Source organism: Allokutzneria oryzae, from assembly GCF_042429765.1.
GTDB lineage: Bacteria > Actinomycetota > Actinomycetes > Mycobacteriales > Pseudonocardiaceae > Allokutzneria > Allokutzneria oryzae.
This window is the reverse complement of record NZ_JBHLZU010000020.1, coordinates 115,344-342,380: the sequence shown is the minus strand read 5'-3', so window position 1 is coordinate 342,380 and position 227,037 is coordinate 115,344. Positions and strand designations below refer to the sequence as shown.

The 227,037-nt window shown below is 70.4% G+C and carries 217 protein-coding genes, 2 tRNA genes, 1 pseudogene and 1 riboswitch (1 of these 221 cut by a window edge); of the genes and pseudogenes, 94 read left to right on the top strand and 126 right to left on the bottom strand.

All coding sequences use genetic code 11. The features are described from left to right. A protein-coding gene (locus ACFFQA_RS26045) for a hypothetical protein (RefSeq protein ID WP_377857472.1) crosses the window boundary here: on the bottom strand, positions 1–413 show its 5' portion. Its footprint begins 154 nt before the window's first position; the window shows 413 of its 567 coding nt (coding positions 1–413); the start codon lies at positions 411–413; its stop codon lies off the left edge, out of view. A gap of 227 nt (positions 414–640) precedes the next feature. Here ACFFQA_RS26045 and ACFFQA_RS26040 point away from each other — a divergent pair, with 227 nt between their 5' ends. Further along, positions 641–1,165, top strand: a complete 525-nt coding sequence (locus tag ACFFQA_RS26040; protein WP_377857470.1) for a hypothetical protein — start codon at positions 641–643, stop codon at positions 1,163–1,165. On the opposite strand, the gene ACFFQA_RS26035 is transcribed toward ACFFQA_RS26040, so the two are convergent. From ACFFQA_RS26035 to ACFFQA_RS26025, 3 genes are read right to left on the bottom strand one after another with little or no spacing between them, the layout of a single operon-like run. Beyond that, a complete protein-coding gene (locus tag ACFFQA_RS26035) occupies positions 1,120–1,665 on the bottom strand; it encodes a MarR family winged helix-turn-helix transcriptional regulator (RefSeq protein WP_377857467.1) in 546 nt (181 codons plus the stop codon). The genes ACFFQA_RS26040 and ACFFQA_RS26035 overlap by 46 nt on opposite strands. Before the next feature lie 9 nt (positions 1,666–1,674). Continuing rightward, a complete protein-coding gene (locus ACFFQA_RS26030) occupies positions 1,675–4,962 on the bottom strand; it encodes an ATP-dependent helicase (RefSeq protein WP_377857464.1) in 3,288 nt (1,095 codons plus the stop codon). Then, positions 4,959–8,150 (bottom strand): ATP-dependent helicase, encoded by a 3,192-nt coding sequence (locus ACFFQA_RS26025; RefSeq protein ID WP_377857461.1) that lies wholly within the window; start codon positions 8,148–8,150, stop codon positions 4,959–4,961. Before ACFFQA_RS26025 ends, ACFFQA_RS26030 begins: the two co-directional genes overlap by 4 nt. Positions 8,151–8,353: 203 nt before the next feature. Between ACFFQA_RS26025 and ACFFQA_RS26020 the strand changes: the two genes are divergently transcribed. The 3 genes from ACFFQA_RS26020 to ACFFQA_RS26010 all read left to right on the top strand — a co-directional run bounded on the left by ACFFQA_RS26020 (position 8,354) and on the right by ACFFQA_RS26010 (position 10,940). Beyond that, positions 8,354–9,301: a chitinase gene (locus ACFFQA_RS26020; RefSeq protein WP_377857458.1), complete on the top strand. Its 948-nt coding sequence runs from the start codon at positions 8,354–8,356 to the stop codon at positions 9,299–9,301. Between the two features lie 314 nt (positions 9,302–9,615). Further along, positions 9,616–10,572, top strand: coding sequence for a chitinase (locus ACFFQA_RS26015; RefSeq protein ID WP_377857712.1), 957 nt, complete (start codon positions 9,616–9,618; stop codon positions 10,570–10,572). 32 nt (positions 10,573–10,604) lie between these two features. Beyond that, positions 10,605–10,940 carry an MGMT family protein gene (locus ACFFQA_RS26010; RefSeq protein WP_377857455.1) on the top strand — a complete coding sequence of 112 codons (336 nt, stop codon included), beginning with the start codon at positions 10,605–10,607 and terminating at the stop codon, positions 10,938–10,940. On the opposite strand, the gene ACFFQA_RS26005 is transcribed toward ACFFQA_RS26010, so the two are convergent. The 7 genes from ACFFQA_RS26005 to ACFFQA_RS25975 form a co-directional block, all read right to left on the bottom strand. Next, positions 10,937–11,245: a tetratricopeptide repeat protein gene (locus ACFFQA_RS26005; protein ID WP_377857452.1), complete on the bottom strand. Its 309-nt coding sequence runs from the start codon at positions 11,243–11,245 to the stop codon at positions 10,937–10,939. The two genes, ACFFQA_RS26010 and ACFFQA_RS26005, sit on opposite strands and share 4 nt — an antisense overlap. Further along, the gene (locus ACFFQA_RS26000) at positions 11,242–12,246 is read right to left on the bottom strand and encodes a pirin family protein (RefSeq protein ID WP_377857450.1); all 1,005 of its coding nucleotides are present in this window, start codon (positions 12,244–12,246) and stop codon (positions 11,242–11,244) included. The genes ACFFQA_RS26005 and ACFFQA_RS26000 overlap by 4 nt, the downstream gene beginning before the upstream one ends. A 72-nt stretch (positions 12,247–12,318) precedes the next feature. Continuing rightward, entirely contained in the window at positions 12,319–12,657 is a 339-nt protein-coding gene (gene nirD, locus ACFFQA_RS25995; protein ID WP_377857447.1) for a nitrite reductase small subunit NirD, read from the bottom strand. 87 nt (positions 12,658–12,744) lie between these two features. Next, on the bottom strand, positions 12,745–13,539 hold the full coding sequence (locus ACFFQA_RS25990; RefSeq protein WP_377857445.1) for a TIGR02569 family protein: 795 nt from the start codon (positions 13,537–13,539) through the stop codon (positions 12,745–12,747). A 103-nt stretch (positions 13,540–13,642) separates the two neighbouring features. Next, positions 13,643–14,821, bottom strand: coding sequence for an adenylyltransferase/sulfurtransferase MoeZ (moeZ, locus tag ACFFQA_RS25985; RefSeq protein ID WP_377857442.1), 1,179 nt, complete (start codon positions 14,819–14,821; stop codon positions 13,643–13,645). 119 nt (positions 14,822–14,940) lie between these two features. Continuing rightward, positions 14,941–16,017, bottom strand: a complete 1,077-nt coding sequence (locus tag ACFFQA_RS25980) for a DUF3152 domain-containing protein (protein WP_377857439.1) — start codon at positions 16,015–16,017, stop codon at positions 14,941–14,943. Positions 16,018–16,069: 52 nt separating this feature from the next. Continuing rightward, positions 16,070–17,062, bottom strand: a complete 993-nt coding sequence (locus ACFFQA_RS25975) for an alpha/beta fold hydrolase (RefSeq protein ID WP_377857436.1) — start codon at positions 17,060–17,062, stop codon at positions 16,070–16,072. 147 nt (positions 17,063–17,209) lie between these two features. Between ACFFQA_RS25975 and ACFFQA_RS25970 the strand changes: the two genes are divergently transcribed. Beyond that, positions 17,210–17,854 carry a TetR/AcrR family transcriptional regulator gene (locus ACFFQA_RS25970; RefSeq protein ID WP_377857433.1) on the top strand — a complete coding sequence of 215 codons (645 nt, stop codon included), beginning with the start codon at positions 17,210–17,212 and terminating at the stop codon, positions 17,852–17,854. A gap of 285 nt (positions 17,855–18,139) precedes the next feature. Here ACFFQA_RS25970 and ACFFQA_RS25965 read toward each other — a convergent pair whose 3' ends face one another. Genes ACFFQA_RS25965 through ACFFQA_RS25955 form a run of 3 tightly spaced genes read right to left on the bottom strand, consistent with a single transcriptional unit; the run spans position 18,140 to position 20,786 of the window. Beyond that, complete coding sequence (locus ACFFQA_RS25965) at positions 18,140–19,027, bottom strand: alpha/beta fold hydrolase (protein WP_377857431.1); 888 nt, start codon at positions 19,025–19,027, stop codon at positions 18,140–18,142. An 11-nt stretch (positions 19,028–19,038) separates the two neighbouring features. Beyond that, on the bottom strand, positions 19,039–19,941 hold the full coding sequence (locus ACFFQA_RS25960) for an AurF N-oxygenase family protein (protein ID WP_377857428.1): 903 nt from the start codon (positions 19,939–19,941) through the stop codon (positions 19,039–19,041). Next, positions 19,938–20,786, bottom strand: coding sequence for an SDR family NAD(P)-dependent oxidoreductase (locus ACFFQA_RS25955; RefSeq protein ID WP_377857425.1), 849 nt, complete (start codon positions 20,784–20,786; stop codon positions 19,938–19,940). The genes ACFFQA_RS25960 and ACFFQA_RS25955 overlap by 4 nt, the downstream gene beginning before the upstream one ends. A gap of 63 nt (positions 20,787–20,849) precedes the next feature. Here ACFFQA_RS25955 and ACFFQA_RS25950 point away from each other — a divergent pair, with 63 nt between their 5' ends. Beyond that, positions 20,850–21,596: a TetR/AcrR family transcriptional regulator gene (locus tag ACFFQA_RS25950; RefSeq protein ID WP_377857422.1), complete on the top strand. Its 747-nt coding sequence runs from the start codon at positions 20,850–20,852 to the stop codon at positions 21,594–21,596. Then, complete coding sequence (locus tag ACFFQA_RS25945; protein ID WP_377857420.1) at positions 21,586–21,933, top strand: DUF4873 domain-containing protein; 348 nt, start codon at positions 21,586–21,588, stop codon at positions 21,931–21,933. The genes ACFFQA_RS25950 and ACFFQA_RS25945 overlap by 11 nt, the downstream gene beginning before the upstream one ends. 28 nt (positions 21,934–21,961) lie before the next feature. On the opposite strand, the gene ACFFQA_RS25940 is transcribed toward ACFFQA_RS25945, so the two are convergent. The 3 genes from ACFFQA_RS25940 to ACFFQA_RS25930 all read right to left on the bottom strand — a co-directional run bounded on the left by ACFFQA_RS25940 (position 21,962) and on the right by ACFFQA_RS25930 (position 24,167). Next, positions 21,962–23,044, bottom strand: coding sequence for a hypothetical protein (locus ACFFQA_RS25940; protein WP_377857418.1), 1,083 nt, complete (start codon positions 23,042–23,044; stop codon positions 21,962–21,964). Positions 23,045–23,149: 105 nt separating this feature from the next. After that, the gene (locus ACFFQA_RS25935) at positions 23,150–23,377 is read right to left on the bottom strand and encodes a DUF3107 domain-containing protein (RefSeq protein ID WP_377857415.1); all 228 of its coding nucleotides are present in this window, start codon (positions 23,375–23,377) and stop codon (positions 23,150–23,152) included. 115 nt (positions 23,378–23,492) lie between these two features. Then, positions 23,493–24,167 (bottom strand): ferritin-like fold-containing protein, encoded by a 675-nt coding sequence (locus ACFFQA_RS25930; RefSeq protein ID WP_377857412.1) that lies wholly within the window; start codon positions 24,165–24,167, stop codon positions 23,493–23,495. A gap of 317 nt (positions 24,168–24,484) precedes the next feature. On the opposite strand from ACFFQA_RS25930, the gene ACFFQA_RS25925 reads away from it, so the two are divergent. Genes ACFFQA_RS25925 through ACFFQA_RS25915 form a run of 3 tightly spaced genes read left to right on the top strand, consistent with a single transcriptional unit; the run spans position 24,485 to position 28,708 of the window. After that, positions 24,485–26,251 carry a DEAD/DEAH box helicase gene (locus ACFFQA_RS25925; protein ID WP_377857409.1) on the top strand — a complete coding sequence of 589 codons (1,767 nt, stop codon included), beginning with the start codon at positions 24,485–24,487 and terminating at the stop codon, positions 26,249–26,251. Positions 26,252–26,256: 5 nt separating this feature from the next. Further along, positions 26,257–27,777, top strand: coding sequence for an Rv3212 family protein (locus tag ACFFQA_RS25920; RefSeq protein WP_377857407.1), 1,521 nt, complete (start codon positions 26,257–26,259; stop codon positions 27,775–27,777). 31 nt (positions 27,778–27,808) lie between these two features. Then, positions 27,809–28,708, top strand: coding sequence for an alpha/beta fold hydrolase (locus tag ACFFQA_RS25915; protein ID WP_377857404.1), 900 nt, complete (start codon positions 27,809–27,811; stop codon positions 28,706–28,708). On the opposite strand, the gene ACFFQA_RS25910 is transcribed toward ACFFQA_RS25915, so the two are convergent. The 5 genes from ACFFQA_RS25910 to ACFFQA_RS25890 all read right to left on the bottom strand — a co-directional run bounded on the left by ACFFQA_RS25910 (position 28,705) and on the right by ACFFQA_RS25890 (position 31,669). Further along, entirely contained in the window at positions 28,705–29,007 is a 303-nt protein-coding gene (locus tag ACFFQA_RS25910; protein ID WP_377857401.1) for a hypothetical protein, read from the bottom strand. The two genes, ACFFQA_RS25915 and ACFFQA_RS25910, sit on opposite strands and share 4 nt — an antisense overlap. Further along, positions 29,004–29,843, bottom strand: a complete 840-nt coding sequence (locus ACFFQA_RS25905; protein ID WP_377857399.1) for a RecB family exonuclease — start codon at positions 29,841–29,843, stop codon at positions 29,004–29,006. Before ACFFQA_RS25905 ends, ACFFQA_RS25910 begins: the two co-directional genes overlap by 4 nt. A gap of 34 nt (positions 29,844–29,877) precedes the next feature. After that, positions 29,878–30,756 carry a PHP domain-containing protein gene (locus ACFFQA_RS25900; protein WP_377857398.1) on the bottom strand — a complete coding sequence of 293 codons (879 nt, stop codon included), beginning with the start codon at positions 30,754–30,756 and terminating at the stop codon, positions 29,878–29,880. Between the two features lie 162 nt (positions 30,757–30,918). Continuing rightward, entirely contained in the window at positions 30,919–31,482 is a 564-nt protein-coding gene (locus tag ACFFQA_RS25895) for a PH domain-containing protein (RefSeq protein WP_377857395.1), read from the bottom strand. A 25-nt stretch (positions 31,483–31,507) separates the two neighbouring features. Next, a complete protein-coding gene (locus ACFFQA_RS25890) occupies positions 31,508–31,669 on the bottom strand; it encodes a hypothetical protein (protein WP_086826783.1) in 162 nt (53 codons plus the stop codon). Between the two features lie 140 nt (positions 31,670–31,809). On the opposite strand from ACFFQA_RS25890, the gene ACFFQA_RS25885 reads away from it, so the two are divergent. Next, the gene (locus tag ACFFQA_RS25885; RefSeq protein ID WP_377857709.1) at positions 31,810–32,256 is read left to right on the top strand and encodes an NUDIX hydrolase; all 447 of its coding nucleotides are present in this window, start codon (positions 31,810–31,812) and stop codon (positions 32,254–32,256) included. A 19-nt stretch (positions 32,257–32,275) separates the two neighbouring features. On the opposite strand, the gene ACFFQA_RS25880 is transcribed toward ACFFQA_RS25885, so the two are convergent. Beyond that, complete coding sequence (locus tag ACFFQA_RS25880) at positions 32,276–33,373, bottom strand: DUF2332 domain-containing protein (protein WP_377857391.1); 1,098 nt, start codon at positions 33,371–33,373, stop codon at positions 32,276–32,278. A gap of 9 nt (positions 33,374–33,382) precedes the next feature. Continuing rightward, a complete protein-coding gene (locus tag ACFFQA_RS25875) occupies positions 33,383–33,916 on the bottom strand; it encodes a MaoC family dehydratase (RefSeq protein ID WP_377857389.1) in 534 nt (177 codons plus the stop codon). A gap of 286 nt (positions 33,917–34,202) precedes the next feature. Between ACFFQA_RS25875 and corA the strand changes: the two genes are divergently transcribed. Continuing rightward, positions 34,203–35,282: a magnesium/cobalt transporter CorA gene (corA, locus tag ACFFQA_RS25870; protein ID WP_377857386.1), complete on the top strand. Its 1,080-nt coding sequence runs from the start codon at positions 34,203–34,205 to the stop codon at positions 35,280–35,282. Between the two features lie 41 nt (positions 35,283–35,323). Next, a complete protein-coding gene (locus tag ACFFQA_RS25865; protein WP_377857383.1) occupies positions 35,324–35,719 on the top strand; it encodes a hypothetical protein in 396 nt (131 codons plus the stop codon). Here ACFFQA_RS25865 and ACFFQA_RS25860 read toward each other — a convergent pair. Continuing rightward, on the bottom strand, positions 35,697–36,194 hold the full coding sequence (locus ACFFQA_RS25860) for an HXXEE domain-containing protein (protein WP_377857380.1): 498 nt from the start codon (positions 36,192–36,194) through the stop codon (positions 35,697–35,699). The two genes, ACFFQA_RS25865 and ACFFQA_RS25860, sit on opposite strands and share 23 nt — an antisense overlap. A gap of 34 nt (positions 36,195–36,228) precedes the next feature. On the opposite strand from ACFFQA_RS25860, the gene ACFFQA_RS25855 reads away from it, so the two are divergent. Then, positions 36,229–36,810 (top strand): TetR/AcrR family transcriptional regulator, encoded by a 582-nt coding sequence (locus ACFFQA_RS25855; RefSeq protein ID WP_377857377.1) that lies wholly within the window; start codon positions 36,229–36,231, stop codon positions 36,808–36,810. A 79-nt stretch (positions 36,811–36,889) separates the two neighbouring features. Here ACFFQA_RS25855 and ACFFQA_RS25850 read toward each other — a convergent pair whose 3' ends face one another. From ACFFQA_RS25850 to ACFFQA_RS25825, 6 genes are all read right to left on the bottom strand, one after another. Then, positions 36,890–37,024, bottom strand: a complete 135-nt coding sequence (locus ACFFQA_RS25850; RefSeq protein WP_377857374.1) for a hypothetical protein — start codon at positions 37,022–37,024, stop codon at positions 36,890–36,892. Positions 37,025–37,215: 191 nt separating this feature from the next. Beyond that, a complete protein-coding gene (locus ACFFQA_RS25845; RefSeq protein ID WP_377857371.1) occupies positions 37,216–37,920 on the bottom strand; it encodes an MgtC/SapB family protein in 705 nt (234 codons plus the stop codon). 3 nt (positions 37,921–37,923) lie between these two features. Beyond that, on the bottom strand, positions 37,924–39,171 hold the full coding sequence (locus ACFFQA_RS25840) for an ABC transporter ATP-binding protein (RefSeq protein ID WP_377857368.1): 1,248 nt from the start codon (positions 39,169–39,171) through the stop codon (positions 37,924–37,926). A gap of 10 nt (positions 39,172–39,181) precedes the next feature. Then, positions 39,182–40,879 (bottom strand): ABC transporter permease, encoded by a 1,698-nt coding sequence (locus ACFFQA_RS25835; RefSeq protein ID WP_377857365.1) that lies wholly within the window; start codon positions 40,877–40,879, stop codon positions 39,182–39,184. Positions 40,880–41,126: 247 nt separating this feature from the next. Further along, the gene (locus ACFFQA_RS25830; RefSeq protein WP_377857707.1) at positions 41,127–42,212 is read right to left on the bottom strand and encodes a DUF2332 domain-containing protein; all 1,086 of its coding nucleotides are present in this window, start codon (positions 42,210–42,212) and stop codon (positions 41,127–41,129) included. 119 nt (positions 42,213–42,331) lie between these two features. Further along, complete coding sequence (locus ACFFQA_RS25825; protein WP_377857362.1) at positions 42,332–43,249, bottom strand: superoxide dismutase; 918 nt, start codon at positions 43,247–43,249, stop codon at positions 42,332–42,334. 78 nt (positions 43,250–43,327) lie between these two features. On the opposite strand from ACFFQA_RS25825, the gene ACFFQA_RS25820 reads away from it, so the two are divergent. The 4 genes from ACFFQA_RS25820 (at position 43,328) to ACFFQA_RS25805 (ending at position 47,233) form a co-directional block, all read left to right on the top strand. Continuing rightward, a complete protein-coding gene (locus ACFFQA_RS25820; RefSeq protein WP_377857359.1) occupies positions 43,328–44,008 on the top strand; it encodes a metallophosphoesterase family protein in 681 nt (226 codons plus the stop codon). Further along, positions 43,998–44,846 carry a chromosome partitioning protein ParB gene (locus ACFFQA_RS25815; RefSeq protein WP_377857356.1) on the top strand — a complete coding sequence of 283 codons (849 nt, stop codon included), beginning with the start codon at positions 43,998–44,000 and terminating at the stop codon, positions 44,844–44,846. The genes ACFFQA_RS25820 and ACFFQA_RS25815 overlap by 11 nt, the downstream gene beginning before the upstream one ends. A gap of 10 nt (positions 44,847–44,856) precedes the next feature. Further along, a complete protein-coding gene (locus ACFFQA_RS25810) occupies positions 44,857–45,336 on the top strand; it encodes a DUF3558 family protein (protein ID WP_377857354.1) in 480 nt (159 codons plus the stop codon). A 496-nt stretch (positions 45,337–45,832) separates the two neighbouring features. Next, complete coding sequence (locus ACFFQA_RS25805) at positions 45,833–47,233, top strand: alpha/beta hydrolase (RefSeq protein ID WP_377857351.1); 1,401 nt, start codon at positions 45,833–45,835, stop codon at positions 47,231–47,233. Between the two features lie 63 nt (positions 47,234–47,296). Here the strand turns inward: ACFFQA_RS25805 and ACFFQA_RS25800 are convergent, their stop codons facing one another. From ACFFQA_RS25800 to ACFFQA_RS25770, 7 genes are all read right to left on the bottom strand, one after another. Further along, a complete protein-coding gene (locus tag ACFFQA_RS25800; protein ID WP_377857348.1) occupies positions 47,297–48,481 on the bottom strand; it encodes an ABC transporter ATP-binding protein in 1,185 nt (394 codons plus the stop codon). Between the two features lie 7 nt (positions 48,482–48,488). Beyond that, complete coding sequence (locus ACFFQA_RS25795; protein ID WP_377857345.1) at positions 48,489–49,334, bottom strand: carbohydrate ABC transporter permease; 846 nt, start codon at positions 49,332–49,334, stop codon at positions 48,489–48,491. Then, positions 49,334–50,293 carry a carbohydrate ABC transporter permease gene (locus ACFFQA_RS25790; RefSeq protein WP_377857342.1) on the bottom strand — a complete coding sequence of 320 codons (960 nt, stop codon included), beginning with the start codon at positions 50,291–50,293 and terminating at the stop codon, positions 49,334–49,336. The genes ACFFQA_RS25795 and ACFFQA_RS25790 overlap by 1 nt, the downstream gene beginning before the upstream one ends. After that, on the bottom strand, positions 50,290–51,528 hold the full coding sequence (locus ACFFQA_RS25785; RefSeq protein ID WP_377857339.1) for an ABC transporter substrate-binding protein: 1,239 nt from the start codon (positions 51,526–51,528) through the stop codon (positions 50,290–50,292). The genes ACFFQA_RS25790 and ACFFQA_RS25785 overlap by 4 nt, the downstream gene beginning before the upstream one ends. 433 nt (positions 51,529–51,961) lie before the next feature. Beyond that, entirely contained in the window at positions 51,962–52,510 is a 549-nt protein-coding gene (locus ACFFQA_RS25780; RefSeq protein WP_377857337.1) for a YflT domain-containing protein, read from the bottom strand. Positions 52,511–52,771: 261 nt separating this feature from the next. Then, on the bottom strand, positions 52,772–53,968 hold the full coding sequence (locus ACFFQA_RS25775) for an acyl-CoA dehydrogenase family protein (protein ID WP_377857334.1): 1,197 nt from the start codon (positions 53,966–53,968) through the stop codon (positions 52,772–52,774). Between the two features lie 102 nt (positions 53,969–54,070). Next, complete coding sequence (locus ACFFQA_RS25770; RefSeq protein ID WP_377857331.1) at positions 54,071–54,478, bottom strand: rhodanese-like domain-containing protein; 408 nt, start codon at positions 54,476–54,478, stop codon at positions 54,071–54,073. A 93-nt stretch (positions 54,479–54,571) separates the two neighbouring features. Here ACFFQA_RS25770 and ACFFQA_RS25765 point away from each other — a divergent pair, with 93 nt between their 5' ends. Both ACFFQA_RS25765 and ACFFQA_RS25760 read left to right on the top strand, forming a co-directional pair. After that, complete coding sequence (locus tag ACFFQA_RS25765; protein WP_377857328.1) at positions 54,572–55,036, top strand: Lrp/AsnC family transcriptional regulator; 465 nt, start codon at positions 54,572–54,574, stop codon at positions 55,034–55,036. A 23-nt stretch (positions 55,037–55,059) separates the two neighbouring features. Further along, positions 55,060–55,455 carry a hypothetical protein gene (locus tag ACFFQA_RS25760; RefSeq protein WP_377857325.1) on the top strand — a complete coding sequence of 132 codons (396 nt, stop codon included), beginning with the start codon at positions 55,060–55,062 and terminating at the stop codon, positions 55,453–55,455. 52 nt (positions 55,456–55,507) lie between these two features. On the opposite strand, the gene ACFFQA_RS25755 is transcribed toward ACFFQA_RS25760, so the two are convergent. The 3 genes from ACFFQA_RS25755 to ACFFQA_RS25745 form a co-directional block, all read right to left on the bottom strand. Beyond that, on the bottom strand, positions 55,508–56,140 hold the full coding sequence (locus tag ACFFQA_RS25755; protein ID WP_377857323.1) for a DUF4360 domain-containing protein: 633 nt from the start codon (positions 56,138–56,140) through the stop codon (positions 55,508–55,510). A gap of 340 nt (positions 56,141–56,480) precedes the next feature. Further along, positions 56,481–56,798 (bottom strand): hypothetical protein, encoded by a 318-nt coding sequence (locus ACFFQA_RS25750; protein WP_377857320.1) that lies wholly within the window; start codon positions 56,796–56,798, stop codon positions 56,481–56,483. Positions 56,799–56,860: 62 nt separating this feature from the next. Then, positions 56,861–57,820, bottom strand: coding sequence for an HpcH/HpaI aldolase/citrate lyase family protein (locus ACFFQA_RS25745; RefSeq protein WP_377857317.1), 960 nt, complete (start codon positions 57,818–57,820; stop codon positions 56,861–56,863). 104 nt (positions 57,821–57,924) lie between these two features. On the opposite strand from ACFFQA_RS25745, the gene ACFFQA_RS25740 reads away from it, so the two are divergent. After that, positions 57,925–58,281 carry a hypothetical protein gene (locus ACFFQA_RS25740; RefSeq protein WP_377857314.1) on the top strand — a complete coding sequence of 119 codons (357 nt, stop codon included), beginning with the start codon at positions 57,925–57,927 and terminating at the stop codon, positions 58,279–58,281. Between the two features lie 68 nt (positions 58,282–58,349). Here the strand turns inward: ACFFQA_RS25740 and ACFFQA_RS25735 are convergent, their stop codons facing one another. Then, entirely contained in the window at positions 58,350–59,231 is an 882-nt protein-coding gene (locus ACFFQA_RS25735; RefSeq protein WP_377857311.1) for a PhzF family protein, read from the bottom strand. A gap of 24 nt (positions 59,232–59,255) precedes the next feature. Between ACFFQA_RS25735 and ACFFQA_RS25730 the strand changes: the two genes are divergently transcribed. Then, entirely contained in the window at positions 59,256–60,542 is a 1,287-nt protein-coding gene (locus ACFFQA_RS25730) for a magnesium transporter MgtE N-terminal domain-containing protein (RefSeq protein ID WP_377857308.1), read from the top strand. An 8-nt stretch (positions 60,543–60,550) separates the two neighbouring features. Beyond that, positions 60,551–61,093 (top strand): DUF1003 domain-containing protein, encoded by a 543-nt coding sequence (locus ACFFQA_RS25725; protein WP_377857305.1) that lies wholly within the window; start codon positions 60,551–60,553, stop codon positions 61,091–61,093. On the opposite strand, the gene ACFFQA_RS25720 is transcribed toward ACFFQA_RS25725, so the two are convergent. Beyond that, the gene (locus ACFFQA_RS25720; protein WP_377857302.1) at positions 61,090–61,581 is read right to left on the bottom strand and encodes a MarR family winged helix-turn-helix transcriptional regulator; all 492 of its coding nucleotides are present in this window, start codon (positions 61,579–61,581) and stop codon (positions 61,090–61,092) included. The genes ACFFQA_RS25725 and ACFFQA_RS25720 overlap by 4 nt on opposite strands. A 163-nt stretch (positions 61,582–61,744) precedes the next feature. On the opposite strand from ACFFQA_RS25720, the gene ACFFQA_RS25715 reads away from it, so the two are divergent. After that, entirely contained in the window at positions 61,745–62,878 is a 1,134-nt protein-coding gene (locus ACFFQA_RS25715; RefSeq protein ID WP_377857300.1) for an Mrp/NBP35 family ATP-binding protein, read from the top strand. Positions 62,879–62,897: 19 nt separating this feature from the next. Here the strand turns inward: ACFFQA_RS25715 and tatB are convergent, their stop codons facing one another. The 4 genes from tatB to sigE form a co-directional block, all read right to left on the bottom strand. Then, complete coding sequence (tatB, locus tag ACFFQA_RS25710) at positions 62,898–63,329, bottom strand: Sec-independent protein translocase protein TatB (RefSeq protein WP_377857297.1); 432 nt, start codon at positions 63,327–63,329, stop codon at positions 62,898–62,900. An 83-nt stretch (positions 63,330–63,412) separates the two neighbouring features. Continuing rightward, positions 63,413–64,912, bottom strand: coding sequence for a S1C family serine protease (locus ACFFQA_RS25705; protein ID WP_377857294.1), 1,500 nt, complete (start codon positions 64,910–64,912; stop codon positions 63,413–63,415). A 116-nt stretch (positions 64,913–65,028) separates the two neighbouring features. Then, complete coding sequence (locus ACFFQA_RS25700) at positions 65,029–65,676, bottom strand: hypothetical protein (RefSeq protein ID WP_377857291.1); 648 nt, start codon at positions 65,674–65,676, stop codon at positions 65,029–65,031. 16 nt (positions 65,677–65,692) lie between these two features. Further along, entirely contained in the window at positions 65,693–66,289 is a 597-nt protein-coding gene (sigE, locus tag ACFFQA_RS25695; protein WP_377857288.1) for an RNA polymerase sigma factor SigE, read from the bottom strand. A gap of 253 nt (positions 66,290–66,542) precedes the next feature. Here sigE and ACFFQA_RS25690 point away from each other — a divergent pair, with 253 nt between their 5' ends. Then, positions 66,543–67,193 carry an O-methyltransferase gene (locus tag ACFFQA_RS25690; RefSeq protein ID WP_377857285.1) on the top strand — a complete coding sequence of 217 codons (651 nt, stop codon included), beginning with the start codon at positions 66,543–66,545 and terminating at the stop codon, positions 67,191–67,193. A gap of 50 nt (positions 67,194–67,243) precedes the next feature. Here ACFFQA_RS25690 and glgC read toward each other — a convergent pair whose 3' ends face one another. Then, entirely contained in the window at positions 67,244–68,461 is a 1,218-nt protein-coding gene (gene glgC / locus ACFFQA_RS25685) for a glucose-1-phosphate adenylyltransferase (RefSeq protein ID WP_377857282.1), read from the bottom strand. 126 nt (positions 68,462–68,587) lie between these two features. Between glgC and glgA the strand changes: the two genes are divergently transcribed. Together glgA and ACFFQA_RS25675 are read left to right on the top strand one after the other, a co-directional pair. Continuing rightward, positions 68,588–69,751 carry a glycogen synthase gene (glgA, locus tag ACFFQA_RS25680; RefSeq protein ID WP_377857279.1) on the top strand — a complete coding sequence of 388 codons (1,164 nt, stop codon included), beginning with the start codon at positions 68,588–68,590 and terminating at the stop codon, positions 69,749–69,751. 128 nt (positions 69,752–69,879) lie between these two features. Beyond that, positions 69,880–71,331, top strand: a complete 1,452-nt coding sequence (locus ACFFQA_RS25675) for a hypothetical protein (RefSeq protein ID WP_377857276.1) — start codon at positions 69,880–69,882, stop codon at positions 71,329–71,331. Here the strand turns inward: ACFFQA_RS25675 and ACFFQA_RS25670 are convergent. Continuing rightward, positions 71,258–72,475, bottom strand: coding sequence for an MFS transporter (locus ACFFQA_RS25670; protein ID WP_377857273.1), 1,218 nt, complete (start codon positions 72,473–72,475; stop codon positions 71,258–71,260). The genes ACFFQA_RS25675 and ACFFQA_RS25670 overlap by 74 nt on opposite strands. 66 nt (positions 72,476–72,541) lie before the next feature. On the opposite strand from ACFFQA_RS25670, the gene ACFFQA_RS25665 reads away from it, so the two are divergent. Then, a complete protein-coding gene (locus ACFFQA_RS25665; protein WP_377857270.1) occupies positions 72,542–73,453 on the top strand; it encodes a LysR family transcriptional regulator in 912 nt (303 codons plus the stop codon). Between the two features lie 10 nt (positions 73,454–73,463). Here ACFFQA_RS25665 and ACFFQA_RS25660 read toward each other — a convergent pair whose 3' ends face one another. Together ACFFQA_RS25660 and ACFFQA_RS25655 are read right to left on the bottom strand one after the other, a co-directional pair. Beyond that, positions 73,464–74,951 (bottom strand): leucyl aminopeptidase, encoded by a 1,488-nt coding sequence (locus ACFFQA_RS25660; protein ID WP_377857704.1) that lies wholly within the window; start codon positions 74,949–74,951, stop codon positions 73,464–73,466. Positions 74,952–75,090: 139 nt separating this feature from the next. Beyond that, positions 75,091–75,258, bottom strand: a complete 168-nt coding sequence (locus tag ACFFQA_RS25655) for a DUF3117 domain-containing protein (protein ID WP_075944083.1) — start codon at positions 75,256–75,258, stop codon at positions 75,091–75,093. Positions 75,259–75,454: 196 nt separating this feature from the next. Between ACFFQA_RS25655 and ACFFQA_RS25650 the strand changes: the two genes are divergently transcribed. Continuing rightward, positions 75,455–76,252: a PaaX family transcriptional regulator gene (locus ACFFQA_RS25650; protein WP_377857267.1), complete on the top strand. Its 798-nt coding sequence runs from the start codon at positions 75,455–75,457 to the stop codon at positions 76,250–76,252. Further along, positions 76,252–77,094 carry an enoyl-CoA hydratase-related protein gene (locus ACFFQA_RS25645; protein ID WP_377857264.1) on the top strand — a complete coding sequence of 281 codons (843 nt, stop codon included), beginning with the start codon at positions 76,252–76,254 and terminating at the stop codon, positions 77,092–77,094. The genes ACFFQA_RS25650 and ACFFQA_RS25645 overlap by 1 nt, the downstream gene beginning before the upstream one ends. Positions 77,095–77,139: 45 nt before the next feature. Here ACFFQA_RS25645 and ACFFQA_RS25640 read toward each other — a convergent pair whose 3' ends face one another. Genes ACFFQA_RS25640 through folP form a run of 7 tightly spaced genes read right to left on the bottom strand, consistent with a single transcriptional unit; the run spans position 77,140 to position 81,332 of the window. Further along, a complete protein-coding gene (locus ACFFQA_RS25640) occupies positions 77,140–77,691 on the bottom strand; it encodes a DNA-3-methyladenine glycosylase I (protein WP_377857261.1) in 552 nt (183 codons plus the stop codon). Next, positions 77,688–78,131 carry an SRPBCC family protein gene (locus ACFFQA_RS25635; RefSeq protein ID WP_377857258.1) on the bottom strand — a complete coding sequence of 148 codons (444 nt, stop codon included), beginning with the start codon at positions 78,129–78,131 and terminating at the stop codon, positions 77,688–77,690. Before ACFFQA_RS25635 ends, ACFFQA_RS25640 begins: the two co-directional genes overlap by 4 nt. Continuing rightward, positions 78,128–78,457 (bottom strand): DivIVA domain-containing protein, encoded by a 330-nt coding sequence (locus tag ACFFQA_RS25630; protein WP_377857255.1) that lies wholly within the window; start codon positions 78,455–78,457, stop codon positions 78,128–78,130. The genes ACFFQA_RS25635 and ACFFQA_RS25630 overlap by 4 nt, the downstream gene beginning before the upstream one ends. Positions 78,458–78,496: 39 nt before the next feature. After that, a complete protein-coding gene (locus tag ACFFQA_RS25625) occupies positions 78,497–79,171 on the bottom strand; it encodes a permease prefix domain 1-containing protein (RefSeq protein ID WP_377857253.1) in 675 nt (224 codons plus the stop codon). Next, positions 79,153–79,491 (bottom strand): PadR family transcriptional regulator, encoded by a 339-nt coding sequence (locus ACFFQA_RS25620; protein ID WP_377857250.1) that lies wholly within the window; start codon positions 79,489–79,491, stop codon positions 79,153–79,155. The genes ACFFQA_RS25625 and ACFFQA_RS25620 overlap by 19 nt, the downstream gene beginning before the upstream one ends. Beyond that, the gene (locus ACFFQA_RS25615) at positions 79,488–80,450 is read right to left on the bottom strand and encodes a glucosyl-3-phosphoglycerate synthase (RefSeq protein ID WP_377857247.1); all 963 of its coding nucleotides are present in this window, start codon (positions 80,448–80,450) and stop codon (positions 79,488–79,490) included. Before ACFFQA_RS25615 ends, ACFFQA_RS25620 begins: the two co-directional genes overlap by 4 nt. Before the next feature lie 12 nt (positions 80,451–80,462). Further along, on the bottom strand, positions 80,463–81,332 hold the full coding sequence (gene folP / locus ACFFQA_RS25610) for a dihydropteroate synthase (RefSeq protein ID WP_377857244.1): 870 nt from the start codon (positions 81,330–81,332) through the stop codon (positions 80,463–80,465). A gap of 152 nt (positions 81,333–81,484) precedes the next feature. On the opposite strand from folP, the gene ACFFQA_RS25605 reads away from it, so the two are divergent. Together ACFFQA_RS25605 and ACFFQA_RS25600 are read left to right on the top strand one after the other, a co-directional pair. After that, positions 81,485–83,062 carry a CocE/NonD family hydrolase gene (locus ACFFQA_RS25605; protein WP_377857241.1) on the top strand — a complete coding sequence of 526 codons (1,578 nt, stop codon included), beginning with the start codon at positions 81,485–81,487 and terminating at the stop codon, positions 83,060–83,062. 45 nt (positions 83,063–83,107) lie between these two features. Next, on the top strand, positions 83,108–83,677 hold the full coding sequence (locus ACFFQA_RS25600; protein ID WP_377857238.1) for a GNAT family N-acetyltransferase: 570 nt from the start codon (positions 83,108–83,110) through the stop codon (positions 83,675–83,677). Positions 83,678–83,838: 161 nt separating this feature from the next. Here ACFFQA_RS25600 and ACFFQA_RS25595 read toward each other — a convergent pair whose 3' ends face one another. Beyond that, complete coding sequence (locus tag ACFFQA_RS25595) at positions 83,839–84,618, bottom strand: LOG family protein (protein WP_377857235.1); 780 nt, start codon at positions 84,616–84,618, stop codon at positions 83,839–83,841. Positions 84,619–85,018: 400 nt separating this feature from the next. Then, a complete protein-coding gene (dapE, locus tag ACFFQA_RS25590; protein WP_377857232.1) occupies positions 85,019–86,098 on the bottom strand; it encodes a succinyl-diaminopimelate desuccinylase in 1,080 nt (359 codons plus the stop codon). A 73-nt stretch (positions 86,099–86,171) separates the two neighbouring features. Between dapE and dapD the strand changes: the two genes are divergently transcribed. Continuing rightward, positions 86,172–87,155 (top strand): 2,3,4,5-tetrahydropyridine-2,6-dicarboxylate N-succinyltransferase, encoded by a 984-nt coding sequence (gene dapD / locus ACFFQA_RS25585; protein WP_377857229.1) that lies wholly within the window; start codon positions 86,172–86,174, stop codon positions 87,153–87,155. Positions 87,156–87,164: 9 nt separating this feature from the next. Further along, complete coding sequence (locus ACFFQA_RS25580; RefSeq protein ID WP_377857226.1) at positions 87,165–88,094, top strand: CHAD domain-containing protein; 930 nt, start codon at positions 87,165–87,167, stop codon at positions 88,092–88,094. An 18-nt stretch (positions 88,095–88,112) separates the two neighbouring features. Here ACFFQA_RS25580 and dapC read toward each other — a convergent pair whose 3' ends face one another. After that, complete coding sequence (gene dapC, locus ACFFQA_RS25575) at positions 88,113–89,225, bottom strand: succinyldiaminopimelate transaminase (protein ID WP_377857223.1); 1,113 nt, start codon at positions 89,223–89,225, stop codon at positions 88,113–88,115. Beyond that, on the bottom strand, positions 89,222–89,548 hold the full coding sequence (fdxA, locus tag ACFFQA_RS25570) for a ferredoxin (RefSeq protein WP_377857701.1): 327 nt from the start codon (positions 89,546–89,548) through the stop codon (positions 89,222–89,224). Before fdxA ends, dapC begins: the two co-directional genes overlap by 4 nt. A gap of 163 nt (positions 89,549–89,711) precedes the next feature. On the opposite strand from fdxA, the gene ACFFQA_RS25565 reads away from it, so the two are divergent. Continuing rightward, entirely contained in the window at positions 89,712–90,440 is a 729-nt protein-coding gene (locus ACFFQA_RS25565) for a GNAT family N-acetyltransferase (RefSeq protein ID WP_377857220.1), read from the top strand. Positions 90,441–90,650: 210 nt separating this feature from the next. Here the strand turns inward: ACFFQA_RS25565 and ACFFQA_RS25560 are convergent, their stop codons facing one another. The 11 genes from ACFFQA_RS25560 to ACFFQA_RS25510 all read right to left on the bottom strand — a co-directional run bounded on the left by ACFFQA_RS25560 (position 90,651) and on the right by ACFFQA_RS25510 (position 103,851). Further along, complete coding sequence (locus ACFFQA_RS25560; RefSeq protein WP_377857217.1) at positions 90,651–91,049, bottom strand: hypothetical protein; 399 nt, start codon at positions 91,047–91,049, stop codon at positions 90,651–90,653. Continuing rightward, positions 91,049–91,918 carry an N-acetyl-1-D-myo-inositol-2-amino-2-deoxy-alpha-D-glucopyranoside deacetylase gene (mshB, locus tag ACFFQA_RS25555; protein ID WP_377857215.1) on the bottom strand — a complete coding sequence of 290 codons (870 nt, stop codon included), beginning with the start codon at positions 91,916–91,918 and terminating at the stop codon, positions 91,049–91,051. The genes ACFFQA_RS25560 and mshB overlap by 1 nt, the downstream gene beginning before the upstream one ends. 256 nt (positions 91,919–92,174) lie before the next feature. Beyond that, positions 92,175–93,212, bottom strand: a complete 1,038-nt coding sequence (locus ACFFQA_RS25550) for an ABC transporter ATP-binding protein (protein WP_377857212.1) — start codon at positions 93,210–93,212, stop codon at positions 92,175–92,177. Next, positions 93,209–94,339 (bottom strand): ABC transporter ATP-binding protein, encoded by a 1,131-nt coding sequence (locus ACFFQA_RS25545; RefSeq protein ID WP_377857210.1) that lies wholly within the window; start codon positions 94,337–94,339, stop codon positions 93,209–93,211. The genes ACFFQA_RS25550 and ACFFQA_RS25545 overlap by 4 nt, the downstream gene beginning before the upstream one ends. After that, positions 94,339–95,262, bottom strand: coding sequence for an ABC transporter permease (locus tag ACFFQA_RS25540; protein ID WP_377857207.1), 924 nt, complete (start codon positions 95,260–95,262; stop codon positions 94,339–94,341). The genes ACFFQA_RS25545 and ACFFQA_RS25540 overlap by 1 nt, the downstream gene beginning before the upstream one ends. Then, positions 95,255–96,253, bottom strand: coding sequence for an ABC transporter permease (locus ACFFQA_RS25535; RefSeq protein ID WP_377857204.1), 999 nt, complete (start codon positions 96,251–96,253; stop codon positions 95,255–95,257). The genes ACFFQA_RS25540 and ACFFQA_RS25535 overlap by 8 nt, the downstream gene beginning before the upstream one ends. 210 nt (positions 96,254–96,463) lie before the next feature. Next, positions 96,464–98,239, bottom strand: a complete 1,776-nt coding sequence (locus tag ACFFQA_RS25530; protein ID WP_377857201.1) for an ABC transporter family substrate-binding protein — start codon at positions 98,237–98,239, stop codon at positions 96,464–96,466. Positions 98,240–98,624: 385 nt separating this feature from the next. Further along, complete coding sequence (locus ACFFQA_RS25525; protein WP_377857198.1) at positions 98,625–98,879, bottom strand: hypothetical protein; 255 nt, start codon at positions 98,877–98,879, stop codon at positions 98,625–98,627. Between the two features lie 351 nt (positions 98,880–99,230). After that, complete coding sequence (locus ACFFQA_RS25520) at positions 99,231–101,027, bottom strand: ABC transporter family substrate-binding protein (RefSeq protein ID WP_377857195.1); 1,797 nt, start codon at positions 101,025–101,027, stop codon at positions 99,231–99,233. Positions 101,028–101,265: 238 nt separating this feature from the next. After that, positions 101,266–103,176, bottom strand: coding sequence for a translational GTPase TypA (gene typA / locus ACFFQA_RS25515; protein ID WP_377857192.1), 1,911 nt, complete (start codon positions 103,174–103,176; stop codon positions 101,266–101,268). 369 nt (positions 103,177–103,545) lie between these two features. Then, positions 103,546–103,851 carry a YciI family protein gene (locus tag ACFFQA_RS25510; RefSeq protein ID WP_377857190.1) on the bottom strand — a complete coding sequence of 102 codons (306 nt, stop codon included), beginning with the start codon at positions 103,849–103,851 and terminating at the stop codon, positions 103,546–103,548. Positions 103,852–104,054: 203 nt separating this feature from the next. On the opposite strand from ACFFQA_RS25510, the gene trpS reads away from it, so the two are divergent. Further along, positions 104,055–105,071 (top strand): tryptophan--tRNA ligase, encoded by a 1,017-nt coding sequence (trpS, locus tag ACFFQA_RS25505; RefSeq protein WP_377857187.1) that lies wholly within the window; start codon positions 104,055–104,057, stop codon positions 105,069–105,071. A gap of 9 nt (positions 105,072–105,080) precedes the next feature. Here the strand turns inward: trpS and ACFFQA_RS25500 are convergent, their stop codons facing one another. The 3 genes from ACFFQA_RS25500 to ACFFQA_RS25490 form a co-directional block, all read right to left on the bottom strand. Further along, positions 105,081–105,782, bottom strand: a complete 702-nt coding sequence (locus tag ACFFQA_RS25500) for a (deoxy)nucleoside triphosphate pyrophosphohydrolase (protein ID WP_377857184.1) — start codon at positions 105,780–105,782, stop codon at positions 105,081–105,083. Positions 105,783–105,954: 172 nt separating this feature from the next. Further along, a complete protein-coding gene (locus ACFFQA_RS25495; RefSeq protein WP_377857181.1) occupies positions 105,955–107,301 on the bottom strand; it encodes a sensor histidine kinase in 1,347 nt (448 codons plus the stop codon). Beyond that, positions 107,298–108,020 carry a response regulator transcription factor gene (locus ACFFQA_RS25490; protein ID WP_377857699.1) on the bottom strand — a complete coding sequence of 241 codons (723 nt, stop codon included), beginning with the start codon at positions 108,018–108,020 and terminating at the stop codon, positions 107,298–107,300. The genes ACFFQA_RS25495 and ACFFQA_RS25490 overlap by 4 nt, the downstream gene beginning before the upstream one ends. A 143-nt stretch (positions 108,021–108,163) precedes the next feature. Here ACFFQA_RS25490 and ACFFQA_RS25485 point away from each other — a divergent pair, with 143 nt between their 5' ends. The 3 genes from ACFFQA_RS25485 to ACFFQA_RS25475 are packed head-to-tail and all read left to right on the top strand — an operon-like array spanning position 108,164 to position 111,113. Beyond that, entirely contained in the window at positions 108,164–109,279 is a 1,116-nt protein-coding gene (locus ACFFQA_RS25485) for a LolA family protein (protein ID WP_377857178.1), read from the top strand. A gap of 2 nt (positions 109,280–109,281) precedes the next feature. Continuing rightward, complete coding sequence (locus tag ACFFQA_RS25480) at positions 109,282–110,262, top strand: ABC transporter ATP-binding protein (RefSeq protein WP_377857696.1); 981 nt, start codon at positions 109,282–109,284, stop codon at positions 110,260–110,262. Further along, positions 110,259–111,113 (top strand): ABC transporter permease subunit, encoded by an 855-nt coding sequence (locus tag ACFFQA_RS25475; protein ID WP_377857175.1) that lies wholly within the window; start codon positions 110,259–110,261, stop codon positions 111,111–111,113. The genes ACFFQA_RS25480 and ACFFQA_RS25475 overlap by 4 nt, the downstream gene beginning before the upstream one ends. Positions 111,114–111,196: 83 nt before the next feature. Here ACFFQA_RS25475 and ACFFQA_RS25470 read toward each other — a convergent pair whose 3' ends face one another. From ACFFQA_RS25470 to ACFFQA_RS25460, 3 genes are read right to left on the bottom strand one after another with little or no spacing between them, the layout of a single operon-like run. Then, positions 111,197–112,204: an ABC transporter ATP-binding protein gene (locus tag ACFFQA_RS25470; protein ID WP_377857172.1), complete on the bottom strand. Its 1,008-nt coding sequence runs from the start codon at positions 112,202–112,204 to the stop codon at positions 111,197–111,199. Beyond that, positions 112,204–113,796: an ABC transporter permease gene (locus ACFFQA_RS25465; RefSeq protein WP_377857169.1), complete on the bottom strand. Its 1,593-nt coding sequence runs from the start codon at positions 113,794–113,796 to the stop codon at positions 112,204–112,206. Before ACFFQA_RS25465 ends, ACFFQA_RS25470 begins: the two co-directional genes overlap by 1 nt. A gap of 1 nt (position 113,797) precedes the next feature. Continuing rightward, positions 113,798–114,838 carry a thiamine ABC transporter substrate-binding protein gene (locus ACFFQA_RS25460; RefSeq protein ID WP_377857165.1) on the bottom strand — a complete coding sequence of 347 codons (1,041 nt, stop codon included), beginning with the start codon at positions 114,836–114,838 and terminating at the stop codon, positions 113,798–113,800. Between the two features lie 37 nt (positions 114,839–114,875). Next, positions 114,876–114,986: riboswitch (TPP riboswitch) on the bottom strand. A 48-nt stretch (positions 114,987–115,034) separates the two neighbouring features. On the opposite strand from ACFFQA_RS25460, the gene ACFFQA_RS25455 reads away from it, so the two are divergent. Then, entirely contained in the window at positions 115,035–115,328 is a 294-nt protein-coding gene (locus ACFFQA_RS25455) for a 4a-hydroxytetrahydrobiopterin dehydratase (RefSeq protein ID WP_377857162.1), read from the top strand. Here ACFFQA_RS25455 and ACFFQA_RS25450 read toward each other — a convergent pair. The 3 genes from ACFFQA_RS25450 to ychF form a co-directional block, all read right to left on the bottom strand. After that, entirely contained in the window at positions 115,325–117,958 is a 2,634-nt protein-coding gene (locus tag ACFFQA_RS25450) for an NPCBM/NEW2 domain-containing protein (RefSeq protein WP_377857159.1), read from the bottom strand. The two genes, ACFFQA_RS25455 and ACFFQA_RS25450, sit on opposite strands and share 4 nt — an antisense overlap. Positions 117,959–118,113: 155 nt before the next feature. Then, the gene (locus tag ACFFQA_RS25445; RefSeq protein ID WP_377857156.1) at positions 118,114–119,289 is read right to left on the bottom strand and encodes an alkaline phosphatase PhoX; all 1,176 of its coding nucleotides are present in this window, start codon (positions 119,287–119,289) and stop codon (positions 118,114–118,116) included. Positions 119,290–119,405: 116 nt separating this feature from the next. Then, a complete protein-coding gene (gene ychF / locus ACFFQA_RS25440) occupies positions 119,406–120,485 on the bottom strand; it encodes a redox-regulated ATPase YchF (protein ID WP_377857151.1) in 1,080 nt (359 codons plus the stop codon). A gap of 251 nt (positions 120,486–120,736) precedes the next feature. Between ychF and ACFFQA_RS25435 the strand changes: the two genes are divergently transcribed. Both ACFFQA_RS25435 and ACFFQA_RS25430 read left to right on the top strand, forming a co-directional pair. Next, positions 120,737–122,233: an AlkA N-terminal domain-containing protein gene (locus ACFFQA_RS25435; protein WP_377857148.1), complete on the top strand. Its 1,497-nt coding sequence runs from the start codon at positions 120,737–120,739 to the stop codon at positions 122,231–122,233. Then, positions 122,230–122,733 (top strand): methylated-DNA--[protein]-cysteine S-methyltransferase, encoded by a 504-nt coding sequence (locus tag ACFFQA_RS25430; RefSeq protein ID WP_377857145.1) that lies wholly within the window; start codon positions 122,230–122,232, stop codon positions 122,731–122,733. The genes ACFFQA_RS25435 and ACFFQA_RS25430 overlap by 4 nt, the downstream gene beginning before the upstream one ends. Before the next feature lie 6 nt (positions 122,734–122,739). On the opposite strand, the gene ACFFQA_RS25425 is transcribed toward ACFFQA_RS25430, so the two are convergent. Both ACFFQA_RS25425 and ACFFQA_RS25420 read right to left on the bottom strand, forming a co-directional pair. Continuing rightward, positions 122,740–125,697 (bottom strand): AAA family ATPase, encoded by a 2,958-nt coding sequence (locus tag ACFFQA_RS25425; RefSeq protein ID WP_377857142.1) that lies wholly within the window; start codon positions 125,695–125,697, stop codon positions 122,740–122,742. After that, on the bottom strand, positions 125,694–126,845 hold the full coding sequence (locus ACFFQA_RS25420) for an exonuclease SbcCD subunit D (protein ID WP_377857139.1): 1,152 nt from the start codon (positions 126,843–126,845) through the stop codon (positions 125,694–125,696). The genes ACFFQA_RS25425 and ACFFQA_RS25420 overlap by 4 nt, the downstream gene beginning before the upstream one ends. A 209-nt stretch (positions 126,846–127,054) precedes the next feature. Here ACFFQA_RS25420 and ACFFQA_RS25415 point away from each other — a divergent pair, with 209 nt between their 5' ends. After that, positions 127,055–127,978 carry a DNA recombination protein RmuC gene (locus ACFFQA_RS25415; protein ID WP_377857693.1) on the top strand — a complete coding sequence of 308 codons (924 nt, stop codon included), beginning with the start codon at positions 127,055–127,057 and terminating at the stop codon, positions 127,976–127,978. 178 nt (positions 127,979–128,156) lie between these two features. Next, positions 128,157–128,972, top strand: coding sequence for a DUF6542 domain-containing protein (locus ACFFQA_RS25410; RefSeq protein ID WP_377857136.1), 816 nt, complete (start codon positions 128,157–128,159; stop codon positions 128,970–128,972). Between the two features lie 82 nt (positions 128,973–129,054). Here ACFFQA_RS25410 and ACFFQA_RS25405 read toward each other — a convergent pair whose 3' ends face one another. Further along, complete coding sequence (locus ACFFQA_RS25405) at positions 129,055–130,023, bottom strand: 4-hydroxy-3-methylbut-2-enyl diphosphate reductase (protein ID WP_377857133.1); 969 nt, start codon at positions 130,021–130,023, stop codon at positions 129,055–129,057. Positions 130,024–130,188: 165 nt separating this feature from the next. On the opposite strand from ACFFQA_RS25405, the gene ACFFQA_RS25400 reads away from it, so the two are divergent. The 10 genes from ACFFQA_RS25400 to ACFFQA_RS25355 all read left to right on the top strand — a co-directional run bounded on the left by ACFFQA_RS25400 (position 130,189) and on the right by ACFFQA_RS25355 (position 138,582). Further along, entirely contained in the window at positions 130,189–130,677 is a 489-nt protein-coding gene (locus tag ACFFQA_RS25400; protein ID WP_377857130.1) for a lipid droplet-associated protein, read from the top strand. Further along, entirely contained in the window at positions 130,674–131,903 is a 1,230-nt protein-coding gene (gene xseA, locus ACFFQA_RS25395; protein WP_377857127.1) for an exodeoxyribonuclease VII large subunit, read from the top strand. Before ACFFQA_RS25400 ends, xseA begins: the two co-directional genes overlap by 4 nt. A 49-nt stretch (positions 131,904–131,952) precedes the next feature. Continuing rightward, positions 131,953–132,351, top strand: coding sequence for a hypothetical protein (locus ACFFQA_RS25390; RefSeq protein ID WP_377857124.1), 399 nt, complete (start codon positions 131,953–131,955; stop codon positions 132,349–132,351). Beyond that, on the top strand, positions 132,348–132,623 hold the full coding sequence (locus ACFFQA_RS25385) for an exodeoxyribonuclease VII small subunit (protein WP_377857121.1): 276 nt from the start codon (positions 132,348–132,350) through the stop codon (positions 132,621–132,623). The genes ACFFQA_RS25390 and ACFFQA_RS25385 overlap by 4 nt, the downstream gene beginning before the upstream one ends. A gap of 260 nt (positions 132,624–132,883) precedes the next feature. After that, the gene (gene glpX / locus ACFFQA_RS25380) at positions 132,884–133,930 is read left to right on the top strand and encodes a class II fructose-bisphosphatase (RefSeq protein WP_377857119.1); all 1,047 of its coding nucleotides are present in this window, start codon (positions 132,884–132,886) and stop codon (positions 133,928–133,930) included. A gap of 145 nt (positions 133,931–134,075) precedes the next feature. Next, positions 134,076–134,840 carry a S1 family peptidase gene (locus tag ACFFQA_RS25375; RefSeq protein ID WP_377857116.1) on the top strand — a complete coding sequence of 255 codons (765 nt, stop codon included), beginning with the start codon at positions 134,076–134,078 and terminating at the stop codon, positions 134,838–134,840. Between the two features lie 166 nt (positions 134,841–135,006). Continuing rightward, positions 135,007–135,771 carry a S1 family peptidase gene (locus ACFFQA_RS25370; protein WP_377857114.1) on the top strand — a complete coding sequence of 255 codons (765 nt, stop codon included), beginning with the start codon at positions 135,007–135,009 and terminating at the stop codon, positions 135,769–135,771. Between the two features lie 228 nt (positions 135,772–135,999). Further along, positions 136,000–136,764, top strand: a complete 765-nt coding sequence (locus tag ACFFQA_RS25365) for a S1 family peptidase (RefSeq protein WP_377857111.1) — start codon at positions 136,000–136,002, stop codon at positions 136,762–136,764. Between the two features lie 219 nt (positions 136,765–136,983). After that, positions 136,984–137,775 (top strand): S1 family peptidase, encoded by a 792-nt coding sequence (locus tag ACFFQA_RS25360; protein WP_377857108.1) that lies wholly within the window; start codon positions 136,984–136,986, stop codon positions 137,773–137,775. Between the two features lie 189 nt (positions 137,776–137,964). Next, positions 137,965–138,582 carry a L,D-transpeptidase gene (locus ACFFQA_RS25355; RefSeq protein ID WP_377857105.1) on the top strand — a complete coding sequence of 206 codons (618 nt, stop codon included), beginning with the start codon at positions 137,965–137,967 and terminating at the stop codon, positions 138,580–138,582. 56 nt (positions 138,583–138,638) lie between these two features. Here ACFFQA_RS25355 and ACFFQA_RS25350 read toward each other — a convergent pair whose 3' ends face one another. Further along, positions 138,639–139,631, bottom strand: coding sequence for an NAD(P)/FAD-dependent oxidoreductase (locus ACFFQA_RS25350; protein ID WP_377857102.1), 993 nt, complete (start codon positions 139,629–139,631; stop codon positions 138,639–138,641). Positions 139,632–139,712: 81 nt separating this feature from the next. Here ACFFQA_RS25350 and ACFFQA_RS25345 point away from each other — a divergent pair, with 81 nt between their 5' ends. Beyond that, positions 139,713–141,110, top strand: a complete 1,398-nt coding sequence (locus ACFFQA_RS25345; RefSeq protein ID WP_377857100.1) for a class II fumarate hydratase — start codon at positions 139,713–139,715, stop codon at positions 141,108–141,110. Here the strand turns inward: ACFFQA_RS25345 and ACFFQA_RS25340 are convergent. Continuing rightward, positions 141,049–141,975: a DMT family transporter gene (locus tag ACFFQA_RS25340; protein WP_377857097.1), complete on the bottom strand. Its 927-nt coding sequence runs from the start codon at positions 141,973–141,975 to the stop codon at positions 141,049–141,051. The two genes, ACFFQA_RS25345 and ACFFQA_RS25340, sit on opposite strands and share 62 nt — an antisense overlap. 46 nt (positions 141,976–142,021) lie before the next feature. Here ACFFQA_RS25340 and pdxR point away from each other — a divergent pair, with 46 nt between their 5' ends. Further along, on the top strand, positions 142,022–143,407 hold the full coding sequence (gene pdxR / locus ACFFQA_RS25335; protein WP_377857094.1) for a MocR-like pyridoxine biosynthesis transcription factor PdxR: 1,386 nt from the start codon (positions 142,022–142,024) through the stop codon (positions 143,405–143,407). A gap of 500 nt (positions 143,408–143,907) precedes the next feature. Here pdxR and ACFFQA_RS25330 read toward each other — a convergent pair whose 3' ends face one another. Continuing rightward, entirely contained in the window at positions 143,908–144,165 is a 258-nt protein-coding gene (locus ACFFQA_RS25330) for a hypothetical protein (protein ID WP_377857091.1), read from the bottom strand. Between the two features lie 440 nt (positions 144,166–144,605). Here ACFFQA_RS25330 and ACFFQA_RS25325 point away from each other — a divergent pair, with 440 nt between their 5' ends. The 5 genes from ACFFQA_RS25325 (at position 144,606) to ACFFQA_RS25305 (ending at position 149,021) form a co-directional block, all read left to right on the top strand. Further along, a complete protein-coding gene (locus ACFFQA_RS25325) occupies positions 144,606–146,153 on the top strand; it encodes an ATP-dependent DNA ligase (RefSeq protein WP_377857088.1) in 1,548 nt (515 codons plus the stop codon). A gap of 67 nt (positions 146,154–146,220) precedes the next feature. Continuing rightward, the gene (locus ACFFQA_RS25320; RefSeq protein ID WP_377857085.1) at positions 146,221–146,985 is read left to right on the top strand and encodes a DUF4097 family beta strand repeat-containing protein; all 765 of its coding nucleotides are present in this window, start codon (positions 146,221–146,223) and stop codon (positions 146,983–146,985) included. A 2-nt stretch (positions 146,986–146,987) separates the two neighbouring features. Beyond that, the gene (locus ACFFQA_RS25315; protein ID WP_377857082.1) at positions 146,988–147,242 is read left to right on the top strand and encodes a hypothetical protein; all 255 of its coding nucleotides are present in this window, start codon (positions 146,988–146,990) and stop codon (positions 147,240–147,242) included. Further along, the gene (locus tag ACFFQA_RS25310; RefSeq protein WP_377857079.1) at positions 147,239–147,526 is read left to right on the top strand and encodes a DUF4288 domain-containing protein; all 288 of its coding nucleotides are present in this window, start codon (positions 147,239–147,241) and stop codon (positions 147,524–147,526) included. Before ACFFQA_RS25315 ends, ACFFQA_RS25310 begins: the two co-directional genes overlap by 4 nt. Positions 147,527–147,581: 55 nt before the next feature. Next, positions 147,582–149,021, top strand: coding sequence for a GuaB1 family IMP dehydrogenase-related protein (locus ACFFQA_RS25305; protein WP_377857076.1), 1,440 nt, complete (start codon positions 147,582–147,584; stop codon positions 149,019–149,021). Positions 149,022–149,082: 61 nt separating this feature from the next. On the opposite strand, the gene phoH2 is transcribed toward ACFFQA_RS25305, so the two are convergent. The 4 genes from phoH2 to ACFFQA_RS25285 all read right to left on the bottom strand — a co-directional run bounded on the left by phoH2 (position 149,083) and on the right by ACFFQA_RS25285 (position 153,791). After that, positions 149,083–150,360 carry an RNA 5'-3' helicase PhoH2 gene (gene phoH2, locus ACFFQA_RS25300; protein WP_377857690.1) on the bottom strand — a complete coding sequence of 426 codons (1,278 nt, stop codon included), beginning with the start codon at positions 150,358–150,360 and terminating at the stop codon, positions 149,083–149,085. A 465-nt stretch (positions 150,361–150,825) separates the two neighbouring features. Beyond that, on the bottom strand, positions 150,826–151,746 hold the full coding sequence (locus ACFFQA_RS25295; RefSeq protein WP_377857073.1) for a PfkB family carbohydrate kinase: 921 nt from the start codon (positions 151,744–151,746) through the stop codon (positions 150,826–150,828). Further along, positions 151,736–152,971 (bottom strand): DUF885 domain-containing protein, encoded by a 1,236-nt coding sequence (locus ACFFQA_RS25290; RefSeq protein WP_377857070.1) that lies wholly within the window; start codon positions 152,969–152,971, stop codon positions 151,736–151,738. Before ACFFQA_RS25290 ends, ACFFQA_RS25295 begins: the two co-directional genes overlap by 11 nt. Before the next feature lie 25 nt (positions 152,972–152,996). Next, positions 152,997–153,791: an isoprenyl transferase gene (locus tag ACFFQA_RS25285; protein WP_377857067.1), complete on the bottom strand. Its 795-nt coding sequence runs from the start codon at positions 153,789–153,791 to the stop codon at positions 152,997–152,999. Between the two features lie 55 nt (positions 153,792–153,846). Between ACFFQA_RS25285 and ACFFQA_RS25280 the strand changes: the two genes are divergently transcribed. Continuing rightward, positions 153,847–154,263, top strand: coding sequence for a CoA-binding protein (locus ACFFQA_RS25280; RefSeq protein ID WP_377857064.1), 417 nt, complete (start codon positions 153,847–153,849; stop codon positions 154,261–154,263). 207 nt (positions 154,264–154,470) lie between these two features. Further along, positions 154,471–155,097 carry a PAQR family membrane homeostasis protein TrhA gene (gene trhA / locus ACFFQA_RS25275; RefSeq protein ID WP_377857687.1) on the top strand — a complete coding sequence of 209 codons (627 nt, stop codon included), beginning with the start codon at positions 154,471–154,473 and terminating at the stop codon, positions 155,095–155,097. Here the strand turns inward: trhA and ACFFQA_RS25270 are convergent. From ACFFQA_RS25270 to ACFFQA_RS25255, 4 genes are all read right to left on the bottom strand, one after another. Further along, positions 155,064–155,876, bottom strand: coding sequence for an FHA domain-containing protein (locus ACFFQA_RS25270; RefSeq protein ID WP_377857062.1), 813 nt, complete (start codon positions 155,874–155,876; stop codon positions 155,064–155,066). The two genes, trhA and ACFFQA_RS25270, sit on opposite strands and share 34 nt — an antisense overlap. Before the next feature lie 69 nt (positions 155,877–155,945). After that, positions 155,946–157,733 (bottom strand): serine/threonine-protein kinase, encoded by a 1,788-nt coding sequence (locus ACFFQA_RS25265; protein WP_377857060.1) that lies wholly within the window; start codon positions 157,731–157,733, stop codon positions 155,946–155,948. Positions 157,734–157,935: 202 nt separating this feature from the next. Then, positions 157,936–158,535, bottom strand: coding sequence for an ATP-binding transcription factor AbmR (gene abmR / locus ACFFQA_RS25260; protein ID WP_377857058.1), 600 nt, complete (start codon positions 158,533–158,535; stop codon positions 157,936–157,938). A 111-nt stretch (positions 158,536–158,646) separates the two neighbouring features. After that, entirely contained in the window at positions 158,647–160,653 is a 2,007-nt protein-coding gene (locus ACFFQA_RS25255; protein ID WP_377857056.1) for a thioredoxin domain-containing protein, read from the bottom strand. A gap of 132 nt (positions 160,654–160,785) precedes the next feature. Between ACFFQA_RS25255 and ACFFQA_RS25250 the strand changes: the two are divergent. Next, positions 160,786–161,589: pseudogene (locus tag ACFFQA_RS25250) on the top strand (metallophosphoesterase); the annotation flags it as partial. A gap of 1 nt (position 161,590) precedes the next feature. On the opposite strand, the gene ACFFQA_RS25245 reads toward ACFFQA_RS25250, so the two are convergent. Both ACFFQA_RS25245 and mca read right to left on the bottom strand, forming a co-directional pair. Beyond that, on the bottom strand, positions 161,591–161,878 hold the full coding sequence (locus ACFFQA_RS25245; RefSeq protein ID WP_377857053.1) for a hypothetical protein: 288 nt from the start codon (positions 161,876–161,878) through the stop codon (positions 161,591–161,593). Next, a complete protein-coding gene (gene mca, locus ACFFQA_RS25240; RefSeq protein ID WP_377857050.1) occupies positions 161,875–162,756 on the bottom strand; it encodes a mycothiol conjugate amidase Mca in 882 nt (293 codons plus the stop codon). The genes ACFFQA_RS25245 and mca overlap by 4 nt, the downstream gene beginning before the upstream one ends. Before the next feature lie 155 nt (positions 162,757–162,911). On the opposite strand from mca, the gene ACFFQA_RS25235 reads away from it, so the two are divergent. Further along, positions 162,912–163,349: a DUF4307 domain-containing protein gene (locus ACFFQA_RS25235; protein ID WP_377857047.1), complete on the top strand. Its 438-nt coding sequence runs from the start codon at positions 162,912–162,914 to the stop codon at positions 163,347–163,349. A 178-nt stretch (positions 163,350–163,527) separates the two neighbouring features. Continuing rightward, complete coding sequence (greA, locus tag ACFFQA_RS25230; protein ID WP_377857044.1) at positions 163,528–164,025, top strand: transcription elongation factor GreA; 498 nt, start codon at positions 163,528–163,530, stop codon at positions 164,023–164,025. Positions 164,026–164,294: 269 nt separating this feature from the next. On the opposite strand, the gene ACFFQA_RS25225 is transcribed toward greA, so the two are convergent. Further along, a complete protein-coding gene (locus ACFFQA_RS25225) occupies positions 164,295–164,786 on the bottom strand; it encodes an Lrp/AsnC family transcriptional regulator (protein ID WP_377857041.1) in 492 nt (163 codons plus the stop codon). A gap of 155 nt (positions 164,787–164,941) precedes the next feature. Here ACFFQA_RS25225 and hppD point away from each other — a divergent pair, with 155 nt between their 5' ends. Continuing rightward, a complete protein-coding gene (gene hppD, locus ACFFQA_RS25220; protein ID WP_377857039.1) occupies positions 164,942–166,141 on the top strand; it encodes a 4-hydroxyphenylpyruvate dioxygenase in 1,200 nt (399 codons plus the stop codon). 513 nt (positions 166,142–166,654) lie between these two features. Here the strand turns inward: hppD and ilvA are convergent. Continuing rightward, the gene (gene ilvA, locus ACFFQA_RS25215; protein ID WP_377857036.1) at positions 166,655–167,866 is read right to left on the bottom strand and encodes a threonine ammonia-lyase; all 1,212 of its coding nucleotides are present in this window, start codon (positions 167,864–167,866) and stop codon (positions 166,655–166,657) included. Positions 167,867–168,015: 149 nt separating this feature from the next. Here ilvA and ACFFQA_RS25210 point away from each other — a divergent pair, with 149 nt between their 5' ends. Beyond that, positions 168,016–168,279, top strand: a complete 264-nt coding sequence (locus ACFFQA_RS25210; RefSeq protein ID WP_377857034.1) for a hypothetical protein — start codon at positions 168,016–168,018, stop codon at positions 168,277–168,279. 80 nt (positions 168,280–168,359) lie between these two features. Here ACFFQA_RS25210 and ACFFQA_RS25205 read toward each other — a convergent pair whose 3' ends face one another. The 3 genes from ACFFQA_RS25205 to ACFFQA_RS25195 all read right to left on the bottom strand — a co-directional run bounded on the left by ACFFQA_RS25205 (position 168,360) and on the right by ACFFQA_RS25195 (position 172,387). After that, entirely contained in the window at positions 168,360–169,499 is a 1,140-nt protein-coding gene (locus tag ACFFQA_RS25205; RefSeq protein WP_377857031.1) for a cystathionine gamma-synthase, read from the bottom strand. Positions 169,500–169,695: 196 nt separating this feature from the next. Further along, a complete protein-coding gene (locus ACFFQA_RS25200) occupies positions 169,696–170,910 on the bottom strand; it encodes a hypothetical protein (RefSeq protein WP_377857029.1) in 1,215 nt (404 codons plus the stop codon). A 106-nt stretch (positions 170,911–171,016) separates the two neighbouring features. Then, on the bottom strand, positions 171,017–172,387 hold the full coding sequence (locus ACFFQA_RS25195) for a cystathionine beta-synthase (RefSeq protein WP_377857026.1): 1,371 nt from the start codon (positions 172,385–172,387) through the stop codon (positions 171,017–171,019). A 251-nt stretch (positions 172,388–172,638) separates the two neighbouring features. Between ACFFQA_RS25195 and ACFFQA_RS25190 the strand changes: the two genes are divergently transcribed. Then, positions 172,639–173,562 (top strand): SGNH/GDSL hydrolase family protein, encoded by a 924-nt coding sequence (locus tag ACFFQA_RS25190; RefSeq protein ID WP_377857024.1) that lies wholly within the window; start codon positions 172,639–172,641, stop codon positions 173,560–173,562. Between the two features lie 48 nt (positions 173,563–173,610). Then, positions 173,611–174,831, top strand: a complete 1,221-nt coding sequence (locus ACFFQA_RS25185; protein WP_377857021.1) for an acetyl-CoA C-acetyltransferase — start codon at positions 173,611–173,613, stop codon at positions 174,829–174,831. Between the two features lie 69 nt (positions 174,832–174,900). Here ACFFQA_RS25185 and ACFFQA_RS25180 read toward each other — a convergent pair whose 3' ends face one another. Beyond that, a complete protein-coding gene (locus tag ACFFQA_RS25180; RefSeq protein ID WP_377857019.1) occupies positions 174,901–175,680 on the bottom strand; it encodes a Bax inhibitor-1/YccA family protein in 780 nt (259 codons plus the stop codon). Between the two features lie 389 nt (positions 175,681–176,069). Between ACFFQA_RS25180 and ACFFQA_RS25175 the strand changes: the two genes are divergently transcribed. Both ACFFQA_RS25175 and ACFFQA_RS25170 read left to right on the top strand, forming a co-directional pair. Continuing rightward, entirely contained in the window at positions 176,070–177,494 is a 1,425-nt protein-coding gene (locus tag ACFFQA_RS25175; RefSeq protein ID WP_377857016.1) for a hypothetical protein, read from the top strand. After that, positions 177,494–178,231 carry a class F sortase gene (locus tag ACFFQA_RS25170; protein ID WP_377857014.1) on the top strand — a complete coding sequence of 246 codons (738 nt, stop codon included), beginning with the start codon at positions 177,494–177,496 and terminating at the stop codon, positions 178,229–178,231. Before ACFFQA_RS25175 ends, ACFFQA_RS25170 begins: the two co-directional genes overlap by 1 nt. Before the next feature lie 81 nt (positions 178,232–178,312). Here ACFFQA_RS25170 and ACFFQA_RS25165 read toward each other — a convergent pair whose 3' ends face one another. After that, complete coding sequence (locus ACFFQA_RS25165; protein ID WP_377857012.1) at positions 178,313–179,314, bottom strand: PQQ-dependent sugar dehydrogenase; 1,002 nt, start codon at positions 179,312–179,314, stop codon at positions 178,313–178,315. A 177-nt stretch (positions 179,315–179,491) separates the two neighbouring features. Between ACFFQA_RS25165 and pqqA the strand changes: the two genes are divergently transcribed. From pqqA to pqqB, 5 genes are all read left to right on the top strand, one after another. Further along, entirely contained in the window at positions 179,492–179,629 is a 138-nt protein-coding gene (gene pqqA, locus ACFFQA_RS25160) for a pyrroloquinoline quinone precursor peptide PqqA (RefSeq protein ID WP_377857009.1), read from the top strand. Between the two features lie 97 nt (positions 179,630–179,726). Beyond that, positions 179,727–180,431, top strand: coding sequence for a pyrroloquinoline-quinone synthase PqqC (pqqC, locus tag ACFFQA_RS25155; RefSeq protein ID WP_377857006.1), 705 nt, complete (start codon positions 179,727–179,729; stop codon positions 180,429–180,431). After that, positions 180,418–180,690, top strand: a complete 273-nt coding sequence (pqqD, locus tag ACFFQA_RS25150; protein WP_377857004.1) for a pyrroloquinoline quinone biosynthesis peptide chaperone PqqD — start codon at positions 180,418–180,420, stop codon at positions 180,688–180,690. The genes pqqC and pqqD overlap by 14 nt, the downstream gene beginning before the upstream one ends. Continuing rightward, positions 180,683–181,771 carry a pyrroloquinoline quinone biosynthesis protein PqqE gene (pqqE, locus tag ACFFQA_RS25145; RefSeq protein WP_377857001.1) on the top strand — a complete coding sequence of 363 codons (1,089 nt, stop codon included), beginning with the start codon at positions 180,683–180,685 and terminating at the stop codon, positions 181,769–181,771. The genes pqqD and pqqE overlap by 8 nt, the downstream gene beginning before the upstream one ends. Further along, positions 181,768–182,688 carry a pyrroloquinoline quinone biosynthesis protein PqqB gene (gene pqqB, locus ACFFQA_RS25140; protein WP_377856998.1) on the top strand — a complete coding sequence of 307 codons (921 nt, stop codon included), beginning with the start codon at positions 181,768–181,770 and terminating at the stop codon, positions 182,686–182,688. The genes pqqE and pqqB overlap by 4 nt, the downstream gene beginning before the upstream one ends. Before the next feature lie 257 nt (positions 182,689–182,945). Here the strand turns inward: pqqB and ACFFQA_RS25135 are convergent. The 4 genes from ACFFQA_RS25135 to ACFFQA_RS25120 form a co-directional block, all read right to left on the bottom strand. Continuing rightward, positions 182,946–183,023, bottom strand: a tRNA-Leu gene (locus tag ACFFQA_RS25135). A gap of 127 nt (positions 183,024–183,150) precedes the next feature. Beyond that, the gene (locus ACFFQA_RS25130) at positions 183,151–184,311 is read right to left on the bottom strand and encodes an ATP-grasp domain-containing protein (protein ID WP_377856995.1); all 1,161 of its coding nucleotides are present in this window, start codon (positions 184,309–184,311) and stop codon (positions 183,151–183,153) included. Positions 184,312–184,619: 308 nt separating this feature from the next. Further along, positions 184,620–185,945, bottom strand: a complete 1,326-nt coding sequence (locus ACFFQA_RS25125) for an NAD(P)/FAD-dependent oxidoreductase (protein WP_377856992.1) — start codon at positions 185,943–185,945, stop codon at positions 184,620–184,622. Positions 185,946–186,139: 194 nt separating this feature from the next. Next, a complete protein-coding gene (locus ACFFQA_RS25120) occupies positions 186,140–186,862 on the bottom strand; it encodes a uracil-DNA glycosylase (protein ID WP_377856989.1) in 723 nt (240 codons plus the stop codon). Positions 186,863–186,949: 87 nt separating this feature from the next. On the opposite strand from ACFFQA_RS25120, the gene ACFFQA_RS25115 reads away from it, so the two are divergent. Beyond that, positions 186,950–188,449, top strand: a complete 1,500-nt coding sequence (locus ACFFQA_RS25115) for a S10 family peptidase (RefSeq protein WP_377856986.1) — start codon at positions 186,950–186,952, stop codon at positions 188,447–188,449. A 70-nt stretch (positions 188,450–188,519) separates the two neighbouring features. On the opposite strand, the gene ACFFQA_RS25110 is transcribed toward ACFFQA_RS25115, so the two are convergent. Together ACFFQA_RS25110 and ACFFQA_RS25105 are read right to left on the bottom strand one after the other, a co-directional pair. Further along, complete coding sequence (locus ACFFQA_RS25110; protein WP_377856984.1) at positions 188,520–189,479, bottom strand: Ppx/GppA phosphatase family protein; 960 nt, start codon at positions 189,477–189,479, stop codon at positions 188,520–188,522. A gap of 51 nt (positions 189,480–189,530) precedes the next feature. Beyond that, entirely contained in the window at positions 189,531–190,799 is a 1,269-nt protein-coding gene (locus ACFFQA_RS25105) for a lytic transglycosylase domain-containing protein (RefSeq protein WP_377856983.1), read from the bottom strand. Between the two features lie 235 nt (positions 190,800–191,034). Here ACFFQA_RS25105 and ACFFQA_RS25100 point away from each other — a divergent pair, with 235 nt between their 5' ends. Next, positions 191,035–192,648: an acyl-CoA dehydrogenase family protein gene (locus ACFFQA_RS25100; RefSeq protein ID WP_377856980.1), complete on the top strand. Its 1,614-nt coding sequence runs from the start codon at positions 191,035–191,037 to the stop codon at positions 192,646–192,648. Between the two features lie 326 nt (positions 192,649–192,974). Here the strand turns inward: ACFFQA_RS25100 and ACFFQA_RS25095 are convergent, their stop codons facing one another. From ACFFQA_RS25095 to ACFFQA_RS25080, 4 genes are all read right to left on the bottom strand, one after another. Beyond that, a complete protein-coding gene (locus ACFFQA_RS25095; RefSeq protein ID WP_377856977.1) occupies positions 192,975–193,493 on the bottom strand; it encodes a DUF501 domain-containing protein in 519 nt (172 codons plus the stop codon). 6 nt (positions 193,494–193,499) lie between these two features. After that, entirely contained in the window at positions 193,500–194,120 is a 621-nt protein-coding gene (locus tag ACFFQA_RS25090; RefSeq protein WP_377856975.1) for an FtsB family cell division protein, read from the bottom strand. Positions 194,121–194,126: 6 nt separating this feature from the next. Continuing rightward, complete coding sequence (gene eno, locus ACFFQA_RS25085; RefSeq protein WP_377856972.1) at positions 194,127–195,419, bottom strand: phosphopyruvate hydratase; 1,293 nt, start codon at positions 195,417–195,419, stop codon at positions 194,127–194,129. 104 nt (positions 195,420–195,523) lie between these two features. Then, positions 195,524–196,369 (bottom strand): LysR substrate-binding domain-containing protein, encoded by an 846-nt coding sequence (locus ACFFQA_RS25080; RefSeq protein WP_377856969.1) that lies wholly within the window; start codon positions 196,367–196,369, stop codon positions 195,524–195,526. Positions 196,370–196,466: 97 nt separating this feature from the next. Here ACFFQA_RS25080 and ACFFQA_RS25075 point away from each other — a divergent pair, with 97 nt between their 5' ends. Both ACFFQA_RS25075 and ACFFQA_RS25070 read left to right on the top strand, forming a co-directional pair. Continuing rightward, a complete protein-coding gene (locus ACFFQA_RS25075) occupies positions 196,467–197,387 on the top strand; it encodes a DMT family transporter (protein ID WP_377856966.1) in 921 nt (306 codons plus the stop codon). Between the two features lie 85 nt (positions 197,388–197,472). Continuing rightward, positions 197,473–197,850 (top strand): tetratricopeptide repeat protein, encoded by a 378-nt coding sequence (locus tag ACFFQA_RS25070; protein WP_377856963.1) that lies wholly within the window; start codon positions 197,473–197,475, stop codon positions 197,848–197,850. Positions 197,851–198,216: 366 nt separating this feature from the next. On the opposite strand, the gene ACFFQA_RS25065 is transcribed toward ACFFQA_RS25070, so the two are convergent. Then, a complete protein-coding gene (locus tag ACFFQA_RS25065; RefSeq protein ID WP_377856960.1) occupies positions 198,217–199,050 on the bottom strand; it encodes a lytic transglycosylase domain-containing protein in 834 nt (277 codons plus the stop codon). Positions 199,051–199,083: 33 nt separating this feature from the next. Beyond that, on the bottom strand, positions 199,084–199,893 hold the full coding sequence (locus tag ACFFQA_RS25060) for a lytic transglycosylase domain-containing protein (protein WP_377856958.1): 810 nt from the start codon (positions 199,891–199,893) through the stop codon (positions 199,084–199,086). 290 nt (positions 199,894–200,183) lie between these two features. Between ACFFQA_RS25060 and efeU the strand changes: the two genes are divergently transcribed. The 4 genes from efeU to pip are packed head-to-tail and all read left to right on the top strand — an operon-like array spanning position 200,184 to position 204,358. After that, a complete protein-coding gene (gene efeU / locus ACFFQA_RS25055) occupies positions 200,184–201,011 on the top strand; it encodes an iron uptake transporter permease EfeU (RefSeq protein WP_377856955.1) in 828 nt (275 codons plus the stop codon). Then, on the top strand, positions 201,008–202,120 hold the full coding sequence (gene efeO, locus ACFFQA_RS25050; protein WP_377856952.1) for an iron uptake system protein EfeO: 1,113 nt from the start codon (positions 201,008–201,010) through the stop codon (positions 202,118–202,120). Before efeU ends, efeO begins: the two co-directional genes overlap by 4 nt. After that, on the top strand, positions 202,117–203,355 hold the full coding sequence (gene efeB, locus ACFFQA_RS25045; protein ID WP_377856949.1) for an iron uptake transporter deferrochelatase/peroxidase subunit: 1,239 nt from the start codon (positions 202,117–202,119) through the stop codon (positions 203,353–203,355). Before efeO ends, efeB begins: the two co-directional genes overlap by 4 nt. A gap of 43 nt (positions 203,356–203,398) precedes the next feature. After that, on the top strand, positions 203,399–204,358 hold the full coding sequence (gene pip, locus ACFFQA_RS25040; RefSeq protein ID WP_377856946.1) for a prolyl aminopeptidase: 960 nt from the start codon (positions 203,399–203,401) through the stop codon (positions 204,356–204,358). 87 nt (positions 204,359–204,445) lie between these two features. Here pip and ACFFQA_RS25035 read toward each other — a convergent pair whose 3' ends face one another. Both ACFFQA_RS25035 and ACFFQA_RS25030 read right to left on the bottom strand, forming a co-directional pair. Then, the gene (locus ACFFQA_RS25035) at positions 204,446–205,033 is read right to left on the bottom strand and encodes a hypothetical protein (protein WP_377856944.1); all 588 of its coding nucleotides are present in this window, start codon (positions 205,031–205,033) and stop codon (positions 204,446–204,448) included. A gap of 55 nt (positions 205,034–205,088) precedes the next feature. Further along, complete coding sequence (locus ACFFQA_RS25030; protein WP_377857684.1) at positions 205,089–205,568, bottom strand: sigma-70 family RNA polymerase sigma factor; 480 nt, start codon at positions 205,566–205,568, stop codon at positions 205,089–205,091. 532 nt (positions 205,569–206,100) lie between these two features. Between ACFFQA_RS25030 and ACFFQA_RS25025 the strand changes: the two genes are divergently transcribed. From ACFFQA_RS25025 to ACFFQA_RS25005, 5 genes are read left to right on the top strand one after another with little or no spacing between them, the layout of a single operon-like run. Continuing rightward, a complete protein-coding gene (locus ACFFQA_RS25025) occupies positions 206,101–206,769 on the top strand; it encodes a DUF4142 domain-containing protein (protein ID WP_377856941.1) in 669 nt (222 codons plus the stop codon). A gap of 1 nt (position 206,770) precedes the next feature. Then, on the top strand, positions 206,771–207,763 hold the full coding sequence (locus ACFFQA_RS25020; RefSeq protein WP_377856939.1) for a DUF1996 domain-containing protein: 993 nt from the start codon (positions 206,771–206,773) through the stop codon (positions 207,761–207,763). A gap of 44 nt (positions 207,764–207,807) precedes the next feature. Next, positions 207,808–208,611 carry a 4Fe-4S domain-containing protein gene (locus ACFFQA_RS25015; RefSeq protein ID WP_377856927.1) on the top strand — a complete coding sequence of 268 codons (804 nt, stop codon included), beginning with the start codon at positions 207,808–207,810 and terminating at the stop codon, positions 208,609–208,611. Then, on the top strand, positions 208,608–209,834 hold the full coding sequence (locus ACFFQA_RS25010) for an NAD(P)/FAD-dependent oxidoreductase (protein WP_377856924.1): 1,227 nt from the start codon (positions 208,608–208,610) through the stop codon (positions 209,832–209,834). Before ACFFQA_RS25015 ends, ACFFQA_RS25010 begins: the two co-directional genes overlap by 4 nt. Then, on the top strand, positions 209,831–210,394 hold the full coding sequence (locus tag ACFFQA_RS25005; RefSeq protein WP_377856921.1) for a hypothetical protein: 564 nt from the start codon (positions 209,831–209,833) through the stop codon (positions 210,392–210,394). Before ACFFQA_RS25010 ends, ACFFQA_RS25005 begins: the two co-directional genes overlap by 4 nt. Positions 210,395–210,519: 125 nt before the next feature. Here ACFFQA_RS25005 and ACFFQA_RS25000 read toward each other — a convergent pair whose 3' ends face one another. The 5 genes from ACFFQA_RS25000 to ACFFQA_RS24980 all read right to left on the bottom strand — a co-directional run bounded on the left by ACFFQA_RS25000 (position 210,520) and on the right by ACFFQA_RS24980 (position 220,306). Beyond that, on the bottom strand, positions 210,520–213,720 hold the full coding sequence (locus tag ACFFQA_RS25000) for a S41 family peptidase (protein ID WP_377856918.1): 3,201 nt from the start codon (positions 213,718–213,720) through the stop codon (positions 210,520–210,522). Between the two features lie 64 nt (positions 213,721–213,784). Next, positions 213,785–214,765, bottom strand: a complete 981-nt coding sequence (locus ACFFQA_RS24995) for a nucleoside triphosphate pyrophosphohydrolase (RefSeq protein ID WP_377856915.1) — start codon at positions 214,763–214,765, stop codon at positions 213,785–213,787. Then, positions 214,762–215,760 carry a SurA N-terminal domain-containing protein gene (locus ACFFQA_RS24990; RefSeq protein WP_377856913.1) on the bottom strand — a complete coding sequence of 333 codons (999 nt, stop codon included), beginning with the start codon at positions 215,758–215,760 and terminating at the stop codon, positions 214,762–214,764. Before ACFFQA_RS24990 ends, ACFFQA_RS24995 begins: the two co-directional genes overlap by 4 nt. Positions 215,761–215,813: 53 nt before the next feature. Next, the gene (gene mfd, locus ACFFQA_RS24985) at positions 215,814–219,377 is read right to left on the bottom strand and encodes a transcription-repair coupling factor (protein WP_377856910.1); all 3,564 of its coding nucleotides are present in this window, start codon (positions 219,375–219,377) and stop codon (positions 215,814–215,816) included. Positions 219,378–219,454: 77 nt separating this feature from the next. Then, positions 219,455–220,306 carry an SDR family oxidoreductase gene (locus ACFFQA_RS24980; RefSeq protein WP_377856908.1) on the bottom strand — a complete coding sequence of 284 codons (852 nt, stop codon included), beginning with the start codon at positions 220,304–220,306 and terminating at the stop codon, positions 219,455–219,457. On the opposite strand from ACFFQA_RS24980, the gene ACFFQA_RS24975 reads away from it, so the two are divergent. Both ACFFQA_RS24975 and ACFFQA_RS24970 read left to right on the top strand, forming a co-directional pair. Further along, complete coding sequence (locus ACFFQA_RS24975) at positions 220,302–221,561, top strand: PQQ-dependent sugar dehydrogenase (protein ID WP_377857681.1); 1,260 nt, start codon at positions 220,302–220,304, stop codon at positions 221,559–221,561. The two genes, ACFFQA_RS24980 and ACFFQA_RS24975, sit on opposite strands and share 5 nt — an antisense overlap. Further along, entirely contained in the window at positions 221,558–223,588 is a 2,031-nt protein-coding gene (locus tag ACFFQA_RS24970; RefSeq protein WP_377856905.1) for a polysaccharide lyase 8 family protein, read from the top strand. The genes ACFFQA_RS24975 and ACFFQA_RS24970 overlap by 4 nt, the downstream gene beginning before the upstream one ends. A gap of 3 nt (positions 223,589–223,591) precedes the next feature. Here the strand turns inward: ACFFQA_RS24970 and ACFFQA_RS24965 are convergent, their stop codons facing one another. Together ACFFQA_RS24965 and ACFFQA_RS24960 are read right to left on the bottom strand one after the other, a co-directional pair. Next, entirely contained in the window at positions 223,592–224,191 is a 600-nt protein-coding gene (locus ACFFQA_RS24965) for a TetR/AcrR family transcriptional regulator (RefSeq protein ID WP_377857679.1), read from the bottom strand. Between the two features lie 149 nt (positions 224,192–224,340). Further along, complete coding sequence (locus tag ACFFQA_RS24960; protein WP_377856903.1) at positions 224,341–225,315, bottom strand: acyl-CoA desaturase; 975 nt, start codon at positions 225,313–225,315, stop codon at positions 224,341–224,343. A 230-nt stretch (positions 225,316–225,545) separates the two neighbouring features. On the opposite strand from ACFFQA_RS24960, the gene ACFFQA_RS24955 reads away from it, so the two are divergent. Next, the gene (locus ACFFQA_RS24955) at positions 225,546–226,778 is read left to right on the top strand and encodes an alpha/beta hydrolase family protein (protein ID WP_377856900.1); all 1,233 of its coding nucleotides are present in this window, start codon (positions 225,546–225,548) and stop codon (positions 226,776–226,778) included. Positions 226,779–226,895: 117 nt separating this feature from the next. Then, a tRNA-Gln gene (locus ACFFQA_RS24950) sits at positions 226,896–226,966 on the top strand. The last annotated feature ends 71 nt before the right edge of the window (positions 226,967–227,037 follow it).

Sequence of the window (227,037 nt, the reverse complement as noted above, 5' to 3'; positions counted from 1 at the left end):
TTGTAGCCGTTCCAGTGCGAGTAGCCCGCGTGCGAGCCGTGCGCGTCCTCGGTGCCACCGGTGACGTTGATCGGGCAGCCACTGGCCTTCTTCAGCGTGACGACCCCGTCGATGGTCCCGGAGTTGATCTGCTCGAAGGACGTGCAGTTCGGGTTGAGCCGGTCCGAGCAGTTGCCGCTGGACCAGATGGTCAGCCCGGCGTTGCGCAGCCGGGTCACGGCGGCGCCGTGGCTGAGCTTGACGCCGCTGCGGTCGGCGGCGGGCGGGGTGAGACCGGCGAGGCGCTGGGCCTCGGGAACGCTCGCCTCGGTGCCGGGCAGCCCGGACGCGAGCGCGGACGGGCCGCCGGCGAGCAGGGTTCCGGCGGCGATCGCGGCGACGCCGAACACGGTGATGACCGAACGTCGGTTCATCGACCACTCTCCTTCGCTTGAGACGCCCTGACCTGCGATGCAGGGGGTGCAGGGGGGCGCTGGTCACCCGATGGGGCGACACGCGGTGGAGAGTCGACAGGGTGACTAAAAATTTGGTGAATGCGCGCCAAAATCCGCAGGTGATCCCGGGCAAGGCGCTAAATGCCAATTGCATTTTCGGCGCCACGGCCTCCCCAAGGCGGCATCGCTGGGCCTACGATGCCCCGGTGCCGCCTCTTGAACACGCCGCGAACGCACTCGGCTGGCACGGCGTGGTCGTCCCAGACGTGTCCGTTCTGGGGCAACAGGTTTCCGCCGTCGTCCGGATCCGCAGCGATGTGCACGAGTGGCGCGCCCGCAACGGCTGGCCACCGGAGTCCGACCCGTCGTGGTTCCGCTCGTGGTTCGAGCCGAGCTTCCACGACCAGGTCCCGGTGCCCGCGGTGGAGCTGCTCGGGGTCCTGGTGTTCGAGTCATCGGTGGATCGGGCGCTGACCTCCTGCGGAACGCTGATGACGCTGGCCCCGTGCGCGGTGGTGCTGCCGACCCCGCAGCCGGAGGACCCGTGGCGCATGATCGAGCTCGACTACTACGGCATCGGCGTGGTCACCGCGGACGGCGAGGGCGCGAAGGCCCTGGTCCCGCCGGAGGACCGCTCCGGTGAGTTCGGCCCGTCCCTGTTCGGCCGCTGGCTGTTGGAAGTCCTCTACGAACGCACGCTGGAGTTGGCGCACCAGCCCTCTCCGCGCTGACGCCCCAGGTCCTCCAGCCGCGCGCCGAGCCTGCCGAGCAGCTCGCGCAGGGTGATCAGCTCCTCCTCCGCCAGGCACGAGCGCACCTCGGCGTCGGCCTCGGCGACCTCCGCGCGCAGCGTGCCGAGCAGCGCGCGCCCCTTGCGGGTCAGCGACAGCCGCACGCAACGCCGGTTGTTCTCCGGCACGATCCGCTCGACCAGCCCGGTCGCGACCAGCTTGTTGATCTGCCTGGTCAGCGTGGGGGCCTCGATCTCCAGCCGTGCGGCCAGCTCGGAGTTGCCGCGGGCACAGGCGGCCAGCTCCTGGAGCGCGAGGAACCCGGCGAAGGTCAGCCCGCGCGCGGCTAGCAACCGGTCGAGGTGACAGCGAGCGGCCCTGGCGACGACGGTCAGCTCCCGGCCGACGCAGGACCACGCGCCGCTCGCCGGGTCGAGCAGGACAGCGGGCTCGTCGGTGCTGGTCGCGTTCGCTGGGGCTGGTTCGGCGCTGGCGGGCACGTCGCCAGGTTAGCCGGGACGGGGGATGGAGCGGAGCAGCCCGCGCAGCCCTTCCGCGTCCAGCAGGTCGGCGGGCCGCAGCGTGTGATCGTGCCGGACGTAGTGGAACGCGGCGCGGACCTTCTCCAACGGCACCCCGTGCAGGCTGGCCCACGCGAGCCGGTAAGCCGCCAGCTGCACCGCGACGGCGGGCAGGTGTGCGTCGTCGGGCACCGCTCCGGTCTTCCAGTCCACCACCGTCCAGCCGCCGTCGGCCTCGGCGAAGACCGCGTCCATCCGGCCGCGCACGGCGATGCCGTCGACCTCGGTCTCGAAGGGCACCTCGACCTCCAGCGGCGTGCGGTCGGCCCAGGCGCTGGCCAGGAACGCGCGCTGGAGCGCGTCGAGGTCCGCATCGGGCACGGCCGTCTCGTCCGCGGCCCCTGGCAGCTCGTCGAGGTCGAGCAGCCGCGTCGCGCCGAAGCGCTGCTCCAGCCAGGCGTGGAAGGCGGTACCGCGGCGCGCGGTCGGGTTCGGCGGGAACGGCAACGGCCGCCGCAGCCGCCGCGCGAGCGCGCCGGGGTCGGCCGCGAGCTCGACGAGCTGGCTGACCGAAAGCTGCGAGGGCAGCAGCACCTGCTCCCGCCGGTTCGCGGCGGCCGCCCGCTCCGCGAGCAGGACATCGACGTCGCGGGCCCAGCCCTCCGGGTCGTTCTCGTCGGCGAACTCGTCGTCGTCCGGCGGCTCAGGGAGTGATTTGTCCACAGTGGACGGATCTGGCAGCTCGGTGAGCGCGGCGCGCACCATGTCCGCGCCCCGCTGGACGGCGGATCGCCTGCGGGACAAGGGATCGTGCGGCCACTGCGCGCTCTTGGCCCCCTGGGCGAGCGGGTTCTCCGCGTCGAGCACCGGCTCCGGAGCCCAGTGCGGCACCGAACCGATCTCCGGGGAGGCGAACACCGCATCGCGGATCTCGGTCAGGAACTCCGAGGGACCGCGCGGCTTCTCCCCCGTCTCGCCCCACCAGTGCCCGGAGACCAGCAACGCGTGCTCGGACCGGGTCAGCGCAACGTAGAGCAGCCGCCGCTCCTCGATCAGCCTGCGCTCCTCGAAGTCCTCCGCGTGCACCTTGAGCGCGGTCTCGATCTCCTTGCGGTTGCCGCAGCTCTCCAGCGAGAGCGTCGGAAGGTCCTGTGCGTCACCGCGCAGCTCCGCGGGCAGCTGCTGGGGTGTGCGCAACCAGCTCGACGACCTCTTCTTCCCGGGGAACACGTCACGGACCAGGTGCGGCACCGCGACGATCTCCCACTCCAGTCCCTTGGAGGCGTGCACGGTCAGGATCTGCACGCGGTCCTCGGCGACCTCCACCTCACCGGGCTCCAAGCCGTCCTCCGCGCGTTCCGCCGCGCTGAGGAAGTCCAAAAGGGACGGTAGCGTCGCTGACGGGCTGGCCGAGGCGAAGTCCGCGACCACGTCGGCGAAGGCGTCGAGCTGGGCGCGGCCGATCATGTTGGGACGGGCCAGGGTCTCGATGTCCAGCAACAGGTTCCGCTCGACGTCGGCGACCAGCTCCGGCAGCGGCTGGTCCATCCTGCGCCGCAGCGCCGCCAGCTCCCGCCCCAGCCTGCGCACGCGGCGGTAGCCCTCCGGCGAGTACGCATCGGCCTCGCCGGGATCGTCCACCGCGTCGACAAGACCGGCCAGCTCGGCGTGCTCACCGGGCAACGCGTCGGCGATCGCGTCGGTTCCGGTCCGCGTCGCGTCAGAGCCGCTGGCGAGCAGCTTCGCCCGGTCCCACAACGCGGCGATGTCGGAAACGCCCAGGCGCCACCGTGATCCGGTGAGCAACCGCATCGCGGCCGTGCCCGCGAGCGGGTCGACGAGCACCCTCAGCGCGCTGACCAGGTCGCGCACCTCGGGCTCGTCGAGCAGCCCGCCGAGGCCGACCACTTCGACGGGAAGGCCGCGATCGCGCAGTGCGGTCGCCATCTCCGCCATGTCCGACCGCCGACGCACCAGCACCGCCGCGGTCGGCGACTCCCCCGTTGTGTCCACTCTGGACTGCCAGTAGGCGGCGATCGTGTCGGCCACCCAGTCCAGTTCCTGGTGCACGTCAGGCAACAGCGCCAGCCTAACGTCGCCCGGTCCCGCGTTGTCCCTGGCGCGCAGCTCCTCCACGTCCAGCCCTGCGGAGCGCAACGGCTCGGAGACCGCGTTCGCCAGTGCGAGGACCTCCGGCGGGTTGCGGAAGCTGGTGAGCAGTCCGTATCGGCGAGCGGGTTCCAACCGGTCTTCGCCGTAACGCGGGAAGTCGGTGGCGAAGCGCGGGAGGTTGGCCGCACTCGCACCGCGCCATCCGTAGATCGCCTGCGCCGGATCACCCACTGCCGTAACGGGAACGGGCGTGCGATGGCCGCCACCGAACAACGCGCGCAGCAACACGCGCTGAGCGTGTCCGGTGTCCTGGTACTCGTCGAGCAGGACCGCGCCGTAGCGTTCGCGCTCACCGGTGACGACCTCCGGGTGGTCCTCGGCGAGGCGCGCGGCCATCGACATCTGGTCGGCGAAGTCCATCGACGCCTCGCGCCGCTTCCGCGCGGAGTACGCCTCGACCAACGGCAGCAGCGCGATCCGAAGCCGTTGTGCTGCAAGGACTTTCTGCAAGTCCTGACTCAGCTCGTCGCGTTGGCGCGGTCCCTTCGGAGCGCTCTCGACGTAGCGGCAGAACTCCTCGGCGTGCTCGCGCAGGCGCTCGGGGCTGACCAGGTGCTCCCCGAGCTCACCTGCGAGCGCGAGCAGGTACCCGGTGACCGTTGACGGAACCTTGTCGGTGTCGATGTCCTCGGTCCACGTCGAGACCACCCGATGCGCGAGCTGCCACGACGCCGTCTCGCGCAACAGTCGCGCGCCCGGCTCGACCGGCAGCCGGAGCCCGTGCTCGCCGACGAGCCGTCCCGCATACGCGTGGTAGGTCAGCACTGTCGGTTCGCCGGTCATCACGGCGTTCGTGCGGTCACCACTGGGATCGAGCTGGTCGAGCAGACCCGATCCCGCCAGCCGCCGCAGCCGGAGCCGCACCCGGTCGGCGAGCTGGCGCGCGGCCTTGCGGGTGAAGGTCAGGCCGAGGACGCGGTCCGGTGTGACAAGACCGTTGGCGACCAGCCAGACCACCCGGGCCGCCATCGTCTCGGTCTTGCCTGCTCCCGCGCCCGCGATCACCAGTGCGGGCTCGGTGGTCGCGGCGATGACCTCGGCCTGTTCCGGTGTCGGTGGGTGCAGGCCGAGGGCTTCCGCGATCCGGGCCGGACTGGCGGTCATTCCGTGACCTGTCGGCCGGACGGCTGGATCGGACAGCAAGTCCTTGCGGGGCAACGGGAACAGTCCGCGTTCTCGGTCGCGGCGTACTCGGGCCCGACACAGGAGGCCGCGGCGGCGTGCACCACGTCGGTCCACGCCTTGATGGCCTGCTCGTCCAGTGGCGGCTGAACCCGTTCCGCCGCCCCGGTCTTCTTGTCCTCCTTGGACACGAACAACAGCCGCGCTCCGCCCGGTTCGTTGCTGAGCCCCAGCTTGGAGAACGCGCCGAGCGCCACCGCGAGCTGGTAGACCGCGAGCTGCGGGTGTTCCTCGGCCTCGGCCCTGCTCACCGGGGTGCGACCGGTCTTGACGTCCACCACGACCGCGCGGCCGTCCTTGTCCACGTCGAGCCGGTCGACCCGGCCGCGCACCCTCAGCCAAGGTCCACCGGGCTTCGCCGGGAGGTTGACCGACAGCTCGTTCTCGACCGCGACCTGCGTCAGCTCCGCGCGGCTGGTGGACAGCCACGTCATGAAGGCGGACAGCATCGCCTCGACCCGCGTGCGTTCCTTGCGCGAGAACCACGGCGCGCCCGCGTCCACGGTCGCCCACGCCTGGTCGAGCGTCTTGCGCAGGGTGTCGTTGTCCGCGCCCTCCGCTGCGGCCTGCACCAACGCGTGCACCAGCGATCCGGTGATCGACGCCAGCTCGGCGGAGTCCTGCCCGCCGTGCCTTTCCACCATCCACCGCATCGGGCACCGGGTGAGCACATCCACTGTGGACGGGGAAACCGACACGGTGTCCTCTTCTGTCCACAGTGGAGCCTTGGTCGAGGTGTCCGGCAGCCCGTACCAGGTGTCCGGGTGCGCGCCGGGAACCCCGGCCTGCGCCAGCCGGGCGAGCTGCCTCGCGGCGCGGTCGCGCTTGTCCGGCTCGGCGTCGTCGTCGCACACCACGGAACGCAGCTCACCGACGAGCTCGGCGAGCACCAGCCCGCGCTCCGGCTTCGCGATCGGCCTCGGAGCCTCCTCGGTACCGAACTGGTCGAACCCGTCCAGCTCGTCGAGGAACCGCGACGGCTGCTCGTCCTCGCCGCGCACCGCGCTGACCAACAGCTTCTTCTTCGCCCGGCTCGCGGCGACCAGCAACAGCCTGCGCTCTTCGGCCAGCAGCGGAGCCGTCGCGGAGAGCTTGTCCGACGGCTCCAGACCCGCGAGCTGGTCGATGAGCTTCTCCACTCCCAGCAACGACCCGCGCAGCCGGAGGTCGGGCCAGGCGCCCTCCTGGACGCCGGGAACCGCGACGACCGTCCACTCGCGACCGACCGCCGCGTGCGCGGTGAGCACCGTGACCGACTCACCCCGCGGCGCGGTGGCCGCGAGCGTGTCACCCGCGATCTGTTGCGCCGTGAGGTAGTCGGCGAACCCGGCGACGTCCTGACCGGGCAGCCGGTCGGTGTAGCGCGCGGCGGCGTCGAACAGCGCCACGATCGCGTCCAGGTCCCGATCAGCTTGCGCCCCAACAGGTCCAGACCGTGTTGCTTGCCGGGTCCAACGCTCCTCCAGACCGCTCGCCTGCCACACCTGCCACAGCACCTGCTCCACGCTGGCGTGCTTGGCGATGGCGTCGCGGGCGATCTGCAACAACCCCGAGACCCTGCGGGCGGGCGCGGCGGCCAGGTCCTCGAGCCCGGCAAGCTGATCCGGCACCTGGAGGACGTCGACCAGCAGGTCACCGCTCGGGCGGTCGCTGCCCGCCGCCAGTTCGAGCCGCCGCAACCCGCGCCGAAGTCGCCGCAGTGCCAACGGATCCGCACCACCGAGCGGGCTCGACAACAACGCGGCGGCGACCTCCGGCTCCAGCTCGGCGGGGCGCGCGGCACACCTCAGCAGCGCGAGCAGCGGCCACACCGCGCTCTGCTGCGGCAACGGCAGCTCGTCCAGATCGACCGCCACCGGCACCCCCGCCGCGAGCAGGGCTCGCCGCAGCACGGGCATCACCCTGCCGGTCGACCGCGCCACGACGGCCATCTCCGACCACGGCACCTCGTCGATCAGGTGCGCCCGGCGAAGCTGGTCGGCGACCCACGCCGCCTCCTGGGCGCCTGAGGCGAACAACCGCACACCGACCTCACCGGGCGGCTGCTCACCGGGAGCGTTCAGAACCCTTGGCGGACCGGGCAACCGAGCCGACAACCGGCGCACGGCCTCGCGCACGGCCGGGCTCATCCGGTGGTCGGTGGACAGCGTGACCGTGCGCCCACCGGCGTCGCGCAGCAGCTGCGGATCGGCGCCCCGGAAGGAGAACACGGCCTGGTCGGGGTCACCGGCGAGCACGAACTCCCCCGCCGAGCCACCGATCACCCGCACCAGCTCGAACTGTTGCGGGTCAAGGTGTTGCGCGTCGTCGACGAGCAACAGCCGCACCCTGGCGCGCTCGCGCTCCAGCAGCTCGGGTTCGAGGTGGAACACACCGAGCGCCGCGCCGACGAGCTCAGCGGCGTCCAAGGCGGGCGCGGTGGCCTGGGGCGCCTCGGAGCCCACCGAGCCGCGCAACAGCTGCACCTGCTCGTACTGAGCGCCGAACGTGCCCGCGGCGACCCACTCCGGCCGCCCGCGCTCGCGCCCGAGCTCGACGAGGTCCTCCGGCCCCAGGCCCCGTTCGGCCGCGCGCAGCAGCAGATCCCGGAGCTCCGCGGCGAAGCCCGGCAGCGCGATGGCGGGCCGCAGCCGTTCCGGCCAGTAGTCCGCGCCGTCCTCGATGTCACCGGCGAGCAGCTCGCGCACCACGACGTCCTGCTCCGGCCCGGACAGCAGGCGCGGCGGCGGCTGGTCGTAGGTCGTGGCGTGCAACCGCAGCACGGCGAAGGCGTAGGAGTGCACGGTCCGCACGAGCGGCTCGCGAACCGTGCGCAGCGGGCTGTCCACCCGCGCCTCGCTGATCAACGACGTGATGTGCGCCCGCATCGTGGTGGCCGCCTTGCGGCTCGCGCACAGGACCAGCACGCTCTCCGGATCGAGGCCCCGGTTCAGGATGCGGTCGGCGGCCAGCTCGGCCAGCAGCGTGGTCTTCCCGGTCCCCGGCCCGCCGAGCACGCGCACCGGCCCGCCCGGGTTCTCCAGCGCGCGCCGGCCCGCGACGTCCCACTCGGGGCGACGCCGGACCGGGTCCGACCCCCGTACCAGGGTCGGCGCGTGGACTACAGGCACCGTTGGATGCAACCACGCTGCACCGACGACATCGCGCACGGGGGCCGTCGTGTCGCCCTTTTCGCGTCCGCGAACGCGGTGACCGACCTACTACCGGATGCTTGACACCGCAAGTGGTCTAGTCCACGGTGGAGAGCGCTTACCGCTCGCTCGGTTCGCCGCCTCGACGCGAGTCCCCCTGCACCGCGAGCACTGGAGGACCCATGAGGTTTCTGCGGCGGACCCTGCTCTGCGCGCTCAGCGCCACCGCCATGCTCGGCCTCGCGACCCCGGCCCAGGCCGCGGTCAACCCCGTCACCGCCTCGCCCTACCTGTACAGCTGGGGCCGGACGATCAACCCCGTCGACGTGATGCGCCAGACCGGCGTGAAGTCCTTCACCCTGGCCTTCATCCTCTCCGACGGCGGCTGCAACCCGAAGTGGGACGGCAACCAGGAGCTGTCGGCGAAGTCCGCGATGATCAACCAGATCCGCGGCGCCGGAGGCGAGATCGTGCCCTCCTTCGGCGGCTGGTCCGGCAACAAGCTCGGCGACCGCTGCTCCAGCGCGAGCGCGCTCGCCGGGGCCTACCAGAAGGTGATCGACGCGTTCCGGCTCACCGCGATCGACATCGACATCGAGAACACCGAGTTCCACAACCCGGCGTCGCAGGACAAGGTGCTCGGCGCGCTGAAGATCGTCAAGGACCGCAACCCCGGCGTGAGGACCGTGATCACCATGGGCACGGCCAAGAACGGCCCGGACGCCGACGGCCAGCGCCTCATCCGCCGCGCCCGCGAGCTCGGCGCGAACGTGGACGTGTGGACGCTGATGCCGTTCAACTTCGGCGGCGGCAACATGGTCACCGACACCATCAGCGCGGTCGACAACCTCCGCTCCCGACTGAGCAGCACCTTCGGCTACTCCGCCGCGGACGCCTACCGGCACAGCGGGATCTCCTCGATGAACGGCAAGACCGACCAGAACGAGACGGTCACCGCGGCCAACTTCACGGCCATGCGCGACTACGCCACCAAGAACCACCTGGGCCGCTTCACGTTCTGGGCCACCAACCGCGACTTCGGCAACTGCGGCGCGGCAGGCTCGAACTGCAGCGGCATCAACCAGGGCACCTACGAGTTCACCCGGATCACCGGCGGCTACACCGGTTGATGCTTGGCCCTGGGGCGTTCTAAGCCCAGAACGCCCCAGGGCCATTACCCACAACTCACCGAAACAAACCTCGCATTACCCGCACACCGCGAAGAAGACGAAGGTACCTAGCGGAGTTCCCGCAGGGCGTTTGATGAAATCCCTGTGCACCAGGCACTTTCACGCCAACCGACCGTGAAGGGATTCTCCGGCACGGGATTCCGCCAGGGCCGATCGGACCGTTGACACCGAAATTGGTCCAGTCCACTGTGTCCGTGGCCATCAGCACCCGACCCGGTTCCGCCGCCACCGGGCACGACGTCCTGGAGGACGCGATGAAGTTCCTGCGGCGGACCCTGCTCTGCGCGCTCAGCGCCACCGCCCTCGTCGGCATGACCGCCCCCGCCAACGCCGAGACCGCCGTCAACCCGGTCACCGCGTCGCCCTACCTCTACGGCTGGGGCGACGACATCGACCCGGCACAGGTCATGCGGACCACCGGGGTCCAGGCGTTCACGCTGGCGTTCATCCTCTCCGACGGCGGCTGCAACCCGAAGTGGGACGGGCAGCGCGAGCTCACCGGCCCGGACGCCGCGAAGATCGAGAAGATCCGCTCGGCAGGCGGCGACGTCGTGCCGTCCTTCGGCGGCTGGGCAGGCAACAAGCTCGGCGAGAAGTGCGCCAACGAGACCGATCTCGCCGGGGCCTACCAGAAGGTCATCGACGCCTACGAGCTCAAGGCGATCGACATCGACATCGAGGCCAGCGAGTTCGAGACGCCCGCCGTGCAGGACCGGGTGCTCGGCGCGCTGAAGATCGTCAAGTCGAAGAACCCCGGCATCAGCACCGTGATCACCATGGGCACCGCGAGGACCGGGCCGGAGACCCACGGGCAGCGGCTCATCGACCAGGCGAAGAAGATCGGCGCGGACATCGACGTGTGGACGCTGATGCCGTTCAACTTCGGCGGCTCCGACATGGCGGCGGACACCATCACCGCGGTGGACGGACTGCGGTCCAAGCTCAGCAGCACCTTCGGCTACTCCGATGCGGAGGCTTACAAGCGCAGCGGGATCTCGTCGATGAACGGGATCACCGACCAGAAGGAGACCGTGACCCCGGCGAACTTCACGGCGATGCGGGACTACGCCGTGAAGAACCACCTCGGGCGCTTCACGTTCTGGGCCGCGAACCGGGACCAGGGCAACTGCGGTCAGCCCGCACAGAACTGCAGCGGCATCAACCAGGGCAGCTACGAGTTCTCCAAGATCGTCGCCGGGTACACCGGCTGAGGTTGTCGGTGCCCTGCGCCACAATCAACGGCGTGGACGAACAGACACACGACCGCGTCCGGGACGTGATCCGCTCCATCCCCGCCGGCCAGGTCGCGACCTACGGTGACGTGGCGGCGGTGGCCAAAGCGCCGTCGCCGCGCATCGTGGGCCGCATCCTCGCCGAGGACGGTCACGACCTGCCGTGGCACCGGGTCCTCCGCGCGAACGGCACCCCCGCCCCGCACCTGGCCGACGAGCAGCTCCAGCTCCTCCGGGCGGAGGGCGTCGCCATCATGGACGGCAAGATCGACTTCGCCGCGCACCGCTGGGAGGAGTCGCCCTCCGCTCACGCCGAGGAGGACGACTCCCAGCCCGGTCTCTTCTAGGCAGCGCCGAGGGCCGCGGCGAGCTTGAGCTCGACGGCGGCTTCGGCGTCCCGGCCCTGGCGGGTCAGCGTGCGGCCCAGCAGCAGCCGCGCGTAGCCGTCCGACGGGTCCAGCCGGACCAGCTCCCGCGCGACGGTCTCGGCGCGACCGAGTGCCGCCGACTGGAAGTGGGCCAGCGCCAGCTCCTCCAGGACCGCGCGGTTCGTCGGCTCGACGGCCGCCGCCTCCGCCAGGAACCGGGCCGCGCCGCTCGGGTCGCCGGCAGCGCGGAACATCCGCCCGCGCTCGAACAGTTCCATGGTCATTCCGTACCTCCCGGCAGCTTCTCGTCGGTCTCCCCGCGGTGCGCCATGCGCTCCGCCGGGATCGTGCCCAGGCGACCGGCCTGGTAGTCCTCCATCGCCTGGATGATCTCCGCGCGGGTGTTCATCACGAACGGCCCGTAGCGCGCGACCGGCTCGTTGATCGGACGCCCGCCGAGCACGAGGACCTCCCAGCCAGTGGCCGAGGCCTGCGGCTGGCTGTCCGCCGCGCGCAGAGTCAGCGCCGAGCCCGCGCTGAACACACCCAGCTGCCCTTCGTCGAGCGGCCGGGCTTCGGCCCCGATGGTCCCGCGCCCGGAGAGCACGTAGACCATCGCGTTGAAGTCCCGCGGCCACGGCAGGTCCAGCTGCGCGCCAGGGCTGACCGTGGCGTGCAGGTAGGTGATCGGCGTCCACGTGACGCCGGGACCGGCGTGCCCGTCCAGCTCGCCTGCGATCACCCGGACAAGGGCTCCACCGTCCACACTGGACAGGAGAGTCACGTCGCGGCCACCGATGTCCTGGTAGCGCGGGGCGGTCATCTTCATCGCCTTCGGCAGGTTCACCCACAGCTGGACGCCGTGGAAGAGCCCACCCTTGGTCACGATCTCCTGCGGCGGCAGCTCGTTGTGCAGGATCCCGCTCGCCGCGGTCATCCACTGGGTACCGCCGTCGGTGATCACTCCGCCGCCGCCGATGGAGTCGGTGTGCTCCATGGCGCCGTCGATCATGTACGTGACCGTCTCGAAGCCGCGGTGCGGGTGCCACGGCGCACCCTTGGCCTCACCGGGCGCGTACTCCACCGCGCCCATGTGGTCGAGCAGCAGGAACGGGTCGGCGAGGCTGAGGTCGATGCCGGGGAACGGGCGCCGGACGGCGAAGCCCTCGCCCTCGAGGAAGCGCTGGGCCTGCACGACGCGCTTGACGCCGCGCCAGTCGGTCTCCGCCCGCGGCAGCTCGGGCAGGCGGGGCAGGGTCAGGGTGTTCGCGGTGACAGCGGGCATGGTGGGCCTCCTCGGTCTACGGCCATCCACACCCTACAAGCTCGTTGAACTCTCAACTATTCCCCGGGCGGCTCAGGCCGCCATGCCGAGCTCGACCGTGCCGTCGACCACGCGCACCGGGTACACCGGGATGCTCAGCTCCGGATCGTCCACGCACTCGCCGGTCTCCAGGTCGAACGCCTCCTTGCGCATCGGCGAGATCACCACGAGCCGCCCGCGCCGATCGCCGATGATGCCGCGCGAGAGCACCGCGGCACCGGTGGTCGGGTCCACGTTGCCGACCGCACGGACGTAGCCCTCGAAGGTGCGGAACACCGCCGCCTCCGCACCGTCGGGCAGCTCGGTCACCGAGCCGCGGTCGGGCCACAGCGCGTCGTAGCCGCAGATCTGGATCCACGAGAGCGGGGTCATGTGCTCACCTCCGGGACGCTGGTGCACGTATCGTGCTTCACCCGGATGTCGCAGCGTTCACCCCGATGTGACGGCGGTGTTAACCAGCTACAGGGTCTCCAGCACCAGCTGCGCCGCGCGGTCGAGGCCGGTCAGCGTCTGCGTGGTCGAGCGCGGGTGCAGCGCGTGCATGGCGAGCCGGTGGAGCAGCGCCCGCAGCAGCATCTGCGGCCACTCCGGCAGGTGCGCCCACCGTTTGGTCAGCCCGGCGTCGGCCCCGCCCCACGCGAGCGCGTCGACGGCGATCACCGCCGCGGCCCACTCCGGCGGACGCCAGTACGGGGCGAAGTCCATGATCCCGGGCGGCGCGTTGCCCGCGAAGAGCACGTTGCCGAACAGGTCGCCGTGCACGAGCTGGGAGCGCAGCCGCGTGGGCCTGCGCGAGTTGACCAGCACCGCGAACATCCGCCCGCCGAGGTCCGGGACCAGCCGCGAGTCGGCCTCGCCCCACGCCATCCGGTCAGCGAGCGCGCTGATGTCCTTGCGGGCGTCCAGGAAGTCGGGTCGGCGCAGCTCCACCGTTGCCGCGTGCAACCGCAGCGAGACCGAGATGACCTCGTCGTGCCGGGACTCCGGCTGACCGGCGATGTGCCGGGTCGCCGACCAGCCCGAGACCACCCACCTGCCGTCGGTGGAGCGCAGCGGCCGGGCGAGGCGCAGCTGGTCCACTTCGAGGGAGTCCAGGGTCTGGGCGGCCCACGCCGCCTCCGACGGGTCGAAGACCGGCTTGAGCACGACGTCGCCGCACAGCCAGGCGGGTCCACCGGCGTAGGGCTCGGGAAGGGCGGTGCGTGCACCGAACGCCGCGCGCACGTGCTGGGGTGGCGGCTCCGGTGGTCTCACGACACGGCACGCTACCCCGACCCACCGACAGAACGCGGGATCACCACGGTGTGGTGAAGGGCGCTTTTGGCTTAACCAGCGCCCTTCACCGCACTGCGAGTGATCAGTAGGTCGGCAGGCTGGGGTCGATGTCGCGCGCCCAGCCCAGCACCCCGCCGCCGACGTGCACGGCGTCGCCGAAGCCCGCGCGGTGCAGCGCGGCCAGCGCCTCGGCCGAACGCGCGCCGGACTTGCAGTGCAGCACGATCGGCTTGTCCTGCGGCAGCTCGCCGAACGCCTCGCCGGAGAGGATGCGGTCCTTGGGGATCAGCACCGAGCCGGGGATCTTGACGATCTCGTACTCGTGCGGCTCGCGGACGTCGACCAGCACGAAGTCCTCGTCGCGGTCGAACTTCTCCTTGAGCTCGCGCGGGGTGATGGTGCGCCCGGCCGCCGCGTTCTGGGCCGCGTCCGAGACGACGCCGCAGAACGCCTCGTAGTCGATCAGCTCGGTGACCGGCTCGGCGTTCGGGTCCTTGCGGATGCGGATCGTCCGGTAGGTCATCTCCAGCGCGTCGTAGACCATCAGCCTGCCGAGCAGCGTCTCGCCGATCCCGGTGATGAGCTTGACCGCCTCGGTGACCATGATCGAGCCGATGGAGGCGCACAGCACGCCGAGCACACCGCCCTCCGCGCAGGAGGGGACCATGCCGGGCGGCGGGGCCTCCGGGTAGAGGTCGCGGTACTGCACGCCCTCGACGCCGCCGGGCGGGGTGGCCCAGTACACGCTGGCCTGGCCCTCGAAGCGGAAGATCGAGCCCCACACGTACGGCTTGCCGAGCAGCACGCAGGCGTCGTTGACCAGGTAGCGGGTGGCGAAGTTGTCGGTGCCGTCCAGGATCAGGTCGTAGTCGCGGAAGACGTCGAGCACGTTGTCCGCTTCCAGGCGCACCTGGTGCAGGTTGACCTTGACGAACGGGTTGACCTCGGCGATGGAGTCGCGGGCCGACTCCGCCTTGGGCCGCCCCAGGTCGGACTGGCCGTGGATGACCTGCCGCTGCAGGTTGGACTCGTCGACCGTGTCGAACTCGACGATGCCGAGCGTGCCGACACCGGCGGCGGCCAGGTACAGCAACGCCGGGCTACCGAGCCCGCCCGCGCCGACCACCAGCACCTTGGCGTTCTTCAGCCGCTTCTGACCGTCCACCCCGACGTCGGGGATGATCAGGTGGCGGCTGTAGCGGGCGACCTCTTCCTTGGTCAGCTCCGCGGCTGGCTCCACCAGCGGTGGCAGCGTCGACATGGGTGTTCCTCCTCGCCACGTGGGCACTGAAAACGTCCCTGCGCGTGTCAACGCCCGTCTTACACGCGTTCTTCCACGTGGACCAGGCATCCCAGCAAATGGGAGCTGGGAAGTGGGAGCTACGGGAAGGGCCAGGGCCAGGGGTTCGTCTTGCACGTCTTCCCGTCCGCCTTGACCGCGTTCTTGTTGCCCGGGTCCGCCTGGTTGAGCTGGGCGACGTAGTCGTTGGAGACGCCGAAGGACTGCTGCATCATCACCGGGGCGAGATCGCCCTCCGCCGCGCAGCCCCTGTGCGGGTTGCGGAACACGTGCCCGACCTCGTGGTTGATGGCGTACGTGCGGTACAGGCCCAGTTCGGTGCCGTAGGCCGCCGCGCCCCTGACCCACCGCGCGAGGTTGATGTAGACGCGCTCCTTGTCGCGGTTCCAGCAGGACGCCTCGTACTGGATGGTGTAGTTGCACACGTCGGGCCTGCGAGCGGTCCCCGGCGTGGTCAGGCTGATGCGGAAGTCCGGCTTGGGGGTGGTGGTGTCCACCCGCTGGAGCCTGATCTTGCCCGGCTTCGTCCAGCTCTTCTCGCTGCCGAGGATGCCGTCAACGGTCCTGGCGAACGCGTCCTCGCCACCGATCTTGGCGAGGTCGATGCCGTTCTCCACCTCGATCGTGTAGCGGTACAGCTGACCGCCGGTGCCCACCACGGGGCCGGAACCCCGGACGACGGTGAACGTGTTCGGCCCGTTCTCGGTGTACGGGTCGCCCTTGGGCAGCACGGCCGACGGGATGTTCAGGTCGATCTTGCCGGGTGGCGCCTCCGCGACCACCGGCTCCAGCTGCTCCGGCGGTTCGCCGTCCTCCGAGGCCTGCGAACCGCCCGCCGCCTGATGGTTGTCCAGCGGCGCGGAGCCGAAGTCGACGAAGGCCAGCACGGTCAGCACCACCAGGATCGGCAGGGCGTAGACCCGCCAGCCGTAGGTGGCGATGGCACCGGCGACCCCGGTCTTCTTCTGCTTCTTCTCGCGCCGTTCCTCGCGCCGTTCCGCGTGCGGGTCCCAGGAGGCGGCCAGCGGCTCGAACTGGCTGCGGCGCTCCCTGCGGACCTGCTGCGACTGGCGCGGCCGACCGTCACGCGGGGACGACGACCGGGCGGAACCTTCGTTGTCGAGCGTTCCGCGCGATCCGTGCTCCGTTCGGGTCACCGATCCAGATTGCCACAGACGATGTTGGGTCCGCGTGCGCGACCCTCCGCGTTCACCATTCGTGGGCGTCGACCGCTTCGAGCATCCCGAGGAAGGCCCTGGCCACGGTTCTCGGCCGCTCCATCTGCGCGACGTGCCCGGTCCTCGGCAGGACGAGCAGCCGCCCGCGCGGCAGCAGGCGCGCGGTCCGGGGCGCCTTGCGCACGGTGACCAACCGGTCCTCGGTGCCCCAGACGACCAGGGCGGGCTTGTCCACCTTGGGCAGCACGGTGCGCCAGACCGACCGGTGCGGCGGCGCGAGCCAGGACCGGATCAGCCCGTAGGCGGTGCGGTCCAGCGCGTCGGAGGCCCAGTGCTGGCCAGCTCGTTCGTGGTACTCCTGCTCCGCGAGGGCCCATCGGTCCTCGGGGATGTCCTCGGTGCTGGCCATGACGAGCTTGGCGAGCCGCTCCGCGCGCATCCGCGCGGTCACCACGCCGGCCTGGCGACGCAGCCGCGGCCCGATCAGCGGCAGGTTCATCAGGAGGTAGCGCGGGTCGGAGACCCGGCGCGGGTCCGGCCGCAGGTCCGGCATGGCGGGCGAGACCAGGGTGAGCGTGCGTACCAGGTCCGGCCGCAGCGCCGCGATGCGCAGCGCGATCGCACCGCCGAGGGAGTTGCCGAACAGGTGCACGGGTCCGAGGTCGAGCCCGTCGAGGAACTTGATGATCATCGGAACCACGGAGGTGAGGTCGTAGTCGTGGTCCGGCCCCGGCTCGGTCAGCCCAAAACCGGGGAGATCGATGGCGATGCCGGGGAACCGGCTGCCCAGCAGCGCGGCCAGGTCCGTCCAGTTCGTCGCCGAACCGCCGAGCCCGTGGATGTAGAAGGCCGTGGTGCCGTCGCCGCCGCTCTCCGGCCCCGGCGTCCGCCTGACGTGCAGCCGGACCCCGCCGGAGGTCACGAACCCGCCAGGCCACCACGCCTGGGTCAGGTCGAGGGCGGGCAGCTCGGCCCGGGACAGGGGAATCCTGGTCAACGGCGCGCGCTCGGCTGTCCGGCTCATCGCTCCAGCATGCCCCGGCGAGCGCGTCCCGTCCTGTGGATCGGCTGGCGTGAAGGCGATGACATCCGACTACCAGCGAGTAAGGTCATGGCCACCGTGCGGGTCGGCGAAACCCGGCGGCACGGCAGAAGCACGGCTGGAGGCGGTATGACGGAGACGGCGCAGCAGGGCAACGAGCAGGTGGCGCGTGGCGTTCGGCTGCCACGAACGGCCCGCCGGGCGCAGTTGCTCACAGCGGCGCAGGACGTGTTCGTGGCCAACGGCTACCACGCCGCGGCCATGGACGAGATCGCCGAGCGCGCCGGAGTCAGCAAGCCCGTGCTCTACCAGCACTTCCCGGGCAAGCTGGAGCTCTACCTGGCGCTGCTGGAGACGCACACCGACGAGCTGGTCCGCCGGGTGCGCGAGGCCATCGAGTCCACAACGGACAACAAGCTCAGGGTGCACGCGGCGGTCGCCGCCTACTTCGACTTCGTCGACGGCGAGGGGCAGGCGTTCCGGCTGGTCTTCGAGTCCGACCTGCGGCGCGAGCCCGCCGTCCAGGACGCGGTGGACCGGGCGACGACCACCTGCGTCGACGCGATCGTCGGAGCGGTCACGGCCGACGTCGGCCTCGACGAGGACCGGGCGCGGCTGCTGGCGATGGGCCTGGTCGGCCTGAGCCAGGTGACCGCGCGGTTCTGGCTGGACGCCAACCGCGCGGTGCCGAAGCAGGAGGCGATCTCGCTGATCGCGACGCTGGCCTGGAAGGGCATCGGCGGCGGTTACCCGATGCAGCACGGAGCACAGTAGGAACGACAAGCACAAACGGCCGGTCAGCGCGCATTCTGACCGGCCGTCGTGCTGTCTCCCCCAGGTCGTGTCCTGCGAGTGGCAAAACCACCTCACCACCCCCTGGCGCCCTCACCCGCATCCCCCTCATTTCGCGTTTTGTAGCCTTAATGCGAAATGAGAGCGCTCTTTTGCGCAATAAGGTGACAAAACGCGAAACCCCGGCCACGCCAGCTGGCCCATGCGCGCACGCGGGTGCGAGGGCGGCGCCGCCTCGGGGCATCGGGACGCCTTGCAGGACAGGCGCTAGCCGACGGGCACGGCGGCGCGCGCCATCCGCGCGAGGTGCCGGGCCGCTTCCCTGCTGCGCTCCACCGGCACCATGTGCCCGGCCCCCGGATAGATCACCAGCTCCGCGCGCGGCAGCTGGTCGGCGATCACCCGCGAGTGCTTCGGCGGGGTGAGCCGGTCCCGTCCGCCCGCGAGCACCACCACCGGCACCGAGCTGAGCGCGGTGAGCGCCTTCGCGCGGTTGTGGACCAGCACGTCGCTGAGGAACCCGTGCAGGGTCAACGGATGGGAGGTCGCGATGATCTCCGCGGTCTCCCGCAGGTGCGCGCGGTCGTAGCCGACGCCGAACAGCAGCCACCGCAGGTACGGCCGCAGCAGGGTGGGCGGGCCGAGCTTGGTCATCCCCCGCCGCTCCAGCAGCCGCCCGTGCACCAGCTGCGCCTTCACCATGGCCCGCGCGACCGGGGCCGGCACCCCCGGCGCTTCCTTGCCCAGGTCACCGCTGGAGGTGTTCACGAACCCCACCCCCGCCACCCGCGCCGCGAACAGCTCGGGATGCCGCTCCGCCAGCGCCATGATCGTCATGCCGCCGATGGAGTGCCCCGCGAGCACCACGGGCCCGGTCGGCACGACCTCGGTCAGCACCTCCGCGAGGTCGTCGGCCAGGTGCGCGATCGTCGTGCTTCCGCGCTCCGGCCCGGCGGAGTCGCCGTGGCCGCGGTGGTCGTAGCGCAGCACCCGCACCGGCTCGCCGACCTCCTCGGGCAGCAGCGCCGCGACGCGCGCCCACGTGCGCCTGCTCAGCGTCCACGCGTGCAGCAGCAGGACCGTGACCGGCGCGTCCGGGTCCCCTGTCTCCTCGATGACCAGCCGCGTGCCGTCGCTGGTGGTGAAGGTCCGCATCCGCCCCTCCGCTACTTCCCGATGAAGAACGACTTGCGCCACAACCGCATCCCCGGCGCGCCCAGCAGCCCGACCTCGTCGACGAAGGGCACCAGGCGCTCCGCGGACCACTTCATCGTCTCCTGGTGGTGCGGGTTCGACAGCGCGGCCTTGCGGCCGGCCTTCGGATCGATCCCCACCGCGCGGTAGACCTCGGGATTGATCAGCGTGCGCGAGACGTAGTAGGCCATCGCGCCCGCCTGGTAGCGGTGCACCGCTCGCTCGGCCTTGGACAGGTTCTTCATCCCGCGCACGATCTCCTCGCGGGCGTAGCGGACGTGCCGCGCCTCCTCAAGCACGTGGATGCGGTTGATCATCCGCACCAGCGGCTGCACGTTCTCGTCGGCCATGGACTCGCGCTGGATGCGGTCCAGGATCTCCTCGGCGATGAGGATGCCCGCGAACATCGACGGGCCCCAGCCGATCGTCTTGAGGATCCTGCCGAGGAAGTGCGGGGTGCGCTGCGGCCCGTACGCCGGGCAGCCGAGCCGCTCGACCGCCCTGGCGAACATGATCGAGTGGCGGCACTCGTCGGCGATCTCGGTCAGCGCGTACTGCACGTGCCTGCTGGTCGGGTCCATGCTGTAGGTGTGCCTGATCAGCAGCTGCATCAGGATCATCTCGAACCAGATGCCGTTGCTGGCGACGCTGGCGACCTCGTGCTTGGACAGCTCGATCCGCTGCTCCTCGGAGAGCTGGTCCCACAGCTCCGTGCCGTAGAGCGAGACCCGCTCCGGCGGGGAGAAGTAGGCGCCTTCGACCAGCGGCGCCTCCCAGTCGATGTCGAGGTTGGGGTCGTAGGAGTTCTTCGCCGAGGAGTTCAGCAGCCGCTCGGCCGTCTTCTCCCGGTCCGCGACCTGTAGTGCACGGCTCATCGCTTGGTCACCTTCTCCCGATCGGTGGTCCGGATCATTCGTTGTGCCAGCGCCACGGCGTCGTACTCCCCGCGCCGCAGGTCCCGGCCGTGCCTCGCCAGCACGACGCGGTCGACCAGCGCGGGCAACGCCCTGGCGAGCTTGGTGGCGGCCCCGCCGAGGCGGGTGGTGCCGACGTCCCTCGGCGGCCTGCGGGACTCCAGCACCCGCACCGCCGTGGTGATCACATCCTCAAGCCGCTCCGCGGGCACCTTTCCCTCAAGGGCGGTCCCCGCGGCCTGGCTCTCGCGGTGGATCGGCGTGCGCACGTAGCCCGGGTAGACCGTGGTCACGGCCACTGCCGAGCCGTACTCGACGCGGACGGAGTCCGCGTAGGCGGCCAGTGCCCGCTTGGACACGCTGTACGCGCTGGCGAAGGGCGCCGTGACGTACGCAAGGCCCGACGCCGTGAACACCAGGCGCGGCCGGTACCCCTCGGACCGGCTCTCCAGCAGGGCGGGCAGGGCCGCCGCCGTGACCCGCCAGGCTCCGAGCAGGTTGACCTCGAACGTCCGACGCACCTTGTCGCCAGGCGCGTCACCGCTGTCGACCGGCAGACCGATGCCCGCGTAGTGCACCACCGCGTCCAGTCCACCGAGCCGTTCCACCGCGTGGGCAACGGCCACCTCGGTGGCGTCGTCGTCGGTGAGATCGCAGCTCAGCACGCCTTCGGCGGCGCTGACGTCCAGGCCGAGCACCTCGGCGCCGCGCACCCGCAGCGCGGCCAGCGTGGCACTGCCGAACGCCCCGGCCGCCCCGGTGACCAGCACCCGGCGCCCGGCGAGGGGAGAGGGAGCAACCGCCATGCCGCGAACTCCTTCGGATTCTGTAACCACAAGTAACAGCTACTAGTGGTAACGTCCCCTGTCATGGCCGGATCTGTCAAGGGCAAACGCGGAGGACCCGACGCCAGGCGGGAGCGCTGGAAGGAGCACCGCAGCGCGCGCAGGGCGGAGTTCGTCGAGGCCACCATCAGCGCACTGCGCGAACACGGGCCCGACGTGGGCATGGACGAGATCGCCGCGGCGGCCGGGGTCACCAAACCCGTGCTGTACCGGCACTTCTCCGACAAAGCCGACCTCTACGTCGCGGTCGGCCAGCGCGCGACGGAGATCCTGACCGAGCGCCTGGTCCCGGCGCTGGAGGAGCTCGGGTCGATCAACGACGTCATCCACCGGGCCCTCGACGCGTACCTGAGCACCATCGAGGAACAGCCGGAGCTGTACCGCTTCATGATCCGCGGCGGTTTCGCGGACCGGCCGCTGGACCAGGACCCGGCCACCGCGACCGAGGACATGATCGCGACCAAGCTGGCCCGGCTGCTCGGCGTGTACATGCGGCTGCTGCAGCTGGACTCCGGCGCGGCGGAACCGTACGCGTTCGCGCTGGTCGGGGCGGTGGAGAAGGCCGGGGAATGGTGGCTTGAGCGGCAGTCGATGAGCCGGGAGAACCTGCGGGACTACCTGGCGCAGATCGTCTGGCACGCCATCGACGGCGCGGCGCGGGCGGGCGGGATCGAGCTGGACCCCGACCTGCCGCTGGATGAGCTGATGCCGAAAGAGGCGACGCAGTTGACCGTGATCAGGGGCGAGGCTGGAGGTACCGGTGTCCAGTGAGGCGACGGCGGCGACGCACGAGGAACACGACCACGACGAGGACGGCTACGACGGCCCGGCGACCCTCGTCACCAAGGACGGCGAGACCGAGGTCGAGGTGCGCCTGTCCGGCCACTTCGAACCCATCGACGGCCGCTACCACTGGTACGGCAGGCTGGCGGCGAACGACAGGGTCAGCGAGGCCGCGGAGAAGCACCGCCGCGCGGTCGTGCTCCGGACCCCGCACGGCGAGGCCGAGGGCGCCCTGTCCGACCAGGACCCCTGGGGCCGCTTCCGCATCACCGGTCTGGGCCGCCCACCGTTCGAGGTCCTGGAAAACCTCCCGGACGAGGACTGACCGCCCCGGCGAACCGGGGCGGTCGGCGTCACTTCAGCTGTCCCGGCTTGAGCCGCTCAGCGGGCCAGGACGGCGCCTTCGGCTTGCCGAGCTGGCTCGTCTCCGGCACCGGGAGCTTGCCGTCCCACAGGTACTCCACCCGCCGGGCGGACCCCTCCGCTCCGGTCGGGTCATCCGCCGGGTCGTACGACAACTGCTCGGAGTACGTGGGCAGCAGGGTCTTCGGGTCCAGGTAGAACACCATCTCGGTCGTGCCGCCGGTGTTCCCCATGGGGAAGTAGGGGTGGTCGTCGAAGGACAGCTTCGTCTGCTGGAACGCCCAGATCAAGACCTGCGACCCAGCCGGTCCTTGTGAGGTTTCGATCACGTTGAACGCCACGGGGAAGCGGACGTACTGCTTGCCCTCCCGGGAGACCATCGTGGGCTTGCCCGGCTTGAGGAAGCCCTCCGACTCGTGCAGGTACGCCAGGAAGGCCTGCGCCTGCGTCTCGTTCATCCCGCCGGGGATCAGGCCGTTGCCGACCTTGCCGCCCATCTCCACCGCCTTGATGGGGTCGCACGGCCCGGCCTCGGCGATGGCGCCGTCGTAGCGGACCCGGCGCTTGGCACCGTCGACGCAGGCGTTCCAGTCATCGAAGAAGTTCATCTTGCGCTGCTTGTAGTCGAACCCGCCCTCGACGATCTTGCCTTCGTAGGGCTGCCCGGCCAGGTATGGCCCGATCCGGCTGAGCACGATCGAGTCGATCCGGGTGTGCAGCACGGGCTGGGTCAGCTGCGCCATGATCGTGTCGTCGAGGAGCTTCTTCGGGTCCGTCGTGGCGACGTCGGCCTCCGTCAGCTCCTTGCGCTTGCCGCCCTCGGCCTGCGAAGCGCCGGGCTTCTCCGATCCGCCTCCGCCGAACAGCGCCCAGCCACCAATGCCGAGACCGGCCACGAGCACGACCACCAACGACACGATCAGGGCCGTTCGCCCCCGTCGCGGTCGTGGCTGCGGCTGCTGCGGCGGGTACTGCTGCGCGTACGGGTGCGCGTACGGCTGGGGAGGTCGGGGCTGGTAGGGCCCCTGCGGGCCGGGCTGCCCCTGCCATCCAGGACCAGGAGGTGCGGTCATGGGGCGGATTGTCACATCGGCATCGCCCGAACAGCCCAGGATTCAGCTCAACGTGAAGGCCCGCCGTCCCGGGCGGGGCGGCGGGCCTTCAGCGGGAACGAGGACCTAGGAGACGGCGAAGCCGACGCGACGGGTGTCGGTCGCGCCGATCTCGACGTAGGACACCTTGCTCGCCGGGATGATGAAGCGCTTGCCCTTGTCATCGGTCAGGGAGAGCACCCCGCCGTCCTTGCGAAGCGAGTCGGCGACCAGCTCCTCGACCTCGTCCTGAGACAACGCGCTTGAGATAACCAGCTCACGCGGGCTGTACTCGACGCCGATCTTGACCTCCACGCCGACCTCCGGGTGCGAAAAAGTCCGATGGGAAACAGGCGCCAGGCTAGTCCAGCCGAGCGCGGGGGCCACGCGCCACCACCCGCTTGCGCCGAGGGCGAACGTGAAGCGCGTCTCAGCCGAGGCCGAGCGCGTTCATCCGCTGGCCGTGGTTGTTCTGCAGCCTGCGGATCAGCGCGCCGATGCCGGACAGGTCGCCGGTGCCGCGAATGATCAGCTCGGCCAGCCCGTCGCGCTCGGCGGTGACGTGCTGTGCCTGGGTCACGGCCTCGCCGAGCAGGCGGCGGCCCCACAGCGCGAGCCGGTCGCGGACCTTGCGGTCGGCCTCGCACGCCGCGAGGACCTCGCGCTCGGCGAAGGCGGAGTGCCCGGTGTCGGCGAGCACGTCGAGCACCAGCTGCCTGGTGGCCGGGTCCAGCCACTCGGCGATCTCGCGGTAGAAGTCCGCGGCCAGCCCGTCCCCGACGTAGGCCTTGACCAGCGACTCCAGCCAGGAGCGCGGGGCGGTGGACGCGTGGAAGGCGTCCAGCGGGGCCTGGAACGGCGCCATGACCTCCTCGATGCGCAGGCCGCGCGCCGCGAGGAAGAGCTCCAGCTGCCGGTAGTGCCCCATCTCGGCACCCGCCATCCCGGCCAGCGCGGCGCGCCCGGCCAGCGTCGGCGCGCTGCGCGCGTCCTCGGCCATCCGGTCGAAGGCCGACAGCTCGCCGTAGGCCAGCACGCCGATGAGGTCGACGACGCCGGGCTCAAGCGGCTCGGTGTCCGGTTTCTGCAGGTCCGCCTCGGTCATGCCGATGAGCGTATCGGGCAGTTCCGGTCACACCCGGATGGCTGAGCGGGGACGGCGGAGCGTGAGACACGTCCTAACGGAGTGCTCACAGCGCTGGTCGTTTGCGGTTTCCCAGGTAGACTCCCGACCCAGACGTACGACGACTGCTCGAGTGAAGCCGCTGGTGATGAGCCCATCGCCCGCTCTCCGGGCCGCGTCGGCGCTGCGATGGCGGAACGGACCGCCACCGCGACAGGGCGCGCGTATCGCCTCGTCAAAGCCCTCCCGCGCGGGAGGTCCGCCCCAGCGGACCCCACACCGCGGTTGAGCGCCGTTCCATGGCGTACGCGCAAGGTACGAGAGAGGCGATCACTCTGACCGTCAGCAGCAACACCGAAACCACCGAGGACTCCGTCGACGCCATCGTGGCCGAGGAGCTCCAGGAGGCCCACCCGCTCCGGGCAGCGGCCACCGTCACCGAGGACTCCCCCACCTTCACCGAGCTCGGCGTGCACGAGAAGATCGTCAAGGCGCTCGGCGAGGCGGGCATCGAGCGGACCTTCGCGATCCAGAAGCTGACGCTGCCGCTGGCCCTCGCCGGCGAGGACGTCATCGGACAGGCCCGCACCGGCACCGGCAAGACGCTGGGCTTCGGCGTGCCCGCGCTGCAGCGCCTGCAGCTGCCCGGCGACGGCACCCCGCAGGTGCTCGTGGTCGTGCCGACCCGTGAGCTGTGCCTCCAGGTCACCGCCGACCTCAAGGACGCGGGCAAGTACCTCGGCGCGCGCGTGCTGCCCGTCTACGGCGGCCGGCCGTACGAGCCGCAGATCGCCGCGCTGCGCAAGGGCGTCGACGTGGTGATCGGCACCCCCGGCCGGCTGCTGGACCTGGCCGAGCAGCGCCACCTGGTGCTGGGCAAGGTCCGCACGCTGGTGCTCGACGAGGCCGACGAGATGCTGGACCTGGGCTTCCTGCCCGACATCGAGCGCGTGCTGCGGATGGTGCCGGACAAGCGCCAGACCATGCTGTTCTCGGCAACCATGCCGGGCCCGATCATCACGCTGGCCAGGACCTTCCTCAGCCAGCCGACGCACATCCGGGCCGAGGAGGTGGACGCCAGCGCGGTGCACGAACGCACCGCCCAGTTCGTCTACCGCGCGCACTCGCTGGACAAGGTCGAGGTCGTCTCCCGGGTGCTGCAGGCCGAGGGCCGCTCCCTGACGATGATCTTCACCCGCACCAAGCGCACCGCGCAGAAGCTCGCCGACGACCTCGCCGAGCGCGGCTTCGCCGTCGCCCCGGTGCACGGCGACCTCGGCCAGGGCGCCCGCGAGCAGGCGCTGCGCGCGTTCCGCTCCGGCAAGGTCGACGTGCTGGTCTGCACCGACGTCGCCGCGCGCGGCATCGACGTCGAGGGCGTCACGCACGTGATCAACTACCAGTGCCCCGAGGACGAGAAGACCTACGTCCACCGGATCGGCCGCACCGGCCGCGCCGGGCGCACCGGTGTCGCGGTCACCCTGGTCGACTGGGACGAGGAGCCCCGCTGGAAGTCCATCAGCGACGCGCTCGAGCTGGGCAAGCCGGAGCCGGTCGAGACCTACTCCACCTCCGACCACCTCTTCGGCGACCTGGGCATCCCCACCGACGTGACCGGCCGGCTGCCGCTGGGCCAGCGCACCCGCGAGGGGCTCAAGGCCGAGGAGCTGGACGAGGAGCCGCGCCGGAGCCGGGGCGGCAAGCGGGAGCCCAAGCGCGAGCCGCGCACCCGGCGGCGCACCCGGGGCGGCCGTTCCGGCGACGCCGAGGCCACCGAGAACGGTGAGGCCAAGGCGTGCACCGCCGAGACCCCGGCTGCCACCGCGGACACCGGTGACGAGACCCGTCCCACCACCCCGCGCCGCCGCAGGCGCCGGACCAGGGCTGGAAGCACCACCGCCGAGGGAGCTCCGGCCGCCGACGGGGGCCAGGAGCCGGTCGCGGCGCGCGCCCAGGAAGATGGGGACAGCAGCGCGACCGAGCGCCCGGCCCGTCGTCGGCGCAGGCGTCGCGCGGGTGTGGAGACCGGCGGCGAGCAGGCCGTGGCGGCGAGCGGCGAGGAGTGATGTGAGTGACGGGCTCTGGGCAGCACGGCGATCCGGACCAGCCGACCAGCCGCGACCACGAGCCCGTCCCCTCGGGAACACCGGCGTCCGAGAGCGGGACGCCGGACCTCCCGGACGAGGTGGCGCGGGAGCCGGAGCCACGGCAGCCACAGCACCCCTCGGCTCCTCCCGCGGACGACGACCTGCTGGGCTTCGACCCTGATCCGGACCCGGCTCCGCGGCCGAAGCCGGTGCACCAGCACGGCATGGCCGTGGCCACCGAGCCCGTCGCCGAACAGCGTCCGAACGTCCCGGCGCGGTCCTTCCACCGCAAGTCCGACTACGTGGCGGTGGCGCTGATCGTGGTCGCGGTGGTCGTCGCGGCGCTGGTGGTCCACCAGACCAGTGACGCGGCCGCGACCGTCTCGCGCACCACCGCGGAGCCCATGGTGCAGCTGCCGCAGCCCACCGCGCTGCCCCCGTCCTTCGCCGAGGTGTGGCGGGCGCCGAGCCCTGCCACCTACGCCCCGGTGGTCGCCGGCCCCGCCGTCGTCACCGGCGAGGGCGGCGAGATGGCCGGCCGCGACCCGCTGACCGGCGAGAAGAAGTGGACCTACAGCCGCGACCTGCCGCTGTGCACGGTCGGCGTCGCCTGGGGCCAGCCGTTCGCCGTCTACACCAAGAAGGGCTGGACCGGCGGCAACGGGCCGCAGAGCGGCAACTGCAGCGAGATCACCGGGGTGGACGGCTCCACCGGCAAGCGGACGCTGTCCCGCAACGGCAACGCGGGCATGGGCACCCGGCTGGTCACCGACGGCACCCACCTGGTGATGACCGGGCGGCGGCTGCTGGAGGTGCTGCGCTACGACCTGGTGAAGGCGCTGGAGTACGGCAAGGTCGAGGCCGAGGTGCAGCCGAACAAGCAGCCGAGGACCGACTGCGAGTTCGGCTCGGTGGCCATCGGCGGCAACCGGCTCGGCGTGATCGAGCGCTGCCCCGACGACCTCGGCGACCGGCTGACGGTGCAGAAGCCCAACCCCAAGGACAACGACACCCCCGAGGTCGCGTTCAGCTCGGTGCTCAACGGCAGGGGCGCGCGACTGGTCGCGGTGACCGCGGAGCGCGCGCTTGTGGCGCTGCCGAACCCGGCGCGGCTGGTCACCCTCGACGTCAACGGCGGCCAGGTCGCCGAGCAGCCGCTGGACATCCCCGCCTCCGACCTCGCGGGCGACCCGCCCGGCCTGGTCACGCCGCTGGTCGAGGGCAGCTCGAACATGTACTGGTTCACCGGCTCGAAGCTGGTGGCGCTGTCCTCGGGCGAGCTCCGTCCACAGTGGACCGTGGACAACGCGGTCGGTTCGCCGACGCTGTTCTCCGGACGGCTGGTGGTCCCGGTCCCGGAGGGGCTGCTGGTGCTCGACGCCGTCACCGGCGCGCGGATCGGCTCCGTTCCGGTCCGAAGGGAGCAGCCGGGACCCGTCACCCTGGCGACGGCCGGTCCGGTGATCTTGGAACAGCGCGGGGGGACTCTCGTCGCGTTGCGGTGATTCCGGGCGTCATCTGGGAGAGAATCAACAGGTGACAGTGCCGTTCCCGTCTCCTCTGAGCCCGCATCGCGCCACCAGGGTCGAGCTGCCCAGCGGCTACGGCCCGGTCGTCGCGCTGCGGTCGAAACCGGGTCCCTCGGTGGATCTGGGCGCCGTCGTGCTGCTGGTCCACGGCTACCCGGGCTCCAAGGAGGACTTCGCGCCGCTGCTGGACCCGATCGCCGACGCCGGTTTCGAGGTGGTCGCGATCGACCTGCCCGGCCTCAACGAGTCCGGCGGCCCCGAGGACGAGGAGGCCTACCGGCCCGGTGCGCTCGGCGAGGTCGTCGCGGAGCTGATGTCGCACCTCGGCGCGGACGGCAGGCCGGTGCTGCTGCTCGGCCACTCCTTCGGTGGCCTGGTCGCGCGGGCCGCGGTGCTCGCGGGGGGCCGCACGGCCGGGCTGACGCTGCTGTGCTCGGGGCCGAGCGAGCTGCCCGACGGCGACCGCAGGCAGGCGATCATCGAGGGTGAGCCGATCCTGCGCACGAGGGGCATGGCAGCCGCGCAGGAGCTGCGCGAGGCGCGCGACGCGCGCAGGCCGGGCTGGGCGCACGTGCCGCAGCGGCTCAAGGAGTTCTACCGGCGGCGGTTCCTCGCCTCGAAGCCCGCGGGCCTGCTGGGCATGGCCGACGGCCTGCGCTACGAGCCGGACCTGGTGCCGAAGCTCGGCGTCGTGCTCCAGTCGACGGGCACGCCGAGCCTGGTGGTCTGCGGCGAGGGCGACGACGTGTGGCCGGTCAGCGCGCAGCGGGACATGGCCGAGCGGCTGGACGCGGACTTCGCGGTGCTCGCGGGCGCGGGCCACTCGCCCAACGTGGAGAACCCCCATGCGCTGCTGGCCACGCTGCTGCCGACCTGGCGGGCCTGGCTGAAGGAGAAGAAGAGCTAGGACCACCACCAGAACCACAGGGTGGCTCCGGCGATCACGTACACCCCGAACACCATGGCCAGCCCGACGCGGCCGGGCTCGTGGTCGGCCCGCTGCTGCAGCACGACCATCACGGCCGCGACGACCAGGTGGCCGATCACCTCGGCGATCCCCGGCCCCGGTATGCCGGTGGCGGTCGCGTAGACCTGCACGACGATCATGGCGAGCGCGAGCAGGGCCACCCCGGCGGCGAGCGAGCCCGCCAGCCCGCTGAGCAGCCTGCGGGGCAGCGAGTTGCGGCGGCCGATCGCGGGGCTCATGGCGCCAGGGTGGCCCACGGCTCGACCTCCGGTGCGGCCTGCTGACCCTCCTCGCAGTGCCTGCGGAAGTCGCACCACGAGCACTGCCTGCCGGGCACCGGAGGGAACAGCACGTCCTGGTCCCCGCCAGCGGCGAGGGTGTCGGTGGCCAGCGACAGCTCCTCCGCCGCCTCCTCGGCGCGGGTGAGGTGCCTGCCGAGCGACTCCTCGCTGTGCTCCCACACCGCGACCTCGCCGGTCGGCAGGTGGTGCAGCTCGACCCGGCGGCACGGCTTGCGCAACGTGCGGCGGGCGGCGATGGCGTAGAGCGCCAGCGCCTGCGAACCGCGGGCGTCGTCCACGCCGAGCGCGTGCCTGCCGGTCTTGTAGTCCACGATCACCAGCTCGCCGTCGCGCAGGTCGATGCGGTCGACCCGGCCCTCGGCGACGATCTTCTCGGTCGGCGCGGACACCCACCGCTCCAGGCCGATCGGCTCCAACCCCTGCGGCAGCCCGCGCACGTAGTCGGCGACCCACTGCCGGGCGCGGTCCCGGTAGACCTCGGCCTGCTCGGCGTCCCGGAACCCGTCGCTCTTCCAGCACCTGCGCACCAGGTCGGCGGCCTGCTCCTCGCTGCGCCGCTCCGGCGGCAGGTCGAAGTAGCCCTTCAACGCGTTGTGCACCACCGCGCCGAGCGTGCTGCTCGCCCACGGCCCGCCGCGCTTCGGCGCGGGCCGGTCGAGGTAGGTCATCCGGTAGCGACGCGGGCACCCGCTCCAGGTCGCCAGCTTCGCCGGGGTGACCTTCACCAGCTTGCGCGGCATCCCTTCGAGATCAAGACCCAGCTGCCCGTCCACCCGCCCAACGGTACGCACCCGGCACGGAGCGATGTCACCGGGACACCTGCTCCTCCCACGCCGGGCACCAGCCGGGCTTGGCGCGCGCGACGAGCGCCTCGAACTGGGCGGGGTCGGTGGTCTCCTGACCGAGCCGGATCGTCTTGTTGGTGCCGTGGTAGTCGCTGGACCCGGTCATCACCAGGTCGAGCTCGGCGGCCAGGTCCCTGAGCTCGGCGCGCGTCGGTTCGTCGTGGTCGGGGTGGTCGACCTCGACGCCGGAGAGCCCGAGCGCGGCGAGATCGGCGACCACCTCCGGCGTGACGACCGGCCCGCGCGCCCTGGCGAAGGGGTGCGCCAGCACGGTGATCCCACCGGCTTCGGCGATCATCGCGATGGCCCGCTCGACCGGGGTGTCGGTGCGCGGCAGGAGGTAGGAACCACCGGTGCCGAGGAACTTCGCGAACGCCTCGTTCACCGAGCTCACGACCCCTGCCCGCATCAGTGCCTGGGCCAGGTGCGGACGCCCGGCGGGCGCGTCCGGCGGCAGACCGGCCATCAGCTCGTCGGCGTCCACCGGGAACCCGTCGGCCGCCATCCGCGCCGCCATCCGGTGCAGCCGTGCCCGGCGTTCCAGCCGCAGCCGCGACTGCTCGGCGACCAGCGGCTCGGAGTCGGGGTCGAACAGGTAGGCCAGCAGGTGCACGGTGACAGTGCCGCCGAGACCGTCCGGCGAAGCGCACGACAGCTCGGCGCCGGGCAGCATGCGCATCCGCGTCGGCAGCGCGGCCAGCGCCTCGGACCAGCCCGCGGTGGTGTCGTGATCGGTCACCGCGATCACGTCGAGCCCGGCGGCGGCAGCGGCCGCGACCAGCCCGGCGGGCGAGTCGGTGCCGTCAGAGGCGGTGGAGTGGGTGTGGAGGTCGATGCGCACGCAAGGAGTCTCCTCCACCCTCGGCGAACCGCGCCAACGGCGCCGAAAAGCACAGAGCCTCCGTCCAGGCGCGGATTCCTCTGTGCGCCTGGCGGAGGGCTCCACGGCTGGCTACCAACCCCGTGTGGCCAGCCGTTGTCGGTGTGTCGAGGGGCTCCGGGACTAGCCGGTCGCCCGCTTGCTGAGTGCGGCCTTCTTCTTGGCCTGCATCATCGAGAACCGCTCGGCCTGGGCCTTCTTGTCACCGAAGACCAGCTCGGAGATCGCGTCGTAGACCTCTTCTGGCCGGGGCAGGTACTCGATCCTGTTCAGTGCCTGGATCTGACCGGCCGACTCGACCACGATCGTGCCGTAGCCCCACATGCGGCCGTTGAGGCTGCGTTCGTAGGTGAGGTCGGTGACCTTGCCGATCGGCATCATCGCCACCTTCGTGGTGAAGACGCCGTTGGTGAGCATGAAGCGCTTGTCCGTGACGACGATGCGCTCGACCCACCACTCGATGACGAAGTAGGCGAACCGAAGGAGAACGAACAGGGCGGCGTACCACAGGATGTTCTGCAGCAACCACTGACCTGGTGGGAGCAGGTACGAGATCATCACGGCGCCCGCGAGCAACGCGACTGTCTCGAAGATGTCCCACAGCAGGGTGGCCCAGTGCCGGCGCACCCTGATGATCCGCCGCTCGGTCTCGAGCAGGTACTCGTCTGGATCGCGAGGCGCGAACACCGTCTCTACCGCCCTGTCGCCGTCATCAGACGAACAACGACCTGACGAACGTGATGATCGCCTGAGCCGCGTCCCGCAGTCTGCCCAGAATCCCGTTCACAGCGCCCGCGGCCTGATCCGGTGCGGTGAACACAAGGAACAGGACCAGCGCAATGCCAGCAAAGGTGAGGATCTTCTTGATGTTCACGTTGTCCAACCCCGTCCGCTAACGGCCTTGTTGGCGCCTGCGGAACCGTTGTACCGCACTCCGCCGCGCTTCGGCAGATTTGTACCGCACTTGGCTGAGCGCCAGCGCCAACTGCCTCGCCAAGACTACTGTCCGTGTTCGTGCTTGGCGATCGCGAAACTTCGATCCGCTGCGTCGGGGGAATCACGTTCGACGCGTCGGGCCGACTCCTGATGATCCGCCGTTCGAACGACCCCGGTCGGGGGCTGTGGTCTTTACCCGGCGGCCGGGTCGAGCCGGGCGAGACCGACGCGGTCGCCGTGGCCAGGGAGCTCCACGAGGAGACGGGGCTGGTCGTGACGGTCGGCGACTTGATCGGTTCTGTCATCCGGAAGACGGAACGGGTGTCCTACGAGATCTACGACTACTCCTGCCGGGCGGTCGGCGGAAGACTGCGCCCGGGGGACGACGCGGCCGCGGCGGCGTGGATCAATGGTGTGATCTTTGCCGCACTCGATCAGGACGGGGCGCTCACCGAGGGCCTCGCCGAGGCGCTTCGCGAGTGGGACGCAGTGCCCCAAATCACCGAGAATCGCCCACAACGGTGATCAGGGCGAAGCGACCGGCCTAGAGCCACTCCAGCCATTGTCCGTGCATCCCGCTCCTGGCCAGCGGACGAGGCTCTGACCTGCCTTTTTCCCACTGCGTCACGCTGACGACCGCATGCGCGGGTCCGTCGGCGACGAGGTCAATCCGCTCAGGCAGCATCATCTTCAGGCATGCGCCAAAGGACTCCTGCGCCACCCACCACAGCGCGCGTTCGGCGGCCAGCTCCCGCAGCGCCTCGACGTACTCGACGCGCCGCTGCTCCGGCAGGTAGGCCAGCACGTTGCTGTTGAGGACCACCAGCGGCAGCTCCACGGGGATGCGCGCGGCGGCGGCGTGCAGGTCGTCGACGGCGTCGCCGGTGACCAGCGTCGGCGGGTCGGCCCTGACCTCGTCGGCGGCCAGCCGGAGGAAGCTGAGCCTGCGCGGCTGGTCCGGCCACACGCAGGCCTCCAGCCAGCTCAGCTGCTCCTCGTCGAGCACGTCGACCGGGGCGCGGTCCAACCCGACCTTCGCACCGAAGGCCGGCGCCTTGGACCGCACCCTGCCCTGCTCCCGCCGCACCGTGGTGTCCAGCACCAGGCGCGCCTTCTTGCGCCCGGTGGTCACGTCGGTGCCGTCGGGCATGCGGTACCGGTAGCCGTAGCGGTCCATGCCCAGGAGCAGGCCCGCGCTCGCGCCGACCTCCAGCAGCCCGAGGGGCGTCTTGCCGGCCTGCGCCGCGATGAGCGAGAGCACCGGGTGCAGCACCGCCGCGCGCCGCACCTCGTTGGTCTGGGTGGTCCGGGTGGCGATCAGCTCGCGCATCTTGTCCGACCGCCCGAGCACGAACTCGCGGAACAGCGGCCACGCCGCCTCGTCAACGCCGTCGCTGCCGCCGACCGAGGGGTAGTAGCGGGTCAGCGGGTGCCACGGTTCGGCGAACAGCGCGCGCTGCGCGGCGGCGAAGAACAGCGTCGGCACGGCGAAGTCGGCGGCCGCCGCGGTCAGCAGGCCCGCGACCTCGGCGTCCTCGGCCGCGCCGAGCGCGAACCGCTCGTAGAGCGGGGAGTTTCCGGCGGCCTCCCGCTCGGCGAACCGGTGGAACCGCTGTTGAACGGCGTCGAGCTGGGAGGTCATCTCGGGCTCCTACGAGAGCTTCGGCTCGGGGCGACCGGGCTGCTCGCCACCGCGCGCGAGCCCGTAGGACTTCTTCGGCACCATCACCTTGCGACGGAACACGCACACAACTGTGCCGTCCTGCTTGTAGCCGCGCGTCTCGACATAGACAACTCCACGGTCGTCTTTCGACTTCGACGGCGTCTTGTCGAGCACCTCGGTCTCGCCGTAGATGGTGTCACCGTGGAAGGTCGGCTTGACGTGCTTGAGCGACTCGACCTCGAGGTTGGCGATCGCCTTGCCGGAGACGTCGGGCACGGACATGCCCAGCAGCAGCGAGTAGATGTAGTTGCCGACAACGACGTTCTTGCCGAAGTCGGTGGTCTGTTCGGCGTAGTGCGCGTCCATGTGCAACGGGTGGTGGTTCATCGTGAGCAGGCAGAACAGGTGATCGTCGTACTCGGTCACCGTCTTGCCCGGCCAGTGCTTGTAGACCGCTCCGACCTCGAACTCCTCGAAGTAGCGCCCGAACTGCACAGCGTCCTCCCGGGTTAGCTGGATCATGGTGACCGCGGGGAACAGTCTTGCCCCCAAACGGGTACCCTCGACAACTGGTCTGTGAGCGACTCCACCGTTCATCGGACCCCCGGCATAAGGAGGTGGGACGCTGATGAGTGCAGACAGCACGCCTCCCAGTACCGGCTCGCGTCCCCGCCGCCGGACCGCCACCCTCGGATAGGTCCGTCCGCACCGGATAGGCCGGGACGCGCACCCCAGAGTCGGAGCGGCCTTCCAGGCGAGGCTCCGGCATCTCGTACGCACTCGCGACGCGAACTCTCGGGAGCCCGTCATGCCTGCTCTGCCCATGCTCGGCCTCAAGGGCCGCACAACTCGAAACGGTCGAGGGATGACTCCGATTCCGGTCCCGCTTTCGGCGTACGTCGTTGACTGCGGCATCTACGTGGACGGCAAGCGCCTGCCCGGTCGCTGGACGCACATCGCGGCGATCGAGGAGGTGCGCAAGCGGCAGAACGGCTTCGTCTGGATCGGCCTGCACGAGCCGGACGAGGAGCAGATCCAGAGCATCGCCGAGACCTTCGGCCTGCACGAGCTCGCCGTCGAGGACGCGGTGCACGCGCACCAGCGGCCCAAGCTCGAACGCTACGACGACATGCTGTTCATGGTGCTCAAGACCGTCCGCTACGTGGCGCACGAGTCCCCGGAGACGGCGAACGAGATCGTCGAGAGCGGCGAGATCATGGTCTTCGTCGGCCGCGACTACGTGATCACGGTGCGGCACGGCAAGCACGCCGGGCTGGCCACGCTGCGGCACCTGCTGGAGGAGGACCCGGAGAAGCTGGCGCTGGGGCCGGCCGCGGTGCTCTACCAGATCGCCGACCACGTCGTTGACCGCTACCTCGAAGTCACCAGCGCGGTCGAGGACGACATCGACCAGATGGAGGTCGCCGTCTTCGACCCGCGCAGCGACGTGGACCCGGAGCAGATCTACCTGATGAAACGCGAGGTCATGGAGCTGCGCAGGGCGGTCGGCCCGCTGGCCACCCCGCTGCGCAGGCTGGCGGAGGGCTACATCCCGCTGGTCCCGGAGCAGGTGCGCTCCTACTTCCGGGACGTCGACGACCACCTCACCACCGTGCACGACCGGGTTGTGGCCTTCGACGAGCTGCTGACCACGCTGATCGACGCGGTGCTCGCCAAGATCACGCTGCGGCAGAACAACGACATGCGCAAGATCTCGGCGTGGGTGGCGATCATCTCGATCCCGACCATGGCCGCCGGGATCTACGGCATGAACTTCGAGAACATGCCGGAACTGAAGTGGGCCTACGGCTATCCCATGGTCCTGACCGTCGTGCTGATCGCCTGCGTCGTCGTGTACCGGATCTTCCGGCGCAACCGCTGGCTGTAGAACGTCCCCCCGCCCCACCGTCCCCCGTTGGGAGGTCCCGCATGCTCCGGCTGCTGCGCAACCTGCGCGTCTGGATCCTTGTCATGGCTGTCGCCTGGATCACCACCATCCTCGTGATGATCACCGGCCGACCAGAGGACGGGGCCCCGTCGGCCGATGTCCTGGCCACGCAGATCGCGGACGCGCTGCGTGCCCAGGACGCCGACCGCCTGGCCCGCCTGGTCTCGCTGGAATCGGGTGGCGACGAGGTCGCGAAGGTGACCGTGGCCAACTTCGGCAGCGTGGACACCAACCTGATCAGCTCGCACCTGGAGCGCCGCAACGGCGTGCAGGTGGTCGTGGACTACGTCCGCCCGGACGGCGGGCAGGGCGCGCTGCGGCTGCCCGCGGTCCTCGCATCGGGCCGGTGGAAGGTCACCCCCGTCGCCACGCCCTGACAGCCTTGGTGATCACCGCGGCCGCACCGTGCACGCTGCCGAGCGCCACGGGGAACCACAGGAACGAGCTCGCCCGCGTGCGCAGCGGAATGCCGTTGTCCCGCAACAGTTTCAGCGCCCACAACGAGAAGGGCGCGACGATCAGCGGCGCGGTGATGACGCCAGGCGTGTAGCGGCGCAGCAGCGCGGACTGCGCGAGGTGGGTCAGCGAGTGCAATCCGAACCCGGTGAGCACGGTCTGGAACAGCGCTGACCGCCCGCCGGTCCGCGCGCCCGCCGCTGAAGCGGTCGCGATCACCGCGCCCATCAGGCCGATGGCGGTGGTGACGTGCGCCTGGTCGACCTCGGGCAACCAGCGCTTGTTGTCCCGCGAGAACTTCGCCATGGTCAGCAGCTCCTCGGCGTCGTGCAGCGTCCACGCCGCGAGCAGGCCCCAGGTGACGGACGTGGGCAAATTTTCGTTACGTGACGTCATGTAATTAAGATAGCTCTGGAGAAGGGAGCCGTCCATGGTGGAGAGCAAGCCGAGGGGCCGTCCGCGCAGCGCGCGGGCACAGGAGGCGATCATCTCCGCGACACTCGCGGTGCTGGTGGAGACGGGGTTCGCGGGCCTGACCATCGAGGCGGTCGCGTCCAGGGCGGGCGTCGGCCGACCGACGATCTACCGGCGGTGGGCGACCAAGGAGGACCTGGTGGTGGACGCGTTGGCGGCCACGGTCCCCGTGGCGTCCACAGTGGACACGGGTGACCTGGCGGCAGACATCGCGGAGACGGTGCGAGCGGCCATCAACGGCCTCGGCGGCTCCGAGGTGGGCGGGGTGGTCGTCGGCGTGCTCGCGGCAGCGGCGGCGAACCCCGTGCTGGCCTCAGCCCTGGCGGAGCGCTATCTCGCGCCGCGCTTGGGCGTGGTGTCGGAGCTGGTCGCGCGCGGGGTGGCGGCGGGAGTGCTGCGGTCGGACCTGAGCCCGGAGGTGATGCGCGACCTGCTGATCGGACCGCTGGTCTACCACTGGCTGGTGACGGGCTCCCCGATGTCCGAGCCGAACACCACCGCCCTCTTCACCGCCATACTCTCCACCCTCCGCACGTGACCCCGTCGGCCATTCGCGGGCTTATGGACGTCTTCGGAGCTCCGGAACGGTCCATAAGCCCGCGAATGGCGAGGAAGGGTCAGGCGGAGTGGGCGTGCTCTCGGGCCTGGGTGTCGGTGTGACCGGCGAAAAGGCCGATGACAGCGCTCACCACCGCACGGAACAGGAAGCTCGTCGTGCGCGGCGTGGTGGTCGTGGTCCCGATGGGGGTCATCGCTGTTGCCTTGTCTTCTCGTTGTCGGGTGCCGGTTCGATCTTCGGCATACCCGCTTCTCGCGTCGCCAAACATCTTCGTTAACGACTTCGATGTCGCTTCATCCGGTCAGGCGTGAATCCGATTGTGAACGTAACGAAGTCCCGTCCGCGAGCGAATTTCCCAGCCGCGTCCACTGTGGACAACGATCATCAGTCCTCTGTGGAGTGTGTGACGAGTCTCCAGCTCACCGAGGTGATCCCCGGTTCCAGGCTCAGCCTGCTCACCGCCCGCTCCAGCTCTCCGCCGTTCGCGCCGCGCCCGAGCACCCGAGCGGTCACCTCGACCCGGTCCGGCGCGACATCGGCGCTGGTCAGGGCGCGCAGCTCGAAGCCGCCGTCGGCCACCGACCGCACGACCAGGGCGCGGATGTGCGCCTCGTCGGCGTCGCGGCACACCGCGCGCAGGTCGTAGTCGGTCTCCGCCAACGCGGGATCGGCGGCGCGGCCGTCGACGATGCGGCCCAGCTGGCGCAGGCCCACGTTGGCGACAACGATCACCACCGCGCCCGCCACCGCGACGGCGTAGTGACCTCCGCCGCACATCAGGCCGATACCGGCCGTTCCCCAGATCGTCGCCGCGGTGTTGATACCCCGGAGGTTCCCGCCGTCACGAATGATCACTCCCGCGCCCAGGAAACCGACACCGGAGACGATGTACGAGGCGATCCGCGTCGTGCTGCCCGCATCCGGCGTGAGCACGCTGAACAGCTCGAACAGCGCCGCACCGACGCAGACCAGCGCGTTCGTGCGCAGGCCAGCCGTGCGCGCCCGCCACTGGCGCTCCAGTCCGACCAGCGCGCCGAGCGACGCCGCGCACACCAGGCGCAGCGCGATCTCCCACCACGTGATCGTCATGACTCACTCCTCAAGCACCAGTTCGCGGGCGACCGCGTCGAAGGAGAACAGTTCGCCGTAGCGGCCCCAGTCGACCGCCGTCGCGAGCTGCCGGAGCGCGTCGTGCTCCGGGAACCCGCCGCGGAGCAGGTCGAGGAAGAACTCGTCCCGCAACCGCCCGTTCCTACTGGTGCGCAAGGCATCCGCGATCACCCGCACCAGTGGCGCGTTCGCCGTGGCCAGGCGCGCGAAGACCGACTTGGCCGTGGGGATGTCCGCGTCGAACCAGTCCTCGCCCGCAGAAGTGATCAGCAGCTCCGCGCCTGCGACCTCCGCGAGACCGAGCAGCGCGGCCGCGTCGACCAGGGGCAGCAGGTCGTCCACCTCGAAGCTCAGTGCCGCTGCCAGCGAGTGCAGATCGGCACGACCCCCTTGTGCGCCAAGCAGTTCCACCAGACCTGCGAGTCCGCCGACCGTCGCAGGGGGCAGCGGCCGGCGCAATGGGGTGTCCTGCTCCGCCCCAGCGGCCTGGCCCATGAGCGCGGCGTAGATCTGGTCGACGATCGTGGTGAAGGCGGGGGCGCGGCGAACGCGCGGGCGCGTGAGCGGCACGCTCAGTTCGAGCGCGATCCGCCCTGGGTTGTCGGCGAGCACCACGATCCGGTCGGCCATCGCCACGGCCTCCTCGATGTTGTGCGTCACAAGGCAGATCGCCTTCGTCGGGAAGCGGGCGGAGGTCCACAGCGACATCAGCTCACCGCGCAGGTTCTCGGCTGTGAGCACGTCCAGCGCGGAGAACGGCTCGTCCATCAGCAGCGCGTCGGGCTCAAGCACGAGCGCCCGCGCGAAGCCGACTCGCTGGCGCATGCCACCGGACAGCTCTTTGGGGTAGGCGTTCTCGAATCCGTCGAGGCCGATCAGGTCGATCGCCTCCACGGCGCGACGGCGGCGCTCCTGCGACGGCAGCCCCCGTGCGCGCAGGCCGAGCTCGACGTTCTCCAGCACCGTCAGCCACGGGAGCAGCGCGAAGTTCTGGAACACCATGCCCACACCGGGATTCGCGCCGTGGATGGCGCGGCCTCGGTAGGTGACGCGACCGCTCGACGGCTCGACGAGACCGGCGAGGGTGCGCAGCAACGTGGACTTGCCCGAACCGGACTTTCCCAGCAGCGCGAGCACTTCGCCTGCGCGCAGCTCCAGTGAGACGTCGCGGAGCACGGTCTGGGAACCGTTGAAGGACTTGGTGATGTTCTCGGTGGTGATCAGGGCCATGACGGGCTCCTCACTGGATCGCGTAGTGCTCGGACAGGCGGTGCAGGCGTCGCCAGAACACGCGGTTGATACCGACGACGAAGGCGCTCATGACCACGACACCGACGAAAACCCTTGGCATGTCACCGAGTTCGGTGGCGTTGGTGATGTAGGCGCCCAGGCCGTTCGCCTCCAGCCGGGTCGGGCCGTAGGTGATCACCTCGGCGACGATCGAGGCGTTCCACGCGCCGCCCGCCGCGGTCAGCGCCCCGGTCACGTAGGCGGGGAAGATCGCGGGAAGGACCAGGAAACGCCAGCGCTGCCATCGGCTCAGCCGCAGGTTCGTCGCCGCCTCGCGCAGGTCGTTGGGGATCGCGCTGGCCCCCGCGATCGCGTTGAACAGCACGTACCACTGCGCGCCGAGGCTCATCAGCAGGGTGCCGCCCCAGCCGAGGCCGACGTGCCAGGCCGCGAAAACCGCCGCGGCGAAAGGGAAGAGGAAGTTCGCGGGGAAGCTCGCCAGCACTTGCACCACGGGCTGGGCAAGACGGCTCACCCGTGGGTTCATCCCGATCCACACCCCGATCGGCACCCACAGCAGCGACGCGGCGACCACCACGACGAGCACCCGGCAGAGCGTGATCAGCCCGAGCCCGGCGGCGTGCGCGACCTCGGCCCAGCCCGTTGTCGCGGAGACGTAGTCGGCGACCAGCCAGGAACCGACCACGACGAGCACGACCAGCAATGCCGACGCGTCCCGCGAACGGGGTGGACGGGCCGCGCCGGTCCTGCCGAAAACCCTTGCCGCGCGGTCGATCCCCTCCCCCACCGGGCGCAGACCACGGCCGAGGAGACCCGGCAGGCGGGAGCGCCGGAGCAGGTCGAGCAGCAGGCTGCGCGGGGCGGCGGCCGACTCGGACAGCTCGATCCGGAACCGCTGCGCCCACGCCGTCAGCGGCCGCCAGAACAGCACGTTCACCGCGACCACCATGATGATCATCGCGCCCACGGCGAGCAGCAGGAGGTCGGTCCTCTCCTCGGCGGACGCGGCGGCGACATAGCTGCCGATTCCCGGCAAAGCGAACTTCTGGTTCAGCACGCTGATCGCCTCGGACTGCACGAGAAAGAACCAGCCACCGCCGAAGCTCATCATCCCGTTCCACACCAGGGGGATCATCGATCCGGGCACGTCGAGTTTCCAGAATCGCTGCCAGCGGGTGAGGCGCAGCGCTCTTGCCGCTTCGTCCAGCTCCGCCGACTGCGTCACGAGCGACTGGTAGAAAGCGAATGTCAGGTTCCACGCCTGCGAGGTGAAGATCGCGAAGACCGACGCGGACTCCAGGCCGAGCGCCGAGCCGGGGAACAGCGCGATGAACGCGGTCACGGTGACCGAGAGGTAGGCGAGCACGGGCACCGACTGGAGGATGTCCAACGCGGGAATGATGATCTTCTCGGCGCGGGCGGACTTGGCCGCTAGCGCCCCGACCACCAGCGTGAACAGCAACGACAGGGCCAGCGCCGCGAACATCCGCAGCAGGGAGCGTCCCGCGTAGCCGGGCAGCGCGGCCGGGTCGGTGTCGATCGCCGAAGGCGCGTCGGCCGGGGAGAACGGCGCGAGCGCTCCCGAGCCGATCCTGATGACCAGCCAGAGCAGAACGCACACCCCGACGGCGACCGCGATATCGACGACAACGTGGCGTGGGCGCGCGGAAACAGCACGAGTGAACATGGGAATGCCCTCACATCACGAGCAGCACAAATCACACCGCGGGCACAACCGGCGGCGCGCAGGAAAAAGGCCCGGACGCGCGAAAGAAGGCGCGATCCGGCGAGGAAGAAAAGAAGGGGGCCCAGTCAGCCCTGGCGGCTACTGGGGGGATCGCTCGGACTCAGACTCACGGCGATCACCTCCCTGCGCGCAGCACGAAAACCAAGCGCGGAAAGGCTACCTCCGCCCTTCCCGGAAATGAAACCCCTCAGATCCAGTGACGCTCGTCCCAGGTGAACGGATCGCCGTGGCCGACGCCGGTGCCGAGGTGCAGCGAGATCCCGGCCGGCCACAACCGCAGCAGCAGGTCGAACCGGTACGGGTCCGCGGGGTCGTTGCCACGGCGCGGTTCGAAGACCAGCAGTGCCAACGGCGCGTCCTTGGTCGCCTTCGCCGCCGCGGCCGCGAGCACGGCGCGACCGCGTGCGCGCTCCCGAGGCGGGGCGTACTGCCACACCACCGAGTGCCACACGACGGTGACCATGTCGGTGGCGCTCTTGGCGAGCTGGTCGCGCAACCACTCCGACCCCTCGGCCCGGTGCACCGGGACCGGGTCGTCCTGGGCGAGGTCGATCGCGCCCTGCAACCGCCGGTAGCGACTGACCTGGTCGGGCCAGACGAACGAGGACAGGTGCCTGCGGCCGTCCTCGGTGGTCACGTCGACCGGGTTCATGTCGCACGCCGCCCGGTCGGCAACGATGAGCGGGATGGCGAGGTTGGCGCGGGGCCGCCCGGTCCACGCCAGGTCGAGCTGCACCGGGCTGGCGTTGTCACCGAAGCTGGTGCCGTCGTCGAGGCGGTAGCCGAAGAGGTGCGGGCGCAGGTTCAAGCCACCGCTCGCGCCGATCTCCAGCAGCCGGACGGGGAGGGGGCGGGCGCGACCGGAGTGCTTCGCGGCGCGCTCGGCGGCGACGAGCAGGCCGCCGTAGAGCGCGGCGCTGCGCGCGGGTTCATTGGTCTGCACGACGTTCGCGCGGATCATCGCGCGGAGCTTGTCGGCGTGCTCGGCGAGCACCGGCTCGGCGTCGGCCCAGAGGCGGTCGCGCTCCAGGTGCCCGCCGACGGTGGGGTAGTGCCTGGCGAGGCCGGGCGCCTTGCCTTCGAGGACGAGCCGGTGCACGGAACCGGCGAACCGAAGACCGGGGACGGTGCCACCGCGGTCCAGTTCACTTCCGGCCATCACCTTCGTCGTCACGCCGCCAGCAGCGAGGTCGTCTGCCGCAGCGCGAAGCAACGTGGCGTTGAGCGGGCTGTGTGACTGGCAACCGCGGGCCGCATCTCGAAACAGCTCCACGAGCACCTGTGGAACGGTAGTCCGGCGATGTGGCGAACGCACGCTCCCGATCCTCGATTCACTCGGCTGCGAACAAGCGTTACCAGCCGTTCACAGAGGTCGGCCGTGACAACGTTGGTTCACTGGAACCCAGGCACGGCAACGACGTTGTACGGCACGTTCGGGCCAGGCGTTGTGGTGAAACGGGCGTTCGGCAGGTACAGCCGGTCACCAAAGGCAGCCACGGTGGTCGGGGTGTCGAAGCGAGGATCGGTGGTCCGCCGGAACAGGACTCCCTTCGTGCCCGCGCGGTCGAGCCGGAGTGCGGTGAGCGTGTTGAGCCGGTTCTGCACCACATAGAGGATTTGTCCCTGCCGCAACAGGCCGTCGCCGTTGGTCAGGGTGGTCGCACCGATGTCGACGAGCGTGGCCGCCCCGGTGCGCGGATCGACGCGGTAGAGCTTGCCGGAGCCGCTGTTGACCACCAGCAGTGCCTTGCCGTCCGGCGTGGTCTCGATGCCGTTGGCGTTGAGCCCCGCCGCCTGCACCCACTCGCCGCCGAGCGCGACGGTCACCGCCTGAGCGGGCAGTGCGCCGCCACGACCGAGGGGAAGCTTGTACAACACGGCCTTCTGCGAGTCGGTGAAGAACGCGGCGTTCCCCGTGAGCACCACGTCGTTGACGAACGCGCCGCCGAGCGCGTAGTTCGCGAGGACCTTGCCGCTGCGGCTGTCGATCACCCGCGCGTCGCCGCCAGTGCCACCTGCGACGAAGAGCCTGCCGCGCTTGTCGATCTTCATACCGAGCGATGGCTTGCCCGGCCCGGCGCTGAGCGTGCGCCCCTCCCCCGTGCGGAGGTCGACGCGGTAAACCGATCCGTCTCGGCGCGAGCCGAGGTAAGCGGTGGTGGCACCGATCGCGATGCCCTCGGGCTGGAAGTTGTCGGGTAGCTGGAGCGTCGTGGGGAAGGGCGGCGATGTGGCCAGCGCGGGAGCACCGAGCACAGCGACCAGGCCCACCGTGGCCGCACCGATCACGAACGCGCGTCGACTCGTCATTTTCATCACGTTAAGAACGGCCGCGTCAGGCCGACGTGTGAGGGCGCACACCGCCCCGATCGGCCATAAGCTCAGCGCGTGGTCAGGGTGCTCGCGGTGGCGGACGAGGTCGTTGAACAGCTGTGGACTTCTTACATCCAGCAGATCGAGGTCGATCTGATCCTCGCGGCGGGTGATCTGCCCTACGACTATCTGGAGCATCTGAGCAACGCGCTGGACCGGCCGTGCGTCTTCGTGCCTGGTAACCATGACCCCGACCTGACCGGATATACGAACGTGCGAGGTTTGTGGACGAAGAGCGGGATACCGACCAGATGGCCGGGGCCCGCCGGTGGCGTGAACGCCGACGGCCGGGTCGTGGACGCGGCCGGGCTGCGGATCGCGGGCATCGGCGGCTCCATCCGCTACAACCGCGGCCCCAACCAGTGGACCGAGCGCCAGCAGGCGCGGCGGGTCCGCCGGATGGCGCGGCTCGCGGGCTGGCGGCACCTGCGCGACGGGCGGGGCGTGGACGTCCTGCTCACCCACAGCCCGCCGAAGGACTGCGGCGACCGCGACGACCCGCCGCACCGCGGCTTCGCCTGCCTGCACGACGCCGTGCGCAGGCTGGAGCCGCCCCTCATGCTGCACGGGCACATCCACCCGCACGGCGAGCCGACACCTGATCGTCAACTGGCGTCAACACGGGTGGTCAACGTCGTCGGCTATCACGTAATGGAGATCCCCTCGCGCGGACAGGAGGCGAAGAATGCGCGGTGACACCGGTTTTCCTCGCGCCGACGCGGAGAACGACTTCATCAGGGCCCGCAGGCGCCAGGTCATGTCGAGGCTGGCCAAGTGGATGCGCCGCGAGCCGGACGACGTCAACATCATGCTGCCGTACAACGAGGTCATCTCCGCGCTCGGCCAGGAGGGTGAGCGGCGGCTCGGGCTCCAGGTGATCCAGCTCGACTCGATCGTCGGCAGCGTCGACCGCACCAGGGACTTCGACCGCTACTTCCGGCCCACCTCCGGCCGGACCCGCCAGCGGTGGGAACGGTTGGCGCTGGCCCAGCGGCGCGGCGAGTCCATTCCGCCGATCGACGTCTACCGCGTCGGTGAGCTGCACTTCGTCAAGGACGGGCACCACCGGGTGTCGGTGGCGCACGCGCTCGGCCTGCGCACGATCGAGGCGCACGTGACCGAGGTGCGCACCAAGATCGGCTCCTACGACATCCGCTACCGCAACGACCTGCTGGTCAAGAACGACCGCAGGCTGTTCCTGGAGCGCGTCCCGCTGCCCGGTGAGGCCCGCGCGGCGGTGCTGATGAGCGACCCGTGGGAGTACACCGAGCTCGGCGAGACCGTGGAGGCGTGGGGCTTCCGGCTGATGCAGGACGAGGGCAAGTTCCTCGACCGGCTCACCGTGGCCAAGCGCTGGTACGAGGAGGAGTTCGTGCCGGTCGTGCGCATGCTGCGCCAGGCCGACCTGGTCGGTGAGCGCACCGAGGCCGAGGCGTACCTGCACATCGCGGGCGAGCGCTTCCGGCTGATCAGGACGCACCGGTGGGACGACGAGGTGATCGACGCGGTGCGGCAGAGCAAGAAGCGACGCTAGCGTGGTGGGCATGACTCGCTTGGCTGTGGTCGGCGCGCGCGTGCTCCCGTTGCTGCTCCTGTTCGCCGCCGGGTGTGGGTCCACGCCCGCGCCCGGCGCGAAGCCGCCCGCCCACGTGGACACCTGCGCGGTGTTCACCGAAGCGGACCTCAAGGCGCTCGACCTCGCGCGCGGCCAGCGGATGGCGAACAAGCCCACCGGCTGCATGCTGGCGTCACCGCGCGGGTTCCGGGTCTTCGTGGTGCACGAGGAGAACGTGACGGTCGCCGACGCGGAGAAGCGCGAGCACACCTCGTTCTCCCGCAACGAGATCAACGGGAGGCCGGGCTACCTGTCCGCGAACCAGCAGCCCGTGTGCACCCAGGGGCTGGAGTTCGGCGCGGGCACCCTCCAGGTCCTGGCCAACGTGGAAGCGGCCCAGGTCCCGATCGACGCGTGCGACCTGGCCCGCAAGGTCGCCGACGTCGTCGAACCGAAGCTGCCGGCCTGAGCCCCCGAAGGAGCCGTTGACGACGTCGGCGGATCCGAGCAGCGGGAGTGCTGAGTGGAGATCCACCCAGCCCTGTTCTGGCCTTGTCGTTTCTCCGGGCAGTCGGCGATCCTGGAATTGGGGGGTCCCCTGGGCGGGCGAAAGCCACCCTCGCACGCGGCAGGACCGCGCCGTGTCCTGGCACGCGGCATGACCAAGCCGTGTTCGGCGAGTCCTTGCGGGACCGCCTCGAACCAGGCGCACGCACCGATGCGGTCATCCCACCGACTCCCCCGACGTCCATCTCACACGCTCTTCGTTCGCGTTTTGTAGGCTAAATGCGAAAAGAGAGCGCTCTCTCGGACATCTTGCCTACAAAACGCGAGAAACCCGACCACGCCAGCCCGCCCAGCCCGCGCACGCAGCAGCGCGGCGCGTTAGGGGACCTGCGCGCGAAGAGACGAGATCTATCGATGGGTGGACGAATTCACCCTGCCCGGCTCACGAACCTGGTGGCATGAGATTACGACTCCTCGGCGCGCTCGCCGCGCTGAGCCTGCTGCCCTTGAGCGGCACGACAGCGGTGGCCTCGGAGATCGGGTGGCTGGACTGCGGTGACGGGCTCCGGTGCGCCGGCGTCACGGTGCCCTCGGATTGGGCCTCCCCCAAGCACTCCACGCCGATCACCGTCAACCTCGCGAAGCTGCCCGCGCGGGACCAGACGCGCAAACTCGGTGCGCTGCTGGTGAATCCCGGTGGTCCCGCCGCGGCGATCCCGGGCTTCCGGTTGTCGAAAGCGAGCTACGCGGAACTGACGCAGTGGTTCGACGTCGTCATGTTCGACCCGCGTGGCTTCGGTGCGGGTGATGGGGTCTCCTGCCCTTCTCCATTCCCGGCGGCGGTGGATTCTCCTTTGGAGCGCAAGGCTTTCACCGACTACCGCGAGGCGAACGCGAACTTCGCGAGGTCCTGTTCTCCGGGCATGGGCCCTTTGGTGGGCAAGGTGAACTCGTGGCAGGTCGCACGCGACATGAACGCGATCCGCAAGGCGCTGGGCGAGCGCAAGCTCCGCTACTACGGCAACTCGTACGGCACGGTGTTCGGCCAAACCTACGCGGAGTTGTTCCCCCACAACGTGGAGCGCATGTTCTTGGACAGCGTGCTCGACCACGGCGAGCGGCGGTTGTTCGAGTGGATGGCACCGATGGCCGCCACGACCGAGCGCAACCTCCACCGCTTCGCCGAATGGTGCGCCAAGGCTGAATCTTGTGCCCTGTACGGCAAAGATGCTCTCGCGGTGTTCGACAGAGTGATCGCGAAAGCACCGGTTCCCGCCCCAGGAGCGGGTTCTGGCGTCACCGTGTCCGCGGGAACCATCGCCGCACGTGTCGCGGACCAGACAGCCGAACGCCGTTGGCCCGCACTCGCCACGGCTCTCGCGGAAGCCGACGCGGGCGATGCCACCGCGCTCAGCAGGGCTCCGCAGCAGCCACCGGACAACAGCCTCGCCCGCACCATGCTCTGCGCGGATTTTCCGTTCGATGCCGGATTCGTTGGCCACAAAGCGATTGAGGAGCAGTTGCGCCGGACCGTCGCGCCGAGGGTGGGCTGGGCCGATCCGGTCTGGGGCATGACCGGACATTGCGATGGCCTGCCGAAGACCGGCACGCACCCGCCGCACCCGATCCGGCCGGTCGGCCTGCCACCGGTGCTGATCACCAGCGGCAGCAACGACACGATCACACCGGTCGAGCACGGAAAGCGTGTGGCCGCACAGCTTCCAGGCTCGCGATACCTGCCCGCCACCGGCGGGCACGCGGTCTACCGAGGCGGGAATCCCTGTGTGCGCCGCCATGTCCACCGCTACCTGACCACGGGTGAGCTTCCCGCTCCTGGGACGAGCTGCCCAGCGGTGTAGAGACGACGAAGGCCGCATCCCCGAAACCGGGGATGCGGCCTTTCGACGCCACTGAGGCGGAACTTACGCCGAGTAGGTCAGGTTCTTACCGCTGGACGGGTCGAACAGCTGGACCTTGTCGGAGTCGAACCACACGTCGAGCGAGGCGCCCTCGGTGGCCGAGGAGGCCGCCGCGAGCCGCGTCACGATCTGGCTGCCGCCGTCGGCACCCAGGTCAGTGACACCCGCGTCCGCCGCCAGCTCCTCCAGCTCCGCCGAGCTCGCACGCTCACCGGAGACCGAGAAGTAGGCGTACTTGTCCGAACCCATCGACTCAAGGACGTCGACCTGGGCGTTGAACACCGCACCGCGGGCACGGGCGGCGTCGTCGATCAGGGAAGCGTCCTCGAAGTGCTCGGGACGGACACCGACGATGACGTCGCGGCCCACACCGGACTTCTCGACGCTCTGCCGGGTGCGATCGCTGAGCGGGAAGTCGCCGAGCGAGGTCCGGAGCGCGCCGTTCTCCAGCTTCGCGGGGATGAAGTTCATCGCAGGAGAGCCGATGAAGCCCGCGACGAAGAGGTTCGCCGGCTGCTCGTAGAGGAACTGCGGAGAACCGACCTGCTGCACCGCACCGCCACGCATGACCACGACACGGTCGCCGAGGGTCATCGCCTCGGTCTGGTCGTGGGTCACGTAGACGGTGGTGGTGCCCAGGTTCTTCTGCAGCCTGGAGACCTCGGTGCGCATCTGCACGCGGAGCTTGGCGTCCAGGTTGGACAGTGGTTCGTCCATGAGGAACGCCTTGGGGCTGCGCACGATCGCGCGTCCCATCGCAACGCGCTGCCGCTGACCACCGGAGAGGTTCGACGGCTTGCGCTCCAGGTGCTGACCGAGATCGAGGATCTTGGCGGCTTCCCTGACCTTGGCATCGACGGTCTTGTTGTCGACCTTCGCGAGCCGCAGCGGGAACGCCATGTTCTCGAAGACGGTCATGTGCGGGTAGAGCGCGTAGGACTGGAACACCATCGCGATGTCCCGGTCCTTGGGCGCCCGCTCATTGACCCGCTCACCACCGATGCGCAGCTCGCCGGAGGTGATGTCCTCAAGGCCTGCCAGCATGTTCAGCGTAGTGGACTTACCGCAGCCCGAGGGCCCGACCAGGATGATGAACTCGCCATCGGCGATCTCGAGGTTCACTTCCTGAACGGCCAAAGCGCCGTCTGGATACTTCTTCGTCACCTTGTCCAGGACGATGTCGGCCACGACTCACCTACCCCTTGACCGCGCCGGACGTCAGACCGGCGACGATTCGGCGCTGGAAGAACAGCACGAAAAGAATGATCGGAATGGTGATCACCACGGCGGCGGCCGAGGTGGTCCCCGTTGGGTCTTCGAACTGGCTGCTGCCCGTGAAGAACGCCAGCGCGGCGGGAACGGTCCTGGACGCCTCGGTCGAGGTGAGCGAGATCGCGAACAGGAAGTCGTTCCAGCAGAAGATGAACACCAGGATCGCCGTGGTGAACACGCCGGGCGCCGCGAGCGGGGCGATGACCTTCTGGAAGGCCTGCCCCGGAGTGGCGCCGTCCATCTTGGCCGCCTTCTCCAGCTCCCACGGGATCTCCTTGAAGAACGCCGAGAGCGTGTAGATCGCCAGCGGCAGGGAGAACGTGATGTAGGGCAGGATCAGGCCCGGCCAGGTGTCGAACAGCCCGAGCGAGCGCTCGATGTTGAACAGCGGCGAGACCAGCGACACCTGCGGGAACATCGCGATCAGCAGCGAGACACCGACGAGCAGCTGCTTGCCGGGGAAGTCCAGCCGGGCGATCGCGTAGGCCGCCATGGTCCCGAACACCACCGCGATCAAGGTTGCGATGATCGCGATGCCGATCGAGTTGACCAGCGGCCGGATGAACTCCGAGGTGGAGAAGATCGCGGCGTAGTTGTCCAGCGTCCACTCGGTGGGGAAGAAACCGCCGTCGCTGATCGCCTTCTTGGTCTTGAAGGACAGCGAGGCGATCCACAGCACCGGGAACAACGCGTAGACGACGACAACGACGTTGATCAGACCCCAGCGGACCTTCTTACCCGTCGTTTCGGCACCTCCGATGCCGGCCATCAGCGCTTACCTCCGTTGTCACTGCCCGGCGCCGAGGTGCCGAACACCTTGATGAAGACGAACGCGATGATGGCCACCGCAACGAAGATCAGGACGGACATCGTCGAACCGATGCCGAGGTTCAGCCCCTTGATCAGGTTGCTGTACGTCAGCATCGACACCGACGAGGTGCCCTGCGCCCCGCTGGTCAGCACGAAGATGTTGTCGAAGATCCGGAACGCGTCGAGCGTGCGGAACAGCAGCGCGACCAGGATCGCCGGCTTCATCATCGGCAGCATGATCTTGGTGAACCGCTGCCAGCCGTTCGCGCCGTCCATCGCCGCGGCCTTGAGCATGTCGTCCGGCACCAGGGCCAGACCCGCCATCAGCAGCAGCGCCATGAACGGCGTCGTCTTCCAGATCTCCGCGCCGGCGATGATGCCCAGCGCGCTCAGCTTGTCCGTCAGCGGGGCCGACTCGCCCGCGAACCAGCCGGCGAGGTAGCCGGTGTCCGGGGTCCAGGCGTAGCGCCACGAGAACGCGGCGACCACGGTGACGATGCCGTACGGGATCAGCGCGGAGGTCCGCACCAGGCCACGTCCGACCAGGGTCCGGTGCATCACCAGGGCCAGCCCCATGCCGAGCACCAGCTCGACGATGACGGTGACCACGGTCAGCAGCACGGTGATGCCGAAGGCGTCCCACCAGTACGGGCTGCTCAGCACCGCGACGTAGTTGTCCAGCCCGACGAACTCCTGCTTGTCGGGGAACTTCAGGTCGTAGCGCTGCAGCGACAGCCAGAACGAGTAGATGATCGGCCACGCGGTCACCGCGATCATGATGATCGCGGCGGGCGCGCACAACAGCAGGCCGAGACGACGCTCCGCCTTCTTGCCCTCGCTCAGCACGGGCTTGCCCTTGCCGCCCTTGTTGAGCACGGACGTCGCGACAGCGCTGTCGCCGAAGGACGAGTCACTCACGGCATGACCCCCTTGGAGTCAATCGCTGCCTGGAGCTCGGTGCGCAGCCGCTCCGCGGTCTTCTGCGGGTCGATGCTCGCCGGCGGGGAGAGAACGGTGGACAGCACCGTGGAGACGTTCTGCCAGGCGGCGGTCAGCGGACGGTTCGCCGCGTCCCGCAGCTCCTCGCGGATGGTCTCCTTCATGGGGTACTTCTCGGTCATCTCGGGCCGGTCGTAGACCGACTCGATCGTCGGCGCGACACCGTCGTTGAGCGCCGAGAAGAGCTGGTTCTCCGGCTTGCGCAGGCACAGCGACGCCTCGAAGGACAGGTCGGCCTTCGTGGAGTACGCGCTGACGCCGTAGTTCGCGCCACCGATGGTGACCTTGCTCGGCTTGCCCTTGTCGATGCCGGGGTAGCGGGCCCACTTGAACTTCTTGGCCAGCTCCGGCTGGTTCTCCTGCATCGCCGGGTAGACGTACGGCCAGTTCAGCTGGAACGCGGCGTTGCCCGCCTCGAACTCCCGCCGGACCTCGTCCTCCTGGGAGTTGGTCAGCGACGCGCTCGCGATGCCGGAGGTGGCGAAGTCCTTGAGGGTCGCCAGCGCACGGACGGCGTTGTCGTCGACCACCGCGCTGAGACCGTCCTCGGAGAGGATCTTGCCGCCCGCCGAGGCCACCATCGTGTTGTACTGCACGACCAGGCCCTCGTACTGCGCGCCGGTCATCACGGCGGTGTGGGGCTTGCCCGCGGCCTTGAGCTCCTTGGCCTGGGCGATCATCTCGGCCCAGGTCTCCGGCGCCTTGGTCACCACGTCGTCGCGGTACCACAGCAGCTGGACGTTGGTGTTCTTCGTCGCCGCGTAGGTCCGGTCCTTGTAGCGGGTCGACGCGAGCGGCCCGGCGAGGACGCCGCGCTCGGCCTCCTCCTTGTACGTGCCGGTCCACTCACGGATCCAGCCGGCCTCGGCGAACTCCGCGAGCCACGGGCTGTCGAGATAGAGGATGTCCATCTCGTCGTCGCCCGCGGCGAGCCTGCGCACCATCTGCTCGCGCTGACCGTCGGCGCCACGCGGAAGCTTGTTGTACACGATGCGGTACTTGCCGCCCGCCGACGCGTTGCAGCTGTCGACGACCTTCTGCAGGTTCTCCTCAGGAGCCGCGTACAGGTTGATCGTGTTGCCTCCGGTGTCGCCGGAGCCGCAGGCCGCAAGCAGCGGAGCGGACACCAGGGCTGCTCCGAAGAGTGCTGCCATCCGCCCCCGCGAGCGGGTTTTTGGTGTAGTGGTGGATCGATAGCGGGCACTGCGACCCGGGCCGTCCATGAACCCAGCCTCCTTCCTGTGAAACGCACGGAAGGCTCCGAGGTCATGGCACTCCAGCGGCGGCACGAACCTCGACGACGAAGGTCGGACAGAACAGCTCCGGACACCTCGTCGTGCCCTCCGGCACGGGCGTGAGCCAACGCACACGCCCGCAGGCTGGTGACAGAACCTAGGCCCCTTGTTCAGGGGCCGCAACCGGCTGACGGCAACGATTCAGATAAGGCTGTTGCGGAAAGGATTCAGAAAGCTCTCTGCGCCGGTCACGGTGGGTACGTGCGCGCGCATCAACATCATCGGGGCGAGATGTGAAAGAACGAACGGGCCACCTTTCGGAAAGAAGGGCGGCCCGTCGCTCAAGCGAATATCAAGTGTCCTGGCCGGGGGCCTTCATGGCGAGCTTCGCGAGCGCGTCACGACCCCGCTCCGCATTGCGAGGCTGGCACAGCACGTCGTACCGACCGGCGACGAGCTGGCTCGCCGAGACGAAGTCACGGCGACCCCGCGTAGCCGCGTAGCCGGCGGCGTTGAAGATCATGAAGAAGATCACACCAGTGGCCAAGGCCACAAGAATCGGGCCCAGCTGAAAGCCGGACGTGTTGAACAGGCTGAGCAGGATGCCGACGAACAGGCCGAACCAGGCACCCGATGCGGCCCCTGTCGCCAGCACCCGCCCCCAGGTCAGCCTGCCGGTGACCCGCTCGACCAACATCAGGTCGACACCGACGATCGTCACCTCCTGCACCGGGAAGGACTCGTCGGCCAGGTAGTCGACGGCCCGCTGCGCCTCCTCGTAGGTGGCGTAGGAACCGATCGGCCACCCCGAGGGAGGCGTCGGCAGGTTCTGGGCTCCGCCGACAGGCCGGCCGGAAAATGGACTCGTCACCGTTGTCACCTCCGCGAGCTGGACACTCATGGTGACCCCGATCATCCTCGCCCGCGTGCCGAGCGTGGACAGCCGCCCCCCGATCGGCCCAGGGCCGCCTCCCGCGAGCCGAGCCCGTTCCCCGATGTGCGCCGACCGGCTGGCTGGCGTGGTCGGGGTTTCGCGTTTTGTCACCTAATTGCGTAAAAGAGCGCTCTCATTTCGCATTAAGGCTACAAAACGCGAAATGGGGGGCACGCGAGTGAGGGCGCCAGGGGCGGTGAGCTGGTGTCACCGCCCGCAGGGCACGGCCTAGCCGCGCGAGCGGTACTCGCGCAGCAGGCCGCGGCTGATGATCGTCTTCTGGATCTCCGACGTCCCCTCGCCGATGAGCAGGAACGGCGCCTCGCGCATCAGCCGCTCGATCTCGTACTCCTTGGAGTAGCCGTAGCCGCCGTGGATGCGGAACGCCTCCTGGGTGACCTCGGCGCAGTACTCCGAGGCGATCAGCTTGGCCATGCCCGCCTCGACGTCGTTGCGCTGGCCGGAGTCCTTGAGCCGGGCGGCGTTGACCATCATCAGGTGCGCGGCCTCGACCTTGGTGGCCATCTCGGCCAGCTTGAAGGCGATGGCCTGGTGCTGGGCGATCGGCTTGCCGAAGGTGGTGCGCTGCTGGGCGTACTCCACGGCGAGCTCGAAGGCGCGGATGGCGATGCCGCAGGCGCGGGCGGCGACGTTGACGCGGCCGACCTCGACGCCGTCCATCATGTGCGCGAAGCCCTTGCCGCTGTCCCCGCCGAGGATCGCGTCGGCGCCGATCCGGAAGCCGTCGAAGACCATCTCCGTGGTGTCGACGCCCTTGTAGCCCATCTTCTCGATCTTCCCGGGGATGCTCAGCCCTGGAAGGACCTCGCCGAACCCAGTCGGCTTCTCCACCAGGAAGGTGGTGAGGTTCTGGTGCGGCTTCTCGGCGCCCTCGTCGGTGCGGACGAGCGTGGCGACCACCGTGGAGCTCCCGCCGTTGGTCAGCCACATCTTCTGCCCGTCGATGACGTAGCCGTCACCGTCCCGCTTCGCCCTGGTGCGGATCGCCGCCACGTCGGAGCCGAGCTCCGGCTCGGACATGGAGAACGCGCCGCGGACCTCACCGGTGGCCATGCGCGGCAGGAAGTGCCGCTTCTGCGCGTCCGTGGCGTGTTGCTTGATCATGTGCGCCACGATGAAGTGGGTGTTGATGACGCCGGAGACGCTCATCCAGCCGCGCGCGATCTCCTCGACCACCAGCGCGTAGGTCAGCAGCGACTCCCCGAGCCCGCCGTGCTCCTCCGGGATGGTGAGGCCGAACAGCCCCATCTCCTTCATGCCCTCGACGATGTCCGCCGGGTAGGTGTCACCGTGCTCCAGCGTCTGCGCGTGCGGGATGATCTCCTTGTCCACGAAGCTGCGGACGGTGGCCAGGATCTCCTGCTGGACATCGGTGAGACCGGCGGTCTGGGCAAGCCGAGCCATGGCGAGCTCCCCTTCCTGCGACGCTGCGTCAACGGGGTTCAGGCGACTGGGTTACTGGCGAGTATGGCCGGTCGCGGCGGGGTCCGCGGTGTGACAAGGTCCTCACCGAGCGTCTTGATCGGTACCGGTCGCGATCGGGTGGCGGTCCCACTTCCACGTCTGGAACCCGCCGATGAGCTTCTTCACGGTGAACCCGAGCTCGGCCAGCTTCAGCGCCGCCTTGTCGGCCCCGTTGCAGCCCGGCCCCCAGCAGTAGGTCACCAGCACATCGCCACGCGGCAGGTCGCGGGTGCTCTCGGCGTTGATGTCCTTGGCGGACAAGGAGATCGAGCCGGGAATGTGCCCAGCGGCGTAGTGCTCCGGGGCTCGGACGTCGAGCACGAGGAAGCCGCCGGCGCCGTCCTCCATGTCCGCACGCAGGTCGGCGGGATCGGTCTCGACGGAGAGCAGGTGGCGGAAGTGCGCGGCAGCTGCGGCCGGGTTCGCGGGGCTCGCGGCAACTCGTGTCATGAGAGCAACGGTAGGCGTGGAAGTGGCCATTGAGCAGGGCTTTTGCTCGATGCATCACTGCTTTCACAGCTGAATCCACGCTAGCTTTGCGTTGTGACCGGTGATTCCACGTTCGAGCTGGATTCGACGGACTGGCGCGTCCTCGCCGAGCTCCAGGAGGACGCGCGCCTCAGCTACGCGGAGCTCGGCCGCCGCGTCGGACTCGGCGCCACGGCCGCGACCGACCGAGTGCGGCGGCTGGTCGAAGGCGGTGTGATCAAGGGGTTCCGCGCGGAGGTGGACCTCGAACGCGTCGGCTACGGGGTGCTCGCGGTGGTGCGGCTGCGCTACCCGTCCGGCAACTACCGCAAGCTGCACGCGGAGCTGGAGCGCACCACGGAGATCCTCCAGTGCCACCACGTCACCGGCGAGGACTGCTTCGTGCTGTTCGTCGCCGCGCGGAACATGCGCGACCTGGAGCGGCTGGTGGGACGGATCGCGAGCCTCGGGTCGACCACCACGTCGGTCGTCTACTCCTCGCCGCTGCCCTCGCGGGTGGTCACCGCACCCTCGGGCTGAGTTTGTGGCTAAGTTGTGCGGCCGTGACAGAACCAGCCGCTGTGGCGCCCGCGGGTGAAGAGCCGAAGAAGCGCCGCTCCCCCGTCCGCAAGCCGAACTTCGACGCGTGGACCGCGGGGAAGAACGCGCTCGTGGTCATCGCCCTGCTCCCGGTGTTCGCGGTGGTGGCGTTCTTCGCCCAGTTCGTCGAGCTCGCGTACTACCTGGTGATGGGCGTCTACTACCTCGTCACCAGTCCGTACTGGATCTGCCGCGCGGTCTATCGGGCGAGCAGCAGCGAGGACACCCCTCGGCGCCAGGAGGCTCGCGACTCCATCGCGGCGTTCTTCAAGGTGGGCGGCTGCCTGCTGCTGGTGCTGGTGGTTTTCGGCGGTGGGTTGTACCTGCTGGTGGAACTGCTGAGCGCCGCGGAGGAGTGAGCGCTTCCGGAAGAAACGGGCACGGCCGCACACCGGCCGTGCCCGGTCCGTATCAGGGGCAGGTCTTCCAGTGGAAGTGGTACGTGGTGGTAATGCTGCCGTCGGTGGAGTCCATAGCCATGAAGCTGGTGGCGTTCGGGTCCGACGTGCCCTTGTTCACGCGCAGCTCGGTATTGATGTTGACGTTGCGCTTCTCGCCGCAGGGAGCGTAGACGAGCGAAGCGATGTCCACCTTGTCCGTCGTCTGCCAGTTGTCGTCCAGCGGACCGGAGAAATTGTGCTTCGATACTACGGTTGGTGACATTCCTTGGAAGTAGTAGTTCGCTTGCTGGACCGCCGTCGCGCCTCTGGCGAGGTTGGCGAAACCGCGGTAGTCGGACTGCGCGATCGCGTACGTGAAGCCCGACGGGACGTGCACCTTCAGGTTGAGCTGGCAGTTCTTGCGGAAGTCCGTGGGCTTCGCCTGCGGCCCGACCTGGGCCATGTAGTCGCTGTAGGTCACCGTGAACGCGGTGTTGTCAGGGGAGACCGCCACGGCGGCGGTACCCGCCGGACAGCCCGATCCGTTCACGGTTGCGAGTTCGATGACAATTTTGTCCGGCGGCGGCGTGATTTCCGCCTGAGCCACTGCCGGGATGGAAATCAATGACAGGGCCATTCCGGCAACGGCCAACTTCTTCATCATGGAGCACCCTCCGCTAACCCAGGGATAGTGACCACCAACTTCGGACACACGGTATCGGAATCAACCTTTTCGCGTACCCCTGAACGGGCGACACGAACCAAGGCGTGATCCAAATTGACCGCAACGGAGCATTGGTTAGGCGCCACGCTATACCCACCCCAATGCGTGCTATACCCAAGTATTTGACGCGGCAATCAATTCGACATTGGGAATCCAGCCGGAATGCAACCGATTGTGGAGGCGGTCGGCTACGCCTTTGGTGTGAAAGGTCTTGCCCGCGACGACGAAGGGCACCGGCAGCGGATGGCCGCCGGTGCCCTGGGCGAGGAGGGAGTGCTGGTCAGTGCTGTTCTTCGGGTTCGGCGATGAGCCGGACGACTCGGAGCTTGAACTCGTAACTCAGCATGGCCTTGCGGTAGAGCACCACGTAGGTGCCCTCACCGACCAGGAAGACGTTGCGCTTGCTCGCGGCACGCGCGGAGCTCTTGAACTCGAAAGCCTGTTTGCGGGCCTCGACTCTCGCCTGTTCCGCGGTGTCGAACCCACCGGACAGCACCTTCGTCGTGTACCCGTGCTCATGCGGGGTCTCCACGAGTACGAACCACGGACGCTCGTGCGTCAGCTCCGGGTGCTCCTCGGGCTCCTGCGACTCGCTCATGCCTCCGGACGCTATCGCGTCCGAGTGGTCACCCGGAGTGTCAGTTCGCCGGGACGTGGTGTTCATTCGGTGGGCGGCGTCCAGCGGTCGGTGCGCTCCATCCCGGCGGCGCGGCCCTTGGCGGAGACCACGAGCGCCATCTTGCGGGAGGCCTCGTCGATCATCTCGTCGCCGAGCATCGCGGCACCGCGCTTGCCACCGGCCTCGGAGGTGAACCAGTCGTAGGCGTCGAGGATGTTCTCCGCGTGGTCGTAGTCCTCCTGCCGCGGGCTGAACAGCTCGTTGCACGCGTCGATCTGGCCGGGGTGCAGCACCCACTTGCCGTCGTAGCCCAGCGCGGCGGAGCGCCCGGTGACCCGGCGGAAGCCGTCGAGGTCGCGGATCTGGAGGTAGGGCCCGTCGATGGCCTGCACGTCGGTGGCGCGGGCCGCCATCAGGATGCGCATCAGGATGTAGTGGTAGGCGTCGCCCACGTCGTAGCCGCTGGGCTGCTCGCCGACGACGAGGGACTTCATGTTGATGGAGGCCATGAAGTCCGCGGGGCCGAAGATGATCGTCTCGATGCGGGGCGAGGCGGTGGCGATGGCGTCGACCTCGACGAGGCCCTTGGCGTTCTCGATCTGCGCCTCGATGCCGATCCGGCCGACCTCGTAGCCCATCGTCTTCTCGATCTGGGTCAGCGTGAGGTCCAGCCAGGCGACCTGCGCGGCGGTCTGCACCTTGGGCAGCATGATGCAGTCCAGGTTCGCGCCCGCGCCCTCGACCACCTCGACGACGTCGCGGTAGGTCCACTCGGTGGTGAGGTCGTTGACCCGCACCACGCGCGTCTTGCCCTCCCAGCCGCCCTCGTTGAGCGCCGCGACGATGGTCTTGCGCGCGCCGGGCTTGGCCAGCGGGGCGCACGCGTCCTCCAGGTCGAGGAAGACCTGGTCGGCGGGCAGCCCGCGCGCCTTGTCGATCATCTTCTGGCTCGACCCGGGAACCGCGAGGCAGGAGCGACGGGGACGCCGACGATCAGTCACTGCGGACCTCCTTGTACCGACGAGTAACACGCGTGATGCTGGCACGCCGGGTGGGACTCGACCACACGCTGAGGCGCCTTTCACAACCGTGGGATGCTGCGCGAATGGATATCACCCGTCTGCTGGACGCGGCGCTGCGCAAGGCGGCGGCGGTCTGGGTCCGCCCGGAGGGCCACCCGCCGAGGCTGGTCTGGGCGCTGTGGCGGGACGGCGCGATCTGGCTGGCGACCGGCCCGGAGGAACAGGAGGTCCCGGGCCTTGCGGACCGCTCGACCGCCACGGTCACCGTCCGCTCCCCGAGCACCCACTCCCACCTGGTGGACGTCCAGGTCTCCGCGGAGGCGGTCACTCCCGACGAGCTGACGACCGCGGCCCTCACCACGACCCGCCTCAACCGCCCCTCCCTGTCCGCACCCCCCACCTGGACCACCGTCTACCGCCTCACCCCTCAGCACCCTTGAGCCATTCGCGGGCTTATGGACGCCTTCGGAGCTCCAGAGCGGTCCATAAGCCCGCGAATGGCCGTTGTTCAGGTGGAGGGGGTGGCGAGGGTGCCGGAGGCGACGGGGACCACGCCGCCGCGGACGGTGGCGCGGGTGACCGTGTAGTCCTCGACCGTCACCGTGCAGTCCAAAGTGGATGGTCGACCGATCTCCGCTCCCTGGCTCACCACGTAGCGGGTGTCGCCGTCGCCGACCAGACCGCGGTCGGCCAGCCACACGCCCAGGCCCAGTGCCGCGGAGCCGGTCGCCGGGTCCTCGCGCACACCGAGGTTCGGCGCGAACATCCGCGCGTGCGCCGCGTTGCTCTCGCTGTCGTAGGACACCACCACGAGCCCGTGCGGCACTCCGGCCCGCTTCGCCGCTGCCGCCTCCACCATCGCGCGGGACACCGCGTCCGGGCGAACCAGCAGGTAGGCGAACTCGATTCCGCAGCCCGCGATCCCCGGAGCGCCCGCACCATCCACATCGGACACATCGAGGCCCGCGGCGGCGGCGAGCTCGGCGGCGTCCAGCTCCGCGCCGAGCCGGGCCGGACCGCCGGTCAGGGTGGCACCCGCCTGGTCGACGGAGATCGGGAGCAGGCCCGCCCCGCACTCCTGGACGGCCTCGCCGATGCCGATGGCGCCGTCCCTGGCGAGCACCCAGGCGGAGCCGACGCTCGGGTGACCGGCGAAGGGCAGCTCGGCGCGGGGAGTGAAGATCCGCAGGCGGTAGTCGGCGCCGTCCTGGGTCGGCCGCATCGGGAATGCCGTCTCGGAGAGGTTGAACTCCTGGGCGATCCGTTGCAGCTGGGCGGTGTCGAGCCGGTCCGCACCGTGCACCACGGCCAGCGGGTTACCGGCATAAGGGCGGTCGGTGAATACATCCACCACGTCGTACCGGAGACGTGCGTCACCAGGCTTGATCATGGTCCGGACACTAATCTTGCCGATGTGGCTGCCACGAGCAGGGTCTTCGCCGCTCAGCTCGCCGGACTGCCGGTGTTCGGGCCGGACGGCGAGTCGATAGGCAAGGTGCGCGACGTCGTCGCGGGGCTCCGGTTGGACCGGCAACCGCCCCGCGTCCTCGGCATGGTCGTCGAGCTGATCACCCGGCGGCGCATCTTCGTGCCGATGCTGAGGGTGACCTCTCTGGAGGCCAACGCGGTGACGCTTGCGACCGGAATGGTGAACCTGCGGCACTTCCACCAACGGCCCAACGAGGTCATGGTGCTCGGCGAGCTGCTCGACGCGCGGGTGACGGTGGTCGGCGACGGCGAGTCGGCGGTCGTGGTGGACGCCGGGATGGAGCAGACTCGCACCAGGGACTGGGTGATCGCCAAGCTCGCGGTGCGCGAGCGCACCAGGAGGCTCAGCCGCAGGGGGCCGATCCAGGTGCTGCCGTGGGAGGGCGTCAGGGGCCTGGGCCTCGCCGAGATCACCGCACAGCCGCAGGGCGCCCAGGAGCTGATGGCGGTCTTCGACACGATGCGCGCGGTCGACGTCGCCAGCGCGCTGCACGACCTGCCGGTGAAGCGCCGCCACGAGATCGCGGACGCGATGGACGACGAACGCCTCGCCGACGTGCTGGAGGAGCTGCCGGAGGAGGCCCAGAAGGACCTGCTCAACCACCTCAACGACGACCGCGCCGCCGACGTGCTGGAGGCGATGAACCCCGACGACGCGGCCGACCTGCTCGCCGAGCTGCCCGACTTCGACAAGGACCGGCTGCTGTCGCTGATGGAGCCGGAGGAGTCGGCCCCGGTGCGCAGGCTGCTCGCCTACTCCTACGACACCGCGGGCGGTCTGATGACCCCGGAGCCCGTGGTGCTCACCCCCGACGCCACCGTCGCCGAAGCGCTGGCCCGGGTCCGCAACCCCGACCTCACCCCGGCCCTTGCCAGCATGGTCTTCGTCGCGCGGCCACCGCAGGCGACGCCGACCGGGCGCTACATCGGCTGCGTGCACATCCAGCGGCTGCTGCGCGAGGCGCCGTTCGACCTGGTGGCCGGAATGGTCGACCATCACCTGGGATCGTTGTCCCCCAACGCTTCCCTTGGCGAGGTCACCCGCTACTTCGCCGCGTACAACCTCGTGGTCGCGCCGGTCGTCGACGACCAGGAGCACCTGATCGGCGCGGTCAGCGTCGACGACGTGCTCGACCACCTGCTGCCGGGCGACTGGCGGGAGAGCGGGCTGCCCGAGACGGGCGTCGACGCGTCGATGACGCCAGAGACCTAGGAGCGTCCATGCCCGAGCTGCACCCGCGCCGCCGTCTTGACCAGCCGAGGCAGCCGCGCAGGCTGTCCTTCGACGTCGACCCCGAGGCGTTCGGCCGGTTCTCCGAACGGATCGCGCGCTTCCTCGGCACCGGCACGTTCCTGTTCTGGCAGACGGTGCTCGTGATCGTGTGGATCGCGATCAACCTGATCGCGGTGTCGCTGCAGTGGGACCCGTACCCGTTCATCCTGCTCAACCTGGCGTTCTCCACCCAGGCGGCCTACGCGGCCCCGCTGATCCTGCTGGCCCAGAACAGGCAGGACGACCGGGACCGGGTCTCGCTCGAAGAGGACAGGGCCCGCGCGGAGCGGACCAAGGCCGACACCGAGTACCTGGCGCGCGAGCTCGCCGCGCTGCGGCTGGCCGTCGGTGAGTCGGTGACGCGGGACTACCTGCGCTCGGAGCTGGACCGGCTGCGCGTCGACCTGCTGGAGGGCAAACCCAGAAGGGGCAAGCGCTCTCCTGCCACCGATGACGCGCGGTGGGACGGCGAACCGGCGGAAACGCGCTAAGCCTGTGCGCGTTTCGCCTGTGTGACCGGCAGTTCCCCGTCCGCGAGCTGCCCGCAGGTGCGCCCGAGCGCGTCAAGCTCCTTGTGGTCCAGCATCGCCACGAAATGCCGCGAGATCCCGCGCATGTGGGTCGCGGCCGCCGCTCGCAGCCGCTCCAGACCGCGCTCGGTGAGCACGGCGACGACCCCCCTGCCGTCGCTGTCCGCACGCTCTCGCGTGACGAGTCCGGCGCGTTCCAAGCGGTCCACCAGCCGGGTCACCCCCGACCGGGACAACAGGACCAGCTCGGCGAGCTCGGTCATCCTGAGCTTGTACTCCGGCGCTCCGGCCAGTTGGACAAGCACGTCGTAGGCCGCCAGGGATAGCCGCTGTTCCGCGATGAGCTCTGTCTCCAGCCAGCGCGTGACGCGTGCGTGCGCCCGCAGGAACGAGCGCCAGGCGGTCAGCTCCCCACTGGTCGGTAATCGAGCAGTACCCGAATCTGACACGAATCCATGTTACGGAGCGCGTCTTTCCGGTTGCTCAACGCCCCCGTGCCGTAGCGCACACAGCCGGTGAGCGAACCGTCGCCCTACCGGCCGTAGCATGGTCCGAGCGGGGGTAAGCCGCTCCAGCAAGCCAATCGGTACCGGAAGGTCGGTGTCCGCACTCGTGAGCACCATTGACATCGCAGCCGTGCGCACAGCCGCGGGACGCGTCCAGGATCCCGAGATCCGCAAGCCCTTCGCCGAACTCGGGATGATCAAGGACGTCTCCGTCGTCTCCGACGGGGTGGTGTCGGTCGTCGTGTGGCTCACGGTCGCGGGCTGCCCGCTGCGCGACAAGATCACCAAGGACGTCACCGCCGAGGTCTCCCAGGTTCCCGGCGTGCGCGAGGTCCGGGTGACGCTGGACGTGATGGGCGACCAGCAGCGCACCGAGCTGCGCCAGAAGCTGCGCGGCGACAGCAAGGAACCGGTCATCCCGTTCGCCCAGCCCGGCTCGCTGACCCGCGTCTACTGCGTGGCCTCCGGCAAGGGCGGCGTCGGCAAGTCCAGCGTGACGGTCAACCTCGCGGCGGCGCTGGCGCAGCGCGGGCTGTCGGTCGGCGTGGTCGACGCGGACATCTACGGCCACTCGGTGCCCAGGATGCTGGGCGCGGAGGGCAAGCCCACCCAGGTGGAGCAGATGATCATGCCGCCGCAGTCGCACGGCGTGAAGGTCATCTCGATCGGCATGTTCACCCCTGGCAACACCCCGGTGGTCTGGCGCGGGCCGATGCTGCACCGCGCGCTGCAGCAGTTCCTCGCCGACGTGTTCTGGGGCGACCTGGACGTGCTGCTGCTCGACCTGCCGCCGGGCACCGGCGACGTGGCGATCTCGGTGGCGCAGCTGATCCCCAACGCGGAGATCCTGGTCGTGACCACCCCGCAGCAGGCGGCGGCCGAGGTCGCGGAGCGGGCGGGCGCGATCGCGCTGCAGACCCGCCAGCGCGTGGTCGGCGTCGTGGAGAACATGTCCTGGCTGGAGATGCCCGACGGCTCCAGGATGGACATCTTCGGCAGCGGCGGTGGCCAGACGGTCGCGGACTCGTTGACCCGCGCGGTCGGCTCGGAGGTCCCGCTGCTGGGTCAGGTCCCGCTCGACACCCGCCTGCGCGAGGCGGGCGACGCCGGGGTCCCGCTGGTGGTCTCGGACCCGGAGGCGCCTGCGTCCCAGGTGCTCCGCGACGTGGCCAAGCGGCTCGGCACCCGCGCCCGCGGGCTCGCGGGCCGCATGCTCTCCGTCACGCCGGCGGGCCGCTAGCCCTACCGGCAGCTCCGGATCAGGTGGCGTCGGGGTCGAAGGGCGGGCGCTCGCCGTAGGACAGCGGGCGCTGCGGCGCCGACGACGGGGGCGGCGTGGAGTCCGACGCGGTGCTCGGCGACGCGTAGCCGGTGCCGTTGCCCTGGGACGCGTAGCCGTTGCCGTTGGACCGGTAGTCGTGGTCTTCGTCCTCGAAGAAGGTGCGCACCGCCTGCCTCGGGTTGAGGTTGTTGCGCAGCTCGCGCAGGTCCTCGATCGGCTTGCGGAACTCCTCGAAGTCCGTTCCCATCTCCGACTTCAGCTGCTGGCGGGCGCCGGTGGCGTACTCGCGGAGCTTGCGCATGTTGCGGCCGAGCCAGGAGGCCGCCTCCGGCAGGCGCTCCGGGCCGAGGATGAACAGGGCCGCGATCAGCAGGACCAGGATCTCGGACCAACCGATGCTCTCGAACACGCTCGCACCTCCCACAGCAGCCCGGAACCGACCCCGCAAGCGTAGTCGCCGCGACCGCCGGGGTCAGCCGTCACTGTTGCCGCTCAGTCCGACTTCAGGGTCACGCTCAAGGTGAGCTGGCGCCCCTGGCGCACGATCTGCACCGGGACCGTCTCGTCGATCTTGCGCTGGCGCACCGCGACCACCAGGTCGTCGGCGTTGGCGATGGGCCGGTCGCCGACCTTGATGATCACATCGCCCTCCTGGATGTTCGCGGCAGCTGCCGCGCCACCCTGGCGGACGTTCTGCACCTGGGCGCCGCTTGAGGTGTCCGCGGTGACCGACTTGGCGTCCAGGCCGAGGTCGGCGTGCTTCACCGAGCCGGTGCGGATCAGCGACTGGGCGATCTGCGTGGCCTCGTCCATCGGGATGGCGAAGCCCAGGCCGATGGAGCCCTTCGAGGTGCTGTAGATCGCGGTGTTGATGCCGATCAGCGCGCCGCGCGAGTCGATCAGCGCGCCACCGGAGTTGCCGGGGTTGATCGCCGCGTCCGTCTGGATCGCGTTGATCACCAGGTCGGTGTCCAGCCGGATCGCGCGGTTCTTCGCGCTGACGATGCCGGTGGTGACCGTGCCCGCGAGGCCGTGCGGGGCGCCGACGGCGATCACCGCGTCGCCCACCTGGAGGTCGGCGGAGCGGCCGACCTGCGCGACCGTGGGGTTGCGCACCTCGACCTTGATCACCGCGAGGTCGGTCTTCGGATCGGCGCCGACGATGCGGGCGGGCACCCGGCTGCCGTCGGAGAAGATCGCCTCGACCTTGGCGGCCTGCGCGTTCACCGCCATGTCCACGACGTGGTTGTTGGTCAGCACGTAGCCCTGGCCGTCGATCACCACGCCGGAGCCGGTTCCGCCCTTGTCGCCGAGCATGACCTCGATCGACACGACCGACGGCAGCACCCGCTTGGCCACGTCGGACACCGAGCCCGGCGGGCGCTCCACCGCGGGCGACACCGGAGAGAGCGTGACGTCGGAGCTGGTCAGCGGGTTGCCGCCCTCGGCGGTGAGCCGCCCGACGACGCCGCCGACCGCGGCGACCAGCAGCACGACACCGAGCAGCGCCAGCGTTCCCGAGGTGGAGAGCCTGCGGCCGAAGAGCAGCTCGCGGGCGGAGAGCCGGGCACCGGGTTCGCGCGCGGCCTCGGCCTTCGGCTTGTCCGCCGCGGCCATCGCGGGCGGTCCGAGCGCGGCGCCCGCGCTCGGGTCGCGCCAGCCGCCGGAGCTCTCGGCCCACAGCGGCTGCTCGGCCTCGGGGACCGGGTCGGTGACACCGGGGTCGCCCGGCGGGCGCTGGAGCACCTCTCCGTTGCCCGGCGGACGGCTGAACGCCTTCGCCAGCGCCTCCGGTGGCGGGGCGACGAGCTGGAAGTCTCCGCCCCGCTGCTCCCGGTCGGCCCTCGGCGCGAACGAGCTGTCCACACCGGACGGACGCCCGAAGGCGGCCGCCTGCGACGGATCGACGTGAGGCTGCTCCAGCGGGCGCGGACCGAGGCGGTTGTGCCCCCGCGCGGTGGGACCCTGCTGCTGGTTGGGCTGTTGGCTCATCGTTCCCCGGGCTTGAGGCGCTGTCCTGACACGGCTGCATAAGCACGGCAGAAGCCGAGATTAACGCGCCCCTAGCGTGCCTGGTGGACGGTGAAGTCCGCGTAGCGGGGGTCGCCTCAGCGGCCGGGGACCGCGGTGAACAACGAGACCGCGTTCGGGGACAAGGAGTTCAGCGAGGACAGCAGCTCGGAGGAGGGCTGCGGCGAGCGGTCCTGCGCGGCACGGGCACCCGGCTGCGGCGGGGTCGGCCACTGCTCGTCGACGAGGTCGCTGACGGCGGGACTGACCAGGGCGAGCACCCCGAGCACGAGCCCGGACACCACGACCCCGGTGCCCTGACGGCTCCTGCGCCGCCCGAGCACGGAGGAACCCTGGCCGAGCATCGGCGAGGAACCCATCATCGGTGAGGACCCGAGCCCGGCCGGCGCCTCGGCCGCGCCGACCCGTCCGGGCCGCAGCACGGCGACCAGCTGGCCGTCCGGGGTGACCGCGAGCTCGTCGGGCCCCTGCGGCAGCTCGACCTGCTGCGGGATGGAACGCAGGCTGTCCAGCAGCCCGGAGGGCAGACCCGGCATGCTCGCCGAGCGCACCGCGGCACGAGCCTGACGTTGCGCCGCGGCCTCCGCCGCGCAGCACGCGCACCCCGCGAGGTGCGCGGACGCCCGGTCGTGCGCGAGCGCCGACAGCTCACCGTCGACGAACGCGACCAGCGCGTCCGGGTTCAGGTGCTGTCCGGCGCGAGCCCATGCGCGCAGGTCACTCATGACGAGACCTCCGGGGTCATGCACAGTCCTCCTGAGCCTGCTCTGCCCGACGGCGCTCCAGCGCCGCCTTCAGCGCCTGGCGACCGCGGTGGATCCGCGAGCGCACCGTGCCCAGCTTCACACCGAGCGTCGCGCCGATCTCCTCGTAGGACAATCCCTCCACGTCACACAGTACGACCGCGGCGCGGAACTCCGGCGGCAGCTCGTCCAACGCCGCCTGCAGGTCCGGGCTGAGGTGGGTGTCGGAGTAGACCTGCTCGGGCGACGGGTCGTTGCCCGCGAGCCGGTCGGTGTCCTCGGGCAGACCCTCCATCCGCAGCCGGGTGCGGCGGCGGGCCATGTCCAGGAACAGGTTGGTGGTGATCCGGTGCAGCCAGCCCTCGAACGTCCCCGGCTTGTAGGAGGCGAGAGAGCGGAAGACCCGGATGAAGGTCTCCTGGGTGAGGTCCTCGGCGTCGTGCTGGTTGCCGGTGAGGCGGTAGGCCAGCCGGTAGACGCGGTCCGCATGCTCCCGGACCACGTCGTCCCACGACGGCGGCGTCCAACTGGCCGCGTCGGGAGTCACGGTCGTCGTGCCGGCGGTCGGCGCCGGAGTCAAAGGCTGCGTTCGCATCGGACGGGAAGGCACCTCCATGGCGGGCTGTCTGCCCTACTCGTGAACGTTGAGGAGACCCGCTGTGTTCCCGTGAGTGACCGGTGCCATGTCGAGTTCTCTTCGCTCTTGTACTCCCTCACGGTGCACCACCCTGGTGTGGCGATGGTGAGAACCGGCTGAGAGCAGCCTGAGAAACCCGAGGTTGCGCGCTCCGTCCCCGGACTGGTGACGTTCGTCCGCGCCGGGAAACCGGCGACGCTAACCTCCTCGCGTGGCAGCCGACATCCCGCCCCTTTTCGCGCCCGCGGTGCGCGAGTACGTGGACGAGTACCTCGTGGAGGACGAGGTGCTCACCCTTGCCAGGCAACGCGGTGGCCAACTCGGCTGCACACCGGTCGGCGCCACCGGCGGCGCCGCGCTGAGCTTCCTGGCCGCGGCGGTGCAGGCGAAGGCCGTCGTCGAGGTCGGGACGGGCGCGGGCACCAGCGGGATCTGGCTGCTGCGCGGCATGGTCGCCGACGGCGTGCTCACCTCGATCGACCTCCAGCCGGAGCACCAGCGGGCCGCCCGCCAGGCGTTCGCGGCCGCGGGCTTCCCGGCAGGGCGGACCCGGCTGATCCACGGCGAGGCCCTCGACGTGCTGCCGAGACTCACCGACGGCGGCTACGACCTGGTGTTCGTGGACGCGCTGAAGACGGAGTACCCGAAGTACCTGGAGGAGGGCGTCCGCCTGCTGCGCCCCGGCGGCGTGATCGCCTTCGACAACGTGCTGTGGAACGGCCGCGTCGCGGACCCGGAGGACCAGGACACGGCCACCGAGGCCCTGCGCGAGGTGGCCCGCCTGGCCCGTGAGGACGACCGCCTCGTCCCGGTCCTGCTCCCGGTGGGCGACGGCCTCCTCGTCGCCGCCAAGCGCCCGTAGCACTCCGCCCGGAGTGGTCCGGGAAGTGCGACGCCGACCGGGGCTGGGGGTTACTCGGCGCGGATGCCCTTGCCGATGACCACCACGCCGCCGCTGCTGACCGTGTAGCGCTCGCGGTCGGCCGCGAGGTCCACACCGATCTGGGCGCCGTCGGGGACGACCACGTTCTTGTCCAGGATCGCGCGGCGCACCACGGCGCCCTTGCCGATGCGAACGCCGGGGAGCAGGACGCTGCCGTCCACCTGGGCGCCCGCCTCGACCACCACGTCCGCGCCGACCACCGAGTTGCCGACGTGGCCGCCGGAGATGATCGTGCCGGGGCCGACGATCGACTCCTGCGCCGATCCGCCCTGCACGAACTTGGCCGGAGCCAGCGGCGGCGTTGCCGTGCGGATCGGCCACGCCTGGTTGTAGAGGTTGAAGACCGGGTGCACCGACACCAGGTCCATGTGCGAGTCGTAGTAGGCGTCGATCGTCCCGACGTCGCGCCAGTAGCCGCGGTCGCGCTCGGTCTCGCCGGGCACCACGTTGTCGGCGAAGTCGTAGACCGACGCCCGGCCCGCCGCGACCAGGGCCGGGATGATGTCGCCGCCCATGTCGTGGTCGGAGTCGGGGTTGGCGGCGTCCGCGCGCAGCGCCTCCAGCAGCGCGTCGGTGCTGAAGACGTAGTTGCCCATCGAGGCGAACGTGACCTCGGGGTCGTCCGGCGTTCCCGGCGGGTCGGCGGGCTTCTCCAGGAACCGGGTGATGCGACCGCTGGCGTCGGAGTCGATGCAGCCGAACGCCTTGGCCTCCGCGCGCGGGACCCGGATGCCCGCGACGGTCACGCCCGCGTCCGTGGCGATGTGCTGTTCCAGCATCTGGGAGGGGTCCATGCGGTACACGTGGTCCGCGCCGAAGACGACGATGTAGTCGGGCTTCTCGTCGTAGACGAGGTTCAGCGACTGGTAGATCGCGTCGGCGCTGCCGGTGTACCAGCGCGGCCCGAGCCGCTGCTGCGCGGGCACCGGGGTGATGTACTGCCCCAGCACGCTGGACAGCCGCCAGGTGGTGGAGATGTGGCGGTCGAGCGAGTGCGACTTGTACTGGGTGAGCACGCATATCTGCGTCAGGCCGGCGTTGACCAGGTTCGACAGCACGAAGTCGATGAGCCGGTAGTTGCCCCCGAAGGGCACCGCAGGTTTTGCCCGGTCGGCGGTCAGCGGCCAGAGCCGCTTCCCTTCGCCGCCGGCCAGCACGATCCCGAGGACGTGAGGCTGCCCCTTCACAATGGGTGACCCTATCCGGGCCGATCACCGGATGGCCACCACATCGGGTCGCGGCTTACGCCGGTGTTGCGCCACGTTCACCCGGCTGCCGCAGAGCGCCCCCGCGAAGGGCTAGCGTTTCCCGTCGTGCGCATCGGTCTGCTGACCCGTGAATACCCGCCGGAGGTCTACGGCGGGGCCGGGGTACATGTCGGTTTCCTGGTTCCTCGACTGCGTGAGCTCATCGACGTGGACGTGCACTGCTTCGGCGGCGCCCGCGCGGACGCTCACGCCCACTCCAGCGCCCCCGGCCTCGAACGGGCCAACGCGGCGCTGCAGACGCTGTCGGTCGACCTGTCGATGGTCGCGGCGGTCGAAGGCGTCGAGCTCGTCCACTCCCACACCTGGTACGCCAACATGGCAGGCCAGGTCGCGAAGGTCCTGCACGGGATCCCGCACGTGGTCACGGCGCACTCGCTGGAGCCGCGGCGGCCGTGGAAGGCCGAGCAGCTCGGCGGCGGGTACCAGCTCTCCTCGTGGGTCGAGCGGACCGCGTACGAGTCGGCCGACGCGATCATCGCGGTCAGCGCGGGCATGCGCGCCGACGTGCTGGACTGCTACCCCGCGCTGGACCCGGCCCGGGTGCACGTGGTGCGCAACGGCATCGACACCCAGGCGTACCACCCGGTCACCGAGCACGACGCGCTGCGGGCGCACGGCGTCGACCCGGACCGGCCGATCGTGGTCTTCGTCGGGCGGATCACCCGGCAGAAGGGCGTCGGCCACCTGATCGCCGCCGCGCACCGGATCGACCGGGACGCGCAGATCGTGCTGTGCGCGGGGGCGCCGGACACCCCGGAGATCGCCGCCGAGACCGAGGCCGCGGTGTCCGAGCTGGCCGCCGCCCGGCCCGGGGTGTTCTGGATCCAGAAGATGCTCCAGCCCGCCGAGGTCCGGCAGTTCCTCTCGCACGCGACGGTGTTCGTCTGCCCGTCGGTCTACGAGCCGCTGGGCATCGTCAACCTGGAGGCGATGGCCTGCGGGACCGCCGTGGTCGCCTCCGACGTCGGGGGCATTCCCGAGGTGGTCGACCACGGCCGCACCGGGCTGCTCGCGCACTACGACGAGCACGACACGGAAACTTTTCACATACAGCTGGCCGATTCGGTAAATGAATTGCTGGAAGACCGTGGCCGCGCGGCCGAGATGGGGGCCGCGGGCCGGGAACGCGCAGTTCAGGAGTTCTCCTGGGCCAGCGTCGCCGAGCAGACGGTCGCCGTCTACCACGCGGCCCGCTCCGGCCACAAATGATCATCAGGATCTTTGCCGCCGTGCAACCCGGGAGGGGACTCACGCGCATTTAGGTAGTCGGGTTTTTCACCAACTCGCTACCGGAGAACCTCTTGTCACCGCGTCCTCGTCATGGCCAGGCGGTCCTCGTGCTGCTCCTGGCACTGGTCGGGGGCTGCGGCCTCCCCCAGGAGCCGACACCCCAGCCGCCACCCCCCACCACCAGCTCGACCCCCGAGCCGATCGAGGTCACGCTCGAAGGCCATCGGCTGCCCAACGCCGACGCGCTGCTGCGGGCGGGCGAGCAGGCCGTGACCACGGCGATCGAACAGCAGCAGGTCGCCAGATCCGGGGACGGCACGGTGCGGTGCTGGTTCGCGCGCAGCGAGTCCGGCCAGGCCAAGTACTACGTGCCGGTGGAACCGGAGCTGTGGTGCGGCCCGGTCCAGGTCCCCGGAACCGGACCGGCCCCGGACTGGGTCCCGATCCCGGTGCTGACGAAGGGCGACCGGGTCGAGCTCGACAAGCCGAAGGTGCCGGCGCCGGGGCAGGCGGCGAACCCGGGAACGGAGATCCTGCGACCGGACGGCACCAAGCGGAAGCCGGACGCGCAGGCCGAGCGCAACGCCGGTCCCGGCTACCTCGCGGTGCTGCCCGACGACGGGAAGCGGACGAACGCCGAGCTCGGCCTGAGCAACGACGCCGACATCCACCTGCGCGACGACTTCGCCTCGGTCCAGGGCAAGGGCTGGGGCATGCCGGGCAGCTTCCCGTTGCCCGACGACGGCGGAACGCTGAACCCGGAGCGCGGGATGCGGCTGTGGGTGCTGCGGCTGCACGTCGACCGCAGCCAGCTCGACGAGGAGCTGCGGGCGCAGCAGTGGGGCATCGGCACGCCGCCGACCCCCGGCATCGCGCTCGACCTGCCCGGCGGCTGGCGGCAGCTGCCCCAGGCGCAGGTGCCGCAGTCCGGAGCGATCTTCGTCGTGTTCACCCTGCCCGAGCAGGGCTCCACCGGCGCGCCGCCGAAGCTGGTGCTCAACTCCAACGTGCAGTCGCTGATCGAGCAGGCCGTGGAGCTGCCGTCCGGCAAGCCCGCCTACGACCTGCCCGCCGTTCTGCGCAGGAAGAACGCCTCGGCGAAGTCCCCGTCGGGCTCGCAGGCGCTGTCGTTCAAGGTCACCGGTTCGAGCCCCGCGTCGGGCACGGCGAACCTGACCGTCGGCGGGCTCCGGCTCGGCTGGCAGCGACCGGTGCGGCAGGCGGAGACCGGCAAGCTCGGGCTGGTGACGGCCACCGGCAACGGCAAGGGGCTGTTGGAGGTCGCGGTGCAGGTCAACGGCGACGGACTGCCGGACGCGCTCGCCGGGTACCTGACAGCCGACCGCTTCGCGCTGGAGCTGCCGGACGGGGGCAAGGGAAAGCTGGTCGGCAAGCGCTACGACGGCGGCCTGTTCCCGTCCGCGCTGGTCTTCGAGGTGCCGGCGGACCTCACCTCCGCGAAGATCACCATCGACGCCGGCTCGGTCACCGTGCCGTCGCTGGGGAGGCTGGAGCTGGCTCCGACCGGCGCACCGATCGACCTGCGGCTCGACCCCTGAACACGACCAGCCCGGCCAGCGCCAGCCAGCCGCAGTTGACCAGTGCCACCGGTGTCCACCCACCGGCGCCGTAGGCCCAGCCGCCGACCGACGCGCCGAAGCTGCTTCCGAGGTAGTAGGCCAGCAGGTACACCCCGGACGCCTGCGCCCGGGACTCCGGGACCGCCCGCGCGCCGATCCAGCTGCTGGCGACGGCGTGCGCGGCGAAGAACCCCGCCGACAGCAGGGCGATGCCCGGCAGCACGGCGAAGAGGTTGTCCGGCAACGTCATCAGCGTGCCCACCACCGCGACGCCCAACGCCGCGAGCAGGACGAGCGGCCTGCCGACGCGGTCGGCGAGGCGTCCCGCCGTCGCGGACGCGGCTCCGCCGAAGAGGTAGCCGAGGAAGACCATCGCGGCGATGCCCGGTGTGAGCAGGAACGGCTCGGCGATCAGCCGGAACGAGATCACGTTGTACACCGCGACCGTCGATGCCATGCCGAGGAATGCCACCGCGTACGGGCCGTAGAGCCCGGAATCCCTTGTGGCGCCACGCATTCCGGCGAACAGCGAGCCCAGCCGCATCGGCTGCCGGACCTGCGCGCGGGATGAGGGCATCAGCACCGCCATCGCCACCGCGCACAGCGCCGCGAGCACGGCAACCGCGAGAAGGCCGTAGCGCCAGTCGGCGACGTCGCCGACCACCCCGGCGAGCAGCCTCCCGGACATGCCGCCCGTGGTGTTCCCAGCGACGTAGAGCCCCATCACCGCACCGAGGCCGGAGACGCCGATCTCCTCTGCCATGTACGCCATCGCGACCGCGGGGAGTCCGGCGACGGCCACGCCCTGGACGGCACGGAGCGCGATCAGCGAGGCGAAGTCCGGGGCGAGCGGCAGCAGCAACCCGATCAGCACGGCGGCGAACACCGAGCCCAGCATCATCGGCCGCCTGCCGACGACCTCGGACAGCGCGGCCATCGGCAGCACCGCCAGGGCGAGGGTGATCGTCGCGGCGCTGACGGCGTAGGAGACCGCGGCGGGGCCGAGGTGGTATTCGGCGGAGAGCAGGGGAAGCACCGGCTGGGGCGCGTAGAGCAGCGCGAAAGTCGCCAGTCCCGCCGCGAGAACGGCCACTCCGATGCGTCGGTTTCTGCTCTGAGCCACGGCAAACACGCTGGCAGCTCGCTTCTCATACGTCCAATATTGAATTCGGCGGTAAGTTAGTCATTTGTGGATGATCGAGTGGAACGGCTGGTCACCGAGCTGGCTCCCCGATTGCGGCTGCTGCGGGCGCTCGCCGAGGAGCAGCACGTCACACGCGTGGCCGAACGCCTCGGCGTGCCGCAGCCCACGGTCAGCCGCTGGCTGGCCGAGCTCGGCCGCTCCTTGGGCGCGCCGGTCGTGGTGCGCTCGGGCCGCGGCGTGCAGCTGACCAGGGCGGGCAGGCTGCTCACCGAGGCGGCCACCCAGTCACTCGGCGCGCTGGAGCCGGGCTGCCGCAGGGCCGCGGAGGAGACCGACCCCGGGGGCGGGCACGTGGCGTTCGGCTTCCTGCAGACGATGTCGCCGTGGGTGCCTGAGCTGCTGCGCGAGTTCAAGGCCCGCCGCCCCGCCGTCCGGTTCACGCTGATGCAGGGCGCGCATCCCGAAGTGCTGGCGAAGCTGCGCGAAGGCGTTGTCGACCTGGCGTTGACCTCACCGATGCCGGAGGAGGAGTCGGGCCTGCTGACCTGTCCGTGGGTCGAGCAGGAGCTGGTGCTCGCGGTGTCCGCCGGGCACCGCCTCGCCGCCCGGCGGCGCATCCGGCTGGCCGAGGTCTCCGACGAGGAGTTCGTGACGACGAAGCCGGGCTACGGGCTGCGGCAGATCAGCGAGCGGCTGTGCGCGGCGGCGGGCTTCACACCGAGGCTGGCCTTCGAGGGCGACGACGTGGACACGCTGCGCGGCCTGGTCAGCGCGGGCCTCGGCGTGGCGTTGCTGCCGAGGGCGGACCCGGGGGCCCGGGGCGTGGTGGAGCTGGCGATCACGCCGAGGCCCACGAGAACGGTCGGACTGGTCTGGGTCTCCGGCCGCCCGGTCCCGGCCGCCGGCCGGGCCTTCCGCGACTTCGCCATCGCCCACTCCCACCACGCCCGTCCCTGAGCGCCGCCGGCTAGAGGTAGGAGGCGGCGAGCTGGACCAGGGTGCGGGCGGCGAAGCCGGTGCCTCCGGCGCCGACCTCGTCGTAGGGCTTCTCCGCACGGGCGGGGCCCGCGATGTCCAGGTGCGCCCACGGCAGGCCCGCGCTGAACTCGCGGAGGAACAGGGCCGCGGTGATCCCACCGGGGCCGGGCGGGCACTGGCGGAGGTCGGCGATCTCGCTGCGGACGTCGTCGGCGTGCGCGTCCAGCAACGGCATCTCCCACCAGGACTCGCCGACCTCGGCACCCGCGGTGGTGACCCGCTTGGCCAGCTCGGGGTCCGTGGCGAAGACGCCGCCCGTGCGCAGGCCGAGCGCCACCTTCATCGCTCCGGTCAGCGTCGCCACGTCGACCAGCACGTCGGGGTCGTGCTCGCGCACCGCGTAGGCGAGTGCGTCGGCGAGCACCATGCGGCCCTCGGCGTCGGTGTTGGTGACCTCGGTGGTCTTCCCGCCGTAGTGGCGGACCACGTCGCCGGGGCGGTAGGCGGAGCCGGACACGTGGTTCTCCGCGCACGGGACCAGACCGGTCACCCGGATCGGGAGCTGGAGGGCGGCGATGCCCCGCAGGGCCGCGATGACCGCGGCACCGCCGGACATGTCCGTGCGCATCAGGTGCATGCCCTCGGCCGGCTTGACCGAGATGCCGCCGGTGTCGAAGGTGATGCCTTTGCCGACGAGCACCAGGTGCGGGGTTCCCTGCGCCGCAGGGGGGTTCCAGGACAGCTCGACGAGGCGCGGCGGGCGGGAGGAGCCACCGCCGACCGCGAGCACACCGCCGAAACCGTTCTTGGCCAACCACTTCTCGTCGCGGACCACGACGTCGAGCCCGGCGACCGCGGAGCACGCCTTGCGCGCGGTGCCCGCCAGCCAGGCGGGGTCCTTGATGTTGGAGGGAGTGCCCGCCATGTCGCGGGCGAAGGCGGTCGCCTCGGCGAGCAGGACCGCGCGGTGCACGGCGGCGTCGAGCGCGGCGAGGTCGTCGCCGGGAGCGGCCAGCAGCTCCAGGGTCTTGGCGCGCGGCGCCTTCGCCTCGTTGGTGACCTTGAGCTCGTGGCCGCCGAGCGTCGCGCCGAGCGCGAACTCGGCCGCGTTGGCGACCGCAAGATCACCCGGAAGCGCTACCTGAACGGAGCCAACCGGCTCGTCCAGATCGCGGGCCCTGGCGTTGAGCGCACGCGTCAGCGCGGCGCCCGCGGCGCGCCAGTCGCGCGGGCCGCCGTCACCGACACCCACCAGCCAGCCGGGGCCCGTGGACAGCGGGAGCCGCCTGACCTCGCCCGTGGCCGCGGTCACCGCGAGCGCGTCCAGCAGGCCGGCGCCGACGGCATCGGCACCCGATGCGGACCTCAGCTCCGGTCCGTCCGGCCCGGAGCCTGCGACCAACGCGAGCGCACCGCCCCGGCGGGCCTTCGCGGTCACCGACACGCGCGGCAACGGGGTGGGCACGGAAGGCGACACCGAGGGCACGACTCTCCTCCAGGTCCGGAGCGGGTGAACTTCACGACAACGAGTCCCCGGGTCGCGTGGGTGACGCGCCGGGGACTCGGTGAACTGCGGGGTGGCCGGGCCGCTGCCCAGCCAGGACTGGGCGGTGGGATCAGCCTGCGGCTGCCTTCAAGGCATCGCCTAGATCGCTGGCCTCCTCTGCCGACATCTCAACGACGAGCCTGCCCCCACCTTCCAGCGGAACGCGCATCACAATGCCGCGTCCTTCCTTGGTGACCTCAAGGGGACCGTCGCCGGTCCGGGGCTTCATGGCCGCCATAGCGTGCTCCCTCCGTCAACTTCTTCCCCACGACACATCCCCCGACGTGCCGCTTATGGACCTCATTCTCCCCCATATGGCCGCACGGGAGAAACCGAACCGATCACTTCGTGTCTCCGTCGATGCAGAGGACGCTTGTGCGTGTCCGTTCACAGGTGGTGGCCGAGCAGGCCATTCACTGTCAAAATCGCCCATCATGCGGGCACGTTCGGCGTTGTTCGATGTCTACGGTGGACACCTTCGACAGCGGGGTGGCACCGCGACCATTGCCGCTCTGGTGCGACTGCTGGAGCCGCTGGGCTTCGCGCCGCCCGCGGTGCGCACCGCGGTGTCCCGCACCGTGCGACAGGGCTGGCTACGGCCGGTGCGGCTGCCGGCGGGCCCCGGATACGCGATGACGGCGCGCGCGGAGAAGCGGCTCGACGAGGCCAGCGCGCGGGTGTTCCGCACCAGACCGTCCACTTGGGATGGTCGATGGCACGTCGTCGTGCTCGAAGACCTCCCCGCGCGGCCGACGCGCGACCAGCTGACCTCCTCGCTCAAGCTCATCGGTTACGGCGAGCTCGGCCCGGTCACCTGGATTTCCCCGCGCCCGTCACCGGAACTGGCCGACCTGCTGGCGATCGAGGGCACGGCGGCGCGGATCTTCCACGGGGAGCACGACGGCGACGACGCGGAGCTGGCCGCGCGGGCGTGGGACCTCGACGCGCTCGGCTCGGACTACCAGAGCTTCGTCGAGGACTGGACCGGACGAGTGTCCACTGTGGACATAGAGAGCCATTCCGAGGCGTTCGCCGTTTCCCAGGAACTCCTTCACGCCTGGCGGAAGTTCCTCTTCCGCGACCCCGGCCTTCCGCCGGAACTGCTGCCGCCGGACTGGCCGGGACACACCGCGGCGCGGTTCTTCGATCAGCACACCGAACGTCTCGCGGTGGCCACGAACGAATTCATCGAGAGCTGCCTTGGCAACACGCGCGCCCCTTCGAGCGCGTGATGAGAACCGAGCGGAAAACGGAGAGCACCGTGTCCCTGGACCGTGAGAATAATCACGATGCCGAACTTCTGGTCAGCGACAGCGACAGCGTCCGAACGCTCACCCTGAATCGTCCGGATGCCTTCAATTCGCTCACTGTTCGCTTGAAGGAAGAGTTGCTCGCCGCTCTGCACGAAGCGGCGGGCGACCCCGCGGTGCGGGCTCTGGTGATCACCGGTTCCGGCCGCGCGTTCTGCGCGGGACAGGATCTCAAGGAGCACGTGCGACTGCTCTCCTCGGGTGACCCCAGTCCATTGAGCACGGTCGAGAAGCACTACAACCCGTTGACCCAGGCGCTTTTCCGGATGCCTAAGCCGGTGATCGCCGCGGTGAACGGCATGGCGGCGGGCGCGGGCGCCTCGCTGAGCTACGCGTGCGACCTGCGCATCGCCGCGCGGTCGGCGAAGTTCCTCCTCGCCTTCGCCAACGTCGGGCTCGCCGCGGACTCCGGGGCGTCGTGGACGCTGCCGAGGCTGATCGGCTACGGCAGGGCGATGGAGCTGATGCTGCTGGCACAACCCGTCGACGCCGAGGAGGCGCTGCGGATCGGCATGGTCACCCGCGTCGTCGACGACGGCGAGGCGCTGGCCGAGGCGCAGCGGCTGGCCGCGCGGATGGCCGCCGGGCCGACCACCGCCTACGCCAAGATCAAGCACGAGATGCTGGTCGCGGCGAGCGCCGAGCTGACCGACGCGCTCGGCGCCGAGGCCCTCGCCCAGGCCGAGGCGGGGCAGACCGCCGACCACCGCGAGGCGGTCGAGGCCTTCGTGGAGAAGCGCGAGGCCGACTTCACCGGCCTGTGAGCTCCTGCCTGACCCCGTTGTGCCATTGGGAAAAGGGCAACGGGGTCAGGCACGCCAACAGGTCGCGACGTGGTCGTTGACCATGCCGGTCGCCTGCATCAGCGCGTAGCACGTCGTCGGCCCGACGAACCGGAAGCCGCGGCGCTTGAGCTCCTTCGCCATCGCCTTCGACTCCGCGGTCACCGCGGGCACGTCGGCCAATGTGGACGGACGGGACGCGCTCTCCGGCGCGAAGCCCCAGAGCAGCTCGTCCAGCGCGACGTCCAGCTCTCCCACGGCTCGCGCGTTGGCGATCGTGGCCTCGATCTTCGCGCGGTTGCGCACGATCCCCTGGTCCGCCAGCAGCCGCTGGACGTCGTCATCGCCGAACTCCGCGACGCGCGCCGGGTCGAAGCCCGCGAAGGCGGCGCGGAAGTTCTCGCGCTTGCGCAGGATCACCAGCCACGACAGGCCGGATTGGAACGCCTCCAGGCTCACCCGCTCGAACAGCTCGCGTTCCCCGCGCAGCGGAACGCCCCATTCGGTGTCGTGGTAGTCGATGTACTCCGGCGCTGAGGTGACCCACCCGCACCGGGTGCGGGTATCGGCTGGACTCACTGGTACTCCTTGCAGAACTCGGCGAACCGGCTCAAGGAGTACCGCACACCACCGACAAACAGCGGCCGCACCAACGGCCAGCCGAGGTTGCCGACGATGCCGAGCGGCAGGTACAGGTCCTCGCCCCACACGAACCGCGAGCGGCCCGGTCCGTCGGGGCGTACGGCGAAGATCCCCGGCCCCTGGACCGGCCAGCCGGTGTGCAGCACCTGGCACCGGTGCGGCGGGTCCCACACCGTGATCTCGAAGTGGTCGGTGAAGCCGACCCCCGCCTTGCCGGTGAACGCCGCCAGCTTCGAGCCGACACCGCGGCCGTCGCCCTCGGTGACCCGGACCGTCGTGCCCAGCATCCACTCGTGCTGCCGGGACCAGTCGGTCGCGGCCGCCCAAACGGTCTCGACCGGTGCCTCGATGGCGACCTGGCGGACCAGCCTGGTCACCGCGGCACCTCCTCCTGGACCTCTTCGACCTCCGGGGCCAGTCGGCGCTCCAGCTCGTCCACCCTGGCGCGCAGGGCGTCGATCTCGCCCGCGACCCGGTCGAGCACCCAGTCGACCTCGGACATCTTGTAGCCCCGCACGGTCTGCTGGAAGCGCAGCGCGCGCAGGTCGTCGCCGCTGGCGCCCGCGGCGGGCAGCTGGGTCGGCGACGCTCCCGGCGGCAGCGCGGCGAGCTCCTCGCCGCGGCCGAAGACCAGTGATGCCAGCAGGAACACCACGGCGGCCACGAGGATCATGATCAGGAGGTAGATCAGAGCGGTGGTCACGCCGAAGATCGTGGCACGAACGGCCGGGCGAGGCAGCCCTCAGGCCGCCGCCGACACGGTGAAGCACCTCCGGGTCATACCGACCAGCCGCGCCATCACCACGAGGCCGATGCCCAGCGTCGCCAGGATCGCCGGGGACAGCAGCAACCCGAGGTTGACGTAGGCGGTCGCGGCGATCAGCGTGCCCTGGAGCACGACGCACGCGGTGAGCGCGCCAGTGCTGAACGAGCCCGCGAGCCGCCCGAAGGAGCGACCGGACTGCCTGCAGCGGCGCAGCCTCGGCCCGGCGACCAACGCGATCGCGCCGAGCACCGCCACCACGACCCAGGCGTGGTCCACGGCGGAGGCCAGCGCCGGGAACCAGGACGGGGCGGCGGGCTGGACCGGTCCGCGTTCGAGGAACAGCAGCCTGCCGCCCTCCCAGAGCACGTGGATCAGCGGCATGGCCACCAGCAGCGAGCGCACGGTGTGCGAGCCCTGGGCGACCGCGAGCTCTTCCTGGTACTCGTCGGCGATCAGCGGGAGCGGGCCGAAGTCGGCGACCGCGCGGGCCTGCGCGGTGCTGTCCGGGAAGCCGGCGTCGCGGTAGCCCAGCGCCGCGTCCTCCAGGCCGTGCCTGGCCTCGGCGAGCAGGTCGTCCTTGGTGGAGCGGGGCCCGTCCAGCCGCGCCCCGAGCCGGGAGATGTAGTCGTCGATCAGGCTCTGGCCGGCCATGGGCCGCTCCCGAGCACGCCCTCGATCGCCACGGTGAACTCCCGCCAGGCGGTGCGCTCGTTGGCGAGCTCCCGTTCACCGGACGGGGTCAGCGTGTACGTGCGGCGCTGCCTGCCCGCGACCGTGCTCCACTCGCTGCGCACGAAGCCCGCGCGCTCCAGGCGGCGCAGCGCCGGGTAGACCGTTCCCGTCGGGAGGTCGAGCGCTCCGCCGCTGCGCAGCTGCAATGCCTCGATGATCGCGTACCCGTGCAGTTCCCTGCCGTCCAGCGTGGCCAGCAGCAAGGCATCCAAATGCCCGCGCAAGGCGTCTGACTTCACACCGGGGAGTGTAGTGCGCCACACCCGTTCAGGGTAGTTCCGCTACGCATCCCCAGTACCTCGCGCATCGGCGGCCGGTCGGCCAGCGCCACCGGCGCCACCTCCGGCAGCCACTCCCCCGCGACCTGGGTGAACTGCACGAAGTCGGCATCGTCCCCGGCAGGGACCCCGCAGCGCGGCAGCGCGGCGCCGAGGATCTGCCGCGACATCACACCCAGTTGGGCCAGTGACCGGTTGCGGTGTTTGCGCACTCCCAGGTTGACCTGCGCGAGCCCGTCGAGGCCGTGGCGCGAGTGCGCGTCGAGCAGCAGACCGATCTCGACGCCGTACCCCGGCGCGAACGGCACCGACTCCAGGAAGGACCTGCGCGCCGCGTACTCGCCGCCGAGCGGCTGGACGACGCCGGAGAGCTCCGGGCGCAGTGCCGAGAGCACCGGACGGGCCAGCAGCTCCGTCACGCGGCCCCCTCCGGAGCTCTCCAGCCGCAGCGGACGGCGGTAGAACCCCTTCACCAGCTGGACCTCCGCATGGGTCAGCAGCGGCCCGAGCAGCGCGACCACGAAGCCGGGGTCGAAGTCGACCAGGTCGGAGTCCAGGAACGCCACCAGGTCCCCGGAGGTCGCCGCCAGCGAACGCCACAGCACCTCGCCCTTGCCCGGCACCGGCGGCAGCGCGGGCAGGACGTCCTCGCGGTGCGCGACGCGGGCCCCGGCGGCCGAGGCGACCTCGACGGTGCGGTCGGTGGACCCGGAGTCCATCACGACCAGCTCGTCGACCAGCCCGCTCCGCGCGAGTGGCACCAGCTCGGCGACGATCGCGCCGACCGTCGCCTCCTCGTCCAGCGCGGGCAGCACGACGCTGATCCGCTGGGAGCCCTTGCGGCGCAGCAGCTCCTCAACCGTCCACTGTGGATCTTGCCAGGTCCGGTCGGCGAACCAGCTCGAAGTCCCGGGTAGCACCGGCCAACCCTGTCACGCCAGCGCGCGCAGGACGCGGGCGGGCGGCCTTGTCCCGGCGATGCTGGCCACCATCTCCACCACCTGGCGGGTCCGGCCGACCTCGTGCGCCCGGAAGACCCGCGCGCCCGACCACGCGGCCACCGCCGTTGCCGCGAGGGTGCCGTCGACCCGCTCGCGCACCCCCGCGTCCAGGGTCTCGCCGACGAAGTCCTTGTTGGACAAGGCCATCAGCACCGGCCAGCCGGTCGCGACGAGCTCGTCCAGCCGCCGCAGCAGCTCCAGCCCGTGCCAGGTGTTCTTGCCGAAGTCGTGGGTCGGGTCGATCAGGATGCCCTCCTTGGGCACGCCGAGCGAGGCCATCCGCTCGGCCAGCGCGACCACCTCGTCGGCGACGGCGGCCACCACGTCGCGGTAGCGCACGCGGTGCGGGTCGGTCCTCGGCTCCACTCCGCCGGTGTGCGAGCAGACGATGCCGACGCCGAACTCCGCGGCGACCTCGGCCAGCCGGGGGTCCGCACCCGCCCAGGTGTCGTTGAGCAGGTCGGCCCCGGCCCGGCAGACCTGCCTGCCGACCTCGTGCCGCCAGGTGTCCACGCTGATCACCAGGTCCGGGTACCGCTCGCGCACCGCCGCGACGAACGGCACGACCCTGCGGGACTCCTCGGCGGCGTCGACGTCCTCCCCGTGCGAGCCCGCCCGGACCCCACCGATGTCGACGATGTCCGCGCCCTCGGCGACCGCGCGGTCCACCGCGGCCATCGCGGCGTCGTCGGCGAAGGTCGCGCCGCGGTCGTAGAAGGAGTCCCTGGTGCGGTTGACGATCGCCATCACCAGTGCGCGATTCTCCGGCACCCCGCGCGTGCCGAACTTCAACGGCGTCATCCCGTCGATCGTGCCAGGCGGCGCCATCCCCCAGACGAGCCGCCAAGAACGTGAGGGTTGTCACACGTTCTTGCTACTTGCGAGTAGGCAGCCCTCTACTTCTCCCATCACTGTGACTCAAGTCACCGGCGACAAGTCACCCTGGAGACGTCGTGCGACGCTTGTTTTCCCTGCTCACAGCAGCGTTCCTCGCGTTTGTCCTGCCCGCCGCCCTCGCCGCGCCCGCCTCCGCATCGGGGATCGGCGCCCGCTACGAACGGATCACCGGCAGCGGTGGGGTCGCCCTCACCGCCCGCGTGTACACCCCGGCAAGTACCGGAAAACACCCTCTTGTCGTACTACCGGCGAGCTGGGCCGTGCCCACTCTGGAGTACGAGATCCCCGCGCGGAAGCTCGCCGAGCGCGGCTACGTGGTCGTGTCGTACACCGCCCGCGGCTTCTACACCTCGGGCGGTCAGATCGAGGTCGGCAGCGCCAACGACGTCGCCGACGCGCGCGCGGTCATCGACTGGGCACTGACGAACACCCCCGCCGCCGCGGACCAGGTCGGCATGGCGGGCATCTCCTACGGCGCCGGCTTCAGCCTGCTCACCGCGGCCGCCGATCCCCGGGTGAAGGCCGTCGCCGCGCTGAGCACCTGGGCGGACCTGGAGAAGTCCTTGGGCGCCAACGACACCTGGAGCTCGCAGGGCATCGCGCTGCTGGGCGCGGCCGGCAAGGTCACCGGCCGCTTCGGCCCGGAGCTGGACGCGATGCTCGGCAACGTGCTGGCCAACGAGCGCGAGCCCGTGCGGACCTGGGCCGCCCCGCGCAGCCCCGGCCGGAAGCTGGCGCAGCTCAACGCCAACAAGCCCGCCGTGCTGATCGCCAACGCGTGGCAGGACTCGCTGTTCCCGCCGGACCAGACGGTGGAGCTGTTCACCAACCTCACCGGTCCCAAGCGGCTCGAACTCGCCCCCGGTGACCACGCCACCCCGGAGCTCCTCGGCCTGGCCGGGCTGCCCAACGACACGTGGGAGACCACCTACCGCTGGCTGGACCACTACCTGCGCGGCACCGACAACGGCGTTGACCGGGAGGCCCCGGTGCGGCTGAAGCCCACGATCGGTGGCGCCGCGCGCGAGTTCGCCAGCTGGTCCGCGCTGACCGCGTCCACCAGCAGGCGCTACCTCGGCGACGTGAACCCGCTGATCGGCCGCACCGGGGACCTGGGGACCACCGCGAGGACCGGCTGGACGCACACCGCCAACGGCGGCTTCGACACGGTCGCCGACTCGGGAACGGTGATGCTGACCGGAGGCGCGACGCAGATCGGGTTGCCGGTCGCCGGGTGGCTGCCCGCGGTGAACCGGCTCAACGCGGGTGTGTGGCAGACCGAGCCGATGGCCAGGCGCACCACCGTTTCCGGCACGCCGAAGCTGCACGTCACCGTCACCCCGAGCGCGGCGGACACCTCGCTGTTCGCCTACCTCTACGACGTGGACGCGACCGGGACCGGGCGGCTGATCTCGCACAAGCCGCTGACGCTGCTCAACCGCAAGGCCGGTGCCGCGCAGCAGGTCGACCTGTCGTTGCAGCCGGTCCTGCACGACCTCGACGCGGGTCACCGGCTGGTGCTCGCCATCGACACCAAGGACCAGCGCTACTCCTCGGAGACCGGCCTTGGCGAGCGGCTGACCTTCAGCTCGCCCGCGTCGAGTCCGTCCTATTTGGATGTCCCGCTCGGCTGAGCGCAAAGGGCCCCGCACTCGCGGGGCCCTTTGTATGGTCCAGGGATGCTCCTGTCCACCGCCCGCCTGCTGCTGCGGCCGTTCACCCACGACGACGTCGATGACGTCTGGGCCTACCAGCGGCTACCGGAGGTGGCACGGCACATGCGCTGGGAGCCACGGGACCGGCACCAGGTCCGGGACGCGGTCGAGCGGCTGGTCCGGGAGAACGAGCTGGCCGAGGAGGGCGACTGCCTGAGCCTCGCCGTCGTCCTGCGGGACAACGCGGCGGTGGTGGGCCAGGTCGAGCTCGTCTGGCGCAGCAAGGAGAACCGCCAGGGCGAGATCGGCTACATCTTCAGTCCCGCCCACCAGGGCAAGGGGCTGGCCACCGAGGCCGCGCGCGAGGTGCTCCGGTTCGGGTTCGAGGAGATGGGGCTGTACCGGGTCTTCGGACGGTGCTCCGCGAGGAACACCAGCTCCGCCGCGTTGCTGGAGCGACTGGGCATGCGCCGCGAGGCCCACTTCATCGGGACAGCGCTGGACAAGGACGGCTGGCGCGAGGAGTTCGTCTACGCGATGTTGCGGCACGAGTGGCGGGCGCGGGGTGCGCCCGCCGTCGCTCGCCGCACCTAGGTCGTGTTTCACAAGTCCATGTTCGCGACAGCCGGGCCGAGCCCGCTCCTGGCAGCGCCACCGGAAAGCCCCCGTACAACACCGGTACGCGGTCTTCCCGCCGTCTTGCCAGGAACGACCTCGATCCCGCCTCTCATCGAACGAGACCCGTGAAGCGCGACCTAGTGCGCGTCCTCCCACGCCTTGTACGCCTCGTTGACGATCTGGACGGCTTCGTCGATGTCGTCGGTGACGTGCACCAGCGCCAGGTCCTTCTCGCCGATCTTGCCGTGCTTGAACACGCTGTCCCGCAACCAGTCCGCGAGGCCGTTCCAGTACTCGCTGCCGAAGAGCACCACCGGGAACTTGGTGACCTTCTTGGTCTGCACCAGGGTCAGCGCCTCGAACAGCTCGTCGAGGGTGCCGAAGCCACCCGGCAGGCAGATGAACGCCTGCGAGTACTTCACGAACATCGTCTTGCGGGCGAAGAAGTAGCGGAAGTTCACGCCGAGGTCGACCCACGGGTTGAGGCCCTGCTCGAAGGGCAGCTCGATGCCGAGGCCGACCGAGAGGCCACCGGCCTCCTGGGCGCCGCGGTTGACCGCCTCCATCGCGCCGGGGCCACCGCCGGTCATGACCGCGAAGCCCGCCTCGGCCAGCGCCCTGCCCAGGTTCTGGCCGATCGCGTACTCGGGGTGGTCCTTGGCCGTGCGCGCGGAGCCGAACACGGTGACCGCGCGCGGCAGCTCCGCCAGCGCGCCGAAGCCCTCCACGAACTCGGCCTGGATGCGCATGACCCGCCACGGGTCGGTGTGCACCCAGTCGGACGGGCCACGCGAGTCCAGCAGGCGCTGGTCGGTCGTCGTCGCCTCGACGCTGCGGTCGCCGCGCAACGTCACCGGTCCGCGCTGCTTCTCGCGAGGATGCCCGCCGTTGCGGGACTTCGCGTTGTCCTCGGTCATATCTCTCACCCTAGTGACGCTAGAGACGGATGATTACGGGAAAGCCTGGTGAGGAAAAGTGGAACCGAAACTCGATCGGAGAGTGTCGCGAGCCAGCCGACCGCTCCGAACGTCGCGATCATCTACCACAGCTCCACCGGCGACGTGCCGACTGCCCGGCGCTGAGGAGGCGTCCCGGTTCGACAGCCTGAAATGGTTGCGGGGCAAGGGTTTGCACGCGAACAAAGCGCACCCGGCAGCCGTCCGGGCAGCCACGCCGGGCGGCGGGCGCGAGCCGCTCCGCTCGTGCCGGCCACCACGGTTCACCACTTCGGTGGAATCCTGGTGACACCCGGCTGTACGGCCCCGATCCACTGCGGGACGAGTGCCCCCGCACGACGGCGCGCGGGGGCCGATCGGCTCAGCTGACGAACTTGCGCAGCACGTCGGAGCAGTGGGTGATCTGCCAGGCGGGGACGTTCTCCTCCTGGGTGTGCGCCAGCTTCGGGTCTCCGGGACCGAAGTTCACCGCGGGCATGCCGAGCGCGGCGAAGCGGGACACGTCGGTCCAGCCCAGCTTCGCGACCGGCGAGCCGCCGCCGGATGCCGCGATGAGCTCCTGGGTGACCGGCGCGTTCAGGCCGGGCAGGGCTCCCTCGGCGCGGTCGGTGACCGTGACCTCGAAGCCGTCGAAGAGCTCCCGGAGGTGCGCGAGCGCCTGTTCGCTGCTGCGGTCCGGGGCGAAGCGGTGGTTGATGGACACCACGCACTCGTCGGGCACCACGTTGCCCGCGACGCCACCGGTGATCTTCACCGCCTGGAGGCCCTCGTGGTAGCGGCAGCCGTCGATCTCCGGCTGGCGCGGCTCGTAGGCGCTGAGCCTGCGCAGCACCTCTCCGGCGCCGTGGATGGCGTTCACGCCCATCCAGCCGCGGGCGGTGTGCGCGCGACGGCCTGGCACGCGCACGTCGATGCGCAGCGTGCCCTGGCAGCCCGCCTCGATCGCGGCGTCGGTGGGCTCGCACACGACCGCGAGATCGCCGAGCAGCCACTCCGGCAGGTCGCGCTGGATGCGGGTGAGGCCGTTGCGCTCCGCCGCGATCTCCTCGCAGTCGTAGAGCACGAAGGTCAGGTCGAAGCGGGGCTCGGCGACGGTGGCCGCGAGGTTGAGCATGACCGCGTCACCGCCCTTCATGTCCACCGTGCCGCAGCCGTGCAGCACCAGCTCGTCGCCATCGCCGGACCGCGTCAGCGGCAGGTTCTTGTTGATCGGCACGGTGTCGAGGTGCCCGGCGAGCACCACCCGGGACGAGCGGCCGAGGTTGGTGCGGGCCAGCACGGCGTTGCCGCTGCGGATGATCTCCAGGTGGCCCGCCTGAGCGCGCAGGGCCGCCTCGACGGCGTCGGCGAGCTCCTGCTCGGTCTCGGAGACGCTGGGGACGTCCACCAGCGCGGCGGTGAGCTCGATCGGGTCGGCGGTGAGGTCAAGTGGCGGGGTCACGTCGGGCACGCTACCGAGAAAGTCACTCCGCCCGCACTCGGCTCGGCGGGCCGGTGGCGACTACCGTGCAGGCGTGACGCACACTCCTGACCCGCAGACCACCGGCGCGCTGGGCGTCGGCCTCGCCACGATCGCCGCCGACGGCACGGTGCTGGACACCTGGTTCCCCGCGCCCGAGCTGACCGAGTCCGGCGAGTCCGGCACCAAACGCCTCACCCGCGAGGAGACCGTCGAGGCCCTGGGAGACGCGGCCCTCGCGGTGCTCGGCCCGGACGCCGAGCGCGGCGTCGAGGTCGTCGGCGTCCGCACCGCCATCGGCAGGCTGGGCGACGCCCCCACCGACGCGCACGACGTGTACCTGCGGCTGCACTTGCTGTCCGCGCGCCTGGTCCGCCCGCACGGCCAGAGCCTGGACGGCATTTTCGGCCTGCTGGCGAACGTGGTGTGGACCAACTACGGCCCGTGCGCAGTCGAGGGCTTCGAGGCGACGCGGCTGCGGTTGCGCGCGCGTGGCCCGGTGACCGTGTACAGCGTGGACAAGTTCCCGCGAATGGTGGACTACGTGCTGCCGACCGGGGTCCGCATCGGTGACGCCGATCGGGTAAGGCTCGGCGCGCACCTGGCGAGCGGGACCACGGTCATGCACGAGGGCTTCGTGAACTTCAACGCGGGCACCCTGGGCGCGTCCATGGTCGAGGGCCGCATCTCCGCGGGCGTGGTGCTGGGCGACGGCTCCGACCTCGGCGGCGGCGCGTCGATCATGGGCACCCTCTCCGGAGGCGGCAAGGAGGTCGTCTCGGTCGGCGAGCGCTGCCTGATCGGCGCCAACGCCGGTGTGGGCATCTCCCTTGGCGACGACTCCGTCGTGGAGGCCGGGCTCTACGTCACGGCGGGCACCAAGGTGACGGCGGAGGACGGCAGCGTGGTGAAGGCGCGCGAGCTCTCCGGCGTCTCCGGCCTGCTGTTCCTGCGCGACTCGGTGTCGGGAGCGGTGAAGGTGAAGTCCCGCACGCCCGGGGGCTTCGAGCTGAACGCGGTGTTGCACGCCAACGACTAGGAGGTCCCGATGTCCCGGCTTCGCGTCGTCAAGATCCGTCGGAGCCGGGACACGGCCGCGCTCGGCCTGCCGGACGACCCGGTGCCGAGCGCCCCGGACGCCGATGTCGCCGCCCACGTCCGAGCCGCGGTCGACCGCTGGCTGCGGGTGATCGTCGCGCGCGAGCCGGGGGTCCGCAGGGGCAAGGACATCGAGGACCTGCACCAGATGCGCGTCGCGGTGCGCCGCCTCCGTGCGATGCTGCGCGCGGCCCGCCCGCTGTTGGAGGCTCCGGAGCTGGAGGACCTGCGCCGGGACCTGGGGTCGGTGGGCCGCGCGCTCGGCCCGGTGCGCGACCTGGACGTACTGCTGGCAAGACTGGACGAGCAGGCGAAGACGCTGCCCCGCGCGGAACGCGCCGCGATCGGGGCGCTGCTCGACGACATCGAGTCGGAGCGCGTCGCGGCCAGGCGACGCATGACCATCTTGTTGGACAGCAAGCGCTACGACCGGCTGTTGCACCGCCTCGCCCGGTTCACCCCAGAGTCCACTTCGGACAGATCTGCCCTACTTCCCTTGGTGCACAAGCAGTTCACCAAGCTGGCCAAGGCAGTCGAGGAAGCCGGGGACGATCCGGGGGATGACGTGCTGCACGCGCTGCGCATCCGGGGCAAGCGCCTGCGCTACACCGCCGAACTGGCCAAACCGCTGGCGGGCAAGCCGATGCGCAAGCTGATCAAGGCGGCGAAGGCGTTCCAGGACGTGCTCGGCGAGCACCAGGACGCGTGCGTCGCCGAGGACCGCATCCGTGCGCTCCTCGCCGCACGGAAGCGGGTCGACATCGACATGGCCTTCGCGGCGGGGCGCCTGGTGGAGCGAGAACAGGCCCGCAGAGCCGAGAGCCGCGCGAACTGGCTCCCCGCCTGGACCGAGCTGGCCGAGCGCGCCCGAGCGATCTGAACGCGGCCCGGCCGTGGGTCAGGCGGAGAGGCGGTCGGCGGCGGCCGCGACGCGTTCGTCGGTGGCGGTGAGGGCCACGCGGACGTGCTTGGCGCCGTTCGGGCCGTAGAAGGTGCCCGGCGCCACCAGGATGCCGCGTTCGGCGAGCCAGGCCACCGTGGTCCAGGCGTCCTCGTCGCGAGTCGCCCAGAGGTACAGGCCCGCTTCGGAGTGGTCCACCCGGAAACCGTTGGCGTGCAAGGCGTCCAGCAGGACCTTGCGCCTGCCCGCGTAGCGGTCCCGCTGCGCGACCACGTGCTCGTCGTCGCTCAACGCCGCCGTCATCGCCGCCTGCACCGGCCGGGGCATGATCATGCCCGCGTGGCGGCGCACCTCCAGGAGGCGTTTGACCAGCACCGGGTCGCCCGTGACGAACCCGGCCCGGTACCCCGCGAGGCTGGAGGTCTTGGACAGCGAGTGGGCCGCGACGATGTCGTCCAGCCTGCCGCCGTGCACCGCGGGGTCCAGCACCGAGACCGGGCGGGCCGTCCACGGCAGGTCCAGGTAGCACTCGTCGGAGGCGACGAACGCGCCGACCGCACGGGCGCCCTCGACCAGCGCCGCGAGTGCGGCGGTGGCCAGGACCCGGCCCGTGGGGTTGGACGGGGAGTTCACCCACAGCAGTGCCGTGCCCGCCGGGGGCAGCTCGCCGTCACGCAGCCGGACGACGTCCGCCCCGGCCAGCCGCGCGCCGACCTCGTAGGTCGGGTAGGCCAGCTCGGGGATCGCCACGATGTCGCCGGGGCGCACGCCGAGCAGCGTCGGCAGCCACGCCACCAGCTCCTTGGAGCCGATCGTGGGCAGCACCGCGTCGGAGTCCAGGCCGGTGATGCCGTGCCGCCGCTCCAGCGCCCCCAGCACCGCGGCGCGCAGCGCCGGGGTGCCGTGCGTCAGCGGGTAGCCGGGCACATCGGCGACGGAGCCCAGCGCCTCGCTGATGACCGGGGCCACCGGGTCCACCGGGGTGCCCACCGAGAGGTCGACGATGCCACCGGGGTGGGCGCCCGCCGTGGCCTTGGGCCCGGCGAGCGAGTCCCAGGGGAAGTCGGGCAGATCCGGACCGCCGCGACCGGCCGAGGCCGGGGCGATCAATGCTCCGACGCCTGCGGGGGCAGCGCGGCGACCATCTTGTCGTCGGCGTTGATCTTGCCGACCTTCGAGGCGCCACCGGGCGAGCCGAGGTCGTTGAAGAAGTCGACGTTCGCCCTGGTGTAGTCGGACCACTGGTCGGGGACGTCGTCCTCGTAGTAGATGGCCTCGACGGGGCACACCGGCTCGCACGCACCGCAGTCGACGCACTCGTCGGGGTGGATGTAGAGCATCCGATCACCCTCGTAGATGCAGTCGACGGGGCATTCCTCGATGCATGCCTTGTCCAGCACGTCGACGCAGGGCTGGGCGATCACGTAGGTCACGGCGGTCTCCTGCTCCTTGTCAGTTCGGTCACGCAGTACGGCCCTGGTGAGGCTCACGCGACCACGCAAGTATCCCCCGAGCACCATGCAGAGTGTCACCCGGTGCCGGTTCTCACAAAGAAATCCGATGCGGATCCCGCCTGGTGAACCGGAAGATGCGCGGATGCGCCCCGAGGACGAAGCACTTGAGCTGCTGTGCGCCCGCGCCTGGCCCGCCGTTGCCGAGCTCCGGATCGGCGGCTGGCGGGCCCGCACAGCCGGCGGTTTCACCGGGCGCGCGAACTCGACGCTGCTGCTCAGCGACCCCGGAATGCCCGTGGCGGACGCTCTCGCGAAGGCCGCCACGTTCGCCGGGGAGCACGGCCAGCCAGCCCGCGCGCACGTGGTCACGGGCAGCCGCTGGGAGCCGGAGCTGGAGGCCGCGGGCTGGAGGCCGGAGGTCGAGTACACAGGAATGCCGTCGTTGGTGCTAGTAGGACCGCTGGAGGCGCTCCTCGACGCACCACCAGCCGAAGTCCGCGACGAACCCTGGCCGCAGTGGTGGCCGCTGGTGGTGGGCCGCGCCGAGCCGACCGACGCCGAGCGCCACGTGCTGACCTCCGCCGAAAAGGTCGGCTACGGTGCGGCGTCCGTGGACGGCGAGGTGCTCGCGGCGGCACGGGGCGCCGTGGTCGAGGACCACCTGCACTTCGCGCGCCTCGCGGTGCGGCCGGACGCGCGCCGGCGCGGACTGGCCAAGAACGTGCTCGCGGGGCTCGCCGCGTGGGCGCAAAGCCATGGGGCGCAGCGCTATGTGCTCCAGGTCTCGGAGAACAACGAACCCGCGGTGCGGCTCTACGAGTCCCTCGGCGCGCGGCCGCACCACGGGTACCGCTACTGGGTACCCGCCTAGGCCCGATCCCGCAGGCAGCGCCCCCACCGCACCGCCCCCGGCTCCCCCTCATTTCGCGTTATGCCACCTAAACGCGAAAAGAGAGCGCTCTATCGCGCAACAAGGTGACAAAACGCGAAAAGCCCGACCGGGCCAGCCCGACCACGCCAGCACACGGAGCAGCGCACTGGAGCGGTCGTCCGGCGCTTGGACGCCCTGCGGGACAAGGGCTCAGGCGCGGGTGGGCGGCTGGCCGAGGACGCCGCCGAGCATGACCGCTCCGGGCAGCGCGCCCGCGGCCAGCAGCGCCAGCGAGCGCCAGTCGTTGGTGAGCATCAGGTCGCCACCGGGACCGGCGATGCCGAAGCCGATCACCGCGACGAGCCAGAGCAGCAGCGGGGCCCCGGCGACCGACATCCTCGACGACAGGCGGGCCGCCGAGCTGACCAGCAGGGGCACGGTCAGCCCGGCGACGAGCACCGAGATCGGCAGCGGCCAGTTCGCGTCGACGCCGACGCCGGGTGCGAGGTCGCGCACCCGCAACGGCAGGAACGCGAGCTCGGCGACGGCCAGCAGGACCGCGTCGACGAGCAGGACCACGAAGAAGAGTCGATCGCCAAGACCGCGCACTACCGTCCGGCTCCTCCCTGGGTGACGGGGACGCCGAACAGGTCGGACTCGGCGCCCTCGGCGCTGCCCTTGGCCAGGACGTAGTACTCCGTGGTGGCCATCGGCTGGGCAATGCCGTTGGACAGCGCGTAGGCCGCCGTCCCGTCACTACCCTGCCAGACCTGCACCTGGGTGGCGTGCGCGCGCAACGCGCCGATCTTGGCGGTGAGGTGCTCCGAGACGTCCACCCTGGTGGTGATCTCGGAGTCCTCGGTCACTGGCAGCTCCCCCGGCTCGGGCAGCCGGAACGGCAGGCCCTCGATCTCGGTGAGCGCGGCGACGCCGGTCTCGGTGGCCTCGCGGGAGGTCACCGCGTAGAACACCCGGTCGACGTCGGAGACGCGCTCGGTGGCGGCCATGGTGACCTGGTGCGCGCGGATGTGGTCGGGGTGGCCGTAGCCGCCGTTGGGGTCGTAGCTGACCACGACCTGGGGCCGCAGCTCGCGCAGGACCGCCTCCAGCGCCGCGACCTGCTCGTCGAGGTCGCCGTTGACGAAGGCCCTGGGGTGGGCGTTCGCCGTGGTGTCGACCATGCCGGAGTCGCGCCAGCGGCCGAGGCCGCCGAGGAAGCGGTGGTCGGCGATGCCCAGCGCGCCGCAGGCGGAGCGCAGCTCGCCGACCCGGTATCCCCCGAGCTGGTCGGCCGCGTCGGGACCGAGCCCGCGCAGGCCCTCGGGGATGACCTCACCCTCTTCGCCGAGGGTGCAGGTGATCACGGTGACGTGCACGCCCTGTGCCGCGTAACGCGCGATCGTGCCGCCGGTCCAGAGACTCTCGTCGTCCGGATGTGCATGGACCAGCAGCAGCCGTGGTGGAGCCGTCAGTGTCACCGGAACAGCCTAGTGGCGGGGTTGTCAACGCTTCGCACCGTGGTCACCCCAATCGGGGGGAATATTCGCCCCCGCGGTGGGAATACCGACTTTTTCCAGGTGAATGCCCACACTTGGGCAACGGCGCCACGCTGGGTAGTTCATACTCCGCGCCCTCGCGCCGGCCTCGCCCAAAGATCGACATGACAGACAGCAACCACGTGCGACGGCGCCCCCTGCGCAAGCAGGGGGCGCCGTTCCACCAGCGTCGACGGGCTCAGACGACCTCGCGGACCTCCGGGAAGTGGCACGCCGAGAGCGTGCCGCCGACCCGCTGCTCCAGCTTCGGCTCCTCGGTGGCGCAGATGTCCTGCGCCTTCCAGCACCGCGTGCGGAACCGGCAGCCCGACGGCGGGTTCACCGGGCTCGGCACGTCGCCGGTGAGCACGATCCGCTGGCGCTGCCGCTCGGCCTTGGGGTCGGGCAGCGGCACCGCGGACAGCAGCGCCTGGGTGTAGGGGTGGGTCGGCTGGGTGTAGATGTGCTCCCGCGCGCCGATCTCCACGATCTTGCCCAGGTACATGACCGCGACGCGGTGCGAGATGTGCCGCACCACCGACAGGTCGTGCGCGACGAACAGGTACGCCAGCCCGAACCGCTCCTGCAGCTCGTCCAGCAGGTTCACCACGCCCGCCTGCACCGAGACGTCCAGCGCGGAGACCGGCTCGTCCAGCACGACCAGCTTGGGGTTGAGCGCCAGCGCGCGGGCGATGCCGATGCGCTGCCGCTGGCCACCGGAGAACTCGTGCGCGTAGCGGTTGCGGTGCTCCGGGTTGAGCCCGACCAGCTCCAGCAGCTCGTCGACCCGGGCCTGGACGTCGCCGTCGAAGCCGTGGATCTGGAACGGCTCGGAGACGATGTCGTTGATCGACCAGCGCGGGTTCAGCGAGGCGTAGGGGTCCTGGAACACGATCTGCATGTCCCTGCGGACCGGCCGCAGCTGCTTGCCGGACAACGCGGTCAGCTCGCGGCCCTGGAACTTCACCGAGCCCGAGGTCGGCTTGTGCAGCTGGAGGATGGCGCGCCCGGTGGTGGACTTGCCGCAGCCGGACTCGCCGACCAGGCCCAGGGTCTCCCCCGCGGCCAGGTCGAAGGTCAGCCCGGAGACGGCCTGCACCTCGCCGACGGTGCGCGGGATGACCCCGCCGCCGCGGATCGGGAAGGACTTCACCAGGTCGCGGACCTGGAGCAGCGGCTCGGTCGCGGTGTCGCCCGCGGTGCTGCTCCGCGCCGCGGAACCAGTCTGGACGCTCATGAGGTCTTCCCCTCCTCGGCGAGGCGGGCCTCGACGGTCGCCAGGTCCTCGACGACCGGCAGGCTCGGGTCGACGGCGGTCAGCTCGGCGGGGTTCTCCACCGTGCCGATCTCGCTGTGCGCGAACAGCTTCCTCGGGTCCGGGTGCTCGGCGAGCTGCTCCCAGCGGATGCACCGCGCGGAGTGCCCGTCGTTCCCGATGACCTCCAGCGCGGGCTCGGCCGAGCTGCACGCGTCGACCGCGAGCGGGCAGCGCGGGCTGAACGCGCACCCGGGCGGCAGGTTCATCAGCGACGGCGGGGCGCCCTTGATCGGGGTGAGCCGCTGGCCGATGAGCCCCGCGTGCGGGATCGAGCCGAGCAGGCCGACGGTGTAGGGCATCCTCGGCGTCTCGAAGACCTCGTTCACCGGGCCGGACTCGACCACGGTGCCGCCGTACATCACCTGGACCCGGTCCACCATGCCCGCGACGACACCGAGGTCGTGGGTGATCATCATGATCGCGGCGCCGGTGATGTCGCGGATCTGCAGCAGCGTCTCCAGCACCTGGGCCTGCACCGTCACGTCCAGCGCGGTGGTCGGCTCGTCGGCGATGATCAGCTCCGGGTCGTTGATGATCGCCATCGCGATCATCGCCCGCTGCCGCATACCGCCGGAGAACTCGTGCGGGTACTGCTTGGCCCGCCGGTCCGGCTGCGGGATGCCGACCTGCTCCAGCGCGGCGACGGCCTTCTCCCACGCGGTCTTCTTCGGCACCGCGTGGTGCGCCCGGTACGCCTCCGCCAGCTGCCAGCCCACGGTGTAGACCGGGTTCAGCGAGGTCATCGGGTCCTGGAAGATCATCGCGATGTCGTTGCCGCGGATCTTCTCCAGCGCCCTGCCCTTGAGCCCGACGATCTCGGTGCCCTTGAAGGTGATCGAGCCGGAGATCTTCGCGGTCTTGGGCAGCAGGCCCATGATCGCCGAGGACGAGACCGACTTGCCGGACCCGGACTCGCCGACGATGCCGAGCACCTCACCGCGGCCCAGCTCGAAGGACACGCCGCGCACCGCGTGCACGACGCCGTCCTCGGTCGGGAAGTCCACGCCGAGGCCGTCGACGGTCAGCAGTTTCTCGGTAGTGGACATCAGGCACGCACCTTCGTCTGCCTCGGGTCGAACGCGTCGCGCAGACCGTCACCGATGAAGTTGATCGTCAGCGAGATCAGCACGATCACCACGAACGGCGCGTAGAACAGCCACGGCCGGTCCTGGAACTGCGAGTAGTTCTCGATGATGATCAGACCGAGCGAGGTGTCCGGCGGCTTCACGCCGAGGCCGATGAACGACAGCGCGGCCTCGGAGAGCACCGCGGTCGCCACCGCCAGGGTCGCGTTGACCGTGATGATGCCGGTCAGGTTCGGCAGGATGTGCTTGAAGATGATCCGGCTGTTGCTCGCGCCGAGCGCCTTGGCCGCCTCGATGAACTCCCGCTCGGCCAGCGACAGCGTCTGGCCGCGGTTGATCCGGGCCACCTGCATCCAGCTGAACAGGCCGAGCACGATGGCGACGGTGTACCAGCTGGCGGGGAAGGCGTGCACCGCGATGGCGACCAGGGCCAGCTGCGGCACGATCAGGAACAGGTCGACCAGGCGCATCACGAACGTGTCGACCGCGCCGCGCAGGAAGCCGGCGACCGCGCCGAGGGTGACGCCGATGATCGTCGCCATGAATGCGACGACCAGCGCGATCAGCAGGGAGAACTGCGTGCCCTGGAAGATCAGGGCGAGCATGTCCTTGCCGATCTGGCTGGTGCCGAGCGGGTGGTCGGCGCTGGGCGATGCGAAGGAGGCGCCGCCGGTGTAGGTCACGTCGTACTTCCACAGCGCGCCACCGATGATCGCGCCGAGGGTGAGCAGCACGAGGACGACGAGGCTGACCATCGCCAGGCGGTGGCGCATGAAGCGACGCAGGACGGTCTGCCACTGCTTGCGGGCGCCGGTGCCGAACTCGTAGCTCGACGACGCCGGGACGCCGGATTCCGGCGCTGCGGTGATCTGCGGGTTAGCCAAGGCGAATCCTCGGGTCCAGGATGCCGTAGAGGATGTCGGCAACGAGGTTGAAGACGACGACGAGGATGGCGGTGACCATCAACCACCCCATCAGCATCGGTGGGTCGAACTGCTGGACCGCGCTCACCAGGAGGTTGCCCATCCCGTTCCAGCCGAAGACCTTCTCGGTGATGATCGCGCCGCTGAACACCGCGCCGATGTTGAGCGCGGCCAGGGTGGTCACCGGGATGAGCGCGTTGCGGAACGCGTGCCGGAAGATCACGCGCGCCGGGCGCAGGCCCTTGGCGTGCGCGGTCCGGACGTAGTCCGAGCTCAGCGTCTCCAACATGGACGCGCGCTGGAACCGGCTGTACGCGGCGAAGCTGATCGCGCCCAACGCGATGGTGGGCAGCAGGAACGTGCCGCTGTAGAGCCGGATCTGCTCCAGGACGTCGCCCTTGAACCCGCCGACGGGCGGACCCGCCGTCGTCAGCCAGCGACGCATGCCGAGGCCGGTCAGCACGTTGTTGAACTGGATGCCGTAGGTCTTGACCACGATCGCGACGCAGAACACCGGCATCGAGAACATCACGAACGCCGTGGAGGTCGCGATGTAGTCGAAGATGGAGTACTGCCGCACGGCCGCGAGCACGCCCACCGCGATGCCGAGCGTGATCGCCAGGATCTCGGCACCGAGCACCAGCTTGAAGGTGGTGCCGAAGGCCGTGGTGACCCGGTCGAAGACGTCGGCCTGCGCCTGGCCGAGCGCGATGCTCTTGCCCCAGTCCCCGCTCAAAAATGAGGTGAGCCAGTCCCAGTAACGTGACAGGATCGGCTTGTCGAGACCGAGTTGCAGCGCGAGGTTCTGGATGTCTGCCTCGGTGGTGCCGGGGCGGCCGCGCAACCCCGACAGCGGGTCACCGGCCGAGGCGACCATGAGATAGGCGAGGAAAGATCCGATGCCGAGGATCGGGATCGAGACCAGTAGTCGCCGAATGATGTAGCGAACCACGTTGTCTTCCTTGGTGGGAGCGAGTTCGGGGCGAACGAGCCGCTTGTGGCGGCGGGAACGCCTTTCCGCAAGACGCGCAGCGCGACCATACCCGCTAGTAACCCGGTTATGGCCGGTCCGTCAAAGCTTCGAATCCAAAGCGGGCCGGAACCAGGTGAAGTTCCGGCCCGCTTTGGTTTTTCACTTCTGTTCCACTGTGGAACGCGGAGGTCAGGAGACCTCCCACTCCCACGCGTTCCAGGTGGAGCCGTTGCGCGAGTGGTAGCCGACGTTGGTCACGTTGTCGTTGAACGCGATCAGGTTCGCCAGCGAGAACAGCGGCAGCGAGGCGTAGTCCTCGGCCATCGCCTTGTCGGCCTTCTGCAGCGCGGCGTCGCGGACGGCCTCGTCGAACTCGGTGTCGACCTTCGGCATCTCGGTGTCGACGGTCGCGTTCGAGTAACCCTGCCAGTTCTGGCCGCCGCCGGTCACGTAGATCGGCTTCTTCTCCGCCTTGAACGGCGAACCGACCCACGCGAACAGCGCGACGTCGTAGTCGCTGTTGCTGACCCGCTCGTCGAGGAAGTTCGGGTCGGTGTCGTCCTCGATCTGGATACCGGCCTGGCGGCAGGAGGACTGGATCAGCTCAACGGTCTGCTTGCGGCGCGGGATGTCGGTGTGGCTGATCTTGAAGGAGGCCTTCTGGCCGCCCTTCGCGTAGATGCCGTCCGCACCCTTGGCCCACCCAGCGGCCTCCAGGGTCTTGCCCGCCTTCGCCGGGTCCGCGGGCATGACCGCGGAGAAGTCGTCCTTGTAACCGGACTCCTCAGCCATGAACAGCAGGCTGCCCAGCGGCTTCGCGGACGGGTCGACGCCCTTGACCAGCTTGTCGACGATCTCGTTGCGGTTGACGCACTCCGCGAACGCCTGACGGAACGCCTTGTCCTGGAACAGCGGGCGCTTGAAGTTCAGGTCCAGGTGCTCGAAGGTCGCACCCGCCTTGGCGGAGTACTTCACGCCCTGGGAGGACAGCTCACGGAGCTGACCGGCCAGCACCGGCTCGGCCTGCGGGGCGATGATCTGCATCTCGCCGTTCTGCAGCGCCTGCTTCTGCGCGGTCGGGTCGGCGATGCTCTTCATCGTGATGGCCTCGGGACCACCCGGGTTGCCTGCCCACTTGTCGTTGCGCACGAAGCGGACGTACTGGCCCTGCTGCCAGGAGTCGAACTTGTACGGGCCCGACGCCGGCATGATCTCCTTCTTGAACCCGTTCCAGCCGGTGTTCCAGAAGTTGGCGACCTTCTCCACCTCGGGGGAGGTCGGGGTCACCTTGGTGATGTCCGCGACGCCGGTCTCCTTCTCCAGGATGTGCGCCGGGAGCATCGAAGCCTTGTCGAAGATGCCCTTGTAGTCCGCGTAGGGCTGGCTGTAGGTGGTGACGAAGGTCAGGTCGTCCTTGCACTCAGCGGAGATGTACTCGTAGCCGCTGGTGCCGGCCGGGGTGAAGTAGGTGGACTTGCCGTCCGGCTTCTTCGCCTTACCGCTCTGCGACAGCCACGCCAGGTAGAAGTCGTCGCAGTCCCAGGCGGCGCCGTCGGACCACTGCACGCCCTTCTTGATCTTGTACGTGATGACCTGCGGATTCTTCGAGGTCTCCTCGACGGCGTCCATCACATCGCCGTTCAGCAGAACCTTGTTGTTGATGTCGACGAAGAAGGGCTCCGTCAGGATCAGGTTCGCGATCAGCGTGTTGTTGAAGTTGTTGCCGTCGGCGGTCTGGTTGTTGTACGTCGTGTACGGGGCATCGTGACCGACAACGACTTCCTTGCCCGACTTCACCTTGGGCGCCTTGTAGATGCCGTCCGGCTGCGAACCCTTGGCAGCCGTCAGGACACCTCCGCCCTCGGAGCCGTTGCTGTCGGTACCGCCACCTCCGCCGCAGGCGCTCAGCGTGAGGACCCCAACGGTCAGCACGGCGAACGCGGAGACGGCCTTCGATCTCCTCATGGACACGAGCCCTCCTAGCGCTGGGACAGGCACGGGCGATCGGGCCCCGCCGACCCATCATCAAAGGACGCGCCTTCTCACTGCCCTCGACCGGCGCGTCGGATTGCACGCTAGGAACCCTGTCAGCGACGGTCATCATCCGCCCGCCGATCGTGACCAAAGGGTGACTCGTTAACGACAGAGGGTGACCAGTCGGTTACCGAACGGCAGAGTTCGTTTTCCGAACGGTAACTTACACAGATTTTCCATCGTCAGTACGTAACTTTCAACTGGCCAACCACCCGTTCGAACGACACTTCACGACACGTATGGCCGAAAGTTGGCTCTCTAGGTAGACGGACGGTCACGGTGGCCGCGCGCCACCGGGGGTAGGCGGCCTAACCGGTCAAACCGCGGGCAAGTCCATAGCCGAGAACAGAGCGTGAGCTTCACCGAGGCCCCTCGCCCCGTCGCCGCCCCCGCGAACCGTGCCAGGGACGAGGAGCGAACGGGCCAGTTCGAGCCGCTGCCCGAAGCCGCGGTTCAGCTCAACCGCCTCCTGCGCCCGGAGCAGCGCGGCGTCGTCCTCCCCGAGGGCGAGGTGCGCCTTGAGCTGGGGCACGCCGAGCCGCCGAAGGCCGATCGAACAACGGACGTGCACGATCGCCTCCTCGGGCGGCAGTGGTTCGCCCTGCCCGAAACCGCGAGTGTCCGTCCACAAAGGACGAGCTGGGCTGGTCAGGTGGCAACTTTCGCGCTGTGTCGCAAGGGGTGTGACGGCACATCGGCCAGGAGGTCACCGCGCCACAGTTCGAGCGACGCGGCTTCGCGATGCCCCCGTTCCGCTTCATGGAGTCCTAGGGGCGCAGGCCGATCAGCTCGTCCACCGGCACAACCCTGTTGGGACGCAACAGGAGTGCGGCCAGGAGCACCCGCTGCTTACCGGGACGAAATGGTACGTCCGTCCCGTCGACCACCACACGCAGTGGGCCGAGGACGCCGAAGTGGGCAGTCACTTCGTGGGCGTGGGTGTGGGAGGCGGGGGGCTGCTGGAGGAGGTGCGTTCCGTGGCGACGCGCTTCCAGTCCGACGCGCCGACGAACGGGCCGGCCAGCGGTGGGCCCGCGGTCACTCCCGTCACCTCCGGACGGGCCACCAGGGTGTCGCTGAGCTGGAACAACGGGATCGAGATCGCCTGCTGCCAGAGCGCGGCCTCGATCCCGGGCAGCGCGTCGGCGAGCGGCATCGAGCCGGTCAGCGCGCCGTCGATCACCGGTTGCAGCGCGCGGTCGCAGAAGCTCGCCGGGTTCGGCCGACCTGCCGGGATGCTGGTGCTGTCGGCGCTGTCGGTCTCGGTCCAACAGCCGTAGTTCGAGGCCAGCACCGTCGCCGGGTCGTCGCCGAAGACCTGCGGGACCACCGCGATGTCCACGCCGCTGTCCACCGGCACGCCGGGCTGCGGCGTCACGGGCGAGAGCATGTCGCCGTAGAGCTGGTCACCGACCGAGGTGACCACGCGGGCCGGGATCGACGCCCCCGCGAGCTGGCGCTGCAGCTGGTGGGCGACGGTCACGTACGGCTCGTTGTCGGCGGGTGCCGCGATGATCAGGTTGAGCTGCTGGCCGTTGCGCATCCACGCCCCGGCCTGCTGGGTGTAGCCGGCCTCGACCATCAGCCGCTCCACGGTCGCGAGGTCGGGCTTGCCGCTGCCGGGGATGCCTGCGGGCATGGTGGGCCGGTAACCGCTCTGCGAGGGCGCGTAGACGTGGGCGTCCGCGCGCAGCTGGGCGGACGGGCCGTTGCCGGTTCCCGCCGTGATCAGCGCGTCGCGATCGACGGCCGCGGCGACGGCGGCGCGGACCCTGGAGTCGGCGAGGCGGGCGCTCGCGGGACGCAGCAGCAGCTGGACCACGGTGGGCCGCGGCACCGTGGTCAGCGAGACCGTCTTGCCGAGCTCGTTGAGCGACTCCATCGCGATCTGGTCCGGGCGCAGCAGCGACACCTGGTCGTTCCCGCTGCGCAGCGCGGAGACCAGGCCGTTGTGGTCGCTCTTGCGCAGCACGATGCGGTCCAGCACGGCGGGCTGGTCCCAGTAGCGGTCGTTGCGCTCCAGGATGACCTCGCCGCGGTCGACGTCCACGCTCTTGAGGGTGAACGGGCCACCGGAGGCCGGGAAGCTGTCCTCCATCGCGCCGACCCAGCCGCCGGGGGCGTCCTTGAGCAGGTGCGCGGGCAGCAGGTTGGTGAACAGGGACCGCCAGCCCGGGTAGGGCTTGCGGAAGGTGACCTCGACCGTCTTGCCGCTGTCGCGGGAGGCCACACCGGAGATCAGCCGGTAGCCGGCGGCGTTGGCCACGCCGGGCGCGGTGCGCATCTGCTGCCAGAGGTAGTCGAAGTCCTCGGCGGCGATGGGCGCGCCGTCGGACCAGGAGGCGTCGCGGCGCAGCGTGTAGCTGACGGTGAACGGCTCGGCCTTGACGACCTGGGCGGAGCTGGCGATCGTGCGGTCGAGGACCGGGGCGCCGTCCGGGCCGGGCCGGTGCACCGAGGGCAGCAGCAGCGCGCCCAGCGTGGTGGTCAGCGCGGACTGGTCGGCGAGGGTGTGCGGGTTGAAGCCGCGGTGCAGGGTGTCGATGCCGACCACGACCTCGGTGAGGTTCGGCGGCTTGGACGGTGTGACGCTCGGGGTGGTGGTGACCAGTTGCGGCGGCGGCAGGTTGGTGCACGCGGTCGCCCCGGTGAGAGCCGCGCACAGCAAGGCGAGCAGCCGCCTCGGTCTACCGGGCCGCTTGTCCCCTGACGAGCCCACGCAGCACACCTCCCATGGCTAGTGTCATGAATCGGCACCACCGTGACCATGTCGGAGCCATGTCGGAAGGACACGAGGTTGCCAGACGGGGCTCCGGGCGTCGTCGGCGGCACCCCAGTTCCCACCGGGGCGCGCGCCCCTGTCCTTCCTGACGTGCCACCCGGTTCCGGGTTGCCTCAAACATGATCTTGAACGCGAAAAGGCCCCACCGGGGTCACCCGGTGGGGCCGTCGCACGGTCAGTTCATCCGCTTGGCGCGGGCGCGCTCCCGGCCGCGCAGGTGCGAGTCCAGCACCAGCTTGCGCACCCGGACCACGCTCGGCGCGACCTCGACGCACTCGTCGGAGGCGCAGAACTCCAACGCCTCCTCCAGCGAGAGCTTGCGCGGGCGGGCCAGCGTCTCCATCACGTCGGCGGAGGACTGCCGCATGTTGGTCAGCTTCTTCTCCCGGCAGACGTTGACGTCCAGGTCCTCCGAGCGCGGGTTCTCGCCGACGACCATGCCCTCGTAGGCGTCCGCGCCGGGCTCGACGAAGAAGGTGCCCCGGTCGGCCAGCTGGATCATCGCGTAGGCGGTGATCGCGCCGGTGCGGTCGGCGACCAGCGAGCCGGTGTGCCGGGCGCGGATCTCGCCGGCCCACGGGAAGTAGCCCTCGAAGACGTGGTTGGCGATGCCGGTGCCGCGGGTCTCGGTGAGGAACTCGGTGCGGAAGCCGATCAGGCCGCGGGCCGGGATGACGTACTCCAGCCGGATGCGGCCGGTGCCGTGCCCGCCCATGGTCTCCATCTGGCCCTTGCGGTTGGCCATCAGCTGGGTGATCGCGCCCAGGTGCTCCTCGGGGGAGTCGATGGTCAGCCGCTCGAACGGCTCGCAGAGCTTGCCGTCGATGGTCTTGGTGACCACCTGCGGCTTGCCGACGGTGAGCTCGAAGCCCTCCCGGCGCATGGTCTCCACCAGGATGGCCAGCGCCAGCTCGCCGCGGCCCTGCACCTCCCAGGTGTCGGGGCGCTCGGTGGGCAGCACGCGCACGCTGACGTTGCCGACCAGCTCGGAGTCCAGGCGGGACTTGACCATGCGGGCGGTCAGCTTGCTGCCGCCGTTGCGACCGGCCAGCGGCGAGGTGTTCACACCGATGGTCATGGAGATCGCGGGCTCGTCCACGGTGATCCGGGGCAGCGGGCGCGGGTCGTCGAGGTCGGCGAGGGTGTCGCCGATGGTGATGTCCGGGATTCCAGCGATCGCCACCAGGTCACCGGCGATGGCCTCCTCGGCGGGCACCCGCTCCAGGGCGTCGGTGATCAGCAGCTCGGTGATCTTGACGCGCTGGGTGGAGCCGTCCTCGCGGCACCAGGTGACCTGCTGGCCCTTCTGGATGCGGCCGGCGTGCACGCGGCACAGCGCGATGCGGCCGAGGAAGCTGGAGGCGTCGAGGTTGGTGACGAGCGCCTGGAGCGGGGCGTCCACGTCGGCCTTGGGCGCGGGGACGTACTCCAGCAGGACCTTGAACAGCTCGTCCAGGTTCTCCGCGTCCGGCAGGCCGCCGTCGGCGGGCTGGGTCAGCGAGGCAAGGCCCGCGCGAGCCGAGGCGTAGATGACCGGCAGGTCCAGGATCGCGGCCTGGTCGACCTCGATGCCCGCCGCGTCCAGGTCGGTCGCCAGCTCCAGCAGCAGGTCGTGGGTCTCCTCGACGACCTCGGCGATGCGGGCGTCCGGGCGGTCGACCTTGTTGACCACCAGCACGACCGGCAGGCCGGCGGCGAGGGTCTTGCGGAGCACGAAGCGGGTCTGCGGCAGCGGGCCCTCGGAGGCGTCAACCAGCAGCACGACGCCGTCGACCATGGACAGGCCGCGCTCGACCTCGCCGCCGAAGTCGGCGTGGCCGGGGGTGTCGACGACGTTGATGGTCACCGGGCCGTCCGGGGTCTCCCGGCGCACCGCGGTGTTCTTCGCGAGGATGGTGATGCCCTTCTCGCGCTCCAGCTCTCCGGAGTCCATGACCCGGTCGACCAGCTCGGCGCGGGCGGAGAAGGCGCCCGACTGCCGCAGCATGGCGTCGACGAGGGTGGTCTTGCCGTGGTCGACGTGCGCCACGATCGCGACGTTGCGCAGGTCAGTTCTGGTGCGTTCGGTCGTCGGTGCGGTGGGCACGCGGGAACTCCTTGAGTGGTGATGCCAGGGGGCGGCCACCGGCTCCTACGCGCACGTGACCCACATGGAGGATAGCCCGTGACGGGGCGTGCTCCCGACCGCCCTACAAGATCAGGCAAGCCTAACCTATCCTACCCTCTGTCCGTCCGATGACGAGGGGAGGTGGGCGCGTGGGCAAAGGGAAAACAAAGAAGAAGTGCTGCCGCTCGAAACCTCGATGCAAGCGTTGCCCAGTCCTCGCCTTATTGAAGGCCAAAGAGAAGGCAAAGAAGAAAAAGAAAGATTAAAGGGTTTCCCGCCGGCCGCCGTGAGTCGTCCTCTCCGCACAACCGGCGGGACACACAAGACCTCGATGGGGTGAATAACGAGCTAGGACGCCTCGCCGAGCGCCTCGTTGTAGGCGAGCATCCCGTTCTCGGTCCTGGTGCAGCTGAACTCCACGACCTGGTAGCGCGCCATCCTGCGCAGCACCAAGGGATCCCTGGCCAGGACGGCGTCGAGCTTGCCCCGGGCCATCGGCCGCGCGATGACCACTCGCCCCTCCCCTCCCGGCCGCTTGCCGGAAGCGAGGAAATAGCCCGATTCGTACTGTTTGTTCAGCCATGCCGTGTGCTCTGCCAGAAGGTAGTCGATCTCGTCGATGGGGGCGGTGTAGGTGAGCAGCGCTATATACATGACGCAAACGATAGGACTACCCGATCATCGGGTCGAGAATTGATCGTGATAGAATCTGAAAGTATGCGCATTCTTAATCTTTGGTGGCCGCCTTCTCGGCGGCCATAAGGATTTAGTGCGCATTCCCGACACTTCGGCCGCCGCGAGAGCGGCCTTCGCTGTGTCGAGGGTCTCCTCGCGGCCCACCCCACGAGGAGCTCGCAGTGACTGATCTCTCCAGGTCCGTCGTCCCCGGAACCGGGTTCTCCGGGACGAGGCTCTCCGGCATCAAGACCAGCGGGCCCGCACACCTGGGCAACTACCTCGGAGCGGTGCGGCGGTGGGCGGGCGACCAGCGGCCGGACGACGTCTTCCTGGTCGCCGACCTGCACGGCATGACCTCGACGCACAACCCGCACCGGCTGCGCCAGTACGCGCGCCAGGCGTTCGCCCTGCTCATAGCCTCCGGCGTGGACCCGGAGCGGGCCGTGGTGTTCGTGCAGTCCGACCTCGTCCGCGAGCACGGGGCGCTGACCTGGGTGCTGGAGTGCACGTGCACCTACGGCGAGGCGAAACGGATGATCCAGTTCAAGGAGAAGTCCCGCGGCCAGGACTCGGTGCGGCTCGGCCTGCTGACCTACCCGGTGCTGCAGGCCGCGGACATCCTGCTCTACGGGGCGGACCGGGTGCCGGTCGGCGAGGACCAGCGCGAGCACGTCGAGCTGGCCAGAGCCCTCGCGAACCGGTTCAACGGCGCTTACGGCGAGGTGTTCGTGGTGCCGGAGGGCGTGCTGCCCAAGGTGGGCGCGCGCATCAAGGACCTGTCGGAGCCCACCCGCACGATGGCGAAGTCCTCCGGGGAGACCCCCGGGGTGGTGTTCGTGCTGGACTCGCCGGACCTGGTCCGGCGGAAGGTGCTGCGCGCGGTGACCGATGAGCTCGACACGGTCCGCTACGCCCCGAAGGAGCAGCCAGGGGTGTCGAACCTGCTGGAGATCCTGGGCGCGTGCACGGGGGTGAGCCCGCGTGAGATCGGCGCGGACATCACCGGGTACGAGCAGCTGAGGTCGACCGTCGCCGATGCGGTGGTCGAGCTGCTGCGCCCGGTGCGCGAGCGGATGACCGAGCTGCTCGACGATCCGGCGGAGCTCGACCGCCTGCGTGCCCTCGGCGCGCACCGCGCCCGCGAACGCGCCACGCCCCGCCTCGAAGCCGCGCTCAAGGTCGTCGGCCTGGGCTGACGCGGGACCTCAGTGCGCTCCAGACAGGAGCGCCCTGAGGTCGTCGAGCAGGGCCACGTCCGGGTCGAGCCAGTCCAGCTCGGCCAGGCGCTCCACGGGAACCCATTGCACCGCAAGGTGTTCCAGCGCTTCGGGCGTCTCGTCGGGATCGGTCAGCGTCGCGGCGTAGGACCGCATCAGGTACCCCCTGGGCAGTGGGACGTCCGGCCCGATGCGCTCACCGACGGTGATCCGCACTCCCAGCTCCTCGACGCACTCGCGGGCGAGGGCCTGCGTGTCGGACTCCCCCGCCTCGACCCGGCCACCGGGAAGTTCCCAGCGTCCCGCGAGGTGTTCGGGGAACGAACGCTGCTGCGCCAGCAAATGTCCTTTGTGGACAACAGCGGCGGCGACGACCACCGGGGCCGAGCCGAACCGGGCGACGCGGTCGCGCACCGCTGCCACCCGACCACCGAGCAGACGCAGCACGAAACGCCTCAGCAGCACCACATCCGCCGCTGTGCCGAGCACTCCCCACGACGAGACCCACCGCACTGAGTCCGTGACCAGCGTGCCCGCTCCGGTCTCCGCCAACGTGATCTCGTGTCCGAGCTCCCGCACGGTCTGACCGGGGCCGGCCAGCTCGGACGACAGGCCGGTGTTGTCCGCACGGGTCACCTTGGTGCGGACCGGGACCCGTACTCCCGGCAGGAGCGGGACCTCGAAGCTCACTTCATCTCCTGCGCACAGGAGGTCGCCGCGCGCGGTGGTTGTGGCGCGCGCCCTCACTGCGGCCGCGCTGGCACGCACGACGGCGACATCGCGAACGGCGGCGGCGACAGTGCGGACCGGCGCGTCGACGAGCAGTGTTGATCTGAGAACCGGCACGCCAGATCTTGGCACGTCAGGGCTTGGGACTGGTGTTCCACCGGATCTCCAGACGAGCGCCGCCCTCAGGAGAGGCGCCCGCTCGCACGCTGCCTTCGCGCCGGTGCACGACATCGGCCACCATGGCCAGCCCCAGACCCGCGCCGCCGGTGTCCCGGTCGCGTGCGCCGTGCACGCGGTAGAAGCGGTCGAACACGCGCTCGCGGTGCTCCGGCGGGATTCCCTCGCCGTCGTCGTCGACCACGAGCCGTCCCTGCCTGCCCGCGGGCAGCACCATCACGCGCACCTGGGTCCGCGCGTAGCGGCGGGCGTTGCGCAGCAGGTTGTCCAGGACGAGCTCGACCTCCTGTGTGGTCGCGTGCACCCACACCGGCACGAAGGTCTCCACGCGGACCATCGGACCGTTGTCCGGCTGGCGTAGGGCCACGTCGCGGGCGAGCTCGGTGAGCTCGACCGTGTCCGCGGGCGGGAGGGCGGCCGTGTCCGAGCGGGCGAGCTTCAGCAGGTGGTCGACGACCTCGGAGAGGCGCTCCGCCTCGATCGCGACCTCGCCGAGCACCTCCTGGGCCTCGTCGGGATCGGGGTAGGCGACGGCGACCTCGGCCTGGGCTCGGATCGAGGCGACCGGGGACCGCAGCTCGTGGGCCGCCGCGCCGCTGAACTGGCGCATCCGCTCCGCGGACTCGTCACGGCGGGCGAGCAGCCCGTTCAAGGCCTCGGCCAGGGCGCGCAGCTCGTCGTCGGCCTCGGGGAGCGGGAGCCGTTCGCCCGCGGGGAGGGCCTGAGCGGCCGACCGGAGCCGTTCGACCGGGCGCAGCGACCAGCGCACGGTGACCCACGCGGTGAACGCGACGGCGGCGGTGCCGAGCAGCGCCACCGGGACGAACCAGACGACGATGTCCTCGAAGAGCCGCAGGTAGTCACCGGCGTCGGCGCTGGCGAGGACCAGCCGCTGGGAACCGTCCGGGGCGCTGACCACGCTGGGCAGCCACCTGGTCGCGCCGTAGCCGCGGTAGACGGTCATGGGCTTGCCCGCGAGCAGCTGCCGCACCTCGGTGAGGTAGAGATCGACCTCGCCGACTCCGTCCAGCGGCTTGCCCGCGGTGTCCAGCACCCGGACCTGGACGCCGCCCTGCCTGGTCTCGGCGGGCCTGCCTTCGGCGACCGCGCTCGCCGCGGAGCGCAGCACGGAGTTGAGCTGGGTGTCCATCTGTTCGGTGAGCCCGCTGGTCAGGACCGAGGACATCACCTGGGCGAGCACCAGGAAGCCGCCGAGCGCCGCCGCCGCGGCGACCATGGTGATGCGCCCGCGCAGGCTGCGGCGGTGCCACCAGCGCGGGACCGCGTCGAAGGGTCGCCTCATCGGCCGCCGTTCATCCCGGAGTCCTCCTCGGCGGTCTCGTCGACGGCGAGGTAGCCGTGTCCCCGGACGGTCCGCACGATGTGACCGGCTCCGGCGGCGTCCAGTTTGCGGCGCAGGTAACCGACGTACACCTCGACGGCGTTGCGGGTGGCGGCCTGCTCGTCGCCCCAGACCGCGCGCAGCAGCTCGTCCTTGGCGACCACGGTGCCCGCGCGCCCGGCGAGCGCGGTCAGCAGCGCGTACTCCCTCGGGCTCAGCGGCACCGGAGCGCCGTCCCAGACCACCTCGCGGGCGGCCTGGTCGATCTCCAGTCTGCCCAGCCGCAGCCGTGACCTGCCCGAGGAGCCCTCGGCCGCGTTGCGCCGCAGCAGCGCGCGGACCTGGGCGACGAGCACCACGAAGGAGAAGGGCTTGACGATGTAGCCGTCGGCCCCGAGGTCCAGCCCGTCGGCCTGGTCGACCTCGCCGTCCTTGGCGGAGATCATCAGCACCGGCGTGCCGACGCCCTCGTTGCGCAGGTGCTGGAGCACGCGGTAGCCGGACAGCCCCGGCAGCATGATGTCCAGCAGGATGAGGTCGAACGCGCCGGTCAGCGCCGCACGCAGGCCCCCTGGGCCGTCCTCGGCGGTGACCACGTCCATGCCCTCCGCCCGCAGGCCCCGCTGGAGGGCCCTGCGCACGCCGACCTCGTCGTCCACTACGAGCACCCGTGGCTTCACGTGCACAGCATGCCGGTAGCTGAGAGTCTTGTGGTTCACCTCTCAGCGCTCTCTCAGTTCGCGGGGGCGGTCTCAGTCCAGTCTCAGGGTGGGACGTGCACTGTCGTCACCACGGAGGGAAACCGTCCGAGGAGGAGACGAACATGGATCGGAAGAAGGCCACAGTCGCCGCGGCCACCGCCGGTGCGATCGCCGGCGCGGTCGGGCTGACCGTGCTGGCCATGCCTACTGGTGCGGGCGCCGCACCCGTGCTGCCGCCGGTCAACCCGGAGCAGCTGGTGCAGTCGGTGCTCAGCCAGAAGGAGATTCCGGCGCTGGGGGGCACCGTCGAGGGCAAGACCAACCTCGGTATTCCCGCCATCCCGAACCTGCCGCAGGAGCTGAGCGGGGTGTCGGCTCGGGTCTGGTCCGACGGCACCGGCAAGGTGCGGGTGGCCAGCAGCCAGGCCGGCGGCGAGAAGATCGCCGTCAACGACGGCACGACCGCGTGGACCTGGGACTCGTCCACCAAGGTCGCGACGAAGCACACCTACGACAAGGACGCGGCGCCGAAGGGCAAGCCGGAGGAGCTGAGCGATCCCGCGTCGGCCGCCAAGAAGATCATCGACCTGGTGCGGCCCAGCAGCAGCATCTCGGTGGACGGCACGGCGAGCGTCGCGGGCCGCGACGCCTACGAGCTGGTGCTGGCGCCCGCCCCGTCCGAGCGCACCCTGCTGCGTGAGGTCCGGGTCGCGGTGGACGCCGAGAAGCGGCTGCCGCTGCGGGTGGTCGTGCTGGCCAACGGCTCCAGCGAGCCGGTGGCGCAGATCGGCTTCACCAAGCTCGACATCGGCGCCCAGGACCCGAAGCTGTTCACCTTCACCCCGCCCGCCGGCGCGAAGGTCGAGGACAGCGCGAGCAAGCTCAAGGAGTTCGAGAGCAAGCACCGCGAGGAGATCGAGAAGCACCAGAAGCCCGGCTCCTCGCCCAAGCCGATGGAGACCGACCGGGTCAAGGTCGTCGGCGACGGCTGGGACACCACCGTCGTCGGCCGCCTGCCCAAGCTGGACGAGCTGCCGAAGTCCGGTGAGAAGGGCGCCGCGGTGCAGAACCCGCTCGACATGGTCAAGCAGTTCGGCACCAAGGTCGAGGGCCCGTGGGGCAAGGGCTACCTGATCACCACCAAGGTCGGCACCGGCCTGCTCACCGAGGACGGCCGCTTCGCCGCGGGCGCCGTGCCGTCCCAGGTGCTCGTCGAGGCGATCGGCACCGTGAAGTGACGCTGAGCACCGAGCCGCTCGCGGCGACCGGTGTGGTGGGGGCGGAGCTCTCCGCCCCCGCCCTCGCGGCCCGTACCAGCGGACTGCGCAAGGTCTACGGACGCACCGTCGCGGTCGACAGCGTCGACCTGGAGGTCCCGCAGGGCGCGGTGCTCGGCCTGCTGGGGCCCAACGGCTCCGGCAAGACCACGACGATCAGGATGTTGCTCGGCCTGACCAGGCCGACGACCGGCAGCGTCGAGCTGCTGGGGGTGCCCATGCCGGACGGCGCGGACCGCGCGCTGCCGCACGTGGGCGCGCTGGTGGAGGGACCGGGTTTCCACCCGTTCCTGTCGGGGCGGGAGAACCTGCGGCGCTGCGCGGCGGCCGAACCGCTGCTGCCGACCGGGGGGATCAGCAAGGCGGTCGACGACGCGCTGGAGCGAGTGGGGCTGGCGCACGCGGCGACCCGCAGGTTCAAGGCCTACTCGCTCGGCATGAAGCAGCGGCTGGGCCTGGCCGCGGCGCTGCTGGTGCCGAGGAGGCTGGTGGTGCTCGACGAGCCGACGAACGGCCTCGACCCGTCGGGCACCAGGGAGATCCGCGGGGTGATGGCGGACCTGCACGCGGCTGGGACGACGGTGGTCGTGTCCTCGCACCTGCTGGCCGAGGTGGAGGCGACCTGCACGCACGTGGCCGTGCTGCACCAGGGCACTGCGGTGGCGCAGGGCGAGCTGAGCGAGCTGCTCGAAGCGGGGACTCCCACGCTCACCGTGTCCACTGAGGACGTTCAGCTTGCGGTGGACACCCTGCGGGAAAACAGGATTCCGTTCAGGTCTGCTGTGGACGGTGTGCGCGTGGAGCTGACGGGGGCCTCGCCGCAGCAGGTGGTCGAGAAGCTGGTGCTCGCCGGGGTGGGCGTGCGGGAGGCGCGCCGCGAGCGGACGGGTCTCGAAGAGCTGTTCGCCCGGTTGACCGAGGCCGACGTGCGGGAGGGGTCATGACCACGGCTTCGGTTGCGCTGCCGGAGAAGGTGACGAGGGCACCGCTGGGCAGGCTGTTGCGCGCGGAGCTGCGCTGGGTGCTGCGGCGGCCGAGGACGCTGGTGGGCTTCGGCCTGCTGGCCCTGGTGCCGGTGGGGCTGGGCCTGATGATGTCGCTGGCGGACTTCGGGGGAGGTCCGATCGGCGGCCCGCCGGTCCTGGCGTCGCTGCTGGGCAACGGGATGGTGCTGCCCCTGGCGGCGATGACCATGGCGATGCCGCTGCTGATGCCGATGCTGGTGTCGATGGCGGCCGCGGACGCGATCGCGGGCGAGTCGGCGCACGGCACCCTGCGCGGCCTGCTGATCGCGCCGGTCGGCCGGACCCGGCTGGTCATGGTGAAGGCGGTCGGCGTCGCGACGGTGACGGCGGTCGCGGTGCTGGTGCTCGCGGTCCTGGGCATCACCTCGGGCCTGGTGTTCACGGGCACCACGGAGTTCACCTCCCTGTCGGGCACCACGCTGTCCTTCGCGGACGGCATCGGCAGGGTCGGCGTCGCGGCACTGTGGGTGTGGCTGCAGATGGCGGCGGTGGCGGCGGTGGCGCTGGCGCTGTCCTCGTTCACCGACCACCCCCTGGTGGTGCTGGCGGCGACGATGGGCTCGCTGATCGTGTTCACCCTGCTGGGCACCCTCCCGGACCTGTCGTGGCTGCAACCGGCACTGATCACCACGGGCTGGACCTCGGCGATCGACGTGGTCCGCGACCCGATGGTGACGGCGACGCTGACGGAAAGCGGAGTGCGAGCGCTGTGCTACATCGCGATCGGCCTCTCCATCACCGTCGCCCGCATGGCCACCAAGGACACCTAACCCCGCCCCTTTCCGGCCATTCGCGGGCTTATGGACCTCTGAGGAGCTTGCGAGACGTCCATAAGCCCGCGAATGGCGGGGGGTCAGGTGATGAAGGCGATGCCGTCGGGGTCGAGGGTGAAGCGGGTGTGAGAGGTCAGGGCGGCGGTGACGGGAGCCGTCGCTTCGACCTCCGGGCCGGTGTCCAGGCGGACCAGCAGGCGCACGTGGTCGCTGCGGTGCACGCGTTGCAGGACTTCGCCGGTGAGCTGCCCCGCCGGGTCCGTGCGCAGCGCGCTCGCTCGCAGGCCGAGGCGGACCGGCCCGTCAACCACTCCCGGCGCGGGCACTGATCCCAGTGAGCTCGTGGCTCGACCGTCCGCCACGACTCCGTCCACGATGACCGTGCAGCCGAGGAACGCCGCCACCTCGGCGTCGGCGGGACGGCGCCAGACCTCGGCGGGCGTTCCGGTTTGGACCAGTTTTCCCTTGCGCATCAAGGCTACTCGGTCAGCCAGGGTAAAAGCCTCGTCGTGGTCGTGCGTCACCACGAGTGCGGTCGCACCCGCTCGGCGCAGCAGCACCGCCAGGTCCATCGCCAGCTGCTCGCGCAACGCCCGGTCCAGCGCGGACAACGGCTCATCCAGCAGCAGGAGCTTCGGCCGAGGAGCGAGGGCGCGGGCCAGGGCGACGCGCTGCTGCTCACCGCCGGACAGCTCGGTGGTTCGCCGAGCGCCATATCCGGGCAGTCCCACCAGCTCCAGAAGCTCGGCCACTCGCTCGGCTTGGTGCTTTCGGTCGACGCCGTGCATGCGCAGACCGAACGCGACGTTTCCCGCCACATCACGGTGCGGGAACAGTTGGCCGTCCTGGAAAACGAGCCCAAAACCACGGCGGTGGACCGGGACTCCGGCGAGGTCGGCACCGTCCCAGCTGACCGTTCCAGAGCTAGCGCGTTCCAGACCCGCGACCGCGCGCAGCAGCGTCGACTTACCGCAGCCCGAGGGGCCGAGCAGCGCGACTACCTCACCGTCCTCAATGGACATTTCCACATCGGACACAGCGGCGACAGATCCATAGTGGACGGTCAGATCCTTGAGCCGAAGGCCCATCAGAACTCCCCAAGGGCTTCGGTGCCCACCCGGACACGTTCGATCAGCGCCACCGCGACCACCGTGACGATCATCAGCAGCACACAGGACGCGTAGGCCATCTGCACGTTCAGCTCCCCCGGCCGGGAGATCAACCTGGAGATCGCGACCGGCAGCGTCGGCGCGTCCGGCTTCGCCAGGAAGCTCGTCGCGCCGAACTCGCCGAGCGCGACCACGTAGCCGAAACCGGTCGCCGCGAGCAGAGATCGTCCGGCGAGTGGGAGATCGACCTCGCGCCACACCCGCAACGGCGAGGCACCGAGCGACGCGGCGGCCTGGCGGAGGCGGTCGTCGATCGCGCGCAACACCGGCAGCACCATGCGCACGACCAACGGCATCACCACGAGGGCCTGCGCGAAGGGCACCAGGACCGGGGACGAACGAAGATCACCTGGAAGCGCGTCCATCGTGACGAGATAGCCGAAACCCACCGTCACCGCGGACACGCCGAGCGGCAGCATCAGCACCATGTCCATGGCTTCGGCGAGCCGTCCTTGCCTGCGCCGCAACTGGGACAGCACAACAGCAGCCAGGACTCCGAGCACCAGCGCGAGCAGTGTCGCGTCGAAGGCGGTCCGCAGCGAGTTCGTCGCGGCGTCCATTCCGGACACACCAAGCGTGGAGCGAGCCGCGTCACCGGCCAGCGCGGTGTACCCGGCAAGGCTCCAACCATCTCGTGTGGACAGTGATCGCACGACGAGCGAGAAGACCGGCAGCAGAAGAAGACCCACCACCGTGACCGCCACACCGACCACCGCCCACTCGCCACCTTCAGGGCGGCGAGCCGTCTCGGTTCGGCGGCGCAACGTCAGGGCCGTCTCGCGCTTTCGCCTCGCTACCGCTCCGACGAGCAGCGCACCAACGACAGCGGCGAGCTGGACCAGCGACAGGGCAGCAGCTCCGGGAAGGTCCAGCAGCTGCACGGTACGCAGGTAGATCTCCGTCTCCAACGTCCGGTGCTCTGCCCCACCCAGAACGAGAACCACACCGAAACTCGTTGCGCAGAACAGGAAAGCGACCGCCGCCGCCGAACCGATCGCAGGGGCGAGCGCCGGCAGGGTCACCGAAGTGAAGGCACGCCAACGGGAAGCCCCCAGCGCTCGCGCCGCGTCTTCGGCTCGACGGTCGAGGTTCGCCCACAGCCCACCCACTGTGCGCGCCACCACCGCGACGTTGAAGAACGCGTTGGCCAGCACGATCGCGATCACCCCACCATCGCCAAGCAGGGAACGAAACGCCATTCCGACAACCAGAGTCGGCAGGACGAACGGGATCGTGACGATCAGCCGCACGAGTCCTCGGCCGCGCACGGCACAGCGCGCGAGCAGATAGGCGATCGGAAGCCCTGCCACCAGGGCGACTGCCGTGGACGCCGCGGCCTGGCCGAGGGTGAACGCGACGAGGTCCCAGGTCTGGGGATCCGCGAGCACCTGGCCGACACCGGTCCCCCGCAGTCCGAGACCGAGGATCGCCGCGACAGGCCAGGCGAAGAACACGACCAGGAACAGCAGCGGAACTGCTGCTCCTACACCGAGAGCGACTTTGACGCGCACGTCAGCCCTGCACGACCGACCGCCACTGGGTGAGCCAGCGCTCGCGGTCCTTGTCGACCTGGTCCGCCGGTAGCTCCAGCGCCTTCGCCGGCAGCGGTGCGGCCTGCTGCCAGGACTGGGGCAGCGCAACGCCTTCACGAGTCGGGTAGACGTACATCTGCTCGGCGAGCTGGGACTGGACCTTCTCCGACAGCAGGAAGTCCACGACCTTGCGGGCACCTTCGACGTTCTTGGCGCCGCTGAGCACACCCGCGTACTCGACCTGCCGGTAGCAGCCACCGAGCAGGGCCTTGGTGCGCGGCTTGCCGTCCTGGCCGATCTCGGCGGACGGCGAGGACGCGTAGGACACCACCAGCGGACGCGGCCCCTTGCCCGCGGAGCCGGAGAAGTCCTGGTTGTAGCTCTCCTCCCAGCCACTGGCGACCTTGACGCCGTTGGCCTTGAGCTTGGTCCAGTAGTCGGCCCAGCCCTGCTCACCGAAGGTGGCGATGGTGGCGAAGAGGAACGCCAGACCGGGCGAGGAGGTCGCCGGGTTCTGCACGACGAGCAGGTCCTTGTAGCGCGGGTCGGTCAGGTCCGCCAGTGACGTCGGCTCGGGAATGCCGCGCTGCGCGAGGAAACCGGTGTCCATGTTGAGACACACGTCACCGACGTCGACAGCGCTGAGCCGGTCATCGCCGGGCAGGGCGTAGCGCTGCGCGCCCTTGGCGGCTTCGGGGCTGCGGTACGGCTGGAGCAGCCCCTGCGCGAGCGCCCGCGAGGCATACGTGGAGTCGATGCCGTAGACCGCGTCGGCCAGCGGGTTGGACTTGGTCAGCACGAGCTGGTTGGTGACCTCACCCGCGTCGCCCCGGCGGCTGACCTCGACGGTGATGCCGCTCTGCTTGGCGAACTCGTCCAGCACCTGCTGCGGCACGGCGAAGGAGTTGTGGGTGACGAGGACGACCTTGTTACCGCCGGTGTCCGTCCCACTGCCGCCCGTCAGCGAACATCCGCTGACCAGCGCGAGCACGAGTAGGGCTCCGAGTGTCTTGCCGCGCACTAGCTCCTCCTGGCCGTCGTCCGTGACCACGAGGCACCGCAAGCGGCGCGCACCTCCCTACACCGGCATGACCCGGATCAGGTTCGTACGGTCGAGGGCTGGGTGCCCTCCTCTCAGCCCGGCATACCGGGCTCCCGTGGCTCCCCCAGCGTACGTCGGACTCGCGCGCGGCGGGAGCCAGGACCACCATGGAGGCATGGCTGAGCTGCTGAACGAGGAACAGGTGACCGAGGCACTGAGCGCTCTCCCCCAGTGGCGCCAGGACGACGCCGCGCTGACCCGCACCGCGGAGCTGCCGAGCTTCACGGATGCGATCCGGGTGGTGAACCGCGTCGCGGAGATCGCCGAGAACGACAACCACCACCCGGACATCGACATCCGTTGGCGCACGCTGACCTTCCGCTGCTCGACGCATTCCGTGGGCGGGATCAGCGCGCTGGACGTGTCGTTGGCCAGGGAGATCGACGGCGTGCTTGAGGCGTTGGGCTAACCGCAGTCCACCACTGCGTCGGCCCAGTCGGCGTGGTCGAAGTTCTTGCCGTCGCCGCCGTCGGTGACGCGCAGCGTGAGTGTGCGAACTTCGATCACGCTGGCTGACAGCGGAACGGGCTGCCCGCCGGTGCGCAGAACCCCGGTCTCCGCCAAGACCTTTCCGTCGCCGAGCACCTGGAAGGCCGAAGAGCCGGGCGATGTCGTCTCGTCGTCCATGCCGACGACCGAAGAGAAAGCTGTGCACTTCCCGCCCAGGTAGACGGAGATCTCAGCGGTGGCGTGCGTTCCGAGCCCCTTCTCGTACTTGCGGCCACCGATGCTGATCTGGTTGCCATCGCCTCCGGCCGCGTCGTTGTTGGACCGGTCACGCTCGACGGGGCCATAGCCGTTGGTCTCGGTCTCGAACGAGAGATCGCTGACGTACGCACGGCCGTTGGGCGGGACGAAGCCGCGAACGGCCTTGGCGACATGCACGCGGCGAGCGAGCGCGGGGTCCCAGAACTCCGCGACGACGGGCAGCTCGAAGGTCCCCGGCTTGACGTTCGCGCCGACCTTGACCGTCCATTTGCCGGAGAGCGGCCGTCCTTGGCCGAGCGCGGGAGCGGTCACCGGCGCTCCCTGCACGGTCCAGCCCGCGGGTGCCTGCGGGGTCAGCACGACGTCGGTCACCGTCCTCGCGGAACGGACTTCGAAAGTGCCGGTGACCTCGAACGAGGTTCCTGCTGCCGCGTCAACGGTCGAGGTGGGCGTGATCGCCAGCGACGTCTCGGCGACCTGGCGCACGGGCTCGTAGCAGGTCAGCCTGCCGGGTGTGGCCGGACAGATCACGGCGCCGAAGCCGCCGTTGTCGTGCACGTCGATGTCGAGCGTCGCGGACGAGGTCTGGACCGAGGTGGTGCGCTGGACATCAACACGCTGCCCAGGACGCGGGTCACGGACGGTCTCGACGAGCCAGCGGCCCGGTCCCAGGAAGGCCAGCGGCGCACGGAGCGTGCGGGCACCGCCCGCCGCGACCCCGCCGACGAACCAGCGATTTCCGTTGCGGCGTGCGATGACGGCGTCAGAACCGGGATAGCCGCTGACGTACTCGGTCTGGTCCCACACGGTCGGCAGCTGGTTGAGGAACCGCAACGCCTCCGGGTACTTCTCGTACGCCTCCGGCTTGTCGGCGAAGTGCTGCCACGCGGACTCGTACGCGGCGGGCAGAGCGATCTCGTGGCCGATGGTGGAGACCTTGTTGCCGGTCTCCATGCGTCCAGGCGTGTAGTCCATCGAGCCGACAACGTTGCGCACGAAGGGGTGCACGGGATCGTTGTCGGGCTGCGGGTTCTGCTCCGCGCCGTGGATGGCCTCCATCGACATCACGTGCGGCCACGTCCTGGCGAGGCCGTGCGGGATGGTCGAGCCGTGGAAGTTGACCATGAGCTGCCGCTTGGCGGTCTCCGCGAGAATCGTGTCGTACCACTGGTACCGGGCCTGCGAGTCGGACTCCATGAAGTCGACCTTGACGCCCTTGACGCCCCAGTCCTTGACCCTGGCCAGCACCGTGTCGCGTTCCGGCTGGGTGTCGAGGCTGGTCCAGTGGAACCACAACAGGATGTCCACCCCCTTGGCCCGCGCGTAGCGGGCCAGCTCCGGCACCCACTTGTCGCTCCAGCCCTCGTCGACGAGCACGTAGGGCCACCCGTTGCGGGCGGCGAAGTCGACATAGGCCTTCTGCCGCTCGAAGTCCTTGGGGCTGGAGTGCTCGGAGAGCCAGGACCACGCGACCTTCCCGGGCCGCACCCACGAGGTGTCGGTGAAGCGCGCGGGTATGGCGAGGTCGTCGACCAGGGTGGACTCCGTGACAGCGCCGAGGTCGCCGACGATCGCTGTGCGCCAAGGGGTCTGCCCCGTCGAGCGGATCTGCTGGTCCTTGAGCGCGACGGCGTAGGTGCCGCTTCCGCTCTGGTGGCTCAGCGAGCTCCCGGCGTAGCGACCGTCTACATCGGACTCAGTGAGCAGCACGTAGTCGTCGCCGACCTGGAACAACGAAGGGTTGCCGTAGTCGCCGGTGGGTGCGGCGCTCGCGGTGGTCTTCTGCCGTTTGTTCTCGTGCTGGGCGTTGTACGGCATCAGCCAAGCAGTGGCGTCGCCGGGCAATGCGAAGGCAGAGGCTTCACCCGTGACCACGACATCACGTGCGCCCGGCAGCTCGTAGCGATAGGCGACTCCATCGGGCGCGGCCCGCACAACAAGATCCAGGCGCGTGTTTGCGGCTCCGGCGAAGGAAAACCGGGTCTCGTTCATCACGGCCGTCCGGTTGAGCCGCTTGCCGGTCGTCATCCGGTACTGCTGCGTGACGACACGGTTCTGCCGCCCGGTCGCGCGGAGCCCCTTGGTGAGATCGGCGGCCGTGGTGCGGATGCCGACCGGGGAGGGCGCGATGAGGAGCTTGCCGTGGCGCTCGACGGACAGCGCGACCGAGCCGGAGCCGGGATCGAGCTTGACCAGCGCGCTCACCCCGCCCGGGCCACGGACGGTCCAGGCGTTGTCCGGCGGGGCTGCCATGGCGGGCGAGGACAGCGACACCACCATGGCGGCCGTGACCGCCGAGGCGAGCAGGGGGTGTGCAGGGCGCAGGGGCATGGCAACTCCGTTGTCATCCGACCCAAATCAACAGCACTCACCACAAGCGAACATCAGTGCACTGCGCTGAGGCAAGGGGCCGGGCAGTTCATGACAAAACGCGCCAACGGCGGCTGAGTGACCAGCCACCGCCGGCGCGTCCGGGAGTTGCTGTATCAGCGGCGGAACGGACCCTTGACCTCGAAAGTCATCCCGTCGGTGAGCTCGCCGGTAAGGCCCTTCTGCGAGGAGAAGTACAGGCGGGTGCCGTCCGGGCTGAAGGTCGGCCCGGTGACCTCGGAGTTCGCGTGCTGGCCGATGAGGCGGCAGAACGGTGCGACCACACCCTTCGGCGTGATGATGCACATCTCCATGTTGCCGCCGTCCTCGGCGACGTAGAGGTCGCCGCTACCGGCCCGCGTGATGTTGTCGACGCCGTAGAGCACGGGCGGCTGCTGCGCCTGCTCAGCGCCGTTGTAGACCAGGCCGAGCGTGCTGTTGCGGGCGTCGTAGGTCCACACCCGGCTGTCCAGCGCGGTGGTGAACCAGCAGGTGCCGTTGGCGTAGAAGCAGCCCTCGCCGCCGACGAACTTCTTCATGCCCGGCACCTGGTAGCGGGTCTCGACCGGGTCACCGAAGGGGTCGGGCACCGGCTTCCAGGTGACCGGCCCGCTGGTCAGGTCGTCGGGCGCGCACAACACCTCGACGCGCCCCTCGGAGAGGTTCGGCCACGAGGTCGGGATGAACCGGTAGAACCCGCCGTCGAACTGGTCCTCGGTCATGTAGACGACCTTGCGCTCCGGGTCGACCGCGCAGGCCTCGTGCATGAAGGTGCCCATCGCGGGCCGCACGACCGCATTCTTCCGCCCCCACGGATCGGTCTCGTAGACCTGCCCGCGCGGCACCTCCTCGCACGAGAGCCAGGTGTTCCACGGAGTCGCGCCGCCGGCGCAGTTGGTGTCGGTGCCGTGCAGCACGCTGTAGGCGTCGGCGATGCTGCCGTCGGCGCGGAACTTGATCGCGCTCACGCCACCGAGCAGCCCCTGCGACTTCGGCAGCTCGCTGTTGGCGACGTAGATCCAGCCCGAGCCGTCACGGAAACAGGCGCCTGCGTCCGGCGCGCCCGGCCACACGTAGGAGGTCCCCGCCACCTTCTGCCCGGCGCGGCCGATCACCCGGCTCGTGAACCCGCGGGGCAACATCACCCCGTTGGCGTCGGCGGGCAGCAGGTCCCCGTACGGGCTGGGGCCCGGCTGGGCTCCCGCCGCGAGGGCTCCGTGCCATGACGCACCGCCGAAAGCAGCGGCGGCCGCGCCCACCACCGCTGCCCTGAGAAATCCTCGACGTTCCACTGCGAACTCTCTCCCCAGATTCGATGTCCGGCTTGTGCCGGACGATCCGAATCCTCACAAGAGAGCTCGCGCGGTCACCACACGTTTCAAAACCCCTGACGTGAAGGCGATTCAGGTCACACGTTGAAACGGAAGTCGACGACGTCGCCGTCGGCCATGACGTAGTCCTTGCCCTCCATGCGGACCTTGCCCGCCGAGCGGGCCGCGGCCATCGACCCGGCCTCGATCAGGTCGGCGAAGGACACGATCTCGGCCTTGATGAAGCCGCGCTCGAAGTCGGTGTGGATGACACCAGCGGCCTGCGGGGCCGTCCAGCCCTTGCGGATCGTCCACGCACGGGACTCCTTGGGCCCGGCGGTGAGGTAGGTCTGCATGCCGAGGGTGTGGAACCCGGCGCGGGCCAGCGAGTGCAGGCCGGGCTCCTCCTGGCCGATGGTCTCCAGCAGCTCGCGGGCGGACTCCTCGTCCAGCTCCAGCAACTCGGCCTCGACCTTGGCGTCGAGGAACACCGCGTCGGCGGGCGCGACCAGCTCGCGCAGCTCCTTCTTGCGGGCCTCGTTGGTCAGCACGCTCTCGTCGGCGTTGAAGACGTAGAGGAACGGCTTGGTGGTGAGCAGGTTCAACTCGCGCAGCTCGGCGAGGTCCACCTCGGCCTGCGCCGCGAAGAGCGTGCGGCCGCCGTCGAGGATCTCCTTGGACTTCTTGGCCGCCTCCAGCGCGGCGCGGCGGTCCTTCTGGACGCGCGCTTCCTTCTCCAGGCGGGTGATCGCCTTCTCAAGGGTCTGCAGGTCGGCGAGGATCAGCTCGGTGTTGATCGTCTCGATGTCGGAGACGGGGTTGAACGCGCCGTCCACGTGGATGACGTCCGGGTCCTCGAAGACGCGGACGACCTGGCAGATCGCGTTCGCCTCGCGGATGTTGGCGAGGAACTGGTTGCCGAGCCCCGCGCCCTCGGAGGCGCCGCGCACGATGCCGGCGATGTCGACGAACGACACGGTGGCGGGCACGATCCGCTCGCTGCCGAAGACCTTCGCGAGCTGGTCGAGCCGCGCGTCGGGCAGCGGGACCACGCCGACGTTGGGCTCGATGGTGGCGAACGGGTAGTTCGCGGCGAGCACGTCGTTGCGGGTCAGCGCGTTGAACAGGGTGGACTTGCCCACGTTGGGCAGCCCGACGATGCCGAGGGTGAGACTCACGACCAGGCAGTCTAGGTGGCGGCCCCGGCCGTCCGGTCACTGGTGCTCGTACCCGGTGGGGACCCCGCCGTAGCTGAAACGGGTTCCCCCCACCCCGCTCCGCGACATTGCCCCCGCCACCCCACTCGCGGAACCCTGTACATCGGGGGACCCCTGTGGTGCGAGGGTGGCTTTCGCACGGTGAGCACGGGGCGATCGCCGCGGCCGATTTCCGCCAGCCGGTGGCCGGATGTGCTGGCAGCATCGATGTCGTGCTGGTCGATTCAGAGCGTGCCTACCGGGCTGTCGCCTCGCGCGACGCCCGCTTCGACGGCTGCTTCGTGCTCGCTGTCCGCACCACGGGCATCTACTGCCGCCCGTCCTGCCCGGCGATGACACCGAAGCGCCGCAACGTCGAGTTCTTCCCGACGACGGCCGCGGCGCAGTCCTCGGGGTACCGGGCGTGCCGCCGGTGCCTGCCCGACGCCGTGCCCGGGTCACCGGAGTGGGACCTGCGCGCGGACCTCGCGTCGCGGGCGATGCGGTTGATCGGCGACGGCGCCGTCGAGCGCGAGGGCGTGCCCGGGTTGGCGCGCAGGCTCGGCTACTCGGAGCGGCACCTGTCGCGGGTGCTCACCGCCGAGCTGGGCGCGGGGCCGCTCGCGCTGGCACGCGCGCACCGGGCCCACGCCGCGCGCACCCTGATCGAGACGACCACGCTGCCGTTCGCCGACATCGCCTTCGCCTCCGGGTTCGCGAGCGTGCGCCAGTTCAACGAGACCATCCAGACCGTGTTCGCGACGTCGCCGTCCGCGCTGCGCGCGGGCGCGCAGAAGCGCCGCAGGTCGGACGCGCCCGCCGAGCCCAGAACCGGGACGATCACGCTGCGCCTGCCGTTCCGCCCGCCGATGGACGCCGAAGGTGTGCTGGCGTTCCTGGCCGCGCGGGCGATCCCCGGCGTGGAGCACGTCGAGGACGGTGTCTACGCGCGCACGATCGCGCTGCCGCACGGTTCGGCGACCGTGCGACTGGAGCCGACGCCGACCCACGTGCACTGCCGACTGCGGCTGGTTGATCTTCGCGATCTGGGCGCGGCGGTGTCCCGGGTCCGTAGGTTGCTCGACCTGGACGCCGATCCGCTCGCCGTGGACGAGGTGTTGTCCGCAGACGCCTCCCTTCGTTCCGTGGTGGCCGCGACCCCCGGAATCCGGGTGCCGGGCGCGGTGGACGCACACGAGGTGCTGGTGCGGGCCCTTCTCGGCCAGCAGGTGTCAGTCGCCTCAGCGCGCACGTCCGCGGCCGCACTGACCAGGGCGCTCGGTGAACCGCTTCCCAACGGCGACGAGCAGCTGACCACGCTGTTCCCCACCGCCCAGGCGATCGCGGAACGCGGAGCGGAGGTGCTGACCGGTCCGCGCAAGCGGATCGACACCGTGCTCGCCGTCTGCTCGGCACTGGCCGACGGGTCGCTCCAGGTCCACGTCGGGCGGGACCACACCGAACTGGTCGCCGAGCTCCAGGCGCTGCCCGGCATCGGCAGCTGGACCGCCGACTACGTGGCCATGCGGGTCCTTGGCGCACCGGACGTCCTGCTCGCCTCCGACACGGCCATGCGCAAGGGCGCAGGCGCGCTCGGACTACCGTCTGATGTGGACGGTCTGCGCACCAGGGCGAAGTCCTGGCGACCGTGGCGGTCGTACGCCGGGATGCACCTGTGGCACGCCGCCGCGCTGGCCGATTCCCACTCGAACACAAGGAGAACCGCATGAGTACGGCCTACGCGGCCACCGTGGACACCCCGATCGGACCGTTCACCGCGATCACCGCCGAGGACGGGGTCGTGCTGGCCTCGGGCTGGACGGGAGCGGTGGACGACCTGCTCGTGGTGATCTCGCCGAGTCTGCGCCCCAGTGAGGTCACGCCACGCGCCGAGCTCGGCGTCGTCACCAAGGCGATCCTCGACTACCACGCCGGACAGCTGGACGCGGTGGCCGATGTGCCAGTGCGGCAGCGGTCGGGGGAGTTCAGGGAGCACGCGTGGAACGTCCTGCGCACCGTGCCTGCCGGAAAGCCGGTGACCTACGCCGACTACGCCGCCCTCGCCGGTCGCCCCCAGGCCGTTCGCGCCGCCGCGTCCGCGTGCGCTCGCAACGCCGCAGCACTGTTCGTTCCGTGTCACCGGGTTCTGCGCACCGGTGGCGGGATCGGGGGATTCCGGTGGGGAGTCGAGGCCAAGCGCTGGCTGCTGGACCACGAGGACCTGGGATGAGTTCGATCAGCCAGTGACCACCTCCAGACTGGAGCCGGTGGTGTCCTGCGCCTTGCGCACCCGGAGCCGGGTTGGGATGCGCTGACGCAGCTCCTCCACGTGCGAGACAAGCCCCACGACACGGCCGCCGGCGCGCAGCTCGTCGAGGGTGTCCATCACGAGGTCGAGAGTGTCCGCGTCCAAGGTGCCGAAGCCCTCGTCCACGAACAGCGTGTCCAGCAACGCGCCGCCGGTCTCGGCCGCGACGACGTCCGCTAGTCCGAGCGCCAGGGCGAGCGAAGCCAGGAACGACTCGCCACCGGACAGGGTCTTCGCGGACCTGGTGCGCCCGGAGTAGCCGTCCAGCACGTCAAGTCCCAGTCCACCACGTGTGCCGCGCGCACCAGCGGCGTCGGAGTGGACAAAGGAGTAGCGCCCCTGGCTCATCCGCTGGAGGCGCGTGGTCGCCGCCACCGCGACCTCTTCGAGCCGAGCGGCGAGGACATAGGACCGCAGTGACATCTTGCGCGTGTTCTGCCCCCTGCCGTTGACCACGTCGGTCAGCGCGTTCAGCTCGTTGTACGCGGCCTCCATCGGCGCCAGTGCGCTCCAGGCGGATCGAAGTTCCCTGCCCAGCCTGGAAACCTCGTCCAGCCTCGCCTGGGCCGCGTTCAGTTCGCCGAGGGCCAGCGCAGCGGCCCTTCCCGCCGTCTCCGCCTGCTCCTCGGCTTCGCCGACATCCACGTGCTCCGCCGGATCGAGGTCAGCGAGCTCGGGCTCCGCCAGCACCGCTCGTGCCGCGGCCTCCTTCCGGTCCTGCTCGCGAATGAGGCGTTCCACCCTCTCGCAGTCGGCATCCGACAGCGCCGCGTCCAGAGCGGCGTCGAGGTGGTCGAACCCGGCAGCCGCGACAGCGGACAACACCGCCTCGCGTTGGCCGTCCACCCGCTCCGCGCAGTCCGCGACCGCAGTCCGCGCCTCCACCAGGGTGACCAGAGCGGCGGCCGATTCGAGCAGCTTGGTGCGCCTGGTCGAGACGTCGGGGTAGTCACCACGCGCTTCGTCCAGCCGTGCGGCGCGGCGTTCGACCATAGCGGACAGTCCGGCCTGCTCAGCGGTGTTGCTCGCGACCGAACGCTCCGCTTCGGCGAGCTCACGGCGAGCACGGTCAAGCCTGCTCTCCAGGTCCGCCAGCTCGGTCGTGTGCGTCTTGACCGCAGCGGCCGCGGCGTTGGCGGTCCGGTGCTGCGCGTCGACCTCTGCCGAGAGCTGCTTCAGCTCCTCGGCACTCCGCCCGTCGAGTCGCTCCCGGAGTGCGGCGACCCTCCGCTCAGCCTCACGTACGGCTTCGTTCGCGGCGTCGCGACGACGAAGTGCCTGCTGTTCAACGCTTTCCGCTCGACGCTCGTCCTCGTCGGTGACGCGGTCCGGCGTGGGACTCGCCGGAGCCGGGTGTTCGGCCCCGCCACAGACCGGGCACGGCTCCCCCTCCGTGAGCCCGTCCGCCAGTTCCGCCGCGATGCCTCGCAGACGACGCTGGCGCAGGTCCAACAGGAGCTCACGGGCGTCCTGATGCTCGTCGACGGCGGCTCGGAACGCGCTGGCCGCCCGGTCGTGGCTCGCTACCGCCGCGGGTAGTTCCGCGGCATCACGCAACAACGAACGCAGCTGATCCTGCTGTGCGCCAAGGACATCCAGCCGATCGGCCGCCGATCTCGCCTGCTCGGCCGCGCTCCGAGAAGCCGTGATTCGTTCCGGTAAGCCGTCCACGATCTCGGAGAGTTCCTTGACCTGCCTGCGGGAGATCTCCAGCGCCGTGTCCAGATGCGTCAGCCGAAGCCGGTCACGGTGCTGCTGTTCGGCTTCGCCGGCGAGCTCGGCGAGCTTCCCCGCCAGCTCCCGGTTGGCATCGGCCCTGGACCGCAGTTCCTCGACCGGGCTGTCCTGGTCTCCGGCAACGGCGGCCGCTCGGTCGGCGGCGGCCTTCGCCTGGTTCAGCTCCGCTTCGGCCCGGCGAAGCACGGTGGCCGCCTCGCGAACCGGAATGGCCTTCCGCGCAGAGGCAAGCGACTGGGCCCACTGCTGACGCTCGGCTCGCTTTTCATCCACTGTGGACAGTTCGGCGGTCGCAACTCGCAGCCGACGGACCCGGTCGGCACGCTCGCGCCGCCGGGCGAGCTCGGCATCGGCACGCTGCTGCGCGAGCTTGGCCACGCGTTCGCCTTCGGTCGCGTGCTCCACCGCGGCAACGCAGGAGGCGTTGAGCGCATCGAGCCACGACGCGTTCTCGGCGTCCTCGGAGAACTCGGTTCCCGTTGCCTGGGCGACTCGTTCGGCCAGCAAACGCGCGCGGCCCTGTCGTTCCTTGAGCTTCCGACCGGCTTCCTGCCGGTGCTCCATGAACCAGACCTCGACCTGCCGGAACCGTTCGGTGCTGAACAGCCGCTCCAGCAGCTTCTCGCGCTCCGCGGTGTCGGCGCGCAGGAACCGCGCGAAGTCCCCCTGGGGCAGCAGGACGACCTGGAAGAACTGCTCGGCGCTCATGCCGAGCAGGCGCTGCACCGTCCTGGCCACCTCGTCGATACGGGTGACCCCCTCGCTGGCGTGACCGGGCGGGGCGTCACTGAGCCAGGTCAACGACGCCTTGGCGCGCTGCGTCGTCTCCCCGCCTCCGCTCTTCTTCGCGCGCACGTACTCCGGGCTCCTGGTGATCCGCAGCCGGTGGCCCTGAAGGCTGAAGTCGAGCACCACCTCGGTCGGGGTGTCCTCCGCCGAGTAGTCGCACCGGAGCCGCTTCGCCTCGTCACGCGCACCGGGGACCCGGCCGAACAACGCGAACGCCACGGCGTCCAGCACAGTGGTCTTGCCCGCCCCGGTTTCGCCGTGCAGCAAGAACAGACCGTCCATGCCGAGCGCGTCGAAGTCGACCTCCTCACGCCCCGGGTAGGGCCCGAACGCCGAGAGCTCCAGTCGATGCAGCCTCACACCTGCACCTCGGTTTCCCGAACCGACTCGATCGCCTCATCGAGCAGTCTGCGCTCGCGTTCGTTGGGTTCGGCGCCACGGCAGTCGTCAACGAAGCTGTGCGAGATCTCGACATCGCTGCGGCCGCGCACTGCCTCCAGATAGCGCAACGGAGCCTCGTCGGCGTCCGCGGGCCGGAAATCGATGTGGACGGCATGCGGAAAGCGTTGGTGCAGCCGCCTCATCGCATCGAGCGGGCGGACCCGGTCGGTGAGCACCACAGAGAGGTAACAGTCCTCCAGCCCCGCGTGTGCCGGATCAGCGAGGAGGTCCTCGATCTCGCCGGAGAGGGTGGCGAGCCGCCGGGGAACCGGCAGTTCCTCGCGGCGCACACCGGCCAGCCCGTCGGCGTCCAGGTCGACCAGCCACACCGACTTGCGGTGGGTCATCTCGGAGAACGAGTACGCGAGCGGACTTCCGGAGTAGCGCAGGTGTTCACCGAGCACCTGCGGCCCGTGCAGGTGCCCCAGCGCCACGTAGTCGACGTCGTCGAAGACCGAACCCGGCACCTGCTCGACCCCGCCGACGGCGATCGTGCGTTCCGAGTCGCTGCCCGCCCCACCGGTGACGAAGGCGTGCGCGATCACCACGGACCGGGTCACCGCCGGACGGTGCCGCAGGTCCTCGCGGATCCGGCGCATCGCCTCGGTGAGCACCGCGGCGTGTCCCCTGCCCTGCTCCATGCCCAGCGCCCTGCGCGCCGGGTCCGGGTCGAGGTACGGAATGCCGTAGAACGCGACGGGTCCGTGCTCGTCGTTGAGAAGCACGGGATCGTGCAGCGTGGAGATCCTGGTGCGCAGGTGCAGTCCGCCCGCGGCGGCGAACTCGGCGAACGCGCCCACTCTCGGCGCGGAGTCGTGGTTTCCGGACGTGATCACGATCTGCGCGCCCGCCTCGCGAAGGGAACGCAGCACGAGCACGCACGTCTCGACCGCCTCGGCGGAGGGGACGGCACGGTCGTAGAGGTCGCCCGCGACCACGACGACGTCGACCTTCTCCGCCGTCACCAGGTCCGCGAGACCGGTGAGCACGGCGGTCTGGTCGGCCAGCAGGTCCCTTCCGTGGAAGGTGCGGCCGACGTGCCAGTCGGAGGTGTGCAGCACTCGCATGGCTGCCACGTTAAGCCCAGCCGAGCGCGATTCCGTGCAATACCAAGGGCAAGTCTGGACTTGGGTGGAATTCGTCTCACCGTTGCCTAGACATCGTGAAGTGAATTCCCCCCACACGGCCACCCCTGCCGCACTCTGTCGGTGCGACGGTCCATCATCGCTGTGTGACCTCCGTTGTGATCACCGCCCTCGCCGTGCTGGCCCTGCTGATGGCCGGCGCGCTGTTCATGCTGTGGCGGCTCTACACCGACGGCGTGCGGCGCACCGACATGGCACTGGCCATGGTGGAGACCGAACGCGGGCGGGCCAGGGAACAGCAGGCCGCGTTGCGCAGGTACGAGGTGGCGTTCTCCTCGGTCAGCGGCCGGGGCGAACTGGGCGAGCAGGTGCTGGTGGAGACCTCGCGGGCGCTGGGGCTGCGAGAGGGGCTGCACTTCACGGTGCAGACCGACCTCGCCGGTGGCGGCTCGGCGAAACCGGACCTGTTGCTGCTGGTCGGCGGGGACCGGCGGGTCCCGGTCGACGCCAAGGCCAGCATGGCGTGCTGGGCGGAGGCGGTGGAGACCGACGACCCGGCCGAGCGGGCCGACGCCCTGCGGGTGCACGTGCGCAACATCCGTTCCCGGGCGGCCGACCTCGCGGGCAAGGGCTATCAGCGCTGGGCCGACGCGATCTACGGAACGATCATGTTCGTGCCCTCGGACGCTGCGGTGGTCGCGGCGCTGGACACCGACCCGAACCTGCTGCGCTGGTTGCTCGACAGGCGGATTTTCCTCTGCGGCCCAACGGGTTTCGCGGTACTGGCCTCGGCGGCGCTGTTCGCGGCGACCGAACGGACGCTGGTCGAGGACATGGAGAACGTGCGCGCGCAGGCGGCCCGCGCGCACCGGTCGGCGGGCAACGCGGTGGAGGCGGCGAACCTGGCGAGCACCCACCTCCAGCGGTTCCTGTCCGCGCGGCGACGTGAGCTGGACGCGTTGGACAGCTTCCGGGGCTCGGCGCAGCCCCTGGCCGAGGCGGCGGCCAGCCCGACACCGATCCCGGTCGTGCGGCGCAACGACGAGCTGTCCGGCGCGGGCAGCGCCGAGGGCGCCGAGAACGACGCGCAGGGGGTGGTCTCCGAAGGACGCTGACCGGAGCCCGTACCGGACAAACATCACCGATTCGGGTAAGCTGGGAATTCTCAATTGTGAACGCGATCCTCGCGTTTTCACGAATGTCGCTGGTGAATGACGTTCCGGCGGAGTGACCTGCTCTCACACTTCACTCCATGCTGCGACCGTTGACTCCGCACGGACTAACGTGGAACGTGTGACCGCCACACGCGATCGTCGAAGCGACGCCGGGCCCGACCCGGCCTGGGCGCTGCGCTCCGCCTTCAGCGACAACGGCATACCGTGGTGGGCCGCCGCTTTGCTTGCCTTCGGCGCCTCGGTCGTCATCGCGTTGCTCGCGGGGCCGAGTGGGTTCCTGTACCAGGCGGTCTTCTTCCTGAGCTGCGTAGGCGCGGTCGCGTTGGTGCAGCGGATCAGCATCTTCGGCCCGATGGTGCAGCCGCCGCTGGTGATGGTCGTCGTGGTGCCGATCGTGGTGCTGCTCTCCGGTGAGAGCGGCGAGGGCATGGCGGCGAAGGCGCTGAGCATCGGCCGGCCGCTGATCGACGCGTTCCCGGTGATGGCGCTGACCACCGCGGTCACGGTCGGCGTTGGCGTGGTGCGGATGTTCAACCAGCGCAGGCCGGTCGCCGATGAGCCGGAGCAGGAGCCGAGGCGTCCCTCACGTCCGGCGGCCCGTCCCGCACGCGATGACCGCCGCGATGATCGACGGGACGACCGGCGGGACGACCGCAGGCGCGACGCTCGGCGCGAGGACCGGGAGCCGCGTGAGCGCGCACCGAGACCGCAACAGGCGCAACGCTCGCGTCCACCCCGTGAGCGGGGCGAGCTCGACCGCGAGCCCCCGGCGCGTGGCCAGCAGGACCCGCGAGGGGCCCGTCAGCCCCAGGCCCGCTCGCCGCGCCAGGGCCAGCAGCCCCCGCCGCGCCAGCAGCCTCCCCGTCCCGGCCCGGGTGGGCGGCCTCGCCAGCAACCGCCCCAGCGCCGTCCGCGACGAGACGACGGCTACTGAGCGAACCCGCGGCAGCGGCCGAGCGACAAGCGCGGAAGAGCCCCGGCACCGTGACGGTGCCGGGGCTCTTCGTCGCACGAGGTCAGGAGTTGGAGACCTGCTTCAGGTCGCGCTTGAGCTCACGCGGGAGCTGGAAGGTGATCCGCTCGTTCGCGGTGGTGACCAGGTCGACATCCGCCCAGCCGCGCTTCTCCAGCCAGGAGAGCAGATCCATCACCAGGATGTCGGGCACCGAGGCGCCACTGGTGACGCCGATGGTGCCGACGCCTTCCAGCCAGGACTCGTCGACCTCCTTGGCGTAGTCGATCAGGTGGGCGGCCTTCGCGCCGTACTGCAGCGCCACCTCGACGAGGCGCACCGAGTTCGACGAGTTCTTCGAGCCGACCACCAGCACCAGGTCGCAGTCCGGCGCCATCGTCTTCACCGCCACCTGGCGGTTGGAGGTGGCGTAGCAGATGTCGTCGCTCGGCGGGTCCTGCATCTCCGGGAAGCGCTCGCGGAGCTGCTTCACCCGGACCATCGTCTCGTCGACGCTCAGCGTGGTCTGGGACAGCCAGACCACCTTGGACGGGTCGCGGACCTCGACCTCCGCGGCGTCCTCCGCGGTGTCCACGAGCTGGACGTGGTCGGGCGCCTCACCGGCGGTGCCCTCCACCTCCTCGTGGCCCTCGTGGCCGATGAGCAGGATGTCGTAGTCGTCGCGGGCGAAGCGGCGGGCCTCGTTGTGCACCTTCGTCACCAGCGGGCAGGTGGCGTCGATGGTGCGCAGCTGGCGGTTGGCGGCCTGCTCGTGCACGGCGGGCGACACCCCGTGCGCCGAGAAGACGACGAGCGCGCCCTCGGGCACCTCGTCCGTCTCGTCCACGAAGATCGCGCCGCGCTCGCGCAGGGTCTCGACCACGTACTTGTTGTGGACGATCTCCTTGCGGACGTAGACCGGCGCGCCGTAGGTCTCCAGCGCCTTCTCGACGGTGATCACTGCCCGGTCCACGCCTGCGCAGTAGCCACGGGGGTTTGCCAGCAGCACGCGCTTGGGCTTGGAGGTGGTCATGCCCCCAGCCTACGGACGGGCGCGCGAGAGGGTCATCGCACCATCGACTGACCGCACTGGGCCGAACGGGAAGGATCCAGCGTAGTTGATCGAGGTGTTCGCGGAGAAGACTCCGAAAGCGTTCGTGAGTTCCCAGTCAAGGCCGACCTGAGGCAGGCTATGAGCATGAAGTCCTTGCCACTGCCCGTGCGCGTCGCCGCTGGTCTGGCGGTCACGGCCATGGAACAAGCCCGCAAGCTTCCGCAGTCCCTCGCCGGGCTGCCGGTCACCGTCGCGAGCGTCGCTATGCAGGCGTCGATGCGCGCGCAGCAGCACCTCACAGAACTGGCGATCAAGGGTGATGAGGCGCTCGCCACGTTCCGCCCCGCCGAGGAGGAGCCCGAATGGGCGACCTTCGACGAGGACGTCGACCAGAGCGAGAAGCCCGCCGCCTCGGAGGAGAAGGCGGAGGAGCCGGAAGAGGCTGGGGAGACCGACGGGCCGAGCGGCCTGCCGGGCTACGACGACCTCACCTTCGCGCAGCTGCGCGGCAAGCTGAAGTCGCTGTCGGCGGAGCAGGTGGAGAACGTGCTCGCCTACGAGCGCGAGCACGCCGACCGTGAGGCGTTCGTGCGGATGCTGACCAACCGCCTGGCCACCGTCAGCGGCTCGTGACCTCACCGACCACCGCCGAGGAGCCCTGGCCGGTACGCACGGTCGCCCGCAAGATCTCCGAGTGGATCAACCGCCTCGGTGCGGTGTGGGTGGAGGGCCAGGTCACGCAGATCTCCGCACGCCCGGGGACCGCGACGGCGTTCCTGACGCTGCGCGACCCGTCCGCCGACATCTCGCTCACCGTGACCTGCGCGCCTGCACTGCTGCGCGGCATGGAGCTGACCGAGGGCAGCCGCGTCGTCGTGCACGGCCGCCCCTCCTACTTCGCGGGCCGGGGAACGCTGAGCCTGCGCGTGGACGAGATCCGCGCCGTCGGGGTCGGCGAGCTGCTGGCCAGGATCGAGCGGCTGCGCCAGCTGCTGGGCGCGGAGGGCCTGTTCGACCAGCGCCGGAAGCGGCGGCTGCCGTTCCTGCCCGGTCGCGTCGGCCTGATCACCGGGCGCGCGTCGGCAGCCGAGCGGGACGTGCTGACCAATGCTCGGGCGCGCTGGCCCTCGGTGCGCTTCGAGGTCGTCAACGTCGCCGTGCAGGGCCCGGCGGCGGTGCCGCAGATCGTCGAGGCGCTGGCCAAGCTCGACGGCGACCCGGCCGTGGACGTGATCGTGCTGGCGCGGGGCGGGGGCAGTGTCGAGGACCTGCTGCCGTTCTCCGACGAGACGCTGTGCCGGGCCGTCGCCGCGTGCCGGACGCCGGTGGTCAGCGCGATCGGCCACGAGCCGGACACCCCACTGGTCGATCACGTGGCTGACCTGCGTTGCTCCACTCCGACCGACGCGGGCAAGCGGGTGGTGCCCGACATGGCCGAGGAGAGCGAGCGGATCAGGCAATTGCGGAATCGCGCTCGCAGAGCTCTACACGGATGGGTGGATCGCGAACACCGGCTGCTCGACGCGCTGCGCAGCCGTCCGGTGCTGGCGGATCCGATGACGCCGCTGCGGAACAGAGCTGACGAGGTACGCGGGCTGCGCGATCGGGCGCGGCGGGTGGTGCGCGCCGAGCTCAGCGCGGCGTACACCGGGCTAGAAGCGACTAAAGCACGCTTGACGACCCTGGGGCCTGCGGCCACTCTGGCGCGCGGGTACGCGATCGTCCAACGTCTCGCGCCCGACGGGAGCACCCATGTGCTGCGCCGGGCGGCCGATGCTCCCGCGGGAACCAGCTTGCGGGTTCGAGTCGTTGACGGTTCGGTACATGCCGTCGTGCCCGAGGAGCCCGAACAGCGCTGAACGGAGGTAGGCGGTGCCCTTTCCGGCCCGAGAACCGACGTTCCTGCCGTTGACCGTAGCCGCTGCCCGAACCGCCGCCGACAGCCAGGTCGGTCCACCGGAACGCGCGAGCGCGCGGGTCGTGCAGCGGCGGGCCGAGGAGGCCAACGCCGCGGCGGCCGCGTGCTGGTCGGCGCTGCTGGGTGGCTGTGAGTCCGCGGGGCGGCTCGGGCTTCCGGCTAGGCTGCGTGCGTTGTCCGAGGCGACCTCGGTCTACGTCGGCGGCACCTGGTGGCTCGGTGACGGTTCGACGCACCGCCGCAGGGTGAGCGCCGCCGAGGACCGGATCGGCGAAGCGATCTTCGAAGGTGACGGCGCGGAGTTCGCCGAGGCCTTCATCGGATACGACCAGGCGGTCGCCACCGCCGTGGTGCGGGTGCAGAGCAGGTTGGGGAGTCCCACAGCGTGACGAACAGCGGCGGCGGTAGCGGCTCCGGAGAGCTGACCCCGGGTTCCGGCATCGACCCCGAGCTGGCCGCGCTGAGTTATGAGGCCGCGCGCGAACAGCTCGCCGACGTGGTGCGCAAGCTGGAGGCAGGCGGTCTCTCCCTGGAGGACTCGCTGGCGCTGTGGGAGCGCGGCGAGGCGCTCGCCAAAGTCTGTGACCGTCACCTCGCCGGGGCGCGCGAGCGCGTCGAGCAGGCGCTCGCCTCCGTCGAGGGCGACGAGCGGTCCGGCTGACCCGCCGGGGGTTCTTCCCTAATCGATTCTTCCAGCGGGATCTGACCCCGCGGGCGCTGCGGGAGAGTTGTCCACAGGGGTTGTCCACAGGTGTATGGGGTCTTCTGGCGCGCGTTAGCTTGGTCACCATCACCGGTCACCACCTGGTTCGCGGCTGACTCGTCAGGTGCCTGATCTGCGAGGATCGGTCTCGCGCGGTGTTCGATCCACCGCGCGGGCAGATCAACGAGGATCCGCTGCACCCACCAGGGAGGCGCGATATGAGCACCAGTTCGGCCCGTCGTCGGGAAGCTCCCGACCGCAACCTCGCCCTGGAGTTGGTCAGGGTCACCGAGGCCGCTGCGATGGCCGCGGGCCGCTGGGTGGGTCGCGGCGACAAGAACGGCGGTGACGGGGCGGCCGTCGACGCCATGCGCAAGCTGATCGGCACCGTCTCGATGCGCGGTGTCGTGGTGATCGGCGAGGGCGAGAAGGACGAGGCGCCCATGCTCTACAACGGCGAGGAGGTCGGCAACGGCGACGGCCCCGACTGCGACGTCGCCGTGGACCCGATCGACGGCACCACGCTGATGAGCAAGGGCATGCCGAACGCCCTCGCGGTGCTCGCGGTGGCCGAGCGCGGCGCCATGTACGACCCGTCGGCCGTGTTCTACATGGAGAAGCTCGCGGTGGGCCCCGAGGCCGCGGGCGTGGTGGACCTGGAGGCCCCGGTCGCGGAGAACATCCGCAGGGTGGCCAAGGCGAAGTCCACCGACATCTCCGACGTGACCGTCTGCATCCTGGACCGGCCGCGGCACGAGCGGCTGGTCGACGAGGTGCGCAGGGCCGGCGCGCGGATCCACTTCGTCAGTGACGGCGACGTGGCCGGGGCGATCTCCGCGGCCAGAGCGAACACCGGTGTGGACATGCTGCTCGGCATCGGCGGCACGCCGGAGGGCATCATCGCCGCGGCTGCGCTGAAGTGCGTCGGCGGGGAGATCCAGGGCCGGTTGTGGCCCAAGGACGACGAGGAGCGGCAGCGGGCGATCGACGCCGGGCACGACCTGGACCGCATCCTCACGACCAACGACCTGGTGCGGGGCGACAACGTCTTCTTCTGCGCGACCGGGGTGACCGACGGGGATCTTCTCCGTGGAGTCCACTACCGATCGGGGGGTTGCACGACGCAGTCGATCGTGATGCGTTCCAAGTCGGGCACCGTGCGGCTGATCGACGGTTACCACCGGTTGACGAAGCTGCGCGAGTACTCCTCGGTGGACTTCGACCGCGCCGAGGGCGAGGAGTCCGAGGCGCTCCCACTGCCCTGACGGGCGCAGGTTCCGGGCCCGAACGGACCACTCCGGAAGTCCGTTCGGGCGGATACCTCCAGCGGGTTACCCCGAAAGGCTGAACGAACCACGCTTCATTGTGTCCCCTGACAGAGGGCGTCAGGGGCGGAATGAGGAGTGATCAGTGCGTACTCGTTCTCTGATCGTCGGGGTCCTCGCAGCAGCAACCGCCATCGGCGGTCTCACCCTGCCTGCCGCGGCCGCCGCGGCGAACCCCCAGGACGAAGCCAGCAGCCGCATCGTCAACGGCAAACCCGCAAGTGAGAACTACCCGTTCATGGCCTCGCTGCAGGGCAGCTCGGGCAGCCACTCCTGCGGCGCCTCCCTGATCAAGGCCGACTGGGTCGTCACGGCCAAGCACTGCGTCGGCAGCGGCGCCTCCGGCATGCAGTTCCGGATCGGCACCCAGACCCACAACGCGGGCGGCACAGTCGTCAAGGCCGACAAGGTCGTCACCCACTCCACCATCGACATCGCGCTGGTCAAGCTGGCCAACCCGGTGAAGGAGAAGCCCATCGCGGTCGCGGACTCCGCGGGCGCAGACGGCACCGCCACCCGCATCATCGGCTGGGGCCTGACCTGCCCGACCCGCGGCTGCGGCAACGTGCCCGTGCAGCTTCAGGAGCTGGACACCAAGATCCGCCCGGACAGCGCGTGCACCGGGATCAGCGGCGCCCAGGAGATCTGCACCGACAACCCCGGCGGCAACTCGGGCGCCTGCTACGGCGACTCCGGCGGCCCGCAGGTGAAGAAGGTCGGCGGCGCGTGGCAGCTGATCGGCGCCACCAGCCGGTCCGGCAACGGCAGCCCTACCTGCGCGACCGGCCCGTCGATCTACGTCGACGTGACCACCTTCAAGGACTGGATCGCGCAGAACACCGGCGCGTAGGTCCTGCGGAACTCGGCCCCGTCGTTCTCGCAACGACGGGGCCGAGCCCCGTTCTGGTGACGGTGCGTAGCCCCGTCCAAAGTAGGTGTCCCACGATCGTGAGGGCTGTTTACCTTTTTGTTATCTCCCGGCAGAGGGCGCCGGGGGTGCGAAAGGAGAGAGAACAGTGCGGACTCGTTCTCTGATCGTCGGTCTCCTGGCCGCCACCGCTACCGCGGTCGGTGGCTTCTCCCTGCCCGGTGTCGCGGCCGCGACACCGGACGGCGATGTCAGCACCATGATCGTCGGCGGCGGCAACGCCACCGAGACCTACTCGTTCATGGTGTCCCTGCAGCGCAACGGTGGCCACTTCTGCGGCGGCTCCCTGATCAAGTCGAACTGGGTGGTCACCGCGAAGCACTGCGTGCAGGGGTCGAGCGCGAGCTCGATCAGCGCGCGGATCGGCAGCACCAGCCGCACCAGCGGTGGTTCGGTGATCGGTGCCAGCCGCATCGTCACCCACCCGAGCGTCGACCTGGCGCTTGTGCAGCTTTCCGGCTCGGTGACCCAGGCGCCGGTGTCCATCGCGGCTGACTCGGGCGCGGTCGGCACCAAGACCCGGATCATGGGCTGGGGGCAGACCGTGGCCAGCGGCCCCGGTTCGGCTCCGGTCATCCTGAAGGAGCTCAACACCTCCATCAGGGCCGACGGCGACTGCCGTGGCATCAACGGCCCCGCCGAGATCTGCACCGACAACACCAGCGGCAACCAGGGCGCCTGCTACGGCGACTCCGGCGGCCCGCAGGTGAAGGGCAGCGCGGGCAACTGGACGCTGATCGGCGCGACCAGCCGCAGCGGCAACGGCAGCTCCATCTGCGCGACCGGCCCGTCGATCTACGTCGACGTGTCGGCGCACCGGAGCTGGATCTCCTCCAACGTCGGCGGCCTGTAAGCACGACGCATTTCCACTCGGCCCTTCCCGCGCGCGCAGCGGGAAGGGCCGAGTCATTTCTGGGAAATGGATGCTCCGAACCGGCGATGGAGTGAGCAAATGCTCGGCCGAGTGCCGCAGCGTTGTACATCTCCAACGCTGCCAACAGGCGGTATTCTTGGCGTGTCGCAGATCACTAGCTTCTTTCTCAGCTTCGGCAGAGGGCGCCGAAGTGAGAGGAGCACATCCGTGAAGATTCGCGCACTTCTCGTCGGGCTACTCGCCACCACGGCCGCCGCTCTCGGCATGGCCGGAACGGCGGGAGCCACCCCTGCGAGCCCCGGTGACGTCGGCACGATGATCGTCGGCGGCACCAACGCCACCCAGACCTACTCGTTCATGGTGTCCCTGCAGAACACCTCGGGCGGTCACTTCTGCGGCGGGTCCCTGATCAAGGCCAACTGGGTCGTGACGGCCAAGCACTGCGTCACCGGCAAGACCCCGTCGTCGATCCGCGCCAGGATCGGCACCACCAACCGGACCTCCGGCGGCAGCTACGTCGCGGCCGCGGCGATCCACACCCACCCGAGCTACGACATGGCGCTGGTCCGGCTCGCCAGCTCGGTCACCCAGGCTCCGATCCGGATCGCGGCCAGCTCGGGGGCGGTCGGCACCGCCACCCGCATCATCGGCTGGGGCCAGACCTGCGCCAGCCCCGGCGGCTGCGGCGCGCCGGTCACCCTGCAGCAGCTGGACACCTCGATCGTCGCCGACGGCAGCTGCGGCGGCATCTACGGCTCGGTGGAGATCTGCACCAGCAACCCCGGCGGCACCGCGGGCGCCTGCTACGGCGACTCCGGCGGCCCGCAGATCAAGATGGTCGGCGGCCAGTGGGAGCTGATCGGCGCCACCAGCCGTTCCGGCGGTGGCTCGGTCTGCGCCGTGCGGCCCTCGATCTACGAGGACGTCCCGGCCTTCCGCAGCTGGATCAGCGGGATCGCGGGCGCGGTCTGACCGAGGTGAGCGGCCCGCGGCTGACGCCGCGGGCTGCTTTACGGCATGTGGGCTAGCGCTTCGGGCAATGTCGGCACAAACCGATGCTATGGGCCGTTGGAGGGAAACCGCATTCAATTCTCCCGACACCCCCCTTTTGTCGGTACCGCATATTCGTTAGAGGCGCTTACTTTTCATTCATCCCGGTTGAGGGGCCGGGAGGGGAGGGGAGCGAACACCATGGGAATGCGTTCTCTGCTCACCGCCGCCATCGCGGTCGCCGTCACCGCACTGTCGATCCCCGGGACGGCCGCCGCGGCTCCCACCGGCGACGCCGGCTCCCGGATCGTCGGCGGCGGCAACGCCACCGAGACCTACTCGTTCATGGCGTCGATGCAGGCCAAGGCCACCGGCGCGCACCGCTGCGGCGCCTCGCTGATCGCGCCGCAATGGCTGGTCACCGCCGCGCACTGCGTGGCGCAGCAGAACCCCGCCGACTACCAGTTCCGCATCGGCTCCACCAGCCGCGACACCGGCGGCACGCTCGTCGGCGCGGACAAGTTCGTCCAGCACCCCTGGTACATCCCGGTCTTCCTGGGCTGGAACGACATCGCCGTGGTGCACCTGACCGCCCCCGTCAGCGCGGCGCCGATCCGCCTCGCCGACGGTTCCCCCGCCGCCCAGACCGCGGCCAGGATCATCGGCTGGGGCCTGACCTGCCCGGAGCGCGGCTGCGGCCAGCCCCCGGTCACCCTCCAGCAGCTGGACACCAAGATCGAGGACGACTCCTCCTGCGCCGCGATCCCCTTCGACGCGCAGCACGAACTGTGCGTCGACGCCCCGAACAACACCGCGAGCGCCTGTTTCGGAGATTCCGGCGGCCCCGCGCTGGTGAAAGCCGCCGGGGCGTGGCGGCTCGCCGGCGCGACAAGCCGGGGCCAGAGCCTGCGGTGCACGTCGGGCGACACGATCTACAGCGATGTCACCAGCCACCGTGACTGGATCACACAACAGGTCGGAACGATTCCGTAAAAGGCACCGAGACGGCTGGGGCCCGCTACCCTGCGGTGGGCCCCAGCCCCTTTCCAGGTTTGGGCCTTGATCATTCCGGAGAAATCCGCAAGCCAGGCAACCAACTCCGGATGTACCGCGTCATCCAATGCGAGCCCACACCCTGTGGCTACTCGTGGTGCCGGTTTCGGCAGAACCTGGGGGTGCGACGTGTACGCGCGCAAAACCGTGATGACCATGGCGGCACTGGCCGCGGCGGGGCTCCTGCTGACAGCTTGCGACGGTTCCGGCGTGCAGAACGCGGCACAGCAGAACCCGCTGTCCACTTCGGCGACGACCCAACCGACCGCTCAGCCGACGACCGTGCCGACGACGCAGCCGACGACGACGACCCAGCCTGCCCCGACCACCACCCAGCCGACGACCAGCGAGGTCCGCAAGCCCGCGCCGCAGCCCGAGCCGGGCGCCAAGGGCGCAACGCCTTGCACGAACGTGGCCGCCAAGGCGTGCATCGACCTGTCGGCGAACAAGTCCTGGCTGCTGGACAACGGCAGAGTGATCTACGGTCCGGTGCCGATCACGCACGGCCGGAAGGGTTATGCGACACCACCGGGGACCTTCCGGGTGCAGTTCAAGAACAAGAACCACAAGAGCAGCATCTTCAACAACGCCCCGATGCCCAACTCCGTGTTCTTCAACGGCGGTATCGCCTTCCACCAGGGCAGCCTGCGCCAGACCTCGCACGGCTGCATCCACCTGTCGGGCCCGGCATCGCAGAAGTACTTCGCGACGCTTTCCGTCGGCGACGTGGTCCAGGTCGTCCGCTGAGCGCGCGGTCGTGAAAGAAGGGGCGCCTCCGGTCGGGGGCGCCTCCTTTTTTGGGCTCAGCCCGCGTTGCTGGAATGCCCGGGGAACAGGTGCGCGTCGGGATTGAGCTCGACGGCGATGTTGTTCACGGCCGTGGCCGCCTCACCGAAGCCGGTGGCGATCAGCCGGACCTTTCCCTGGTACTGCGCCACGTCACCGGCGGCGTAGACACGAGGACGCGAGGTGCGGCCGGTGGAGTCGGTGCGGACCGTGCGCTTGTCGAGCGCGAGGCCCCACGACTCGATCGGACCGAGGTCGGCGGTGAACCCGAGCGCGGCGACGACGGTGTGCGCGGGCAGCACGGAGCTCTCGCCGCTCTTGTGCGACACCAGCACCGAGGCCAGCGGCTCACCGACGAGTTCGGCGACCTCGGCGTCGACGACGATCGGGACGCCGAGCTCACGGACCTGGCGCACCGTTGCCTGGTGGGCGCGGAAGGTGGCCCTGCGGTGGACGATCGTGACGCTGTTGGCGATCGGGTGCAGCGCGAGCGCCCAGTCGAACGCCGAGTCCCCGCCGCCGACGATCACCACGTCCTGTCCACTGTGGACTGCGAGTTCGGGGACGAAGTAGACGACCCCGTTGACACCGGCGGGCAGGGGGCGCGGCCGGAACTCGCCGAGCCCCGCGGTGACCAGGACGGCCCCCGCCATGACCACGCTGCCGTCCTCCAGGCCGACGGCAAGACCACCGTCCACATCGGACAGTGTGCGCGCCTTGCGGCCCAACAGGTAGAGCGGCTTGTACTGCCCCGCCTGCTCGACGAGCCCGGCGATCAGGTCCCGCCCGCGCACCGCGGGGAACCCGGCGACATCGAAGATCATCTTTTCCGGGTACATGGCGGTGACCTGACCGCCCGGCTCCGGCAGTGAGTCCACGAGCGCGACCCGCAGGTCCCGGAAGCCCGCGTAGTAGGCGGCGAAGAGCCCGGTCGGGCCGGCGCCGACGATCAACAGATCGACTTCGGTGACCGTGCTCGACCCCTCGAACGGGTCCTGGCTGCTCTCCATGAGCCCACCTCCAGCAGATCCCCGACCCTACGTGCTGCGCCTCACGCTGCCCAGCACCCGTGATCGGAGAACACTGCGGATATGGCTGAGCACGAGTACCGGATCGAGCACGACACGATGGGTGAGGTGCGGGTCCCCGCACAGGCGCTGTGGCGCGCGCAGACGCAACGCGCCGTGGAGAACTTCCCGATCTCCGGCCGAGGGCTGGAGCGGGCGCAGATCCGGGCGCTCGGGCTGGTCAAGGCCGCGTGCGCGCGGGTCAACGGGCGGCTGGGCGTGCTGGAGGCCGACCTCGCCGAGGCCATCGCCACCGCGGCGGAGGAGGTCGCGGACGGCCGCCACGACGAGCACTTCCCCGTCGACGTCTTCCAGACCGGCTCCGGCACGTCCTCGAACATGAACGCCAACGAGGTCATCGCGACGCTGGCCACCCGGGCGCTCGGGCGGGAGGTGCACCCCAACGACCACGTGAACGCCTCGCAGTCCTCCAACGACGTCTTCCCGACCACGATCCACCTGGCGGCGGCCGAGGCGGTGTCGGTCGACCTGCTCCCCTCGCTGGAGCACCTGTTGAACACCCTGGAGCACCGCGCGGCGGACTGGGCCGACGTGGTCAAGGCCGGTCGCACGCACCTGATGGACGCGGTCCCCGTGACGCTGGGCCAGGAGGCGGGCGCGTGGGCGACCCAGGTGCGGCACGGGATCGAGCGGCTGCGTGAGGCGCTGCCCAGGCTCGGCCAGCTCGCGATCGGCGGCACCGCCGTCGGCAACGGCCTCAACACCCCGAGGGGCTTCGGCGCGGCCGTGGTCGCCGAGCTGGTCGAGCGGACCGGGCTCGGGGTGAGCGAGGCGACCGACCACTTCGAGGCGCAGGGCTCGCGGGACGGGCTGGTCGAGTGCTCCGGACAGCTCAGGGCGGTCGCGGTGAGCCTGTTCAAGATCGCCAACGACCTGCGCTGGCTGGGCAGCGGGCCGCGCACCGGGCTCGCCGAGCTGGCCCTGCCGGACCTGCAGCCGGGCTCGTCGATCATGCCGGGCAAGGTGAACCCGGTGATCTGCGAGGCCACGATGATGGTGGCCGCGCAGGTGATCGGCAACGACGCCACGGTGGCGTTCTCCGGGACCCAGGGCAACTTCGAGCTCAACGTGATGATGCCGGTGATGGCCCGCAACGTCCTGGAGTCGACCCGGTTGCTGGCCTCCGTCGGCACGCTGCTGGCGGACAAGGTCCTCGTCGGCGCGGAGCCGGACGTCGAGCGGGCGCGGGAGTACGCGGAGTCCTCGCCGTCGATCGTCACGCCGCTCAACCGCTACCTCGGCTACGAGGAAGCGGCCAGCATCGCCAAGCAGTCCTTGAAGGAGCGCCGCACGATCCGCGAGGTCGTGGTGGAGCGCGGTCACGTCTCGGAAGGGCGGATCACCGAGGAGCAGCTGGACGAGGCTCTGGACGTGCTTCGCATGGCTCGCGGAGGTCACTGACCGACGGTGGGGTACGGGACGCGCGTAGGCCGACCACGCACCCCACCGCCACCACGAGCGCCCCAAGCACTGCCACGGCCGTGAGGTCCTGTCGGCCGAGCGCGACCGTGGCGAGCAGCCCGAACACAGGCACCAGACCGATCATCACCGCCGCGTTGGCCGCTCCGAGCACAGAAACGCAGTAGTACCAGAGGACAAAGGCCACCGCCGTCACCATGACCGCGAGGAACAGCACAGCGAACAGCTCGGTGGGCGTAGGCATTCGCCAAGCGTCTCCACTGCCTATGACGGCCGATCCGATGGCTGCGACGACGCACGAGTAGGCGGACACCGCGACCACGCCGAGCCGCGCGATCACACCGACCGCGAACAACGTGAACGACGCCTCACCGAACATCGCGAGCAGCGCCAACACCAGTCCGGGACCGTGCCACGCGCCGCCTCCGGACAGGACGACCACACCGGCGACCACCAGCGCTGTGCCAGCGACCGTCTTCGCGACCGGGCGTCGCCTGGCGAGCAGTGGCGCGACCAGCGCGACAACGAGTGGACTCCCACCGATGACGGCGGCAACGAAGCCGCCCTCCGCGTACTGCTGCGCGTAGAGCACCGCCGCGCTGAAGCCGACCATTCCAGTGGCCGCGGTCGCGGTCAGCGCGAGCACGTCGCGAAGCGATGGTTTGGGCAGCGGCTGGCGGCGGAGCAGCATGAACCCGATGAGGAGCACGGCGGCGACGGCGTAGCGGACCGCTTGGGCCGGGAAGAGCGGGTAGTCGGAGAGCAGTGCGGTGACCGGCACCATGCCGCCGAGCATGACGGCGGTCAGCACTCCGCAGAGCACACCGCGAGTCCGAAGGCTTGTCATGCGGCCAGCCTGTACTCGAAGTGGTCCACGATTAAGCTCCACTCTGATGGCGAGCAACTGGACCACTTTGCGAGAGCTGCTGCTCCCGGACCTGGACGGCTCCGCGCGGTCGGTCGAGCGCGCGCTCCGGGCGGCCGTGCGCTCCGGCGGGCTGCGCGCGGGGATCAGGCTGCCGTCGAGCCGCGACCTGGCCGCGCAGCTCGGTGTCTCGCGCGGGACCGTGACCGCCGCCTACGAGCAGCTCGTCGCCGAGGGGTACCTGATCAGCAAGCGCGGCTCCGGCACCCGGGTCGCCGACGCGGTGAACACGGCGGCGGCCCCGGAGGACGCGCCGGTCGCGACGGCCAGGAAGTGGCGCTACGACCTGCGATCCGGCTTGCCCGCGCTGAGCATGTTCCCCAGGGCGGCGTGGGTCGCGGCGACCAAGGCGGTGCTGGCGGAGCTGCCGGACGCCGCGCTCGGCTACCCCGATCCCGCCGGGCTCGCCGAACTGCGCACGGAGCTGGTGGGCTATCTGGGCCGGGTCCGGTCGGTCGTGGCCTCCCCCGGCGACGTGGTGATCACCCACGGTGCCTCCGAGGCGATGGCTCTGCTCGCCGATGTGCTGCGGGACAACGCTCACACGAGCATCGCGGTGGAGCACCCGAGCCACGAGGGCCAGGCGGACCTGCTCCGCTCACACGGGCTCAAGGTGCGCCCGGTGCCGGTGGACGACCACGGGTTGCGGGTGGCGGACCTGGCTGCCACGGACTGTCGCGCGGTCCTCGTCACCTCGGCGCACCAGTTCCCGCTCGGCGTGGCGTTGAGCCCGGAGCGGCGGCACGCGTTGCTCGCGTGGGCTCGCGAGCGGGACGGCATGGTGATCGAGGACGACTACGACGCCGAGCACCGGTACGACCGGCCCGCGATCGGCGCCATGCAGGCGATGGACCCGGCGCGGGTGGCGTACCTCGGCAGTGTCAGCAAGACCCTCGCACCCGCGTTGCGCCTGGGGTGGCTGGTCGCGCCGCCCGCGACCGCGAGGGCGCTGACCCGGCGCAAGCTCATGCACGACCTCGGGTGCGGGCCGTTGCCGCAGGCCACCTTCGCGCGGTTCCTGCGGGAGGGTGGCTACGACCGGCACCTGCGCCGGACGCGGTTGGTCTATCGGGAACGCAGGGACGCCCTGCTCGCGGCGGTGCGGACGTGTTTCCCGGAGTGGGCGGTCGTGGGCATCGCGGCCGGCTTGCACCTGGTCGTCCGGCTGCCAGAGGGAACCAGCGACGTCGAAGCCCAGGACCGGCTGGCGGCGCGGGGTGTTCACGCGCTCGCGCTGTCCAGGCACTGCTGGGGGTTGCCGTGCCCGTATCCCGGGCTGGTGCTCGGCTATGCCGCGTTGAGCCCGGATCGGCTGCGTGCGGCGGTGTCGGAGATGGCCGAGGCCCTGAGCTGAACTGACTCCGGAGGGGGGTTGCGGTCAGCGACTCGGGGATCGTTGACCGCAACCCCATGTTCCGGCCTCACCACTCTCGGCGGCTGCGGAGGAGGGACGCGCTCGGCCGAGGGGTCTGCAGGCCGGATGGCCTGGTCATGCCTGCCTCGGTGGGTGCCTTCGGCATCGACACCGGGCCGGTCGGGCACGAGCTCAGTCTGTCAATGCGCTGTGGATCTCCTTGACGTGACTGCACGGCCACATCGGACGCCGCCCGACCATATTCCTCCGGCAACCCTCGCAGCGGCCCTTCTCGTCCCTGGCGTGCCGGTCGAGAATCCACTGCCAGCCCTGCGTGAGGTGGAGCAAGGGCGGGTACTCACTACGGCGTAGCCGACCGCTCTGAACCAGAGCAAGCAGTCCGTCGTGCCCTCTGCCGATTTGCCTGAGTATCTCCGAGTAAAAACGCTCGTCTTCTTCATTCTCGCCCGGAACAGGGGAACGCAACTCGTGTACTGCACTCATTGAAAGTCGTCCTCGCTCGTTTTCGGAGCAGTCGGCAACATGCCTCCGGCGTCCTGAGTCAGCCGCGAAATCAGCTCGCAGAGCTCGCCGAAATCGAACAACCCAGACCCGCCTGGCGGCGCGACCAGGACAATGCCGTCCGGTGTGCGGATGACGCCGAAGTCGCTGCTCTGCCCGTACGCATCGGTACATTGAGCACTCCAGTCAACACCCCTTTCGGACGGTCTTTTGATATCGCCATCGGTCACAATCACCTGTCACCACTCCCACAGAAATCCCGGACGAGACGGGGAACAAGAAGTAACAAATCTCGCCCACAATCGCAACCAGGAAACAAGGGCCCCACCGCGGAGCGGACCGAGAAACGGGGCAGCCCCACCTCGATGCCAAGGTCATTCAAGGTAGACGAAGGCGATCACCATTGAAACGGCTATAAGGGTGATGTTCGTTGCACCGTTCAGCATTTACCAACTCGCGAGCCGTTTCATAGGCAATGAACGAAAAGCTACCGTGAAGTATTTTCATTTTCACCAAAGGCCCTGCTGGCTCGCGAAAAGCATGTAGAAATGTGCCGCTTGACAGGCCGGTTGGCAAGAAACCTGAGAGGTTCGGCGTGGAAGACCAACCGGATGGACGCCACCCGAACGGTGGTGACCCGGGCGCGAATGTCAGACCTCCGGCACATCATGGCCGCATGCTGCTCGCCGAGCTTGTCACCACATCGGCCGTGGTGGGCGCCACCCGTTCCCGCCGCGCGAAGACCACCGCGCTGGCCGAGCTGCTGCGCGCGGCGCCCGACCCGACGCGCGCCGGTCTGGTGGTCGCGTTGCTGGTCGGCGTGCCGCGCCAGGGGAAGATCGGGGTCGGCTGGCGACTGCTGTCCGAGCTGACGGCGCCCCCCGCCGCGGAACCGGCGCTCTCACTGTCCGCTGTGGACGACTACCTGCAACGCCTCGCCGAGATCGGCGGCAAGGGGGCGACGGACCGCAGGAGATCGCTGTTGACAGAGCTGTTCTCCGACGCGACCGAGGACGAGCAGCGGTTCCTGTTCCGGTTGCTCGTCGGCGAGCTGCGCCAGGGTGCGCTGGAGGGCGTCATGGTCGACGCGGTGGCCACGGCGTACGAGGTGCCGCCGGAGGCGGTGCGGCGGGCGTTGATGCTCAGCGGCGACCTCGCCGCGACGGCGGTGGCGGCCCGCGCCGAGGGCGAACGGGGGCTGGCCGCGTTCCGGCTCCGGCTCGGCAGGCCGGTGCGGCCGATGCTGGCCTCCCCGGCGGAGTCGCTGGACACCGCCATCGCCGAACAGGGCTCCTCCAGCGTGGAGTACAAGCTCGACGGCGCGCGGATCCAGGTGCACCGCGACGGCGAGGAGGTGCATGTCTACACCAGGACCCTGCGGGAGATCACCGGGCGCGTGCCGGAACTGGTCGAGCTGGTGCGCGCGCTGCCGTGCCGCTCGGTGGTGCTCGACGGCGAGACGCTGGCGCTGACCGACGACGGCAGGCCCCGGCCGTTCCAGGAGACGATGAGCAGGTTCGGCGCGACGGACCCCAGAGAACTGCTGCTGCACCCGTACTTCTTCGACGTGCTCCACCTGGACGGGGTGGACCTGCTGGACGCGCCGCTGCGGGAACGCCTTGCGGCACTTGACGAAGTCGCGGGCGAGCACCGCATTCCGTCCACTGTGGACCCGACGGCCGACGAGGCTGCCGCGCTGCTGGACGCGGCGCTCGCGGCGGGGCACGAGGGCGTGATGGTCAAGGCCATGGACTCCGGCTACGCCGCGGGCAGGCGGGGACGGGCCTGGCGGAAGGTGAAGCCCGCGCACACCCTCGACCTGGTGGTGCTGGCGGCGGAGTGGGGGCACGGCAGGCGCACCGGCCTCCTGTCCAACCTGCACCTGGGCGCGCGGGACCTGGACGGCGGGCCGCCGATCATGGTGGGCAAGACGTTCAAGGGCCTCACCGACGAGCTGCTGGCGTGGCAGACCAGGGAACTCCAGAGAAGACAGACGCACAGGGACGACCACACGGTGCACCTGCGGCCGGAGCTGGTCGTGGAGATCGAGCTGGACGGCGCCCAGGTCAGTCCGCGTTATCCCGGTGGTGTGGCACTGCGGTTCGCCAGGGTGTTGCGGTACCGGCCGGACAAGGACGCCGGCGACGCGGACACGATCGACGCGGTCCGCGACCTCCTCGTGGGGGTACGGACAACCCCAGTATCGGATCGGGGGCTTCCCTGATCCCCTCGACCCCCTCCCGCGGGCAGAGTCATGGGTGACGGGCTCGGCCATTCGCCAGGAGGACCAGGTGGCACGCAGCAGCAGGGGGACCGCGGCAGCGCTCGTGGTGGTGCTCGGGGCGTTGGCGCTCAGCGCCTGCGACACCCGGCCGCAGAAGAACGGCGCGGACATCCCCACCACGACGACCTTCCAGTTCTCCGCGCCGGAGCTGCGGGTGCACGTGCGCGACCGGGGCGACCTCACCCTGGAGCAGGGCACCGCGGCGACGGTCGACGTCACCCGGTACCGGACCGGCGGGGCTGCCGACCGCGCCAACCGGCTCGCGATGGAGAACGCGGACCTCTGGCTGGACGACGGGTGTCCGGAGTCCTCGCGGGGCATCTGCGACAACCGCTACGTCGTCAAGGTGCCGCCGCAGGTCAACCTGGTGGTCGAGATCGGAGCGGGAGACGTCCGGGTCTCCGGGGTCACCAGCAGGCTGGAGCTGAAGGCCGACCGCGGGGACGTCCGGGGCGACCGGGTGACGGGCGACCTGAAGATCACCGCGCGGGACGGCGACGTCTCGCTGGGCGAGCTGCGCAGCGGGCGGGTCGAGACGATCGCCGAGCACGGTGACGTGCGGGTCGACTTCGCCGCCGCGCCGACGACGGTCGACCTCCAGGTGGCCCGAGGTGACGTGCGACTGACCCTGCCCACGGGCGCTGAGCGCTACCGGCTCGACGTGCGTCCCGAGCGGGGCGAGCTGCACTCCGGCATCGACAACGACGCCGCGAGCGACCGCACGGTCCGCGTGGTCGCGGGCGTGGGCGACATCTCTCTCGGACGGTCCTAGTGATGGGGCAACGCAACCGGATGGCCGCAGTCGTCGCCCTGGGGGCGCTGGCGCTCGGCGTCTGCGGGCCGTACACCTGGCCGGCTTCGGCGGAGAGCGGGCGCGAGCCGATCGTCGCGGTGGTCGGCTCCGACGCGGTGCGGCTGGAGGTGGGCGCCAGCCCGGTGATCGAGGCAGACCGTCGGCTGAACGCCGCCCAGGGCGGCATCGTGGTCCGCTCCGCCAACGGCGGCGCGACGATCAGGAGGACTGAATGATCACCCAGAGCTACCGCGCACTCGTCGTCCTGGTCTCCTCGTCCGACCGGACTGATCACCAGCCCCGCTACGAGCAGATGAACCTGATGGTCAACGCGTCCTCTCCGGAGGAGGCCTATGACACCGCGGAACGGCACGGCAGCTCCCTGGAGACCGTGCGCCGCGGCGAGGACGGACTGGTCCGCTGGTCCCTGCTGAGCGTCCTCGACGTGCGGCCGGTGACCCCGGCGCCCGTGCGCCGACCGCGGTACGCGGCCGCGCACATGGCGAGCCAGGCCGTATAGGACCTTCGTCGAGCAGACGGCGGGAACACGTGCGCGCGGGTACGCTCACCTGTTCGTGCGCTTCCTCGACGGGCATGAGCCCCGCTACGACCTGACCTACGACGACGTCTTCCTGGTGCCGGGGCGCTCCGGCGTCGAGTCCAGGTTCGACGTCGATCTGTCCACTGTGGACGGAACAGGTGCCACGATTCCCATCGTGGTGGCCAACATGACCGCCGTTGCGGGCCGCAGGATGGCCGAGACGGTCGCCAGGCGCGGTGGTCTCGTGGTGCTGCCGCAGGACGTCGCCCCCGAGGCGGTCGCCGAGATCGTCGGCTGGGTCAAGGCCCGCCACCCCGTCTGGGACACCCCGTTGGTGCTGCACCCGCACGACGCGGTCGCCGACGCGGTGAACCTGCTGCCCAAGCGCGCCCACCACGCCGTGGTCGTCGTGGACGAGGACCACCACCCGGTCGGCATCGTCACCGAGGAGTCCTGCACCGGGGTGGACCGCTTCACCCGCCTCGGCGAGGTGGCTGACACCGAGCTGGTCGCGCTGCCGCTGGACACCGCGCCGCGCGAGGTCTTCGAGGCGCTGCACGGCGGGACGGGCCAGCTCGCCGTTGCCGTGGACGCCGACGGCCGCCTCGCCGGTGCCCTGACCAAGGTGAGCGCGCTGCGGGCGGACATCTACCGGCCCGCGCTCGACGACCTCGGCAGGCTGCGGGTGGCCGCGGCGGTCGGCGTCAACGGCGACGTGGCGGCGAAGGCCCGCGCGTTGCTGGAAGCGGGCGTGGACGCGCTGATCGTGGACACCGCGCACGGCCACCAAGAGAAGATGATCAGCGCGCTCAAGGCCGTGCGCTCGGTCGCCCCGGACGTGCCGGTGGTGGCGGGCAACGTGGTCACCGCGGAGGGAGTGCGCGACCTGGTCGACGCGGGTGCCGACGTGATCAAGGTCGGCGTCGGTCCCGGAGCGATGTGCACGACGCGGATGATGACCGGTGTCGGGCGGCCGCAGTTCTCCGCGGTCGCGGAGTGCTCGGCGCAGGCGCGGCGGCTCGGCAAGCACGTGTGGGCCGACGGCGGTGTCCGGCACCCGCGCGACGTGGCGCTGGCCCTCGCCGCCGGAGCCGCGTCGGTGATGGTCGGCTCCTGGTTCGCCGGTACCTACGAGTCCCCTGGCGACCTGCTGCGCGACGAGGCCGGGCGGCCGTACAAGGAGTCCTTCGGCATGGCGTCCAAGCGGGCAGTGAGCGCGCGGACCCGCACCGACAACGCCTTCGACCGCGCGCGCAAGGCGCTGTTCGAGGAGGGCATCTCCACCTCGCGGATGCGGCTGGACCCGAACCGACCGGGCGTCGAGGACCTGCTCGACTCGATCTGTTCCGGAGTCCGCTCCGCGTGCACCTACGCGGGCGCGCACACCCTGGAGGAGTTCCACGAGCGCGCGGTGCTCGGCATGCAGTCGGCGGCCGGTTTCGCCGAAGGCAGGCCGCTGCCCTCGGGCTGGTGACGTGGAAAGTGGCCCTCGCCGCAACCGGGCGAGGGCCACTTTTCCTTGCTGCGTCAGGCAATCAGGAGATGATGTCCCCCTCAAGCAGTTCGGTCACCAGCGCCGCGATCGGCGAGCGCTCCGACCGGGTCAGCGTGACGTGCGCGAAAAGCGGGTGTCCCTTGAGCTTCTCGATCACCGCCGCGATGCCGTCGTAGCGGCCGACCCGGAGGTTGTCGCGCTGGGCGACGTCGTGGGTGAGCACCACCCGCGATCCCGAGCCGAGCCTGGACAGCACCGTGAGCAACACGTTGCGCTCCAAGGACTGCGCCTCGTCCACGATCACGAACGAGTCGTGCAGCGACCGCCCTCGGATGTGGGTCAGCGGCAGCACCTCCAGCATCCCTCGGTCCATCACCTCGTCGATGACGTCCTTGCCCGCCAAGGCCCCGAGGGTGTCGAAGACCGCTTGCGCCCACGGCTGCATCTTCTCGGTCTCCGAACCCGGCAGGTAACCGAGCTCCTGACCGCCGACCGCGTACACCGGGCGGAACACCACGACCTTGCGGTGCTGACGGCGTTCCATCACCGCCTCCAGGCCGGCGCACAACGCCAGCGCGGACTTCCCCGTTCCGGCGCGGCCACCGAGGGAGACGATGCCGACGTCGGGGTCCAGCAACAGGTCCAGCGCGATCCGCTGCTCAGCGGACCTGCCGTGCAGCCCGAACGCCTCCCGGTCCCCGCGCACGAGCCGCACGCGCTTCTCCGGGGTGACCCTGGCCAACGCGCTCGCCGAGCCCGCGAGCAGCCGCAGACCGGTGTGGCACGGCATGTCCCTGACCTCGTCGAGGTCGATGACGCTCTCCTTGTAGAGCGCGTCGACGACCGCGGAGCCCACTTCGAGGTCGGCCATGCCGTTCCAGCCGGACGGGGTGACGTCCTGGGCGCGGTACTCGTCGGCGTCGAGACCGACAGCACCCGCCTTGACCCGCAACGGCATGTCCTTGGTGACCAGGGTGACCGCGAGTCCGTCCGCCGCCAGGTTCAACGCGCACGCGAGGATCCTGGCGTCGTTGGAGTCCGTCCGGAACCCCGGTGGCAGCACCTGGGGGTCGGAGTGGTTGAGCTCGACGTGCAGGACACCACCCTGCTCGCCGATCGGCACCGGGGTGTCGAGCCGGCCGTGCCTCAGCCGCAGTTCGTCGAGCAGGCGCAATGCCTCCCTCGCGAACCAGCCCAGTTCGGGGTGGTGTCGCTTTCCCTCCAGCTCCCCGACCACGACGAGCGGAAGCACCACGGCGTGCTCGGCAAACCGGGTTATCGCCCAGGGATCGGACAACAGCACCGAAGTGTCGATCACGTAGGTGCGCTCGGGGACGGGGCCGGTGGTGCCCGCGGCTCCGTCCTGCTTCGGTGTGGTCCTGGAAGTGTTGGAGGACTGGCTGTTCGCCTGCGCTTGGGAACGTCGTGCTGTCACGGCAACTCCCTCACGAACGCGGCGTCCGCGTCCGCTTACCTCGGTGGGCCGGGCATCCGCCCTGGTGAACCTCGAAGCTCCGAAGCCGGTGTGTCCGGCTTCAGGCCTCGCGGTCGCGAGGGCCGGGCGCCGGCCCCCTCGGGTGTCGTGTGGACGGTGTGACCGTCACGCAGTTGACAACCAAGACCAGGGCCTCCCGGGGCAGGCCGCTTCGGACACGGCCTACCACAACGGAAGTTACCCCCGAACACCGACCCCCCGCAGACAGCCACACAGGTGATTCGCTAGATCGTCATCACAACGCTACGTACCGCTCACGTAGCGCCGCGGACGCCGACGGCCCCCTGCTCAGAGCACCTGGGGCGAGTCCAAACCAACTACTGAGGGTAGCTTCTCCAGCCAACTTCGGGGCCCGGCGTGCTGCACCCTGACCGTCGCCACCAGGCCCGCAAAACGCAGGTGATCAGCAACTTTTCCGCCGTTCCACCCCTGGGCTGCGACCGCGTGGGCGAACGCGCCGTGGAAGGCGTCTCCGGCACCGAGCGTGTCCTGAACCGATACGACCGGGACCGGGACCTCGCCACGGATGTCGTCATGCCACCACACGATCGGATCACTTCCGCGCGTCATGGCCCCCACGGCGACCCGTTCGCTCAGCGCCCGAATTGTCCGCTCCTCCTGCTCACAATTCGGTAACCGGTAGTCGCCGGAGCACACCGCGATGTCGACCCAGTCCAGGAGCTGCTCGTGATGGGGCTTGTAGCGGCCCGCGTCGAAGACCACCGGGACGCCGATCCTGGCCGCCGTCTGCGCCGCGGCGAGCGCCAGCCGGGGGTGGTGCCCGTCGATCAGCACCACGTCCACCCCGGACACCAGCTGCGTCAGCTCGGCGGGTGGTCCGGGATCGACACCACGCGCGTCGGCCGAGACCACGCTGCGCTCCCCCGTGCCCTCGTGCACCGCGACCGCGGAGACCCCCGGCGCCTCGGTGCGGTCGGGCGCGGCGTCGCGAACGGTGATCCGGAAGCCGGTGAGCTCGTCGCGGACGGAGTGCGCGAGCGGATGCGTGCCCAGCGCGGTGAGCAGCGTGACCCGCGAGCCCAGCGCGGCGGCGGTGACGGCCGCGTTCGTCGCGGGCCCGCCCGCGGCCACGTCCTGCCGGGTCGCGGTGATCTTGCTGTTCGCCGAGGGGAAGCCCTGGACCCGGTGCAGCACGTCGACCGTGGCCAGGCCGACGCACAACACCGCTCCCGGTTGGTCAGCCACCATGCGGGACCACCGGAACGGCCGCGGCGAGCTCCTCGCGCACGGTGACGGGCACCAGCGGCTCGTCGAGCAGCCTGCGGTAGCGCTCCGACAGCTCCTGGCCGCTGGGGCGTGCGTCCAGCCAGGCGCGCAGCAGGCGGTAACCCTCGACGTAGGTCGTGGTGTAGGCGCGCCACAGCGGGTCGGAGAGGAAGCGCAGCATCTGCCGGGCACGGGCCTCGTTGACCAGCAGCCAGCGCTGGAGGAACGCGGCGACCTCGTCCGGGTCGGCTCCGTGGTGGTGCAGCATCAGCGCCGCGTCCTGCCGCACCGACAGCAGCCCGCCGAGCGCGCCCTCCATGCGCTCGACCTGCTCGCCCTCCATGTGCAGGCCGAGGTCACCGAGGATCTCCTGCGTCCACGGCCCCCAGCCCGCGCCGACCAGCGCGTGCAGCCCCAGGTCGGCAAGGCCCTCCGCCATCAGGCACTGCGGCGTGTTCACCAGGAAGATCGTCTGCTCGTCCTGGCCGCGCTTGCCGACGAGGCCCGCCTCCTTGCGGCAGTGCTCGGTGTGGTGACCCGGGTAGGACTCGTGCGCGACCAGGTGCGGCAGGTTCGCCATCCGGTGCCCGAGGTCGGCGTTGATCGCGACCTTCGACCGGTAGCCGCCGAGGTAGTAGTTGAAGCCGCTCCACGGCTTGTCCGAGACGATCTCGTACTCGACGGTCTCCTGCTCCGGCAGGCCGAAGACGTCGCGGGCCTTGTCGCGCAGGGCGCTGGAGAGCGCGAGCACGCACGGCTCCAGCTTCTCGGCGGGCACCTCGTCACGCTTGCGGAAGGAGCTGAGCCGCTCGCGCAGCGGACCACCACCGGGCAGCAGCCGGTCCAGCTCCCGGTGCGCCTCGCGGTAGACGTCCTCGTCGCCCCGGGTGATCCGGACCTGGAAGTACGCATCGACCTCGTCGACGAAGCCGACCTCCTGCCCTGCGAGCTTGCGGCCCGAGCACTCCAGCGCGGTCAGGTGGGCGTCGAGGAAGCGCACGCGCTCCGGCGCGAGGTCGATTCCGGCCAGCTCGCCACGCAGATCCCTTGCGCGAGCGGCAAGAGCGGCGGGGTCTGGTTTGGGCTCGTTCTCGATCCGCCTGCGCAGCGCGGGATCCCCCGTGTACGCGTCGACGAAGCCGTCGACGAGGCGGTCGAACCGCAGGCCTAGCAGCAGGTACTCGCGAACGAGCTGGGTTCCCTCCACGACGGGGGAGCCTACGATCCCGCGCTCAGTTCCCGAAACGTCGGTGCCGCGCGCCGTACTCGCGCAGCGCGCGCAGGAAGTCGACGCGGCGGAAGTCCGGCCAGTACGCGTCGCAGAACCAGAACTCCGAGTGCGCGGACTGCCAGAGCAGGAACCCGGACAGCCGCTGCTCACCGGAGGTGCGGATCACCAGGTCCGGGTCGGGCTGGCCGGAGGTGTAGAGGTGCTCGGCGATGTGGTCGACGTCGAGGACCTCGGCCAGCTCCTCGATGCTGGTGCCCGCCTCGGCGTGCTTGAGCAGCAGCTTGCGGACCGCGTCGGCGATCTCCTGCCTGCCGCCGTAGCCGACGGCGATGTTGACCTGCATGCCCGTGCGGTTCTTGGTGCGCACCGAGGCGGCGGAGATGCGGTGGGCGATCTCGGTGGGCAGCTTGTCCAGCGTGCCGACGATGCGCACCTGCCACGGGGTCTCCGGCGCGGCCAGCTCGTCGACGACGCCCGCGATGATCTCCAGCAGCGGCTGGAGCTCGGACGCCTCGCGGTTGAGGTTGTCGGTGGACAGCAGCCACAGCGTCGCGACCTCGACCCCGGCGTCCTGGCACCAGTTCAGCAGGTGGGCGATCCGGCTCGCGCCCACGCGGTGGCCGTCGTTGACGTCGACGAGCCCGGCCTCGCGAGCCCACCGGCGGTTGCCGTCGAGCATGACCCCGACGTGCCGCGGGTGCTGGGTGCCGACGATGGCGCGACTGAGTCGCCACTCGTAGCCCTTGTAGACAATGTCCCGGGCCCGCTTCCACAACCGCGTATCACGCACACCCACGTCTGAAAAGGGTACGCGCGGCGCGGGAGCCCCCCGAACCGGCCACACTCCCGATATGAACGGCTACGGTGAGTCAACAGTGATCGAGCGAATCCTCCGGTCGATGCGGACCGTCGCGGTGGTCGGCGCGAGCGACCGCCCGGACAGGGCAAGCCACGCGGTGGCGACCTACCTCCAGCACGCGGGCTTCCGCGTGCTCGCGGTCAACCCGAAGCTGTCGGGCGAGCTGTTCGGCAACCCGGTCCACGCCGCGCTCGAGGACATCCAGGAGCCGATCGACGTGGTGGACGTCTTCCGCCGCCCCGAAGACGTGCCCCCCGTGGTGGAGTCGGCGATCAAGGTCGGCGCGAAAGCCGTCTGGCTGCAACTGGGCATCACCAACCCGGAGGCCGAGTCCCGCGCACGGGACGCGGGCCTCGCCGTGGTCTCCAACCGCTGCCTCAAGGTCGAACACGCCCGCCTCCTCCCCTAACCCACGGCACACGTACGGCCATTCGCGGGCTTATGGACGGGTGAGCACATCCAGGGAGGTCCATAAGCCCGCGAATGGCGGAGATATGGTGGGGGACTGTGCAAACGACCACAGGTTACGCGCGCGTAACCTACGGTGTCGTAACCTTGGCTCGTGACCACTGAATCCCTTGCACCCACGGTGGAGCCGGTCTTCGAGAAGCCGCTGATGCGGGGCTGGATCCACTTCTGGTCCTTCTGGACCTCCTTCGCCACCGGAGCCACGCTGATCGCGCTCGCCGCGTCCACCGTCGGCGCGAAGGCGGCCTTCGGCACGTCGGTCTACGCGGTGACCGTGCTCGGCCTGTTCGGTATCAGCGCGCTGTACCACCGGCGGGACTGGCTCACCAGCCAGGCGCAGGTGTGGATGAAGCGGCTGGACCACTCGATGATCTTCGTGTTCATCGCGGGCACCTACACGCCGTTCTCGTTGCTGGCCATGCCGCCGGAGACCGGCACCACCGTGCTCGCCGTGGTCTGGGGCGGCGCGATCGCGGGCGTCGCGCTGAAGCTCGCGTGGCCGACCGCGCCGCGCTGGCTGGGCACTCCGATCTACATCGCGCTCGGTTGGGTGGCGGTGTTCGTGCTGCCGGACATCCTGGCGACCGGCGGGGTCACCGCCCTGGTGCTGCTGCTGGTCGGCGGCGCGTTCTACACCATCGGCGGCGTGCTCTACGCGACGTCGTGGCCGAACCCGTGGCCGAAGACCTTCGGGCACCACGAGTTCTTCCACGCCGCCACCGTGCTCGCCGCGATCTGCCACTACATCGCGATCTGGTTCGTGATGTACCCCTGACCCCGGTCGAGCCGGGCGAGGTCCGGCGGGATGAGGGTCGTGGACAACACGAGCTCCTTGATCAGGTTGTCGTTGAGGGTGTTGCCGACCGGCTCACCGACCTCCTCACGGGTCAGCCCGGGGACGCCCTCGCGGGAGAGCCGGTTTCGGACCGCGGTGACCTTGTGCGCGACCTGCTTGGCCGTCCAGCCGGCCTCCGGTTGGAGCTCGTCGAGCAGCTCGGCGGTCTGCTCCCAGGACAGCGGTCGGGGGAACGCCTCGTGGAGCAGGTAGCGCTGCCCCAGGACCGTCAGCGCCAGCCGCTCGTCTTCCTGGAGCTTCCAAGTTCGCGGCGGTTGCGTCGGGTCGTTGTGGCGGGTCCCGGGAAGCCGCCCGTCCTCACCGGTCACGAACAGCTCAAGCAGGTGCTCCCTGCCCTTCGAACCGCGCACGAACAGTGGCGTGTACCCGGCGGCCAGCGGTAGGGACTGCTCGTCGGTGAACAGCATCCGCGAGCCCGGCAGCCGCACGGGCAGGCGCCCGGTGTTGCGCACCCACCACCTGCCGTCCTGGTGGAACACCACCCCTTGCTGACGGCTGACCCGGCGATCGGTCTCCCCCAGGCAGACGTGCACGTCGAGGCGGTTGCGCCCGAACAGGATCGTGCGTCCCTCGCGGGGCTTGACCGTGATCCCTCCCGTGATCGAGAGAGCGAAGATCGTCGCGGGGACCGTGGCCCTGGCGCCGAACGCCAGGCTGTCGTGGGCGGGTGGCAGTCGCTGTCCGTCCTCGTCGTTCATCTCAACTCCCTTTGACGCGCCGTGGGCACAGGTTCCCGCATGTCGCCGGGACCCCTCCCGAACTGGGCCTCAGGCAGGCGGCAGCTTCGCGACGGCCGATCTGGCCAGCTCGATGGCCGTCGCGCAGAGCTGATCCATCGACGGCTCGCCGCTGGCGAGAACGCGCAGCAGCTCGACCCTGCCGTTCGAGTCGGGGTACGTCCGGTGGGGCACCCGAACCGCGCAGGTGTCGTGGTCTTCGCCCTCCTCCGGCTTGAAGAAGGCATCACGGTCACCGATCCGAACCGGCTGTCCGTCCGCCCTCGTCAGCGGCTGGTGGCGATCGAAGACCACCGCCACCCTGCTGGCGCTGGTCGTGCTCCGCCAACGACATTCCCAGTCGGCGAAGGCGGTGTCCGGCTGGGAGGCGTCGATCCCGGGAACCCGGTTGAGCGCCTCGGCGCTGAGCAGCCCGCAGGCGGGCAACGTGGCGAGCGAGTTGGCTACGAACCCCGCCGTGCGACGCGGCACGCCACCCCGCTGTTCGAGCACCGCCACGGCGTGGCTGGTCGCGGCCTCGGCCAGCGCGCACAGGTCCGTCGAACCCCGCTTGGATCGTTTGGCGGCGATGACGACGCGGTTCCGGTCGGCCAGGACCAGGGTGTGCTCGCAGCGGGTGCCCGTGTACGGCTGCCGGGCGATGACCAGGCGGTCCCGTTGTTCGACCTGTCCCGGAGGGCTCATCCCGGGTGGCAACGCGTCCTCGAACTCCAGCTCGACGTCGACCTCGATTCCGTCCGGTAGCCGCACGAACACATCGCAGCGGCTGAAGACTCCGCGATCCGTGACCAGCCTGGCCGCCCCGAAGCCCTTGAGCACGCCGGCATCCATGAGGGCACAGGGATCGGCGGACCGGGGATCGCCCGCGGCCACCGGAGGCGGGCCGGACCCGCCGATGGTGGGCACCAGCGCGATGGCCGCGAGCACCGCGACGGCCAGGGTGACCAGCGCGGCGCGGCGCCAGCGGGAGCGAGGACCCGGACTGTCCATAGTGGACGAAACTTCAACGGGCTCGTCGGGCTCGCCGGCAACCCGTCTGAGCGCGCGCAGGACCTCCCCCGCATTCGGCCGATCCTCGGGCTCCCGCTGGAGCAGCGCCTCCAGCACCGGTGTCAGCTCACCCGCGCTGCTGGCCGACGAGACGCGCCCGAGGCTGGCCCTGCGCAGCATCGCCCGAGGGTCGTCCGCGGTGCCGAACGGCGATGTCCCCTCCACCGCGGCGAACAGGGTTGCCCCGAGCGAGAACACATCCGAGGCCGTGGTCGCGTCCCCGTAGGCGGCGACCTCGGGGGCGAGGTAGGCGGGGGTGCCGCTGACCAGGCCGCAGTCGGTCTGCGTCACCCCACCGCCGGTCACGCTGGAGATGCCGAAGTCGGTCAGCTTGGCGATGTCGTCCTCGGTGACGAGCACGTTGCCCGGCTTGATGTCACCGTGCACGATCCCGTGGGCGTGCACGGCGCGCATCGCGTCGGCGACCTGCGCCCCGATCGACGCCGCCCACCGCGGGGACACCGAACCGCGCTCGTCGAGGATCTCGGCCAGGCTCCGCGAGGGCACGTACTCCATCACGAGCCAGCGGTCGGGCCCGTCTCGGACCACGTCGAACAGGGTGACCACATGCGGGTGGTGCAGCGCCGCCGCGATCCGGGCCTCCCGCCTCAGCCGCGCCAGCTCCCGCTCGCTGGCACCGGGCAGCGCTCGCTTCATCGCGACCACTCGGCCGAGTTCCTCGTCTGTGGCGCGCCAGACGACGCCCTTGCCTCCCGAACCGATCTTCTCGTGGAGCTGGAACCGGCCAGCTATCAGAGGATCCGCCACGCGGCCGGATGGTACTGGGAGTGCGCACGCCACCACAGGCGGTTACCAGGACCTCTGGCGGATCCCTACACCCGGCGTTCCCTGGCCAGGCCCAGGCGGCCGACGTGGCATGCGCGCTTCCCGAACGCGGGGTCCGCGTCGAGGATGCTCGTGAAGCCGCGCTGTGTCCAAGTCGCGGGACGCCGCCCGCCGTGGCCCTGCCCTACAGCTCGGGGCCCTTCGCGCGCAGCTCGTCCACCTTCGTCATCGCCTCGCGCAGCTCGCCGAGCCAGTTCTCCGCGTGCTCGCCGACCAGGCGGACCGCCCATGCGAGAGCCTCCGAGCGCGAGCGGGCAACGCCCGCATCGACCAGCGTGTCCAGCACCAGACGCTCCGGCTGGCGCAGTCGCGTCATCACTGGCACCGACAGCGTGGTGAACAGCTCCTCGGTGCCGCCGAGCCGGGCTCCCCACGCGACCTTGCGCCCGTAGCGGTGCTCGGCCTGCCTGGCGATCTCGATCCGCTCCTCGCGGGTCTGCTCCCGGAACCGGGCGATCCGGCCGGTCTCCGCCGCCGCGCGCCCGACCTCGTCGGCCTGGTCCCCGTCCAGCGCGGGCAGGTCGCCGACCACCACGATCTCCTCGCGGTCCGCGGTCACCGTCGGCGCCCCGGTGAACCAGCCGTCCGGCAGCCGCCCGGCGAACCAGCCCGCCGCGTCGTCGGCGGACGGGAGGTCCGCCTGCTGCCAACCGCCTCGCCCTCGGCCTCCGCCGCCACCCCAGCCGCGCCGGTCGCGGCCGGTCATCACGAATCGTCCGTGCATCTCGTCCTCCTTGATTACATGATTACACCCATGTAAACGTAACACTGGAAACGCTTGTTCCCGAGCATGAAAAATGCGCCCCCAGCGAACCGGGGGCGCAGGCCGAACCACTCAGGACAGCGCGGAAACCACCTCGTCAATGCTGGTCACGGGCCTGTCGCAGACATAGCCTCGACAGACGTAAGCCGCGGGCGCGCCATCGACAAGCGGCCGGTCAGCCAGCAGCGGGGCCTCGTCCGGCTCGCCGACGAGCAGCAGCGCGCCACCTGGCAGCGCGGCCAGCGCCGCACGCGCGAGTTCCTGGCGTCGCTCGTCGCCCGCTTCGCCGACGACCGCGACCTGAAGCGGTCCGCGCTGCCGCGCCTCCGCGACCGCGAGCCACCAGCCGGCGAACCTGGGCGCACGAGCTGCGAGCAGACCCGCGCGCGCGATCGCGTGCTCAGCGGCGTCGCGGTAGCGGGCGGCGCGGTCGGCTCCGGCCAACGCGGACGCGGTCAGCAGCGCGCCGGCCAGGGACGAGCTGCCGCAAGGGCTGGCGTTGTCGGAGACGTCGGACGGACGGCGCACCAGCTTCTCCGCGTCGTCGGCGGTGTCGTAGAAGACGCCGGCTTCATCCGGGTCACCGAAGTGCTCAAGCGCCGTGTCGAGCAGGAAGGTCGCGGTGTGCAGCCACTTGGGCGTGGTCGTCGCCTGGTACAGCGCGAGCAACCCGTCCGCGAGACACCCGTAGTCCTCAAGCACTCCGGCGGCGGCACCGGCGACACCGTTGCGAGAGCTCCGGAGCAGACGGCCTTCCACCATGTGCCTTCGCAGCAACAGATCCGCGGCGGACGTAGCCGCTTCAATCCACTGTGGACGGTTCAGTGCCGTTCCCGCGTCAGCCAGAGCGGCGATGGCCATGCCGTTCCACGCGGTGACGACCTTGTCGTCACGACCGGGCTGAGCGCGTCCCGCTCGCGCGCCGAGCAGGTGCGCCCTGACCCGCTCCCACCGGTCCACGTCATCCGGGTCGGCACGCAGCTGGAGCGTGGACGTGCCGTGCTCGAAGGTCCCCTCTTCGGTGACCCCCAACAGCCGCGCGGCCCATTCCCCGTCCTCCGCACCGAGGGCCTCGGTCAGCTGCGCGGGTGTCCACGCGTACGTCAGCCCTTCCACGCCGTCAGTGTCCGCGTCCAGCGACGCCGCGAAACCACCTTCCGGCGTGAGCATCTCGCCGATCAGGAACTCCGCGGTCTCCGTCGCGACCCTGCTCGCGAGCGGCGATCCGGTCCGCCTGGCGAGATGCGCGTAGCCGCGCAGCAGCAAGGCGTTGTCGTACAACATCTTCTCGAAGTGCGGAACGACCCAGCCCGCGTCCACGCTGTAGCGCGCGAAGCCCCCGGCCAGCTGGTCGTACATGCCGCCGCGAGCCATCGCCTCGAAGGTGTCCTCGGCCATGGTCAACGCCTCGACCGAACCGGTGCGCTCGTGGTGGCGCAGCAGGAACTCCAGCACCATCGACGGCGGGAACTTCGGCGCGTCACCGAAACCGCCGTTGTGCGCGTCGAAGTCCGTCATCAGCCGGGACACCGCGCCCGCGAGCACCTCTTCGTCCACTGTGGACAACGGGAGCGGGGCGGCGTGCTCGGCGAGCTGGGCGACGATGCGCTTCGCGGAGTCGCGGACCTCGTCGCCGCGCTCGCGCCACGCCTCGCCAACGGCCCGCACGAGCTGGGAGAAGGACGGCATGCCGGGCCGGGGCGCCGGTGGGTAGTAGGTGCCGCAGTGGAAGGGCTCGCCCTCCGGCGTCAGGAAGCAGGTCATCGGCCAGCCGCCCTGGCCGGTCATGGCCTGGGTCGCCTCCATGTAGACCGCGTCCACGTCGGGACGCTCCTCGCGATCGACCTTGACGTTGACGAAGTTGGCGTTCATCAGCTCGGCGGTCTCCGGGTCCTCGAAGGACTCGTGCGCCATCACGTGGCACCAGTGGCAGGCGGCGTAGCCGACGGACAGCAGCACCGGCACGTCGCGGCGGCGGGCCTCAGCGAACGCCTCCTCGCCCCACGGCCACCAGTCAACGGGGTTGTCGGCGTGCTGCAACAGGTACGGACTGGTGGATTCGGCGAGCCGGTTCGGCATCGGCGTCCCTTCGCTGCTGGGCCGGGTCGGGCCTGTGTCGGGGGTCTCGTTCGGGGGAGGTCGGGATCGAGATCGTTCCTACCCGGTTACCTCACCGAGCGGGGCCGCACGCCAGGAATCTCGGTCGCGCCGTTTGGCAGAGTGACCATCATGTACGAGTCCTCCCAGGTCGTCCGACACGACGAGCACGGCCCCTTCGACGTGATCGGTGACGTGCACGGCTGCCTGGAGGAGCTGAGCGACCTGCTCGCGGCGCTTCGCTACGAGCTCGTGCGCGACGAGCGGGGCCGCCCCGTCGACGCCACGCACCGCAGGGGCCGCACGGCCGTGTTCGTCGGCGACCTGGTCGACCGCGGGCCGGACACTCCCGGAGTGCTGCGCCTGGTGATGGGCATGGTCGAGGCAGGGCACGCGCTGGTGGTGTGCGGCAACCACGATCTGAAGCTGTCGCGGTCGCTGCGCGGCGAGAAGGTCTCGGCGCGGCACGGACTGGCGGAGTCACTGGAGCAGCTCGCCGAACAGCCCGAGGAGTTCCGCGAACGGGTGCTGGAGTTCCTGCTGGGCCTGCCGATCCACTTGGTGCTCGACGACGGCCGGCTGGTCGTGGCGCACGCCGGGCTGCCGGAACGGCTGCACGGCGTGGAGTCCGGGCGCGCCAAGCAGTTCGCGCTGTACGGGGACACCACGGGTGAGCTCGACGCCAACGGACTGCCGGTGCGGCTGCCCTGGGCCGAGAAGTACCGGGGCGCGGCAACGGTGCTCCACGGCCACACTCCGGTCGCCGAGGCGAAGTGGGTCAACAACGCGATGTGCCTGGACACCGGGTGCGTCTTCGGCGGCAGGCTCACCGCGTTCCGGTACCCGGAGCAGGACATCGTCGACATCGCCGCGCGCCGGGTCTGGTACCGGCACGCGGTGTACAGCGACGTCGTCCGCGTCAGGAAGAGGTAGTGGCCCCGTTGCCGGGCTTCTCCTCCTCCTTGCCCTCCTCGGGCTTGCTCGCCTCCGGCTCGTTCGCACCGGGCTTGTCGAAGCTGGCGGGGACCCTGCGCAGGTGCTTGTTCATCGACCTGGCCAGGAACGCGACCGCGACGAAGAACAGGATCAGCAGCAGCAGACCGACAGGGGCGGCCTTGCCGAAGTCCTCGCCGCGCCCGCCCGGGTCGTCCGGCTTCGGTGGCTCCTGCGCCACGAGCGCCACCGTGCCGTCGTAACCAGTCGTCATGCGGTGACCTTCTCATGCACGCCGGAGAACAGGTCGTCCTCGGGCAGCGTGGTGTCCACCAGCGAGCGGGCCAGCTCGTACTCCTCGGTGGACCAGATCTCCCGCTCCAGGTCGCGCGGCACGGCGAACCAGCGGCTGGTCGGGTCGATCTGGGTGGCGTGCGCGCGCAGGGCGTCGTCGCGCTGGTCGAAGTACTCGCCGCACTCGACCTGCGTGGTGACCCGCTCCATCACGTCGGGCGAGTTCGAGTCCCACCTGCTGAGCCACTCCTCGTAGGGCGACTCCTCGCCGCGGGCGAGCAGCGTCTCGTGGAACTTGGTCAGCTTCGCGCGGGAGAAGCCGTGCGAGTAGTAGAGCTTCAGCGGCTGCCACGGAGCGCCGGCGCCGGGGAACCGCTCCGGGTCGCCCGCCGCGTCGAAGGCGGCGACGGAGACCTCGTGGCAGCGGATGTGGTCCGGGTGCGGGTAGCCGCCGTTCTCGTCGTAGGTGATCATCACGTGCGGCCGGAACTCCCGGACGACGCGGACCAGCTCCTCGGTGGAGACCTCCAGCGGCACCAGCGCGAAGCAGTCCTCCGGCAGCGGCGGCAGCGGGTCGCCCTCGGGGAAGCCGGAGTCGACGAAACCCAGCCAGCGGTGCTGGACGCCGAGGATCTCGGCGGCGCGGGCCATCTCCGCGCGGCGCACCTCGCCCATGTTGGCCTCGACCTCGGGGCTCTCCATGGCGGGGTTGAGGATGCTGCCCCGCTCGCCGCCGGTGCAGGTGACCACCATCACCTCGTGCCCCTCGGCGACGTAGCGCGCCGTGGTGGCAGCGCCCTTGCTCGATTCGTCGTCCGGGTGCGCGTGCACCGTCATCAGACGCAGCTTCTCGGCCATTGGTAGCTGTGGTCCCTCCTGCTCGCGGTCACCGGGGCCGGACGAAGACACCCGGCCCTCGCCGAGATGTTCAACTCCGAGATACTCAACTCCGACGAGCACTCCCATTGTTCCTAATGGGTCTGACAGTTTCGGCGCGGGGAGGCAGGGACCAGGTGACGGAGCAGGCGCTTCCCCCCGGTCGGTACGGCCGCAGCAGGGACCGGCGGATGCCGCGCTGGGCCCAGGTCTCACTGTTCGCGTTCTTCCTGTCACTGGGCGTCGCGGTCACCGTGATCGGTTTCCTGAACCTCGGCACCCAGCCGATCACCACCGAGCGGACCGCGTTCACGGTCGTCGACGACCACAGCGTAAAGATCAACTTTCAGGTGACGCGGGACGAGCCGTCCCGGCCCGCGGTGTGCGTCGTCCGGGCCCGGTCCGAGGACGGCGACGAGGCGGGCCGCAAAGAGGTCTACGTGGCCCCGGCGCGCGATCTTTCTTTGGAAACAACCGTTATCCGCACTTCGAAACGACCCGTTACCGGAGAGGTTTTCGGCTGCTCATACCAGGTCCCGGAGTATCTGGCACCTACCCCACGGCCAAGTGGGTGAACTGGGATAACGACCCCTCCCGGCGCCGGAAAACACGGGCGTCGGCAGTGCTTACCGTGATACCCTCGGTCGATGGCACGGCCTCTTTCGTGGGGCCGTGTTTTTCCGTTCGTGCCCACAGCCATTGGGTGCGAATGCTGCCGGCCTCGCATCCGTGAGGCCCGGGAGGAGACGAGGAGTGGTAACCGTGACCGAGACCCCGGTGACTTGGCTGACCCAAGACGCGCACGACAGGCTCAAGCAGGAGCTTGACGAGCACATCGCCAACCGCCCGGTGATCGCCGCGGAGATCAACGCCCGCCGGGAAGAGGGCGACCTCAAGGAGAACGGCGGCTACCACGCCGCCCGCGAGGAGCAGGGCCAGCTGGAGGCGCGCATCCGGCAGCTCCAGGAGCTGCTGCGCAGCGCCAAGGTGGGCGAGGCTCCCAGCGACTCCGGTGTCGCCCAGCCCGGCATGGTGCTGACCGTGCGGTACGAGGGCGACGACGAGACCGAGACCTTCCTGCTCGGCGCGCGCGAGGAGGGCTCCCACGGCAAGTTGGAGACCTACTCGCCGAACTCCCCGCTCGGCAAGGCCCTCCTGGGTGCCAAGGAGGGCGAGACCCGGGAGTACGAACTGCCCAGTGGCGGCAAGATGGCCGTGACCCTGGTGAACGTGAAGCCCTACCAGGGCTGAGCACGCTGACGCGAGACCCGGTCGCAGCGGCGGCCGGGTCTTTTGCGTGTCCGAGGCCTGTCCCGCACGTCCCGGGGAGACGCCGAACCGGGCGCGCGCACTCCGTCGGACACCTGGCGGCGCCGCCCCCCACCCCACCCCCACTCACCCCCGCGCCCCCGCGCCCACGTGGGCCAGCTGGCGCGGCCAGGGTTTTCGCGTTTTGTCACCTTGTTGCGAGAAAGAGCGCTCTCATTTCGCATTAAGGCTACAAAACGCGAGAGGAGGGGCTAGGCGTCGTCGAGCAGGCGCTCCAGCAGCGGCCGCACTCGGGGCGGGATGGGCGTGGACAGCGCGATTGCGGTGGACGTGCGCTGCACCCCGGCCGCGTCGACGACCTCGTCGATGACCCGCTGGAGGTCGTCGTTGGACCGGGCCACCATCCGCACCAGCAGGTCGCCCTGGCCGGTGGTGGCGTGCACCTCGCAGACCTCGTCGATGTCGGCGAGCCGACGGGCGACCTCCTGCCTGCGCCCCTGGGCGATCTCCAGGATGGCGAAGGCGGTCAGCCCGTAGCCCATGGCGGCGAGGTCGAGCGCGGGCGGGAACCCGCCGAGCACCCCGCGCCGCACCAGTCGGTCCAGCCGCGCCTGCACGGTCCCGCGGGCGACGCCGAGCCGGCGCGAGCACTCCAGCACGCCCAGCCGGGGCTCATCGGTGAGCAGCAGCAACAGCCGCGCGTCCAACGCGTCGAGCGGCTCGTCCCGCGCTTCCTCGGCCACGGCGCACCCCTCCTGGTCAGACTGCTCGATCTGACGATGGTTTTCCGGTCAGAGCTGAGCATTCTGACCAGTGAATCGACCGACTGTTGCTCACAGTGTCCTGGGACACCCATGCTCGGTGCAACGAACTGACAGCCGGTGACCGAGGAGTAGCCATGACCGAGACGCTCGACCAGGGCAAGCCCATGGACGACGTGAGCTTCGACCAGCTCCGGCAACTGGTCGGACTGGTGGACTACGACTCCTCCACCGACCCGTTCCCGGTCAAGGCGATGGACGCGGTGGTCTTCGTGGTGGGCAACGCCACCCAGACCGCGCTGTTCTACCAGTTCGCCTTCGGCATGGAGCAGGTCGCGTACTCCGGTCCGGAGACCGGCAACCGCGACCACAAGTCCTACGTGCTCAAGTCCGGCTCGGCCCGCTTCGTGATCAACGGCGGCGTCTCCCCGGACAGCCCGCTGCTGGACCACCAGCGCGCGCACGGTGACGGCGTGGTCGACCTGGCCCTTGAGGTCGGCGACGTGGACCGCTGCGTCGCGCACGCGCGGGAACAGGGCGCGACCGTCCTCGACGAGCCCTACGAGATCTCCGACGAGCACGGCACGGTGCGCATGGCCGCCATCGCGGCCTACGGCGAGACCCGCCACACCCTGATCGACCGGTCCCGCTACACCGGCCCCTACCTGCCGGGCTACGTGGCCAAGGAAGGTGCCTACCGCAAGCCCTCCGACGCGCCGAAGCGGCTGTTCCAGGCGGTCGACCACTGCGTCGGCAATGTCGAGCTCGGCAAGATGGACTACTGGGTCGAGTTCTACAACCGCGTCATGGGCTTCGTGAACATGGCGGAGTTCGTCGGCGACGACATCGCCACCGACTACTCGGCGCTGATGAGCAAGGTCGTCGCCAATGGCAACCACCGCGTGAAGTTCCCGCTGAACGAGCCCGCGGTGGCGCAGCGCAAGTCGCAGATCGACGAGTACCTGGAGTTCTACGGCGGCCCCGGCTGCCAGCACATCGCGCTCGCGACCAACGACATCCTGTCCACTGTGGACGCGATGCGCGCGGCGGGCGTGGAGTTCCTCGACACCCCGGACTCCTACTACGACGACCCGGAGCTGCGTGCGCGCATCGGCGAGGTGCGGGTGCCCATCGAGGAGCTGAAGAGCCGCAAGATCCTGGTGGACCGGGACGAGGACGGCTACCTGCTCCAGATCTTCACCAAGCCCACGGGCGACCGGCCCACGGTGTTCTACGAGATGATCGAGCGCCACGGCTCACTCGGCTTCGGCAAGGGCAACTTCAAGGCGCTGTTCGAGGCCATCGAGCGCGAGCAGGAGCGCCGGGGCAACCTCTGAGCCCGGTACCGCGGGCCCGCATCACCTTCTGGTGATGCGGGCCTGTTGCTTGCGGAAGGCCCGGTGGGAACCTCGGTATCGCACAGGCGTGGACCTGGCTACGGTTCTACCCACGCCTACCCACTGGGCCCCGGGCCAGCGACACCACGACCAGCCCGCCACACCGATGCGGAGCGCTCGTGTACGACTTTCTCTTACCGCACAGGGAAAATTCGGATCATACAGTCCACAATGGATAAAGCGGCGGCGCACAGGAACGGGGCGCTGGTGCCGAAGTGGTCTACGAGTACTCCGCCCGCGATGGGGCCGAGCAGAATGCTGATGCTCATGGCGGACAAGCCGCAGGGCGACGAGCGCGGACCTGCCGTCGCGCGCCTTGGGCCGGAGATCCCCGGTGCTCCAGTACGAGTGGGCCGACACCGAGCACGGCGAGCAGGGGTCCTCGACATGGGCCGAAGCTGAATACGTACGTTAATCGGCGCAGGTAACCCGCCCAGGCGGGTTACCTGCGGGTCAGAGTTGGCGGGAGACCGTGTAACCGACCTGGCGCAGCGTGGTGACCACCTGCTGGCAGTGCTCCGCGCCGCGCGTCTCCAGGTTCAGCGCCACGACGACCTCACCGAGCGCCAGCGCGCCCGACACCCGCGTGTGCTCCACGTCGAGCACGTTCGCGCCGAGCGCGCCGATCCGGGTGAGCAGCGCGCCGAGCGATCCCGGCCGGTCGGGCACCCGCACGCGCAGCGACAGGTAGCGGCCCGCGGCGTTCAGGCCGTGCTGGATCACGTGCAGCAGCAACAGCGGGTCCACGTTGCCGCCGGAGAGCACCACCGCGACCGGGCCAGGAAAGCGTCCGGGGTGGTCGAGCACGGCGGCCATCGCGGCGGCTCCGGCGGGTTCCACCACGAGCTTCTGCCGTTCGAGGCACATCAGCAGCGCTCGCGACAGCGACTCCTCGCTGACCGTCAGGATGTCGTCGACCAGCTCCGAGACGTGCGCGAAGGTGACCTCGCCGGGAATCCCGACCGCGATGCCGTCGGCGATGGTGTGCATCTCCGCCAGCTTGGTCGGAGCGCCGTTGGCCAGCGACTGCGGCCAGGTCGCCGCCTGCTCCGCCTGCACGCCGATCACCCGGCAGTCCGGCTTGACCGCCTTGACCGCCGCGGCCACCCCGCCGACCAGGCCACCACCGCCGCAGCCGACCAGGATGGTGCGGACCTCCGGCAGCTGCTCCAGGATCTCCAGCCCGATCGTGCCCTGCCCGGCGATCACGTCGGCGTGGTCGAAGGGGTGGATGAACTCCGCACCGGTCTTCTCCGCGAACAGCTTCGCCTCGACCAGCGCCTCGTCGACCGTCGCGCCGTGCAGGTGCACCTCGGCGCCGTAGGACCGGGTCGCGGCGAGCTTCGGCAGCGGCGCGCCGGTCGGCATGTAGACCGTCGCCTGACAGCCGAGCAGCGAGGCCGCGAGCGCGACGCCCTGCGCGTGGTTGCCCGCGCTGGCCGCGACGACCCCGCGCGAGCGCTGCTCCTCCGAGAGCCCGTGGATGCGCACGTACGCGCCCCGGAGCTTGAACGACCCGGTGCGCTGGAGGTTCTCGCACTTGAGGTAGACCGGCGTTCCGTGCAACCGCTCCAGCACGCCGGAGCGCTCAAGCGGGGTGTGCCGAACCACGCCCGCCAGCAACTTCTGCGCCGCGTGGATGCGGTCGAGACTGACCAGCTCCATGGTCGGTGATCCTGCCAGGACCAACGGACTGAGGACACGACTCGGCCGGGCGGGTACTCTCTGCTACGTGGTCGGTGCGCGCGGTCGCCCGCGCGATGACCCGATCCGAGCAGGCCGATCGCGGCCGAGATGACCCCTGGAGAGAGCAGATGGCTCACATGACGCGCAGCGGTGGGACGCTCTCCCTGGTCGCGGCACTGGCCGCGGCCGGAGCGCTCACCTTCACGGCGGTCTACACCGTCGTGCAGACGAGCTGCACCGATCAGGGCGAGATCGTGCAGCGAGGCGCGGTGCTGGAGCTCGTCGGCGGTTGTGTCGAGCACGACGACCTTCCCGCCGGTCCGCACAAGCCCGGCCACCCGGGCGCGGACCAGGCCGACGGCGACCACACGCCGAGCAAGATCCGTCCCTGACGCGAGACGACCCGGCCCAGCCACGTCGAAGGGCGCCCACCTGGTGACCAGGCGGGCGCCCTTCGTGCTTCGCGCGGTCGTCAGCCCAGCGCGCCGCGCAGGTCCTCGACCAGGTCCTCGCCGTCCTCGATGCCGACCGAGATCCGCACCAGCTCGGCGGGCACCTGCAGGGCAGAGCCCGCGGTGCTCGCGTGGGTCATCCGCCCGGGGTGCTCGATCAGCGACTCGACGCCGCCGAGCGACTCGGCCAGGGTGAACAGCCTGGTGCGCGAGCAGATATCCAGCGCGGCCGCCTCACCACCGGCGACGGTGAAGGAGATCATGCCGCCGAAGCGCCGCATCTGCTTGGCCGCCACGTCGTGGCCGGGGTGCTCGGGAAGGCCCGGGTAGAACACCTTGGTCACCGCCGGGTGCCTGGTCAGCATCTCCACGACGCGCTCGGCGTTGTCGCTGTGCTTCTCCATCCGCAGCGCCAGCGTCTTCACCCCGCGCAGGGTCAGCCACGCGTCGAACGGGCCGGGGACCGCGCCGCCGCCGTTCTGCAGGAACGCGAACTGCTCGGCCAACTCGTCGCTGTTGGTCACCAGCGCGCCGCCGACCACGTCGGAGTGGCCGCCGACGTACTTGGTGGTGGAGTGCAGCACCACGTCAGCGCCCAGCTCCAACGGGTTCTGCAGGTACGGGGAGGCGAAGGTGTTGTCCACCACCAGCTTCGCGCCCGCACCGTGCGCCACCTGGGCGAGCGCGGCGATGTCGGCGATGTTGAGCAGCGGGTTGGTCGGCGTCTCGCACCAGATCACCTTGGTGTTCGGCCGGATCGCGGCCCGCACGGCGTCCACATCGGACAGTGCGACCGGGGTGTGCTCGATGCCCCAGTGCGACAGGACCTTGTCCACCAGCCGGAAGGTCCCGCCGTAGGCGTCGTTGGGGATGACGATGTGGTCGCCGGGACGGCAGATCGACCGCAGCGCCACGTCCGAGGCGGACATGCCCGAGGCGAAGGCCCTGCCGTGCTTGCCACCCTCCAGGGAGGCGAGGCAGGTCTCCAGGGCCGTCCGCGTCGGGTTGCCGGTGCGGGAGTACTCGTAGCCCTCGCGCAGCCCGCCTACGCCGTCCTGGGCGTAGGTCGAGGTGGCGTGGATGGGCACGATGACCGACCCGGTGTGCGGGTCGGGTTCCTGGCCTGCGTGGATGGCCCTCGTCGCGAAACCGTCACTCATGCGGAGAGCGTACGCACTCCCCCGCCCACACCGAACTCCGATTCGCCCACCCCGCCTACACCGTGGGACAACCGGCCGCCAGCCGCCGACCGTCGGTCATGGGCTGGCGTCCCCCTGGCTGTGACGGACAGAGAAGACGCCAGCCCCCGGCGGGTGGCCGGGGGCTGGCGTCCTGGAGATGTCGAGGCTGGTCGGCCTACTGCTGGCCGGGCCACCCCTGCTGTCCGGGCTGCTGGCCCGGCTGCTGCTGGCCCCACTGCTGCTGCGGCTGCTGCGGAGCCTGCTGACCCCACTGCTGCTGCTGCGGCTGCTGCGGCTGCTGGCCCCACTGCTGCTGCGGGGCCTGCTGCTGGCCCCACTGGCCCTGCTGCTGGCCCCAAGCGGCCGCCTGCGCCTGGCCCGCACCGTTCGCGCCGATGGCCGCCGCGGTCTGCGGCAGGAACCACAGCACGGCGAGCACCGCGTTGAGGATGATGCCGACGAACACCGCGCCACCCGCGAACGAGCTGAGCATGATGAACACGACCAGGCCGATCACCGCGATACCGGCGGCGGCGCCACCGGCGATGAGCCTGCCCTGGATCTTGCCCTTCATGCCCGCCCAGAAGGCGCCGAAGGCCAGCACCGGGTAGAGCACGATCTGGACGATCGCCAGGATCATCGCGAAGGTGAGCGTGCCGGAGCTGGGCAGGTTCAGGCTGCCGAAGCGGCCGCCCGCGAACGAGCCCAGCTTGCTGACCTGGTCCATCGCCGCGAACAGGCTGGGCAGCTGGGTCAGGCCCAGGATCAGGCCGAGACCACCGACCGCGAAGCTGGCCCACATCGCGATGGGCAGCAGCGGCGGTCCGCTGGACGGAGCCTGCTGGCCCCAGCCCTGCTGCTGACCCCACTGCTGCTGCGGGGCCTGCTGGCCCCACTGGCCCTGCGGCTGCGCGCCGGGCTGCTGCTGGGCACCCCACGCCGGCTGCTGGAAGCCGCCGGAGGGCGTGCCGCCGCCCTGCTGCGGGGGCTGCTGCCCCCACTGCTGCTGCGGCTGCTGCTGGGCGCCCCACTGGGGCTGCTGCGGCTGCTGGCCGTAGCCCTGCTGCACCTGCTGGGTGGGCTGCTGCGCCGAGGCCCCACCGGCGACCACCTGGGTGGCGTCGGCGGAAGCGGCCTGCTGCTGGCCGGACGAGGAGACCACCTGGGTCGCGTCCGCCGCGTTGCCTGCGCCGCTGTCAGAGGAACCGCCGAGGGCGGAGGTGATCCCCTGCGAGCCCTCCTGGCCGGCGCCATGCGTTGTCGTCGGGAGCTCTCCCGCCGTGGACGGTGTCTGCTGCTCCGCCGCGGCCCCTCCCTTGTCCTCGTTGGTCTCGCCTGGTGCCTGCTGGCCGCCCTGGTTCTGGTTCTCGGGCGGCTGAGGAGCGGTCATCGGGTTCCTACCCCCTTGGCCTGGCTGGTAAGTCCGTGTGCGGCAACGCTAGCGGATGCTCCGAACGGACCAGAGGCGCGTCGGTGTTGGTCGGGTTTCGTATCGGTCAACGGCCTGCGAGGAAGCCCAGCACGTCCTGCCGGGTCACCACGCCTGCCGGTTTGCCATCCTCCAGCACCATGGCACCGTCCGCATCGGACAGAGCCTTCATCGCGGTGCTGATGGCCTCGCCGGCGCCGATGGTCGGCAGCGGCGGGGACATGTGCTGTTCGACGCGGTCGGTCAACTGGGCGTTCCCGGTGAACAACGCGTCGAGCAGGTCGCGCTCGTTGAGCGCGCCGGCGACCTCGGCCGCCATGATCGGTGGCTCCGCGTTGACCACCGGCATCTGGGAGACGCCGAACTCGCGCAGCACGGCGATCGCGTCGGCGACGGTCTCGTTGGGGTGCGCGTGCACCAGCTCCGGCAGGGTGCCGTCCTTGCGGCGCAACACATCCCCGACGGTGTGGCTGTTCTGGTCCGGCGGGAGGAAGCCGTAGGAGGACATCCAGGAGTCGTTGAAGACCTTGGACAGGTAGCCGCGCCCGCCGTCCGGCAGCAGCACGACCACGACGGCCTCCGGACCGAGCTTGGCGGCCACCCGCAGCGCCGCGGCCGCGGCCATGCCGCAGGAGCCGCCGACCAGCAGGCCCTCCTCGCGAGCGAGGCGGCGGGTCACGTCGAAGGAGTCGCCGTCGGAGACCGCCACGATCTCGTCGCAGATCTCGCGGTCGTAGGTGGTCGGCCAGAAGTCCTCGCCGACGCCCTCGACCAGGTACGGGCGGCCGGTGCCACCGGAGTAGACCGAGCCCTCCGGGTCGGCGCCGATGATCTGCACCCTGCCGCCGGAGATCTCCTTGAGGTAGCGGCCGGTGCCGGAGATCGTGCCGCCGGTGCCGATGCCCGCGACGAAGTGCGTGATCCTGCCCTCGGTCTGCTTCCACAGCTCCGGGCCGGTCGAGTGGTAGTGGCTCTCCGGGTTCTGCGGGTTGGCGTACTGGTTGGGCTTCCAGGCGCCGGGGATCTCCTTGACCAGGCGGTCGGAGACGTTGTAGTAGGAGTCGGGGTGCTCAGGAGCGACGGCGGTCGGGCAGACCACGACCTCGGCGCCGTAGGCCTTGAGCACGTTGCGCTTGTCCTCGCTGACCTTGTCCGGGCAGACGAAGACGCACTTGTAGCCCTTGCGCTGCGCGACGAGCGCGAGGCCGACCCCGGTGTTTCCGGAGGTGGGCTCGACGATGGTGCCGCCGGGGCGGAGCTCGCCGGAGCGCTCGGCCGCCTCGACCATGCGCAGCGCGATGCGGTCCTTCACGCTGCCGCCGGGGTTGAAGTACTCGACCTTCGCCAGCACGGTCGGTGCCAGGCCCTCGGCGAGCGAGTTCAGCTTGACCAGCGGGGTGTTGCCCACGAGGTCGACAATGTGTTCGGCGTACTCCACCGGTGCTTCCCTCTCAGCTGTGTGCGCGACCACGCGACGGGGCGCGCCGATCGGCGTGGCCTGTGGCGTGCCGAGGGTAGTCGCAGCCGCCACCAGCGCGAAGTCCGGTGTCGCGGGTCGTCGCCCGCACGTGACCCGTTCGGGCTCGATGCGGAACAATCAGCCGCGAGTTCTACGTCTTTCTGGGGGAGCCCGTTCGACACTCGACCAGCGACGGCCGGAGCCGAGCGGGCGGAGGGAGGTACTCGGCAGTGGCAGGTCTGCGCGCGGTGCGCATCGCGGCGGTGGCCGCCGGAGCCCTCGGCGGGCTTTCCGGGGCCGTGTACAGCCTGCTGAACGAGCAGTCGCGGCGCGCCCGCAAGATCATCGGCCTGCCGGAGGCACCCCCGCCGCGGGCCGACGGCGTGTACCTGCCCACCGGTGAGGGACCGCTGTCCCCCGAGGACCCGGCGATCGGCGATGCGCCGCTGTCCTTCGCGGTGATCGGTGACTCGATCGCGGCAGGGCTCGGCGTGGAGAACGCGACCGAACTGCCCGCCGTGCTGCTGGCGAAGGGGCTGGCCGAGGAGTCCGAACTGCCCGTCCTGCTGAGCACCTACGCCGTCAGCGGCTCGACCAGCCGGGAGCTCGCCGGACAGGTGGACCAGGCGCTCCAGCACCCGCCGGACGTCGCACTTGTGATCATCGGCGGCAACGACGTCACCACCCAGATCCCGATCACGACCTCGGCCGCGCTGCTGGAGGAGCACGTCGGCAGGCTGCGCGACGCGGGCACGGCCGTGGTCGCCGGAACCTGCCCGGACCTCGGCGCGGTGCGGCCGATCCCCCAGCCGCTGCGCTCGCTGGTGCGCTCCTGGAGCCTGCTGCTGGCCAGGATGCAGCACCGCGCGATCGAACGCGCGGGCGGCACACCGGTGCCGCTGGCGGACCTGCTCTCGCCGGAGTTCCTCACCCGGCCCGCCGAACTGTTCAGCGCGGACCGGTTCCACCCCTCCGCCGCCGGTTACATGATCTCCGTCGAGGTGCTGCTGCCCGCGATGTGCAGCGCCGTCGGCGTGTGGCAGGGCGGCCCGATCGCCGAACCCCCCACCCGCTCGGCAGCGGCGGAGGCGATGCGGCCGAGCAGGCGGATCGCCGCGAGGATCGAGGCGGCGCGACTCAGGCGGCGAACCTGAGTTACCGGCCGGTAGTGTCGGGTTCTCCCTCGGACATAAGGAGTTCCCATGCCGGAAGCCGTGATCGTCGCCGCGGCGCGTTCCCCGATCGGCCGCGCGGGCAAGGGCTCGCTGGTCGACGTCCGTCCCGACGACCTCGCCGCCCAGATGGTCACCGCGGCGCTCGGCCAGGTCCCCCAGCTCGACCCGCGCGAGATCGACGACCTGATGCTGGGCTGCGGCCTGCCCGGCGGTGAGCAGGGCTTCAACATGGGGCGCGCGGTGTCGGTGCTGCTCGGCCACGACCACCTGCCCGGCTGCACGGTGACCCGCTACTGCGCGTCGAGCCTGCAGACCACGCGGATGGCGCTGCACGCGATCAAGGCGGGCGAGGGCGAGGTCTTCGTCAGCGCGGGCGTGGAGATGGTCTCGCGCTTCGCCAAGGGCAGCTCGGACTCGTGGCCCGACACCCACAACCCCGTCTTCGCCGACGCCGAGGCGCGCACCGCGCGGACGGCGGAGGCCGGAGCGGAGGAGTGGCACGACCCGCGCGAGGACGGGGCGGTGCCCGACGTCTACATCGCGATGGGGCAGACGGCGGAGAACCTGGCCCTGCTCAAGGGGGTCAGCCGCGAGGAGATGGACCACTTCGGCGTCCGCTCGCAGAACCTGGCGGAGCAGGCGATCGCCAACGGCTTCTGGGCGCGGGAGATCACGCCGGTCACCAAGCCGGACGGCACGGTGGTCAGCGCCGACGACGGCCCGCGCGCCGGGGTCACCTACGACAAGACCGCGACGCTCAAGCCGGTGTTCCGCCCGAACGGCAGGGTCACCGCGGGCAACTGCTGCCCGCTCAACGACGGCGCGGCGGCGCTGGTGATCATGAGTGACACCAAGGCGGCGCAGCTCGGCATCACGCCGCTGGCCCGCGTGGTCTCCACCGGCGTCTCCGGGCTCTCGCCGGAGATCATGGGCCTCGGCCCCGTCGAGGCGTCGAAGAAGGCGCTGGCGCTGGCGGGCATGTCCATCGGCGACATCGACCTCGTGGAGATCAACGAGGCGTTCGCGGCCCAGGTGATCCCGTCCTACCAGGAGCTGGGCGTCGACCTGGACCGGCTCAACGTCAACGGCGGGGCGATCGCGGTCGGCCACCCGTTCGGCATGACCGGTGCCCGCATCACCACCACGCTGATCAACTCGCTGCGCTTCCACGACAAGCAGTTCGGCCTGGAGACGATGTGCGTCGGCGGGGGCCAGGGCATGGCCATGGTGCTCGAACGCCTCAGCTGAGGCCGCGACGCGAAGGGCCCCGGTCGCGACGACCGGGGCCCTTCGTGTGTCGCAGGTGCGCGACGGAGGTCACTCCTGGCGCAGGTAGGACAGCAGTCGCAGGATCTCCATGTACAGCCACACCAGCGAGGCCACCAGCCCGAAGGCGGTGAACCAGGCCCACTTGGCCGGGTAGCCGGCGCGGACCATCTCGTCGGCCTGGTCGAACTCCAGCAGCAGGGTGAACGCCGCGATCACGATGAACACCAGGCTGATCAGGATGGAGAAGGTGCCACCGCTGCGCAGACCGAAGCCCTCGGGGATGAAGAAGCTCAGCAGCAGGTTGGACAGCATCAGGATGCCCGCGCCGATCACACCGGCGACGATCATCTTGGTCAGGCGCGGGGTCACTCGGATCGCGCCCGTCTTGTAGACGATCAGCATGCCGACGAACACACCGGCGGTGCCGATGACGGCCTGCATGCCGATGCCGCCGTACTGCGGGTTGAGCTCGTAGAGCCCGGTGATCGCACCGAGCACCGTGCCCTGGGCCGCCGAGTAGATCAGCGTGAGGGCGGCGCTCGGCTTGGGGCGGAAGCACATGAACAGCGCGACGCCGATCCCGACGAGGGCGGCGGGCAGCGCGAGCACGTACATACCGCTGATGGCGGTCGCCAGACCGGCGGCGAGCACAACGGCGAGCGACAGGGCCGTCTTGATGACCACGTCGTCGACGGTGATCGGCCGCTCGGCGCTGGGCGCCGACGGGTAGGGGTCATAGCCGGTGGCCTGGCCACCGTGCTGGAACGAGGCGTATCCACTGCTGCTGCTCGGCAGGTTGCGGAACGCCGGGTTGCTCGAAGTGCGCACCTCAGTCCTCCAGGAACGTGCTCACACCGTCTGCCGAGTACAACGTCGGTCGACGCGCTTCGGTTCCCGAGACGGTTAAAGACGACTTTACTCGGCGGTCGCGAAGCCCACCCCGGGGTCGGCCGAATCGGGGCGGATCTTTATTCTTCGATGTCTACTACGCCACATACCGGCGGTAGGTGACGATCTCCAGCCGCCTTTCGTGGATCTTGATACGACTGGGCGTACCAGCGCGTTAGCCCTTCTGTGCTAATCCAACAACGCAACGCGCACGTTGTCCTCCTGCGGTTGTCGCCCCAACAGTGGCTTGTGACCGGTTCGGGTCGGTCGAAACCATCGTCGCGGGTGCCGTACACCATGATCGGCATCAAGATCAACCGAGGAGCCATATGTCTGGCCAACGGCTGGGCCACCGCAGGGTGCTGGCGAGCGTCGCCGCCACCGCCCTGTTCACCATCGCCGGATCGCTGGCGCTGCCGGCGGTCGCGGGCGCGACCGGAGAGAAGCTGGGTCAGCACACCGACGCCCAGCCCTACAAGAACAACCCCGAGCCGAAGGACTGGCTCGGCTCCTACGACTGGCGCGGCAAGCAGGCGTGGTGCGTGCGCTTCGGGCTCAACGTGCCCGACGACGGCGTCGAGTACACCCAGTCCACCAGCCCGCTGACCAACAAGTGGGGCGAGCCGCTCGGCAAGGACGTGGCGGCGAAGATCTCCTACCTGCTGCTGCGCTACCAGGACACCACGTCGGCCGACGAGGCCGCCGCGCTCGCGCACGTGCTGCACGTGTGGACCTCGGGCACCACCGACCCGGGCCGCCTCGACCCGAACAACACCTTCGAGACCGTCGGCTACGACGAGAACTTCCACTTCGAGCGGCTCTCCGCCGAGGCCAAGACCGCCGTGGCGGCGCTGCGCGAGGACGCCGACGCTCACTTCGGCCCGTGGAAGGTCGAGCTGACCGCGCCGAAGGACGACCAGATCATCGGCAAGTCCGGCAAGTGGCAGCTGACGGTGACCTCGGCCACCGGCAAGCCGGTCGGCGACGTCCCGGTGAAGCTGCAGGCCACCGACGGCACGCTGGGCGGAGGGGAAACCGCCCGGACCCCGAAGGACGGCAAGCCGCTGAGCATCGCGCTCACCCCCACCGGCGAGGCGCCCAAGCTGGCCGCATCGGTGGAGAACCCGAACGCCGACCCGGTGCTGCTGATCCCGTCGAACCCGAAGATGCAGCAGATCATCACCACCGGCGGGCAGAGCACCGCCAAGGCCGAGGCCGAGGCCAAGGCGCGCACCGCTCCCGGCGTCGTCCGGATCACCAAGGTCGACGCCGCGACCGGCAAGGGCGTCAGCGGGGTCGCGCTGCGGGTGACCGCGGCCGACAAGACCTCGGCGCTGCTGAAGCAGGACGGCACGAAACTCGTCGGCGCGGATGGTCAGCCCGCGGTGCTGCAGACCGGGCAGGATGGCCTGGTGGACATCGCCGACCTGAAGACGCCCCAGGAGGCCTGCCTCATCGAGGTGGCGCCCGCGCCGGGCTACGAGGAGGGCTTCGACCCGGCGGCGCCGCCGACGGTGTGCGGCAAGCTGACGCCGGGGGCGACCCTCGCGCTGACGCTGACCAACAAGCCGAACACCCCGAAGATCACCGTGCCGCGCACCATCCCGGCCGGTGACCTCGGTGAGCTGGCGCTGGTCACCGGGGCCACCACGAGCAGCGTGAACACCCCGGCGCTCGCCGGGATCGGCGCGCTGGGCGCGGCGGCGGGCGCACTCGGCCTGCTCGTGCGGCGCGGGCGAGGCGCTCGACGGTGATGGCGCGGGAACAGTCGCTCTACCCGAGCCGGGCCGGCCTTGGCGCGCGCGCCAAGGCCGGTGTCGGCCTCTTCGTGGTCGCCGCCGCGGCAGCGGCGATGGGCGTCGCCGGGCTGGACCTGCGCACGACGGTCACCGGTGAGGCGGTCAGCGGACCGGAACGCCCTGCGGTGCAGCTGCTGCCGGGGACGGACCTGAGCGAGTCCACGACGAGCGTGCGCCGCTGGGGTCTGCCCGGTGGCGTGGTGAGCGCCCCGGCCCCGCCGCCTCCGCCCGCGCCGGTGCAGCCGCCGGGCCAGAAGCCGGGGACGGTGCGACTGCCCGGTGGCGGAACGGCGACGCTGGTGCGCAAGGAGGTCGGCCCCGACGCGACGCTCCCGGTGCCCGAGGGCATCCGCGAGGCGACGTGGTGGGGCGCGGGTCTCGGCGCGCCGAACGGAGCGACACTGCTGGCCGGGCACGTGAACTTCCGCGGCGCCGTCGGTCCGTTCAACGAGCTGTGGAAGGCGCAACAGGGCCAGGACATCACCGTGTCCGACGCCGACGGCAAGGTGTACAAGTACAAGATCAACGAGATCGTCACGCTGCACAAGAACGAGCTGCCGGAGTCGGCGGACCAGCTGTTCTCACAGCAGGGGCCGCACCGACTGGTGCTGGTGACCTGTGGAGGGCGGTGGGTCGGCGGCGATCTCGGCTACAACGAGAACCGGATCGTCGTGGCGCAACCCGAAGTCTGAGAAAGCACAGCCTGAGCACGAACGAGAGCCGAGGCCCGGAGTCCACAGTGGACTCCGGGCCTCGGTGTCACGCGCCCCGTCTCAGTTGCCGTCGGCGCGGTGGATCGCGGTCGGGGTGATCACGTAGAGCGAGCCGTCCGGGGCGGCCTCGACGGCGCGGGTGCGGCCGAGGCTGGTGTAGAGCTTGCCCCCGGAGCCGTTGGTGTCGAGCTTGTACGTGCCGCCCTTGAGCGAAGCCATGTACAGGCTGCCCTTGAAGTACTCCAGGCCGCTCGGGGTGCCGGAGGAGGTGGGCCAGGTCTTCACGGGGTTGGTCATGCCCGAGGTGGAGCAGCTGCCCTCACAGGTGGGCCAGCCGTAGTTCTTCCCGGCATCGACGCGGTTGAGCTCGTCGACCTTGTTGGCGCCGATGTCACTGACGTAGAGCTGGCTGCCGACCCAGGCCAGCCCCTGGACGTTGCGGAAACCCTTGGCGTAGACCACGGAGCCCGGCTTCGGGTTGCCGGACGCGGGCTTGCCGTCCTTGGTCATCCGCAGCACCTTGCCGCCGAGGGAGTTGTCGTTCTGCGCGTTGCCACCGACCTGGCCGTCGCCGGTTCCCGCGTAGAGGTTGCCGTCCGGGCCGAACTCCAGCCGCCCGCCGTGGTGGTAGCTGGCGCCCCTGGGGATGCCGGTGACGATCGGCTGCGGCGTCTGCCCGAGCTTGAGCTTGGCGATCCGGTTGTCGTTGGTCGTGGTGTAGTAGACGAACACGGTCTGGTCGGAGGCGTAGTCCGGGGAGACCGCGATGCCGAGCAGCCCGCCCTCGGTGGGCGTGGAGACCCCGGGGACGGTCTGGACGTCGCTGACCTTGCCCGTCTTGTCCAGCTTGCGGATCTTCGCGGTGTTCTTCTCGGTGAACAGCGCGCTGCCGTCGGGGAGGAAGTCCAGCGCCCACACCTGCTGCAGCCCGCCGACGATCTGGTTGATCGCCCTCGGCCCGACGTCGGCGGAGGCCTGTCCGGCCGCCAGTGTGCCCAGTGCCGCCAACGCCGCCACCGAGCCCATGACCGCGCCGCGACGCGCCCGATTCCCCTGGTTCATTGCCTCTCCTCGCTAGCCGGACCGACCGTGCGGATAGACGACGGATGGATTCATATGCATAAACCCCAATGCGAACCCACGGAACCAGGGAAGCGCTTTCAGGATACCGCCGTCAAGAGGTAAAGGTACTTTCCGAAACGTTCTCCCGGGGTCTGGCGATCTTCTCCGTTCACCCCTATGTTTGTGACGACCACCACGGGAAGACGAGCGACGGGAGTGGCAGTGGAGAGCACCGAACGCCCTGAGTGGGTCGTGCCCGACTTCGCAGAGTACGACACTCCGATGGAGGTCACCGCGTACGCGGCGCGCAGCTGAGCGCGTCCGACGCGGTGCTCGTAGGCGCCGTGCGTGGTGGTCTGAACTGGCGGCGGTCCGGCCACCACGCACGGTTTTCTTTGCGAGGAGGTGCTCGGTGCACGGCACGCCGTTGACCGAGGAAGAATTCGTAACCGCATTACGCGGATTGGCTCCGCGCTACTGGGGCGCTCATTCATTTCATCACCGGTTGCACGCCGGCGAACTGAGCCGTGATGAGTTGAGGATGTGGGCGGCCAACCGCTGGTACTACCAGTGCGTGCTGCCGCAGAAAGACGCGGCCATCATTTCCAACTGCCCGCTGCCCGAGGTCAGGCGGCTCTGGGTGGAGCGGATCGTCTACCACGACGGCGCCGCCGAGGGGGAGGGCGGCGCCGAGAAGTGGCTGCGGCTGTGCGAGGCGGTCGGGCTGACCCGCGCCGAGGTGCTCGACCAGCGGCACGTGCTGCCCGGTGTGCGCTTCGCCGTGGACGCCTACGTCGACTTCGCCAGGCGCAAGCCGTGGGTCGAGGCGGTCGCGTCCGGGCTGACCGAGATGTTCTCCGGCCACCTGATGCGCCAACGGGTCACCGACATGCTGGCCAACTACGACTGGATCGACCGCGCGGACCTGGCGTACTTCACGACCAGGATCGAGGCGGTCTCCGGCGAGGGCAAGCAGACGCTGGACCTGGTGGTGGCGCAATGCGTGACCCGCGAGCAGCAGGACCGCGCGATCGCGGCGCTGTCGTTCAAGTGCGATGTGCTGTGGAGCATCCTCGACGCGCTCGAACTCGCCGGGGCACAACGTGATCAGCGCTGAGCAGCGGCCACGGCTGAGGCGCGGTGTGCGGCTGAGCTTCGACCGGGTGCGGCAGGCCCACGTTCTGCTGTTCCCCGAAGGTGTCGTGATGCCCAACGCGACCGCCGCGGCGGTGCTCGAACTGTGCGACGGCAAGCGCACGGTCGCCGAGATCGTGGCCGCCTTGTCCGAGAGCTACCGGGGCGTGCGCACCGAGGACGTGCGAAACGTGTTGGGGCGCTTCATGGAACGGCACGTCGTGGAGGTTGCCGGTGCCTGAGACAGCGGCCCCGCTCGGCCTGCTCGCCGAGCTCACGCATCGCTGCCCGCTGCACTGCCCGTACTGCTCGAACCCGCTCGAACTCGTCGCACGGCAACGGGAGATGAGCACCGAGCAGTGGTGTTCGGTGCTGGACCAGGCGCGGGAGCTCGGCGTGCTCCAGGTGCACCTGTCCGGCGGGGAACCGTTGGCGCGCAACGACCTTCCCGAGATCGTCAGCCACGCTCGCGGGCTTGGCTTCTACGTCAACCTCGTGACCTCCGGCGTCGGCCTGACCAAGCCCCGTCTCGCCGACCTCGTCGAGCGCGGCATCGACCACGTGCAGCTCTCGCTGCAAGGCGCCTCGGAGACCAGCAACAACGCCATCGCGGGCGCGCGGGTGTTCCAGCACAAGCTCTCCGCGGCCGAGGCGATCGGCGAGCTGGAGGTGCCGCTGACGGTGAACGCCGTGCTGCACCGCCGCAACCACGGCGAGATCGCCGAGCTCATCGCGATGGCGGAGCGGCTCGGCGCGGACCGGCTGGAGCTCGCCAACACCCAGTACTACGGCTGGGCGTTGCGGAACCGGGAGGCGCTGATGCCCACCCGGGAGCAGCTCGACGCGGCGGAGCCGATCGTGCGCGAGGCCACCGAACGCCTCGCCGGGAAGATGCGGATCGTCTACGTGGTGGCCGACTACGCCGACGCCCATCCGAAGCCGTGCATGCACGGCTGGGGCGCGCGCCAGCTCACGGTCGCGCCGGACGGCACGGTGCTGCCCTGCCCCGCGGCGACCGCGATCACCACCCTCGACCTGTCCACGGTGGTGGACACCCCGCTCGCCGAGATCTGGTACTCGTCCTCGTCCTTCAACGCCTTCCGGGGCACGGACTGGATGAGCGAGCCCTGCCGGAGCTGCCCGCGCAAGGAGACCGACTTCGGCGGCTGCCGCTGCCAGGCGTTCCTGCTGACCGGCGACGCGACGGCGACCGACCCGGTCTGCTCGCTGTCGCCGAACCGCGGGCTGGTCGACGAGGTCCTCGCCGAACGACCCGTCGTCGACGTCGAGCTGTCGATGCGTGCCCCTGGGAGCCTCCGATGAGGGTGACGTTGCTCGGGACCGCCGCCGGTGGTGGCTTCCCGCAGTGGAACTGCGCGTGCCGCAGGTGCGACTCGTGCCGCGCGGGTGCGACCGGAGTGCGACCGCGCACGCAGGACTGCCTCGCGGTGAGCCCCACCGGTCGCGGCTGGTTCCTCGTCAACGCCTCGCCGGACATCCGAGCGCAGATCGTCTCCTGCCCCGATCTCGCGCCCGGCCCGGGGCCGCGAGAGACGCCGCTGTGCGGGGTCCTGCTCACCGACGCGGAGCTCGACCACTCGCTCGGGCTCGTGATGCTGCGCGAAGGCGGCGGACTGCGCGTGTGGGCACCGTCAGCGGTCGCGCACGCGCTGGAACACGACTTCGGCGTGCGCACGGTCGTCGCGCACTACCGGCAGTGGGACTGGGAGGCGGTCGAGCCGCACGAGGAGTTCGAGCTCGTCGAGCCCGGTGGCGAGCGGCTGCTGGTGACCGCGATCCCGGTGAGCGGCAAGCGCCCGCGCTACGCGGCGGAGTCCGCCGCCGAGGGCCCTTGGGTGTTCGCCTACCGCATCAGCGACCCGGCGACCGGCGGAACGCTGCTGTACGCGCCGTGCCTCGCCGCCTGGCCGGAGGGCTTCGACGAGCTCGTCGCCGACGTGGACTGCGTGCTCCTGGACGGCACGTTCTACTCGGCGGACGAGATGCCGGGAGCGACCGGCAGCACGGTCGCTGGTGGTGAGCAGAAATCCATGGGGCACATCCCGATCGCAGGCCGGGACGGCAGCCTGGAGCTGCTGCGCGCCCATCCCGGGGTGCGGCGGATCTACACGCACCTCAACAACACCAACCCGGTGCTGGACAGCCGGTCGCCGGAGCACGCGCGGCTGACGGCGGCGGGCGTCGAGGTCGCTCCGGACGGGACCACGTTCGAGCTCTGACCCCGACCAGTGATCGAGATCACCCCGGTGGCACGGCGGTGGAGCGTTCGACGCCGACCGAAGAGCGCGGTGGGACGGCCCGCGAGAACGGCTCACGATCCGTGGTCGGCGAGCACGAACGAGTGCACTAGCAAGATCATCAAGGGACCGGCGACTGCTACGTGCAGTGACGCCGAACAGCGGCGCTGACCAGCGAAGAAGGGGTTCTGCTATGGTCCTGCACGATCTTGGTCTGCGCGTTCGGACCGGTGTCGCGTTGGTGCCCCCGGACGGATTCGAACCGACACCTGTGACCCTTTTAAGGGGCCTGCCTCTACCGATTGGGCTACGGGGGCAGCGGGCAGCCTAAGCGGTGGACCCCGCTTTGTGGGAGCGGTACGTGACAAGTCGCCCATGAGGCCCAATTTCTGTAACGCGCCCGAAGGGCCATCCGGAGGCCCGGCACATCGGGCAACCGGAAGATCAGCGACCGCTCCTGGCCGTCCTCAGCTCGGCGAACCTCGTCGCCACCCACTCGTGCACCGCCTCGGACACGTCGGGACTGCCCGCCCGGTGCTCGAACCAGCGCCAGTCGCAGCTGACGTTGACCTCCAGGAAGACGTGCTCCGATCCCGTGACCAACAGGTCGAACGCGGCGACCTGGACCTTCCAGTGCCTGGCGAGCGCGCGCAGCCGCTGGGCGAGCGCGTCGGGGATCTCCGCCCGCGTCACGGTCACCGCGTCCGGGTCCACCCACAGCTGCGCCGGGTCGAGCTTGTCCACCCGGTAGGCGATCAGCTTCTCCCCCACCACGAAGACCCGGAGCTCGCCCTCGGCGGAGACGTACTGCTGCACGATCACCGGAGCGGACTCGGGCACGTCGCCCGCCCTGCTGGTGTCCAGCGGGCGCGGGAACAGCCCGTGCAGCGCCCCTGGCCGGGGTTCGAGCAGGTGGTGCCCCGCCGTCTTGACGATGCACTGGCCGCCGCCGGGCCGGGTGCGACCGGGCTGGGTGGTCACGGCGGTGCGCGGCACGCGCAGGCCGAACGCCTGGGCGTCGGCGAGCTGGGTGAGCCGGTCGAGGTGGCAGGTCGCCCTTGTCGGGTTGACGTGCTCCCAGTCGGTGCGGCCGGAGAGCCAGTTGGCGACCGAGCGCCACTGGTCCACCGAGTACGACCCGTTGATCGTGCGCGGGTCCACCGGCACCGCCGTGAGGTCGAAGTGCCTGCGCCACACCAGCATCGGCCGCAGCAGCCGCTGGTCGAGCTCGATCAGCGGGGCGTCGGTGTAGACGGTCAGCGCGAGGTTGAGGCAGCGGTCGGCGTCGATGCGGGCCATCCGGATACCGCGCTCGGCGAGCGCGAGGGACAGCTCGTTCATCTCCATGTCCGCGGCCCTGGCGAGCACCAGGACGCACGGGACCGGGTCACCGTCGTCGTCGACCAGGCCCATCTCGTGCACCCGCTCCTGGAAGTCCAGGCAGGTGCTCGGCGAGCGGTAGTAGTAGTCCTGGCCCTGCAGCAACAGCGGGGCGGGACGGGGGGACGTCGTCGCGGGGGGCGGTTCGGCGACCGGCGCGCTCCCGGCGGCCGGCTGGTGGGGTGGGAACAGGGCGCCCTCCTGCTCCCACCCGACACTCGACATCTCTAGTCGTCCTTCTTACGGAAGACCTTCCGCGCCTTGGCGTACTCCGAGGCGTAGTCGGCGAGCGCGCTGTCTTGGGCCCTGCCCTGGCGGACCAGGGCGGCCAACTCCTTGATCGACATAGCGGTCACCTCTTCTCCGGTGTGATGCCTCACACGTTCAGGTGATGCACCTCGCGTAGTCTCGGTTTCAACCTAACGCAATGTCAAGGCAACCTTAAATTACCGTCCACTCTCCGGGCTGTCGATGCGAGCCGTCCGGAGCAACCCGGCGGCGGATGCCGTACCGGGGCGTCGCGAGCACTGTAGTCAGCTCCTAGCAGCGCGAACAAAATCCGCCTTGGGATCGTTGATCTGTCCAAGAGACACCACTTCGCGGCGGAAGACCAGTGCCAGGGTCCAGTCCATAACAATTCGGAACTTGCGGTTGAACGTGGGCATCCGGCTCATGTGGTAGGTCCGGTGGATGAACCACGCGGGGAAACCCTTGACCCGCACGCCGAACAGCTCCGCGACACCGCGGTAGAGCCCGAGGCTGGCGACCGACCCGACGTGCTTGTGCCGGTACGGCTGCGGCTGGCGGCCGCGCAGCACCGCGACGATGTTGTCGGCCATCTGCCGCGCCTGGCGGACGGCGTGCTGCGCGGACGGGCTGCACGTCGCCTGCGGGTCCTGCTCGGTCTTGGCGAGGTCCGGCACGGCGGCGCAGTCCCCAGCCGACCACGCGTCGCGCAGTCCCTCGATCTGGGTGGTGGAGGTGCAGCGGACCCGGCCGCGGGCATCCCGGGGCAGGTCGGTGTTCTCCAGCACCGGGTTGGCCTTCACACCGGCGGTCCAGATGATCGTCTCCGAGTCGAACTCGGTGCCGTCGTCGAGCACGACGTGCCCGTCGACCATGCTCTTCACCCGGGTGTCCAGGTAGACCTGGATGCCCCGCTCCGCGAGCCGCTCGACGGTGTAGACGCCCATCCTCGGGCTCACCTCGGGCATGACCCTGCCGGTCGCCTCGACCAGCACCCAGCGCATGTCCTCGGGCTTGATGTTCTCGTGGTAGCGGGTCGCGTAGCGCGACATGTCCTCCAGCTCGGCGAGCGCCTCGATCCCCGCGTACCCGCCGCCGATGACCACGAAGGTCAGCAGCTTGCGGCGCAGCTCGGGGTCGATGGTGGTCGCGGCGAGGTCCATCCGCGAGAGCACGTGGTTGCGGAGCAGGATCGCCTCGCCGACGGTCTTGAAGCCGATGCCCCGCTCGGCCAGCCCGGGAATCGGCAGCGTGCGGGCGACCGAGCCCAGCGCGGAGACCAGCACGTCGTAGCCGAGCTCCTCGACGTGGCCGTCCGGCAGCTCGACGGTGGCGACCTTGTCGGCGTGGCTGATCCGGGTGACGCGGCCGGTGAGCACGTGGCAGCGCTTGAGCACCTTGCGCAGCGGGACGACCACGTGGCGCGGCTCGATGGAACCGGCGGCCGCCTCGGGGAGGAAGGGCTGGTACGTCATGTGCGGCTGGGGGTCGACCACGGTGACGGAGGCTTCCCCGGCTTTCAGCTTGGACTGCAGCCGCAGCGCGGTGTACATGCCGACGTAACCGCCGCCGACGACCAGAATGCGAGTGGGTTGAGACCTCACAGCAGCCATACACGAATGGTCGCACCCGACAACTCCCACCGCCGGACAAACCGCACGTGTTCTGCGCCGCAAGCGAGGGCAAAACCGCAGGTCGCGCCGCAAAAGTGGTCAGGGGCACACCCCGAACGGCCGCAGAGTTCTGAATCGGTCCACCCACAGTCGCGGAACCACTCCCGAATGCGTGACAACGCGACCACTCCGAGTCACCGGTCCCGGCCGAGTCCTGCCGCCTCCTTCGCCGCCCGCAGCACGTCCTCGACCATCGCGGGCGTGAGCCTTCCGGACATCGTGTTGCGCTGGCTGACGTGGTAGCAGCCGAACAGGGTCAGGGGTGAGCCGTCGTCGGTGGCGGGGAGCTCGACGCGCACACCATGGCCGAACTTCGGGCGGGGCACCGGCACCCGCCAGGAGGAGGCAGCCAGGACGGGCATGAGCGCCTGCCAGCCGAACGCGCCGAGCACCACCACCGCGCGCAGGGTCGGCCGCAGGAGGCGCAGCTCCGCGGCGAGCCACTGGCGGCAGTTGTCGCGCTCCTGGGGCGTCGGCTTGTTCTCCGGCGGGGCACACCGGACCGGCGCGGTGATCCGGGTGCCGATCAGGTGGAGGCGGTCGTCGCGGAGCCCGTCGGGATGTGTCGCTTCGGCCTGAGACGAAAGGCCGACCGCGTGCATAGCGGCGTAGAGGACCTCCCCGGAACGATCACCGGTGAACATCCGGCCCGTGCGGTTCGCGCCGTGCGCGGCCGGGGCGAGGCCGACGATGCCCAGGGCGGCGTCGGCCGGGCCGAAGCCGGGAACAGGGCGGCCCCAGTACGGCTGGTCGCGGAAGGCTGCTCGTTTGACGACGGCGACCTCCTCCCGCCAGGCCACCAGGCGAGGGCAGGCGCGGCAGGAGACCACAGCCCGGTCAAGCGCTTCCAGGTCCACACCGACCAGGGTGCCCCAGGTAACGGATGAGCAAAGCAGTTGCTGACCTCAACTAATCATCACCGGCGCGCGGATAAGGTTCGGCTCATGCCAGCGAAAGACGCCAAGGAGCCGAAGGGCACCAGCGACAAGGAGCTCGACGCCGAGAACGGCACTCGGCAGGACGAGCCCGTCGACGACCTGGTGACCACACGGCACGCCCTGACCATCAAGCGCCGCAAGCTGAACTACACCGCGACCGCGGGCCGGATCGTGCTCCGCAAGGAGGTGCACACCGACGGCGCCTTCAACGGGCACATGCCCAAGGCGGAGGTCTTCTTCACCTCCTACACCGTGGACGGCGGCTCGACGGACCGCCCGGTGACCTTCGCGTTCAACGGCGGTCCCGGTTCCTCCAGCGTCTGGCTGCACATGGGTGTGCTCGGCCCCAAGCGCGTCCTCAGCGGCGACGCGGGCGAGCTGACCCCGCCGCCCTACGGCATCACCGACAACACCGAGACCCTGCTGGCGCACAGCGACCTCGTGTTCATCGACCCGGTGTCCACCGGCTACTCGCGCGCGACGACCGGGGAGAAGCCGGGCGAGCACCACGGCTACACCGGCGACCTGGAGACCGTCGCCGAGGTGATCCGGCTGTGGACCTCGCGCAACGGCAGGTGGATGTCGCCGAAGTTCCTCGCGGGCGAGTCCTACGGCACCCTGCGCGCCGCCGGGCTCGCGGAGTACCTCCAGCAGCGGTTCGGCATGTACCTCAACGGCGTCATGCTGATCTCCAGCGTGCTGGACATGGGCTCGATCCGGTTCACTCCCGGCAACGACCTGCCGTACGCGCTGTTCCTGCCCACCTACGCGGCGATCGCGCACTACCACGGTCTGCACGGTGATCGGCCCCTCGCGGACCTGCTCGCCGAGGCCGAGGACTACGCCGCGCGCGACTACCCGTGGGCGCTGGCACGCGGTTCGCGGCTGACCGCGGAGGAGCGCGCCGAGGCCGTCTCCAAGGTCGCCTCGCTGACAGGCCTGTCCACCGACTACGTGGACCGCGTCGACCTGCGCATCGAGCACGTCCGCTTCTACACGGAGCTGCTGCGTTCGCGGGGTCTCGTCGTCGGCAGGCTCGACGGCCGCTTCACCGGGTGGGAGCGCGACGGCGGCACGGAGCAGTACGCGAGCGACCCGTCGATGTCGGCGATCATGGGCCCGTACTCCGCCGCGCTGAACCACTACGTCCGCGCCGACCTCGGCTACTCCAGCGACCTGCCGTACGAGATCATCACCTCGCGGGTGCACCCCTGGTCGTACAAGGAGTTCGAGAACCGCCACGTGAGCGTCGTGGCGAAGCTCTCCGAGGCGATGCGCGCCAACCCGCACCTCAAGGTGCACGTGGCGTCGGGCTACCACGACGGCGCGACGCCGTACTTCGCGTCGGAGCACGTGCTGGCACAGCTGCAGATCCCGGCGGAGCTCCGGGACAACATCGAGGTCAAGTACTACGAGGCCGGACACATGATGTACGTCCACGAGCCCTCGCGGATCCAGCAGTCGGCCGACCTGGCCGCCTTCGTCAAAGCCGCCTCCAACCGCTGACTTCTCGCCATTCGCGGGCTTATGGACGCTTTTGCGCGCTCCAGCACGTCCATAAGCCCGCGAATGGCCGTCAGGAGGCGGTGAGGGAGAGGGCGATGCCGTCGAGGATGTCGTGCTCGCTGGCGATCAGTTCGGTGATGCCCGCGCGCTTGGCGAACTCGTCGGCGAGGGACTGGAGCACGAGCGCGCCGCCGTTGATCACGTCGACCCGGCCGGGGTGCATCGGGCCGAGCGCGGCGCGGTCGTCGTGCGACATCGCCAGCAGGCGGTCGGACGTCTCGCGCACGGTGTCCAGCGACATGCGGTAGAGGTGCACGCGGTCGGAGTCGTACTCCGGCAGGTCCTGCGCCACGGCGGCGAGCGTGGTGATCGTGCCCGCGACGCCGACCCAAGTACGGGCCGCGCGCACGTCCACGGCGTCGAAAGCCTCGGCGAGGATCTCGGCGATCACGCGCTCCGCCTCCGTGCGCTGTTCGGCGGTCGGCGGGTCGTCGTGCAGGCACCGCTCGGTGATCCGGACGCAGCCCACGTCGACCGAGCGGGCCGCGGTGATCTCCGCGCGGACCCCGTCCCAGGTGCCGACGACGACCTCGGTGGAGCCGCCTCCGATGTCGGTCACCACGAACGGTCCGTCCTCGGGTTCGAGGTCGCCGACCGCTCCGGTGAAGGACAGCCGGGCCTCCTCGTCCCCGCTGATCACTTCGGCCTCCGCGCCGAGGGTGGCGCGCACCATGCCGAAGAAGTCCTCGCGGTTGCCCGCGTCGCGGGTCGCCGAGGTCGCCGTCATCCTGACCCGCTCGGCGCCCTTGCGGCGCAGCACGGCGGTGTAGTCGGCCAGGGCCGCCCTGGTGCGCTCGATCGCCTCGGGCGCGAGCTGCCCCGTCGCGTCAACGCCCTGGCCCAGCCGGACGATCCGCATCTCCCGGTGCACGTCGCGCAGCCAGCGGCTGCCGTCCTCGCGCACGGTCACATCCGCGACGAGCAGCCGGATCGAGTTGGTTCCACAGTCGATTGCGGCGACCCGTGGCATGCCAGACCTCCTACGGTGGGCGGATTCCCGCCCCAACCGTAGTGGCTGTGCCTAACGCGGCGTCGTGGTCTGCGCGGGCCCCGGGTTCGACTTGGACGTCGGCGGCTTGGGAGTGACGCACGGGTTCGGGCTCGGCGTCGTCGTGCTCGTGGGTGGCGTCGTTGTCGTCGTGGTGGTCGTCGTGCTCGTCGGCGTTGTCGTCGTCGGGCACTGCGGTGTTGTCGTCGTCGGCTTCGTCGTCGTGGTGGTCGGCGACTTCGACGTGGTTGTCGTGGTGGTGGTGGTTGTCGTCGTCGTGGTGGTCGTGCTCGTCGGCTGCTGAGGCGTCGGACCCGGCGGTGGGGTGTTGGGGTCCGGCACCGGAGCGGGCGGCGGCGGGACCGGGTACGGCGGCGGAGCGCCCTGCGCCAGCACGTCCGGCGGAATCGGGTTGGTGGGCAACGGGTTCACGCCGGTCGCGTACGCGGCGGCCCACAACAGGACGTTCTGCACGTAGGCGTTGGAGTGGTTGTAGCGGAACACCGCCTGCACCAGCTGTGCTGGGTCGAGCAAGTTCAGGCCGCCCGAGCAGAGGTACTTGCCGGTGGCCAGCGCCGCGTCGTAGATGTTGTGCGGGTTGGCGACGCCGTCGTTGTCGCCGTCCGCCGCGTAGGCCGCCCAGGTGCTGGGGATGAACTGCATCGGGCCGACCGCGCGGTCCCAGGTGGAGTCGCCGTCGAGCCGTCCGCCGTCGGTGTCCCTGATCGCCGCCATGCCGGGACCGCCGTTGAGGACGGGGCCGAGGATGCGGCTGGTCGTGTTGCCGCGCAGGTCGATGGAGGAGCGCCCGTGGTTGGACTCGATGCGCCCGATGCCCGCGATGACCGACCAGTGCAGCCCGCAGCCGGGCATGGTGCTCTGGAGGACGCGGTCGGCGCGCATGTACGCGTCGAGCGCGGTGCCGGGGATGCCGAGGGCACCGCCGTCCGGCAACTGGGCGAAGGGGTCGTCACCGAGCTGGCCGGGATCGCGGAGCGCGGCCAGCAGTGCGGGGCTGATCGAGTCGTTCTCCGACAACCGTCCGCCCGCGCCGAGGTCACCGGGGTAGCCGCGCAGCCTGGCGAGCAGGTCGCCGAGCGCGTACCCGCCGTCATCGGCTCCGGTTCCGGAGGTGCCGGGAAGAGTGGTGAGGCCGACCACGCCCGCCACGGCGGGCGGCACGACGAGTACCGCTGTCGCCGCCGCCGCGGCCGCCATTCTCCGCGCTTTCGACTTCATCGCGCGTCTGCGTCGCGCGATGCGCAGCGCTGCCCGGCCGAGCGGTGCGTTGGAGGCTGCCACCAACACCCTCTCCTCAAGGTTCGTCGCGTTCCGAGCCCGTCCGGCCGGCGGACACCGGACTTACCCGCGGGCCCACCGTACCTACAAGTAGGTCGAATGTTGACCCGTCTTCGTTATCTCCTCAGCGATTTCCCACCGATGTATCAATTCACTTAACAACGCCTTACCGCGCGCCGTTTAACGGTTACCCGGCGTGCTCTGTTCACGACCGGACACCGAGGTTACTGTCCAGTACATGCCGCTCGGGGATTTCGTCACACACCAGGTCACCAACCAGCCACCCGTGCTCGCGGAGTTCGACGCGCTGGCCTGCGACCCCGCACTGACCAGCGCGATCACCGGAACCGACCTGCTGCCCGGCTTGACCGAGATCGGCCGGCGGACGGGTTCGGCCGAGGCCCGCGAGCACGGACGGCTCGCGAACGAGAACCCGCCCGTCCTGCGCACCCACGACCGGTGGGGCAACCGGGTGGACGAGGTCGAGTTCCACCCTTCATGGCACTGGCTGATGAGCCAGGCGGTGGAGTTCGGGCTGCACGCCGCCCCCTGGGCCCCCGACGCCGGCCGCGACGCCCACCTCGCCCGCGCGGCGAGCTTCTACCTGTGGAGCCAGGTCGAGTCCGGCCACGGCTGCCCGATCTCGATGACCTACGCGTCGATCCCGGCGCTGCGCCACTCCCCCGAGCTCGCCGAGCGCTTCGAACCGGGACTGCGTTCGCGGAGCTACGACTTCGGCCTGCGCGAGCCGTCCAGCAAGGCGGGCCTGCTCGCGGGCATGTCCATGACGGAGAAGCAGGGCGGCAGCGACGTCCGCGCGAACACCACGACGGCGACGCCGCTGGCCGACGGCGGCTATCGGCTGGTCGGGCACAAGTGGTTCACCTCGGCGCCGATGAACGACCTGTTCCTCACCCTCGCGCAGGCACCGGGCGGGTTGACGTGCTTCGTGCTGCCGAGGGTGCTGCCCGACGGCTCCCGCAACCCGATTCGCTTGCAGCGCTTGAAGGACAAGCTCGGCAACAAGTCGAACGCGTCGTCGGAGATCGAGTACGCGGGCGCGATCGGCTGGCGCGTCGGCGAGGAGGGGCGCGGGATCCCCACCATCATCGAGATGGTGTCGATGACGCGGCTGGACTGCGTGATCGGCTCGGCGTCGACGATGCGGGCGGCGCTGACCGAGGCGGCCCACCACGTCGCGCACCGTTCGGCCTTCGGGTCCCGGCTGGCCGACACCCCGCTGATGTCGGCGGTGGTCGCCGACCTGGCGCTGGAGTCCGAGGCCGCGACGGCGGTGGCGATGCGCCTGGCCCGCGCGGTGGACGCCGGAGAGCGGTCGCTGCTGCGACTGGCGCTGCCGGTGTCGAAGTACTACGTGTGCAAGCGCTGCCCGATCTCGGTCGCCGAGGCCCTGGAGTGCTTGGGCGGCAACGGTTACGTCGAGGAGTCGGGACTGCCCAGGCTCTACCGGGACGCGCCGCTGAACTCCATCTGGGAGGGCTCCGGCAACGTCACCGCCCTGGACGCCTTGCGCGCCATGGCAAAGGAGCCGTCCACTGTGGACTCGCTACTCGCGGAGATCGACCTCGCCGCCGGCGCGGACGCTCGGCTGGACGCGGGTGTCGCCGACCTCCGCAAAGAGTTGGCCGACCCGCACCCGGCCCGCGCGCGGCGGCTGGCCGAGCTGGCGGCGCTGTGCCTCCAGGGCTCCCTGCTGCTGCGCGAGTCCCCGACCCACGTCGCGGAGGGGTTCCTGGCGACCCGGTTCGGCACGGAGACGACTCGGACCTTCGGCACTCTCCCGCGTGGCCTGGACACCGCCGCCTTGGTGGAGCGGGTGACCCCGGCCTAGCGCCTGTCCCGCGAGTCGTCTCGACGGCCCGACCCGGCACCGCGCCGCGGAATCCTCACGGGGGTTGGCTGGCGCGGTCGGGGTTTTCGCGTTTTGTCACCTTGATGCGCAAAAGAGCGCTCCCATTTCGCATCAAGGTGACAAAACGCGAACCCCGGGGCACGTGTGGTGGGTGCTGCGGGGAGAGGCGGGGGCTCCGGGAAGGGCTGGGGCTCGGGGGAAGGGCTGGGGCTGCGGGGAGCGGCTAGGGCGCCGGAGAGGGGCGGGAGGGGCGGGAGCGCCGGGAGGGGCGGGAGCGCCGGGGAGGGCTGGGGTGCCGGGGAGGACTAGGGCTGCGGGGAGTGCCGCTGGGCGCAGGGGCCCGCCTTCCACCACTCGCCCGCCGCCTCCAGCGACTCGTCGCCGAAGGGGTTCACGCCGGGCCCGGCCGCGAGGGCGTGGGCCACGTGCACGTGCAGGCACTTGACGCGGTCCGGCATGCCCCCGGCGCTGACCTTCGTGCCCAGGGACTCGATCGCGTCGCGCTCGGCGAGGTAGGACTCGTGCGCCTTGCGGTACTGCTCCGCCAAGGCCGGGTCCTCGGCGAGGCGGTCGGTCATCTCCTGCATCACGCCGGAGGCTTCCTGGGTGCCCAGGCGGGAGGAGAGCCGGGAGCAGGTCAGGTAGTACATCGTCGGGAACGGCGTGCCGTCCTCCAGGCGGGGGTTGGTCTGCACCACCGCCGGGTCGCCGCACGGGCAGCGGTAGGCCACCGCGCGCACACCGCGCGGGGCCCTGCCGAGCTGCGCGGTGATCGCGTCCCGGTCTGCCTGGCTTGCGGGCTCGTGCCCGGCTCCGGACGTCACTGCGGTTCAGCCTCCGACGATCGTGTCCCACAGGCGCTCGAACCACGACTTGTTCGGGGCCACCTGCTTGGTGTTGTCCTGTTCCTGCGGCGGCGCCGGGGTCGGCAGCTCCACCACGTACGGGGTCTCCCCCGGGTTGACGTACTTCAGCCGCCGCCGGGCCTCCGCCTCGATCTGCGCGGGGTCGGAGAGCTGCGCCTTGCGCTCCTCCAGCCTGCGGACCTCGGCGGCGTTGTCCTGCTGCAGCAACGTTTCCTGCTTGATCTCCGAACGCTGGCTGATGTAGGTCCGCAGCGGGACCGCCACCGAGAGCACCAGCGCGCAGACCACCAGGGCGAGCATCGCGGCCCGGCGGGTCGAGGAGAGCTGGAAGGCTCCCGCCGCCTTCGGGGCCATCCTCGGCCTGCGCGGCTGCGGCGTCCTGCGCGGCGGTCCGCCGCGATGGGGTGAGCCGGGTTGCTGCTCCCGCGCGTGCGGTCGGCCCGCGCGTTCGCCGCCCCGCTCACCCCGATCGCCTCGGATGCCTGTCCAGCCGCTCAGCCTGCGCTGGGCACGTTCAGGTCTGCGCGCCGCCGCAGCCTCTGTCCTGCGACGGCGGCGCTCCCGATCCTGCTCGCGCCCGGCCATGGCTCATCAGCCCCCGTTGGCCGGGGTGTAGCGCGGGAACGCCAGGTCGCCCGCGTAGCGCGCCGCGTCGCCGAGGGTCTCCTCGATGCGCAGCAGCTGGTTGTACTTCGCGACCCGCTCGCTGCGCGCCGGGGCACCGGTCTTGATCTGGCCCGCGCTGGTGGCGACGGCCAGGTCGGCGATGGTGGTGTCCTCGGTCTCGCCGGAGCGGTGGCTCATCATGCAGCGGTAGCCGCAGCTCTGCGCGAGGGTCACCGCGTCCAGGGTCTCCGAGAGCGTGCCGATCTGGTTGACCTTCACCAGCAGCGCGTTGGCGGCGCGGCGGGAGATGCCCTCCTCCAGGCGCTCGGAGTTGGTGACGAACAGGTCGTCGCCGACGAGCTGGACGCGCTCGCCCAGCTCGCTGGTCAGCCGCACCCAGCCGTCCCAGTCGTCCTCGCTGAGCGGGTCCTCGATGGAGACCATCGGGTAGGCCTTGACCAGCTCCTCGTAGTACGCCGTCATCTGCTCGGCGCTGCGCTTGGCGCCCTCGAACTCGTAGGCGCCGTCGCGGTAGAACTCGGTCGCGGCCACGTCGAGCGCGAGCACGATGTCGCGGCCGAGCCGGTAGCCGGCCTTCTCGACGGCGCTGGCGATCAGGTCGAGCGCGTCGCGGTTGCTCGGCAGGTCGGGGGCGAAGCCGCCCTCGTCGCCGAGACCGGTGTTCAGGCCCTTGGCCTTGAGCACCGACTTCAGCGAGTGGTAGACCTCCGCGCCCCAGCGCACGGCCTCGCGGAAGGACTCCGCGCCGATCGGGGCGATCATGAACTCCTGGATGTCCACGCCGCTGTCCGCGTGCGCGCCACCGTTGATGATGTTCATCATCGGCACCGGGAGCACGTGCGCGTTGGGGCCGCCGACGTAGCGGAACAGCTCAAGGCCGCTGCTCTCCGCCGCCGCCTTGGCCACCGCGAGCGAGACGCCGAGGATGGCGTTGGCGCCGAGGCGGGACTTGTCCGGGGTGCCGTCGAGGTCGACCAGCTTCTGGTCGACGACGCGCTGCTCGATGGCCTCGATGCCGTTGAGCTCGGGACCGATCTCGTCGAGGACCGCGGTCACGGCCTTCTCGACGCCCTTGCCGAGGTAACGGCCCTTGTCACCGTCGCGGAGCTCGACCGCTTCGTGCTCGCCGGTCGACGCCCCGGAAGGGACGGCGGCGCGCCCCAGCGTCCCGTCGTCCAGCAGCACCTCCACCTCGACGGTGGGGTTTCCGCGCGAATCCAGGATCTCGCGGGCGCCTACCTGCTCGATGACCGCCACGTGCGCTCCCTCTTTACCAGCGTCTGGGACCCAACAGTGGCCGAGCCTAGTCGTGCCGCCGGAACCGGCACGCGCCAGTCGGCGCGTCAATGCTATGACCGGGGTCACTCGTGCCGCGCGAGCACCTCCCGGACCACGTCGGCGGTGATCGGGCCGAGCTCGACGGGGGCTCCCCTGCGCACCCGGACCCGCAACGGGGCGGGCCGGAGCGCGGGCAGCCCCGCGAACTCGGCCAGCCCTTCCGGGCGGCGCGCGGTGACCGGCAGCAGCGTGACCCCGAGACCGGCCCGGACGGCGGCCAGCACCCCGGAGAGGTCCTGGGCCTCGCATGCCACCGTGAACGGGACGCGGTCCTCGCCGAGCGCCGCGAACGCCGTCCGCCGCACGACGCAGGGCTCCGCGTAGACCACCAAGGGCAACGGGTCCTTCGGGACGAACTTCGGTGCGGCGAACCAGGTGAGCCGCATCGTGCCCGCGGCGCGGCTGCGCCCACCGGCCGGACCGCCGAGCAGCAGGGCGAGGTCGACGTCGCCGTGCTCGACCGCCTCCGCGAGCCGCGCCGTGCGGTCCAGCCGGAAGCGGATCTCGCGCTGCGGGAAGGCGGCTCGCAGCGCGACGGCGAGCTCGGGCAGCAGCTGGTCGGCGGCGTGCTCGGTGGAGCCGACGACCAGTGCGGCGTCGTGGTCGATGCCGAGCCTGCGCAGCGCGTGGTCGTGCACGGAGAGGATGGACCGCGCCTCGGCGAGGACCTGCTCGCCGCGCGCGGTGAAGCGGCACTGACGGCCGTCGCGTTCCAGCAGCTCCCCTCCGACGACCTTGGCCAGCCTGGCGACGTGCTGGCTGACCGCGGACTGGGTCAGGTGCAACGCGGTCGCGGCGCGGTGGAAACCGCCGTGGTCGGCGATCGCGACGAGGCTGCGCAGCTGGACGATGTCGAGCACGGCGGACATGCCGGGATGCTAGCCCGGAGACCGATCACATTCGCTGATCGATCGCATTTCCTAATCGTTCAGCCGTCGCGTCAGGAGTCCGGAGCAGGCTCGCCCCATGAGGATTCCCGCTCCGGTCGCGATCGGAACCGTGCTGATCTGGACGTCGGGCTACCTGCTCGGCGCGCTCGCGGTCGACGTCGTCCCGCCGTACCTGTTGACCACGGTCCGCCTGACGCTGGGCGCGCTGCTGATGGGCGCGATCGCGCTCGTCACCGGAGCGCGTAGGCCACGCGGGCGGCTCCTGCTGCACGTCTGCGTCGCCGGAGTGCTCACGCAGGCCGTGCAGTTCGCCGGTGTCTACGGCGGCCTCCAGGCCGGAGTGCCCGCGGCGGTGACCGCACTGGTGATGGCGTTGAACCCGGTGCTGACGGCGGTGATGGTGACCGGTCTGCTCGGCGAACGGGTCGGCAGGAAGCAGGTCGTCGGGCTCGTCCTGGGTGTGCTGTCGGTGGTCGCCGTGCTCGGGGAGCGCGTGCTGGAGGTCGGGCTGGACGCGGGCAGCCTGCTCACCCTGCTGGGCCTGTTCGGGTTCGCCGTCGGCGGGATCTACCAGCAGCGGTTCTGCTCCGGTGCGGACGTCCGCGCCGCGAGCACCGTGCAGATGGCCGTCTCGGCGCCCGTGGTCGGCGTGCTTGCGCTGTTCGAGGACGGCACGGTGACCGACTGGACCGGAGCCGGGCTGATCGCACTCTGGTTGGTGCTGGTCAACGCCCTCCTCGGGACGTCGCTGTACCTGGAGGCGGTCCGGCGCGGCGGCGCCAGGCGAGCGAGCTCGTTGTTCAGCGTGGTCCCCGCGGTGACGGCGATCGCGGCGTGGCCGGTGCTCGGCGAGCTGCCCTCGCTCGGCGCGCTCGCCGGGCTCGGGCTCGGAGCGGCGGCCTGCGTGCTCGGAACCTCAACGGCGGCAGAGAAAACTCGCGTCGCGAAGGATCCGGTACCGCGACGAGATCGCGCCGCGACCGTCCATCCGGGATGATCACTGAGGGTGCCGGTGCCCCCGCCGACTGCCCACCATCCGGCGGTCGAGGTTCGACCGCCCCCGGCGTAGCGTGGGGTGAACCATGAGCGACGGCACATTCGAGGCGTTCCGCAAGGCCGAGGCGCTACTCGCGCGGCGGCAGCCCCTCGACGCCCTGCGCGCACTGGAACCAGTGCTCGAACACGAGCCGAACACACCGAGCGTCCAGCTGCTCGCCGCCCGCGCCTACTTCGCCTCCGCCCAGCTCAACCGGGCAGAGGCGGCTTTTCGCCGGGTGGTCGAACTCGACCCGACGGACCACTACGCGCGGTTCGCGCTCGGCAAGACGCTGCACCGGCAAGGCCGGCTCCAGGACGCGGTGACCCAGCTGCGGATCGCGGTGGCGATGCTGCCGTCGCCGGACTACCAGGAAGCCCTCAACGAGGTCCGCGCGCGCATCGCGGTGGAGAACAGCAACTAGCGCCTGCCCGGCAAGCCTCTGGCGGGGCAACCCAACGGCACGCTGCGCCGCGCGTGGGCTGGCGCGGTTGGGTTTCGCGTTTTGTAGGCTTAATGTGCGATAGAGCGCTCTCATTTCGCATTAAGCCTACAAAACGCGAAACAGGGGGCGCGGGTGTGGTGGTGGCGCCGGGGAATGGCGTGGACGGTCGGTGATGCGGTGTCGCGGCTACCGCCTCCGAGTCGGCGAGGCGGCGCGGTGAGCGTCTCCGAGGCGGCGCGATGAGCGTGGCGAGGCGGCGAGCGTCTCCGAGGCGGTGAGGCGGCGCGATGAGCGTGTCGGTGTGGCGCCCCGGTTCTCGGGGTTGGGGCCGTCCCGGAGTGGCTGTCAGCGACCGAGGCTGCGGCGGGCGTAGGTGTCGGCGAGGCCGAAGACCTTCTGGCCGTACTCCGTGGAGTTGTTGTACGAGAACACCGCGGCCCACCACCCCTTCGCGTCACCGAGGTCGCGGTTGCCGGAGCACAGGTAGCGGGCGGCGGCCACGGCCGCGTCGTCGATCTGCTGCGGGTCCGCCCGGCCGTCGCCGTTCCCGTCGGCCGCGTAGCGCTTCCACGTGCCCGGGATGAACTGCATCGGGCCGACCGCGCGGTCCCAGTTCGTGTCGCCGTCGAGCGCTCCGCCGTCGGTGTCCGGGATCGCGCGCACGTTCGGCCCGCCGTCGAGCGGGATGCCGATGATCGGCTTCGACGGCCGGCCGTCCTCGTTGAGCGTGGCTCCGCCGTAGCGGCCGTGGTTGGACTCGACGCGCCCGATGCCCGCCACGGTCGACCACGACAGTTGGCAGCGCGGGCGCTCGGTCCGCATCGCGAGGTCGGCGAGGGCATAGGCGCGCAGTGCCCGCGCGGGCACGTCCACCGCCTCGGAGAGCCTGGATGCCCACTCGTCGAGCGGGTCACGTCCCGCGGGAGCGCCTTGGGGAGCCGGTTGCCGCAGGTCCGGCACCACTCCGGCATCACCGGGCACCACCGAGCCGGGCTGCACGGGGGCCGCGGTGATCGGGGCTTCCCTTGCCGGTCCGCGGGTGGGCGTGGTCAGGTCGGAGAGCACCGAGAGCGCCACTGCCCCGACGCCGAGCACCAGACCCACGACGAGAAGTCGCCCCAGCAGCGAGCGCCCGCGGCGTGGCGGGGTCGGCGAGATCACCGGGGCAGGGGTTACCACCCGGTCAGGTTACGTGCTTTTCTCGGGTTCGGGTCAGACCCGGCGGCTCAACCTGCCGTAACGGTCCGCCCGGTCGAGCACGTCCTGGCCGTACTTGCGGCTCTCGTTGTAGGTCAGCACCCCGCGCCACCAGCCGTCCGCCGTGCCGAGGTCGCCCCCGGACGCGCACAGGTAGCGGGCGGCCGCGAGCGCGGCGTCGTCCAGGTCGTTGGGGTCGGCGACCCCGTCCCCGTCGGCGTCGGCGCCCCAGTCGCGCCAGGTGGAGGGGATGAACTGCATCGGGCCGACCGCGCGGTCCCACACGGCGTCCCCGTCGAGCTTGCCGCCGTCGGTGTCCGGGATCGCCTTCACTCCTGGCCGCCCGTCCAGCGGGAGGCCGCGGATGGGCACCGTCGGTTTGGCGTCGGCGTCCAGCCGGGCGCCCGCGTAGCGGCCGTGGTTGGACTCGACCTGGCCGATCCCCGCGAGCACGGTCCAGGTGATCCGGCACTCGGGCCGCTCGCGCTGGAGCTGGACGGTGGCGTAGCCGTAGGCCTGCAGCGCCGCCTTCGGCACGTTGAGCTGCTCGGAGATGCCACCCGCCCAGCTCGCGAGCTGCCGCTGCGGCGGGTAGTCCAGCGCCGACAGGTCCGCGGCGAGACCCAGCCGGGGCAGGGCGGTGCCCGCGTTGGGCGGGGCGCTGGCCGCGAGCAGGGGTTCGGTGGGCCCGGCCTGCTTCGGCCGGGGCCGGGTCGCCGACTCGTCGGCGACCAGCAGCACCGAGAGCGCGCACGCCGCCATGCCGAGGGAACCGAGCACGAGCGCCGACCATCGTCGTCGCGTCCAAGGCACGTCGAGCCTCAAGGCAGCCTCCTCTCCGTCGGCCAGTGTGCCCGGTGGCTGGTGCGATCTCCGAGCACGATCCCGCGAGAGTCGCCCTTTCCTCCGATGGTCACGCCGGTCAGGTGAGAGCGTTCCCCCTTCCGGTGTACGGCAACTGCCTGCCTCGCCGCCTGCCCCGAATTCGGGGGACAAATGTCGCGTTTGCCGTTTTCCCAGGTCACGAGCGCGAAACAACGCTCGAACGGCGCTAGACAGAACAGGGAAGGCTAACCTAATTTTCGCGGTCGGGTCCGAGTCAGGGAGGACAGACCGTGCTGTTCAGCAATGCCCTCATCGGGCTGCGCGAGGGTCTCGAAGCCGCATTGGTGATCAGCATTCTGGTGGCCTTCCTGGTCCGAACGGACCGCAGGGCCGCGCTGCCGCTGGTGTGGACCGGCGTCGCCGTCGCGATCGGGCTCTCGGTCGCCGCAGGCGCGCTGCTCACCTTCACCGCGGCCAGCCTCAGCTTCGAGCAGCAGGAGGCCTTCGGCGGCTTCGCCTCGATCGTCGCGGTCGCGCTGGTCACCGGGATGATCTTCTGGATGCGCCGTACCGCGCGCACGCTCGCCGGACAGCTGCGCGCCAAGCTCGACGAGGCACTGGACATCGGCCCGGTCGCGGTGATCGCCGTCGCCTTCCTCGCCGTCGCGCGCGAGGGGCTGGAGACCGCGCTGTTCTTCTTCTCCAGCGTGCAGGCCGCGGGTGGCGGAACCCTGGAACCGTTGCTGGGCTTCCTGATCGGCATCGCGGTCGCCGTCGCGCTCGCGTGGCTGCTCTACCTCGGCGCGGCCAAGGTGAACCTGTCGAAGTTCTTCACCGTCACCGGAGTGCTGCTGGTCTTCGTCGCCGCCGGGGTGCTCGCCTACGGCGTGCACGACCTCCAGGAGGCGGCGATCCTGCCCGGCCTGAACACCCTCGCCTTCGACGTCAGCGACTACGTGCCCGCCGACTCCTGGTACGGGGCGCTGCTGAAGGGAATCCTCAACTTCTCCCCGCGGACCACCGTGCTCGAAGCCGTGGTGTGGAGCGGGTACGTCCTCGTCGTCCTCTCGCTTTTCCTTGCCCCGCAACGCAAGCGCATTCAGGAGACCGCACAGTGAGCAGAACCGCCGTAATCGGAGCACTGGCGCTGGTGACGCTGTCCGCCTGCGGCACACCGGCCTCGGAGAACGGACCGATCGCCGTGCGGGCCAGCGAGACGGAGTGCGCGGTGGCCCGCACCAGCACCACCGCCGGGACGATCACATTCGAGGTGGCCAACAAGGGCACCAAGGTCACCGAGTTCTACCTCTACGCCGAGGGTGACCGGATCATGGGCGAGGTCGAGAACATCGGCCCCGGCCTGACCCGCAAGCTCAACGTGGAGGTCGCCGAGGGCGGCAAGTACACCACCGCGTGCAAGCCGGGCATGAAGGGCGACGGCATCCGCGGCGAGTTCACCGTGACCGGCGGCGCGGCCAAGGCCGTCGACGGCGATGCGAAACTGGCCGAGGCGACCAGGAGCTACCAGCGCTACGTGAACTCGCAGTCCGACGCGCTGCTGGCGAAGACGACCGAGTTCGTCGATGCGGTGAAGTCCGGCAAGGTCGACGCCGCCAAGGCGCTGTTCCCGGTGGCGCGGACCTACTGGGAGCGGATCGAGCCGGTCGCGGAGAGCTTCGGCGACCTGGACCCGAAGATCGACGGCCGGGAGGACGTGATCGAGGAGGGCCAGGAGTTCACCGGCTTCCACCGGCTGGAGAAGGACCTGTGGGCCGACGGTCTCAAGCCGGACTCCAGCGCCGTCGCCGACCGGCTGCTCGCCGACGTCAAGGAGCTCGTCGAGCGCGCGAAGAAGGTGGAGCTGACGCCGTTGCAGCTGGCCAACGGCGCCAAGGAGCTGCTGGACGAGGTCGCGACCGGCAAGATCACCGGCGAGGAGGACCGCTACTCGCACACCGACCTGTGGGACTTCCGGGCCAATGTGGACGGCGCGCAGGCGGCCATCGCCTCGCTGCGGCCGGTCCTGGTGGAGCGCGACGCGAATGCTCTGTCCACTGTGGAGGAAAGGTTCACCGCGCTGGACAAGCTGCTGGAGAAGCAGCGCAAGGACGACGGCTTCAAGCTCTACACAGCGCTGACCGAGCAGGAGAAGAAGGACCTCGCCGCGGCGGTGGACGCACTCGGTGAGCCGCTGAGCAAGGTCGCATCGGTGGTGGCTGGGAAATGACCGGGCTCTCGCGCAGGCAGCTGTTCGGCTACGCCGGGGCGGGCGTCGCGCTCGCCGGGGCGGGCGCGACGGCCGGAGTCCTCGCCGCACGGGCGGAGGAGGTCCCGGAGCGACCGCACCTCGTCCCGTTCCACGGCGACCACCAGGCGGGCATCACCACGGCGGCCCAGGACCGGCTGCACTTCGTCTCCTTCGACGTGACCACCTCCAAACGCGCCGAGCTCGTGGACCTGTTGCGGGAGTGGACGATCGCCGCCGAGCGCATGACCCGCGGCGAGGAGGCGGCCGATCGCGGCGCCATCGGCGGTCCCCAGCACGCACCGCCCGCCGACACCGGTGAGGCGCTCGGGCTCTCGGCGTCGTCGCTGACGCTGACCGTGGGTTTCGGCCCCTCGTTGTTCGACAAGCGCTTCGGCCTGGAGTCGGCCCGCCCCGAGGCGCTCGCCGACCTGCCCCGGTTCCCGTCCGACGACCTCGACCCGAAGCGCAGCGGCGGCGACATCTGCGTGCAGGCGTGCGCGGACGACCCGCAGGTGGCGGTGCACGCGGTGCGCAACCTCGCCCGCATCGGCTTCGGCTCGGTCGCGGTGCGCTGGTCGCAGCTCGGTTTCGGGCGCACGTCGTCGACGACCAAGGACCAGGCGACGCCACGGAACCTGTTCGGCTTCAAGGACGGCACGAACAACATCAAGGCGGAGGACGCGGGCGAGCTGGACGACCACGTGTGGGTGCGCGACGGCGACGGCCCCCCGTGGATGACCGGCGGGACCTACCTGGTGGCGCGGCGGATCAGGATGCACATCGAGACCTGGGACCGCACCTCGCTCGCCGAGCAGGAGGCGATCATCGGCAGGAAGAAGGGCTCCGGCGCCCCGCTGGGCCAGACCGAGGAGTTCGACCCGGTCGACCTGCACGTGAAGGGCGCGGGCGGCGTCCCGCTGATCGCCGAGGACTCCCACGTCCGGCTGGCGTCGGCGGAGTCGCTCGGCGGGGCGAAGATCCTGCGCCGCGGCTACAACTTCACCGACGGCTCCGACGGCTTCGGACACCTGGACGCGGGTCTGTTCTTCATCTGCTTCAACCGCGACCCGCGCAAGCAGTTCGTGCCGATGCAGCAGGCACTGTCCAGTAAGGACAAGATGATGGAGTACGTGAAGCACAACGGTTCCGGCTTGTTCGCCTGCCCGCCGGGCGTGCGGCCGGGAGAATTCTGGGGACAGCGGCTGTTCCGGTAACTAGGCTGGTCGGCTCGTTTCTCCCCCGAAAAGGAGCCATGCCATGGGTGCGCCCTATCCACCGATCGAGCCCTACGACCACGGAATGCTCGACGTCGGTGACGGCAACCTCGTCTACTGGGAGACCTGCGGCAACCCCGACGGCAAGCCCGCCGTCGTCCTGCACGGCGGACCGGGCTCCGGGTGCTCCGCGGGCCCGCGGAAGACGTTCGACCCCGAGCGCTACCGGATAGTCCTGTTCGACCAGCGGGGATGCGGGCGAAGCCTGCCGCACGCCAGCGATCCGGCGACCGACATGAGCGTCAACACCACCGAGCACCTGATCCAGGACATGGAGAAGCTGCGCGAACACCTCGGCGTCGAGCGCTGGCTGCTCTACGGCGGCTCCTGGGGGACGACGCTGGCACTCGCCTACGCCCAGCGGTTCCCGGAGCGGGTGTCGGAGATCGTGGTGATCTCGCTGAGCACCACCCGTCGCCACGAGCTGGAGTGGCTCTACGGCGGCGTCCGCCGCTTCTTCCCCGAGGCGTACGAGCGGTTCCGTGACGGAGTCCCGGAGGCCGACCGCGACGGAGACCTCATCGCCGCCTACGCCCGCCTGATGGAGGACCCCGACCCGGATGTGCGCGCCAAGGCGGCGACGGACTGGTGCGCGTGGGAGGACACCGTGCTCAGCATGGAGCCCGGGGGCAAGCCGAACGTGTTCCTCGGCCGCCCCTCCGACTCGATGCTCGCGCTGGTCCGCATCATCACCCACTACTACGCGAACGCGGGCTGGCTGGAGGAGGGCGTGCTGATCCGCGAAGCCCACCGCCTCAAGGACATCCCGGGTGTGCTGATCCACGGCCGTCAGGACATGAGCTGCCCGGTGGAGACGGCGTACGACCTCGCGGCGGCCTGGCCAGGAGCGGAGCTCCACATCGCCGACGACGGGGGCCACAAGGGCAGCCCCACCACCACCGAGCACCTCTTCGCCGCCCTCGACCGCTTCGCCCACACCTAACCCGTTTCATGGCCATTCGCGGGCTTATGGACGCTTGTGAGGACTCCAGCACGTCCATAAGCCCGCGAATGGCTGGCGGCGGGTGGGTCAGTGGGTGGTGACGAGGAGGGTTCCGTCGGGGGCGCGCACGCCGAACCCCGTGATCTCGTCCGGGTGCAGGCCCACGGATCCCTTGAGGCGCTGGGACTGCCGGGCGCCGCTCGCAGTCCAGCCCAGGGTCACCTGGGGGTCGTTGGCCACGGAGTAGGCAACGAGCTCGCAGGGGCCCTGGACTCCGGTGACGTCGACGTCGACCTCCGTGCCCCAGTCGGCCAGGCGCGTCGTCACACGCAGCACTGCCGAGGTTCGCGGGTTCTCGCCCGTCAGAAGCCGCTCGCCGACCTTCGCGACAGGCTGGACGAGGGAGTCCGGGCTGGTGACCACCTCGGGTACGCCGATCTTCATCGGCGGTTCCGAGCCGAACAGGGCGGCCACGACGAGCAGGAGCGCGCACGCCGCGATGCCGACGGGGAACCCGACACCTCGTCGGGCGCGGGGAGCCGGTGGCGCGAAGAGGCCGAGCCTGTCCGCCTGGCGCAGCAACGCGGCGATGGGGACGATTCCGACAACCTCGCGCTGGCAGGCGGCACAGCGCGTCAGGTGACCCTCGAACGCGTCGTTTCCCTTGTCGTCCAAGGCTCCCAGGGCATAGGCGGCAACATCACCGTGTGCCGGCTCCGTGCTCACGTCGCTATGCCCAGTCTCGGAGGGCCCGGCGGATGATGCGGGTCGCCTTGTGTAATCGGGACTTCACGGTGCCGACCGGGATGCCGAGCACCTCGGCCGCCTCGCGGACCGTCCGGCCGCGCACGTAGGTCTCGTAGACCGCCGCCCGGTGCTCCGCGGAGAGTTTCCCCAGCACCTGGACGATCACCATGGTGGACAGCGAGCGCTCGGACTCGTCCCGCACCTCCGCGACGTCGGAGTCGGTCAGCTCGACCTCCTTCGGCCGCGCGCGGCGGTTGCGCCAGCCGTCGATGACGATCCGCCGCGCCACCGTGAGCAGCCAGCCGCGCAGCATGCCCGGCTCCCGGACCAGGTTCGTCGAGTTCTGCCACGCCCGGATGAGGGTCTCCTGCACCACGTCCTCGGACCACTGCCGGTCCTGGTTGGTCAGTTGCATCGCGTGCGCGAGCAACACCGGTTTGAACCGCCCGTACAGCATCGCCATCAGTTCGTCGTCGTACTCCCTCTCCTCCGAGGGGCTCATTCTCCTGGGCTCGGTGCGACAGTCCCTGCTCAGAGCCTTCATCTAGCACGCAACCTCCGGACATCGAACCACGAAAACCGGCATGCGATTTCCGTGAGCTTGGGAAACGTCCCTCGCGCGTGCCCCGATCACCTACGAGGACAAGGCAAATGGGTAGCACAAAGATCTTGATGCCACCACGTCCACCCGGGATTCGCCCAGGTGAAGGCACGGGTACGTATCCCAGGAGCATACGGTTCACCCTTCTTTTGTGATCCAAGTCATACTCAATCCGAAAACCATCCAGGCATGCGCAGACGTACTTAACCGCAGCGGCACCAGCAAAATTCTCCGAAATCAGCAAGAAAGGGAAATTGTTGCCATGCGCCAAGGACCCGACCCATTAGCGCGCGACACAACGGCTTTAGCTGCGATAATGCCGTTGTCGTCCCGGCCGCTCTCCGGAGCGGACAGGAACGACATGTGCTCCGCCGACGGCCACGGGTCGTGAGGGATGCGCAGGATGGTCGTGGCCGCGCTGCTCGGGCTGTCCCTGTCCGTCATCGCCTCAGCGAACGCGCAGGCGCAGACGCAGCCGCTGGAGGCCAGCGACCGCGAGATGGTGGAGAAGGTCCACCTCGCCTGCCTCTGGGAGATTCCCACGGGACAGCAAGCCGCCGAGCGGGGAAGCTCGGAGCTTGTGCGCGACGTCGGAAAGCACATCGCCGACGACCACCTGGCCCTGGACGAGGCCGTCCGCCAGGTCGCGGAACAGCTCGGCGTCGCACTGCCGGATCGGCCCAGCGCCGAACAGCAGGCATGGATGGCCGAGATCACCGCCAAGACGGGCATCGAGTACGACCGGACCTTCGCCAACCGTATTCGCGCCGCGCACGGAACCGTCTTCAGCCTTGTGGCCGATGTACGTGCGAGCACTCGCAACGACGTGGTGCGGGCACTCGCCCAACGCGCGGTGACCACAGTGCTACAGCACATGACCCTGTCGGAGAGCACCGGCCTCGTGCAGTCCACCTCCCTTGTCGCACAGACGAATGCGGGGAGCACGGTGGTCAAGAACAACGCACTGTCCACACCTGACCTGCTCTACACAGTCCTATTAGGACTCATAGCGGCGGGTATCACGCTGGGCCTGCTCAGAAGCCTCAGCAGAACGGAAGGTTGAGATGGACGCACAGCAGCCACGAGCGCGGCATCGACTGCCGAAACCGGTGCGGCTGCTCGCGGTGGCGGCGACGGCGCTCACCGTCGGCGGCCTCGTGGTCGGCATCGAGGGCGCGTCAGCGGACGAGGGCAAGCCGGTCGATCCGCGCAACTTCGTCGACATCACCAAGGTGCGGAACAACTTTCGTGAGCCTCCGCAGCGACGGAACGCTTCTCCCGGCACGTTCACCACGGAGTGCGGGCGAAACGAGAACGGGCACCGCAACCCGGACAACTTCATCGTCACACCCGGCGTGCGCAACGGCGCGCAGCACCTCCACGACTACGTCGGCAACCTCTCCACGGACGCCTTCTCCACCAACCAGAGCCTCAAGCGCGCCGGTACCACCTGTGGCAACGGAGACCAGTCCACGTACTTCTGGCCCGTGCTCCGGCAGGTGAACACCAGGAGCACCAGGCAGCGCGATGCCGACGGCAACGACGGAAAGATCCTGTTGCCCAGCTCGGTCCGCCTGGAGTTCCGCGGCAACCCCAGGGAGGAGGTCACCGCGATGCCCAGGTTCCTCCGCGCCATCACCGGTGACGCCCAGGCGGCGACCAACGGCGGTGCCAATGCCATCGCGAGCTGGACCTGCACAACCACAAGGGAAAAGCGCACGACGAAGTACCCGCTGTGCACCACTGGCGGCCAGGTGATGCGGGTGCTGGACTTCCCGAGCTGCTGGGACGGCCGCAACCTGGACAGCAGGGACCACCGAAGCCACCTGGTCTTCCCCGACGACGCCGGTGGGTGTCCACGAAGGACTGTCCCGGTCCCGCAGCTGCGCATGACGCTGACCTACGACGTCGAGCCCCGGCCGGATTTCGCTGTGGACAGCTTCCCCGAGCAGGAGCACAACCCCCTCACCGACCACGCCGACTTCGCCAACGTGATGCCGGAGCGACTGATGGATCGAGTAGTCGCCTGCATCAACGAAGGCCAGAACTGCGAGTAGCTGCCCCGGAGGCCGCACAACCCATGCCTGCCAACACTTTTTCGGTGGCCGTCTCGGCACACGACCTCGGAGTCCGCGAGATGGCCGCGCTGTCGGCACGAGTGACCTACGTACTGATGTGCTTCACCCTGTGCTGGGGAGTCCTGACCGCGACCGGCTGGGTGCGCAGGCTGACCGGGCACCAGGCCGTGCGCGGCGGCCACCTCATGCTGGCAGCGGGCACGATCGCGGCAGGAACCACGCACGCCGTCGCGTTCCTGTTGCTCGACGAGGACGCGTTCGGCCTGTTCCAGCTCACCATCCCGGTCGCCGGTGGTGCGACCCCGCGTCACGCGCTCGGCATCATCGCGCTCGAACTGATGGCCGCCGTCGCGCTCACCGCCGGACTGCGGCGATGGGTGATGTACCGCAACTGGTTGTGGTTCCACCAGCTGGCCTACATCGCGGTCGGCCTCGGAGTCGTGCACTCGTGGCTCGGCGCGCTCGCCAACGGTCACCTGGCAACGGTGTGGCTCATCGGATCGACGGCGCTGGTTCCGGTGATCATATTGACAGTGCTGCGTTTTCTGCCACCGGACCGGCTTGTCCGAATAGGACTCATCGGCAGCTCCCCCGCTGCGGGTGCGACGGCGCCGACCTCCTCCGGGCGGGTCCGGGTCAGTGTGGACAACCAGCGCTGCCGCCGCTACGGGATCTGCCACGCCGAAGCACCGGAGCTCTTCGAGCTCGTCGCGGACGGGCGTCTGCGCTACAACCGCAACCCCGGCCCCGAGCAGGCGGACAAAGCCCAGGCGGCGGCGCGTGCGTGCCCGATGCAGGCGATCGAGCTCCGAGGGGCGCAGCGGTGAACCGGGCGGAGCGGATCGTGGTGGTGGGCACTGGCGTCGCGGCGCTGCGAGCCGCGGAACGCTTGCGGGAACTGGGTTTCTGCGGTGAGATCATGATGATCGGCGCGGAGCGGCACTGGCCCTACCACCGGCCGGCGTTGTGCAAGCAGCTGTTGGTCGGCGGTGTGCCGAGCGATGTGCGCCTCGCCGCCTACGGGGTGCTGGACGTGGTCTGGCGGCTCGGGACCACGGTGCGCGCGCTGAACCCGAAGCGCCGGGTCGTCGAACTGCCGGGCGGCGAGGAGGTCCGCTACGACGGACTGGTCATCGCCACCGGGGTCGAGGCGAAGCGGTTGGCAGGCATCCCGCACGGCGACCCGCGGGTGACCGTGATGCGGACGCTGCCCGACGCGCTCGCGCTGCAACGCGGGATCGCCACCGGCAGGGGGCCGGTGGTGGTGATCGGCGGCGGCTTCACCGGCTGTGAGATCGCGTCGAGCATGCGCGAGCTCAACCGCGAAGTCACTGTCGTCGCCAGGTCAGCTCCCCTGCTCGGTGCCGCGCTCGGCCAGGAGCTCGGCAAGCGGCTGACCGACGTGCACCGCTCCCGGGGCGTCGACGTGGCCTTCGGAGCGACGGTGCAGCACTGGTCGTCCCAAGTGGACGGTCTGGGCGTCTACCTGTCCACCGGCAAGGTCATCAACGCCTCGTGCGTCGTGGTCGCGGCCGGATCCGTGCCGTGCGTCAGCTGGCTGCGCGGTTCCGGCCTGGTGCTGGAGGACGGTGTGCTCTGCGACCCGGGCTGCCACGTGATCGGCGCGGAGGACGTCGTGGCGGCAGGAGATGTCGCGCGCTGGCCCAACCTGCGCTTCGACACCACGCCGAGGCGGGTGGAGCACTGGATCAACGCCGTGGAGATGGGGCGGGCCGCGGCGGAGAACCTGTTGGCGGGCAAGCAGGACGCACGCCCGTTCACTCCCGTGCCGCGCTTCTGGTCGGAGCAGCACGGGCTGCGCATCCAGGCGGCGGGCATTCCGAAGCTGGGCACGGACACCGTGATGCTCAGCCCTCCGGTCGGCGGCCATCGGGGCGTCACCGGCCACGTGCGCGAAGGACGCCTGATGGGCGTCGTCGGCGTCAACAACCCGGCGGCGGTGCTCGCGTGGACCAAGGAGCTGGAAAAGCAGGCTCCGGCAACGAAACCAACGCAGAACGTCGATGTGAGAAGGAGACAGAAGCAATGAGGTACAACACGATCGCGATCGCGGCGGCCGCCGGACTGTTGGCGGCAGGAGGTGTCGCATGGCTCGGTTCCGCCGAGGAGTCGCCGAGGACCACCGACGTGGTCGCCCAGCTCCCCGCGCGAACCGTGCAGGCCCCAGCCCTCGCCGCTGAGGCGAACTCGCCGGGAACGAAGCTCCGCGCCACCACGCTCGCGAAGATGGGCAAGGCGGTGACCGACGCGAAGGGCGCCGTCCTCTACCGCTTCGACAAGGACTCCGCGAAACCCTCGAAGTCGAACTGCGACGGCGACTGCGCCCAGCGGTGGCCACCGGTGCTCACCGAGGGCATCCCGAGCATCGAGGGAGCGGACAGCCAGCTCGTCGGCACCGTCACCCGCTCCGACGGGACCAAGCAGGTGACCCTCGCGGGCTGGCCGCTCTACCGCTTCTCGGGCGACGCCAAGCCCGGGCAGTGGAAGGGCCAGGGCGTCGGTGGCACGTGGTTCGTCGTGGCTCCTGACGGGACGAAGAACCTCAGCTGCATTCCCACCACCACGACGACCCCGAGCAGCGGCTACTGATCCGAAGGACCACACAGCTGCCCCGGCTTCCCCTGCACTGACCGGGGCCCGTAGAGCGGCGGGCGGGACGCGCGGCCGAATGCCCCGTCCCGACCGCCGCTCCAGCGGTTACCGGATCCGGTGGTTCAGCCCAGCGGCGGGAGCTCCGGGAGCGTCGCGGCTGGTTTCTCCGCGAGGCTCTCCAGTGCGAGGCGGATCGCGGTGTCCAGCTGCGGGTCCCGGTCGTTGACCCAGTCCTGCGGCGTCATCACCACCTCGACGTCCGGGTCGACGCCGTGGTTCTCCATGCCCCAGCCCACGCCTTCGATCCAGGTGGCGTAGCGCGGCTGCGTGACCAGGGTGCCGTCGACCAGGCGGTACCGGGAGTCGATGCCGACGGTGCCGCCCCAGGTGCGGACGCCGACGACCGGGCCGATGCCCATCGCCTTGGCCGCGCCGTTGACGATGTCGCCGTCGGATCCGGAGAACTCGTTGGCCACCACCACGACCGGACCGCGCGGGGCGTCGGAGGGGTAGGTGTGCGCGCGGTAGCCGTCGCGCCCGACCTGCCAGCCGACCACGCGCCTGGCGAGCTTCTCCACCACCAGCTGGGACAGGTGACCGCCCCGGTTCTCCCGGACGTCGGCCACGACCGCCTCGCGGGCCATCTCCACCCGCAGGTCGCGGTGCAGCTCCGCCCAGCCGGGGCCCATCATGTCCGGCACGTGCAGGTAACCGACCCGGCCCTCGCCGACCCGCTCCACGTAGGCCCTGCGGTCGGCGACCCACGCCTGGTAGCGCAGCGCGTCCTCGGAGGCGAGCGGCACGACGACCACCCGCCGCGACTCGCCGCCGTCGCGCGGGCCCACGGTCAGCTCGACCGCCTTGTCGACCGTGCCGACCAGCAGCGGCCCCGGTCCGGTCTCGGTGTCCACCGCCCGGCCGTTCACCGCGAGCAGCGCGTCGCCCTCGCGGATGCCGACCCCGGGGGCGGCCAGCGGGGAGCGCGCGTCGGGCACGGAGGACTCGCCGGGCAGGACCCTGCGGACCCGCCACACCCCGGCCTCGTCACGGGCGATGTCCGCGCCCAGCAGACCGATCCGCCGCGCCGAGTCACCGGGCCGGGCGGGCGGCGCGACGTAGGCGTGCGAGGTGCCGAGCTCGGCCTGGACCTCCCACAGCAGGTCGACGAAGTCGCTGTGGCTGCCGAGGCGGTCCAGCAGCGGTTCGTACCTGGCGAGCACCCCGGCCCAGTCGACGCCGCTGAGGTCCTCGCGCCAGAAGTGGTCCCGCATCAGGCGGCCGTTCTCGTGGAAGGCCTGCCGCCACTCCGCGCCGGGATCGACGACAACGCGCACCCGCGAGAGGTCGATGTCGATCTCGTCGTCGCCCGCGTCGCCGTTGGACTTCACCTTGCGGTCGGCGGGCAGCACGCGGAGGCTGCCGCCGTCGCGGACCACGATCCGCTTGCCGTCGCCGCTGACCCGGTAGCCGTCGAGGTCCTCGACGAGCACCTCCCCGGAGCGCTTCTCCAGGTCGTAGTACTCCAGCAGCGTGGGCTGGGCGTCGACACCGCTCGCGCCGTCCTCGTCGAGGACTCCGCTGATCGGGTCGCGCATCCACAGCAGACCGCCCTCGGCGGCGCGCAGCGCGTAGTAGCGGCCGTTCGCCACCGGGACGCCGACGACGCGGCTCGCCAGCCCGTCGAGGTCAACCGCGACCGTGACGGAGCTGTCGTCCTTGTTCTTGCGGTCGGAGTCGTCGTCGGAGTCCGGGGTGAACGGGCGCCCCTCCAGCTGCGGCCCGAACGGCGAGCGCGTGGTGGCCGCGAGCGGGACCAGGTACGGCCGGCCGCCGTTGGCGAAGGACATGTCGAAGACGTGCTCGTCGTAGATCGGGTCGAATGCCCGCTTGGACAGGAACGCGAGGTGCTTGCCGTCCACGGTGAACGCCGGGGAGTAGTCCACGAACCGCAGCGGCGTTACGTCCACAGTGGACAGATCGTCCACCCTGGCCATCCTGATCTGGCGCAGCGGGTACGGCCCCGGGTGGGACCACGCGACCCACTCGGAGTCCGGGGAGAACACCGCGTCGTCCGGGTCGCTCTCCACGCCGGAGACCAGCTCGCGCAGCTCGCCGCTGTCCACGTCGACCAGGACCAGCCGCCGGTCGTGCGTGGTGACGGCGATCGTCCGGCCGTCCGGCGCCGCCGCGAGCTCCAGCACCCTGCCGAGCTGCCCGGTCGCCAGCCTGCGCGGGGTCACGCCCGCGGTCCGGCCCACGGTGGGGCTGATCTCCAGCGCGTCCTCGCCGTCGGCGTCGGTCACCCACACCACCCGGTCCTCGCCGAGCGGCAGCGGCAGCCGCGCACGCACGCCGGGCTCCGCCGCCAGGGTGCGCACCGGCCCGTCGCGGTGGGTCAGCCAGTGCACGGTGCCGCGAACCTCGACCGCGCTCGCGCGGCCGGTGCGGTCCGGCACGGCCGCGCCCAGGTGCTTGCCCGCGGGCACCGGCGAAGGCTGGCGGAACCGGCGCGGACCGGTCAGCCGCACGTCCAGCTTCCTGGGCTCCGCGTCCAGGTCGTCGAGCAGCCACAGCGAGCCGCCGCTCTGGTAGACCACCCGCGAGCCGTCCGTGCTGGCGTGCCGGGCGAAGAAGTCCTCGTGCGAGGTGTGCCGCCGCAGGTCGGAGCCGTCCGGCGCACAGGAGTAGAGGTTGCCGACGCCCTCGTGGTCGGAGACGAAGACGATCCGGCCCGCCACCCACATCGGACCGACCAGCGAGGACTTCAGCTCGGGCAGGATACGCCCGAACTCGCCGTCGCCGTCCGCGTCCACCCAGAGCTTGCCCGCGGTGCCACCGCGGTAGCGCTTCCACCACGCGGGCTCCGGGTTGGCCGCCGAGCTGAGCACCACGGCGCCGTCGTCGGCGAAGGCGATCCCGCTGACCGGCCCGTAGGGCAGCGGCGTGTCGGGTCCGCCCGCCACCGGCACGGCGCGTGCCCAGGTGTGCCGGACGCTCTGCTGACCGGCGGCGCTGATCGCCAGGATGTCGCCGCCGGAGGTCCAGCCGAGGACGGTGGCCTTGAGGTCGCCCCAGTAGGTCAACCGCGTGCCGAGCCCGCCCTCGACCGGGACGACGTGGACCTCGGGAGCACCGTTGAGGCGGGAGGACCACGCGAGCCGTTCACCGTCGGGCGAGAAGCGCGGGTTGGCCGCGGGAACGCCGTCCGCGGTGACCCGCCATGCTCGGCCGCCGTCGAGCGGGGCCAGCCAGACGTCGTCCTCGGCGACGAAGGTCACCAGATCGTCGTGCACGTGCGGAAAGCGCAAGTACCCATCTGTCACCGACCCGACGTTAGTCGCTGTCCCCGTTACCCGGTCGTGAACGGACCTTCGTCGTATTCACACTTCAACCGGAACGGGGCCAGTGGGTGCGCCACGCCTCGGGTCCCATGGTCGCCGGGTCCAGCCCGGCGGCCTTGGCGGCGCGCTCCGCCGTGCGCACGTCCTCGGCGTAGCGGCGGGCGACCACGCGCAGCTCGTTCTCCGGGTCCTCACCGGCCAGCTTCGCCAGCGCGGTGACCACGAACAGCGTCGCCCCGGTGCCGTCGCCGTCCGGCAGCAGGTCGGCCGGGAAGCCCGCGCGCGCGGTGCGCTGGGCGAGCTTGGCCGCGAGCGCCACCGCGGGCTGCCCGAGCGCCACGCCGTCCACAGTGGACTCGCGGCGCTTCTCGACCTGCTTCAGCTCCTCCCAGCGCAGCTCCTGCGTCTCCGCGTCGCGCACGGCGGGGTCGCCACCGGCGAAGACGTGCGGATGCCGTCCGACGAGCTTGGCGACGAGGTCACCGGCCACCTCGTCGACGGAGAACGGGTCGGCCTCGTCCTCGGCGGCGACGCGGGCGTGGAAGAGCACCTGCAACAGCACGTCGCCCAGCTCTTCGCGCAGCGCCTGCCGGTCGCCGTCCTCGATCGCCTCCAGCAGCTCGTAGGTCTCCTCGACCAGGTACTGCCGCAGCGAGTCGTGGGTCTGCTTCGCGTCCCACGGGCATCCGCCAGGAGAGCGCAGCCGGTCCATGACCGCGGCCGCCTCCACCAGGGCAGCGCCCGCGGGCTCCGGCGTGCCGATCACCGGGGCGCCCGCCTCGTGCAACGCGGCGGCGGCCGGATCGGTCAGCGCGGTCGCGACGAGCACCACCGGTGCGGCGGCGGCGAGGCGAAGCAGCTCCGGGGTGTCCGGAGCCGGATCGGCCGCCACCTCCTCCGGCGCGCCGGGGACGGCGTAGACCGCCGTCGCCGCACGCAGCGCGGGCAGCGCCGCGGCGGGCAGAACGGGACCGAGGCGCGGGCTGAGCAGGACGACCGCGCAGCCCGCGGCGAGCGAGGACGTCACGACGCGGTCGTGCCCGCCTTGATCTGGAAGGCGGCCTTCTCCCCGGTGCTCGGCACGAGCTGGGTCTTCACCAGGTCCCACACGCCGTAGCGCGGGTTGACCTGCATGCCGAGCTCGTCGCCGAGCATCGAGATCATGCTCAGGCCGAGCGGAACGTAGAGCTGCGACATGCCCTCGGGGGTCTGCTGCCCGCCCGCCGGGTTGGCCGGGGCGGGCGCGCCGGTGTTCCGGCTGCGCACGTGGGCGACCATCCACTGCGAGGTCGGCGTGGTCTGCTGCTCCAGCTGCCCGGAGTCGTCGGCGACCGGGAAGGCGACGATGGTGCCTGCGGCCGTGCCGAACAGCGGGCTCACGGCGTAGCTCGCCTTGGCCTGCGCGAAGTTCAGCGTGGTGCCGAGGGTGGCCTGCTGCTTCTTGGCCGTCTCGTCCTTGACCAGCTGCCGGATCGCCTCTTCGCCCTTGGCCATCTGCTTGGCCTTGGCCATCGCCTCGGCGCGGGTGGTCGCGAAGACGGCGTCGAAGGTCACCGCCGTGCGGGTGGCGTACTTCTTGCCGACGGCCTCCGCCTCCAGCTGGGAGCGCACCAGGTCGCGCACGCCCTGGAGGTCGTAGGCGGGGAACGCGTCGTCGGGCACGGTGCCGCCGATCCTGGCCATCACCGCGTCGACGGCGCTGTCGCTGACCGGGACGCCCTCGCGCTGCGCGAGCCGCCCGGCGAGCTCCTGGCGGATCAGCACGCTCAGGATGGCCCTACCGGCCTGGTCGAGCTTGTGCTGGTCGCGCAGCTGCTGGTAGTCGGCGCGCACCGCGACGCCCGCGTCCAGCTTGTGCTGCACGTCGGAGACCGGGATGACCTTGTCGCCGATGATCACGGCGGCGTTGGGCTGCCCGGCTCCGGTGCTGCACCCGGCGAGCAGGAGACCGGTGGTGGCCGCCAGCGCGGCGACCAGACGAGAGGAACGGCTGATGGCCTTCACGGTGTCGTACCTTCTCACGATCGGGGCCACCGTGGTGTCCACGGGTTGGCCAAGCATCGAATAGTCGCTGCTCACACGCCTGCCGGCTGCGGAGTCGCCGACAGGGAGTCCAGGAACTTCGCGCACCAGTCCAGCAGCTCACGGTCCCGCAGCAGCGGCGCGCCGATCCGGCCGCCCGCGGCGCCCTCGGTCGGCCGGGGCAGCGACACGGTCTTCACGGCCGCCTTGTGCACGGCCTTGGGGTAGAGCCGCTTGAGCCGGACCGTCTGCGAGTCGCGCAGGTCCATCGGGGCGAAGCGCACGGTGCTGCCCTGCACCGCGACCTCGGTGATGCCGTGCCTGCGGCAGACGCTGCGGAATGCGGCGACCGCGAGCAGGTGCTCGACCGGCTTGGGCAGCTGGCCGTAGCGGTCGGTGAGCTCCTCGCGCACCGCCTCCAGCGCGGCGTCGTCCCCGGCGGCGGCGATCTTGCGGTAGGCCTCCAGCCGCAGCCGCTCCCCCGGCACGTAGTCGTGCGGGATGTGCGCGTCCACGGGCAGCTCGACCCGGACGTCGGCCAGCTCCTCGTCCTCCTCGCCCGGCCCGGCGCCCGCGTGCTTGCGGAAGGCCTCGACGGCCTCGCCGACGAGCCGCACGTAGAGGTCGAAGCCGACTCCGGCGATGTGCCCGGACTGCTCGGCACCCAGGATGTTGCCAGCGCCGCGGATCTCCAGGTCCTTCATCGCCACGGCCATGCCCGCGCCGAGCTCGGAGTTCTGCGCGATCGTCGCCAGCCGGTCGTGCGCCTGCTCGGTCAGCGGCTTCTCCGGCGGGTAGAGGAAGTACGCGTAGCCGCGCTCGCGGCCACGGCCGACGCGGCCGCGCAGCTGGTGCAGCTGGGACAGGCCGAGCATGTCGCCGCGCTCCACGATCAGCGTGTTGGCGTTGGAGATGTCCAGGCCGGTCTCGACGATCGTGGTGCAGACCAGGACGTCGTACTCGTTCTCCCAGAAGCCCTCGATGATCTTTTCCAGCCGATCCTCGTTCATCTGGCCGTGCGCGGTGACCACGCGGGCCTCCGGCACCAGCTCGCGGATCCGGCGCGCGGCCTTCTCGATCGAGCTGACCCTGTTGTGCACGAAGAAGACCTGGCCGTCGCGCAGCAGCTCGCGGCGGATCGCGGCGGCGACCTGCTTGTCGTCGTAGGCGCCGACGTAGGTCAGCACGGGATGCCGCTCCTCCGGCGGGGTGAGGATGGTCGACATCTCGCGGATGCCCGCCAGGCTCATCTCCAGCGTGCGCGGGATCGGCGTCGCCGACATGGTCAGCACGTCGACGTGCGTGCGCAGCGCCTTGATGTGCTCCTTGTGCTCGACGCCGAAGCGCTGCTCCTCGTCCACGATCACCAGGCCGAGGTCCTTGTAGCGCAGGCCGGTCTGCAGCAGCCGGTGCGTGCCGATCACCACGTCCACGTCGCCGTCGGCCAGCCCCGCGACGACCTGCTCGGCCTCGGCCGGGTCGGTGAACCGGGACAGCCCCTTGACCACCACGGGGAAAGCGCGCATCCGCTCGGTGAAGGTGTTGAGGTGCTGCTGCGCCAGCAGCGTGGTCGGCACCAGCACGACGACCTGCTTGCCGTCCTGCACCGCCTTGAAGGCCGCGCGCACCGCGATCTCGGTCTTGCCGTAGCCGACGTCGCCACAGATCACGCGGTCCATCGGGACCGCCTTCTCCATGTCCGCCTTGACCTCCTCGATCGCGCCCATCTGGTCGGCGGTCTCGACGTAGGCGAAGGCGTCCTCCAGCTCGCGCTGCCACGGCGTGTCCTTGCCGAAGGCGTGGCCGGGCGCGGACTGCCGGGCCGCGTAGAGCTGCACCAGCTCGGCCGCGATCTGCTTGACCGCCTTGCGCGCCTTGGCCTTGGTGTTCTTCCAGTCCGCCCCGCCGAGCTTGTTCAGCGTGGGCAGCTCACCGCCGACGTAGCGGGAGACCTCGTCGAGCTGGTCGGTCGGCACGAACAGGCGGTCACCGGGCTGGCCTCGTTTGCTGGAGGCGTACTCCAGGACCAGGTACTCCCGGGTCGCCCCGGCCACGGTGCGCTGGACCATCTCGATGTAGCGGCCGATGCCGTGCTGCTCGTGCACCACGTAGTCGCCGGTCTTGAGCGCGAGCGGGTCGACGGCGTTGCGGCGCTTGGACGGCATCCGCCGCATGTCCTTTGTGGACGTTCCACCGCGACCGCCGGTGAGGTCGGTCTCGGTGAGCACCACCAGTGCCACGTCCGGCGCGGAGAACCCGTCCTCCATGCCGCCGCAGACCACGGTGACCACCCCGGCCGCCGGCGCCTCGGTGAGCCCGTCCTGGGCGTGCACGGCCGGAACGTCGGCCTCGCGCAGCTGCTCGCACGCGCGCTGCGCGGTACCTGCGCCCGGCACCACGAGCACGCCCGCTCCCCCGGCAGCGGTGTGCGCGCGCAGGTCGGAGAAGGCGCGTTCGAGCTCGCCGTGATAGGCGTCGACCGGCTTCAGGGGCAGCTGCACGGCACCGGTCACGGGGCCGGAGGTGAACTGGCTCAGCGTCCACCACGGACGGCCGCTGGCGCGGGCGTGGTCGGCGATCTCGCCGAGCGAGCGGTAGGCCGTCGCGCCGAGGTCGATCGGCGCCGAGCCGCCACCGGCGGCCGCCATCCACGACGCCTCAAGGAACTCCTGGCCGGTGCGCACGAGGTCGTGCGCGCGGGTGCGGATCTTCTCCGGATCGGCGAGCAGCACGTGCGTGCCCTCGGGGACCACGTCGGTGAGCAGCTGGAGCTCGCCGGGCAGCAGCGCCGGGATCAGCGCCTCCATGCCCTCGCACGGGATGCCCTGGGCGAGCTTGGTCAGCATCTCCGCCAGGTGCGCGTCGCCGGCGTGCAGCTCGGCGAGCTTCGCGGCGCGCTCGCGGACCGGCGCGGTCAGCAGCAGCTCGCGGCACGGGGGCGCGTGCAGCTCGGCCAGCTCGTCGGGCAGCGACCGCTGGTCGGCGACGGAGAACGCGCGGATCTCGGAGACCTCGTCGCCCCAGAACTCCACGCGCACCGGGTGCTCCGCGGTCGGCGGGAAGATGTCGAGGATGCCGCCGCGCACGGCGAACTCGCCGCGCTTCTCGACCAGGTCGACGCGCGCGTACGCGAGGTCGACGAGCCGTTCGACCAGCTCGGCGAAGTCGTGCTCGGCACCGACGCGCAGTCGCACCGGCTCCAGCTCGCCGAGGCCGGGCGCCATCGGCTGGATCAGGCTGCGCACGGTCGAGACCACGACCTTGACCGGCGCCCCCTCCTCGGGGTGGGCGAGGCGGCGGAGCACGGTCAGCCGCTTGCCGACCGTGTCCGCGCGCGGGGACAGCCGCTCGTGCGGCAACGTCTCCCACGACGGCAGCGACACCACCACGTCCTGGCCGAGCAGGTCGCCGAGGGTCACGGTCAGCTCGTCGGCCTCCCGCCCGGTCGCGGTGACCACCAGCACGGTGCTGTTCGCGGCGAGCGTGGCGGCGACCAGCGCCCTGGCAGCCGGCGGCCCCTCCAGCTCCATCGAGGTGGTCCCGGCGGCCTCGGCCACCGAGCGCAGCGCCTCCGCCCGGCCGAGGGAGCTGAGCAGGCCGGACAACGATGCCGCCATCGTGACGTTCCCTTCACGTGCGAAGACCTTCGACCCGAGACTACGTCGTGGGTCGGACAGTGGCGCGCCGCGGCCGTTCAGCTCGCGTCGAGCGCGTCGAGCACGGCCTGCGCGCGCGACCTGGCCGCGTCGTTGAGATCGCCGTTGGGCAGCACGTGCAGCACGTCTCGCTCGACGGCGGCGAGGATCCGCTCCGCCGCGACGTCGGGGTCGATCATGGTGTCAGCGGCCGCCCGCAGTCCAGCGATTAGCTCGTCCATGGCGGCCTGGTCGGGCACGCTCGCACGGATCATCCGGTAGGGCTCGCTGTCCGGAGCGGCATCGAGCAGGGCGAAAACGCTCAGGGCCATCGGCGTCCGGACGAACCCGGGACACACGACGCTCACCCCGATCCCGGTGTGCCCGCGTGAAGCCAGCTCCAGCCGCAGCACCTCGGACAGCGCGACAACCGCGTGCTTGCTCGGGCCGTAGGCGCTCTGCGCGACGGAGACGCTCAACCCGGCGAGCGAGGAGGTGTTGACCACGTGCCCCCGCCCGGCCTCGATCAGCCTGGGCACGAACGCCCTGATCCCGTTCATCACCCCGAAGACGTTGACGTCGAAGGTTCGCCGCCACTCCGCGTCGGTGCTCTCCCACAGCGCCATGCCCCCGTCGCCGACCCCGGCGTTGTTGAACACGAGGTCGATCCGCCCGAAGTGCTCAACGGTCCGGTCGGCCACCGCGTTCACCGCCTCGGCGTCACTGACGTCCAGGACCGCGGTCAGCACCTGGCCTTCGTCGAACCCCGCCGCGACCTCCGCGAGCGCCTCCGCCCGCACGTCGACGAGCACGAGCCGCACGCCACGCGCGGCGAGCGCACTGGCGATGGCCCGCCCGATCCCGCTCCCCGCCCCACTGACATAGGCGACCTGTCCACTCTCAATGATCACTGGCCCGTTCTACCGCTCCCCGCGCACCGGTGACTACGCCGAGCGGTGGGCGTTCACTGCGGTCGTACGCGGCGCGGGGCAGCATGGACGGGTGACCAGGCGCAGTGGTGCGGTTCTCGCGGTTCTGGCGCTCGTCACCGGGTGCTCCGGGCAGGGCTCTCCCCAGCCGCAGGGCAATGCTCCCGCCGCGGGGAAGGCTCCGGCGTTGAAGGTGGAGGTCGTCACCGCCGGGTTGGAGCACGGGTGGGACGTCGGGTTCCTGCCCGACGGGAAGGCCCTGCTCACCCAGCGGCCCGGCAAGCTGACGCTGCTCTCCGGGACCACGCCGGGGGCGGTCGCGACCGAGGTCAGAGCCGACTTCTCCGACCTGTTCGCGCAGAGCGAGGGCGGGTTGATGAGCCTGCTCGTGCACCCCTCGTTCGCCACCAACCGGCGGTTCGTGACGTGCCAGACCACGCGGGCCGACACCCGGCTGGTCACCTGGCGGCTCTCGGAGGACGGGACGAGCGCCGAGCGGACCGGGGATCTGCTCACCGGGATTCCCGTCAGCTCCGGGCGGCACTCCGGGTGCCGGATGGAGCTGGCGGGCGACGGGTCCCTGCTGGTCGGGACCGGGGACGCCGCACGGGCCGACTCCGCGCAGGACCGCGGCGGGCTGGGCGGCAAGGTGCTGCGCATCGACATGGAGACCGGCGGACCCGCGCCGGGCAACCCGTTCGCGGCCTCGGCGAACCCCCGCGAACGTCTACTGTGGACATTCGGGCACCGCAACGTGCAGGGGTTGGCCAGGCGACCGGGGACCGACCAGGTGTTCTCCGTCGAGCACGGGCCGGACGTCGACGACGAGGTGAACCTGGTGCGAGCGGGCGGGAACTACGGATGGGACCCGTCGCGGGGCGGGACCGTCGGCGGGTACGACGAGGACGTGCCGATGACAGATCTCCGGCGCTTTCCCGACGCGGTCACCGCGAAGTGGAGTTCGGGGTCGCCGACCGAGGCGTTGTGCGGCGCGGCCTTCCTGTCCGGCCCGATCTGGGGCGATCTCGACGGGACGCTCGCGGTGACCGCGCTCAAGGGCAGCAAGCTGGTGCTGTTCAGCCTCGATCCCGAGGGCGCGGTGCGCCAGGTCTCCACCCCGGCCGAGCTCAACGACACCCACGGCAGGCTGCGCGCCGCGCGGCTCGGCCCCGACGGCGCGTTGTACGTGACCACCTCCAACGGCGCCGACGACAAGCTGCTCCGGGTCAGCCGATGACCACGCGGCGCTGGCTCGACCTGCTCACCGGCGGTGATGCGGCCGATCCCACCGACCCCCTCATCGCCGCCGCGGTCGAACGCGCCGAGAGGAGGGCAACCACCCTTCTGTCCACTATGGACAGATCGCCGGGGAGGACGTCCCTGTGGCCGGACCTCGCGGGCCCCGGGATCGAGCAGACCACCGCCTCGTTGTCCCGGCTCCGCGCGATCGCCCTGTCACCCGGGCACCAGGACACGGTCACCGAGGCGCTGGAGTGGATCTCGCGCAACCGCTACCGCGAGGACATGGACGAGGTCGGCAACTGGTGGGAGTGGGAGATCGGCGTCCCCAACCTGCTGCTCGACACCCTCGTGCTGACCGGAGCACGGGTCCCCGCGCTGCTGCGCGCGGTGCGGCGGTTCGTCCCCGACCCGACGCGGCGCACCGCCAACCCCAGCGAGGAGGAGACCGGCGCGAACCGGGCCGACAAGGCCTACATCCACCTCCGGCGCGGGCTGCTCACCGACGACGCGAAGCTCGTCGAGCAGGCGCGCCGCGCCCTCGACCAGGTCTTCGAGTACGTGACCACGGGCGACGGCTTCTACCGCGACGGCTCGTTCGTGCAGCACCAGCGGCACGCCTACACCGGGACCTATGGCGTCGTCCTGCTCAGCAGCGTGGCGCGAACCCTTGCGGTGCTCGGCGACCCGATCCCGGAGACCGTGCGGCGATGGGTGTTCGACAGCTTCGAGCCGATCACCTTCCGTGGCCAGGTCATGGCGTTCGTCCGCGGCCGTTCGATCACCAGGAGCACCGACGACCACGCCTGGGGCCGCCAGCTCGTGAGCGCGCTGACCCTGTTGCCGGGCAAGCGGATCGGCTCCCTCGTCGGCAGCCTCACCCAGTCCGGGGTCTACCAGCGGACGGCGAGTGTCGCCGAGCTCGTCCTGCTGCGCAAGGCGATCGCGGGCGCACCGAGCCGCGGTCCCGTCATCTCCCACCACACCTTCGCGAGCATGGACCGCGTCGTGCACCACCGCGGCGGCTGGGTGTTCGCGGTTGCGGCCAGGAGCAACCGGATCAACGGCTACGAGTCGGGCAACGGGGAGAACCTGCGCGGCTGGTACACCGGCGAGGGCATGACCTACCTCTACAACTCGGACCTGACGCACTACTCGGGCGGCTACTGGGCGACGATCGACCCGTACCGGCTGCCGGGCACCACGACCGCGACCGAGGCGACCCACCCCAGGACCGCGGCCGACCACCTGTGGTTCGACGGGTTCCGCGGGCCGGACGCGTGGGTCGGCGGGGCCACGCTCGACCGCGACACCGGCAGCTTCGGGATGCGCTTCACCGCGGGCCCGGACCAACTCGACCACGGCCGCCCTGGCGCGCCGAACTCGTTGCGGGGCACCAAGTCCTGGTTCATGTTCGACGACGAGATCGTGGCGCTGGGCGCGGGCATCACCAGCGAGGACGGCGAGATCATCACCACCGTCGAGAACCGCAGGACGTCCTCGGCGTTCACCACGGGACCCGGCTGGGCGCACCTGGCCGGGGTCGGCGGATACCTCTTCCCCGCCGACAGCCGGGTTCGCACCGAGCACGGCGCGTTCGCCGTCCTGCTGTTCGACCACGGCCGGAACCCGCGGTCGGCCACCTACGAGTACGTGCTGCTCCCCGGGCTCACCGCGGCGGAGACCGAAGCGCGCGCCAAGGCCCCGAAGTCCTTGGTGCTGCACAACAACGCCAGGGTCCAAGCGGTCCGGCACGGCGACACGCTCGCGGTGAACTTCTACGAGCCCGGTGCCGTCGAGGACCTGCGGAGCGCGAACCCCGCGGCGGTGGTGCTCGGCCGGAGCGCGCTGGCGATCTCGGACCCGACGCGGTCGCAGGAGCCGTTGGTGGTGGACGTGTTCCGCCCCGGCCTGCGGGTGACGGGTGCCGATCCGGGGGTGCTGGTGACCAGGCTGCCGCGCGGGCTGCGGGTCACCGTGGACGCCGCCGAGGGACGGACCTACCGAGTCCTGTTCGAGCGGTGAGGGTCAGGACCGGACGCGGCGCTTGGGCTTGTGGTCCAGGTGGGACAACCCGTTCCAGCACAGGTTGACCAGGTGCGCGACGACCTCGTCCTTCTTCGGCTTGCGCGCCTCAAGCCACCACTGACCGGTCAGCGCGACCATGCCCACCAGGGCCTGCGCGTACAGGGCGGCCAGCTTCGCGTCGTAGCCGCGGGAGGAGAACTGCTGGCCGAGGATGTCCTCGACCTGGCTGGCGATGTCGTTGAGCAGGCTGGAGAACGTGCCCGTGCTCGCCGCGACCGGTGAGTCGCGCACCAGGATGCGGAAGCCGTCGGTGGAGTCCTCGATGTAGTCCAGCAACGAGCTGGCCGCGCGCTCCAGCAGCTCCCTGGGGTGGTCGGCGACCGAGAGCGCCTTGACCATGCCGTCGAGCAGGACCTGCATCTCGCGGTCCACGACGACGGCGTAGAGCCCTTCCTTGCCGCCGAAGTGCTCGTACACAACGGGCTTGCTCACCCCGGCGCGGTGCGCGACCTCCTCGATGGAGGTCCCGTCGAAGCCCTTCTCCGCGAACAGCTTCCTGCCGACGTCCAGCAGCTGCTGGCGCCTCTCCTTGCCGGTCATCCGTACCCGGGCCACCGGAGTTCCCCCTCCTGCGACCCGATCACACACCCCGTCGGAGCTGTCGCAAGTGACTGTGGCGACAAGCTTATGCGCTTGGCCAACGTATTACCGGGGACCCCTGCGCTCAGGGATCCCCGGTTCGGACGCACTCAGTGCTCGACGGTGATGCGGGCGAGCCGGGCCTCGGTGGGCCAGCGGACGTTCCACACCCAGCCGAACTTCTCGAAGATCCAGATCAGCCGCGCCGAGGTGTCGATCTGGCCGCGCTTGACGCCGTGCCGGGCCGAGGTCGGGTCGGCGTGGTGCAGGTTGTGCCAGGACTCACCGAAGGACAGGATCGCCAGCGGCCAGAAGTTCGCCGCCTTGTCCTTGGACTTGAACGGCCGCTCACCGATCATGTGGCAGACCGAGTTCACCGACCAGGTCACGTGGTGCAGCACCGCGATGCGGACCAGACCGGCCCAGAAGAACGCGGTGACCGCGCCCCACAGGGACCAGGTGATCAGGCCGCCGAGCAGCGCGGGCAGGCCGAGGCTGAGCACGACCCAGAGCACGAAGAGCTTGTCGACGCGGCGGATGTCCTTGTCCGCCAACAAGTCCGGGGCGAAGCGCTCGGCGTTGGTGACGTCGCGGCGCAGCATCCAGCCCATGTGGGCGTGCCAGAAGCCCTTGGTCAGCGCCCACGGCGAGGTGCCGTAGAGCCACGGCGAGTGCGGGTCGCCCTCCTTGTCGGAGAACGCGTGGTGCCGCCGGTGGTCGGCGACCCAGTGCAGGATCGGGCCCTGCACGGCGCTGCTGCCCGCGATGGCGAGCGCGATCCGCAGCCAGCGCTTGGCCTTGAAGGAGCCGTGGGTGAAGTAGCGGTGGTAGCCGACGGTCACACCGAGGCCACCGATGTAGTAGAAGACCAGCGCGAGCGCGACGTCCACCCAGCCGAGACCCCAGCCCCACGCGAAGGGGACGGCCGCGACCAGCATCAGAGTCGGGATGATCACGAACGCGAAGACGACGATCTGGCCGACACGGCCGCGGGGCTCATCGAACATCGGCTTCGGGCCGCGCGCGTTCTCGGTCCCGGAACGGTCGATCCCGGAGCGCGCTGCGGGCTCGGATGTCAGTGTCATGCGTTGGCTACCTCATCACTTCGGCACCGGCGAGTCCGTGCGACTCTTCCTACGGCTACGGAACCGTAACCTACGCAAGCGTAAGTTGAGCGTGAGGCACCCGTCACCCCTCCCGTGACAACTCGCGGCGTGTCGCCTCAAATCGGGCGTGTCGGGCGTGGATGCGCGTCGCCGCGCAGACTTTTCGAGGTCGCACACCACCCGCACGGGCGATCCCGGATGATCCGGGGATGACGACCTCGCCCGTCACGGAGCCCGTGGTGGTGGACCCGGGACCGAGACGCACCTCCCTGCGCCGGCGCGCGACCCTCTTCCTGCTGGTCATCGCGCTGCTGCTGAGCGCGGGAGCGGCGGGCGGCTCGTACTACTACTCCTCTGTGCTGGTCGTCCCGGACCACTCCGCGGACCAGTACTACGACGAGGTGCTCGCGGTGCGCGACGCCGAAGGCGTGAAAAGCGTCACGCTGACCGACACCAGGGCCACCGGCCGCCAGGGGACCTGGGACATCCGGTGGGCCACTCCGGAGTCCCGTCCGGGTGCCGGCGCCGCCCAGGTCGGCGAGATCCTCAGCAGGGGCGACGGCCGGGTGGAGCGCCGGATCCTCAGCGGCTCCGCGCCGCCCGTCGGCACCCTGGTCCGGGTCGACACCGACGTGTGGGGCAGCGGCAACCCGCGCACCGCGTTCGGGCTGAACTTCAGCGAGGTGCAGGTACCGACCGAGCTCGGCAACGCCAAGGCCTGGTACGTGGGCCCGCCTGCCGGGACCGAGCCGGACACCTGGGTGATCGCGGTGCACGGGCACAACGCCAGCTACACCGAGGCGCTGCGGATGGTCGGGCCGCTGCACCGGGCGGGCCTGGCCTCGCTCTCGGTGAGCTACCGCAACGACGTGGACGGCCCCACCTCCGCGGACGGGCTGCTCCACCTGGGTGAAACCGAGTGGCGCGACGTCGAGGCCGCCATGCGCTTCGCCCAGGGCAACGGGGCCAAGCGGTTTGTGCTCTACGGCTACTCCATGGGCGGGGCCGTGGTCGAGCAGCTGCTCGCCAGGTCCCAGCTGGCGTCGAGCGTGGTCGCGGTCGTGCTGGACTCGCCGGTGGTGAGCTGGACCCAGACGCTGTACTTCCAGGCGGAGCAGCGCGGCCTGCCGACCTTCCTGGTGCCGCTCACCACGACCATCAGCACCTGGCGCACCGGCGTGGACTTCGACCGCTTCGACCTGGTGAACCGGCCTCCGGCGGTCAAGCCGGAGACCCTGCTGCTGCACGGCGACGCGGACGAGTCGGTGCCGGTGGCCGCCGCGCGCGAGCTGGCATGGGCCGCGGGCAGGCTCGGCTGGCCGCTGCGCTACGTGGAGATGCCGGGGGCCGAGCACGTCGCGCTGTGGAACCACGACCGCGCGACCTACGAGCGGACGGTGACCGGGTTCATCACCGGCTCCCTCGCGACCGCGGGCCGCTGACCGGGGAAAATCCGTCCGAAAACAGCCAGAAGTGTGGCCTGGCTGCCACGAACGGCGCGCGCATGCCACCATGTGGTTGCGTGCGGTAGCGATGCCGTTCGCGATATCGCCCACTGATCCGCCGTGGTGTAACGGCAGCACCTCAGATTTTGGTTCTGATGGTTCAGGTTCGAATCCTGGCGGCGGAGCGGACGGGTCCTCCCGGTGCCATCGGGTACCGGGAAGCGGCCCGGCACGGTGCCCACGACCATGTCGTGGC

Bases quoted from the DNA above. Each gene is read 5' to 3' on its own strand.
- ACFFQA_RS26030 (WP_377857464.1), bottom strand. From the start codon at position 4,962: ATGACCGCCAGTCCGGCCCGGATCGCGGAAGCCCTCGGCCTGCACCCA.
- ACFFQA_RS26020 (WP_377857458.1), top strand. From the start codon at position 8,354: ATGAGGTTTCTGCGGCGGACCCTGCTCTGCGCGCTCAGCGCCACCGCC.
- ACFFQA_RS26015 (WP_377857712.1), top strand. From the start codon at position 9,616: ATGAAGTTCCTGCGGCGGACCCTGCTCTGCGCGCTCAGCGCCACCGCC.
- ACFFQA_RS26005 (WP_377857452.1), bottom strand. From the start codon at position 11,245: ATGACCATGGAACTGTTCGAGCGCGGGCGGATGTTCCGCGCTGCCGGC.
- ACFFQA_RS26000 (WP_377857450.1), bottom strand. From the start codon at position 12,246: ATGCCCGCTGTCACCGCGAACACCCTGACCCTGCCCCGCCTGCCCGAG.
- nirD (WP_377857447.1), bottom strand. From the start codon at position 12,657: ATGACCCCGCTCTCGTGGATCCAGATCTGCGGCTACGACGCGCTGTGG.
- moeZ (WP_377857442.1), bottom strand. From the start codon at position 14,821: ATGTCGACGCTGCCACCGCTGGTGGAGCCAGCCGCGGAGCTGACCAAG.
- ACFFQA_RS25975 (WP_377857436.1), bottom strand. From the start codon at position 17,062: ATGAGCCGGACAGCCGAGCGCGCGCCGTTGACCAGGATTCCCCTGTCC.
- ACFFQA_RS25970 (WP_377857433.1), top strand. From the start codon at position 17,210: ATGACGGAGACGGCGCAGCAGGGCAACGAGCAGGTGGCGCGTGGCGTT.
- ACFFQA_RS25965 (WP_377857431.1), bottom strand. From the start codon at position 19,027: ATGCGGACCTTCACCACCAGCGACGGCACGCGGCTGGTCATCGAGGAG.
- ACFFQA_RS25960 (WP_377857428.1), bottom strand. From the start codon at position 19,941: ATGAGCCGTGCACTACAGGTCGCGGACCGGGAGAAGACGGCCGAGCGG.
- ACFFQA_RS25955 (WP_377857425.1), bottom strand. From the start codon at position 20,786: ATGGCGGTTGCTCCCTCTCCCCTCGCCGGGCGCCGGGTGCTGGTCACC.
- ACFFQA_RS25950 (WP_377857422.1), top strand. From the start codon at position 20,850: ATGGCCGGATCTGTCAAGGGCAAACGCGGAGGACCCGACGCCAGGCGG.
- ACFFQA_RS25940 (WP_377857418.1), bottom strand. From the start codon at position 23,044: ATGACCGCACCTCCTGGTCCTGGATGGCAGGGGCAGCCCGGCCCGCAG.
- ACFFQA_RS25930 (WP_377857412.1), bottom strand. From the start codon at position 24,167: ATGACCGAGGCGGACCTGCAGAAACCGGACACCGAGCCGCTTGAGCCC.
- ACFFQA_RS25925 (WP_377857409.1), top strand. From the start codon at position 24,485: ATGGCGTACGCGCAAGGTACGAGAGAGGCGATCACTCTGACCGTCAGC.
- ACFFQA_RS25910 (WP_377857401.1), bottom strand. From the start codon at position 29,007: ATGAGCCCCGCGATCGGCCGCCGCAACTCGCTGCCCCGCAGGCTGCTC.
- ACFFQA_RS25880 (WP_377857391.1), bottom strand. From the start codon at position 33,373: ATGACCTCCCAGCTCGACGCCGTTCAACAGCGGTTCCACCGGTTCGCC.
- ACFFQA_RS25875 (WP_377857389.1), bottom strand. From the start codon at position 33,916: ATGATCCAGCTAACCCGGGAGGACGCTGTGCAGTTCGGGCGCTACTTC.
- corA (WP_377857386.1), top strand. From the start codon at position 34,203: ATGCCTGCTCTGCCCATGCTCGGCCTCAAGGGCCGCACAACTCGAAAC.
- ACFFQA_RS25865 (WP_377857383.1), top strand. From the start codon at position 35,324: ATGCTCCGGCTGCTGCGCAACCTGCGCGTCTGGATCCTTGTCATGGCT.
- ACFFQA_RS25860 (WP_377857380.1), bottom strand. From the start codon at position 36,194: ATGACGTCACGTAACGAAAATTTGCCCACGTCCGTCACCTGGGGCCTG.
- ACFFQA_RS25855 (WP_377857377.1), top strand. From the start codon at position 36,229: ATGGTGGAGAGCAAGCCGAGGGGCCGTCCGCGCAGCGCGCGGGCACAG.
- ACFFQA_RS25850 (WP_377857374.1), bottom strand. From the start codon at position 37,024: ATGACCCCCATCGGGACCACGACCACCACGCCGCGCACGACGAGCTTC.
- ACFFQA_RS25845 (WP_377857371.1), bottom strand. From the start codon at position 37,920: ATGACGATCACGTGGTGGGAGATCGCGCTGCGCCTGGTGTGCGCGGCG.
- ACFFQA_RS25840 (WP_377857368.1), bottom strand. From the start codon at position 39,171: ATGGCCCTGATCACCACCGAGAACATCACCAAGTCCTTCAACGGTTCC.
- ACFFQA_RS25835 (WP_377857365.1), bottom strand. From the start codon at position 40,879: ATGTTCACTCGTGCTGTTTCCGCGCGCCCACGCCACGTTGTCGTCGAT.
- ACFFQA_RS25825 (WP_377857362.1), bottom strand. From the start codon at position 43,249: ATGACGAGTCGACGCGCGTTCGTGATCGGTGCGGCCACGGTGGGCCTG.
- ACFFQA_RS25815 (WP_377857356.1), top strand. From the start codon at position 43,998: ATGCGCGGTGACACCGGTTTTCCTCGCGCCGACGCGGAGAACGACTTC.
- ACFFQA_RS25810 (WP_377857354.1), top strand. From the start codon at position 44,857: ATGACTCGCTTGGCTGTGGTCGGCGCGCGCGTGCTCCCGTTGCTGCTC.
- ACFFQA_RS25805 (WP_377857351.1), top strand. From the start codon at position 45,833: ATGAGATTACGACTCCTCGGCGCGCTCGCCGCGCTGAGCCTGCTGCCC.
- ACFFQA_RS25795 (WP_377857345.1), bottom strand. From the start codon at position 49,334: ATGGCCGGCATCGGAGGTGCCGAAACGACGGGTAAGAAGGTCCGCTGG.
- ACFFQA_RS25785 (WP_377857339.1), bottom strand. From the start codon at position 51,528: ATGGCAGCACTCTTCGGAGCAGCCCTGGTGTCCGCTCCGCTGCTTGCG.
- ACFFQA_RS25780 (WP_377857337.1), bottom strand. From the start codon at position 52,510: ATGAGTGTCCAGCTCGCGGAGGTGACAACGGTGACGAGTCCATTTTCC.
- ACFFQA_RS25775 (WP_377857334.1), bottom strand. From the start codon at position 53,968: ATGGCTCGGCTTGCCCAGACCGCCGGTCTCACCGATGTCCAGCAGGAG.
- ACFFQA_RS25770 (WP_377857331.1), bottom strand. From the start codon at position 54,478: ATGACACGAGTTGCCGCGAGCCCCGCGAACCCGGCCGCAGCTGCCGCG.
- ACFFQA_RS25755 (WP_377857323.1), bottom strand. From the start codon at position 56,140: ATGATGAAGAAGTTGGCCGTTGCCGGAATGGCCCTGTCATTGATTTCC.
- ACFFQA_RS25750 (WP_377857320.1), bottom strand. From the start codon at position 56,798: ATGAGCGAGTCGCAGGAGCCCGAGGAGCACCCGGAGCTGACGCACGAG.
- ACFFQA_RS25740 (WP_377857314.1), top strand. From the start codon at position 57,925: ATGGATATCACCCGTCTGCTGGACGCGGCGCTGCGCAAGGCGGCGGCG.
- ACFFQA_RS25735 (WP_377857311.1), bottom strand. From the start codon at position 59,231: ATGATCAAGCCTGGTGACGCACGTCTCCGGTACGACGTGGTGGATGTA.
- ACFFQA_RS25725 (WP_377857305.1), top strand. From the start codon at position 60,551: ATGCCCGAGCTGCACCCGCGCCGCCGTCTTGACCAGCCGAGGCAGCCG.
- ACFFQA_RS25705 (WP_377857294.1), bottom strand. From the start codon at position 64,912: ATGAGCCAACAGCCCAACCAGCAGCAGGGTCCCACCGCGCGGGGGCAC.
- ACFFQA_RS25700 (WP_377857291.1), bottom strand. From the start codon at position 65,676: ATGAGTGACCTGCGCGCATGGGCTCGCGCCGGACAGCACCTGAACCCG.
- sigE (WP_377857288.1), bottom strand. From the start codon at position 66,289: ATGCGAACGCAGCCTTTGACTCCGGCGCCGACCGCCGGCACGACGACC.
- ACFFQA_RS25655 (WP_075944083.1), bottom strand. From the start codon at position 75,258: ATGGCGGCCATGAAGCCCCGGACCGGCGACGGTCCCCTTGAGGTCACC.
- ACFFQA_RS25650 (WP_377857267.1), top strand. From the start codon at position 75,455: ATGCGGGCACGTTCGGCGTTGTTCGATGTCTACGGTGGACACCTTCGA.
- ACFFQA_RS25645 (WP_377857264.1), top strand. From the start codon at position 76,252: ATGAGAACCGAGCGGAAAACGGAGAGCACCGTGTCCCTGGACCGTGAG.
- ACFFQA_RS25625 (WP_377857253.1), bottom strand. From the start codon at position 79,171: ATGGCCGGCCAGAGCCTGATCGACGACTACATCTCCCGGCTCGGGGCG.
- folP (WP_377857244.1), bottom strand. From the start codon at position 81,332: ATGACGCCGTTGAAGTTCGGCACGCGCGGGGTGCCGGAGAATCGCGCA.
- ACFFQA_RS25600 (WP_377857238.1), top strand. From the start codon at position 83,108: ATGCTCCTGTCCACCGCCCGCCTGCTGCTGCGGCCGTTCACCCACGAC.
- ACFFQA_RS25595 (WP_377857235.1), bottom strand. From the start codon at position 84,618: ATGACCGAGGACAACGCGAAGTCCCGCAACGGCGGGCATCCTCGCGAG.
- ACFFQA_RS25580 (WP_377857226.1), top strand. From the start codon at position 87,165: ATGTCCCGGCTTCGCGTCGTCAAGATCCGTCGGAGCCGGGACACGGCC.
- ACFFQA_RS25565 (WP_377857220.1), top strand. From the start codon at position 89,712: ATGCGCCCCGAGGACGAAGCACTTGAGCTGCTGTGCGCCCGCGCCTGG.
- ACFFQA_RS25550 (WP_377857212.1), bottom strand. From the start codon at position 93,212: ATGAGCGTCCAGACTGGTTCCGCGGCGCGGAGCAGCACCGCGGGCGAC.
- ACFFQA_RS25545 (WP_377857210.1), bottom strand. From the start codon at position 94,339: ATGTCCACTACCGAGAAACTGCTGACCGTCGACGGCCTCGGCGTGGAC.
- ACFFQA_RS25530 (WP_377857201.1), bottom strand. From the start codon at position 98,239: ATGAGGAGATCGAAGGCCGTCTCCGCGTTCGCCGTGCTGACCGTTGGG.
- ACFFQA_RS25510 (WP_377857190.1), bottom strand. From the start codon at position 103,851: ATGTATATAGCGCTGCTCACCTACACCGCCCCCATCGACGAGATCGAC.
- ACFFQA_RS25495 (WP_377857181.1), bottom strand. From the start codon at position 107,301: ATGAGGCGACCCTTCGACGCGGTCCCGCGCTGGTGGCACCGCCGCAGC.
- ACFFQA_RS25485 (WP_377857178.1), top strand. From the start codon at position 108,164: ATGGATCGGAAGAAGGCCACAGTCGCCGCGGCCACCGCCGGTGCGATC.
- ACFFQA_RS25475 (WP_377857175.1), top strand. From the start codon at position 110,259: ATGACCACGGCTTCGGTTGCGCTGCCGGAGAAGGTGACGAGGGCACCG.
- ACFFQA_RS25470 (WP_377857172.1), bottom strand. From the start codon at position 112,204: ATGGGCCTTCGGCTCAAGGATCTGACCGTCCACTATGGATCTGTCGCC.
- ACFFQA_RS25455 (WP_377857162.1), top strand. From the start codon at position 115,035: ATGGCTGAGCTGCTGAACGAGGAACAGGTGACCGAGGCACTGAGCGCT.
- ACFFQA_RS25450 (WP_377857159.1), bottom strand. From the start codon at position 117,958: ATGCCCCTGCGCCCTGCACACCCCCTGCTCGCCTCGGCGGTCACGGCC.
- ACFFQA_RS25430 (WP_377857145.1), top strand. From the start codon at position 122,230: ATGAGTACGGCCTACGCGGCCACCGTGGACACCCCGATCGGACCGTTC.
- ACFFQA_RS25420 (WP_377857139.1), bottom strand. From the start codon at position 126,845: ATGCGAGTGCTGCACACCTCCGACTGGCACGTCGGCCGCACCTTCCAC.
- ACFFQA_RS25415 (WP_377857693.1), top strand. From the start codon at position 127,055: ATGGCCGGCGCGCTGTTCATGCTGTGGCGGCTCTACACCGACGGCGTG.
- ACFFQA_RS25405 (WP_377857133.1), bottom strand. From the start codon at position 130,023: ATGACCACCTCCAAGCCCAAGCGCGTGCTGCTGGCAAACCCCCGTGGC.
- ACFFQA_RS25400 (WP_377857130.1), top strand. From the start codon at position 130,189: ATGAAGTCCTTGCCACTGCCCGTGCGCGTCGCCGCTGGTCTGGCGGTC.
- glpX (WP_377857119.1), top strand. From the start codon at position 132,884: ATGAGCACCAGTTCGGCCCGTCGTCGGGAAGCTCCCGACCGCAACCTC.
- ACFFQA_RS25360 (WP_377857108.1), top strand. From the start codon at position 136,984: ATGGGAATGCGTTCTCTGCTCACCGCCGCCATCGCGGTCGCCGTCACC.
- ACFFQA_RS25350 (WP_377857102.1), bottom strand. From the start codon at position 139,631: ATGGAGAGCAGCCAGGACCCGTTCGAGGGGTCGAGCACGGTCACCGAA.
- ACFFQA_RS25345 (WP_377857100.1), top strand. From the start codon at position 139,713: ATGGCTGAGCACGAGTACCGGATCGAGCACGACACGATGGGTGAGGTG.
- ACFFQA_RS25340 (WP_377857097.1), bottom strand. From the start codon at position 141,975: ATGACAAGCCTTCGGACTCGCGGTGTGCTCTGCGGAGTGCTGACCGCC.
- pdxR (WP_377857094.1), top strand. From the start codon at position 142,022: ATGGCGAGCAACTGGACCACTTTGCGAGAGCTGCTGCTCCCGGACCTG.
- ACFFQA_RS25325 (WP_377857088.1), top strand. From the start codon at position 144,606: ATGCTGCTCGCCGAGCTTGTCACCACATCGGCCGTGGTGGGCGCCACC.
- ACFFQA_RS25315 (WP_377857082.1), top strand. From the start codon at position 146,988: ATGGGGCAACGCAACCGGATGGCCGCAGTCGTCGCCCTGGGGGCGCTG.
- ACFFQA_RS25310 (WP_377857079.1), top strand. From the start codon at position 147,239: ATGATCACCCAGAGCTACCGCGCACTCGTCGTCCTGGTCTCCTCGTCC.
- ACFFQA_RS25295 (WP_377857073.1), bottom strand. From the start codon at position 151,746: ATGGTGGCTGACCAACCGGGAGCGGTGTTGTGCGTCGGCCTGGCCACG.
- ACFFQA_RS25280 (WP_377857064.1), top strand. From the start codon at position 153,847: ATGAACGGCTACGGTGAGTCAACAGTGATCGAGCGAATCCTCCGGTCG.
- trhA (WP_377857687.1), top strand. From the start codon at position 154,471: ATGCGGGGCTGGATCCACTTCTGGTCCTTCTGGACCTCCTTCGCCACC.
- ACFFQA_RS25270 (WP_377857062.1), bottom strand. From the start codon at position 155,876: ATGAACGACGAGGACGGACAGCGACTGCCACCCGCCCACGACAGCCTG.
- abmR (WP_377857058.1), bottom strand. From the start codon at position 158,535: ATGCACGGACGATTCGTGATGACCGGCCGCGACCGGCGCGGCTGGGGT.
- ACFFQA_RS25255 (WP_377857056.1), bottom strand. From the start codon at position 160,653: ATGCCGAACCGGCTCGCCGAATCCACCAGTCCGTACCTGTTGCAGCAC.
- ACFFQA_RS25245 (WP_377857053.1), bottom strand. From the start codon at position 161,878: ATGACGACTGGTTACGACGGCACGGTGGCGCTCGTGGCGCAGGAGCCA.
- mca (WP_377857050.1), bottom strand. From the start codon at position 162,756: ATGGCCGAGAAGCTGCGTCTGATGACGGTGCACGCGCACCCGGACGAC.
- hppD (WP_377857039.1), top strand. From the start codon at position 164,942: ATGACCGAGACGCTCGACCAGGGCAAGCCCATGGACGACGTGAGCTTC.
- ilvA (WP_377857036.1), bottom strand. From the start codon at position 167,866: ATGGAGCTGGTCAGTCTCGACCGCATCCACGCGGCGCAGAAGTTGCTG.
- ACFFQA_RS25210 (WP_377857034.1), top strand. From the start codon at position 168,016: ATGGCTCACATGACGCGCAGCGGTGGGACGCTCTCCCTGGTCGCGGCA.
- ACFFQA_RS25205 (WP_377857031.1), bottom strand. From the start codon at position 169,499: ATGAGTGACGGTTTCGCGACGAGGGCCATCCACGCAGGCCAGGAACCC.
- ACFFQA_RS25200 (WP_377857029.1), bottom strand. From the start codon at position 170,910: ATGACCGCTCCTCAGCCGCCCGAGAACCAGAACCAGGGCGGCCAGCAG.
- ACFFQA_RS25185 (WP_377857021.1), top strand. From the start codon at position 173,611: ATGCCGGAAGCCGTGATCGTCGCCGCGGCGCGTTCCCCGATCGGCCGC.
- ACFFQA_RS25175 (WP_377857016.1), top strand. From the start codon at position 176,070: ATGTCTGGCCAACGGCTGGGCCACCGCAGGGTGCTGGCGAGCGTCGCC.
- ACFFQA_RS25170 (WP_377857014.1), top strand. From the start codon at position 177,494: ATGGCGCGGGAACAGTCGCTCTACCCGAGCCGGGCCGGCCTTGGCGCG.
- ACFFQA_RS25165 (WP_377857012.1), bottom strand. From the start codon at position 179,314: ATGAACCAGGGGAATCGGGCGCGTCGCGGCGCGGTCATGGGCTCGGTG.
- pqqA (WP_377857009.1), top strand. From the start codon at position 179,492: ATGTTTGTGACGACCACCACGGGAAGACGAGCGACGGGAGTGGCAGTG.
- pqqB (WP_377856998.1), top strand. From the start codon at position 181,768: ATGAGGGTGACGTTGCTCGGGACCGCCGCCGGTGGTGGCTTCCCGCAG.
- ACFFQA_RS25130 (WP_377856995.1), bottom strand. From the start codon at position 184,311: ATGTCGAGTGTCGGGTGGGAGCAGGAGGGCGCCCTGTTCCCACCCCAC.
- ACFFQA_RS25125 (WP_377856992.1), bottom strand. From the start codon at position 185,945: ATGGCTGCTGTGAGGTCTCAACCCACTCGCATTCTGGTCGTCGGCGGC.
- ACFFQA_RS25115 (WP_377856986.1), top strand. From the start codon at position 186,950: ATGCCAGCGAAAGACGCCAAGGAGCCGAAGGGCACCAGCGACAAGGAG.
- ACFFQA_RS25110 (WP_377856984.1), bottom strand. From the start codon at position 189,479: ATGCCACGGGTCGCCGCAATCGACTGTGGAACCAACTCGATCCGGCTG.
- ACFFQA_RS25100 (WP_377856980.1), top strand. From the start codon at position 191,035: ATGCCGCTCGGGGATTTCGTCACACACCAGGTCACCAACCAGCCACCC.
- ACFFQA_RS25090 (WP_377856975.1), bottom strand. From the start codon at position 194,120: ATGGCCGGGCGCGAGCAGGATCGGGAGCGCCGCCGTCGCAGGACAGAG.
- ACFFQA_RS25080 (WP_377856969.1), bottom strand. From the start codon at position 196,369: ATGTCCGCCGTGCTCGACATCGTCCAGCTGCGCAGCCTCGTCGCGATC.
- ACFFQA_RS25075 (WP_377856966.1), top strand. From the start codon at position 196,467: ATGAGGATTCCCGCTCCGGTCGCGATCGGAACCGTGCTGATCTGGACG.
- ACFFQA_RS25070 (WP_377856963.1), top strand. From the start codon at position 197,473: ATGAGCGACGGCACATTCGAGGCGTTCCGCAAGGCCGAGGCGCTACTC.
- efeB (WP_377856949.1), top strand. From the start codon at position 202,117: ATGACCGGGCTCTCGCGCAGGCAGCTGTTCGGCTACGCCGGGGCGGGC.
- pip (WP_377856946.1), top strand. From the start codon at position 203,399: ATGGGTGCGCCCTATCCACCGATCGAGCCCTACGACCACGGAATGCTC.
- ACFFQA_RS25030 (WP_377857684.1), bottom strand. From the start codon at position 205,568: ATGGCGATGCTGTACGGGCGGTTCAAACCGGTGTTGCTCGCGCACGCG.
- ACFFQA_RS25025 (WP_377856941.1), top strand. From the start codon at position 206,101: ATGCGCAGGATGGTCGTGGCCGCGCTGCTCGGGCTGTCCCTGTCCGTC.
- ACFFQA_RS25020 (WP_377856939.1), top strand. From the start codon at position 206,771: ATGGACGCACAGCAGCCACGAGCGCGGCATCGACTGCCGAAACCGGTG.
- ACFFQA_RS25005 (WP_377856921.1), top strand. From the start codon at position 209,831: ATGAGGTACAACACGATCGCGATCGCGGCGGCCGCCGGACTGTTGGCG.
- mfd (WP_377856910.1), bottom strand. From the start codon at position 219,377: ATGGCGGCATCGTTGTCCGGCCTGCTCAGCTCCCTCGGCCGGGCGGAG.
- ACFFQA_RS24970 (WP_377856905.1), top strand. From the start codon at position 221,558: ATGACCACGCGGCGCTGGCTCGACCTGCTCACCGGCGGTGATGCGGCC.
- ACFFQA_RS24965 (WP_377857679.1), bottom strand. From the start codon at position 224,191: ATGACCGGCAAGGAGAGGCGCCAGCAGCTGCTGGACGTCGGCAGGAAG.
- ACFFQA_RS24960 (WP_377856903.1), bottom strand. From the start codon at position 225,315: ATGACACTGACATCCGAGCCCGCAGCGCGCTCCGGGATCGACCGTTCC.
- ACFFQA_RS24955 (WP_377856900.1), top strand. From the start codon at position 225,546: ATGACGACCTCGCCCGTCACGGAGCCCGTGGTGGTGGACCCGGGACCG.